General features: G+C 54.4%; 193 protein-coding genes, 1 rRNA gene, 1 pseudogene and 2 riboswitches (1 of these 197 cut by a window edge). Of the genes and pseudogenes, 136 read left to right on the top strand and 59 right to left on the bottom strand.

Translation table 11 applies throughout. The features are described from left to right. Positions 1–3: 3 nt before the first annotated feature. The 4 genes from rrf (at position 4) to prpB (ending at position 3,972) form a co-directional block, all read left to right on the top strand. Positions 4–120 (top strand): 5S ribosomal RNA (rrf, locus tag BLU70_RS03715). Positions 121–374: 254 nt separating this feature from the next. Then, on the top strand, positions 375–1,508 hold the full coding sequence (gene mmgD / locus BLU70_RS03710) for a citrate synthase (RefSeq protein WP_074692064.1): 1,134 nt from the start codon (positions 375–377) through the stop codon (positions 1,506–1,508). A gap of 67 nt (positions 1,509–1,575) precedes the next feature. Beyond that, positions 1,576–3,027, top strand: a complete 1,452-nt coding sequence (locus tag BLU70_RS03705) for a bifunctional 2-methylcitrate dehydratase/aconitate hydratase (protein ID WP_074692061.1) — start codon at positions 1,576–1,578, stop codon at positions 3,025–3,027. 27 nt (positions 3,028–3,054) lie between these two features. Further along, positions 3,055–3,972, top strand: a complete 918-nt coding sequence (gene prpB / locus BLU70_RS03700) for a methylisocitrate lyase (RefSeq protein ID WP_074692058.1) — start codon at positions 3,055–3,057, stop codon at positions 3,970–3,972. A 3-nt stretch (positions 3,973–3,975) separates the two neighbouring features. Here prpB and BLU70_RS03695 read toward each other — a convergent pair whose 3' ends face one another. Next, a complete protein-coding gene (locus tag BLU70_RS03695; protein WP_143027474.1) occupies positions 3,976–4,878 on the bottom strand; it encodes a LysR substrate-binding domain-containing protein in 903 nt (300 codons plus the stop codon). Positions 4,879–4,932: 54 nt separating this feature from the next. On the opposite strand from BLU70_RS03695, the gene ilvA reads away from it, so the two are divergent. Continuing rightward, on the top strand, positions 4,933–6,189 hold the full coding sequence (gene ilvA, locus BLU70_RS03690; RefSeq protein ID WP_006446088.1) for a threonine ammonia-lyase: 1,257 nt from the start codon (positions 4,933–4,935) through the stop codon (positions 6,187–6,189). 159 nt (positions 6,190–6,348) lie between these two features. On the opposite strand, the gene BLU70_RS03685 is transcribed toward ilvA, so the two are convergent. After that, a complete protein-coding gene (locus BLU70_RS03685) occupies positions 6,349–6,873 on the bottom strand; it encodes a DUF2076 domain-containing protein (RefSeq protein ID WP_244885107.1) in 525 nt (174 codons plus the stop codon). A 231-nt stretch (positions 6,874–7,104) separates the two neighbouring features. On the opposite strand from BLU70_RS03685, the gene BLU70_RS03680 reads away from it, so the two are divergent. Then, positions 7,105–9,270, top strand: a complete 2,166-nt coding sequence (locus BLU70_RS03680; protein ID WP_074692053.1) for an ATP-dependent Clp protease ATP-binding subunit — start codon at positions 7,105–7,107, stop codon at positions 9,268–9,270. 197 nt (positions 9,271–9,467) lie between these two features. Next, positions 9,468–10,835, top strand: a complete 1,368-nt coding sequence (locus tag BLU70_RS03675) for a DNA recombination protein RmuC (RefSeq protein WP_244885104.1) — start codon at positions 9,468–9,470, stop codon at positions 10,833–10,835. A gap of 37 nt (positions 10,836–10,872) precedes the next feature. On the opposite strand, the gene BLU70_RS03670 is transcribed toward BLU70_RS03675, so the two are convergent. The 3 genes from BLU70_RS03670 to BLU70_RS03660 form a co-directional block, all read right to left on the bottom strand. Then, complete coding sequence (locus tag BLU70_RS03670; protein ID WP_040288831.1) at positions 10,873–11,067, bottom strand: YjzC family protein; 195 nt, start codon at positions 11,065–11,067, stop codon at positions 10,873–10,875. 66 nt (positions 11,068–11,133) lie between these two features. Further along, the gene (locus BLU70_RS03665; RefSeq protein WP_040288833.1) at positions 11,134–11,811 is read right to left on the bottom strand and encodes an LrgB family protein; all 678 of its coding nucleotides are present in this window, start codon (positions 11,809–11,811) and stop codon (positions 11,134–11,136) included. Then, complete coding sequence (locus tag BLU70_RS03660) at positions 11,805–12,248, bottom strand: CidA/LrgA family protein (protein WP_083341133.1); 444 nt, start codon at positions 12,246–12,248, stop codon at positions 11,805–11,807. Before BLU70_RS03660 ends, BLU70_RS03665 begins: the two co-directional genes overlap by 7 nt. 108 nt (positions 12,249–12,356) lie before the next feature. On the opposite strand from BLU70_RS03660, the gene BLU70_RS03655 reads away from it, so the two are divergent. From BLU70_RS03655 to BLU70_RS03645, 3 genes are all read left to right on the top strand, one after another. Further along, on the top strand, positions 12,357–13,232 hold the full coding sequence (locus BLU70_RS03655) for a LysR family transcriptional regulator (protein WP_244885103.1): 876 nt from the start codon (positions 12,357–12,359) through the stop codon (positions 13,230–13,232). Positions 13,233–13,499: 267 nt separating this feature from the next. Continuing rightward, entirely contained in the window at positions 13,500–15,287 is a 1,788-nt protein-coding gene (locus BLU70_RS03650) for an ABC transporter ATP-binding protein (RefSeq protein ID WP_074692045.1), read from the top strand. Next, on the top strand, positions 15,284–17,323 hold the full coding sequence (locus tag BLU70_RS03645) for an ABC transporter ATP-binding protein (RefSeq protein ID WP_244885102.1): 2,040 nt from the start codon (positions 15,284–15,286) through the stop codon (positions 17,321–17,323). The genes BLU70_RS03650 and BLU70_RS03645 overlap by 4 nt, the downstream gene beginning before the upstream one ends. A 17-nt stretch (positions 17,324–17,340) precedes the next feature. On the opposite strand, the gene BLU70_RS03640 is transcribed toward BLU70_RS03645, so the two are convergent. Both BLU70_RS03640 and BLU70_RS03635 read right to left on the bottom strand, forming a co-directional pair. Beyond that, the gene (locus BLU70_RS03640; RefSeq protein ID WP_100218588.1) at positions 17,341–18,339 is read right to left on the bottom strand and encodes an acrylyl-CoA reductase family protein; all 999 of its coding nucleotides are present in this window, start codon (positions 18,337–18,339) and stop codon (positions 17,341–17,343) included. A 13-nt stretch (positions 18,340–18,352) separates the two neighbouring features. Continuing rightward, on the bottom strand, positions 18,353–20,407 hold the full coding sequence (locus BLU70_RS03635) for a S9 family peptidase (protein WP_040288840.1): 2,055 nt from the start codon (positions 20,405–20,407) through the stop codon (positions 18,353–18,355). A gap of 129 nt (positions 20,408–20,536) precedes the next feature. On the opposite strand from BLU70_RS03635, the gene BLU70_RS03630 reads away from it, so the two are divergent. From BLU70_RS03630 to BLU70_RS03620, 3 genes are all read left to right on the top strand, one after another. Continuing rightward, positions 20,537–22,270 (top strand): ABC transporter ATP-binding protein, encoded by a 1,734-nt coding sequence (locus BLU70_RS03630; protein WP_074692042.1) that lies wholly within the window; start codon positions 20,537–20,539, stop codon positions 22,268–22,270. Then, positions 22,267–24,138 (top strand): ABC transporter ATP-binding protein, encoded by a 1,872-nt coding sequence (locus BLU70_RS03625; protein WP_074692039.1) that lies wholly within the window; start codon positions 22,267–22,269, stop codon positions 24,136–24,138. The genes BLU70_RS03630 and BLU70_RS03625 overlap by 4 nt, the downstream gene beginning before the upstream one ends. Before the next feature lie 99 nt (positions 24,139–24,237). After that, positions 24,238–25,095, top strand: a complete 858-nt coding sequence (locus tag BLU70_RS03620; protein WP_143027473.1) for a hypothetical protein — start codon at positions 24,238–24,240, stop codon at positions 25,093–25,095. Positions 25,096–25,111: 16 nt separating this feature from the next. Here the strand turns inward: BLU70_RS03620 and BLU70_RS03615 are convergent, their stop codons facing one another. Continuing rightward, positions 25,112–25,963, bottom strand: a complete 852-nt coding sequence (locus BLU70_RS03615) for a DODA-type extradiol aromatic ring-opening family dioxygenase (RefSeq protein WP_074692033.1) — start codon at positions 25,961–25,963, stop codon at positions 25,112–25,114. Positions 25,964–26,099: 136 nt separating this feature from the next. Between BLU70_RS03615 and BLU70_RS03610 the strand changes: the two genes are divergently transcribed. The 5 genes from BLU70_RS03610 (at position 26,100) to BLU70_RS03590 (ending at position 31,992) form a co-directional block, all read left to right on the top strand. Next, complete coding sequence (locus tag BLU70_RS03610; RefSeq protein ID WP_052012209.1) at positions 26,100–26,495, top strand: Na-translocating system protein MpsC family protein; 396 nt, start codon at positions 26,100–26,102, stop codon at positions 26,493–26,495. A gap of 328 nt (positions 26,496–26,823) precedes the next feature. Next, entirely contained in the window at positions 26,824–27,618 is a 795-nt protein-coding gene (locus BLU70_RS03605) for a formate/nitrite transporter family protein (RefSeq protein WP_040288887.1), read from the top strand. 39 nt (positions 27,619–27,657) lie between these two features. After that, positions 27,658–30,681, top strand: coding sequence for a formate dehydrogenase subunit alpha (fdhF, locus tag BLU70_RS03600; RefSeq protein WP_244885101.1), 3,024 nt, complete (start codon positions 27,658–27,660; stop codon positions 30,679–30,681). 21 nt (positions 30,682–30,702) lie between these two features. Further along, a complete protein-coding gene (locus BLU70_RS03595; RefSeq protein WP_074692026.1) occupies positions 30,703–31,224 on the top strand; it encodes a helical membrane plugin domain-containing protein in 522 nt (173 codons plus the stop codon). Positions 31,225–31,254: 30 nt separating this feature from the next. Then, the gene (locus BLU70_RS03590) at positions 31,255–31,992 is read left to right on the top strand and encodes a pirin family protein (protein ID WP_074692023.1); all 738 of its coding nucleotides are present in this window, start codon (positions 31,255–31,257) and stop codon (positions 31,990–31,992) included. A 34-nt stretch (positions 31,993–32,026) separates the two neighbouring features. Here BLU70_RS03590 and BLU70_RS03585 read toward each other — a convergent pair whose 3' ends face one another. The 3 genes from BLU70_RS03585 to BLU70_RS03575 form a co-directional block, all read right to left on the bottom strand. Further along, complete coding sequence (locus BLU70_RS03585) at positions 32,027–32,959, bottom strand: NAD(P)/FAD-dependent oxidoreductase (protein ID WP_074692020.1); 933 nt, start codon at positions 32,957–32,959, stop codon at positions 32,027–32,029. 90 nt (positions 32,960–33,049) lie between these two features. Further along, on the bottom strand, positions 33,050–34,234 hold the full coding sequence (locus tag BLU70_RS03580; RefSeq protein WP_074692017.1) for an NAD(P)/FAD-dependent oxidoreductase: 1,185 nt from the start codon (positions 34,232–34,234) through the stop codon (positions 33,050–33,052). Positions 34,235–34,638: 404 nt separating this feature from the next. Beyond that, on the bottom strand, positions 34,639–35,463 hold the full coding sequence (locus BLU70_RS03575; protein WP_074692014.1) for an aldo/keto reductase: 825 nt from the start codon (positions 35,461–35,463) through the stop codon (positions 34,639–34,641). Positions 35,464–35,677: 214 nt separating this feature from the next. Here BLU70_RS03575 and cimA point away from each other — a divergent pair, with 214 nt between their 5' ends. The 6 genes from cimA to BLU70_RS03545 all read left to right on the top strand — a co-directional run bounded on the left by cimA (position 35,678) and on the right by BLU70_RS03545 (position 43,546). Further along, the gene (cimA, locus tag BLU70_RS03570) at positions 35,678–37,273 is read left to right on the top strand and encodes a citramalate synthase (protein WP_074692011.1); all 1,596 of its coding nucleotides are present in this window, start codon (positions 35,678–35,680) and stop codon (positions 37,271–37,273) included. A gap of 55 nt (positions 37,274–37,328) precedes the next feature. Next, positions 37,329–38,294 carry a zinc-binding dehydrogenase gene (locus BLU70_RS03565; protein WP_074692009.1) on the top strand — a complete coding sequence of 322 codons (966 nt, stop codon included), beginning with the start codon at positions 37,329–37,331 and terminating at the stop codon, positions 38,292–38,294. An 11-nt stretch (positions 38,295–38,305) separates the two neighbouring features. Beyond that, positions 38,306–39,556: an MFS transporter gene (locus tag BLU70_RS03560; protein WP_083341131.1), complete on the top strand. Its 1,251-nt coding sequence runs from the start codon at positions 38,306–38,308 to the stop codon at positions 39,554–39,556. 246 nt (positions 39,557–39,802) lie between these two features. Beyond that, positions 39,803–41,503, top strand: coding sequence for an aspartate 4-decarboxylase (gene aspD, locus BLU70_RS03555; protein ID WP_100218589.1), 1,701 nt, complete (start codon positions 39,803–39,805; stop codon positions 41,501–41,503). A 129-nt stretch (positions 41,504–41,632) separates the two neighbouring features. After that, positions 41,633–42,631, top strand: a complete 999-nt coding sequence (locus tag BLU70_RS03550) for an FTR1 family iron permease (RefSeq protein WP_244885100.1) — start codon at positions 41,633–41,635, stop codon at positions 42,629–42,631. A gap of 111 nt (positions 42,632–42,742) precedes the next feature. Then, entirely contained in the window at positions 42,743–43,546 is an 804-nt protein-coding gene (locus BLU70_RS03545) for a Cof-type HAD-IIB family hydrolase (protein WP_006446116.1), read from the top strand. Between the two features lie 103 nt (positions 43,547–43,649). On the opposite strand, the gene BLU70_RS03540 is transcribed toward BLU70_RS03545, so the two are convergent. Next, positions 43,650–44,402 (bottom strand): SDR family NAD(P)-dependent oxidoreductase, encoded by a 753-nt coding sequence (locus BLU70_RS03540; protein ID WP_040288853.1) that lies wholly within the window; start codon positions 44,400–44,402, stop codon positions 43,650–43,652. A gap of 107 nt (positions 44,403–44,509) precedes the next feature. Beyond that, a complete protein-coding gene (locus tag BLU70_RS03535) occupies positions 44,510–45,514 on the bottom strand; it encodes a ketoacyl-ACP synthase III (RefSeq protein ID WP_006446119.1) in 1,005 nt (334 codons plus the stop codon). 204 nt (positions 45,515–45,718) lie between these two features. Between BLU70_RS03535 and BLU70_RS03530 the strand changes: the two genes are divergently transcribed. From BLU70_RS03530 to BLU70_RS03520, 3 genes are read left to right on the top strand one after another with little or no spacing between them, the layout of a single operon-like run. Then, positions 45,719–46,279, top strand: coding sequence for an NUDIX domain-containing protein (locus BLU70_RS03530; RefSeq protein WP_074692006.1), 561 nt, complete (start codon positions 45,719–45,721; stop codon positions 46,277–46,279). 53 nt (positions 46,280–46,332) lie between these two features. Continuing rightward, positions 46,333–47,949 (top strand): long-chain-fatty-acid--CoA ligase, encoded by a 1,617-nt coding sequence (locus BLU70_RS03525; protein WP_074692003.1) that lies wholly within the window; start codon positions 46,333–46,335, stop codon positions 47,947–47,949. A gap of 28 nt (positions 47,950–47,977) precedes the next feature. Further along, entirely contained in the window at positions 47,978–48,541 is a 564-nt protein-coding gene (locus tag BLU70_RS03520; protein WP_074692000.1) for a hypothetical protein, read from the top strand. Here BLU70_RS03520 and BLU70_RS03515 read toward each other — a convergent pair. Then, positions 48,538–50,385 (bottom strand): M3 family oligoendopeptidase, encoded by a 1,848-nt coding sequence (locus BLU70_RS03515; RefSeq protein ID WP_083341130.1) that lies wholly within the window; start codon positions 50,383–50,385, stop codon positions 48,538–48,540. The genes BLU70_RS03520 and BLU70_RS03515 overlap by 4 nt on opposite strands. 104 nt (positions 50,386–50,489) lie before the next feature. Here BLU70_RS03515 and BLU70_RS03510 point away from each other — a divergent pair, with 104 nt between their 5' ends. After that, complete coding sequence (locus tag BLU70_RS03510) at positions 50,490–51,071, top strand: DNA-3-methyladenine glycosylase I (RefSeq protein ID WP_040288894.1); 582 nt, start codon at positions 50,490–50,492, stop codon at positions 51,069–51,071. Between the two features lie 5 nt (positions 51,072–51,076). Here BLU70_RS03510 and BLU70_RS03505 read toward each other — a convergent pair whose 3' ends face one another. Beyond that, positions 51,077–51,400 (bottom strand): hypothetical protein, encoded by a 324-nt coding sequence (locus BLU70_RS03505; protein WP_074691994.1) that lies wholly within the window; start codon positions 51,398–51,400, stop codon positions 51,077–51,079. 166 nt (positions 51,401–51,566) lie between these two features. On the opposite strand from BLU70_RS03505, the gene trxA reads away from it, so the two are divergent. From trxA to cshA, 3 genes are all read left to right on the top strand, one after another. Further along, the gene (gene trxA, locus BLU70_RS03500; protein WP_006446126.1) at positions 51,567–51,887 is read left to right on the top strand and encodes a thioredoxin; all 321 of its coding nucleotides are present in this window, start codon (positions 51,567–51,569) and stop codon (positions 51,885–51,887) included. An 18-nt stretch (positions 51,888–51,905) separates the two neighbouring features. Continuing rightward, on the top strand, positions 51,906–52,472 hold the full coding sequence (gene msrA, locus BLU70_RS03495) for a peptide-methionine (S)-S-oxide reductase MsrA (protein WP_006446127.1): 567 nt from the start codon (positions 51,906–51,908) through the stop codon (positions 52,470–52,472). Positions 52,473–52,573: 101 nt separating this feature from the next. Further along, positions 52,574–53,989 carry a degradosome RNA helicase CshA gene (gene cshA / locus BLU70_RS03490; RefSeq protein WP_040288859.1) on the top strand — a complete coding sequence of 472 codons (1,416 nt, stop codon included), beginning with the start codon at positions 52,574–52,576 and terminating at the stop codon, positions 53,987–53,989. Between the two features lie 21 nt (positions 53,990–54,010). Here the strand turns inward: cshA and BLU70_RS03485 are convergent, their stop codons facing one another. From BLU70_RS03485 to BLU70_RS03475, 3 genes are all read right to left on the bottom strand, one after another. Further along, the gene (locus BLU70_RS03485; protein WP_074691990.1) at positions 54,011–54,796 is read right to left on the bottom strand and encodes an ABC transporter ATP-binding protein; all 786 of its coding nucleotides are present in this window, start codon (positions 54,794–54,796) and stop codon (positions 54,011–54,013) included. Positions 54,797–54,864: 68 nt separating this feature from the next. Next, entirely contained in the window at positions 54,865–55,350 is a 486-nt protein-coding gene (locus BLU70_RS03480; protein WP_074691986.1) for a DUF188 domain-containing protein, read from the bottom strand. Between the two features lie 71 nt (positions 55,351–55,421). Beyond that, complete coding sequence (locus BLU70_RS03475) at positions 55,422–55,952, bottom strand: YceI family protein (protein ID WP_006446131.1); 531 nt, start codon at positions 55,950–55,952, stop codon at positions 55,422–55,424. 165 nt (positions 55,953–56,117) lie between these two features. Here BLU70_RS03475 and BLU70_RS03470 point away from each other — a divergent pair, with 165 nt between their 5' ends. From BLU70_RS03470 to BLU70_RS03460, 3 genes are all read left to right on the top strand, one after another. Next, the gene (locus BLU70_RS03470) at positions 56,118–56,453 is read left to right on the top strand and encodes a winged helix-turn-helix transcriptional regulator (RefSeq protein ID WP_052012212.1); all 336 of its coding nucleotides are present in this window, start codon (positions 56,118–56,120) and stop codon (positions 56,451–56,453) included. 290 nt (positions 56,454–56,743) lie between these two features. Beyond that, a complete protein-coding gene (sat, locus tag BLU70_RS03465) occupies positions 56,744–57,871 on the top strand; it encodes a sulfate adenylyltransferase (protein ID WP_276326107.1) in 1,128 nt (375 codons plus the stop codon). A 56-nt stretch (positions 57,872–57,927) separates the two neighbouring features. After that, the gene (locus BLU70_RS03460; protein ID WP_074691980.1) at positions 57,928–58,383 is read left to right on the top strand and encodes a MarR family winged helix-turn-helix transcriptional regulator; all 456 of its coding nucleotides are present in this window, start codon (positions 57,928–57,930) and stop codon (positions 58,381–58,383) included. Between the two features lie 21 nt (positions 58,384–58,404). Here the strand turns inward: BLU70_RS03460 and BLU70_RS03455 are convergent, their stop codons facing one another. Both BLU70_RS03455 and BLU70_RS03450 read right to left on the bottom strand, forming a co-directional pair. Further along, positions 58,405–59,124: a YqjF family protein gene (locus BLU70_RS03455; RefSeq protein WP_052012213.1), complete on the bottom strand. Its 720-nt coding sequence runs from the start codon at positions 59,122–59,124 to the stop codon at positions 58,405–58,407. A gap of 43 nt (positions 59,125–59,167) precedes the next feature. Continuing rightward, entirely contained in the window at positions 59,168–60,442 is a 1,275-nt protein-coding gene (locus BLU70_RS03450; RefSeq protein ID WP_074691977.1) for a sialidase family protein, read from the bottom strand. Positions 60,443–60,648: 206 nt separating this feature from the next. Between BLU70_RS03450 and gluQRS the strand changes: the two genes are divergently transcribed. From gluQRS to BLU70_RS03435, 3 genes are all read left to right on the top strand, one after another. Next, positions 60,649–61,614, top strand: a complete 966-nt coding sequence (gluQRS, locus tag BLU70_RS03445) for a tRNA glutamyl-Q(34) synthetase GluQRS (RefSeq protein WP_074691974.1) — start codon at positions 60,649–60,651, stop codon at positions 61,612–61,614. 9 nt (positions 61,615–61,623) lie between these two features. Further along, a complete protein-coding gene (locus tag BLU70_RS03440) occupies positions 61,624–62,739 on the top strand; it encodes a Gfo/Idh/MocA family protein (RefSeq protein ID WP_074691971.1) in 1,116 nt (371 codons plus the stop codon). A 97-nt stretch (positions 62,740–62,836) separates the two neighbouring features. Further along, positions 62,837–64,279 carry an aldehyde dehydrogenase family protein gene (locus BLU70_RS03435; protein ID WP_074692134.1) on the top strand — a complete coding sequence of 481 codons (1,443 nt, stop codon included), beginning with the start codon at positions 62,837–62,839 and terminating at the stop codon, positions 64,277–64,279. Positions 64,280–64,325: 46 nt separating this feature from the next. On the opposite strand, the gene trmB is transcribed toward BLU70_RS03435, so the two are convergent. After that, complete coding sequence (gene trmB, locus BLU70_RS03430) at positions 64,326–64,985, bottom strand: tRNA (guanosine(46)-N7)-methyltransferase TrmB (RefSeq protein ID WP_074691968.1); 660 nt, start codon at positions 64,983–64,985, stop codon at positions 64,326–64,328. A gap of 94 nt (positions 64,986–65,079) precedes the next feature. Between trmB and BLU70_RS03425 the strand changes: the two genes are divergently transcribed. After that, entirely contained in the window at positions 65,080–65,619 is a 540-nt protein-coding gene (locus BLU70_RS03425; RefSeq protein ID WP_100218592.1) for a cysteine hydrolase family protein, read from the top strand. Positions 65,620–65,634: 15 nt separating this feature from the next. Here BLU70_RS03425 and BLU70_RS03420 read toward each other — a convergent pair whose 3' ends face one another. After that, positions 65,635–66,870 carry a beta propeller repeat protein gene (locus tag BLU70_RS03420; protein ID WP_083341129.1) on the bottom strand — a complete coding sequence of 412 codons (1,236 nt, stop codon included), beginning with the start codon at positions 66,868–66,870 and terminating at the stop codon, positions 65,635–65,637. Positions 66,871–67,016: 146 nt separating this feature from the next. Here BLU70_RS03420 and BLU70_RS03415 point away from each other — a divergent pair, with 146 nt between their 5' ends. The 8 genes from BLU70_RS03415 to BLU70_RS03380 all read left to right on the top strand — a co-directional run bounded on the left by BLU70_RS03415 (position 67,017) and on the right by BLU70_RS03380 (position 77,234). Beyond that, entirely contained in the window at positions 67,017–67,916 is a 900-nt protein-coding gene (locus BLU70_RS03415; RefSeq protein WP_244885099.1) for a GDSL-type esterase/lipase family protein, read from the top strand. 69 nt (positions 67,917–67,985) lie between these two features. Continuing rightward, a complete protein-coding gene (locus tag BLU70_RS03410; protein WP_083341128.1) occupies positions 67,986–69,236 on the top strand; it encodes a multidrug effflux MFS transporter in 1,251 nt (416 codons plus the stop codon). Continuing rightward, positions 69,237–71,372, top strand: a complete 2,136-nt coding sequence (locus BLU70_RS03405; RefSeq protein WP_074691965.1) for a HelD family protein — start codon at positions 69,237–69,239, stop codon at positions 71,370–71,372. It begins immediately after the preceding gene. Positions 71,373–71,545: 173 nt separating this feature from the next. Next, the gene (locus BLU70_RS03400; protein WP_237716397.1) at positions 71,546–72,751 is read left to right on the top strand and encodes a helix-turn-helix transcriptional regulator; all 1,206 of its coding nucleotides are present in this window, start codon (positions 71,546–71,548) and stop codon (positions 72,749–72,751) included. Between the two features lie 431 nt (positions 72,752–73,182). After that, positions 73,183–74,463 (top strand): ABC transporter substrate-binding protein, encoded by a 1,281-nt coding sequence (locus tag BLU70_RS03395; RefSeq protein ID WP_074691962.1) that lies wholly within the window; start codon positions 73,183–73,185, stop codon positions 74,461–74,463. 77 nt (positions 74,464–74,540) lie between these two features. Then, positions 74,541–75,425, top strand: a complete 885-nt coding sequence (locus BLU70_RS03390; RefSeq protein WP_083341127.1) for a carbohydrate ABC transporter permease — start codon at positions 74,541–74,543, stop codon at positions 75,423–75,425. Next, positions 75,422–76,258, top strand: a complete 837-nt coding sequence (locus BLU70_RS03385; protein WP_006446151.1) for a carbohydrate ABC transporter permease — start codon at positions 75,422–75,424, stop codon at positions 76,256–76,258. Before BLU70_RS03390 ends, BLU70_RS03385 begins: the two co-directional genes overlap by 4 nt. A 34-nt stretch (positions 76,259–76,292) precedes the next feature. Further along, positions 76,293–77,234 carry a glycoside hydrolase family 113 gene (locus BLU70_RS03380; RefSeq protein ID WP_420865890.1) on the top strand — a complete coding sequence of 314 codons (942 nt, stop codon included), beginning with the start codon at positions 76,293–76,295 and terminating at the stop codon, positions 77,232–77,234. Positions 77,235–77,335: 101 nt separating this feature from the next. Here BLU70_RS03380 and BLU70_RS03375 read toward each other — a convergent pair whose 3' ends face one another. Both BLU70_RS03375 and BLU70_RS03370 read right to left on the bottom strand, forming a co-directional pair. Further along, entirely contained in the window at positions 77,336–78,514 is a 1,179-nt protein-coding gene (locus tag BLU70_RS03375) for a glycoside hydrolase family 130 protein (RefSeq protein ID WP_074691956.1), read from the bottom strand. A 4-nt stretch (positions 78,515–78,518) separates the two neighbouring features. Then, the gene (locus BLU70_RS03370) at positions 78,519–79,721 is read right to left on the bottom strand and encodes an AGE family epimerase/isomerase (RefSeq protein ID WP_074691953.1); all 1,203 of its coding nucleotides are present in this window, start codon (positions 79,719–79,721) and stop codon (positions 78,519–78,521) included. A gap of 174 nt (positions 79,722–79,895) precedes the next feature. Between BLU70_RS03370 and BLU70_RS03365 the strand changes: the two genes are divergently transcribed. Further along, the gene (locus tag BLU70_RS03365) at positions 79,896–80,975 is read left to right on the top strand and encodes a LacI family DNA-binding transcriptional regulator (protein WP_074691949.1); all 1,080 of its coding nucleotides are present in this window, start codon (positions 79,896–79,898) and stop codon (positions 80,973–80,975) included. On the opposite strand, the gene BLU70_RS03360 is transcribed toward BLU70_RS03365, so the two are convergent. Then, positions 80,972–82,369, bottom strand: coding sequence for an MFS transporter (locus BLU70_RS03360; protein WP_074691946.1), 1,398 nt, complete (start codon positions 82,367–82,369; stop codon positions 80,972–80,974). The genes BLU70_RS03365 and BLU70_RS03360 overlap by 4 nt on opposite strands. Before the next feature lie 73 nt (positions 82,370–82,442). Between BLU70_RS03360 and BLU70_RS03355 the strand changes: the two genes are divergently transcribed. Continuing rightward, the gene (locus BLU70_RS03355; protein WP_074691943.1) at positions 82,443–82,910 is read left to right on the top strand and encodes a GNAT family N-acetyltransferase; all 468 of its coding nucleotides are present in this window, start codon (positions 82,443–82,445) and stop codon (positions 82,908–82,910) included. On the opposite strand, the gene BLU70_RS03350 is transcribed toward BLU70_RS03355, so the two are convergent. Continuing rightward, positions 82,885–83,403, bottom strand: a complete 519-nt coding sequence (locus tag BLU70_RS03350; RefSeq protein WP_074691940.1) for a cupin domain-containing protein — start codon at positions 83,401–83,403, stop codon at positions 82,885–82,887. The two genes, BLU70_RS03355 and BLU70_RS03350, sit on opposite strands and share 26 nt — an antisense overlap. Positions 83,404–83,707: 304 nt before the next feature. Between BLU70_RS03350 and BLU70_RS03345 the strand changes: the two genes are divergently transcribed. From BLU70_RS03345 to BLU70_RS03320, 7 genes are all read left to right on the top strand, one after another. Beyond that, positions 83,708–84,088, top strand: coding sequence for a YojF family protein (locus BLU70_RS03345; RefSeq protein ID WP_006446159.1), 381 nt, complete (start codon positions 83,708–83,710; stop codon positions 84,086–84,088). A gap of 2 nt (positions 84,089–84,090) precedes the next feature. Then, the gene (bshB2, locus tag BLU70_RS03340; RefSeq protein ID WP_100218590.1) at positions 84,091–84,780 is read left to right on the top strand and encodes a bacillithiol biosynthesis deacetylase BshB2; all 690 of its coding nucleotides are present in this window, start codon (positions 84,091–84,093) and stop codon (positions 84,778–84,780) included. Between the two features lie 21 nt (positions 84,781–84,801). After that, positions 84,802–85,284, top strand: coding sequence for a low molecular weight protein-tyrosine-phosphatase (locus BLU70_RS03335; RefSeq protein WP_074691937.1), 483 nt, complete (start codon positions 84,802–84,804; stop codon positions 85,282–85,284). Positions 85,285–85,364: 80 nt separating this feature from the next. Continuing rightward, positions 85,365–86,507: a S53 family peptidase gene (locus BLU70_RS03330; protein ID WP_074691934.1), complete on the top strand. Its 1,143-nt coding sequence runs from the start codon at positions 85,365–85,367 to the stop codon at positions 86,505–86,507. Positions 86,508–86,611: 104 nt separating this feature from the next. Then, entirely contained in the window at positions 86,612–87,109 is a 498-nt protein-coding gene (locus BLU70_RS03325) for a staygreen family protein (protein ID WP_074691931.1), read from the top strand. A 210-nt stretch (positions 87,110–87,319) separates the two neighbouring features. After that, positions 87,320–87,487 (top strand): hypothetical protein, encoded by a 168-nt coding sequence (locus BLU70_RS14555; protein WP_176780827.1) that lies wholly within the window; start codon positions 87,320–87,322, stop codon positions 87,485–87,487. A 475-nt stretch (positions 87,488–87,962) separates the two neighbouring features. Beyond that, entirely contained in the window at positions 87,963–88,700 is a 738-nt protein-coding gene (locus BLU70_RS03320) for an ankyrin repeat domain-containing protein (protein ID WP_074691928.1), read from the top strand. 430 nt (positions 88,701–89,130) lie between these two features. On the opposite strand, the gene merA is transcribed toward BLU70_RS03320, so the two are convergent. The 6 genes from merA to BLU70_RS14550 form a co-directional block, all read right to left on the bottom strand. Beyond that, entirely contained in the window at positions 89,131–90,750 is a 1,620-nt protein-coding gene (gene merA, locus BLU70_RS03315) for a mercury(II) reductase (protein WP_074692117.1), read from the bottom strand. 62 nt (positions 90,751–90,812) lie between these two features. Then, positions 90,813–91,484: a cytochrome c biogenesis CcdA family protein gene (locus BLU70_RS03310; protein ID WP_074691925.1), complete on the bottom strand. Its 672-nt coding sequence runs from the start codon at positions 91,482–91,484 to the stop codon at positions 90,813–90,815. Positions 91,485–91,624: 140 nt separating this feature from the next. After that, positions 91,625–91,957 carry a TlpA family protein disulfide reductase gene (locus BLU70_RS03305; protein WP_074691921.1) on the bottom strand — a complete coding sequence of 111 codons (333 nt, stop codon included), beginning with the start codon at positions 91,955–91,957 and terminating at the stop codon, positions 91,625–91,627. Positions 91,958–91,963: 6 nt separating this feature from the next. After that, positions 91,964–92,305, bottom strand: a complete 342-nt coding sequence (locus tag BLU70_RS03300; RefSeq protein ID WP_074691916.1) for an ArsR/SmtB family transcription factor — start codon at positions 92,303–92,305, stop codon at positions 91,964–91,966. A gap of 12 nt (positions 92,306–92,317) precedes the next feature. Continuing rightward, positions 92,318–92,605, bottom strand: coding sequence for a hypothetical protein (locus tag BLU70_RS03295; RefSeq protein WP_074691913.1), 288 nt, complete (start codon positions 92,603–92,605; stop codon positions 92,318–92,320). 591 nt (positions 92,606–93,196) lie between these two features. Beyond that, positions 93,197–93,346, bottom strand: coding sequence for a hypothetical protein (locus BLU70_RS14550; RefSeq protein ID WP_176780826.1), 150 nt, complete (start codon positions 93,344–93,346; stop codon positions 93,197–93,199). A 217-nt stretch (positions 93,347–93,563) separates the two neighbouring features. Between BLU70_RS14550 and BLU70_RS03290 the strand changes: the two genes are divergently transcribed. The 6 genes from BLU70_RS03290 to BLU70_RS03265 all read left to right on the top strand — a co-directional run bounded on the left by BLU70_RS03290 (position 93,564) and on the right by BLU70_RS03265 (position 99,661). After that, complete coding sequence (locus BLU70_RS03290) at positions 93,564–93,887, top strand: thioredoxin family protein (protein ID WP_074691911.1); 324 nt, start codon at positions 93,564–93,566, stop codon at positions 93,885–93,887. A gap of 74 nt (positions 93,888–93,961) precedes the next feature. Continuing rightward, positions 93,962–95,863 (top strand): CoA-binding protein, encoded by a 1,902-nt coding sequence (locus tag BLU70_RS03285; RefSeq protein WP_074691909.1) that lies wholly within the window; start codon positions 93,962–93,964, stop codon positions 95,861–95,863. Between the two features lie 31 nt (positions 95,864–95,894). Further along, on the top strand, positions 95,895–96,854 hold the full coding sequence (gene trxB / locus BLU70_RS03280) for a thioredoxin-disulfide reductase (RefSeq protein WP_006447474.1): 960 nt from the start codon (positions 95,895–95,897) through the stop codon (positions 96,852–96,854). Between the two features lie 149 nt (positions 96,855–97,003). Continuing rightward, on the top strand, positions 97,004–97,678 hold the full coding sequence (locus tag BLU70_RS03275) for a hypothetical protein (protein WP_143027471.1): 675 nt from the start codon (positions 97,004–97,006) through the stop codon (positions 97,676–97,678). A 167-nt stretch (positions 97,679–97,845) separates the two neighbouring features. After that, positions 97,846–99,285: an amidase family protein gene (locus BLU70_RS03270; protein WP_074691906.1), complete on the top strand. Its 1,440-nt coding sequence runs from the start codon at positions 97,846–97,848 to the stop codon at positions 99,283–99,285. A 13-nt stretch (positions 99,286–99,298) separates the two neighbouring features. Beyond that, a complete protein-coding gene (locus BLU70_RS03265) occupies positions 99,299–99,661 on the top strand; it encodes a DUF423 domain-containing protein (RefSeq protein WP_081503958.1) in 363 nt (120 codons plus the stop codon). Here BLU70_RS03265 and BLU70_RS03260 read toward each other — a convergent pair. Beyond that, on the bottom strand, positions 99,560–100,510 hold the full coding sequence (locus BLU70_RS03260; protein WP_083341121.1) for a DMT family transporter: 951 nt from the start codon (positions 100,508–100,510) through the stop codon (positions 99,560–99,562). The two genes, BLU70_RS03265 and BLU70_RS03260, sit on opposite strands and share 102 nt — an antisense overlap. A 152-nt stretch (positions 100,511–100,662) precedes the next feature. Here BLU70_RS03260 and BLU70_RS03255 point away from each other — a divergent pair, with 152 nt between their 5' ends. Together BLU70_RS03255 and BLU70_RS03250 are read left to right on the top strand one after the other, a co-directional pair. Beyond that, positions 100,663–101,835 carry a trans-sulfuration enzyme family protein gene (locus tag BLU70_RS03255; RefSeq protein WP_074691900.1) on the top strand — a complete coding sequence of 391 codons (1,173 nt, stop codon included), beginning with the start codon at positions 100,663–100,665 and terminating at the stop codon, positions 101,833–101,835. Positions 101,836–102,009: 174 nt separating this feature from the next. Then, positions 102,010–103,023 (top strand): class I SAM-dependent methyltransferase, encoded by a 1,014-nt coding sequence (locus BLU70_RS03250; RefSeq protein ID WP_244885098.1) that lies wholly within the window; start codon positions 102,010–102,012, stop codon positions 103,021–103,023. Between the two features lie 25 nt (positions 103,024–103,048). Here the strand turns inward: BLU70_RS03250 and BLU70_RS03245 are convergent, their stop codons facing one another. Further along, complete coding sequence (locus BLU70_RS03245; RefSeq protein WP_074691894.1) at positions 103,049–103,660, bottom strand: Maf family protein; 612 nt, start codon at positions 103,658–103,660, stop codon at positions 103,049–103,051. A 99-nt stretch (positions 103,661–103,759) separates the two neighbouring features. Here BLU70_RS03245 and BLU70_RS03240 point away from each other — a divergent pair, with 99 nt between their 5' ends. Further along, positions 103,760–103,954 (top strand): hypothetical protein, encoded by a 195-nt coding sequence (locus BLU70_RS03240; RefSeq protein ID WP_006447466.1) that lies wholly within the window; start codon positions 103,760–103,762, stop codon positions 103,952–103,954. On the opposite strand, the gene BLU70_RS03235 is transcribed toward BLU70_RS03240, so the two are convergent. Continuing rightward, positions 103,951–105,285 (bottom strand): BaiN/RdsA family NAD(P)/FAD-dependent oxidoreductase, encoded by a 1,335-nt coding sequence (locus BLU70_RS03235; RefSeq protein WP_006447465.1) that lies wholly within the window; start codon positions 105,283–105,285, stop codon positions 103,951–103,953. The genes BLU70_RS03240 and BLU70_RS03235 overlap by 4 nt on opposite strands. A 101-nt stretch (positions 105,286–105,386) precedes the next feature. Continuing rightward, a complete protein-coding gene (locus tag BLU70_RS03230; RefSeq protein WP_244885097.1) occupies positions 105,387–106,289 on the bottom strand; it encodes an EamA family transporter in 903 nt (300 codons plus the stop codon). 164 nt (positions 106,290–106,453) lie between these two features. Between BLU70_RS03230 and BLU70_RS03225 the strand changes: the two genes are divergently transcribed. From BLU70_RS03225 to BLU70_RS03195, 7 genes are all read left to right on the top strand, one after another. Then, a complete protein-coding gene (locus BLU70_RS03225; protein ID WP_074691888.1) occupies positions 106,454–107,620 on the top strand; it encodes an iron-containing alcohol dehydrogenase in 1,167 nt (388 codons plus the stop codon). Positions 107,621–107,845: 225 nt separating this feature from the next. Continuing rightward, positions 107,846–108,844 carry a LacI family DNA-binding transcriptional regulator gene (locus BLU70_RS03220; RefSeq protein ID WP_006447462.1) on the top strand — a complete coding sequence of 333 codons (999 nt, stop codon included), beginning with the start codon at positions 107,846–107,848 and terminating at the stop codon, positions 108,842–108,844. A 41-nt stretch (positions 108,845–108,885) separates the two neighbouring features. Then, positions 108,886–111,060, top strand: a complete 2,175-nt coding sequence (locus BLU70_RS03215) for an amylo-alpha-1,6-glucosidase (protein ID WP_074691886.1) — start codon at positions 108,886–108,888, stop codon at positions 111,058–111,060. Between the two features lie 103 nt (positions 111,061–111,163). Next, entirely contained in the window at positions 111,164–112,417 is a 1,254-nt protein-coding gene (locus BLU70_RS03210; RefSeq protein WP_040289862.1) for an ABC transporter substrate-binding protein, read from the top strand. A gap of 88 nt (positions 112,418–112,505) precedes the next feature. After that, positions 112,506–113,429, top strand: a complete 924-nt coding sequence (locus BLU70_RS03205; protein ID WP_052012349.1) for a carbohydrate ABC transporter permease — start codon at positions 112,506–112,508, stop codon at positions 113,427–113,429. Continuing rightward, a complete protein-coding gene (locus BLU70_RS03200) occupies positions 113,429–114,268 on the top strand; it encodes a carbohydrate ABC transporter permease (protein ID WP_006447458.1) in 840 nt (279 codons plus the stop codon). Before BLU70_RS03205 ends, BLU70_RS03200 begins: the two co-directional genes overlap by 1 nt. 44 nt (positions 114,269–114,312) lie before the next feature. Beyond that, complete coding sequence (locus BLU70_RS03195) at positions 114,313–115,959, top strand: glycoside hydrolase family 13 protein (RefSeq protein ID WP_074691882.1); 1,647 nt, start codon at positions 114,313–114,315, stop codon at positions 115,957–115,959. Positions 115,960–116,005: 46 nt separating this feature from the next. On the opposite strand, the gene acnA is transcribed toward BLU70_RS03195, so the two are convergent. The 3 genes from acnA to BLU70_RS03175 form a co-directional block, all read right to left on the bottom strand. Further along, on the bottom strand, positions 116,006–118,726 hold the full coding sequence (gene acnA, locus BLU70_RS03190; protein WP_074691879.1) for an aconitate hydratase AcnA: 2,721 nt from the start codon (positions 118,724–118,726) through the stop codon (positions 116,006–116,008). 211 nt (positions 118,727–118,937) lie between these two features. Further along, positions 118,938–120,089, bottom strand: coding sequence for a THUMP domain-containing class I SAM-dependent RNA methyltransferase (locus BLU70_RS03185; RefSeq protein ID WP_074691876.1), 1,152 nt, complete (start codon positions 120,087–120,089; stop codon positions 118,938–118,940). Between the two features lie 184 nt (positions 120,090–120,273). Then, a complete protein-coding gene (locus tag BLU70_RS03175; RefSeq protein WP_006447453.1) occupies positions 120,274–121,236 on the bottom strand; it encodes a glycosyltransferase family 4 protein in 963 nt (320 codons plus the stop codon). 210 nt (positions 121,237–121,446) lie between these two features. Here BLU70_RS03175 and cyoE point away from each other — a divergent pair, with 210 nt between their 5' ends. The 3 genes from cyoE to ispG all read left to right on the top strand — a co-directional run bounded on the left by cyoE (position 121,447) and on the right by ispG (position 124,928). Further along, complete coding sequence (gene cyoE, locus BLU70_RS03170) at positions 121,447–122,373, top strand: heme o synthase (RefSeq protein ID WP_040289856.1); 927 nt, start codon at positions 121,447–121,449, stop codon at positions 122,371–122,373. Positions 122,374–122,594: 221 nt separating this feature from the next. After that, on the top strand, positions 122,595–123,719 hold the full coding sequence (locus BLU70_RS03165) for a zinc-dependent alcohol dehydrogenase family protein (RefSeq protein ID WP_006447451.1): 1,125 nt from the start codon (positions 122,595–122,597) through the stop codon (positions 123,717–123,719). A gap of 123 nt (positions 123,720–123,842) precedes the next feature. After that, entirely contained in the window at positions 123,843–124,928 is a 1,086-nt protein-coding gene (gene ispG / locus BLU70_RS03160) for a flavodoxin-dependent (E)-4-hydroxy-3-methylbut-2-enyl-diphosphate synthase (RefSeq protein ID WP_006447450.1), read from the top strand. Positions 124,929–125,160: 232 nt separating this feature from the next. Here the strand turns inward: ispG and BLU70_RS03155 are convergent, their stop codons facing one another. Beyond that, positions 125,161–125,376 (bottom strand): LysM peptidoglycan-binding domain-containing protein, encoded by a 216-nt coding sequence (locus BLU70_RS03155; RefSeq protein ID WP_006447449.1) that lies wholly within the window; start codon positions 125,374–125,376, stop codon positions 125,161–125,163. 218 nt (positions 125,377–125,594) lie between these two features. Here BLU70_RS03155 and BLU70_RS03150 point away from each other — a divergent pair, with 218 nt between their 5' ends. From BLU70_RS03150 to hisIE, 8 genes are read left to right on the top strand one after another with little or no spacing between them, the layout of a single operon-like run. Beyond that, positions 125,595–126,719 (top strand): ATP phosphoribosyltransferase regulatory subunit, encoded by a 1,125-nt coding sequence (locus tag BLU70_RS03150; RefSeq protein WP_006447448.1) that lies wholly within the window; start codon positions 125,595–125,597, stop codon positions 126,717–126,719. Continuing rightward, on the top strand, positions 126,719–127,378 hold the full coding sequence (gene hisG / locus BLU70_RS03145; protein ID WP_006447447.1) for an ATP phosphoribosyltransferase: 660 nt from the start codon (positions 126,719–126,721) through the stop codon (positions 127,376–127,378). Before BLU70_RS03150 ends, hisG begins: the two co-directional genes overlap by 1 nt. After that, positions 127,359–128,642: a histidinol dehydrogenase gene (hisD, locus tag BLU70_RS03140; protein ID WP_040289852.1), complete on the top strand. Its 1,284-nt coding sequence runs from the start codon at positions 127,359–127,361 to the stop codon at positions 128,640–128,642. The genes hisG and hisD overlap by 20 nt, the downstream gene beginning before the upstream one ends. Beyond that, entirely contained in the window at positions 128,632–129,234 is a 603-nt protein-coding gene (hisB, locus tag BLU70_RS03135; protein ID WP_040289851.1) for an imidazoleglycerol-phosphate dehydratase HisB, read from the top strand. The genes hisD and hisB overlap by 11 nt, the downstream gene beginning before the upstream one ends. Continuing rightward, a complete protein-coding gene (hisH, locus tag BLU70_RS03130) occupies positions 129,231–129,896 on the top strand; it encodes an imidazole glycerol phosphate synthase subunit HisH (protein WP_040289848.1) in 666 nt (221 codons plus the stop codon). The genes hisB and hisH overlap by 4 nt, the downstream gene beginning before the upstream one ends. After that, positions 129,890–130,642 (top strand): 1-(5-phosphoribosyl)-5-[(5-phosphoribosylamino)methylideneamino]imidazole-4-carboxamide isomerase, encoded by a 753-nt coding sequence (gene hisA, locus BLU70_RS03125; RefSeq protein ID WP_006447442.1) that lies wholly within the window; start codon positions 129,890–129,892, stop codon positions 130,640–130,642. Before hisH ends, hisA begins: the two co-directional genes overlap by 7 nt. Continuing rightward, positions 130,642–131,412: an imidazole glycerol phosphate synthase subunit HisF gene (gene hisF, locus BLU70_RS03120; protein ID WP_074691872.1), complete on the top strand. Its 771-nt coding sequence runs from the start codon at positions 130,642–130,644 to the stop codon at positions 131,410–131,412. The genes hisA and hisF overlap by 1 nt, the downstream gene beginning before the upstream one ends. Then, positions 131,400–132,191, top strand: coding sequence for a bifunctional phosphoribosyl-AMP cyclohydrolase/phosphoribosyl-ATP diphosphatase HisIE (hisIE, locus tag BLU70_RS03115; RefSeq protein WP_074691869.1), 792 nt, complete (start codon positions 131,400–131,402; stop codon positions 132,189–132,191). The genes hisF and hisIE overlap by 13 nt, the downstream gene beginning before the upstream one ends. On the opposite strand, the gene BLU70_RS03110 is transcribed toward hisIE, so the two are convergent. Continuing rightward, complete coding sequence (locus BLU70_RS03110) at positions 132,188–133,174, bottom strand: aldo/keto reductase (protein ID WP_040289840.1); 987 nt, start codon at positions 133,172–133,174, stop codon at positions 132,188–132,190. The two genes, hisIE and BLU70_RS03110, sit on opposite strands and share 4 nt — an antisense overlap. 406 nt (positions 133,175–133,580) lie before the next feature. Here BLU70_RS03110 and BLU70_RS14545 point away from each other — a divergent pair, with 406 nt between their 5' ends. The 10 genes from BLU70_RS14545 to BLU70_RS03060 all read left to right on the top strand — a co-directional run bounded on the left by BLU70_RS14545 (position 133,581) and on the right by BLU70_RS03060 (position 144,208). Further along, positions 133,581–133,772 carry a hypothetical protein gene (locus BLU70_RS14545; RefSeq protein ID WP_074691866.1) on the top strand — a complete coding sequence of 64 codons (192 nt, stop codon included), beginning with the start codon at positions 133,581–133,583 and terminating at the stop codon, positions 133,770–133,772. 81 nt (positions 133,773–133,853) lie between these two features. Then, positions 133,854–134,102 (top strand): hypothetical protein, encoded by a 249-nt coding sequence (locus tag BLU70_RS03100; protein WP_100218654.1) that lies wholly within the window; start codon positions 133,854–133,856, stop codon positions 134,100–134,102. 112 nt (positions 134,103–134,214) lie between these two features. Then, positions 134,215–135,147 carry a DMT family transporter gene (locus BLU70_RS03095; RefSeq protein ID WP_006447434.1) on the top strand — a complete coding sequence of 311 codons (933 nt, stop codon included), beginning with the start codon at positions 134,215–134,217 and terminating at the stop codon, positions 135,145–135,147. Positions 135,148–135,202: 55 nt separating this feature from the next. After that, positions 135,203–135,348, top strand: a riboswitch (FMN riboswitch). Positions 135,349–135,429: 81 nt separating this feature from the next. Next, positions 135,430–136,581, top strand: a complete 1,152-nt coding sequence (ribD, locus tag BLU70_RS03090) for a bifunctional diaminohydroxyphosphoribosylaminopyrimidine deaminase/5-amino-6-(5-phosphoribosylamino)uracil reductase RibD (RefSeq protein ID WP_006447433.1) — start codon at positions 135,430–135,432, stop codon at positions 136,579–136,581. Between the two features lie 12 nt (positions 136,582–136,593). Beyond that, positions 136,594–137,265 (top strand): riboflavin synthase, encoded by a 672-nt coding sequence (locus BLU70_RS03085; RefSeq protein ID WP_074691863.1) that lies wholly within the window; start codon positions 136,594–136,596, stop codon positions 137,263–137,265. Between the two features lie 24 nt (positions 137,266–137,289). After that, complete coding sequence (locus tag BLU70_RS03080) at positions 137,290–138,483, top strand: bifunctional 3,4-dihydroxy-2-butanone-4-phosphate synthase/GTP cyclohydrolase II (RefSeq protein WP_006447431.1); 1,194 nt, start codon at positions 137,290–137,292, stop codon at positions 138,481–138,483. A gap of 66 nt (positions 138,484–138,549) precedes the next feature. Beyond that, a complete protein-coding gene (gene ribH, locus BLU70_RS03075; RefSeq protein WP_040289836.1) occupies positions 138,550–139,017 on the top strand; it encodes a 6,7-dimethyl-8-ribityllumazine synthase in 468 nt (155 codons plus the stop codon). Between the two features lie 18 nt (positions 139,018–139,035). After that, positions 139,036–140,967 carry a S9 family peptidase gene (locus tag BLU70_RS03070; RefSeq protein ID WP_074691860.1) on the top strand — a complete coding sequence of 644 codons (1,932 nt, stop codon included), beginning with the start codon at positions 139,036–139,038 and terminating at the stop codon, positions 140,965–140,967. A 140-nt stretch (positions 140,968–141,107) separates the two neighbouring features. Then, positions 141,108–141,212, top strand: a riboswitch (TPP riboswitch). Positions 141,213–141,308: 96 nt separating this feature from the next. Continuing rightward, positions 141,309–141,893 carry an ECF transporter S component gene (locus BLU70_RS03065; protein WP_006447428.1) on the top strand — a complete coding sequence of 195 codons (585 nt, stop codon included), beginning with the start codon at positions 141,309–141,311 and terminating at the stop codon, positions 141,891–141,893. Further along, entirely contained in the window at positions 141,890–144,208 is a 2,319-nt protein-coding gene (locus tag BLU70_RS03060; RefSeq protein ID WP_074691858.1) for an ATP-binding cassette domain-containing protein, read from the top strand. Before BLU70_RS03065 ends, BLU70_RS03060 begins: the two co-directional genes overlap by 4 nt. A gap of 102 nt (positions 144,209–144,310) precedes the next feature. On the opposite strand, the gene BLU70_RS03055 is transcribed toward BLU70_RS03060, so the two are convergent. Then, complete coding sequence (locus tag BLU70_RS03055) at positions 144,311–145,213, bottom strand: alpha/beta hydrolase (protein WP_006447426.1); 903 nt, start codon at positions 145,211–145,213, stop codon at positions 144,311–144,313. A gap of 218 nt (positions 145,214–145,431) precedes the next feature. After that, positions 145,432–146,703 (bottom strand): glycosyltransferase family 39 protein, encoded by a 1,272-nt coding sequence (locus tag BLU70_RS03050; RefSeq protein WP_074691854.1) that lies wholly within the window; start codon positions 146,701–146,703, stop codon positions 145,432–145,434. Positions 146,704–146,871: 168 nt separating this feature from the next. Between BLU70_RS03050 and tkt the strand changes: the two genes are divergently transcribed. Then, positions 146,872–148,866 (top strand): transketolase, encoded by a 1,995-nt coding sequence (gene tkt / locus BLU70_RS03045; RefSeq protein ID WP_074691851.1) that lies wholly within the window; start codon positions 146,872–146,874, stop codon positions 148,864–148,866. 103 nt (positions 148,867–148,969) lie between these two features. On the opposite strand, the gene BLU70_RS03040 is transcribed toward tkt, so the two are convergent. Together BLU70_RS03040 and mnmA are read right to left on the bottom strand one after the other, a co-directional pair. Next, the gene (locus BLU70_RS03040; protein WP_244885096.1) at positions 148,970–149,893 is read right to left on the bottom strand and encodes a LysR family transcriptional regulator; all 924 of its coding nucleotides are present in this window, start codon (positions 149,891–149,893) and stop codon (positions 148,970–148,972) included. A gap of 34 nt (positions 149,894–149,927) precedes the next feature. Further along, positions 149,928–151,028, bottom strand: coding sequence for a tRNA 2-thiouridine(34) synthase MnmA (gene mnmA, locus BLU70_RS03035; RefSeq protein ID WP_074691846.1), 1,101 nt, complete (start codon positions 151,026–151,028; stop codon positions 149,928–149,930). A 93-nt stretch (positions 151,029–151,121) separates the two neighbouring features. On the opposite strand from mnmA, the gene BLU70_RS03030 reads away from it, so the two are divergent. Further along, positions 151,122–152,039 carry a hypothetical protein gene (locus BLU70_RS03030; protein ID WP_074691843.1) on the top strand — a complete coding sequence of 306 codons (918 nt, stop codon included), beginning with the start codon at positions 151,122–151,124 and terminating at the stop codon, positions 152,037–152,039. An 11-nt stretch (positions 152,040–152,050) separates the two neighbouring features. Here the strand turns inward: BLU70_RS03030 and BLU70_RS03025 are convergent, their stop codons facing one another. After that, entirely contained in the window at positions 152,051–152,374 is a 324-nt protein-coding gene (locus BLU70_RS03025; protein ID WP_074691840.1) for a hypothetical protein, read from the bottom strand. Between the two features lie 111 nt (positions 152,375–152,485). Here BLU70_RS03025 and BLU70_RS03020 point away from each other — a divergent pair, with 111 nt between their 5' ends. The 5 genes from BLU70_RS03020 to BLU70_RS03000 are packed head-to-tail and all read left to right on the top strand — an operon-like array spanning position 152,486 to position 156,392. After that, a complete protein-coding gene (locus BLU70_RS03020; protein ID WP_040289822.1) occupies positions 152,486–153,271 on the top strand; it encodes an SDR family NAD(P)-dependent oxidoreductase in 786 nt (261 codons plus the stop codon). A 14-nt stretch (positions 153,272–153,285) separates the two neighbouring features. Beyond that, on the top strand, positions 153,286–154,134 hold the full coding sequence (locus BLU70_RS03015) for a sulfurtransferase (RefSeq protein WP_006447418.1): 849 nt from the start codon (positions 153,286–153,288) through the stop codon (positions 154,132–154,134). Beyond that, on the top strand, positions 154,131–154,442 hold the full coding sequence (locus tag BLU70_RS03010) for a DUF1806 family protein (protein WP_006447417.1): 312 nt from the start codon (positions 154,131–154,133) through the stop codon (positions 154,440–154,442). Before BLU70_RS03015 ends, BLU70_RS03010 begins: the two co-directional genes overlap by 4 nt. A 40-nt stretch (positions 154,443–154,482) precedes the next feature. Then, complete coding sequence (locus BLU70_RS03005; protein WP_006447416.1) at positions 154,483–155,187, top strand: PIG-L family deacetylase; 705 nt, start codon at positions 154,483–154,485, stop codon at positions 155,185–155,187. After that, positions 155,184–156,392, top strand: a complete 1,209-nt coding sequence (locus BLU70_RS03000) for an acyl-CoA dehydrogenase family protein (RefSeq protein WP_006447415.1) — start codon at positions 155,184–155,186, stop codon at positions 156,390–156,392. Before BLU70_RS03005 ends, BLU70_RS03000 begins: the two co-directional genes overlap by 4 nt. 74 nt (positions 156,393–156,466) lie before the next feature. Here BLU70_RS03000 and BLU70_RS02995 read toward each other — a convergent pair whose 3' ends face one another. From BLU70_RS02995 to BLU70_RS02985, 3 genes are all read right to left on the bottom strand, one after another. Continuing rightward, a complete protein-coding gene (locus BLU70_RS02995; protein ID WP_006447414.1) occupies positions 156,467–156,883 on the bottom strand; it encodes a hypothetical protein in 417 nt (138 codons plus the stop codon). Positions 156,884–156,895: 12 nt separating this feature from the next. Further along, positions 156,896–157,645: a peptidylprolyl isomerase gene (locus BLU70_RS02990; protein ID WP_074691837.1), complete on the bottom strand. Its 750-nt coding sequence runs from the start codon at positions 157,643–157,645 to the stop codon at positions 156,896–156,898. Between the two features lie 88 nt (positions 157,646–157,733). Further along, a complete protein-coding gene (locus BLU70_RS02985; protein ID WP_040289820.1) occupies positions 157,734–158,249 on the bottom strand; it encodes a DJ-1/PfpI family protein in 516 nt (171 codons plus the stop codon). A 173-nt stretch (positions 158,250–158,422) separates the two neighbouring features. Here BLU70_RS02985 and BLU70_RS02980 point away from each other — a divergent pair, with 173 nt between their 5' ends. The 7 genes from BLU70_RS02980 (at position 158,423) to folB (ending at position 164,628) form a co-directional block, all read left to right on the top strand. After that, entirely contained in the window at positions 158,423–160,552 is a 2,130-nt protein-coding gene (locus BLU70_RS02980) for an ATP-dependent helicase (protein WP_074691834.1), read from the top strand. 56 nt (positions 160,553–160,608) lie between these two features. Then, positions 160,609–161,085, top strand: coding sequence for a hypothetical protein (locus tag BLU70_RS02975; protein WP_237716478.1), 477 nt, complete (start codon positions 160,609–160,611; stop codon positions 161,083–161,085). Between the two features lie 97 nt (positions 161,086–161,182). Then, positions 161,183–161,812 carry a GNAT family N-acetyltransferase gene (locus BLU70_RS02970; protein WP_074691831.1) on the top strand — a complete coding sequence of 210 codons (630 nt, stop codon included), beginning with the start codon at positions 161,183–161,185 and terminating at the stop codon, positions 161,810–161,812. A 154-nt stretch (positions 161,813–161,966) separates the two neighbouring features. Further along, positions 161,967–162,215, top strand: a complete 249-nt coding sequence (locus BLU70_RS02965; RefSeq protein ID WP_052012347.1) for a NifU family protein — start codon at positions 161,967–161,969, stop codon at positions 162,213–162,215. 187 nt (positions 162,216–162,402) lie between these two features. Continuing rightward, positions 162,403–163,362 (top strand): RluA family pseudouridine synthase, encoded by a 960-nt coding sequence (locus BLU70_RS02960; protein WP_052012346.1) that lies wholly within the window; start codon positions 162,403–162,405, stop codon positions 163,360–163,362. Positions 163,363–163,367: 5 nt separating this feature from the next. Continuing rightward, a complete protein-coding gene (locus BLU70_RS02955; protein ID WP_040289816.1) occupies positions 163,368–164,237 on the top strand; it encodes a YihY/virulence factor BrkB family protein in 870 nt (289 codons plus the stop codon). Beyond that, entirely contained in the window at positions 164,230–164,628 is a 399-nt protein-coding gene (gene folB, locus BLU70_RS02950) for a dihydroneopterin aldolase (protein ID WP_420865889.1), read from the top strand. Before BLU70_RS02955 ends, folB begins: the two co-directional genes overlap by 8 nt. Here folB and BLU70_RS02945 read toward each other — a convergent pair whose 3' ends face one another. After that, the gene (locus BLU70_RS02945) at positions 164,629–165,687 is read right to left on the bottom strand and encodes a tetraprenyl-beta-curcumene synthase family protein (RefSeq protein ID WP_006447405.1); all 1,059 of its coding nucleotides are present in this window, start codon (positions 165,685–165,687) and stop codon (positions 164,629–164,631) included. A 39-nt stretch (positions 165,688–165,726) separates the two neighbouring features. Further along, a complete protein-coding gene (locus tag BLU70_RS02940) occupies positions 165,727–166,125 on the bottom strand; it encodes a hypothetical protein (RefSeq protein WP_074691828.1) in 399 nt (132 codons plus the stop codon). 155 nt (positions 166,126–166,280) lie between these two features. Between BLU70_RS02940 and BLU70_RS02935 the strand changes: the two genes are divergently transcribed. The 3 genes from BLU70_RS02935 to BLU70_RS02925 all read left to right on the top strand — a co-directional run bounded on the left by BLU70_RS02935 (position 166,281) and on the right by BLU70_RS02925 (position 171,080). Continuing rightward, the gene (locus tag BLU70_RS02935; protein ID WP_074691825.1) at positions 166,281–167,792 is read left to right on the top strand and encodes a dynamin family protein; all 1,512 of its coding nucleotides are present in this window, start codon (positions 166,281–166,283) and stop codon (positions 167,790–167,792) included. Further along, positions 167,789–169,744, top strand: a complete 1,956-nt coding sequence (locus BLU70_RS02930; protein WP_074691822.1) for a dynamin family protein — start codon at positions 167,789–167,791, stop codon at positions 169,742–169,744. Before BLU70_RS02935 ends, BLU70_RS02930 begins: the two co-directional genes overlap by 4 nt. A gap of 100 nt (positions 169,745–169,844) precedes the next feature. After that, positions 169,845–171,080, top strand: coding sequence for a S1C family serine protease (locus BLU70_RS02925; protein WP_074691819.1), 1,236 nt, complete (start codon positions 169,845–169,847; stop codon positions 171,078–171,080). A 19-nt stretch (positions 171,081–171,099) separates the two neighbouring features. Here BLU70_RS02925 and BLU70_RS02920 read toward each other — a convergent pair. Then, positions 171,100–171,636, bottom strand: a pseudogene (locus tag BLU70_RS02920) (sigma-70 family RNA polymerase sigma factor); the annotation flags it as partial. Positions 171,637–171,682: 46 nt separating this feature from the next. Between BLU70_RS02920 and BLU70_RS02915 the strand changes: the two are divergent. The 3 genes from BLU70_RS02915 to BLU70_RS02910 all read left to right on the top strand — a co-directional run bounded on the left by BLU70_RS02915 (position 171,683) and on the right by BLU70_RS02910 (position 174,082). After that, entirely contained in the window at positions 171,683–172,300 is a 618-nt protein-coding gene (locus BLU70_RS02915; protein ID WP_074691814.1) for a DedA family protein, read from the top strand. 86 nt (positions 172,301–172,386) lie between these two features. Next, complete coding sequence (locus tag BLU70_RS14540) at positions 172,387–172,575, top strand: hypothetical protein (RefSeq protein ID WP_176780825.1); 189 nt, start codon at positions 172,387–172,389, stop codon at positions 172,573–172,575. Further along, complete coding sequence (locus BLU70_RS02910; protein ID WP_074692105.1) at positions 172,526–174,082, top strand: recombinase family protein; 1,557 nt, start codon at positions 172,526–172,528, stop codon at positions 174,080–174,082. The genes BLU70_RS14540 and BLU70_RS02910 overlap by 50 nt, the downstream gene beginning before the upstream one ends. Positions 174,083–174,354: 272 nt before the next feature. On the opposite strand, the gene BLU70_RS02905 is transcribed toward BLU70_RS02910, so the two are convergent. Continuing rightward, complete coding sequence (locus tag BLU70_RS02905) at positions 174,355–175,014, bottom strand: SGNH/GDSL hydrolase family protein (RefSeq protein ID WP_074691811.1); 660 nt, start codon at positions 175,012–175,014, stop codon at positions 174,355–174,357. Between the two features lie 146 nt (positions 175,015–175,160). On the opposite strand from BLU70_RS02905, the gene BLU70_RS02900 reads away from it, so the two are divergent. Further along, positions 175,161–176,348, top strand: coding sequence for a hypothetical protein (locus tag BLU70_RS02900; RefSeq protein WP_006447394.1), 1,188 nt, complete (start codon positions 175,161–175,163; stop codon positions 176,346–176,348). A 154-nt stretch (positions 176,349–176,502) separates the two neighbouring features. Continuing rightward, the gene (folE, locus tag BLU70_RS02895; protein WP_218129480.1) at positions 176,503–177,060 is read left to right on the top strand and encodes a GTP cyclohydrolase I FolE; all 558 of its coding nucleotides are present in this window, start codon (positions 176,503–176,505) and stop codon (positions 177,058–177,060) included. A gap of 9 nt (positions 177,061–177,069) precedes the next feature. Here folE and iadA read toward each other — a convergent pair whose 3' ends face one another. Together iadA and BLU70_RS02885 are read right to left on the bottom strand one after the other, a co-directional pair. Then, the gene (gene iadA, locus BLU70_RS02890) at positions 177,070–178,404 is read right to left on the bottom strand and encodes a beta-aspartyl-peptidase (RefSeq protein ID WP_074691805.1); all 1,335 of its coding nucleotides are present in this window, start codon (positions 178,402–178,404) and stop codon (positions 177,070–177,072) included. 181 nt (positions 178,405–178,585) lie between these two features. Then, a complete protein-coding gene (locus BLU70_RS02885) occupies positions 178,586–179,197 on the bottom strand; it encodes a superoxide dismutase (RefSeq protein ID WP_006447391.1) in 612 nt (203 codons plus the stop codon). A 171-nt stretch (positions 179,198–179,368) separates the two neighbouring features. Here BLU70_RS02885 and fabI point away from each other — a divergent pair, with 171 nt between their 5' ends. Next, positions 179,369–180,145, top strand: a complete 777-nt coding sequence (gene fabI / locus BLU70_RS02880; RefSeq protein ID WP_074691802.1) for an enoyl-ACP reductase FabI — start codon at positions 179,369–179,371, stop codon at positions 180,143–180,145. A 74-nt stretch (positions 180,146–180,219) separates the two neighbouring features. On the opposite strand, the gene BLU70_RS02875 is transcribed toward fabI, so the two are convergent. Beyond that, positions 180,220–181,281, bottom strand: coding sequence for a quinone-dependent dihydroorotate dehydrogenase (locus tag BLU70_RS02875; RefSeq protein WP_074691799.1), 1,062 nt, complete (start codon positions 181,279–181,281; stop codon positions 180,220–180,222). Between the two features lie 130 nt (positions 181,282–181,411). Between BLU70_RS02875 and BLU70_RS02870 the strand changes: the two genes are divergently transcribed. The 12 genes from BLU70_RS02870 (at position 181,412) to BLU70_RS02815 (ending at position 191,000) form a co-directional block, all read left to right on the top strand. Beyond that, the gene (locus BLU70_RS02870; protein ID WP_237716477.1) at positions 181,412–181,960 is read left to right on the top strand and encodes a sigma-70 family RNA polymerase sigma factor; all 549 of its coding nucleotides are present in this window, start codon (positions 181,412–181,414) and stop codon (positions 181,958–181,960) included. Continuing rightward, positions 181,957–182,946 carry a hypothetical protein gene (locus BLU70_RS02865; RefSeq protein ID WP_074691796.1) on the top strand — a complete coding sequence of 330 codons (990 nt, stop codon included), beginning with the start codon at positions 181,957–181,959 and terminating at the stop codon, positions 182,944–182,946. Before BLU70_RS02870 ends, BLU70_RS02865 begins: the two co-directional genes overlap by 4 nt. A 15-nt stretch (positions 182,947–182,961) precedes the next feature. Beyond that, a complete protein-coding gene (locus BLU70_RS02860) occupies positions 182,962–183,228 on the top strand; it encodes a hypothetical protein (RefSeq protein ID WP_006447385.1) in 267 nt (88 codons plus the stop codon). Between the two features lie 115 nt (positions 183,229–183,343). Beyond that, positions 183,344–184,456, top strand: a complete 1,113-nt coding sequence (gene ald / locus BLU70_RS02855) for an alanine dehydrogenase (RefSeq protein WP_006447384.1) — start codon at positions 183,344–183,346, stop codon at positions 184,454–184,456. A gap of 43 nt (positions 184,457–184,499) precedes the next feature. Then, positions 184,500–184,808, top strand: a complete 309-nt coding sequence (locus BLU70_RS02850) for a metal-sulfur cluster assembly factor (protein ID WP_006447383.1) — start codon at positions 184,500–184,502, stop codon at positions 184,806–184,808. 195 nt (positions 184,809–185,003) lie between these two features. Continuing rightward, positions 185,004–185,789 carry a Fe-S cluster assembly ATPase SufC gene (gene sufC, locus BLU70_RS02845; RefSeq protein WP_074691793.1) on the top strand — a complete coding sequence of 262 codons (786 nt, stop codon included), beginning with the start codon at positions 185,004–185,006 and terminating at the stop codon, positions 185,787–185,789. 13 nt (positions 185,790–185,802) lie between these two features. Next, positions 185,803–187,080 carry a SufB/SufD family protein gene (locus BLU70_RS02840; RefSeq protein ID WP_074691790.1) on the top strand — a complete coding sequence of 426 codons (1,278 nt, stop codon included), beginning with the start codon at positions 185,803–185,805 and terminating at the stop codon, positions 187,078–187,080. Continuing rightward, entirely contained in the window at positions 187,077–188,309 is a 1,233-nt protein-coding gene (locus tag BLU70_RS02835; protein WP_006447380.1) for a cysteine desulfurase, read from the top strand. Before BLU70_RS02840 ends, BLU70_RS02835 begins: the two co-directional genes overlap by 4 nt. Continuing rightward, on the top strand, positions 188,296–188,739 hold the full coding sequence (gene sufU, locus BLU70_RS02830; protein WP_040289803.1) for a Fe-S cluster assembly sulfur transfer protein SufU: 444 nt from the start codon (positions 188,296–188,298) through the stop codon (positions 188,737–188,739). The genes BLU70_RS02835 and sufU overlap by 14 nt, the downstream gene beginning before the upstream one ends. Positions 188,740–188,797: 58 nt before the next feature. Next, positions 188,798–190,195, top strand: a complete 1,398-nt coding sequence (sufB, locus tag BLU70_RS02825; RefSeq protein WP_006447378.1) for a Fe-S cluster assembly protein SufB — start codon at positions 188,798–188,800, stop codon at positions 190,193–190,195. Then, positions 190,195–190,506 (top strand): non-heme iron oxygenase ferredoxin subunit, encoded by a 312-nt coding sequence (locus tag BLU70_RS02820; protein WP_040289801.1) that lies wholly within the window; start codon positions 190,195–190,197, stop codon positions 190,504–190,506. The genes sufB and BLU70_RS02820 overlap by 1 nt, the downstream gene beginning before the upstream one ends. Positions 190,507–190,565: 59 nt before the next feature. Next, positions 190,566–191,000: an RrF2 family transcriptional regulator gene (locus tag BLU70_RS02815; RefSeq protein WP_040289800.1), complete on the top strand. Its 435-nt coding sequence runs from the start codon at positions 190,566–190,568 to the stop codon at positions 190,998–191,000. A gap of 33 nt (positions 191,001–191,033) precedes the next feature. On the opposite strand, the gene BLU70_RS02810 is transcribed toward BLU70_RS02815, so the two are convergent. Next, positions 191,034–191,315: a hypothetical protein gene (locus tag BLU70_RS02810; RefSeq protein ID WP_040289799.1), complete on the bottom strand. Its 282-nt coding sequence runs from the start codon at positions 191,313–191,315 to the stop codon at positions 191,034–191,036. Between the two features lie 140 nt (positions 191,316–191,455). Between BLU70_RS02810 and BLU70_RS02805 the strand changes: the two genes are divergently transcribed. The 9 genes from BLU70_RS02805 to BLU70_RS02760 all read left to right on the top strand — a co-directional run bounded on the left by BLU70_RS02805 (position 191,456) and on the right by BLU70_RS02760 (position 200,313). Further along, complete coding sequence (locus BLU70_RS02805) at positions 191,456–191,995, top strand: peroxiredoxin (protein ID WP_040289798.1); 540 nt, start codon at positions 191,456–191,458, stop codon at positions 191,993–191,995. A 110-nt stretch (positions 191,996–192,105) separates the two neighbouring features. After that, the gene (locus tag BLU70_RS02800) at positions 192,106–192,555 is read left to right on the top strand and encodes a redoxin family protein (protein ID WP_143027470.1); all 450 of its coding nucleotides are present in this window, start codon (positions 192,106–192,108) and stop codon (positions 192,553–192,555) included. 251 nt (positions 192,556–192,806) lie between these two features. After that, the gene (locus BLU70_RS02795; RefSeq protein ID WP_040289797.1) at positions 192,807–193,136 is read left to right on the top strand and encodes a hypothetical protein; all 330 of its coding nucleotides are present in this window, start codon (positions 192,807–192,809) and stop codon (positions 193,134–193,136) included. After that, entirely contained in the window at positions 193,136–193,540 is a 405-nt protein-coding gene (locus BLU70_RS02790) for a hypothetical protein (RefSeq protein ID WP_074691787.1), read from the top strand. Before BLU70_RS02795 ends, BLU70_RS02790 begins: the two co-directional genes overlap by 1 nt. A 34-nt stretch (positions 193,541–193,574) precedes the next feature. Next, a complete protein-coding gene (locus BLU70_RS02785) occupies positions 193,575–194,447 on the top strand; it encodes an inositol monophosphatase family protein (protein WP_006447371.1) in 873 nt (290 codons plus the stop codon). A 23-nt stretch (positions 194,448–194,470) separates the two neighbouring features. Then, positions 194,471–196,000: a nicotinate phosphoribosyltransferase gene (locus BLU70_RS02780; RefSeq protein ID WP_074691785.1), complete on the top strand. Its 1,530-nt coding sequence runs from the start codon at positions 194,471–194,473 to the stop codon at positions 195,998–196,000. 77 nt (positions 196,001–196,077) lie between these two features. After that, entirely contained in the window at positions 196,078–197,046 is a 969-nt protein-coding gene (locus BLU70_RS02775; RefSeq protein WP_074691782.1) for a 4-hydroxy-3-methylbut-2-enyl diphosphate reductase, read from the top strand. 485 nt (positions 197,047–197,531) lie between these two features. Continuing rightward, positions 197,532–199,127 carry an APC family permease gene (locus tag BLU70_RS02765; protein ID WP_040289794.1) on the top strand — a complete coding sequence of 532 codons (1,596 nt, stop codon included), beginning with the start codon at positions 197,532–197,534 and terminating at the stop codon, positions 199,125–199,127. Positions 199,128–199,206: 79 nt separating this feature from the next. Beyond that, a complete protein-coding gene (locus BLU70_RS02760) occupies positions 199,207–200,313 on the top strand; it encodes a M24 family metallopeptidase (RefSeq protein WP_244885095.1) in 1,107 nt (368 codons plus the stop codon). 27 nt (positions 200,314–200,340) lie between these two features. Here BLU70_RS02760 and BLU70_RS02755 read toward each other — a convergent pair whose 3' ends face one another. Both BLU70_RS02755 and BLU70_RS02750 read right to left on the bottom strand, forming a co-directional pair. Further along, complete coding sequence (locus tag BLU70_RS02755) at positions 200,341–200,661, bottom strand: DUF1811 family protein (RefSeq protein WP_074691776.1); 321 nt, start codon at positions 200,659–200,661, stop codon at positions 200,341–200,343. A 16-nt stretch (positions 200,662–200,677) separates the two neighbouring features. Next, positions 200,678–201,065, bottom strand: the 3' portion of a protein-coding gene (locus BLU70_RS02750; protein WP_074691773.1) for a sporulation membrane protein YtrI. 65 nt of this gene lie beyond the right edge of the window; 388 of the gene's 453 nt are visible here — the last part of the coding sequence; its start codon lies off the right edge, out of view; it ends in the stop codon at positions 200,678–200,680.

Genomic DNA, 201,065 nt, shown 5'->3' with positions numbered 1-201,065 from the left:
TAGTCTGGTGACCATAGCGGAGGGGAAACACCCGTACCCATCCCGAACACGGACGTGAAGACCTCCAGCGCCGAGAATACTTGTCTCGAGAGGGACTGGGAAGGTAGGTCGTTGCCAGGCAAGCGAGGACAGAGTCAGGCGAAGTTGCCTGGCTCTGTTTTGCTATATGCAGCATTCCCCGCCCACATCCCCGAAAACACAAAGCTCATCCCGACCGAGTGCATCTGTACGCAAGGCTGAAGGCTCATACGATAAGTACGAGGAGAGACCCAATCTGGTTTGCCGCGTCTAACTATAGTCACACTGGATCTTAGCGCAAGTTCGAGTAAACGGTTACAGTAATCTTGGTAAGTTCGTGATGGGGAGATGAAGCCATGTCCATCGAATCGTACAAACCAGGTTTAGAGAACGTGATCGCATGTGAAACGTCCATATCGTATCTGGATGTCGAGCATGAGGAAATCGTCATACGAGGGTACGACTTGATTGATCTCGCTAGGCAATTGTCTTATGTCGACGTGATTGGTTTGCTACTGGATGGACGACTGCCTTCGCCTGACGAACGGGTGACGATTGAACAGATGTTGTCGGAGCAGGCTCATCTGCCTGAAGGTATTTATGCCATCTTAAGCAGTTTACCCGCTTCGACACACCCGATGGACGCCTTGCGCACCGGTGTATCCGCGCTCTCAGGGTTTGATCCAGAACTCGCAAATGCTTCTGTTGAGGCCAATCGGCGACGGGCGTTCCGGCTACTTGCGCTCGTACCGCAAATCGTAGCGAACAGCTATCACATCGCTCGCGGTGAAGGCCTTGTGCAGCCGCGCTCAGATTTGTCGTTTGTCGCGAATTGCTTATATATGATCACGAAACGCGAGCCAAGTGCCGCGGAGGAACGCTATTATAACCAAGTACTGATGGTTTACTGTGAACACGAACTGCCAAACTCTACGTTCGCCGCTCGCGTCATTGCCTCGACGCAATCGGACATGTATGGGGCGTTGACTGGTGCTGTGGCATCATTGAAGGGACCTCTACACGGAGGCGCGAATGAGGCCGTGATGAACATGCTCCTTGAGGCGCAAACGGTGGAAGGGTTTGAACGGCTCGTCCGAACGAAGCTTGCGAACAAGGAAAAGATCATGGGATTTGGGCACCGAGTTTACATGCGCAAGAGCGATCCGCGTGCACTTTTAATGAAAGAGGCACTAAGGGAAATGTCCGAGGCCTCGGGCGATGATCGTTTGTATCACATGTGTCTTGCAGGTGAAGAAATTGTGCGGGAGGAGAAAGGGCTGTTTCCCAATCTCGACTACTATGCAGCACCTGTCATGCACCTGCTAGGCATTCCGGTTGAACTGTTTACACCTGTGTTTTTTGCGGCGCGCGTCGTCGGACTGGCTGCGCATGTGACGGAGCAGTTGGAGCACAATCGTTTATTTAGGCCCCGCGTTTTGTACACTGGCCCACGCGGGAATAAAGTTTCACAAATCATCGCGGACAACTAACGATACGAGACTTGATGACTGGATTGGCGGGCTATAGGTTTTCATCACACGGAGGGTGTTAGTAGGTATGGCTACAGAGGATGCAGTACATGACAATCATCGCGGCACCACAGACGACGTTCTCGTCAACATTACGGACTATGTCCTAGGATTAGGGCAAGCAAGTGAAGAGGCTGTGGAAACAGCACGCTACGTCCTTATGGACACGCTCGGTGTGGGTATGCTGGCTTTGCGGTTTCCCGAGTGCGCGAAACACATTGGTCCATATGTGCCAAACTTTAGCGTTTCGTTAGGAGCCCGCGTACCCGGCACGAAATACGAACTGGATCCGGTGCAGGCGGCATTTAATATTGGTGTGATGATCCGCTGGCTAGACTACAACGATACTTGGCTGGCGGCAGAGTGGGGACATCCTTCTGACAATCTAGGTGCCATTTTGGCAGTGGCCGATTACATGAGCCGGCAAAATCGGTTACACGGTAAACCACCATTGACCATCAGGCAGTTGCTTGAGCGCATGGTACAAGCACATGAGATCCAGGGTGTGCTGGCTCTGGACAATAGTTTGAATCGTCGCGGGATCGATCACGTCCTATTTGTCAAAGTGGCTTCTACAGCGGTCGCTACAGCGATGCTTGGTGGCAACAAGGAGCAGGTGTTGAATGCTGTCTCAAACGCCTGGATTGACAATGGACCTCTTCGAACGTATCGCCATGCACCCAATACCGGATCGCGCAAGTCATGGGCCGCAGGTGATGCGACTAGCCGTGCAGTGTGGCTCGCCTTCATGGCCCTCCGTGACGAAATGGGCTATCCAAACGCGCTTACGGCACCAAAGTGGGGATTTCAGGACGTTGTCATGGGCGGCAAAGAGATCGTGCTCGCGCGGCCACTCGCTTCGTATGTCATGGAGAATGTATTGTTTAAAATCTCGTTTCCAGCTGAATTTCACGCGCAAACAGCCGTCGAATGTGCACTTCAGTTGCATGAACAGGTTGCGGGTCGCATTGACGAGATCGAGCGAATTGTCATTACGACGCACGAGTCGGCGATTCGCATCATTGATAAGAAGGGGCCATTGTACAATCCGGCGGATCGCGATCACTGTCTGCAGTATATGACGGCAATCGGACTTTTGTATGGGCATCTTACGGCAGATCACTACGAGGACGAGACGGCAGAAGATCCGCGCATCGATTGGCTACGCGAACGTATGGAAGTCATCGAGGATGTTCAATACAGTCGTGATTACCTCGATCCTGACAAACGTTCCATCGCAAACGCTGTACAGGTGTTTTTCCACGACGGATCGCATACAGAGAAGGTCGTGTGCGAGTATCCGATTGGCCATCGTCGGCGTCGTGCGGAGGGCCTTCCGAAGATTGTGGAGAAATTTCGAGCAAATTTGGCGACCCGGTTTCCACAAAAACGCGTCGATCGCATTGTCGGTCAATGTCTTGATACGCAATCTCTGTACGAAATGGGCGTAGATGAGTTTGTTCAACTGTTCGTCATTTGATGTTCGTGTTTTGAGGAGGAATAGCTTGTGGCCTGGTTGGTTGAACAACAGCCCAGTCAGGAAGAACTGGCACAACAGTTTTTAAAACGCATTTCAGAAGTTGACATACTTAAAATTCCGGGCGCACACGATGGACTGGCTGCGCGCATTGCCAAGCAGGTCGGCTTTGAAGCCTTGTATCTGTCAGGAGCGGCGTATACGGCAAGCCGAGGATTGCCCGATCTCGGCATCGTGTATTCGAATGAGGTGGCGGAACGTGCAGCGGATCTTGTCCGCGCTTCTGGGTTGCCCGTGTTGGTCGACATTGACACAGGGTATGGCGGCGTTCTCAACGTGGCGAGAACCGCAAAGGAAATGGTGGAGGCACGCGTAGCTGCCGTGCAGATAGAAGACCAAGTCATGCCGAAAAAATGCGGCCATCTGAACGGTAAGCAGGTCGTTGAGCCATCCGAGATGATTGAGAAAATCCACATGCTGAAGACTGCCGCTCCGACGCTGGTCGTCGTTGCCCGTTCGGACGCGAAGAGTGTTGAGGGTATCGACGCGATGATTGAGCGCGCAAATCGGTACGTTGAAGCAGGGGCAGACGCCATTTTCCCTGAGGCTTTGGCGAGTGAAGAGGAGTTTCAGTACGTTGCCAAACGCGTACAGGCACCGCTTCTGGCCAATATGACAGAATTCGGTCGGACACCTTACTATTCAGCCGAGCAATTTCAGTCTTGGGGATATCGCATGGTGATTTACCCTGTAACAAGTTTACGTGTCGCAGCGCATGCCGTGGAGCTCGTCTATCGTGAACTCGCCGAGCATGGTACACAAAAGGCGTTTGAGTCAGCGATGTTGACGCGGCAGGCGCTGTATGAAGCCATACGCTATTATGATTATGAAGCCCTTGACACGCATATCGCACAGACGGTGCTCGAAGGCCACATGAAGAAGAAGTGACACTTACGTGAGAGCATCTTCATTGAAATTGATACCTCCACGCGCATGTGCGAGAAAGTGATCAATCAAGATTTGCTTAGGGCCATGGGCGTTCGCAATGAGTGAAATGTTCCACGTGCATGCGGATTCGAGCGGCAGGTAGGTGACCCCTTCCGCATGCAGATGTGTGAACGATAGGGGAATCAATGCGACGCCCATGTTTGCTGCGACAAACGCAACAATGGTTAAAATCTCCGGAGCTTCGACCGCCACTCGTGGCACAAATCCAGCTTCCTTGCAACACAGTGTTACAATTTCGTAGTAACCGGATCCGCTGCGGTACGGCGTGAGAATGAACGGGTGCGGAGCGAGATCGCCAAGGGATACCGCCGCCTTGTGAGCGAGCGGGTGTGAACCGGGTAGTGCCGCCACCAAGGGCTCCTCGGCGATACCTTTGCAAACCAGGTTGGGATTGGCCACCGCTCCGCGGACGAGACCGACGTCGATTTTGCCATCATAGAGTGCCTGCATTTGTTCCGTACTTTTCATTTGTCGCAACTCGATGTGTACTTCGGGAAAGTGCAGGCGAAACGTTTGAAGAATGGCCGCCACCCGATAGGTCAGGGATCCAACAAAGCCAATCGATAAGCTTCCTTTTCGTCCTACGTGAAACTGCTCGGCCTCGCGTCGGGCCTGTTCCGTGGCAGTGAGGATTTCCCGGGCTTTCTCCAAATAGACTTGTCCGGCGGCCGTCAGTTCGACATGATGTCGATCTCGCGCAAACAACGGAAACCCTAGCATTTCTTCCAACTCTCGGATTTGCCGACTCAGCGGTGATTGTGAAATGTGTAAGCGCTCGGCCGCGCGGCTGAAGTTCAACTCTTCAGCGACAGCGACAAAATAGCGGAGATGTCTGAACTCAATCATGCCAATCACCTTCCATCATCTTGACGGCGCTATTGTATCACGAGCGCTCTTGTCATGCGTTTGCGGGAGGTAAAGGAGGCGGTCTACTTGTTAAACGTACCTGCACCAACGGCGGCAGATGTCGATGCGGCCCGTGAGCGGTTGCGCGATCGCGTCTTGTATACGCCGCTCGACTATTCCGAGACATTCTCGCAGTTGTCCGCCAACGATGTTTACCTGAAGCTCGAGAACCTACAAAAGACGGGATCCTTTAAGTTGCGAGGAGCTTACAACAAGATTTCCACGTTGACCACAGATGAACAGGCACGTGGCGTGATCGCAGCTTCCGCCGGCAATCACGCGCAGGGTGTCGCGTATGCCGCGCGTGGCAAAGGTGTCCCCTGCACGATCGTCATGCCGGAAGGCGCGAGCCTTGCCAAGGTGATGGCGACGCAGCGCTATGGCGCGCGCGTCGTTTTGCACGGGAACGATTACGATGAGGCATACGCCCACGCTAAGCAACTGGCGGACGCCGAAGGTCTCACATATATTCACGCGTTTGACGATCCGTACATCATCGCGGGGCAGGGGACGATAGGGTTGGAAGTCTTGGAACAACTGCCGGATGTCGGAGCCATTGTCATCCCGATGGGCGGCGGCGGCCTTGCTACTGGGATTGCGTTGGCGGTCAAATCGCGGCGTCCAGACATCAAGATTATTGGTGTCCAGGCACAAGCTGTACCATCGTTCGTCCATGCACTCGAGCGAGGCCAAATCGACGCTGTCCAGGGTCAGCCGACGATTGCCGATGGCATCGCCGTCAAACGTCCCGGCGCGTTGACGTTTGATCTCGCCAGACGTTATATCGACGACGTCGTCACGGTGGACGAGGATGAGATTGCGCGGGCGATGATTTATTTACTTGAGCGTTGCAAGCTTGTCGCCGAGGGTGCCGCTGCGGCAGGCATTGCGGCAACGATTTTCCGAAAGATCCCGAACAACCTAGGGAAAGTTGTCTGTGTTCTCTCAGGCGGCAACGTCGATGTCGTTGTGTTGTCACGCATCATCGAGCACGGCTTGACAGAAGCCGGCCGTTACCTGCGCCTTGCGGTCACCATTCAGGACAGAGTGGGAGCCTTGCGGGATGTGCTGGATATCGTGGCTCGGCATCGCGCCAATGTATTGACCGTGCACCATCAGCGTGTCGGATCGCACATTCATCTCGGGCAGACAGAAGTGGAGATCGATTTGGAAACGCGCGATCACGCCCATATTCAATTGCTGTGTGACGCGTTGAAACAGGCTGGTTACACGCCAACCCTTCGCGACTAGCAGGATGGATATCAATAAATTCCCTTTTTTGCACGATATGTAGTCAGGGTGGTTCAAAGCATAGAAAACAGGCCTTTACTTCGTGAATGGCGCGATGACCACAGTCTGATGTCGCGCACATTGCAAAGCAAAGGCCGTTTTATGCAAAACATATTTCGGTTAAACCCAGTTGTCTCCATTGTTATCATTGAACGAGTCGTTTTGGAACGGGTCATCATTAGTTGGGAAGTCCACCTGGTTGTCCCAACTGTTTGGGCCCATATCGCCATATGGCCCTTGGTCATAAGGGCCATTGTTCCAATCGGCGCCCCCGTACTGATCCATGCCAATTTCCCGCTGCAATTGATCGATCTCATCTTGCTGAATAATGTTCTGCTGCATCAGCTCGTTGATCATCTGCTGATCTTCCATCTGGCGAAACATGTCGTATTGCATCATGTCGATCCGCCCTTGTTCCAACAGGTAACTGAGCAGCGCACCAGCCGCCATGCCGCCGAGAAACGATCCGGTCCGCCCAAAACCGCCCGTATACCCCGGCGTGCTGTACGGCGGGGTCACATCGTAATACTGGTTGTCGCGAAACCCGTTGTTTTGAAACGGTCCTCTACGATAGCCGTTCCCAGCTTGATTTCGCCTTGCCAACAACACGACAAGCAAAATGACGATCACGACAAGCAAAATCACGACCAAGATGTTTCACCTCTCGCTTTGATGTACTCATCATACCGATATCATCCCTCGCCGGCCATACAAAACACAAAAAATGTGTTGCAAGTTTGCGAGGTTGCGTTATAATAAGGTCAAGGATAGTCAAAGTCAAATAAACGCTTCCTATTGGTCAAAGATAGTTAAGGTCAACTGAGGATGAATCAGCTATTGCGAATGAAATGTTGAGTATAAGGGAGGTCAATCGACATGAAATGCAACTTATGTCACGAACGTCCCGCAACGGCACACATTCGGACGCAGCGAAATCAGCAAGTGTTCGAGCTGCACCTGTGCACCGAATGTATGGCGAAAGTTCAAGCAGGCTACAAACTGCCCAGTGCGTTGGGCGGCTTCGATTTTGGTTCGGCAATTCCCGGAATGAACGACTTGTTTGCACAGTTTCGTGGTGTGCCGCGCGAGGCACAGGTTCGCACACAAACGTCAGGCGGCGGTTTCCTTGACCAATTTGGTCGCAATCTCACACGGCTTGCGGCCGACGGCCGGATCGATCCGTTGATCGGGCGCGACAAGGAAATTGCGCGTACCATCGAGATTCTTAATCGCCGCAACAAGAACAATCCAGTGCTCATCGGGGAGCCTGGTGTCGGTAAAACAGCCGTCGTCGAAGGCTTGGCGTTACGCATCGTGCAAGGTCAGGTGCCCAGCAAGCTTCGCGACAAGCAGATTTACGCTATCGATGTGGCATCCCTGGTCGCAGACACGGGCATTCGCGGCCAGTTTGAAGAGCGCATGCAGGGGCTCATTCGCGAATTGGAGTCTCGCGACGACGTGATCGCGTTTATCGATGAAATCCATCTGCTCGTAGGGGCTGGGTCGGCACAAGGCTCTATGGATGCAGGTAACATCCTGAAGCCCGCACTTGCACGTGGCGATTTGCAAGTCATCGGTGCCACGACCTTGAAGGAGTACCGGCAAATTGAAAAGGACGCAGCCCTAGAACGCCGATTCCAGCCAGTGACGGTCAACGAGCCGAGCGTTGACGAGGCAATCGCGATTTTGCAAGGGATCCGTTCGAAGTATGAGGAATTTCATCAAGTTCAATTCACGGATGAAGCGGTACGCGCGTGTGTGACATTGTCTCAGCGTTATATCGCAGATCGGTTTCTTCCCGATAAGGCGATTGATCTGATGGACGAGGCGGGTTCCAAGGCGAACTTGGCGCAGGCCGATGGCCGCGCGGATGACATACAGGCACGACTTGCGGCATTGGCTCGTGAAAAAGCCGAGGCGGCCCGCGTCGAGGCGTATGAACGCGCAGCCGAACTGCATCGGGAAGAGATGCAATTGCGCGAGCAGTTGGCAAGCCTGGCGGCACAAGGCAGTCAGTCCAAGCGGCCGACCGTGACGGAACGGGACATCGCCGCGATTGTCGAAGGGAAGACGGGCATTCCGGTGACGAAGGTAGAAACCGATGAACAAACCAAATTGCGCCACTTGGAAGAGGATTTGGCGCAATACGTCATCGGACAGCCACAGGCGGTCAAGCAGGTAGCCAAGGCTGTGCGCCGGAGCCGCGTGGGCTTGCGCAAGGGAGACCGGCCGATTGGTTCGTTCTTGTTCGTCGGACCGACTGGTGTTGGTAAGACAGAATTGGCGAAGCGTCTGGCCGAGCGTTTGTTTGGCTCCAAGGATGCGATGATTCGGCTCGATATGAGCGAATACATGGAAAAGCATGCGGTATCCAAGTTGATTGGTTCGCCTCCGGGATATGTCGGATATGAAGAAGCTGGCCAATTAACAGAGCAAGTGCGGAGAAAGCCGTACAGTCTGATCTTGCTCGACGAGATTGAAAAAGCGCATCCTGACGTACAACACATCTTCCTGCAAATCATGGAGGATGGTCGTTTGACGGACAGCCAAGGGCGCACGGTCAGCTTTAAGGATACGATTCTCATTATGACGAGCAACGCAGGTGTCATGGAGCGCAAATCGACGGTTGGCTTTGCACTTGGGGAAAACAAGCACGATGTTTCAACTGAGTCGAATGCGGATCAGTTGACCGCGTATTTCAAGCCGGAGTTCCTGAATCGTTTTGACGCAATCGTCCAGTTCTCTCCGCTCGCCGAAGCCGATATCGCGCGGATTGTGGAGCTATTCCTCGGTGAGCGCAAGGAATGGCTGGCGGAGCAAGGTGTCGAGTTGTCGTGGACGCCGGAGGCCGTAAAGGTGTTGGCAGCGCGTGGCTATCATCCAACGCTGGGAGCGCGTCCATTGCGCCGAGCCATTCAGGAGTTGGTTGAAGACCCCATCGCCGACCTGTTGATCGATCACGAACACGTTCAAGCGGTGCGCATTGATGGCAACGATGGCGCATTGGTTGTCAAACCAGCCATGGCCGCTGGGACGACGTAATGCCGACAGCGTCATCATGTGAGTGAGAAAGCGATGGCTTCCCAAAGGGGGCCATCGCTTTTTATGGTTTTTCAGTGCAAGTTCAGAACTTGTATCTCAAATAGTTTCGTCAATCTTTTACGGCGCACTTTCTTCAAGTTTGCAATCTCTCTATCATGGAATTCAAAAGCGCCGTACAGGGAGGTATTGCGAACACCGTGCTGAATACCATCGCTGCCGTCATTTCGTTGGCAAATTTCGTATTGTTAATCTGGCTCCTGCTTGGACGGGGAGGCGGACTATCAAACAAATCAAACAATGGACGAGAATCAGGGATTCAATTCGAACGCCTGGAGCGTAGCCTGCGCGACGAAATCATGGCAAGTCGCGAAGAAGCGAATCGATCGGCGCGCGAGGCCAGGATGGAGATGGCGGCTCAGGTACAGGGGATTTCGCAGTCGCTGGCACGCACGCTAGCTGATGGCGCAAATAGCACTGTGCAAGCGATCACGCTGCAACAACAGGCATTGATCGATGCTATCGGTGAGATGTCGCGACAGCAAAAGGGCATGCTCGATTCGTTTAACAAGCAACTCGCCGATTTGGCTCAGCTTAATGCGAGTCAATTGGAGCAAGTGCGCGAAGCTGTGGAGCGCCGCCTGCGCTATTTGCAGGAGGAAAATAGCAACAAGCTTGAGCAAATGCGAATGACTGTCGACGAGAAGTTGCATCAGACACTCGAACGACGCCTCGGGGAATCGTTCCAGCTGGTCAGTGAACGTTTGGAACAGGTTCATCAAGGATTAGGCGAAATGCAGTCGCTTGCGGCGGGGGTTGGCGATTTAAAGCGCGTGCTGACGAACGTAAAATCCCGCGGGACGATGGGGGAATTACAGCTTGAGACCCTGCTCGAGCAAGTGTTAAGTCCCGAGCAATATGCACGCAATGTCGCCATTCGACAAGATTCACAAGAACGGGTCGATTTTGCCGTCCGCTTGCCCGGGAAGGATGACGGTGACGCACCTGTATGGTTGCCGATCGACGCCAAGTTCCCCCTCGAAGATTACCAGCGTCTGCAGGAGGCTCAAGAAGCGGGCGACCTCGACATGTTTACAGAGGCTGCAAAGGCACTGGAGAATCGTATCAAACTCGAGGCCAAATCGATCCGCGACAAGTACATACAGCCGCCGCTCACGACCGATTTTGCGCTCATGTTTCTACCGGTAGAGGGGTTGTTTGCCGAGGTCTTGCGCCGCTCCGGCCTCTGGGAAACCTTACAGCGCGAGTATCGCGTCATCATCACGGGACCAACCACGATTACGGCTCTCCTCAACAGCCTGCAGCTTGGCTTTCGCACTTTGGCTATACAGAAGCGATCCAGTGAGGTGTGGAAACTGTTGGGGGCGGTTAAATCTGAGTTTGGGAAGTTCGGGGATGTGCTTGAACGGACGCAGAAAAAGTTGCAAGAGGCGAGCAACACCATCGACAAGGCCGCGGTTCGCTCGCGTGCTATCGAGCGGCAATTGCGTTCCGTCGAAGCGAGTCCTTTACCTTCGGAACCCAAATGGCTGGAAGGCGAAGGGTGACGGCACAAGGCGGCCGTCCCCTTCGTGATCGCTTTGGTCAGTGTTTTTTATTCGTTTTGATACGCCGCCACTTTCGATCGTCGTTGGTTGTTTCGGGAAACCGTTCTCCCTTGTGTAAATACACTCGCCGTGGGTGATGTAGATCCTCGCTGTCCGGGTGTGCTCCAACTTCAATGTACACGCCGTTGTTTGGTGCTTCATAGCCGGGGGTAAACTCGGAACGTTCGCCCATGTATCATCACCTCACACCTAGTGTCCACCGCTTTGGCGGTTCACATGACTGGTGATTCGAGGCATGTTACGTAAGCAGCGGTACCAGACTGGGGGCGAGTGCCAGCGTAATGAAGGCCGCAATCACCATCGACAGACTTGAGCAGGTACCTTCCATTTGCCCCATTTCAAACGCACGTGCCGTGCCGATGCCATGGCATCCCATGCCGAAGATGGCACCTTTGGCGATTGCGGATCGAATGCGGACATAGCGGATGACGAGGGGCCCGATGACGACGCCGGAAATACCAGTAATAATGACGAATACGGCCGTAAGCGTTGGAATGCCGCCAATGGTTTGCGAGATGTCCATGGCAATCGGAGTCGTCACTGACCTAGGCGCGACACTGGTCTCAATCATGCCGCCTAGGCGCATGAGCCGCGCGAGAAGGATGGACGACACAATGGCGGCCGCAGCGCCGGAGACGAGGCTGACAAGGAACTCAAGCCAATGGGCCTTTAATATGTGCACGTTTCGATACAGCGGGATGGCAAGTGCTACCGTCGCCGGACTCAGCATGTCGGTCAGCCATTTGCCGCTTGCAAAGTAGGTATGGTATGAAACGTGCGCCAGGGATAGGAATGCGATCAGTACGGCTAAGCACGTCAGTACAGGATTCAAAACTACATAGTGAAAGCGCTGATACAATTTTTTGCAAATCCCGTAGCAAATCAAGGTCGATACGAGACCAAGCCACATTACCATGATGCCACCTCTTTTGCATCTTCATGTGCTGTGCGGCGAGGGCGGCGCAGCTGCCTTGCCTTCCAGATGTTATCGGCCATGGTGCCCGTGATGAGCATGACAATGGCTGTGCTACAAACAATCGTGACTAAAATCTGTAATCCCTCATGTAACATCAAGTGTCCGTATGTCATAATGCCGACGGATGAAGGGACGAAAAATAAGAGCATCTCGCGAATTAAAAGGTCGCCGCCACGAGCAATCCAGTCGAGTCTCAGTACCCGAAATTGCAGCAGCAAAAACAAGATGATGAGGCCAAAAATGCTACCGGGAACGGGCGTGTGCAGCAATTTCGAGATCAAGCCGCCAAGATCAGCTAATCCGTACAAAACTGCGATCTGCAGAATGATAACCGCAATTGCCACGGTTTTTTTGCGTATCCATGTCAAGCGTTGCATCGTTGCACACTTCCTTTCCGTATTAAGCTTACGCCTGCCGGAATAGAAGGTCTAATATATAAATCGTAAGTGAATGAGTCGCAGAACGAATCATCAAATGGGGTGATGATGACGGAACTTCGTCAACTCGAATACTTCGTCGCCGTCGCTGAGGAATTGCATTTTGGCCGCGCCGCGAAACGTCTTGGTCTGACACAGCCTCCCTTAAGTCAGCAAATCCGGCAATTGGAAGGTGAACTTGGGGTGCGTCTGTTCGATCGAACCAACCGCAAGGTGCGCTTGACCGACGCGGGAATGGCTTACTTACAGGAGGTGCGCCAGGTTTTGGCACGATTGCAGGCGGCCACCGAGACGGCAAGACGAGCCGCGTCTGGCGCCGTTGGTAAACTTGTCGTTGGCTTTGTCGGGTCGGCTACGTATGATTGGCTGCCACCCGTCATTCGCCGTTATCAGGAACTCTGCCCCAGCGTCGAGCTCATCTTGCGTGAAATGCCGACACCGGCGCAAATGGAAGCTCTCCTTACGGGTGCGATCGACGTCGGTGTGCTGCGCACCCCGGCTGCTCATCCGGATTTGCATGTGTGTTCAATTCGGCGGGACGAATGTGTAGTTGTGTTGCCAGTTGGCAGTGCCTTAGCGGCTAAAAGCGGCGTCCACATGGAGGATTTACAGGGCGAGCCGTTGGTGCTTGTCGCGCGATCCATCTGGCCCGGGCTATATGACAGCGTCGTCACGCTCTGTCGGGCGGCCGGCTTCGGTCCGACCATTCGTCTCGAAGTCACGGAGGTGCAAACTGCCGTAGGGCTCGTCGCAGCCGGCATGGGCGTGAGCATCTTGCCAAAGGCGACGCAAAACGTGCATGCGCGCGAAGTGCGATATGTACCCATCGAAGGGCCGGCACCAGTGGTCGAATTGGGCATTGCTTGGCGGCGAGACGACGATTCCAGCGTTGTCCAGCGGTTTTTGCAGATTGCTCAGGATTGACAAATGAAGAAACAAAGTGTTATGTTATATTCTGACTTCACGCGAAAGGAGTGTGCATTCCCATGATTCGTATGCTGACGATTGCACTGGTTCCCATGGTCATCCGTTCGGGAATGCGACCTCCGTCTCGTTGCGCGAAAGTATGAGCAAACGAGTACATATCGCGGGTCGCGTTCCGACGCGGCTCGCGTTTTTCATTTGCATGGTTTGCAAATGAATTACGGCATGCCGCGTCAGGTATGCCTTTTTTGTGTAGGAGGACGAAACGTGTTCCAAGTATTGTGGAAGTTGCGATGGTTTTTCTGGCAGCAGCGAAAGCGCTATGCCATTGCCGTTGGCCTGCTCTTATTCCTCAATTTCGTTGAGGTCGCTCCACCGGATATCGTGGGGCGTGCCATCGATTTGATGAACCAGCGGGGGATGACGGCGGGCACGTTGTGGGATCTCGTAGGCGCCCTGGCGCTTGTCATTGTCATCAGCTATACGTGCGGCTTTACCTGGCAGTATCAGTTGTACGGGGGTGCGCGCGTGCTCGAGTTGTCGCTGCGCAAGCGGCTCATGCGACACTTTCTCCAAATGACGCCGCGGTTCTTTGAACAGAATCGCACGGGAGACTTAATGGCGAGATCGACCAACGACCTAAATGCGGTTTCGCAGACCGCCGGGTTCGGCATTTTGACGTTGATCGACTCGACCACCTATTCCGCGACCATTCTTGCGACGATGGGCTCCTTGGACGGATGGAGGTTGACGTTGCTTTCACTCGTCCCCATGCCATTTATCGCCTTGGCCATGACCAAGTATGGGAAAATGTTGCACGAGCGATTCACATTGGCGCAGGACGCGTTTGGCGATATGAATGATCGCGTCTTGGAGACGATAGCCGGGATTCGTGTTGTGCGGGCCTACGCGCAGGAAAAGCACGAGGAGGAGCGCTTTGCAGCGACGATGGCCGATGTCTATCGCAAGAACATCGCCGTGGCGCGCATTGACGCCTTGTTCGATCCGACCATCAGCATGCTTGTTGGCATTACCTATTTGATTGGCCTTGGCTACGGAACTTACCTCGTCTTTCAAAGCCAGCTGACGATTGGCCAACTGACGTCGTTTAACGTCTATCTGGGAATGTTGATTTGGCCGATGCTTGCCTTCGGACAGTTGATTAACATCATGCAACGCGGCAACGCATCACTGGATCGGGTCAACGAAACCCTTGCGTACGAGCCGGATGTCATCGATCCGCCGTCAACCGTGGCCGTTGACCGCCCTGAGGAGATCCGGTTTGAACACTTGACCTTCCGCTATCCAACTTCGGATCGAGACAACCTAAGAGACATCGAACTCGTTATTCGCCGCGGTGAAACCCTAGGCATTGTGGGACGCACAGGGAGTGGAAAATCGACATTGCTACGCCAGTTGCTTCGCGAGTACCCACCATCGCAAACAGGTGCGTTGACCATCGGCGGCGTGCGGATCGAACAGATTGCCATGGATATCGTACACGGTTGGTTGGGATATGTTCCGCAGAATCCCATGCTGTTCTCGCGCAGCGTCCGCGATAACGTTCGCTTTGGTCGGCACGATGCGACGGACGCCGAAGTCATGGAAGCCTTGCGCCTCGCCGATTTTGTGAAGGACCTTGACAGGCTGCCAAACGGCCTCGACACGTTAGTTGGAGAACGTGGGATTTCGCTCTCCGGCGGACAGAAACAGCGCATTGCTCTGGCGCGGGCCCTGCTCGTCGATCCTGAGATTCTCATTCTTGACGACGCGATGTCTGCCGTCGATGCTCGCACGGAAGCACATATCATCGAATCGATCCGCTCGGTTCGCCAAGGCAGAACGACTCTTATCGCAAGCCACCGCATGTCGGCAGTCGCACATGCCGATTGGATTGTCGTGATGGATGATGGACGGATTGCAGAAGAAGGTACGTTTGCCCAGTTGATGGCGCAAGGAGGCTGGTACGCGCAACAGTACGAGCGCCAGCAAGCGTACGGGGAAGAGGCACTGGATGACAGCGATGCCATTGCCTTGGCGGAGGAACGGGGGTGATTGATCTGAACGCTGAAAAGCAGGTAAACAAGCGACTTGTGGAATATGCAGCACATGCGAAGGGAGCTATCGCGTTAGCGATTGTCATGCTTGTACTCGCGGTGGCGGCGCAGTTGGCAGGGCCGTTTGTCGCAAAGGCCATTATCAATCGACACATCATGGGCATACAGCAGGTCTGGTACGAGGTGACACCGCGAGCCGCCGGCGCGGTCGAGTGGGAAGGCAAGTGGTATGCGCGGGCCGACCGAATGCCGGCGCAGAGCAAGCGATTAAACCCACATACGCTGGTGGCCGTGGGCACGCGTACGTATTTTCTCGACGGCGTGGTATCGCATGTCGTGCGAGGCAATGAGGCAGGCCAGATTCGCGAACAGGAGGGCGGTCGCTCGCTGGTGATCACGGCCAGGCCGTTGACACGGCAACAGTTGTTTTCGTTTTATCGCCCCGAAATTCCGGGCGTCATTCGGTTGGCTTTGATCTACTTCGGCCTGCTCGCTGGCGCCGCAATCTTTTTGTACGGTCAGCAGTACTTGTTACAAGTATCGGCAAACCGGATTTTGCAGCGGATGCGCAAGGACGTATTTCACCAAATTCATCGGTTGCCGATCCGCTATTTTGACAACTTACCAGCCGGCAAGGTCGTCTCGCGCATCACGAACGACACTGAAGCCATTCGCGACTTTTACGTAAATGTGCTCGCCAACGTCTTGTCAAGTATCGCGACGATGGTCGGTATCTACGTCGCTCTGTTCATTCTGAACGTCTGGTTGGGCTTGATGGCGAGTATTTTAATCCCGATTTTGATCGTATGGATTTGGTTATACCGACGGGCGACGGTCTCCGTCAATGTACGGATTCGAGCTCTTTTATCCGAGATCAACGCGATGTTGAATGAAACGATACAGGGCATTCCTATCATTCGCGCCTTTCATCGCGAACAACGGACACAAGCCGAGTTCGACGAGCTTAACCAAGCGTATTACGATGGGCAAACGCGGCTGCTTCGCGTAAATTCAGCGACGGGATTTAATCTGGCCGGCGTCTTTCGCAATTCGTTTTTTATCGCTATCATCGCCATCTTCGGCTGGCGCTCGATGCATCTAGAGTCTCTTGTCTCGTTTGGCGTCCTATACGCTTTTGTTGATTATCTGAACCGGCTTTTTCAACCCATCACGCAGGTTGTAAACCAATTGGCCAACCTGGAACAGGCGCGCGCTTCGGCTGTTCGCGTATTTGAATTGCTCGACGAGCCCGGGGTCGATCCGGTGTTTGGCTCCATCCCGCGCTTTTGCGGCGAGGTGGAGTTTGATCATGTGACCTTTTCGTATGACGGTGAACATAACGTGTTGAATGACGTTTCGTTTCGCGCTCAGCCCGGTCAGACGGTGGCGCTCGTCGGACACACGGGGTCTGGGAAGAGTTCCATCATCAATCTGCTGTTCAGGTTTTACGATCCGCAGGGCGGTCAGATTCGCATCGATGGCGTCGATATTCGCACCATTGCACCGCAGCAATTGCGCCAGCACCTGGGGATTGTGTTGCAAGACCCGTATCTGTTTACGGGGACCGTTGCATGGAATGTCAGCCTTGGCGACGAGCGCGTCTCACGGGCAAGGGTAGAGCAGGCGTTGCGCGATGTCGGTGCCGATCGGCTGCTCGCGCACTTGCCCAACGGCTGGGATGAACCGGTGCTAGAAGGCGGCGGCACCTTGTCGGCAGGCGAGCGCCAATTGATTTCGTTCGCCCGCGCTTTGGCGTTTGATCCGGCCATTCTCGTGCTCGACGAGGCCACGGCGAGCATCGACAGTGAAACAGAGCGCCTCATCCAAGACGCGCTCTCCGTGCTCAAGCGAGGACGAACGACGTTCATCATCGCGCACCGACTGTCAACCATCCGCGACGCGGATTTGATCCTCGTGCTGGATGGCGGCGAGATCGTCGAACGCGGAGCGCACGATGAACTTATGCGCCTTGGCGGGAAGTACCGCCAGATGTATGAATTGCAAACAAATATGGCGCCGGCTAGCGGCGCCTAATGCAATTGCAGTTATAGTTACAGCCTGACGATCGCGCGCCCGCGCATGTCGCCACGCAGAATCCGTTCCAGCGTCTGCGGCAGCTGATCCAGCGATATCTCTTGGACGATGTGTTCGAGCACCTTTTGCGGCTTGAGTTCCCGTGCGATGCGTTGCCACAGCGGGGCGCGGATCGACATCGGACAGAGCACAGAATCGATGCCGATGAAGGTGATGGCGCGCCGTAGAAACGGAAATACGCTGGCGGCAAGTTCGGGGCCGCCGGTAAAGCCGCTTACCGTGATGCAGCCGCCGTATTTCATGGTATTGAGAATATACGGCAGGGCTTTTCCCGCAACCGGGTCGACGGCGCCGGCGAAACGTTCCGGTAGGTTCGCAAATGAGTCGCCATCGCGCAGCACGAGTTCGTCCGGCGACACGATTTCATTTGCGCCCAACTCTCGTAGAAACGCGTGCTCGCTCTCTTTGCGCGTGGAAGCGATCACTTGGTAACCCAGTTGGCTGAACATGGCCACGGCAGTGCTACCCACACCGCCGGTGGCCCCCGTGACGAGCACCGGTCCGCTGTCCGGACGCAATCCGTTTTCCTCCATTCGTTGCAAGGAAAGGGCAGCGGTAAATCCAGCCGTACCTAGGATCATGGCTTCGCGCAACGTGAGTCCCTCCGGCAGCGGCACGACCCACGAAGCTGGCACGCGTGCGATCTCGCTGTATCCACCAAAGTGCCCCGTACCGAGGTCGTAGCTGGTCACAATCACCGGATCGCCGGAACGGAACCGGGTATCCTGCGATTCGATGACCTCTCCTGCCAGATCAATGCCTGGCACCATCGGGTATTGAGTGACCAAACGGCTGTTGGGCAACGAGCAGATGCCATCTTTATAATTTACACTCGAATACCGGACGCGAATCGTGACTTCACCCAAGGGCAAATCATCGAGTGTCAACGTGCGGATACCTGATGTAAAGCGAGCATCCGTTTGGTTGACGAGAAATGCGCGAAACGATTCCACCATCAATCCCCCCGTTTCAATGGACCTGCACGCCGATTTTATCCAACAGAAAGGCGTAAATCTCTGCTTGCTCGCGCATGTGCTCGAGTCGACCGGAGGATCCGAAGTGACCCGCACCCATGTGCGTCTTCATGACAAGGACGGTATCGTCAGACTTCATGGTCCGAAGCCGGGCCACCCATTTGGCAGGTTCCCAATAGGCCACCCGAGGGTCGTTGATCCCGGTGGTGACGATGATATGCGGATACGCTTTTGCCTCGACGTTGTCGTAGGGGCTATAAGACTTCATATAGGCGTAATACTCAGGGTCTTCCGGGTTGCCCCACTCGTCCCACTCGAGCGTGGTTAACGGAATCGTCGGATCGAGCATGGTCGTGACCACGTCGACAAACGGCACACCGGCTGACAACGCCGCAAATCGATCACCACCAAGATTAGCCACGGCACCCATCAACAAGCCACCTGCACTGCGCCCATCTGCGGCGAGTTGAGTGCGCGTTGTATATCCGCGACGGATGAGGTCGTCGGCAGTGGCAATGAAGTCGGTAAATGTATTACGTTTATTGAGCATTTTTCCGTTTTCGTACCATTGGCGCCCCATTTCCGATCCGCCGCGTACGTGCGCGATGGCGTAGACGACGCCAAGATCGAGAATTGGCAGGAGTTGTGGCATAAATGCCGGATCGAGATTGTGGCCATATGAACCATAGCCGTAAAGCAACAGTGGTGCAGGGCCGTTTTGCAAAGCGTCCTGTCTGTAGACGATCGACACGGGTACTTGCACACCGTCTTCGGCCGTTGCCCAGATCCGCTCCTGACGATACATCTGTGGGTCGAATGGGCCACTGACGGGAGCCGTTTGAAGGGCGGACAGTGAACCTGTTTTTGGCTGAAGCGCATAGGTGGTGCGTGGTGTTAAGAACGATTCGTACGCCAAAAGCACTTCGCTCGTGTCGTAACGGCGATTTTCGCTCACATGTACCGCGTACAACTGGTCAGGCCAGGCAAGGCGCTGCAGGTTTCCATCGCAGTACGTCCAAATCTGGGTTAGGCCATCTTGGCGCCCTTCGATGACCAGCGCGTCGCGAAATGGGTGAACCGCAAGCAAATATCGAGTGTCGTCGTACGCAAACAATTCGCGCATCTGTGTCGGGTTGAGCGGCGCGATTGGGTGTTCAAACAGGCTGAAATTGAATCGGTTGCGATTGGTCAAGACGAGCAGGTGATCACGCCAGTGCTCCAGGCTGTATTCCACGTCGGTCTCGCGTGGGGCGAAAACGGTCCATGAAGCAAGCGGGTGATCCGCAGCGATATATCGGACTTCGGTCGTTGTTTTGGTCGATGAGGTTAAGAAGAGATAACGCCCACTTTGCGATTTCGCCAAACTCAGGACGTACGTGACGTCTGATTCTTCATAGAGCAAGCTATCGTTTGTCGGGTCGTCCCCGAGCTGGTGACGCCACAGCCGATAGGGCCGTTGGCTTTCGTCAACCGTCGTATAAAATAAGTAGGAACCTGTTGCGTCCCACTCGACACTGTCCCCGATAAACACGTTTTCGATGCGATCCGGCAGCAATTCTCCGGTCGTGAGATCCTTGACAAAAAGTGTATAGCGATCGGTGCCGTCCCGATTTTCGAGATAAGCGAGCTTGGTTTCATCGGGGCTGATGCGTGTCTCCGTGACACTCAAATATCCGTCGCCAGCGAGTTCATTCAAATCGAGGATAATCTCTTCCTCGGCCGCGGCCAGTTGTGTCCTATCTGCGGCTCGTTTGCGGGCGTAGACTGGGTATTGCAAGGATTTTTCCATGCGGGTGTAGTAAAAGTAAAGGTCACCTTGGACGGGCACTTTTTGCTCGCTTTCCGGGATACGAGCGACCATTTCCGCATACAGGTGATCCGTGATGTGGGAAAGCGCGTCCACGTGTTCACGATAGTATTCGTTTTCAGCTTCCAAATACAGAATGACGTCGGGATCGGACTTATCGCGCAACCAGTAGTAATCGTCCGGCCGCGTATCGCCATGAATGGTATGGGGGTGGGGAATCCGCTTTGCTTTCGGGGCTTCCATGATGAGTGCCTCCTTGGGTTTTCAACAAAATATGTATCATTCTTTTGTATCATAGCATGCGGTATGGTCATTTTCCTTCAACGGGAGAAGTAAATGAACAGTCCTACATACGAAATGGGGTGAATCGCATTGCGGAATCTATTTCCATATTTGCGTCCCTACAGGTTCGCCATCGTCTTTATCGTGACGTTTATCTTTATCCAGTGCCTTGGCAATCTATATCTTCCTACCTTGATGTCCGACATTGTCGACTATGGCGTGCTTAAGGGCAATCTTCACTACATCGTCACGACAGGCCTCTTGATGCTTGCGGTCTCCATCGCTTCAGTATGTTTTTCGATCGCGGCGAGTTTTTTATCCTCTCGCACCGCTTCGAGCTTTGGGAAAGTTCTGCGCCGCGAGGTTTTTGCCCATGCACAGACGTTTTCGCTACATGAATTTGACGAATTGGGCACGTCTTCGTTGATCACGCGGACGACCAACGACATCACGCAAGTGCAGCAGTTGGTCAACATGATGCTGCGGATGATGATTATGGCGCCGCTCAATTGCATCGGCGGCATTTTGATGGCGGTCTACACGGATGCCAAATTGTCGTTGATCCTCGTCGTCATGGTGCCGGTTTTGGCCGCCATTATCGCGCTTGTCTTTACGCGGGCGACCAAATTGTTTCGCACGATGCAAGCCAAAATTGACACGCTTAACCGCGTTTTGCGCGAGAATTTGACCGGAATCCGCGTCATTCGATCCTTTAACCGCGTTGCCTATGAACAGGACCGATTCGATGTAGCTAACTTTGATTTGACGAACACCACCACGCGCGTACAAAAAATCATGGCCGTGATGTCGCCAGCTCTAATGTTGGTCATCAATCTCTCGGTGATTGCGGTCATTTGGTTCGGTGGCATGCGCGTGGAGCGCGGCACGATGCAAATCGGATCGCTCATCGCCTTTATTCAGTACATCACTCAACTACTCTTTGCCATCATGATGGTATCGATGATGTTTTTCATGATTCCGCGAGCGTCCGCTTCTGCCAACCGCATTTGGGCTGTGTTGCAAACGAAACCGGATATTGTCGATCCTGTTGCTGAGGATGCCCAAGCATCGCGTACAGAGTACGGCCAGGTCGAATTTCGCGACGTCACGTTTCGCTATCCTGGTGCTGAAACGCCCGCTTTGTCTCATATTTCGTTTGTCGCCAGGCCCGGACAGGTGACCGCCATCATTGGCGGTACAGGGGCAGGCAAGTCGACTTTGGTCAACTTGATCCCGCGTTTTTATGACGTGAACGAGGGGGTCGTGCTGGTCGGCGGCGTCGACGTAAGGGCGCAAACGCAGTCGGCTTTGCGCGCAAAAATCGGGTACGTTCCGCAAAAATCCGTGTTGTTCAGCGGCACCATCGCCGACAACATTCGTGCGGGGCGGCAGGATGCAAGTGATGAGGAAGTCAGGCGAGCTGCCGAGGTAGCTCAGGCTATCGAGTTTATCGAGGAAATGCCGGATGGTTTTGCGTCGTACATCGAGCAAGGAGGTCGCAACGTATCCGGCGGCCAGAAGCAGCGTTTAGCGATCGCGCGAGCACTCGCCAAGCAGGCTCCGATTTACATTTTCGACGACAGTTTTTCGGCACTTGATTTTCGCACGGATGCCCGCCTACGTGCGGCGTTGCGCGATGAGGTGCAGGAAGCCACCGTCATCATCGTGGCGCAACGGGTAAGTACGGTACGCGATGCGCACCAGATTGTGGTTCTCGATGAAGGACGTATTGCAGGGGTGGGCACGCACGACGAACTGATCGATTCGTGCCAAGTTTATCGCGAAATTGTTGCATCGCAAATGGCAGAGGGGGAGAGCGCATGAGCGAGGCCGAACGCAGAGACATGCGGACGATGCGCCCGCCGATGCCAATGGGCAGGGGCGGTATGCGCCCTGGTATGCCAGTGCAAAAGCCGAAGGACTTTCAAGGCACGTTGCGTCGGTTATCCCGGTATTTTAAGCCACATCTGTGGCGGCTTGCCGTTGTTCTGTTGATGACGATTCTTAGCACGCTGTTTAGCATCTTGAGCCCAGATGTCATGAAAAACGCGACGGACGATCTCGTCGCTGGCATCCGTCATCGCCTGCATGGGATCCCGGGCTCTGGCTTTCATCTCTCTGGCATTATTCATGTCATCTTAGAACTGGGCGTCTTATACGTCCTAAGTGCGTTGTTTAGCTACATCCAGCAGTTTGTCATGGCCGGTGTTGCTCAGAAGACGGTTTACGCCTTGCGCAAGGAAGTCAACGCAAAGATGGCACGCCTTCCCTTATCCTTTTTCGACTCGCGGCCGACTGGCGAGATTATGAGCCGCTTTGTCAACGATTTCGACAACATCGGTAACACACTGCAACAGACGCTCACCCAGTTAATCAGTTCGGTCGTGACGTTTGTCGGCGTGATTGTGATGATGTTCTCCATCAGTCCGTGGATGTCTGTCGTCGTGTTTTTGACGTTGCCCCTGTCTTTTTATGTGACGCGTACCATTGCCAAGCGCTCGCAACGCTATTTTGTCGGGCAGCAACGCTCACTTGGGCAACTTAATGGTCACATCGAGGAGATGTACACAGGGCACCAAATCGTTAAGGCGTTTGGCCTTGAGGATAGGGCGATGAGTCAGTTCATCGAGTATAACGAAAAGCTGTTCGAGTCTGGCTGGAAGGCGCAATTTATTTCTGGAATGATTTTCCCTTTGATGAATTTCATCGGGAATATTGGCTACGTTCTCGTCAGCGTGATCGGCGGTTTTCTCGTCACTCGCGGCGCCATTGGTATCGGAGATATCCAGGCGTTCATCATGTACGCGCGTCAATTCTCACAGCCCATCACCCAACTGTCCAGCATCTCCAATATCATTCAGTCAACAGTGGCCTCGGCAGAGCGTATTTTTGAATTGCTTGATGAAGAAGAGGAAACGCCGGAGCCGGCAGAGCCGGTGCTACTGTCTGCGCCGACGGGGGATGTGCAGTTTAAGGATGTGCGATTCGCCTATCAACCGGATAAGCCGCTCATGGAGCATCTGAACATTGAGGTCAAAGCCGGGCAGATGGTTGCGATTGTGGGGCCGACAGGCGCGGGGAAGACGACACTAGTGAATCTACTCATGCGCTTTTACGATGTTGACGGTGGCTCCATCCGCATTGATGGTGTCGATATCACGCGACTGCAAAGAGGGCATTTGCGCAGCATGTTTGGCATGGTGCTCCAAGATACGTGGTTATTTCACGGCACCATTCGCGAGAATATCGCGTATGGTCGCGCCGGTGCGACGGAAGCCGAGGTGGTTGCTGCAGCTACGGCGGCGCGTGCGGATCATTTCATCCGGACGTTACCTGATGGGTATGACACAGTGCTCAACGAAGAAGCCTCGAACATTTCGCAGGGGCAAAAACAGCTTTTAACGATTGCACGAGCCATTCTTGCTGATCCATCCATTTTAATCCTCGATGAGGCGACGAGTAGCGTTGATACGCGTACCGAGATCCTTATCCAGGAAGCGATGTCGAGGTTGATGGAAGGGCGAACGAGTTTTGTCATTGCGCACCGACTGTCGACCATTCGCAACGCCGATCTCATCTTGGTGATGAATCATGGCAGCGTGATCGAGCAAGGGACGCATGAGGATTTGTTGGCACGTCGCGGCTTTTATGCCGAACTGTACTATAGTCAATTCGCTGGAGCGCCAGCGTAAACGAGAAAATTCGTCCAGAAGGTACCGCCGCACGATGAGGATAGCGCCGACTCTTCAAGGGGGACAATGATTCGACACCTTGAAGAGGGAGGCGCATCTTTGATGAGGGCGAAGCTCGGTTGGGTAAGTGCCTGTGTCGCGGTTTCTCTGGCGGCCTTGACAGGGTGTGGCACACCGGCGAACACCGCAAACCAGGCTGCCAATACGGCCGCTGGTTGGGTTGCGGGCACGGGTAATGCTGTCGGGCGCGGGTTGGCGGACGTAGGCAACGCGGCCGGCCGCGGGGCAGCTGCGATTGGGAACTTCGCAGGCCGCGGCGCAGCTGATGTCGGCAACGCCATCGGCGGGGCACTGGATCCGCGCGTCGCGCCAAACGGCCGCGCGACAACTCCGTATGCGGGCGATGTCGCCAGACCGCCGTATGGAACGATCCGACATCAGGTTCAAGTTAATGCCGCAACGAAAACAGTGTATGTGCAACTGAACACTGCCCTACCAGCACGGGCGAACGTTACACGGCCCAATTTGACTGCCAGCGACGGTCGCGCTGTGATGGCACCAACATCGCCACGCGCCTTCACAGATGGTCGCGGGGTAACGGCACCAACATCGCCAAATGCCTTCACGGATGGGCGCGGTGTGACGGCACCCGGCGCTTATACGGCGGGCTCTGCTCTTGCCAACGGTGGTTGGCTACAAGTGTCTATCCCAACCGGCTGGAATGTCGTCGTTACCGGTAACCAGGCCAACCATGTGCAACTTCGATCCGCTGGTGACCTGAATCGTGTGGGGGTCAATCCACAGCCAGGACGAACCGCCACGCAGGTGCGTTACCATTTGTCGGCGCCGGGTCAATTCCACCTTGTGACGACGGATGCAAACGGCCGAGTTGCGCAAATTCTCGATACCGTGATTGTTTCGAAAGCGACTCAACATCCAGTTTTCACGGTACGGTAGTCACAGCATTCATGAGTTAGAGCATTCGTGCGCATATCATGCCAAAGTACGTCGGCCGCTCATATGATAGCAACCGCGGCCGGCGTGCACTTGGCGGCACGGCCCCCGCAAGAACGAGCGCTTGCCAGATGCCATCCGGTTTAGCATTCTCGATAATTTCCTCCGAAAACTGCATAAGCTCTTCCAAATCTCCACGCGAAATACATGCCACAACTGAATCATCCAGCACAGCCGCATCTGGGTGCCAACCGTACGGTCCACTAGGGTCGTGGGTGTGTGACCAATCGCAACTCGCGATGATGGCAATACGCCTTCCCATCGATGTTGCGACTCTGGCAATCTGTTCGCCCAGTCGAATGTGTTCCTGGTATGTGCGCGATCGCGCCGAATTGACAACGACAATGGGCATATCAGGCATAAAAGATAGTGGAATGAGCGAGCCCCAATCGAGTGGAAGTGTCGAGAACACGCCTTTTTGGGTCGCGAAGTTGATAACGGCCATCGGTAATGAAGCGCTGTTACTGGCAACGCCAATAGCTCTGGCAAAAGCTTGATCGACCACGCGGCGCATGTGAACTCGTTCTCCTACATCCAGACGCGTGTTGCCCACCATTTGGGCGACCGTTAGCTCCGATAACTCCCCTTCCATAAATGAACTTGCGGCAATCGTGAATTGATTGTCTGCGCGCAGACCGTGCGGCGTGATGACAACGATGACATCGACTTCCTCGGCCCGCATTTGCTGACCAAGTTTCTCCATACTGGCTCGCGTCTTGGCCATCAAATGGGGTTCATCACCGGCCAGTTCTTTGAGAATGGGCAACCCATGTGGCGTGATGCATGCAAATACGACGGATGATGATGCCATGATTGATCGCCTCCTGTCGCAACTGTACGCCAATTGCGTGCTATGGCCAAGGGAGTAGCAAATTGCTTCTATTGGCTTATGGAAGATAAGCGAATACAATTACAAACTAAGGACGCGAGGATCAGGGGAGATGAACATGGCGAAAAGCCGCGAACAAGCATTTAACGAGATCGTGCGGCGTGTGCGCAAAGAGTGTTTCGGCAAGGGACCGGAGCGCATTCATACCGTGTTTGTCGACAACATGGCCATCTCCATCTTGCAAGGGAATTTAACGCCGACAGAGAAATTTATCAGCCGTACACCGGAAGGCGCGGAAATTGTCAGATCGGCTCGTACCAATATGATTCAGGCATTGTATGCGAAAAAAGTCCCGGAAGGCATGGAGGAACTGGCTGGCTCAAAGATGTTGTACCTGTTCTCTGACTTCAAGGTTGAAGAGGATATGGGCGTTTCCGTCTTTATTTTCGAAAAGCCAATTGGGCAAGGTGCGCCATCTTGTACAAACGCGACCGACGCCACAGATGAAGCGTAAGGTGTGATCATATCTATGGGGGCTAGTCAATTTTTCTGTTGAATTCGCTTTCATAACTAAACTGTGCTATCATATGACATGTGGCGAGCACATTCGTGTGAGTGCGCGCGTTACAAAAGGCTCGACGCTTGTATGGTAGGCCTGTAGGCTCTGCAGGCAAACACATCGGCACAAGTTGACTGCTTTGGCGGACAATTTGTGCCTTTTTTGTGTTCTTTGGCTCTGATGGAATCCTGTCATGATTTTTCATTTTCCGGCCGAATTGAAGCATCCTATGCCTGTTCATGCGCGATCGAGCAGCGAAAAAATCCAGAAAGGTGGAATTTGGATGAGCAATTTCTTGACTCCGGCGGAAATCGCCCAAACCGCTGCCGCCATCGGCCACGACAAGGCAAAACAGTCATGGTGGAAACTGTTGATTCTTGGTTTTTTGGCAGGGGCGTTTATCGCGCTTGGATTTCTGGTGGACATTCGCGTGACTGCGAGCTTGCCAGACAGTTTGGCGTCCATCAAGAGTCTATTGGGCGGCGCCGTCTTCCCGGTCGGCCTGATGTTGGTCGTGATCGCCGGAGCAGAGCTTTTGACAGGCAACATGATGACGTTACCTCTCGCGCTGCACGCGAAGAAAATTGGTATCGGCGGCCTTGTGTACAACTGGTTTTGGGTGCTTATTGGCAATTTGCTTGGTGCGTTGTTTGTCGCTGGTGTTTTCGGGTTGGGTGCACATCTGCTCACCGAGGATCCGTTTAAGACGACCGTCATTGCGCTGGCGACCGCCAAGGCAAAACTCCCGTTTGGCTCGACCATCTTATCCGCCATTGGGTGTAACTGGCTGGTTTGTCTCGCCGTATGGATGGCGTATGGCGCAAAGGATATTGGAGGCAAGATTCTCGCTATCTGGTTTCCCATCATGACCTTTGTCGCGATCGGCTTTCAACACGTTGTTGCTAACATGTTTGTGCTACCGGCGGGTCTATGGGTTGGCGCACCCATTTCATGGGGCCAAATCATCGTCGAGTGGATTGGCGCGTTTATTGGCAATGCCATCGGTGGCTGGCTGTTCACCGCGACTGCATATTTTCTGGTCTACATGCGAAAAGCCGGGGACACCACGACGGGCTGACAAGCCCATCGCATTCATACGTCGAGTGCCGCGCCAAGAATGACTTTGGCGCGGTTTCTTGTCACATTCTCCGAAGTCAGCTACATCATTTGCGATAAAAGCAAGGAGGTCATAGCCGTGAAGGAAGGAATCATTCGGGTCGTGATTGACGGGCAGGAGCACTGGGTACCATCCGGGGCGTCCGTTTTAGACGCGATTCTCGACAGCGGCGTGGATCATCCGCACGTGTGTTACCATCCTGCACTTGGACCTATCGAAACGTGCGATACGTGCATCGCGCAGGTCGATGGTCAATTGGTGCGCGCTTGTGCTACGCAAGTTGCATCTGGCATGCAGATTCAAACAAAGTCCGTCGCTGCCCGCTACGCACGGAAAGAAGCGATGGATCGGATTTTGCAAAATCACGACCTGTATTGCACGGTGTGTGATAACAATAATAAGAACTGCACTCTGCACAACACCGTGATGAAGATGGGCATCGAGCATCAAGCCTATCCTTTTACACCAAAGCCCTATGAAGTCGATATGAGCAATCCTTTTTATCGATACGATCCGAACCAATGTATTTTGTGTGGGCGCTGTGTCGAGGCTTGCCAGAACTTGCAGGTCAGCGAAGTGCTCTCCATCGACTGGTCACGTGAGCAGCCGCGTGTCATTTGGGATCAAGATGTGCCCATCAATGAATCGTCCTGTGTTTCATGTGGCCACTGTGTAACCGTTTGTCCATGCAATGCCTTGATGGAAAAATCGATGCTGGGAGAGGCGGGATACCTGACCGGGATTGAAGCGGGCACCTTGAGCCAAATGATCGATATCACGAAACAGGTCGAGCCCGGCTATTCATCGATTTTTGCAATCTCGGAAATCGAAGCGGAATTGCGGGAGGCGCGCATCCGTAAAACCAAGACGGTCTGTACCTACTGTGGTGTGGGCTGTTCGTTTGACGTGTGGACGAAGGGCCGTGACATCCTCAAAGTGGAGCCTCGGATGGAAGCGCCCGCAAACCAAATCTCGACGTGCGTGAAAGGTAAGTTTGGATGGGACTTTGTCAATAGCGAGGAGCGCATTGTCGAACCGTTGGTTCGTCGCGGCGACGCCTTTTACAGCGTGACCTGGGACGAGGCGCTGGATGTTATTGAAACGCGCATCAAGGCGATTCAAGCCCGCGATGGGTACGACGCGGTCGGATGGATTGCCTCATCCAAGTCGACCAACGAGGAAAATTACTTGATGCAAAAGTTGGCTCGCTCCGTGATGTTTACCAATAACATCGACAACTGTTCGCGCTACTGTCAATCTCCGGCAACGGAAGCCCTGCGGCGGACGATGGGACTTGGGGGCGACACCGGATCGATCCGCGATCTCGAGTTGGCCGATCTCGTCATCATTGTCGGCGCGAATCCGGCCGAGGCGCACCCGGTGCTATCGACGCGCCTGCGCCGTGCGCAAAAGAAGCGAGGACAAAAACTGATTGTCGCCGATGTCCGCCGCAATATTATGGCAGAACGGGCCGATCTGTTTTTACAGCCGCGCCAGGGAACCGATCTCGTGTGGCTGTCCGCCGTGACGAAATACATTATTGACTGCGGCAAGCACGATCAACTTTTCCTGCGTGATCGCGTAAATGGCTTTGCGGAGTTCGTGCGCTCGCTGGATGCGTTTACGCTTGCGCACGCAAGTGAAGTTTGCGGAGTGCGTGAGGCAGAACTGATTCGCATCGCCGAGATGATTATGGCGGCGGAGCGGGTGTCAATCTGCTGGGCGATGGGCGTCACACAACACGTCGGCGGTTCCGACACGAGTACTGCAATTTGCAACCTGCTCTTGGTGACCGGAAATGTCGCGCGGCCTGGCACAGGTGCATACCCGTTGCGGGGGCACAACAACGTACAAGGTGCGGGCGATATGGGCTGTGCACCGACATTTTTCCCGGGGTATGAGCCAGTGGCCAATGAGGCGATTCGCCGGAAATATGAACAGGCGTGGAAAACGCCCTTACCGATCACGCCGGGCCTCAACAACCACCAAATGGTCGATGCTATTCACGAAGGTAAGCTCAAGGCCTTGTATCTCGTGGGTGAAGACATGGCGGTGGTCGATTCCAACGCAAACTATGTGCAGCAGGCGTTCACAAAACTTGAGTTTTTTGTCGTACAGGACGTGTTTTTTAGTAAAACGGCTCAATTCGCGGATGTCATTTTGCCGGCGTGCCCGAGCTTAGAAAAGGAAGGCACGTTCACCAATACAGAACGTAGAATCCAGCGCTTGTATCGGGTTCTGGAGCCACTCGGCCAGGCAAAGCCGGATTGGGAAATCATACAACTGGTCGCCAATCGATTCGGCGCGAATTGGCAATATACATCGCCACAGGAGATCTTCGAGGAGGCTTGTGGTCTTACGGAGTTATTCAAAGGTGCGACCTATGGCCGACTCGAAGGCTATCGTAGCTTACAGTGGCCCGTCGCGGCGGACGGTACAGATACGCCCCTCTTATATGTGGACGGTTTCGCCTTTGCGGACAAAAAAGCGCGCTTATATCCGGTCGCCTGGACACCACCTATCACAGTTGCGGACGAATACGATCTTGAGCTGAACAATGGCCGCCTGTTGGAGCACTTCCATGAGGGAAATATGACGAGCCGCGTACCTGGCATCCACGCGAAGGTACCGGAAACATATGTCGAAATCTCACCTGCATTGGCGGCGGATCGCAAGATTGCAAATGGCGCACTTGTCCGTCTCATTTCGCCTCACGGACGCGTGAAGGTGCGCGTGGTCGTAACAGATCGTGTATCCGGGAACAAAATCTATCTTCCACTGTTGTCCCGACGCGACGAAGAGGCCGTCAACCTGTTGACGTCAAGCGATCACGACACGGCGACGTTCACTCCGGCGTACAAGGAGATGCGGGTGCGCATGGAAGTCATCGAGGCGAAGGGAGAATCCCCGATAAAGACAGGGAATTTCCGCTTAGGTAAGCCGAACCCACAGCCTGGCGTCAATGTGGAGCAAAAGTGGGGGCGGGCAGACTACGCACCACTAGTGACAGACCGCCGTTCATAATGGCAGAAAGGATGGGGAGCGATGGGCGAGCCTATTACATCCATTCAGCGGCCGCAGACTGCCGCTATCAAGTCACGCCAGTCCACGCACGAACGTGTCATGGCACAACTGGCTTCCGATGAAGAAGGCGTCATCGCTGGCTTGAGATTGCTCGGGGCGCTTGAGGACAAAGGATTGCTTCCGCTATTCACCGCGATGGTGGAACGAGGTGACCAGGTTTTGGCCCGCGGGGTCGAGGCCTTGAACACGCCAAGTGGCATTTCCACTTTACAAATCGCAATCACTTTGTTGCAATGGGTAGGCAAGCTCGATCCGGACAGTGTTTCCACGCTTTTGACCGCACTGACTGCAGGCGTCAATCGGGTCGCTGGCAAGGACGACGGAACTGCTGTGAGTGTTTCGGAAAGCGGCGCACGCCCGCTGGGGATATACGATTTGCTAGCCAAGTTTCAGGACCCAAGTGTGAACACGGCGATTGCATATCTGTTTGAATTCTTGGCAGGTATGGGCGAAGCGCTACGCGCAGCCCGATTGTCGAAATAAGAATTTGTCGCGGGGACGGTGGATCGAACGGTGTGGACCAACATCGGTTGCGGCGAGCGGGTAGATCTCAATGAAGGGCTTTGGCTCTCGCGCCTGTTACCCGCCAGTGATGGTGGTGTGCCGCCGCTCGATCCGCTTTTGCTCATCGACGACATTCAGATGAACCGGTATGGGTTTCCTTCGCACGTACACAGCGGTTTCGAAAAGCTCACGTTGACCCTAGAAGGACGCGTTCAACATACGGATGAAACTGGGCGCGACGAAATACTCTCTGCGGGTGATGTGCACTACCTGTTTGCAGGTACGGGGTTTGTTCACGCAGAGCTACCTGTTTCACAATGCCGAGTTATACAAATGTGGTTTAATATACCTTTTAATACTCGAGATTACAGCGGATTTGCAAAGACCTATCGACGACCATTGTATCTGACGCACAAAACGGATTGGGGGAGCCTCTTGGAGATAGCTGGTCCTTCGGCGCCCATTCAATTGGTCTGTGCAGCGTCGGTTTCCATTTGGGAGATGAAACCGCGTGCCATGGCCGAGCCCAGTTGTCAAGGCATGGGCTTAGCATATTTGTTGCATGGGGAAGTGTCAACGCCGCAAGGGGTGGCCCGCAGTGGACAGTGCCTCACTGTTGGTAGCGCACATTCACGGTCTGGGAAGATCCACGCTGGTGATGAAGGGTGTGTTTTTCTGTGGGTGACAGGTCAGCCCCTAAAGGAGCCCGTTTCCATGTTGGGCGGGCATGTCATAAAAATCACATGAGTTCCAGTGCACGAACTTCGTGGCAATACGCCGTTTATGTCGAAGGGTTCGGCCATTTCTCGGGAAATGTCGATATAGGCAACAGGCTTTTGTGAATCCAGATGGCGGCCTGCGCCCCTTCACCCATCGCAATGGAAACCTGTTCTGAGTGTGCCACGACGTCCCCTGCAGCCCATATGAAGGGAACCGAAGTTGCTTTTGTCCGTGCGTCAACCAATATGTGCCGGTTATGGTGTAACGATACACCTAATTGGGCGGCTAATTCGCTGTGTACGGTGTTGTGCCCAAATGCCACGAAGGCCCGCTCGGCATCTAGGATCGTTCCGTCTGTGAGTTCGACAGCATGGAGTTGCCCGCGACTCTCGCGAATCTGTTGTACATGTGCTTGTCGTCGCTCAACTCCGAGTTGTCGCAGGGACGCGGACAAGTCTTCGGGCAAGGGAGTCGAGCCGTGATCGATATAGATCAGTTTTGGTTGCCAATAGGTGAGGGCCAAGGCCATCTGCGCACCTGCCTTACCCTGGCCGAGAACGACTGTCCTTTTACCGCGCACTTCGTATCCGTCGCAATCTGGGCAAACGTACACGGTTATCCCAAGGCATGCGGCGAGTCCTCTGATGTCTGGCAAGTTGTCCAGGACGCCTGTGGCAAGCAGTAGACGCTGTCCCAAAAAGAGCTGGCCTGTGCGTGTGTGTACCTCGAATAAGTGCTCTTGATTCACGATGGTCTCGACCCAATCTTCCAGCCACGTGACGCCATATCCTTCAGCTTGCTGTCGGCCGAGTTGTCGAAGTGTTTCGCCACTTACGCCTGCAGGCCAGCCGAGCAGGTTGTGATAAGCCTGGCAGAGCGTGCTTCGGCCATAGCCGCCGTCGATCACGGCGACTTGCCGACAGTAACGGCCCAGTTGAATGGCCGCTTGTGTGCCAGCAATGCCGCCGCCTACAATGATACAATCGTATGTCACTGCGAGGCACCTCCATATGCGCCCACCCGGGGACGCAATCGGTTTGCGCGCATACTGTGCCCAAGCAAGGACCTCGTTAGACCTGCTTCGTCAAATTTCAATCCATTGTTTGTGTTTCTTCAAGAGTGCGATGGGGCCACCCAGATGCATCAAATACTTCATCTTCGAGCCGTCTTTCAACACGAGTGCCGCGGTGCCTGTCGCGTGATGATGGCCCACTTCGGCAACACCGTAAGTCGGCCCAAGGGACGCGACCATGCCGTGATCGTGATATACGAATTCGTCCATCGTATCGTTATGACAGAACCGTATGATGTTGTCTGCCACATGCTTGCCCATTTGTTCGGCCACTTGGCCGGTGGGAGGCAGGACCTCGCCATCTTTTGTCGTGAAGCGGGCGCTGTCACCAATGGCAAAGACATCCGGATGCCCTTGGACCTGTAAGTAGCTGTCGACTTCGATACGATTGCGATCATCGATGGGAAGCCCGGATTGGCGTAATAGGGATGGGGCTTCGACGCCGCCTGTCCAAATGAAGGTATGCGCGTGCAGGCTCTTTCCGCTCGCCAAAAGAACTTCATTGGCGTTCGCTCCGATAACGCGCTCATTCAGAACGAGTCGCACGCCTCGTTCCTGCAATTTTTGCATGGCAATTTGCCGCAGGTCGCGATGTACGTTCGGCAAAATTTCGTCATGTGCGTGAACGAGGGTCAGTTGAAAGTCGTCGGCAGAGAGTTGGTGTTGAAGTAGCAGTTTCGGCGCGAAGTCCGCAAGCTCACCCATCAATTCGACGCCGGTCAGCCCGCCGCCAGCGACGACAATTTTGAGATCGTTCGGGTCGCCCGTACGTCCATAGCGCAGAAATGAAGCTTCGATGTGTTCGCGGATGGACTTCGCCGTCGCCAATGAGTCCAAGACAAAGGCGTGCGAAGTGAGTCCGGGAATGCCGAATGTGGCTGTTTGACTGCCTAACGCGATGACGAGTTTGTCGTACTCGTAGTAGCCAGCTTCTGTCCAAACCATATTTTTGTGTAGATCCAGTTCTCGTACGACGTCTTTGACAATGACGCTCGTATCGCGGTGTAGGACATCGCGCAGATCGATCGCGTACGTTTGCGCGTCGTGGCGACCGCCTGCTACCTCGTGTAGCAGTGTTTTGAAATAGTGATAACTATGTTTGTTGATGAGGGTGAACGGAATGTGATGTTTTTCTAGGTGGATGGCCGCGGCGAGACCGCCGTAGCCCGCTCCCAAAATGACGATTTTCGACTGCAAGGCTCTCGCTCCTCTCTGCACTCATCATATACGAAAGATGATTCCAAGCGGAGAGAGAAGTGGGGAAGCGGGATCGAAAGACGATGACGAATTATACAAATAGGTCACACTCGTGTGAGCGTGACCTTGGTGAGTTTGCGCTGTCAATTAATAAGCGCCAGCGCCATAGGGCACGAGCAGAATGAACAACACGAAGATGATGAGAAACACGACAGCCCAGCGAGTGTAACCTCCAAATACGCCGTACATATCAGCACCTCCTCGTCGTTCGATGGTTCATCGTACGCAGGTGCCGCGAACGGCGCGTGGACGAATGTCCCGGGTGGTGGAAGAGCAAGGGTGCAGGAAAGAGGGAGGAGAGATGAAAAAAGCCCGGTTTCCCGGGCCGAGCATCTACATCGAAATCAATAGGTATCGGGATCTGGACCGAAGCGGTGATTCTGATTCAACCCGCGAATTTGTTCCATGTCTTCCGGGCTCAGTTCAAAGTCAAAGATATCCGCGTTCTGGATGATGTGATCTCGATGAACGGATTTCGGAATCGTCACGACTTCCTCTTGCAGATCCCACCGCAATACAATTTGCGCCGGCGTCTTGCCGTATTTTCGAGCAAGTTCCTGCAGTACCGGGAGGTCGAGATTACCACGCATAATAGGGCTCCACGCTTCCAATTGAATCTGGTGTTCCCGGCAATAGGCGTGTAGCGGTTGTTGTGTCAGCAAAGGATGGTATTCGACCTGATTGACCGTCGGCCTCACCTTACAGTCGGAGAGAATGTCTTCAAGGTGACGAATTTGGAAGTTGCTGACGCCAATCGCCCGTGCCCGACCTTGCTCGTAAATCGTCTCAAGAGCGCGCCAGGTTTCCTTGTACTTTCCGGAGATTGGCCAGTGAACCAAGTAAAGATCGACATACTCCATACCAAGGCGCTTAAGGCTTGCATCGAACGCGCGCAGGGTCGAGTCGTAACCTTGGTCGTCGTTCCACACCTTTGTGGTGACGAAGATGGAGGCGCGATCGATCCCGGATTCGCGGATGGCCTTGCCAACGCTTTCTTCATTTGCATATAAGGCTGCGGTATCGATATGGCGGTATCCGGCTTCCAATGCGTAATGAATCGCGGTTTCGACTTCCGTGCCGGCCTGTGCTTTGTACACGCCTAGGCCAAACCAGGGCATCTCCACACCGTTGTTTAACGTTACCGTGTCCGCGAGATGTTTTGCGGTCATGATAGCATCCTCCTTTGTCTGCATCCACCAGAGACGATTATAGACCAAGAGCACGCCGCGGTCACAAATTTTGACTTGCCTTATGCGTAAAGTCCAACGGCACCAGTACTGACCAGACGTGGTGACATTCACGTCTAGGCTGGACATTTCGCGCAATTCCGTTCATAGTTGAACTGAGTTCCGAATTGTTAGACGACATATGGGGGATGAGCGCATGGCATACGTCTATCTACTGGATACCACACTGCGCGATGGCACCCAAGGAGAAGGCGTCAGCTTGACAGTGGCAGATAAGCTTAAAATTGCGCAAAAACTGGACGATCTCGGCGTCGCCTACATCGAAGGGGGATTTCCTGGTGCCAATCCGAAAGATCAGGACTTCTTCCGGACGGCCAATGATCGTTTGCATTTAAAGCACGCTAAACTGACGGCCTTCGGCTCGACCAGGCGGCCCTCGACCAAGGCTGAGGACGATGCCGGATTGCAGACTTTGCTCGGCGCCAACACACCTGCCGTCGCCATCGTTGGTAAGGCTTGGGACTTCCATGTCACGGAAGCTTTACGCATTGACCTTGGGCAGAACCTAGACATGATTCGCGACACGGTACGCTATCTAAAGCGGCACGGGCGCGAGGTCATATTCGATGCCGAGCACTTTTTTGACGGCTTTAAGCACAACCGCGCATATGCCTTGGCCACGTTGCAAGCAGCAGAAGAGGCCGGTGTCGATTGGGTGGCGCTGTGTGACACCAACGGTGGCAGTTTGCCCGATGAGATTCGCGAGATCGTCGCCACTGTGGTGAGCGAAGTCCGCGTGCAGGTCGGCATTCATACGCATAACGACGGAGAACTCGCCGTAGCCAATACACTTGCTGCCGTCCAGGCTGGCGCTCGCATGGTGCATGGAACCATCAATGGCATTGGGGAACGCTGTGGCAACGCGAATCTGGCCTCCATTATTCCGAACCTCGAACTGAAGCTTGGGTATTCGTGTTTGCCCAGTCGCCAACATCTGCGCCAATTGACGTCGACGGCGCGTTTTGTCGGCGAGGTGGCGAATCTGGTCTCGCATAGCTATCAGCCGTTTGTGGGTCACAGCGCGTTTGCCCATAAAGGGGGCATACATGTCAGCGCCATCGCTCGCAATTCCGAGACCTATGAGCACATACAACCGGAGCTTGTGGGCAATGAACGTCGCGTCCTGATTTCAGAATTATCTGGTCTGTCAAACGTGCAAAGTCAGGCGGAGGCGTTTGGTATATCGGTGGTCGGACGATCTGACGATTTGCGGACGCTCCTCGAGAAGATTAAGGAACTTGAATACCTCGGTTATCAGTTTGAAGGTGCGGAAGCGTCTCAGGAACTATTGTTCCGGCGCACACTTGGTGAATTTCAACAGCCTTTCGAGGTGTTTTCCGTTCGCGTCGATACGGACGTGCAAAGCGAGGCAGATGTCACCTCGCAGGCGATTGTCAAGCTGGGCGTCGGGGGAGAAATTGTGCACACCGTGTGCGAAGGCAACGGGCCGGTCAACGCCTTGGACGCCGTTCTACGCAAAGCGCTTGCCGCACACAGGCCGGAGATTGCACACATGCATTTGACCGATTACAAAGTGCGGGTGCTCGATGAAAAAGACGCGACAGCGGCAAAGGTGCGCGTGTTGATTGAGTCGACCGACGGACAACGCGTTTGGAGGACGATTGGCGTATCGGAGAATGTCGTCGAAGCGAGTTGGGAGGCGCTGGTCGACAGCATGAATTATTATTTGGCCATCGTAGTTCCGCAGCGCGAACTGGTGAGCTCAACTTGAATTTGGCTGCTCGGGGCGTCACAATCAGGTGGACGAACCGAGAGGAGATGGTTGTATGGCGACAATGAGAGCTGTTCAAATCGCTCAACGTGGCGGGCCATTGCAACTTGTCGAGTTGCCAATTCCAGAACCAGGTCCGGAACAGGTGCGCATTCGCGTGGAAGCGTGTGGCGTGTGCCACGGGGAGATGGTCGCCATTGAGGGGCATCACCCACACATGGTGTATCCGCGGGTGCCGGGTCACGAAGTCATCGGCGTGATCGATAAGTTGGGGGATGGCGTCGCCGGTTGGAACGTAGGCGAGCGCGTCGGTGTCGGCTGGATGGGCGGCCATGGCGAAGTGACGGGGCTCACGCAGGACGGCGGCTACGCAGAGTATATGGTGGCTTACATCGATGGTCTGGCGCGCGTGCCGGATGGGCTGGAAGCGAAGGCAGCGGCCCCGCTGATGTGCGCTGGAAATACGGTGTTCACTGCCCTTCGTAGCAGCATGGCGCGCCCGGGTGACTTGGTCGCCATTGGCGGCATCGGTGGACTGGGTCACTTGGCGGTTCAATATGCCAGAAAGGCCGGTTATCGAGTTGCGGCCGTATCGCGCGGGCGCGACAAGGAAGAACTGGCGAAATCGCTTGGCGCAGACGTCTACATCGATGCGAAGGCTGACGATCCGGGTGCAGTGTTGCGCGAATTGGGTGGCGCCCGGGCCGCATTGGCGACAGCGCCAAATGCAGCGTCCATCCGGCAATTGTTTGAGGGCCTGGCGCCAGGTGGCGAACTGATCATCGTCGCCGGATCGGGAGAGCCCATCGACATCAGTGCCGCGGAAATGCTCGGTGGCAAACGCGCCATGCGCGGCTGGACGGCTGGGCCGGCAGCGGATTCCGAGGCGACTATCCGATTTAGTCTCCTCACGAATGTCGTACCCATGATCGAGACGTTTCCTCTTGAACGAGCTCAGGAAGCGCTGGATAAAATGCTGAATGCTGACGTTCGCTTTCGCGCCGTGTTGTCGATGGCGTAGGAGCTGATGTCATGCAGGAAGGCAATCCTATATCCTGGCAGCGGACACTGTGGACGATGGCCGCTGTCCAGGCCATTATGATGATGGCATTTTCTAGTATGGGACCGTTTCTCGCCCTGTTTATCGGCCAACTGGGTGTCAAGAGTGAGCATGCTGTCGAGGTCTGGGCGGGGGTGGTCGCAAGCGCCAACTTCCTGATGTCGGCCATTATGTCGCCGATTTGGGGTGGCGTCGCCGATAAGCGCGGCAAGAAGATGATGGTTATGCGCACGACGTTAGCCATCGCCATTGCGACTTGCCTTATGGGATTTTCCCACAACGTCTATGAACTTCTGGTTATCCGTATGTTGCAGGGGGCGTTTAGCGGCTTTTCTGCCTCAGCGAACGCCTTGGTTGCCAGTGTCATTCCCGAGGAACGGCTTGGCTATGCCTTAGGGTGGTTGTCGACGTTTGCTATGGTCGGAAGCCTGCTCGGACCATTGCTCGGCGGCGTCCTCGTCGATACGTTTCACCATAATTACCGGATCGTCTTCTTTTTGACCGCTCTGTTTGCATCGACAGCGTTTATCTTGACCTGGCTTCTTGTGCGCGAGCCAAGTGGGAAAACGGACGCCAACGCTTCGCGCAAGCGGCTTTCGCTCATCGGACAATTTAAACTTCTTGGCGAGATGAAATCGATACAAGTCATGTTTTTTGTTCTGTTTGTTGCGCAATTCTCGGTGATGAGTGTACAGCCTGTGTTGCCGCTGTATATTCGCGAGTTGGCTGGCAAATCGGCGCAACTCGTCGGCATTTTAGGCACGCTATCTGGCGTTTGTTTCGCCGTCACGGGTCTAGCGGACTTGATTTTTTCTCCGTTTCTCGGCAAGCGCAGCGACCGCATCGGTTATAAGCGCGTCTTGTCGATCTCGCTGTTTGGCGCGGCGCTCTGCTATTTGCCACAGGCTTTGGCGCCAAACATCTGGGTCTTCATGCTCGGCCGCTTTGGCCTAGGCATCTTCGTCGGCGGCATTTTGCCGACGGCAAATGCGCTTGTCGGACGCCTAACGCCGCGTGAACAGCGGGGGCGAATATACGGTTTCACATCGAGCTCGACCTTCCTCGGGAGTTTTGCTGGCCCACTTGTCGGTGGCGCGATATCTGCAGCGTTTGGCATCCGCACGATGCTTGCTGCCGTGATCGGGCTTTATCTTATCAATCTCCTCTGGGTGCGGTTGCGCGTTCAGGAGTGGTCTGACGAACAAAGCGCAAAAGGAGTCTAACCCAATCAATTGTATGGCATGTCAGCAAGCGATCAGGCACTTTCGTAGGCTTTCACCACGTGTGCAGAGCCTGCGGGGATGTCTGGTCGCTTTTTACATGGCAGAACAGTTGCTGTGACTGTGACCGACGCACGATGCTCATCCGCATAGAAATTATCCACCGACACAGGCTATGGATCATCCGTAGTCTGTTTTTCATGTCAAGTTTTTGCACCGATCCTATTGCCCAATGGAGGTAGATACGCTATGCAGGATGTGGATGCGAAGGCCAGGTCTACAGGGTCGCAGCGCGATTCCGATTTAGAGGCTCGTCGCAAAATGGAGCGCAGCTTTGAGGCCATCAGCCCATTCGAATTTCGGCATGAGTTGATCAAACTGGCCCGTGGTCATCAGCGAAAGAGTGCCAAAGCAATGCTGGACGCAGGTCGAGGCAACCCGAACTGGGTCGCGGCTGCGCCGCGCGAAGCGTTCTTTGCACTCGGGCAGTTCGCGATGCAGGAATGCCGACGCGTTTGGGACGATGGCGATCTCGCTGGCATGCCTCGTCGCCCGGGGATCCGTGATCGGTTTCAGGAATTCGTTTCGGAAAACCCAGGTCTGCCAGGCATCGACGTATTGGCGGAAGTGGTGAACGAGGGCGAGCGCAAGTACGGTTTTGCACCCGACGAATGGCTACACGAGCTGGTCGACGGCATTGTCGGGGATAACTATCCGACACCGGATCGCATGTTGACGCGTACAGAGCGGGTGGTGGCGCATTTTTTGGCGAAGGAAATCTGCGCGGGAGGCGTCCATCCCGACGACTTACGACTGTTTGCGGTCGAGGGTGCAACCGCGGCGATGTGTTACATTTTCGACTCCTTATTGGCGAATGGCTTGATCGAGCGGGGAGGCAGGGTCGCCATCATGGTGCCCATTTTTCCACCCTATGTCGAGATTCCGGAGTTAGATCGTTACGCATTTGACGTGGTCGAGATTCGCGCGACAGGGAGGGATGCACAAGGGCGCCACACTTGGCAGTATCCGCCCGAGGAGATCGCCAAACTGGCTGATCCGTCCGTGCAGGCATTATTTCTGGTCAATCCGAGCAATCCACCGTCGGTCGCTTTAGACCGCGACACAGTGGCGCAACTCGTGCGCACGGTACGGGAACAGAATCCGAATTTGATGATCATCAGCGACGACGTATATGGCACGTTTGTCGATGGGTATCGGTCACTGATGGCGGACCTCCCCTATAACACGATGCTTGTCTATTCACTTTCCAAGTTTTTTGGTGTCACGGGCTGGCGCCTGGGAGCCATCGCACTTCACCGCGAAAACGTGTTTGACGCCAGGCTGCGGCGATTGCCGAAATCTGAGCAGGAAAAACTCTGTAAGCGATACGGCACCGTTTCGCGCAACCCGGAGGCATTGTCGTTTATCGATCGCATGGTGGCCGACAGTCGCCAGGTTGCTCTCAACCACACGGCTGGTTTATCGACGCCGCAACAGGTTCAGATGGCCATTATGTGCGCGTTCACCATGACGGAGCGCGGTGAGCGCTACAAGCAATTGACGAAAGAGATTTGTCACCGCCGGATGGGACTTTTGTACGATGGGCTCGGACTACCGTTGCCGAACTTGCCGCATGACGCCGATTACTACACCGAGATCGATCTCGAACACTGGTCTGTCAACACGTTCGGCGAGGCCTTTACCCAGTATATGCTGGACCGCTACGAGCCTATCGACATTCTCTTTCGGCTGGCCGAAGAGTCCGGTATTGTGCTTATGAATGGGGGGGGATTTCACGGTCCGAAGTGGTCTATTCGCATCTCGCTCGCCAACCTGGACGACGAGGCATATGCCGAGATCGGTCATCACCTCAAGGCCGCATTGCAAGAGTATGTGGACGCTTGGCGAAATGAGACTCAGGATACCGTGTCCAAACATGATGCTGAATAGAACGGTTGTTTTATTGATCTAACACTTGAAGTTAGTCTGTACTAACTGTAGAATACGCTGTAGAAAGTTGACTACATAGGTCAAGTATCTGGTGGCAACCGAGTATTCTACAGTTAGGAGGACTTCCTTGTGATCGGACGACGTTTTGGCGTCAAGCAAATCATAATCGGCTTGCTGGCAATGGTGGTCATCGCTGTGTTAGTGTGGCAAGGGCTATCTGCGGGTGGTAATCCGGATCCTACGAATCCGAATATTGGGCGCGGTGCAGCGATTGTCGATACAGGTATCCTCGTCTTTCGCGAAGGTCTCGAGACGATTCTCGTGTTGTCTGCGATTACGGCGAGCCTCGTTCGCACTGGAAAGGGGTATTGGAAGCCCATTTCCGGCGGCGCTGGGCTCGCCTTTGCGGCAACGCTTGTCACATGGTTCGTTGTCGTTGGGATCATCTCTTTGGTTGGGCAGACGGCACCGGAACTTTCCATTCAAGCGGGCACAGGTCTGCTCGCCATCGTCGTTTTGCTCATCGTCATGAACTGGTTCTTTCATCGGATTTATTGGACCGGTTGGATCAGTATGCATAACCGCAAGAAGAAAGAGATTATTGATCACCTTGAAACATCTGCGGACACCGGAGCCGGTCAGACCGCGAAGAGCCTTGCTTACCGTGGTTTAGTAATTTTGGGATTTACCTCTGTTTACCGCGAGGGCTTCGAGGTTGTCCTGTTTTTGCAAAACACGCGGATGCAGGTGGGGTCGGGCGTCGTCGTCATTGGGGCGGCCATTGGCTTGGCGCTGACCATGATGGTTGCCGTGTTGACATTCTTCGCTCACCGCAAACTTCCATATAAACGAATGCTTGTTTTAACGGGCGTTATGTTAGGAGCGGTGCTTCTGGTCATGGTCGGCGAGCAAGTACAAGAAATGCAACAGGCTGGATGGATGCCTTCGACTCCGCTCAACTTGCATCTGCCAGCGTGGACAGGATTGTGGTTCTCGTTGTTCAATAATCTCCAAAGTATTGTCGCACAACTGATTGCGGCTGTTGTCGTCCTCGGCTCGTATTTTGGGGCTCAATATGTGCGCGTTTGGAAACCCCGGCGTGAGGTGGCAAAGGGCATGGCGGTGTAACAACCCATTGATGGTTAAACGCGGCGCGTCTCTGCCTTCTTCCGGCATGCTACAATGGTGTTATAGGAGAGAACATAGCACTATAGACAGACGGATAGGAGTGGAAGAGGCATGACGTATCAGATGGTGTTCTTCGATATCGATGGCACGTTGATCGACGAACATAAGCGAATTCCGGCCGACACATTGGAGGCTGTCAAAAGGCTGCAAGAAACCGACGTCGCCGTCGCCATCGCGACCGGGCGAGCACCGGATCAATTCTTGCATATCGCCCAACAGTTTGGCATTGACTCTTATGTTTGTTGCAATGGGGGATACGCACAGTTTAAAGGTAAGCCGGTATACCGTCGACCCATTGATCTGAAGTTACTAGAAGCCTTCGCGGAGATGGCGGACAGATATCATCATCCACTTGTCTTTGCAGGCAGTGAGGCTTGTTACGCCAATCGAGAGGATCATCCATTTATTAAGGAAGCGTTCGCTTACCTTGACATTCCAACACTGCCTCTATACGATCCGGACGGATGGCGAAATCATCAGATTTATCAAGTCTACTTGTACTGCGCGGAAGGTGATGAACAGCCGTTTGTTCAGCGTTTTGGAAGCGACTTCCGCTTTATTCGCCCACACCGCTATTACCTGGATGTGTTTCCTAAAGACGTGTCGAAGGCTGGCGGGATTGAGGCGATGCTACGCGAACTTGGGATTCCGCAGGATGCGTCGATTGCGTTTGGCGACGGCGAAAACGACGTAGAAATGCTGTCGTTCGCAGGGCTCGGCATTGCCATGGGCAACGCAAAGCCAACGGTGCAACAGCATGCAGATTATGTAACCAAGCGGGTCGATGACGGCGGGATCGCAGATGCACTCGCTCGCTTTGGGCTTATTGATCCTCCTGTCACGGTCTCTCCGTAAGTTGGTAAATGGAAAGCAAGGGCCAGTGGGCCGACAAGGCTACCTACTCCCCGGTAAGCTGCGGGAAATGGGCTGCCTTGTCGCGTTTTGCCATCGATTGTCGTTAGATGGTGTACGGCGTGGCGGTCAGCGATTCCGCCTTGCGCACCGCTTCTTCGAGGGACATGCCGGTAAACGCCTGTGCCGGGAAGAAACGACCACTTTTCTGATCATCGACGAAAGCGCCGACGGCGATGCCAGGTATCACGCTTTCGACGGAATTGGGCGCATTTGGCCCGCCGAGATCCGTGCGGCACCAACCGGGATCGGCGAGGTTGATCATGACATTCGTGCCCTCGAGACGAGACGCCAAGTCCTTTGTGAACTTGTCGAGGGCCGCTTTGCTTGCTGCATATGCCGACTGCTCGGGCTCGTTGCGAATACCGCTGGTGGTGTTGATGACGCGGCCAAACCCGCGACTGATCATCTTCGGCAACAGTCTGTTACAGATCATGACCGGTGCGATGAAGTTGATGCGAAAGCTCGCTTCAAAATCCTCGACAGGCGTCTTCCAATAATCGGTACGATATGCGATTTGCACAGCCGCATTGTTGAACACGATGTCGACAGGTGTGCCGCGCGTCTCGATTTCATCGAGCATCCGTGTCACTTCGTCGAGATTTTCGAGTTCGGCCGCAACCGAGTACGCCTCAACACCCAGTGCTTGAATATCCTTTTGCAAGGATTCGGTATGGGCAAGGGATCGACTGTGAAGAATCAAGTTACATCCTTGTTTCGCCATAAAGACGGCCGTTTGATAGCCGACACCTCGGCTGGCACCCGTGATCAATGCCCAACGACCTTGTACATTCACCATGATTGCAACGCTCCCTGGAATCGGTTTCACGGATACCATGGTCCGCACACGGATTCTATCATACTTTTCGGAAGACGTCCTAGGCTTCCTTTCCTGCCGGGCGTGAGCTACGCTAAGATGGCAGACCAGCGGATGACGGCGCCTGCATAGACAAATCCGCTGCCAAATCCAGCTAAGAGCAGTGTTTGCCCTGGTTGTATGCGCCCATCGTCGACCGCAATCTGGATTGCCAAAGGAATGCTTGCACTCGACGTGTTGCCATACCACTCACCGCTGAATAGCGTCTTTTCCATGGACCATCCCATTCGCTCGCAAACCGATTCGATCAGGCGCAGGTTGGCGCTGTGCGGAACAAACCAATCGAGTTCGGAGGCTGTCAGACCCGCCTCCGCTAACAACCGCGGGACTTCCGCTTCCAATGTTTGAACTGCCAACTTAAAAACTTCACGGCCGCTTTGCACGATGCACCCGTTACCCGAAACCGGCGTTCCTTGCACGTCCGGACGCAGGCCGGCGCGATACAGGAGGTGTGCTGCATGGCCGACCGTGTGATTCCCGACGGCCAGTACGCCCGGTTGCGCCGCGGGTTCGACAAGACACGCGCCTGCACCATCGCCAAACAGGATACAGGTGGACCGGTCCGCATAGTCGGTCACTTTAGACAGCGTTTCACCGCCCACCACCAAGACCTTTTGTGCCATTCCACTGGCGACAAAGGACGTCGCAACTTGTATGCCGTAGACAAAACCGGCACAGGCGGCGGATAGGTCGATGGCACCTGCGCGCTCAATGCCAAGGCGCGCTTGTAGCTGCGCGGCTACGCTTGGCATGGGGTGATCTGGCGTAATGGTGGCAACCACAATCATGTCGACATCCGCCAGCGACACAGAAAAGCGCCTTATCATATTTTCAGCGGCACGATAGCAAAGGTCACTTGTAAATTCTGAAGGGTCGGCGATGTGCCGTTCGCGTATTCCTGTACGTTGAACGATCCACTCGTCTGTCGTCTCGACGATCTCCGAGAGATCCTTGTTGCTTACAATGCGGTTTGGTACATATGCACCAAAAGCGGTAATGGCGGCGTAGTACGGTCGTTGGTAGGAAGTGGGCATGCCGTCACGTCCTCTCGAAGTTTGTCGAATATAGCTATATGTCAGATTGACGGCGATATGAAGCCAGAGGGCACGTCAGGTTGTCGCGGCGCACATAGTGCTTGAGCAAAGTGCGCCACCGCCAACAGTAAACAAAGCTGTGTCGCCGTTTGATACGCGATCAAGAGGCTAAATTCCTGCTAGATCTGCACAGGAGGCTGTGTTATGGAGAAGCGCGGCAAATGGACAATTCTCAGGTCTGAAGTGAAGTATGAGAATCCTTGGCTTTCTGTCGTTGAGCACGAGGTCGTACGTCCGGACGGGAAGCCTGGCATATATGGCGTGATCGACGCGGGATACAATGCAGCTACCGTTGCGATTGACGGTGAGTTTAACGTCATTTTGGTTGACGAGTTCGTCTTTCCGTTTGGCGTCGTGCAGCCGCAAATACCCAGCGGGCAGTTTCGCGATGACGAGGAGCCGCAGGCCGCTGCTTCTCGCGAACTGTTCGAAGAGACAGGCGTCACGGCGACCTCTTGGGTGAGCTTGGGGACCTTTCAACTGAGTGGGGGGATTTCAACACAGGTTAGCCACCTGTTCATCGCGCAGAACTTGTCCTTCGGCGAAAGAATGTTGGAAGGAACGGAACAGATAGAGATGCGGAAAATCCCGTTCGAGGACGCCTTGGCCATGTGTCTCGACGGTCGCATTCAAGACTCGGTCTCGTTGGTCGGGCTCTTGCGGGCTGCACAATGGTTGCGGCAAAAAGGAAGTTTGCGGGGTTAGGCTCTTGCCACCTGGATCTAATCTGTACTGATGAGTGAGAAGGGGCGTGTGTGATGCAACTGGGACATCAAGTGTATCCATTGAATATGGCGACAGACGTCAAAGTGCCGGCGCTATCTCTGCAGGCTATGCTGATGCAATCCATCGAGCGGTGTCGAGAGCGGATCGCCCTTGTCGCCGGTGAGCGCCGCGTCACCTACGGCCAACTTGGCGACGATGTACAGGCCTTTGCGGCCGCCTTGCAAGCTATCGGCGTCGGGGTTGGCGATCGCGTTGCATTGATGTTGCCGAACTGCCCGGAGTATGTGGCAGCCTATTACGGGACGCTCACCGCAGGTGCAGTTGTTGCGCAAATCAATCCAATGTCTGTGGATCGCGAATTAGATACTCTGCTACGGGACTCCGGGGCGGTCGTGCTCGTGGGGATGGTAAAGGCCAAAGCTAGGCTAGAAGCGTGCCGCCGGGGGAGCGCGATCCATACATTGATCCTGGTCGATACAGAAACACCAAATCGCGCGATCACGTCTGTGAGGCTGGGGGAACCAGAGCGCGTATACAGCTTTAACGAGTTTTTAAGAAACGGTCGTGCTCTGGAGGTGACACCTGTTTCGTTTGACCCAAGTACACACCTTGCAGCCCTGCAGTACACGGGCGGTACCACTGGCCAGCCAAAGGCGGCGATGTTGACGCATCGCAATCTGGTTGCCAACGTCGTACAAGCTGCGCATTTCTATCAAAGTGCGTTGGTGCCCGGCAAAGATGTCTTTCTTGCCGCGTTGCCCTTGTTTCACGCCTTTGGCATGACCCTGTGCATGAACGTTCCACTATGCCTGGGGAATCGCGTCGTGCTTATGCAAAGGTTTGATGCGGAACTTGTGGTTGACGTGATCGAACGCGAACAGGTCGATATCTATCCCGGCGTGCCGACGATGTTTATTGCCATTGCCAATTTGCCCAATCTGCAGCCCGCGAGGCTTGCTTCCTTGCGACTTTGTATCAGCGGTGGCGGGCCGCTTGCGCCCGACGTGCTGCTCTCGTTTGAACATCTTGCCGGCTGTCCGGTTCTAGAAGGGTACGGTTTGTCCGAAACATCCCCCATTACGCATTGCAACCCGCCGTTTGCGCAGCGCAAACCGGGGACGGTGGGGGTGCCGTTTCCTTCGACCGAGTGTCGCATTGTCGATCTCGCCGATCACGCACGGGAGTTGCCGGCTGGCCAACTTGGCGAACTGGTCGTACGAGGTCCGCAGGTCATGCAGGGATACTGGCGAATGCCCTTAGAGACTACGGATGTGCTCAAAGATGGCTGGTTTTCTACGGGCGATCTCGCCGTCGCCGACGAGGAAGGTTATATCTCGATTGTCGATCGCAAGAAGGACATGATTATCGCGAGTGGGTACAACGTATATCCACGCGAAGTTGAGGATGTTCTGTATCGACATCCGCTAGTTCGAGAAGCGATTGTCGTCGGTGTACCAGACGCATATCGCGGTGAGACGGTCAAGGCCTGTATCGTGTTGAAGCCGGGTGCGCAACTTAGTGAAGATGAGCTGAAGGAACATTGTCGACAATATCTGGCGGCCTACAAAGTGCCAACGCAAATCGCCTTGGTCGACGAACTTCCGAAAAGTGCGGTTGGAAAGTTATTGCGTCGCGCTTTACGCACATGATGGACCGTCGTGTTAAGGGGGGCGTCAAATGGCAAGCAGCCGGTGGCGGATGCTTATGGCGGTAGGCTTGTGCACCGCCATGTTAACGGGATGTGCCAATGAGCATGTTGTTTCGCCAGAAAACGCAGAACAACCTGGAATACAGTCACATAAAGGAGCAAACGGCGCGCCTTCGACGTCGACCGGGAGCCCAAGTGTCACGTCGACACCACTGCCTGCAGGTGTCACGAATGTGCAACAGTTGGCCTATCAGCTTCGTGGCGAACTTATGAAGCAGATCTCGAATCCAGCCCAAGGCCAGGTGTGCCTTGACAACGCGTGCACCACGGCGGTGACGTCGTTTACTGGACCATCGTCCGAGAATCCGAAAGACACGTTGACGATGGCATATTATCAAATGAAAAACGGTTGGTACGTTCTTGTCGCACCGAAGGCGGGAAACGCGTTGGCGACCGCTCAGCAGATTGCCAAGGCCCATCTCTCGTTTCCCAGCCAATCGGGCGTTCTCGTCGTCCGCGACGGCGAGATGGAGTGGCATTGGCTCGCACAAGGGCGTGAGTGGACGAAACGACAGCCGTTTGTCAGCCGTTAGCTGAGCTTGTTTGCCAACGCGATAAACGCATCGACATCGGCCGCAGCGAGATCGACCGCAGATTGCCAGAAGCTTTGCTCTTCCAGGTTGACGCCCAGATGTTTCGCGGCGAGATCTTCGACGCGCATGCGTCCCGTGTCGCGCAGCAGTGCGACATACTTCTCGGCGAAGGCAGGGCCTTCGCGCAGAGCTTGCGCATAAATGCCGCTGCTGAACAGAAATCCGAACGTGTATGGGAAGTTATAAAACGGCGTTCCTGTAATGTAGAAGTGAAGCTTCGACGCCCAAAAGTGCGGATGATAACTCACCAGAGCGTCCTGGTAGGCTTCTCGTTGTGCTGCGACCATCAATTCATTTAGGCGATCCGCCTTGACAAAGCCTTTGCGGCGCTCTTCATAAAACCTTGTTTCAAACAGGAAGCGCGCATGAATGTTCATCAACATCGCGACCGCGCGGCCGATCTTCTCGTCGAGCAGTGCCAGCTTTTCTGTATCGGTCTCTGCTTCTCGGATAGCCGCGTCCGAGACGATGGCCTCGGCGAACGTCGATGCCGTTTCCGCGACATTCATTGCATAGTTGCTGAGCAACTGCGGCAGACCGCGCATCACGTGTTGGTGATAGGCATGTCCAAGTTCGTGCGCCAGCGTCGCCACATTGCCGGGCGTGCCGGAGAACGTCACAAAAATGCGCGTTTGCTGGCTGACAGGAAAGCTGGTGCAAAATCCACCAGGCCGCTTCCCGGGTCTATCTTCCGACTCGATCCACCGATTCTCGAAACAGGAATCCGCGAACTTCGCCATATCTTCACTAAAGCGCGCAAAATGACGGACGATGAACGCGCGGGCTTCCTCGTAGGACACTTTGTTCGAGGCGGCATCACACAGTGGTGCGTCGACGTCTTCCCACCGCAGCTTGTTCACCCCAAGAAGCTTGGCCTTCGCCTCTAAGAATCGTACCATCGCTCGTTTATTTTCTTCGATCACGCGCCACATGGCATGGAGAGTGCGTTCCGACATGCGGTTTATTTCCAAGGGCTCTTGCAGAACCGACGTCCATCCTCGTGCTTCATAGACGGCAAGCCTGTATCCAGCGAGATGGTTGAGCGCGTCTGCACACAAATCGGCTTCGCCAGCCCATGCTTTTTCCCAAATGGCAAATAGTTTTTCCCGATCGCTCGCCTGCGCTGAAGCGATCCGGTTAGCCAACTGACCCATCGAGACTTCTTCGTGTTGTCCATCGATTTCGATATCAGCATGCATCCGGCCGACAATGGTGTCATACAGCTCGCCCCAAGCGCTATAACCGTCCACTGATAACTTTGCAATGAGTTTTTCTTCTGGTGCGGGTAACTGTTCCTTGGCACGCCGTACCCGTTCCTGCAAGGCAAACGCCAAATCGCTGATTTGAGGTTGCGCGAGAAGTTCGTCGAAGGCCAAGTCGTTGAGAGAAGTTAGAAGTTCGTTAAAGCTGGTCAAGGCGCTTGTAAACGTGGCGCGCATGTGCTGCAGGCGTCCAAGCAACCATTTGGCGTCTGTGTCACGAACATCCTGCGCCGTAAGGCAGGAGATGAACGCTCCGCTTTCCCGCGTGCGCGCGGCGATTTCCTGCATGTCGAGCACCAGTTGCGCAAGTGTCCTAGATTCGGCGTTTCCACGTTGGACGAGGTCGTCACATGCGTCTGTAAAATGGCGTATCCGCGTGTCGAGATCGTCGAGAAACGCGTGAAATGATTGGGACTTGCTGCCGCCCGCAAAAATGACGTCCAAATCCCATGTCTGCTGCGAACGATGAGTCAAGCGTATCGCCTCCTTAAGACCATTATAGTAAACGCTTAACTCAATCATCTTTACATTGCATGTATTTCTTCGCCTATGCGTTCTTTACAACGTTCGCCAGGTCGGCTAATCTGCAGGTGGCACACTGCTGAATGATGTTTGGAGGCTTTGCCATGGAGCGCTGCGGCTGGGTATATCATGATCCGCTTTATGTTCGCTACCACGACGAAGAGTGGGGCGTCCCGGTACACAATGATCGCAAACTGTTCGAGTTTTTGGTGCTGGAGAGCGCACAGGCGGGGCTCAGTTGGTATACAATCTTAAAAAAGAGGGAAGCGTACCGTCGAGCATTTGCGGAGTTTGATCCAGTTCAGGTGGCGGCGTTTGGTGAGGAAGAGATTTCTGCGTTGTTGTCGGAGGGCTCCGAAATTGTGCGCAATCGCGCGAAAGTGGAGGCGGCCATCAATAACGCCGCAAAATTTGCCGAAATCCAGGCCCGCTGTGGTTCCTTCGCAAACTATCTGTGGTCTTTTGTCGATGGCAGGCCAATTGTCAACGCATTTCGTGACGTCGCGGAAGTGCCCGCGAAAACGCCACTTTCGGAGCAGATCAGCCGCGAATGGAAGCGAGCGGGATTTCGATTCGTGGGGCCAACTATCGTTTATTCGTACATGCAGGCTGTGGGTGTGACAATGGATCACGTGGTCTCGTGTTTTCGCTATGCATCGCTAGCCGGCTCGTCTGCTGTTCGCTAACCGGTTCAACGCCGGGGGGTGCTTTGACGTCTCGTTTTCTCTGCCACTCGTTTTCCGCGGCGCTTCCGCTTTGTCGTCGCTGGCTCACCCAAGATGGCCTGCAACAAGGCTTGCACATGACGGAGTTCGGCAATGAGCTCCGATTCCGGGACAGAGAGGATTCGTTGTTCCAGGCGCGGGTGAATCAGCGGCAAGGCCTGATTGACGATGACGCGGTCGAATCCATGCGCATTGGAACGGACTCGTTCCTCTATGAGCTCGATGGCAGCGAGCGTTCGTTCAGCCGCGGTTTCTCCCTGAAGTTGTGGCGATTCATCGCTTTCGTTCACGACTCACCCTCCTGTCGTCCGAGGATGATAACACCTTACGTTGCCTCATGTGGATGAGAGGCGGCTCTTATCCATGATGGTGCGATGGCGGCTTGAGTACGATTGACCCAGAGATATGAAGAGTGCTACTATAAAAAAGTAACCTGTAACCATAGGGGGTATTGACATGGCAACCACAAAACTTACGGACGCCAACTTCAATGAGGCGATTCAGAGCGATAAACCCGTTCTCGTCGATTTCTGGGCTACTTGGTGTGGCCCGTGCAAAATGATGGCCCCAGTGCTCGAGGAGTTTTCGGAAGCGCATAGCGACAAAGTGACGGTCGCCAAAATTGACGTCGACGAAAATCCTGTAACAACCGGGCAGTTTGGCATCATGAGCATTCCAACACTCATTCTCTTTGTCAACGGGCAACCTGTGAAGCAGTTGGTTGGATATCAGCCGAAGGAGCAACTTGAGGCTCAACTGTCCGACGTGTTGGCGTAAGCGAAAGGCGGGATCTGGATGTCGGCATCGATGGAACATGCGGACGGCCAGAATATCGAGTGTGCAACCTTTGCCGGGGGATGTTTTTGGTGCATGGTCAAGCCGTTTGACACGTGGCCTGGGGTGGTGCGCATCGTCTCAGGTTATACAGGTGGAGATGTCCCACATCCTACGTATGAACAAGTTTGCACCGGTACGACTGGACATACAGAGGCCGTTCAAATATGGTATGATCCGGCTGTCATGTCGTATGAACAATTACTCGACATCTTTTGGCGGCAAATCGATCCGACAGATCCCGGTGGGCAGTTTTACGATCGCGGTTCGTCGTATAGAACCGCGATTTTTTATCACACAGAGGCACAGCGGCAAGCTGCTGAGGCATCGAAGGCGAGGTTGGCAAACAGCGGACGTTTTCGCCAGCCCATCGTCACCGAAATCCTGCCTGCCGGGCCATTTTATGAAGCAGAGGAGTACCATCAGAATTTTTATCAAAAGCAACCTGAACATTACCGCAGATATCGTCAGGCGTCAGGGCGGGATCGGTTTATTGCCGAACACTGGAGCCCGGCAGAAGATAGGTGAAGCAGGCGGACGTCCGTCCGCCATTTTGTCGTCTATCCCTTGCGCCGTCTGGCCATATTAAACGTGAGTATGCAGACGGTTGGCGAAGGGGATTTTTGAAGATGGCCACATTTACAGAGATGGGGTTGAGCGCCCCTGTTGAAAAAGCGCTCGAAATGATGGGCTTTGAATCTGCGACCGACATTCAGTCGCAGGCGATTCCAGTTGCGCTTTCTGGGCAAGACGTCATTGGACAAGCGCAAACCGGGACCGGTAAGACTGTCGCTTTTTCGATCCCGGTTGTTGAAAAGATTGACGTGCAAAGTGGCGCCTTGCAGGCTGTGATTCTGACGCCGACGCGCGAGTTGTGTATTCAAGTTGCCGAAGAGATCACGAAAGTGGGCGGCGTAAAAGGCGTACGCGTGCTCGCAGTGTATGGCGGGCAGGACATCAACCGCCAAATTCGGGGCTTGCGCAATCGTCCCCATGTGGTAGTAGCAACGCCAGGGCGCCTTATGGATCACATGAATCGCGGCACCTTGAGCCTGCAAAACATCGTGATTGCCGTACTGGACGAAGCGGACGAAATGTTGGATATGGGCTTTGTGGAAGACATTGAAACGATTCTTGGCGCTTGTCCGCAAGATCGTCAGACTTTGCTGTTTTCGGCGACGATGAAACGCGGTGTCGTTCAGTTGGCACGCAAGTTTATGCGCGATTTCATCACGGTGACCGTAAAAGCGAGTGAAGTGACGGTACCGACCATTGAACAGGAATACTACGAGGTCCCGGAGATGCAGAAGCTTGACGTTCTGACGAGGCTGCTTGACATCCATAATCCGGAGCTTGCGATTGTCTTTGGCCGGACGAAGCGGCGCGTGGACGAATTGACAAATGCCCTGCAGATGCGGGGATATGATGCCGATGGGCTGCATGGTGATCTCAGTCAGAAGCAGCGCGACATGGTGATGAACAAATTCCGCGAAGGAAAACTGGAAGTGCTTGTCGCAACAGACGTGGCTGCGCGCGGCTTAGATGTAAGCGGCGTGACGCACGTTTACAACTTCGACATCCCACAGGACATTGATAGCTACGTGCACCGCATTGGCCGCACAGGACGGGCTGGCAAAAGCGGAATCGCGTCGACGTTTGTCACACCGCGGGAAGTCGACCATTTGCATCAGATTGAACGGATCACGCGTCATAAGATCCGCAGGCGTCCGTTGCCAACCTTTAGTGAAGCGAAAGAAAGTAAACAGCGTCTGGCAATGGAGGAACTGCTCAAGGCAAGTCAAGCGGCTGATCTGAGCTCGTATCGCGGCTTTGCCGAAGAACTGCTCAGTCAGCAGGATTCGATGGCTTTGGTCGCAGGCGCTTTAAAGCTGTTGACCAAGACGCGCAAAGAAATCCCGATTCGCTTGACCGCAGAGCAACCTATTCGCATCCGCAAGCCGCATGGAGGGCGGGATCGCAAAGGTCACGGGGATCATTACCGACGCCCTCGCCAAGGATATGTACGTTCTGATGGTCGGCGTTAAATGCGGTGACCAACTTGTAGATTAGCGCACGGTTAACCAAACCCGCTGATTCTCCCAGGTCGTGCGGACATCGACGTGAAATGCGTTCCGTAACACGTCGTCGGTCAGTACGGCCTGTTTTGCTCCGGATGCGGCGACACGCCCTTCATCCATCACGAGGGCGTGCGAGATAAAGGGAAGGATTTCTTCGACGTGATGCGTGACGTAGATGATCGTGGGTCCCTCGCCATTGTTCTGCGTGCGTTCGAGCGACGAAAGCAAAAGTTCGCGTGCGCGTATATCGAGCCCTGTACACGGCTCGTCGAGAACGAGTAGCTTGGGTTTTGCCATAAACGCGCGTGCGATGAGCAGACGTTGACGCTCGCCTTGTGATAGCGTGTTGAACGGTGCTTCGGCCAAGTGCAAAAGTGAAACCTGTTCAAGTGCATGTAAGGCATCCTGGCGATCTTCGTCCGTGGGCGGCTGCCATAAGCCGATGGAACCGTACCTGCCGCTGATGACGATCTCGTAAGCCTTATCAAAGCTGGCGTCGGCCTCAAAGCGACTGGCGATGGCACTGCTCACCCAGCCGATGTGTTTTCGCACCTCGCGGACATCCACGCTGCCGTATCGCATTCCAAGTACGGTCACGCTGCCATGTGTCGGCCATTGGTAACCGCTGATGATCTGTAACAGCGACGTTTTGCCCGATCCGTTCAGGCCAAGGAGCGCCCAATGTTCGTTCGCGCGAATGCGCCAATTTACGTGTTCCAAGATGGTCCGCTTGCCGCGTACCCATGTGATGTCTGATAAATGCAAAACCTCCAAATCATCCGCCTCCTTGCTTTGCTATCATGCTACCACAGAGGGATGTAAGTTTAGGAGAGCGCGGGCTTCTATGTATGGCGATCTGTCAATTTCTTGAGAATGTGCGTGAGGCTTTCGCGGAATCGCGCATCATCCTCTGCCGATCTCGCTTTCGGGCCGCGCAACTTAGACCGCATCGAACGTGGCATACGCCGCATACGAGCGCTTATGGCGCGGTTCGCGAGCAACCTATCAATGTTCTCAGCGTCAAAGATGAGTCCGTTTGGCGATAATGCGGCGGCTCCTCTCGCCAGTACGAGCGCGGCCAGGCCGTAATCTTGCGTGACGACTACGGTTGGTACGTTCGGATTGATGTGGTTCACGATAGTCATATCGGCAGCTTGCGGATCGGCATCGACGGTGATGTGATTTGGTTCGTCACGGAGATGGTTGATGGAACTTACCGTGGTCACCATCGCGCCGTATGACGCGGCAAGCTCGCGCGCGATCGCGATGGCGGAGCGCGGGGTGGCATCGGCATCAATCCAAATCGCCACGATTATCTTGAGGTTCATCGTCGTGGCCCTCCTTAAGAAATGAAAAATCGCCACGTCGCGTGGCGATTTTTCATGAGCGAGAACTCTGTTTATGCCTTGCTGGCCTGGATTTCTAGCTCAATTTTCACTTGGTCGCTCACGAGGACCCCACCCGTCTCCAGTGCCGCGTTCCATGTAAGACCAAAATCCTTGCGGTTGATGCTGGTTGTCGCACTGAAACCGGCGACCTCTGCACCCCATGGGTTTTTACCCGTTCCTTCGTAAGTCACATGGAAGGTGACTGGCTTTGTGACCCCACGAATGGTCAAATCACCCGTCATATCGTAAGCATCGGTGCCCGTTTTGGTCGTGCCCGTTGCGCGGAAGGTGATTTGCGGGTGGTTCTCCACATCAAAGAAATCCGCGCTGCGCAGGTGATTGTCGCGGTTTTCGTCACCGGTATCGATGCTCGCAGTCTCGACCGTGAAGTCAATCTCTGCGTTTGTCAAGTCTTCCGGGTCAGCGACAACGGTTGCTGAGAACTGTTTAAAGCTACCGCGTACGGTGGTAAACATCATGTGCTTGACGCTAAAGCCGACGTGGCTGTGGCTCGTATCGACGTTCCATGTGGACTTGGCCATCAGAAGTTGCCTCCCTGTTCATGAGTTCGTTGCGATAGAGCGGACAATCATCCGCGCTTCGTTCATTCCTTATTATTCATCAGTAAAGTTCGTTTGGTAAGTACGCACCTGTAAGTTCCATGGTATACTTGAAGTAACCATAATCGAGTGGGTAGGGATATTCGAGTGGAAAATCATCTGACGCAATCCGAGTGCCTTGTGGCATCAACCCTCCAGGTCATCAGCGGCAAGTGGAAGATGGTGATTCTCTACCACTTGTTTTCGCAACCCAATATGCGGTTCTCTGAGCTCAAGCGCAGAATTCCCGGTGTCTCGCAGCGCGTTCTCACCAAACAACTGCGCGAGTTAGAGCAAGAAGGAATCGTCGTTCGCACCGTCTACCCAGAGGTTCCGCCGCGCGTCGAATATGCCATTTCACCATACGGTCGTTCGTTGCGTCCCATTCTGGACATGATGCATAGTTGGGGTGAGGAGCATTTGAAGCGAACTGGGCGACTGTGAATCAGATAAGCCTGCTTGGGCAGGCGTGCCCTTGCGTTTGTATTATAATCCGAAAGTTTCACTTTTAAACATTTTATGGTTTGTTCTGGGTTTTGAGGGGGGCAAAATCATAGTTTGCCGGTCGATATACTTATAGATTTCTTGTCTGCTCGTGAAAAACGTGGGATGATAGAAGAAGGAGTGAAGCTGTCGGCTGGACATCGGTCGATTGGCCTGACTCGATGCACCCATTAGGCAGGACTAAAGGAGGCACATAAGTGGCAGGTTCAAGCGGAGCCAGCGTTCAACTGGTGAATTTGATGGTCGCTCCAGAAGCGGTTGCGGACAAGCGGGCCAGCCTGAATGCAAAGAAGCAGGTTGTCCTTGATGAAGTGGCTGTTTCTGATGTGTATCAATTGGGGATTGGCGCATTCAGTCCGCTCACGGGTTTTATGTCTGAGCGGGACTATTTGAGTGTCGTCGAATCGATGCGACTCGAAAGCGGATCGATCTGGTCGATTCCTGTTGCACTTCCGGTCTCGGAGGAGCAGGCGAAAGACATTCACTTGGACGACGAAATTGCCCTCGTGCGCCCGGACGGGGTCATCTGTGCGGCGATGCGCGTCGAGCATATGTATCGCCCGAACCTCGAGCACGAGGCGGAAATGGTGTATCGCACGAAGGAGGACGCCCACCCGGGGGTTCGTCGCGTCTATGAGCGAGGATCTGTCTATCTCGGCGGCTCTGTACAGGTGTTTGCTGACGAACGGATCGATGAGTTTTCGAACCACTTCTACACGCCGCAACAAGTTCGCGCCGCCTTCGCGGAACGTGGATGGAAGACAATTGTCGGATTTCAAACGAGAAATCCCGTTCACCGTGCGCATGAATACATTCAAAAGGTCGCATTGGAGACTGTCGACGGGCTGTATCTCAATCCGTTAGTCGGCCCGACGAAAGCGGACGATGTGCCGGCCGATGTGCGCTTGCGCGCTTACAAGGCCATCCTTGAGCACTACTATCCGCAAAACCGCGTCTTCTTTGGCGTCTACAAAGCCGCGATGCGTTATGCCGGCCCGCGCGAAGCGGTCATGCACGCGCTGGTCCGTCGCAACTTTGGTTGCACACACTTCATCGTCGGGCGCGATCACGCCGGTGTTGGCAATTACTACGGTACGTACGACGCTCAGCGGATCTTTGATCACTTCGATTTTGCGGAGTTGGGAATCACGCCATTGTTCTTTGAGCATTCATTCTACTGCAAGCGTTGTGGGGGAATGGCCACGCCCAAAACCTGCCCACATGGCGACGAGGATCACGTCATCCTGTCCGGCACCAAGGTGCGGCAGATGTTGCGAGAGGGCATCGCTCCGCCGCCGGAGTTCAGCCGCCCTGAGGTTGTAAAGGTACTCATGGAATACTACTCAAAACAGGCCTGACGGCCCAAGGTTTGACCGGTCTGCATGGCCGGTTCCTTCCCGGACGGAGGAAGTACATGTCTGACAAACCGTTTGTCAAGCTTGACGATCACCTTTGTTTTACCATTTACGCGTGTTCGCGCGAGACGATGAAGTTGTATCGGCCGCTGCTAGAGCCGCATGGACTCACATTCCCGCAGTATCTCGTGTTGGTCGCCTTGTTCGAACTAGGGGAATGCACCGTCAAGTCGCTTGGCGAACGACTGTATTTAGACTCCGGGACCTTGACGCCACTGCTCAAACGCATGCAAGAGTCGGGGCTGGTGCATCGGCGTCGGGCTGAGGACGACGAGCGGAAGGTTTACGTTTCTCTGACTGAAAGCGGGAAGTCCCTGCGTCAACGGGTTGCGGACGTACCCGAATGTGTTCTTTCGCGCGTACACAATCTCACGATTTCCGACGTCGAGGGACTGCTCACCGATATTCGAACGCTGCTTGGGAAGATTCACGCGGCGACGCAGGTCGACGGTTGACACCGTTACGGAGGCCGCGAATCATGCAGGGATGAGCGGCCAAATGCGAGCGGTAATGGGTTGTGCGGTAAAAAGCAAGGGCTCTGGCGCCAGCGGTGCGAACCCGAAAGGCGTAAACAGGCTGTTGTGTTCAAGGCGCCATCGCGCTTTGCGGAGTTGCCATGGACTGTGGGCGAGATCGCCTCGCCATAGTCTTTCATGCCAATATGTAAATAAGTGAAATCGGTTGACCAGCCATGCTTCGAGCGATCCGCCACTTGGCGTGAATGGCTCAGCGGTCGGAATGGGTTGGTACGTACACGCAAGGCCACCTCGATGCAGGTGGCCATTTGCGTGGAACCTACAGATGGTCTGTTGATGTGTTGAGGAAAAATAAAACCTGGCATATTGATACGGTACGTGAAAGCCAATCCGAGCGAGCGATGGCACAAAAACATGTCCGGCATCCAATCGAAAAAAATAGACGCCCGGTGTGCCACGGTACGTCACATACGTGCGGAGGTTACATTCGGGGAAGTCGGCCAAGCCAGGTAAGGTCGGCAACCCACGCAGATGCATGCGAGTGACATAAAAGGGGATGGCGCTGACCCAAGCCGTCCCGTCATACGTGTCGACCTCTAGACCCACCGGCAAAAGCGGTTGAATGTGCCTTGCTGCGACAGGCCAATGCGCAAACAACAGGTGTTGCCATGTCTGCTCCATCACCCAGCTTACACGGAACAAGCCCCGAAAACTCATCATGGTCATCCTGCCCCCAAACGGTAAGACGTTGTCGTCGTGCAAATTAGGGTGTGCAATGGATGGGAAAAGGATAAGTCGTTGCGCTCCAGGATTCTCCTCCATCAGTCGTGACCATCCAACGGATGGAACCACTCTTCAGAATTTCGATCGCGTATGCCTGCGAGGTTGAGATGGGTTGAACGTCGATGAGCGATGAAACGCGAATCGACGATCCAACTGATTTCCATGTGTCCCCTCCATTGTCCGTTGTGAACACTTTGTTTTGTTTCGGATCGATGGCCCAGCCCGTTTGCGGCGTGACGAAATGAAGGGCGACGCCAGGGGTCCACCGCTCCACTGCGACAGGGCTCCAGGAAACTCCGCCATCGGAACTCCTATAGATGATGTAGACGCGCTTGCTGGCGATGCTTGCCTCGAGAGCCCAGATGCCGACGTTTCCGAAGAACTGCGGCAACTCCGTCCAATGGATATTCGTCAATGCGGCTGTGCCATTCGGGAGTGATAGCTGTGGTAGCTCGCTCGACCACGAACTCCCTGCGTTGGTCGTATACGCAATGGATGTCGGCGATGACCAGCGATAACCCACGGCGGCGCTCGAAAACGAGATCGCTTGGGGTGTACTTGGAAACCAGGGGTTTACAGTTGCCAGTGGGTTTGTCCCGCTCAGAGTGGTCACCCAGTTCTGGCCACCGTTCACGGTTTCCCAAAGGGAAAACAGACTGCCGTCCTCGGCATACGCATATCCGACGTGGGCGTTGACCATGTCGACCTGTCGGACAACTTCCCCGGCGGCAGGCAGGTTCGCCGCAACCCACGTATTGCCTCCGTCGTTGGTGCTGTATATGGTGGTGACACCGTTTTGCAGTGTCGCGACGACCCCTATGTTTTGGCTATCAAATCCGCATGCCGTCACGATGGCGTCCGAGGAGACGACAGTAGGCGGTGTTACATTGCGCCATGTGAGGTCATCGTCCTCGCGATACCACGTGTTCCCGGACACTGCCCATTGGCCGTTCGTCCAAGGCAACAAGGCCGTCGCAGTGAATGCTTCGGAACTAGTCGCGGTGCAGACGGAGGTAGGGATGGACGGGGACACATGAAGGCCTGGCAGCGCGGATCCCTGTGTACGGGGTGCTTTTTTCCCGGGTGTGACTGCTTTTGCAAGTTCGTCAGGTAGACTCGGCCCCTTTTTGGCGAAGTTGGCATGCATATCTGTGCCGACAGCCACGATGGCCCCAAGAAGGATCACAACAATACCCAGCCGTTGCACAGGATCCCTGCGCGAGATGAGCCAGCGACGAACTCGGGTCGGTTTCATCGGTCGTTCTCCTTTCCCGTCGGTGGGCCACTACGTTTCAAACCTATGAATCTCATTCCACGACCTACCACAGAGGTCGAATCCCAGTATGTCATGAACACATGTTAGCGCTCACACGATGGAAATCCTGCTTATCGCCCATTCGGTATCTCGATCATTTTTTGCTACCATAAAAATGACGCTTTGCTTGGCGAGGTGAACGGTAAATGCAGAGAGGCCGTTTTGCACCGAGTCCCACAGGACTTATGCATGTGGGCAATGCCTTTGTCGCCTTGCTTGCCTGGCTACAGATGCGATCCGCAAACGGAGGTTTTATTTTACGCATCGAGGATTTGGACCGCGGCCGCTCGCGCACCCACTTTGTCGAACAGATTGTAAGTGACTTGCGTTGGCTTGGCCTAGATTGGGACGAGGGCCCCGACGTGGGTGGCCCCCATGCCCCGTACGTGCAAAGTCAGCGGATGGCCCGCTACGAACAGGCCATGGCCAAATTGACCGAACGCGGTCTGACCTACCCGTGTTTTTGCAGTCGAGCGGACATTGCGGCCATTGCATCCGCGCCTCATGGATGGTTTGGCGATGAGCCACGTTACGATGGACGTTGTCGGCTGCTGTCGGCAAGTGAGCGCCAGCATCGCGCCGAGCAAAAGTCGCCATCGTTGCGGCTGCAAGTACCAGCCGAGGTTACGGTTTCGTTTGTCGATCTCGTTCGTGGATGCCAAGTAGGGCGGCCGAGTGACGGCGGAGATTTCGTCGTGTGGCGGGCGGACGGCGTCGTCTCGTATCAGTTGGCGGTCGTCGTCGATGACGCCGAAATGGAGGTGACGGACGTGTTGCGCGGGCGCGACTTACTTGCGTCGACATTGCGCCAAGGCTTCCTTTACGAGGCCTTCAAGCTACCACCACCCGCCTATGCGCATGTACCGCTCATCGTCGACGAAGGCGGGCGCAGGCTGTCGAAGCGAGATGGCGATTTGACGCTTTTTGCCCTGCGCTCTATAGGCGTCGCGCCAGAGCGCGTCGTTGGCCTGTTGGCGCATCTGGCCGGTTTGCTTGAGCGCCCTGAGCCGATCCGTCCATACGCACTCATACCTCGTTTTCAGATGGCAAAGCTGCCTGTGTCAGATATCGTGTGGACTGCTGAGCATCAATCTTATCTGCAACCCCATTGAGGTGATCACTTGACGAAATCGTATCGGCAGCTGCGCATGGGTTTGCACGGCTACGGCTTTATTGGCCGTACGCATGTGCTTGCCAGTCAACTCAATCTCGCAAGTTCCAGGCCTTGCCCACACATCGTATGGGATACAGCTGTAGTGCACGATCTCGCTTCACCCGTTGCTGCGCTGGCAAGGCAAACGTTTCGTACGGTGACGGACGACGTGCACGCGTTTTTGCGTGAAGATTTGGATGCTGTGTCCATAGCATCGCCCAACGACGCCCATATGGCTGCACTCGCCAGTGCGCTACAGAATCGCCTCGCCGTGTACTGTGAAAAACCTTTAAGCGGCTTTCTCGACGAGTCTCGGCGCATGGCAGAGATGGTTGAGGCGGCAGGGGTTGTTCATCAAGTTGCGCTTATGTACCGTTTTCATCCGGCGGTGATCGATGCCTACCATTGGTTACGCAGTGGCCGCCTCGGGCGAGTTCTCACGTTTCGCGCCGAACTGCTCCATGGGGGTTATCTAGACCCCAACCGCCCGATGGCGTGGCGCCTGCGCCAAGCGCAAGCGGGTGGGGGAGCTCTTACCGATCTCGGTGTGCACTTAATCGATCTTTTGTTGCACCTGCTTGGCCCGGTTCAAAGACTTGCGGCGGAGTTGCGCACATTTGTGTCAAGTCGTCCGGGTTCGCGAGGAAGCGAGGCGGTGACGGTTGATGACTGGGCCTTGGCAAGGCTCGACATGCAATCGGGCGCAGTCGGTACACTTGAGGTCTCGCGCGTTCACGTGGGACGGGAGCGCGATGGCATCGAGATCGTATGCGAGGGCGGCGTGCTGTACATACCGCTGGATCGCGAGGCGAGGGCCGAGATTTGGTCGCCGGCTGGCGAACCTTTGTCAGGGCCTACGCTGGACTCGCATCCGGTGCTTGCACCGATGCCGGCCAAATTTGCGCAGACGGCGCACTTAAACGCGCACGCCGTCAGTATTGCGGTCTTTGCACTGCGCGCGGCAGGTGAGGAGATTGCTTATCCTGTGCCGACATTCCACGAAGCCTTGGCTGCCGAGCGGCTCGTCGATGCGATGCGGACGTCGGCGGAAGAGGGAGGCAAGTTGGTAACCGTAAGCACCTGACGTGACCTTGTGGCGCATCAGCCCGTTTTCTCGTGGGTATCCTGAGATGGAAATCCGTGTCGTGGACGGGAGCAACAATTGGACGGAGGGATCGACGATGGCAGGAGAGACACATTTGTGGATCGACGGTGATTGGGAGGCGGGAGAGCGCTTGGTGCCTCTTAAAAATCCCTATAGCCAAGACGTCATTGCGCAGATTGGCTACGCTTCCCCCGCGCAGGCGGAGCGGGCCATTGCCGTTGCGGCGCGGGCGGCCAGGTCGTTTCGCCAGGTTCCAGCCTGGCAACGCGCAGCTATCCTGCGTAAAGTGGCTGACTTGATTTCGGATCGGAAAGACGAGTTGGTCGATACCATCGCGCGCGAGGCTGCAAAACCTGTGAAAGCGGCCAGACAAGAGATCGATCGGACCGTTGAGACATATCGCTTTGCGGCAGAAGCCGCACGGACCATCCATGGCGAGACTGTGCCAATGGACGCCGCGCCGCGCGGGGAACACCATGTAGGATTCACGATGTGGCAGCCATTGGGTGTCGTCGTGGCGATCACGCCGTTTAACTTCCCGATGAATCTTGTGGCGCACAAGGTCGGCCCGGCGATTGCCGCGGGCAATGCCATTGTACTAAAGCCAGCGGAACAAACGCCTTTGTCGGCACTCGTGCTCGGCCACATTTTTGCCGATGCCGGACTGCCTAAAGGCGTGCTCAATATCATTCCGGGCGATGGTAAGGAACTCAGTGAAGTGCTTACGACACACCCGGATGTTGCGTATGTCACATTCACCGGTAGTCCATCGGTCGGACGGCAGATCCGTGCACAAGCGGGCTTGCGCAGGGTGACGCTGGAACTCGGATCGAATTCGCCGCTTATCGTCGATGAGGGGTTCTCGGAGCAGGAGTTAGGCAAAATAGCGAGCGAGATCGTCAGCGGGGCGTTTGCGTACAGCGGACAGGTATGCATTTCGATTCAGAGGGTTTATATCCACGATGCGGTGTTTGATGACTTAGTAGAGCGGATTGTCGCGGGGGCGAAAGCGCTTCGGTTTGGCGATCCCATCGATGAGGCAACCGACGTCTCGGCTTTGATCAATGAGCAGGCTGGCAAGCGACTGGCAGGTTGGCTCGATGAAGCGAAGGCGGCTGGGGCGAAGATACTTTGCGGTGGCGACATCGACGGCAATCGCATGCAGCCGACGGTCGTGACAGGCGTGCCTGCCGACGCAAAACTCGTCACAGAGGAGGCGTTTGGGCCCGTCGTCGTCGTCGAACGAATTTCGAGCTGGGAAGTCGGTGTGGAACTTGCGAACCGGTCGAAGTTTGGGCTTAACGCAGGGGTCTTCACGAAGCGGATCGATCGCGCGTTGGCGGCGGTGGAAACGTTGCAGGCAGGTGCGGTCTTGGTCAACCAGGTGCCGACCTATCGCCTGGATCATATGCCCTACGGTGGTGTCAAGGAGAGCGGTGTCGGCCGTGAAGGGGTTGTCTATGCGATGTACGACATGATGGAGCGCAAACTGGCGGCATTTCGCACGAAATCCCTGTAAAAGATACAAACGGCGAGGCCAGGGACATGCCCTGGTCTCTTGCGTTTCACTCAGCTTGTTTTGGACGAGCGCGCAAATAGTATATGGGCAAACCCACGCTGCGGAACTTGGCCTCGTATTCGGTCTGCACATATTTGCTGGACAAGCTTGTTCCGTCGGGTTCACCTTCTGCAAATGCGCGCGCGCATTCGGCGATGTCCCAACCATTTTCCGCAAGTGAAGCCAGCGACCAGTTAAATAGATCGAGGTTGTCCGTCTTTTGTTCGAGCCAACCGTCTGCACACAGCCATTTTGCGTACAGGGCAAGCTTCTTCGCGTGGGTCAGGCGGCGATCGTAATGGCGTCGGCGCGGCCACGGGTCGGAAAAGTTCAGGTAGATGCGGGCGACGCGAGGTTCGTGCCAAAGCTCTCCGATATGTCCAATGTCCCCGACGATAAACGTCGTGTTAGACAGTCCCTGCCGAGCCGCGCCCGCAGCCGCTTTGGCAGCGACCGCCAGCATTTTGTCGACGCCCACAAAGGTTGTGTCCGGGTGGAGCTTGGCCATGGTTTGCAAAAAGCCACCCTTTCCACAGCCAATCTCCAGGCAAAACGATTTTCGTTGCGCGGCATACCACACTTGTAGATCGTCTTTGCGGGCGTCAAGCAGCTTTTCGCCGCCTTGTTCAAGCCATTTTCCCAATCGATGTGATCCTCGGTAGCGCATAACTTCCCCTCATTTCTTGCGTCATCGTATCTGGTTGGCAGTTTTGTTGCAAGTATGGGTACAATGTGGGCAACAAATGGTTGGGGGCTTTGTCATGGCCAAAGAAGCGTTACTTATTGTCGACATGTCAAACGATTTTGTGCACGATGAGGGAAGCCTCACCGCCGGTCGAGCGGCACAGGCGATTGTTCCATACATCGTGGAGCTAGCGGATCGCATGGTGAGAGACGGACAGATCGTTGCCGTCTGCATGGATGAGCATCAGGAAGGAGATCCACATTTCCTCGATTGGCCGCCACACAACGTCAAAGGGACGTGGGGGCAGCAACTGTACGGCGACCTCGCCACTTGGTATGACCGGGAGCGCGATCGCGACAGCGTGATGTATGTCCCCAAGGCCAGCTACAATGCCTTCTCTGGCACCGACCTCGCCGTTCGCCTGCGCGCTTTCGGCGTAGAGCGGGTACACATTGTCGGCGTCTGCACAGACATCTGCGACTTTCTCACAGCTGGCGGTGCGTACGACGCTGGTTTTGCGACCGTTGTGCACCGCGCTGGCTGCGCGACCTTTACGGACCAAGGCGAGCTATTTTTAGAGCATATGCAGCGTTGCTTTCACACCGAGATCGTGTAAATGCGCGCCATTTCATCACATGACCTGCCAGTGCATGCCGCCATCCTGCGAGCGCAAGAGCGTTGCATTAAGTTTGGAGTCGAGCGCAAGTATATACCATGTCGCGGGATCCGCGATATCAAGCGTAATATGAATTGCACTGGCAAGGCTACCCTGTAGCGAATGACCAACCGTGTACCAGCTTTGCCCGTCGTCCAAGCTGCGGAGAATCGTTTCTTCGCTGTTGCGCAATTCAAGCAACACAAGGCCATCGGGTGCAATGGCGGACATTGCTTGCACTTGGCCTACGATTAAATCGTTGACAGTCCAATTTTTCCCGTACGTGGACGTGCAGACATACAGTTGATTGCCGTTCGCTGTCGGCACCATGAACGCCACCATCAGGGATTGATTCGAATTCGCTTTGACGAACTCGACAACCGGAGGCGCGGTAGCCTGGGATGGCAGCGTCAATGCACTTGTGTGCCAGTGCAGACCGCCGTCTATCGTTTCGACGACATTGACCGTTTTGGTCAAATCGTCGACTCCTGCGTACAAGCCCGTCTTGCCGTTGGGGGCAAAATCCAGACGTGCGGCATAGCCGTTGTGGACAAGTTCATCCTGCGAATTGTTCACCATGTGCCAAGCTTGTCCGCCGTCGGTAGTCGCAAACAGATATTTCGCGGCGGCGCCGCCGCTGGCGTCATCTTCGAACAATAGCCAACCTGCTTTTGCACCTTGCCACTCGCCAAATGCGACCTGAGACACGCCGGCAGGAAGGGAGAACGTCGATGGACTCCATGTCGAGCCGCCGTCGCGCGTAGTCAGGATGTGCGCTTCACCAGTATCGATCCACACCAAGGACCACATGCGTTTGGACGAGACGATTGGATATACATAGTCGACGCCGCTAGGGCCGTTTGCCACAACATCGTCGGTAGGCAAGGGAGGCAGGGATTGGCGGACCCACGTGTGTGCACCGTCTTCCGTTGCATACAACACAAAGTGGCTCCCTTGATACCCCCACGCCACACCCGCGCGATCGTCAAACATATGGATCTGTGCATCAATGGCGTGTACGGCGTTCGCGAATGTCGCGGGAGTCGTTGTTGCTTTGGCTGCAATTCGCTGCAGTGCGCTCCCCGCCGCCTGGGTACCGTGTCCATGCACGACACTGGCGGCTGCTGGCGGCTCGGTTGGCGTTGCTCCACACCCTGCAAGCAACCCTGTGATGCCGACCATGGATGCAAGCAAAACAACGCGCGCGTGCATGTCAATCGCCTCCCTATTTCTTAAAGTATACCAAACGAATTCCAAAACGTGCTTCCAAACGCGCATACGCAATCCTATAATGAGAATAGATTGTGGTGCGAGAATCTACAAACTGAAATGAATGCGGACGGAAGTGGGAGTTCCAGATGACGATATTAGGTCCCCTTGCAATCTCAATCGCCTCTGTCACGATGTTGTCATGGTCCGCGCAGATGCATGTGGGCGAGCAGTTGGCAAAGCCTGTCGCCGATATTCACGCGACAGCTTCCCACCAAATGGCGAACCGTGTTGTCGGAAACCTCGTGGCACTCGGCGATTCCATCACGTTTGGTTACAACCTTGGCAATAACCGCGCGCCTTCGCAGCTTGCGTTTCCCTATCTCATTGGGAGCAAAGTACACGACAACGTTATGGATCTCGGCGTTCCAGGGTGGACCAGCGCGAATCTGCTGCATGCGCTGCAATCAGATCCGAGTATGCGGGCGGATGTCCAAAAGGCCAACATCGTAACCATCGATATTGGCAGTAACGATTTACTGCAACCAGCCCTCTCGTTGCTTTCTGAAAGTGCAGCGAATTGGCACGACGTTTCGCTGACAGCGGCTCAATCTACACAGTTGGCTGCTCGGCTTAGTAGCGGTGTGCAGGACATTGCGACAAACGTAGCGGCTATTTTGCGCGACGTCCATACGCTTAATGCGAAGGCGACTGTCGTCGTATACGACTTGTACAATCCCATTCCAGTGTCGGATCGCTCGCTGTACATGGCCGCTGAGGCCGCTATCGGCGCTGCGAATGTACAGATTGCCAAAGACGCCGTCGAGTACGGAGATGCGATTGCGGACGCCTATGATGCGTTTGCCGGGCATAGCAACTATATTTTGCAGAACGACGTGCACCCGAGCGTAGCAGGGCAAGCCGCCCTGGCCAAGCAAGGGGAGGAGGCCCTTTCGATGTCGGCCGCCTTTCAGGCCATTGCTTCGCCCAACGGATGGAATTCTATAACACAGTGGCTCGGTCAACAATTGGCGAACGGCATATCGTGATGGCGAGGTATAGAACAGGCGCCCTAACACCATTCTGGTGCGAAGGTGGTCGTCGCGGAGAGGAGCCTTATGAACAGCGAATTACAGCAGGTATCTGACACAGTGGTGCATCCGCCCAGAACGGCGTGGGGGCGCTTGAAGATGGCTTCTATTCTGGGCGTGTTGACGGCCATCGCGCCGCTGTCCATCGACATGTATTTACCCGCGCTACCGACGATGGCGCGCGATTTGCACGCGGCGACGGCGACGGCGCAACTTAGTTTGACGGCCTGTTTGGTCGGGCTCGCGATTGGCCAGCTTTTCGCTGGCCCCGTGAGCGATGCCAGTGGCCGCAAACGCCCACTCTTGGCAGGACTTGTGTTGTATTTGTTGGCCTCGCTCTTATGTGGATGGATGCCTTCGGTCTGGGGACTTGTTGCACTCAGGTTTGTGCAGGGCCTGTGTGGTTCCGCAGGCATCGTGATCGCTCGTGCGATTGTGCGAGACATGTACAGCGGGATTGAATTGACGCGCTTCTTTTCACTCCTGATGTTGGTGAATGGCGTGGCTCCCGTGCTGGCGCCGGTCATCGGTGGTCAGCTACTGCGCTTCACGTCGTGGCGGGGGGTGTTTTTCATCCTCTGTGGCATCGGTGTCGTCTTGACGGTACTGGTGGCACTCTCCTTGCCGGAGACGCTGCCTGAACACCACCGTACGCGAGGTGGCATAGAAGGGACGATATCTGCGTTTGGGCGTTTGTTTCGCGATCCCGTCTTTGTGGCGTACGCCTTTGCGCAAGGACTCGTGTCCGCTGGTATGTTTGGATATATCTCCGGATCGCCTTTTGTATTGCAGGACATCTATGGGCTTTCGCCGCAGTGGTTCAGCGTCTGTTTTGCCATCAATGGCATTGGCATTGTACTCGCTTCCCAAGTGAGCGGATGGCTTGCCAATCGCGTGGAAGGTCCGCGTTTGTTCCGGTCGGGAGCGTGGATCGCCGCGCTGGGAGGCGTCTCTTTGCTGCTGAGTGTGTTGTTGGGTGCGGGACTTGCGGGGATCTTGCCGTCGCTGTTTTTCCTCGTGTCCAGTGTCGGCATTGTCAGTACCTTGGGTGCGTCGCTTGCGATGCAAAACCATGGACGCGCCGCCGGGAGCGCCGCTGGTTTGATCGGCGTTTCGCAGTTGTTGCTTGGCGCAATCGCGACACCGCTTGTAGGTTTGGGGGGCGCGCGCACAGGGCTGCCGATGGGGATCGTCATTGCCTGCGCAGACGTTGGGTCACTCGTATGGTATGCCGCTTGGTCGTTGCGCATCAACATGGATGGCAGGGAGGTAACGTAAATGAATGAGGCCGATGCATTTCCTCGTGCGGCGATCGATCCGTTCGAGGAGGAGGCAGGGCGGCTTCAGCACGTGTTGCGGACAATGGAGCACGCTTTGGCTGGCGGGCCGAAGCCGCCTGTGCGCGACGAGGATGAGGAAGACCAGGATGAAGCGTTGACCGCAGACGAAGTCGCGGATGTCGCGGTCGCCGAATTGGCTCGCGAGCGGCGGCGCGAAATCGAGCGGGCGATGCGGGAACCGTATTTCGGGCGGATCGACTTCTCCCCCGCGGGGATGAGTCGCCAGCGCTTGTACATCGGCAAGCGCGGCATTGACGATCCGGCTTCCGGCGATCGCATCGTCCTAGATTGGCGCGCACCTGCAGCCAGCCTATTTTATTCATTCGCAGGACAAGGGGACGAAGCGAGCTACGTCTCGCCGGAGGGCGAGGTGCGGGGAAAGGTATCGCTGAAGCGAAACATCGTCGTTCGCGATGGCGAATTGCAGCGCGTGGTAGACAGCTATGTTGAAGGCCAGGACCAGGCTGCGGCGACGGACGAGTTTCTCCTTTATCGGCTCCAGGATGCGAAAGACAGTCGCCTGCGCGACATCGTCGCGACCATACAGGCGGAACAAAATGACATTATTCGAGCGGATAGGAGCTTGCCGATTGTTATCCAAGGCGTCGCTGGTAGTGGCAAAACAACCGTCGCCCTCCACAGGCTCGCATACCTCTTGTACCAGCATCCCGAACGCCTGCGCGCCGAACGTATGGTGATTTTTGCACCATCGGCGATGTTCGTCGACTATATTTCTGAGGTACTCCCCGAACTAGGCGTAGGAGGCGTACAGCAGACGACCTTTTCCGCGTTTGCTTTGCGCGTGCTGGATCACGCTGTGCTTCTGGTCGATCCCGGTGAACGTCTGCGCCAGCGGTTCGCGCTTCGCCAACCGCCGGAATATGCGACCGCCATGCGGGAGGTGGAGTGCAAAGGCAGGCTTGAAACGTGGCATAGCCTGCAGGCATTTCTCGGCGAAAGTGAACAGTCGATGCTGCCAATGGGAGCAGCAGTCGCACCGTTCGGCCGTTCCCTCGAACATGCGACAATCGCTCGCTGGTTTTTCGAAGAATATGCCAACTATCCAGTCTTTGTACGTAGGCAGCGCGTATTGGCACGCGTCCGTCGGCACTTCGAAATGGAAGCCAAAGCGGCTGGCCAGACAGATAAATCGTCAAAGCGAAAGTTGGCGGCAGCCATTCGCCAGTATGAAGAGCGGTGGCCGAACATGGAGCCACTCACGTTCTATCGCAGGTTTCTTGAATGGCATCCTGAGTTGACGACGTCTTCGCTGCGCCAGCCTGAGAAACGCGGTGCACGTCCGCAGGTACAGCCGGAAGATCTGCCGCTTCTGCTCGCGATTCATCAGTGGTTGTACGGTATTGATCCGCGCGATCGGTTCGATCACGTTGTGATCGACGAAGCGCAAGACTTCTCACCTGTACATTTGCAGGTTTTGCGAGCCTATTGTCCGAGCAACTCGTTCACCATTCTTGGAGATCTCTCACAGAGCATCCACAGTGAAGCGGGAATCCGCGAATGGAGTGCGTTCATTGACCAATTTCCGAGCGGTTGTCGCTACGTGGAACTGTCGGTGTCGTACCGTTCGACTTTCGAGATCATCGAGTTTGCCAATCGAATGTTGCGGCCTTTTGGCCCAGCGGTCGAAGCAAAGCCCGTGTTCCGCAGCGGTGATAAGGTGCTGGTGGAAGAGGTGGCGTGGCGAGATCGCTTTGAGGCTGTGCTTCATCGCATCATAGGAATGCGTGAGTCGTCTTCAACAGTTGCCGTGTTGACACGTACGGAAGAAGATGCTCACGTTTATCACAATGCCTGTTTGGAAGCAGGGCTCGACGCCCATTTGTTGACGGCCGATCGCGGCGATTACGAAGGCGGCATCAGCATTGTCCCAATTTACCTTGCGAAAGGTTTGGAATTTGACAGTGTGATTGTCGTCGATGCCGATGCAAACCATTACAATTGGAGCGAGCGCGATGCAAAGCTCTTATATGTAGGTTGTACAAGAGCCTTGCACCGACTTTGCATTCTCTACGCAGAGCCCATTACGCAGTTGCTTGAGTGGACGAAAGCCTAAGGGTACTCGTCCACTTTCGTTTTTTAGCTGGACATCATTTGTTTAGTTTCGAAAACAAAAATCAAAAAAGACAATAATGGTATACAATACGTCTCCCTGTCTTGCATGTTATTCTTTATAATGATTTTGAGAAACCGTTTTCATTCCTCGTGGGGCGCGGGGGGAGGGCTACCGTGAGCTTAAGTGTGCAGACAAATATAATGGGCCAACCAGTGTTTCATGCGTTTGTCGAACAAGGGCCAGCTTGGCCAATGACTTCATGGGATGTCTTGCAACAAAAGCCGATTGAAGTCAACTTTATGGAAGTGGGCAAACTTCTCGAACGAGTTCACGAGCGAAAAGAACTCTTGTTGTGCACCATACGAAGTTCTCAGGTCGTTCCCATTTATCCGTTTTTGACACAGATGCAGGCGGGGGGGTTTGAATGCATCCATGTGCTAACATGTGATGCCAACACCTATATCATTACGTTTGCCGCGTTTTCGCCCGAGCGTGCGATGGGATCGTTCGAAGCCGGCATTGCTCGCCTCGCTTCAGAAAGATCGCTAGTTGGTGTCAGTCGGACGTTCATCGACACTGATGTGCGCCGTTGGTGGACCGCAGTACTCGAGTCGACGTCCGCCTGTCACTTGAATATCTATCAGGACCATGTGTTTTCCCGATTGGACCGCGAACTCGTTGCCATTTCCGACGAGGATCGCATGCGCTTTTTGAGCCGCATAATCACAGCCTTGGACGATCGCGGTTACGAAGGCGCCGCCGCCGTGATCGACCAGGTCTTTAATCAGATTGTGGAGCATAACTACCGCATTGAGGACGTGGCCGAATTGTCCTCGCAGGTACTTTTGGCGGCGGTTGGACTGAAGGCTGGCAGCGGGCGCGACAGGCTGGTGCAGTTGCCGCTTTCGACGCGCCAGTGGCTTCAGTACGTAGCCAAACAATGCCCGAAGTGGTGGGACTGGCGCGATCGGCTGAAACAGTCCTTGATGGTCATCATGGGTCGCGAAGAGGCGCTCACGTCGGCACACAGTGCGCAAATCGGGCAGGTCATTCAGGTGATTGAGTCGAACTACGATTCGGATCTCGACGTTGCGTCATTGGCGGCTCGCGTATTCTTGAGTCCGAGCTATTTAAGTAAGCGATTTAAGAGCGAGACTGGCATGACGATTCGCGAATTCATTGTTCAGACTCGTTTGAATAAGGCAAAAGATATGCTTCTACATGATTTTCATCTCAAAGCTTACGAAGTTGGAGCTCATGTTGGCTATCCGGATCCCACATACTTCAATAAGTTGTTCAAACGACAAGTGGGATTGACGCCGAAGGCATTTCGAGATCGCGCCGTGCGTCAGTCGCTTGGTATTCACGAATCGGAATAATTGAATCACATATGCTTTATACCATTGGCCTGCCAAGAGTGAAAACGCTCTCTGGCAGGCCAATTTATTGTACATACAACCTTCCTCATTCGTTAGGATAACGAATGAACCAAACGGGTTGGAACCTACATCGCATGTGTTGAGATGAGCAGGCTCCATATTTCAACATAGATATTGATATTTTTCATTCGGTTATGACCTTTAAGTGTACCTTTCACACCTTATACATCCGCATTTCATTTCACCGTTTCCGAAAACCTAATAAAATATACGAAACAAAAATATTGCCTCATTTCGGTTGGATAACGATATTTAGTTATTTGCAAACAACATACTTTTTGTTATCCTAAAGTTAGGTCTTCGGTGTTGCGTGATGTGCGGTGGACCGAACCGACGTGCTTTATTGTGAGAATGAGAAGGGGGATCTTGAAGTGAAAAAGTGGGTTGCAGTAGCCTCCATTACAGGTGTAAGCGCTTTGGTCTTGGCGGGGTGTGGAACTCAGAATGCTGGCGCATCGGCAAATAACACGAGCCAAACGGGTGCGGCGTCGCAAGCCGTCAAAACGATCACCGTCTTAACGAATCGAACGGATATGCAGGCGAATGGCATGCTGAAGAAATATGCTCAGGCCTTCGAAAAAACACATCCTGGAATCACCGTGAAGTGGCAGACATTCGTAGATAATAGCACGGTGCAGGCTCAGATGAATGGTGGGACATATCCGGACGTGATGTTAATCTTGCCTAACATCACCCCAAATGAATTACCACAATTCTTTGTGCCTCTCGATACTTTGGGATTGGATAATAAGATATATTTTAAGGATTTCCAATCCTATGGTGGGCATGTTTACGGGATACCGACGTTTGGCGATGTGAATGGCATTGTATACAACAAGGCGGCATTTAAAAAAGCTGGAATCACTTCCCCGCCGACAACATTGAACGCGTTCTATGCGGATTGTGCAAAATTGAAAAAACACGGAATTATTCCTATCGCACTTAATTACACGGATAAGTGGCCACTTGCCAATTGGACTGACACGCTTCCTAATGTGATCGCAGGCAATCCTAATTATCTCAACACCATGGTTCAAAGCAAAGCTCCGTTTACTCCGAACTCACCTATGGGACGGGCGTTGAATATCGTCGATACCATCGTGAAAAACGGTTGGGCAGAGCCTGATTGGAAGAATACGAACTGGGCGAATTCGAAGACGCTGGAGGCTCAGGGCAAGGTTGCCATGATGTATTTAGGGCAGTGGGCCATTCCGCAAATTGTCTCAGCTGGGACGACCAGTTCAAACGTAGGCTTCTTCCCGTTTCCTGCGACAAATCAAGGAAAACCTCTTGCGATCATGACACCGGACTGGGAGTTAGCCGTTAACAAGCACAGCAAAAACATTCCGGCAGCCGAGGAATTGGTCAAATGGATGGTGCTTGATTCGGGGTATCCGAACTATGCCGGAGGTCTTCCTCCTGTCAAAGGTATGAAGTCAAATGTGCCTCAAATTCAACAGTTATACGCACAGGCTAAAGTGGTTCAAGGCGTTCCGAGCACGACCGCGTTAACGCAATTGGAAAACACGTCGCAAATCGATATCAATGGAGGCGGTGCAGTGCAAACGGTACTGAATGCACCAAATTTCACATCCGCCTTGCAACAGTTGAACCAGCAATGGGAAAATGCTGCCTCATTGTCGGGACAATGATGTGATGGATAGCTTTCAGCATTCAATCCCCTTTGGTTGGGATTGAATGCTGAAAGAATTGGGGAGAGTGAATCAATGTGAATTTTCACATCAGTTACAAAGCCCAGCGCATGTTTTTGATTTTGGGTTTCTTGATCGTTCCACTAGCTCTACTCGTGACTTTTTCACTATACCCAGCAATTAAATTGGTTCTCTATAGCTTCACATCCTGGAATGGACTCACGACCTCCTATCCTTGGGTTGGGTTGCATAATTATATTGAAATTTTTAGGAATCCAGCCTTGTTTGGGGTGTTTATTCATAATTTTAGCTATTTCATTGGTGGGCTTGTCCAAAACGTCATTGCGTTGGGGTTTGCATTGCTACTGAGTAAAAAAGTAAAAATCCGCAACGGATTTCGTTCTATTTTGTTTATTCCGTATATGCTAAACGCAGTAGCTGTTGTATATATATTCCAATTTATGTACCAGGATAATGGGGCTATCAATACGATTTTGCGCGTGGTAGGCCTTGGAGCACTGGCGACCGACTGGATTGGCAATAACCATGTGATTAACTGGGCGTTGGCCTTTGTTTCGCTGTGGGAATACTTTCCGTTCAATATGGTGATTTATCTCGCAGCCATACAATCCATCCCAGAGGACATGTACGAGGCAGCTCTTTTGGATGGAGCTTCGGCGTGGCAGACACTTTGGTATGTGACCTTGCCAAACTTGAGGGCAATCATCCAAGTTAACCTGTTACTGACCGTCTCGGGAGCACTTGAAGCGTTTAATATCCCATTTATCATGACAAACTCTGCGCCGGCTGCAGCAACCTTTTTAACTCAGACGATGAATGTCGCGTTTGTGTTTAATAATTACGGACTTGCCTCTGCGATGGCTATTGTACTCTTGGTCATTGTCGTACTGGTTATTAGTATTCAGCGCAAAATCGTCGGTGGAGGTGACGATGTCGTATGACGACCAAAATGACCAAGCTCACAGGAAGTATTGCCAAGTATATGGTCCTGACCATTGGTGTGATTGTCGTTGTCTTTCCATTATATATTGCTGTCGTCAATTCGTTAAAAAGTAATGCGGATATGAATCGGCTCAGCCCATTACAACCCCCGGCACACCCTGATTGGCAAAACTACGTTACCGCATGGACGGGTGGGACTTTGGGATCCGCATTTCTCAACACCTTCTTTATCATCGTGTTGGCCGTTGTCGGCAATATTGTTTTTGGAACGATGGTAGCGTATGTGTTAGGGCGGTTTAACTTTCCATTCAAACGAGTCATCATGGGGGCGTATCTTGTTGCCATGTTTATTCCCACCATGACCGTTCAAGTCGCTATCTTTGGCATAATCAAGAATGTTGGGTTGTTCGATACGAGATATGCTATGGTTCTTCTTTATTTAGGAACCAACGTCGTTCAAATCTATATTTATATGCAATTTGTAAAAAGGATTCCCGTTTCGCTTGATGAAAGCGCAATGTTGGATGGGGCATCCTACTTTCGCATCTATCGTTCTATCATTTTTCCTCTGTTAGCTCCTGCTAGCGCTACTGTTGCGATACTGCAGACGATTGCTATCTACAATGATCTTTATTCGCCATATCTCTACATGCCTTCAACCAACTTAGGCGTCGTCTCGACCGCGCTTCTGCGGTTTGAAGGTCCTTACTCCGCACAGTGGAACTTGATTATGGCTGCATCGGTTATCATTGCGATTCCGTTATTGCTGATTTACCTTTTTCTGCAGCGTTATATCTTCGCTGGTATCGTCAACGGAGCGGTTCGCGAGTAGAAGGAATTTGCGTCATGTGAATGGGGGAGCCAAATTGGAGTTTATCCGTGGCATCACGTGGGGTTGGGTTGGAATTCGAGGAACATGGATGACAGACGAAGCTAAGCGCTCCTTGATCAAACTGAAAGAGACGGGCGCGAACTGGGTAACCCTTGCGTTTCAGGCTTTGCAGGATACGCCACAAAGCGTGGAGGTAAATTATTGGGATGAACCGGTTGTGACGGACGAAGAAGTTTCGTTTGCGATTGAATATGCTCATCACTTAGGGTTAAAAGTTTGTCTTAAACCTGTTGTGAATTGTCGTAATGGCACCTGGAGGGCACATATCAGTTTTTTCGATCACGACGTGCCTGGGGAACCCACATGGTCGGAATGGTTCCAAAGCTATGGGACATTCATTATACACTATGCGGAATTGGCAGAACGTCTTGGATGCGAGATGTTTTGCGTCGGCTGTGAAATGGTGCAGGCGGACAAGCGAGAGCTGGAATGGCGTACCTTAATCGGGCAGGTTAGAGAAGTATATCACGGTACACTGACGTACAACTGCGATAAATATCAGGAAGAATATGTTCGTTGGTGGGATGCTGTAGACATGGTTTCGTCGAGCGGATATTATCCTGTGTCTTCGTTTCCTGAGAGGGTAAAGGAATTGCGCACATTTGCACAGCAAGTGAACAAACCGTTCTTTTTCATGGAGGTTGGCTGCATGAATGTCGAGGGTGCGGCTGAACGACCAAATGATTGGTCACACAAAGGTGCCTTGTCCATGCAAGAACAAGTCATGTTTTACGAGAGGTTGTTTTCGCTTTTGGACAATGAGCCGTGGTTTTATGGGTACATGTTGTGGGACTGGCCAGCGACACTCTACGCAGACGATGAAGCGGCGTATAATCGGAATTATTGGTTTTATCACAAGCCCGCTGAACATGTGATTCGACGCTATTATGCAAGGCCTCAGTTTCGAAATGTTTGATGCCTTCCATATTGAGCATGACTACCTTTTTAATTCAATATCATTGGCGTTCTAAAAGCCTCCATCTGGAAGATAAGGTTCAGATGGAGGCTTTTGCGTGTTCAGCGCGTAACGTGTAAATTTCTGTTAATCAATACCAAGCGTTGCTTCACACTTTCGGCGGATCGCAATCCGTCTTCGGGAGTGTTCTTCACGTAGTCCAGTAACTGTGACACGGTGCTTGTTGCCACGTGCATGCGTGTATCGGACGACGCGTAGTAGATGAATACCGTTCCATCGTCCTTTGCAACCCATCCGTTACAAAATGCTACGTTTGACACATCACCTACGCGTTCTGAGCCTACAGGAGCGAGGAAATATCCCCCTGGCCTCGCGATCACGCGTTTGGGATCGTGAAGATCGGTGAGGAAAAGGTAGAGTACGTAGCGTAGGCCAGCGGCTGTATTGCGCACGCCATGAGCCAAATGCAGCCACCCTTCCGACGTCCGAATGGGTGCCGGTCCAAGTCCGTTTTTGGCTTCCTTAATCGTGTGGTAGATGCGATCATCAACGATGTGTTCTACATCGATCACCGCACCTTCCATCGTATCTGCCAGGCCGAAACCAATACCACCGCCACTGCCCGCGTCGATAAAACCGTCCTGTGGGCGTGTGTAGAATGCGTACTTGCCATCGACGAACGTCGGGTGTAAGACAACATTGCGTTGTTGCGGAGACGGTGTCACCAAGTCGGGAAGTCTCTCCCATGTGCGCAAATCTTTTGTGCGTACGATGCCGCACTGTGCGACGGCCGCTGATTGATCGCTGGCAGGTGCCGACGGATCGCGCCGCTCCGTGCAAAACAGTCCATAGATGTACCCATCTTCGTGCTGAACGACACGCATGTCGTAGACGTTTGTATCTGGCAGGTCTGTCTGGGGAATGACAAGGGGCTCATCCCAAAAGCGAAACTGATCGATACCGTTTTCACTCTCTGCAATAGCAAAAAACGATTTGCGATCCGCTCCTTCGACCCGAGCGATGAGCAGAAATCGATCATTCCACAGAATGGCACCTGCATTGAAGACAGCGTTCACGGCCAAGCGTTCCATAAAGAACGGATTTGTTTCAGAATTCATGTCAAAACGCCATGTGAGGGGGACATGATCTGCGGTTAACACCGGATGGCGATAACGGGTGAACCATCCATGCGTTTGTTCTATCGGTTCGTTACGGCGCGTTAAAAGCGCCAAATAATTTTGCTCAATCCATGCACGGCGATCGTCGTATCGATTCGACATGGGCTCATTCTCCTTTTACCGCGAGCCGCTGCCACAGTTCCATACAGGCTCGCGTGTTGTGATACGGACATTTCCATGGCTCTACTTTCCATTTTGTCATGTCGGGGTTCCCGTCGCGATCGACAAGCCAAAACCATTCGCCGTATTGTTTGTCCGCGATGTACTGTTCAATAAAGTCCCAGACCAATTGACTCTTGTCTAGATACTGAGGATCATCTGTTATTTGATAGGCGTTCACCAGGCCCACTGCAGCCTCCGCCTGAGGCCACCAGTGTTTATCATCATCGATCACGCGACCTGCACGACCTTCATTGAACAATCCACCATCCATATCAATGCCTTCTGCGATTGTTGCCTTCACCATTTGTACTGCCAAGTCACGCGTCGATTCGATGCAATCCCTATCTCCTAAGGCCTCGGCCGCTTCACACAACAACCAAGAACCTTCGATATCGTGGCCATAGGAAATGACGTCGGAAAGTGGCCGCCAATCAGCATCAAAGAACAATTGAAAATGGAATGTCTGGGGATGGACAATGCGCGTAATCACCACCTGGAGTAACTCGCGCAGGCGATAGCGCAGTTCGGGATTTGGCCATACCTGATATAAACGCGTATATGCCTCCAATAAGTGCAAATGTGTATTCATCGATTTTGGCGCAGCGAGATCAGAAATACCCAGTTGATCCTGTATCGGATTCCAATCCTCTGAGAACGATTCGAAGTATCCGCCGTGTACAGAATCTCGAGCGAAGCGTTCCACACATTCGTAAATCAACTGCGCGTACAAAAGAGCTTCTGGATTGCCTGAAGCGGCATAATACTCGGCACACGCGTACATTGCAAACGATTGTGCATAAATGTGTTTGCGTCTCTGAACAGGTTGTTGGTTACCATTCACCATCCAGAATACGCCCAGATGGCTTGTATCCCAGAATGCGGATTTGAACAAAGTCCATAGATGATCTGCAACTTGACGGTTTTCCATACTCGTTTCAAAACCGCTATGGATGGCACGAGAAAACGTCCAAAGAATACGGGTCGCGAGAATAACGCCCAAATCGGCGTTCGGGTCTGGAATGCAGTCATTTGTGACCTTTCCGTAGAATGATCCGTCTGTCCGGAGAGCGTTTTCTCGCCACCAAGCGAGAATCCGCCGACCTTCGTTTGCGGCTCGTTGCTGTAAATTGATCGTCTTCAGAACCATCCCACCACCTGTAGTTAGGATAACAAATACAATACTAAGCTAACTATAAGTGATGTGGCAACTGTGTTTTGCGTGTGTGTATAGGGGAACAGCCGGGGGATGTGTCTAGACGAACGGCGATGAATCAGTTAGGCTAACAAAAGAGTGATATCGGAAGTGAAGGGTGTAATGGATATGGCCAAAAAAGTAACAATGCAGCAGATTGCTGAGCAGGCTGGCGTATCAAAGTACGCGGTTTCAAAGGCACTGTCAGGGCAGGCGGGTGTGAGCGAGGAGACACGTGAGCGGATCGTAAAAATTGCAACACAGTTGGGATATTTTCTCCAGGATAATAGAGGAAATGTACGAAAGTCCGGCACTGCCAAAGAGAAAGGGAAAGCGAATACGATTGTTGTGCTCTTGCCCAATGTCCGCATGCAAAACCGGGCATCGTCGTTTTGGGGAAGAATTGTCGATGGCATCTCCACTGCGGTAACAGAGCGAGGTTATGGGACAATTCTAGTCACGGAACATTCGCCAGAAAACTTTCTACAGGTACTGAATCCTTCTGGTGTGCTTGGTGTTATCGGGGTGGGACTTGTGGCAACCTCGTTACTGTTGGAAATTCGCAACATGGGCTTGCCGTTTGTTCTCATCGATCACGAGGACGAGTCTGTTCCATCCGATACGGTGTTTGTCAATAACTTCGATATTTCTCGGCAACTCACACACTTTTTGCTTGGCCAAGGTCATCGTCATCTGCAGTTTGTAGGGGATCCTTGTTTCGCACAAAGCTTTCGGCACCGTTGGCTGGGGTTTCGCACCGCACTCGAGGAGCGAGATATCCCATTGCGTCAGTCCAACGAATTGGTAGGTACCTTGGGTGTCACAAGGGACGAGCATATCGCTGGCCTAACGCGAATTGTAAGCCAATTGATGCGCGGGGGAGACATGCCCACAGCGTTCGTTTGCGCAAATGATTCGCTTGCCATCAGTGTGGTGACAATGTTGCGAGAAATGGATATTGATGTGCCTGTCGACGTTTCCGTGACAGGCTTTGACGATATTGATGATGCATCGGAGATCAGACCTGCTCTCACGACCGTTTACGTAGATAAAAAACAGATGGGAGCGAGAGCGGTAGATTTGCTTATGCGCCGAATCGATCATCCGGATGCCCCACGGGAAAAGTTGCATATTTGCGGCGAAATCGTTTTGCGCGATTCGACGGCTGCGCCTGCAGAGCGCTGGCATCAGGCGGATCGCGAGGCTTAACGGCCGCGTGGAATGCGCCAGCTCATCGCAAACACGACGATACCGAGGCAGGCGAGTACGATGCCAAGAATGTGCAATTGCCCCGTCGTGAGGCCGCTACCGAACAACAGCCCGAGCACGACAGTCGAGATGATGGTTCCCATATACCGGGCCATTTGAAAGAGCCCCGAAGCAGTGCTGATGACTTCTCGTGGACTGGTGCGAAACAAGGCCGTCTGCAGCCCGACATTGTTAAAACCGTTCGAGAGCCCCAACACGGACAGAACGACGGCGAGCCACCAAACAGGTGATTGGCCATGTAGAGTCAGATAGAGAACGCTACCTACGGTCATGAACACGGCCGCGAGCATTAAGGGTGGGCGCGATCCGCTTTTGGCCACCCAGCGCCCGGTGATGGGCGACGTGACCAGACTGAATCCTGCGACGCACAGCATGAGCAACCCTGTTTCCTGGGTATCGAACTGTCGCACTTCCTGGAGATACGTTGGCATGCCGAAAAACACTGAGTAAAAGATGATGTTGACCGTCGCGAACTGGACGAGCACCCACGTTAGGGCGGCGTTCTGTCGGAAAAAGCCCAGGCTCAGAAAGGGTAGTTCTGCCTTGGTTTCGCGCCAACCAAACAGGGTAAAGGCGACGACGCCAAGGACAAGTCCCCACCACGAGGGTCTGGATGTGAGCGAAAGTAAAAAGATGATGGCACCAATGATACCGAGAATAAACAGAAAGATACCCATCAAATCGAGTTCATGCAGAACGGCTCGCATCCTTCGCCCGAGCGGTGCCGTTGGCTCCTTGTCCCGGCCACTAGGTAACACCCAAATTGCCAATAAAAAGCTCGCAATGATAAACGGAAAATTGACCCAAAAGATTCCCTGCCAATCGGCGTAGTGCATGATAATGCCTCCGATGGAAGGGCCGAATGCGGCGGCACCCGATGAAAACACAGCCAACAATGCAAGCGCCTGCGACTGTCGTTCTGTGATCACGTTGCGCACGATACCCATGCCCGCAGGATATACGGCGCCGCTGCCCAGGGATTGAATGAGGCGCAAAACGATGAGCCACGAGAAGCTAGGCGCGAAGGGGGCCAGCGAACATGAGAGTGCAACGAGCAGTAAGCCGATAAGGAATAAGGGTTTACGGCCGAGGAGATCGGCGAGTTTGCCCATGATTGGCTGGGCCACGGCGCTTGCGAGATAGTAAGACGAAATGAGCCAGGATGCGGTGGTAAAATGGACGTGAAACACGTGCTGAAATTTCGTCATGGCAACCGAAATCATCGACGAATTGAGCGGATTGAGCAAGATGCCAAGTGCAATGGTCATGAGAAATAAGGCGCGTCTATGACCATTCGGTTGCGCGGCGACAGAGTTATTTGGCACACTAGACATTCCGGTTCCTCCTCACACTGGCATTATGATACGCCTTGCGAAGGAACGTTTCCAAGCGACAGGAGGGCGGCGCATGCGCGTTGTGATCGTACAAAACGAAGATGAATTAAAGGCTTGCCTGGATATTCGGCGAAAGGTGTTCGTCGAAGAGCAACAGGTGCCTGTGGAAGAAGAAATCGACGAACAAGATGTCGTCGGAGTGGGGCATCACGTCTATATCGAAAACGACGAGGGGACTCCCGTAGCCACGGCTCGCTATAAGCCGTATGGCGATGAACGTGCTGGGACAGCAAAAATTCAGCGAGTTGCAGTGCTTAAGGCCTATCGCAAAGGTGGCTTTGGTCGGGCTGTTATGGCGGCCATCGAGGAACTTGCGCTGGCAGATGGATACCATCGCGCCGTCCTCGATGCCCAGTGCCATGCAGAAGCGTTTTACCGCAAGCTTGGCTATTGCACCGTAAGTGAGGAACCGTTTTACGATGCGGGGATCTTGCATGTGCGCATGGAAAAGCTGCTTAAAGGAGCGCCAGTCGCTCGATGATTGACGCATGCTGCGGAAATTGCGTGACGAGTTCATGCCGTTTACATAGCTCAAAGTCCCGGAAATCAAAACCTGGCGTGACCATACAACTGACAAGCGAGTAACCGAACACGTGTTGATTGGGTTTTTGCGGGGCGGGCGACGAGCCAAAGATGGTCCCCTTTGGCACGAGTAACTGCGGTCGTTCACCAATATCCATGCGCACACCGAGCGCGTGTGCTGCGTATTTCCCGGAAGCATCAATGGTGTGAACGACGAGCGGATCGCCCACGTGAAAATACCAAAGTTCGTCCGACTTGAGTCGGTGAAAGTGAGAGACGTCGTCCGCACGCAATAAAAAATAGATAGATGTGGCGCTGCGTCGCGGGGAGCCATAGCGACCCAGTGTCGCTTCGTCTTCCATCCACACAGGCGAATGGTAGGTTTCGCGATAAAAACCCCCTTCCGGGTGTGGTTCGAGTTGCAAGGCTTCAATCCAGTCGGATGCGTCCATGTGCGGGCCTCCTTGTTGAACGTGTTTGCATTTGCATTGGTACAGCCGAATTTGGCACGATAGAGTAGGCACTCCTGTTGATTATGGCATATCCGAGAGGTGGAATGTCACAAGGCGTGTTCAACTCGTATTCACAATCGCAATCGGTCGAAATGCTTGGTCGGCGCTCAGCTGTTTGCAAGAACTTTTGGATGGTTTCAGTCCGGCGGTGAGCGGCACAGCTATTTCCTTTGGACAAGCGAAGACCTATGCGCAAGCGTTTGAATCTCCGACGTGACGGTCGGCAGGAAAGCAGGGAAACAAATTGCAGCCAATCGATGTTCAATCGGTTCAAGCAGCACTAGAGAGATTTGTCGGAGACGACGTGTATTTGCATCTTGAGACGACCAACGGTGCGTATGCGGCACATCGATTCGGCCAACCGATGGCTGTCTGTGCCTATATTCGCAATGGCTTGGTGAAGTTTGAGCGAGCACAGATCGCTGGCACTCGTCCGTATCGCGTTGGCCTAAAAATGGCGTCAGGTTGGATCTATGCCGAAGGGCTGACGGATTATGAAGTAGACGGCGAAGGACGGTTGTTGCTCGCAGGGCACGATAGTGAAGGACGGCTCGCTGTCGCTTTGCAATTGTCGAGAACGCCTTGGCCAATGGGCGTTTTGGACGAGGAGAAGGAGGTGGAGTGAACGTGGGTAACGTGGAAAAAACGCGTCATCTGCTGCTCGTGTTTCCGCACCCTGACGATGAGTCGTTTGGCAAGGCGGGCACGGTAATCCTATTTACGAAGGCCGGAACTCCAGCAACCTTGATCTGCGGCACACTTGGTGAGATGGGGCGCAACATGGGGAATCCCACGTTTGCAAATCGCGAGACGTTGCCAAGCATCCGCCGCCGTGAGCTGGAGGACGCGTGTCGTGCACTTGGTGTCGACGATTTGCGCTTGCTTGGTTTGCGGGATAAGACGGTTGAGTTCGAGGATCCGGAACGCGTGGCGGATCGCATCGAGGCCGTTATCCGTGAAGTGAAGCCGTCAATTTTGATGACCTATTATCCAAAGTATGGAGTCCATCCGGATCACGATGCCATGTCACACGCCGCGGTCATCGCTGTCAAGCGCTTGCCGAAAGAGGAGCGGCCGGTGATCTGGGGGTCGGCGGTCGTGAACGATGCGGAATCTATTCTTGGCGAACCCGATTTCGTTCTTGATGTTTCATCCGTTCTCGACGAGAAAATGGCCGCCATGCGTGCCCATAAGTCCCAGTACCAAGGTATGTTTTCCCGTATGGAAGAAGCGTTGGCACAAGGCGGAGCTGTACGCGATGAGGTTTTACAGCAACTGACCCGGGAACGCTTTTGGATTTATCGGATCGAAGATTAATGGATTTTGTGAGGGACGACTGTGATACGTGTTTTATTCATTTGTTTAGGAAATATTTGCCGTTCACCGATGGCGGAAGCGGTATTCCGGAACATGGTCGAAGAAGCTGGTCTCGCAGATGAAATCGACGTTGATTCGGCCGGGATCGGCAACTGGCATGCGGGCGATCCGCCGCACATAGGTACCCGGCGTGTTTTGGAGAAGAACGGGATCGACTGGAAAGGGCTTGTCAGCCGCCAAGTGACACCTGACGATTTGCAACGGGCAGATTATGTTGTCGCGATGGACGATGCCAATATGGAGGCTTTAGAGCGGCTAGGGGCACCACGGTCGGAGCGGGTCTTTCGCTTGTTAGATCTCGTACCGGATGAACCACTGAATGAAGTTCCGGATCCGTATTATGATGGGCGTTTCGATGAGGTGTATCGACTCGTACAGCTTGGGTGCAGGGAGCTTTTGCAGAAGATACAAAAGGAACTTGCAAAGCGCAAAGCAAGTAAATAGATATTTGTGACGGACAGGTTGTGGTAATCCCACATACCTTGCGAGTGTGGATGATACAACCACACAAGGAGGTATGTGGGATGCATGTTTTGAAACACATCCACTTTGCGGATGCCCATCGTCCTTCGCAAGCCTTGGCCAACGGGGGACAGGGCTATTTTCCAGCGGACATTCGACGGTTGTACAATATTCCCACAAATCTTACCGGGGCCGGGCAGACTATTGGCATCCTTGAGTTTTCGAGCGGCTACAGCCTTCAGGATGCGACCTTGTTCTGGCAGATGCATGGCATCACGCCGCCAAATGTTGTCTTTGTCTCCGTCGATGGCACGCGCAATGACGGTGGCACCAGCGTGGACGATGAGGAAGCCTCACTGGATTTGCAGTGGGCTGCCGCCATCGCACCGGGAGCTCGGTTTGTCATCTATGAGGCGAATGCCGGTGAGACTTACCCGGAGTTTGAAGCTGCAATGTTGCGTACGTTGAACTACATTGTGAACGATCATCTGCATCAGCCGAGCGTCCTATCCATTTCCTACGGAGACGGCGAAGATTCGTTTGATGCGGAGGCGCTGCAGTCCATAGCTGACCTCATTCAGAAACTGGATGAGCGCGGCGTAACCGTCTGTATTGCTTCTGGCGATCAGGGGGCCTACGGTTTGCACAATCCGTTTGGCCCTTATGCGCGTCATGCCGATGCGCCAGCCACCAGTCCTCATGCGGTGGCTGTCGGTGGCACGCATCTGTATGCACATGGTGGCGAGTGTGCCTGGACGTATCTGGGACCTCAAAATGGCGGCGCGAGCGGAGGCGGCTTTTCAGATATCTTTGCCAAACCGCCGTGGCAGACGGCAGTGCCCGGCCATGCGCGTGGTGTGCCCGATCTCGCTCTTAATGCGGATCCAGCCAGTGGGTATCAAATTGTGTTTCAGGGTCAGTCTGCCATTGTCGGTGGCACATCCGTGGCCTGCCCTGTGTTTGCGGCGATTATCGCACTGGCCAACGAGCGTCGGGCCACATTGGGACGTAAACCCCTTTCATCGCTGCCGCAGTATCTATACACGTATGCAAATAAGCTGGGCTTTCACGACATTGTCGTCGGGAACAACACGTATAACGGCGTCATTGGCTACGAGGCCATACCAGGTTGGGATGCGGTGACCGGATTCGGATCAGTCGATGCTACACAATTCATCGACACATTGGTTAAGGACGTACCGTAATGCCAGTTTGGTAGCATCCAGTGGTGACAATCCATCCGAAGAACCAATAGGCGATACACGTCATATAGATGGGCGAACGTCACTCTGTGGAGGCGGGGAAGCGGATGGATCAAGCCAAGATGAAGTGGTTACCCCATCGCGTTCATACCGTATTTCTCGAAGATGTGACCCCAGACGATCCTGTTGTTGGTCGCAAGTATACCTGCATTCGCTCCTTACGTACTGGACGCATGCATGTGAGCATCGGCAAGCAATACCATGACGCAGAGCTGTCCCGCCGCTATGGCCGGTGGGCTCGCGAGTCGATTGTGGCCGAATGGGTCTCGCCAGATGAATTGCAGGTTCACGTGCACATCAGCGGCGCAGGTGTGCACGGGCGGGCCGGGATGCGCAATCGCAGGTTCCTGCGCGATTTGCCCTTCGCATTGGCGGCTATGCGTCATGCCGACGGATACCTTGTCCAAGTTCATCCAGAACTTGATCATGCTCAAATCGTCGTACGTTTTCATAGCGATGTAAGTAAATATGACCGAACTGAGACCTGGGGACACTGGCGAGATTACGCGATCACGCCCAATTGGCGACATCGATTTAGTCGTTAATGTTGAGAATCAAAGCATACAAGCCCTGCCTGGCTGAGGCGGGGCTTCTTTGTGGTTTTTGATATAAAAGTTAACGTGTGAAAAAATAATTGAGTCTATATGTTAATAAATATAACATTCGTTATTGACCGCCTTGGGGGTTGTCGGTATGCTTGTTGACAATGATACCGTTTCTTCCAGATATCAGGGGTGAAATGGGGGCCGCACGGGATGGAACCTCCGTTTGAAACGGTTATTTTCACGCAGGCTGATGAGGCGAAGAATCTACTGATGATGCGTCAGTTGAAGGAAGCGGTGGAGAATCAACAAATTCGCATTGTTGACATCCGACGCTACCGGGATCAATTGATTGTCACCATTCGCCGGCTCTCGTCCTGAGACGGGCGGGAGCCGAATGTGGCCACGCGGTGAGAGTCGCTGCGTCGGCTGTCCACGCCACTCCTTCTGGAGGCGGATCGAATTCGATCCGTCTCGCTTTTTACTTTCACCCGCAATGTACCATATGATTTTCACAATGATTTTCACAATGATTTTCACAAAACACAAAATAGATATTGACATTCCAGAATGAACCAATAAGCCAATCACGGAGTCTCGGTTCTGGAAAATCCGAATGACTCGTTCACGGCGACGAATTCGTTTAGGCTTTCCATTGTCTTCCGTAGTTTCAATTTGCAGAAAAGCGCGGCGATGACGTATGCATGATGGTTGCATAGTCATACACAATCTGTGTGTTACACTTATTTCAGTTAAGGGCAGGAATGCGCAAAAAGGAACCATGATATAGGTCCCGAGAAAGCAGTACAATCACCATGAAGGGTGCATCATGCACAAAGAATTAGGAGCCAAAATTATGGAATCTATCCCCCATGACAATCCCCTAGTCGTATCTTTTGTTCGTGCGGTCCATTCAGGTGACTTGGAAACTCTGCAGAGTCTCTTAGATACATATCCGGCTTTCGCGACAAAGCGTGTAGTTGACAAAAAGGGTGGTTCCCGTACTGCGTTACACGTTGTCACTGACTGGCCCGGATACTTCCCTAACGGACCTGTGGTTGTGAAGATGTTAATCGAAGCGGGAGCCGACCCAAATGCACCTATCATTGGCAGTTGGCATTCAGAGACGCCGCTACACTGGGCGGCAAGCAGCGACGATGTGGATGTTGCTGCTGCGTTGATTGATGGGGGAGCGGACATCGAAATACTTGGTGGCTCCATCGCCGGTGGCACACCTTTGGATAATGCAGTAGGTTATGGATGTTGGCATGTTGCAAGACTTTTAGTAGCGCGAGGTGCTCGTGTTGACAGCCTATGGCACGCGGCGGCACTCGGGATGATGTCTCGTGTTGAGGAACTGATGGCTTCTAACCCATCACCGACTTCGGATGAAATCAACGAAGCTTTTTGGCAGGCATGCCATGGAGGTCAGCGTAGGGTAGCCGAATACCTTTTCAGCCAGGGCGCAGATATTAATGTCATTCCTGATTATACAAGTTTGAGGTCACTCGATGCGGCTGGTGCCATCGACACGCGTAGAGATATCATGGTCACTTGGCTGAAAAGCAAAGGTGCTAAGTCGTCAAAAGGGTGATTGGCGACGGTCTATTCACCAAACTTACTTGAACAGACCGGGGCGTTAGTTCAATAACTAGACCCGTCCAATCCTGCAGCGTTATGCAAAACGCGGTATATCGGAACGCCGCGTTTTTCTGCATTTTTAAGTTGCGGAAAACATTCCATCCCAATCGTAGTGCGTATCCGCTTGCGGTATTTCTCTGGCAACGACAGTACAGCGGTGATATCGTCAAAGCCATTCTCATACTCCTCCTAGTGAATTTGTTGTGGAAAACTCATTCTACCAAAGAGGACGAAATGGCACTTTCATATGTCACGCAGTGCGTCCACTGAATTTACACTAATGATATGGACTCCTGAGCGTATGGCCAGCTGCTGCGAAGAAATCGAGCGTTGCTGCTATGCACAAGGAGGGGATAGCCGATATCCCTTCCTTCTATATTGCTTCAGCCTGCACAGCAGGACAGTTTCGACACATCCTTGTCAAACGTCAGTGCCGCCAACTTCAATCCTTCTGCCATGGTCAGATACGGGGCAAGCGTTGATCGCAAATCCTCAATGGTCAACCCAAACTTGACTGCGATCACGCCTGAGTAGATGACATCTCCGGCATTTTCCGCTACGACATGAACACCGATGATCTTCCGTGTCCTGGCATCCGCCACGAGCTTGAACACCCCGGTCGTCTCCCGGTTGACCAGAGCCCGTGGTACAGCATCCAGCGGTAGCACGGAGGTCAGAACCTCGTAGCCACTGGCTTTTGCCTGTTCTTCCGTAAGTCCTACCGCTGCAATGGCTGGGTTTGTGAACGTCACGCCTGGCACGACGTTCAGATCCACGGACTGCTCAGCGCCGGCAACCGCATTCCGCGCCGCAATGGCCCCCTCGTATGCTGCCACATACACAAACTGCGGCCCCATCGTCACGTCCCCTGCGGCATAGATGCGGTGATTGCTGGTGCGCAGGTATTCATTGACCAGGATTTCGCCACGATGACCGACCTTCACGTTCGCTGCACCCAGGTTCAACGACTCCGTGTTCGCTTTACGGCCCGTTGCGACGAGCAACGCTTCGGCCTCCACGACCTGTTCCTTGCCATTTACAGTAGTGAATATCCGTTTGGTGCTCCCTTCCTGCTCGACACGTTGAATGGCGGCATCCGTGATGACACGGATCCCCTTCTCGGTCAAGGCTTGTTTCACAGCAGCAGCGACCTCTGGTTCGGCTTTGGGCAAGATGCGGGATCCACGTTGCAACAGCGTGACCTCCGAGCCCAGGTTCCGAAACAGGCTTCCCATTTCCAGCCCGATAAATCCAGCGCCAATGACGGCAAGACGCTTCGGAACGTCCCGAAGTTGTAAAGCGGTCGTGCTGACTAGGTAATCCACATCGGTGAGACCAGGGATGCTCGGCACGAGCGGTGACGCACCGGTTGCTATCAGGAAGTTGCGGGCCGTGATTTGCCGACCGTTCACTTCGACCGTCGATTCGTTCACAAAGTGCGCTTCCCCTTGAATCAGTTCCAATCCATATTCGTCAATCAAATCCACATACTTGTGTTGGCGCAGATCCCCAACGAGTTCATTCTTGCGGTCAACAAGGGTATTCATGTCTACTGGACCAGCGCTTGTGTTTAACCCGAGAAACGGATGGCTCGCTGCCAGATGATTGATTTCCCCTGCCCGCAGCATGTTCTTTGAGGGGACACATCCAATGTTCACACACGTCCCACCGACTGTGCCTCGCTCTACCATGGCGATTTTCGCACCATAGGACGATGCTTCAATCGCAGCAGAAAACGCTGCGCCCCCGGAACCGATGATGAGGAAATCAAAATCGTAGTTCCCATCCAATTCGATGACTTTTCCCGGATGGCGGTCACTGAGGATGGTCGCATCCCCTGGTTGATAGCCCAAATCGGCTATCGCCCGTTGTGCATCATCCAAACGATTCAGGTCATCCAATTCAAAAATGGCTTCATTTCTGCGAAAGCTGGCGGATATCGATTCAGCACCTACACTTTGAAGCGCGTGGGATACGTGCCGTTCGCAGTCATGACAAGTCATACCGTTTACCACAAGCCGAATTTGTTTCTTGCCGCGTGAATTCGTCAGAAAAAGCACCTCCGTCAAAATCCCGCATAGAAACGCACGTACGGAAACCAGTAAATGACCAAATACACACCCGTTCCGAGCGTCATCAGCGCACTCAACCGCCCCATCCATCGGGCCCCAGACCGAACCCACTTTCCGACCAGTTGTTGCGAGATCGTGGATGCCAGGGAAATGATGGTCACCACCAAGCCCATGCCAAGCGCATAGAGCACAAAGTCGGACATCCCACTCGCAAATCCCTGACTGTGAAAAGACGACAACACGAGAACAGAGAAGAGCGGAAGCGTACAGCCAAGAGAACCGAGCGCATAGGCGATGCCGTATAGAAACACAGACCACTGGCTGCCTCGTTGTAGATTCCAGTCACCCCCGATATGGAATTCCAATCCACGCTTTCCAAACAACATCAGTATCCCCAGAAGGACGAACGCTACGCCGACGACCTCTGCAATCCACGCCACTGCTTTGCCCAATACAGTCGCAAACGTCACAGCGATGACGCCAGCCAGCAAGAATACAATCAGAAAACCGGCCGTCATGAGTAACCCAGCCCACACCCCGTCCCAGACACCCCGCTCACGTCCGGCAATCAGGTGAACAATATAAGAGGGCAACATGGCGACACCGCATGGGTTGAAAGCCGCCATCATGCCCGCACCCAGAACGACGGCAACTTCGGCGTTCATGCAAGCACCTTCTTGAGTTGGGCTTCTGACGGTACAACCCCTTCGTAGATGACCTTGTTGTGATACAGCACGACGACCGTATCCAGTTCCGTCACGTGGAACTTTTGGAGAAGAGACGAATTCGTCTCCAATACATAAGGCTAGTGGCTGCCTGCCACCTGTGCAAACTGCGCAATCGTGCTGGCATTGTCCGCTTGAGGCTCCACGTCAATCGAAATCAGTTGAACGCCTGGCATGTTCTGAAACTTGGCCAATGCTGTCTCCGTCGGCAAACAGTCTGAACAAGACGAGGTCATGAAATGTAGCACGGTCTTCTCATTGGGATTGACCGTGATGCGCTTTCCATGAACATCGGTAAATGTAAGGTCGCTCAACCCGGTAGCCGTCGCAGAGGTTTGTTGGCTTGTCTGCTCTGCAGTCGCCGACAGCGATCCCGTTGCCGTGGGTGCCGCTGTTGCACGTTCAATCTGCACACGTTTTTACATCCTGGTGCGACACCGGATGTGTTCAGCATTATCGGCGACAATTTCCTTAGCCAGTTGAAGGATCGTACGAACACGTTCATCCGAAATACGATACAGGATGTATTTGCCCTCTTGCCTCGATGTCACGTAACCACACCACTTCAGACAAGCAAGTTGGTTTGACACCTGGCTTTGAGACGCACCGACAGCCTCCACGAGCTGGCTCACATTCATCTCTCGATTTAGCAAGGCCTCCACGATTTTGAACCGGGTCGGGTTCGACAATCCGTGAAAAAACTTGGCGTAAATCTCCGTCTGAACCGTACTATCGGGTGCTGATATGTTCAAGTCCTGCATGGTCGTCACTCCTTACAAACTGTCTTTCGGTGGTAGTTCCTTGCTCGGAAGAACTGTACAGCATGAATCTGTCCCGGACTTTTTGCCTTTGCGTGATACAAGGAACATCACAATGCCAATCAAGATGACAAGGCCGCCCAAAATCCAATAGCGGTCTGACGCCAAAACGGCACCCGCTGTCGTTACGCCGAGGGCTCCAATCAAAGTCGGCAGTCCGCAGCAGAGCACGGGAAGAGCAACGAGTCCGAGTAATCCCCACATGCCAGTACCTGAGTGCCGTTCCTGTTCATTGTTTTGCACAGTGGCTCATCTCCTTTATATATCATAATATCTTTATATGTTGTGTAAAACAATAACCGTGCCACGTCTTCTTCTTGTCAATCTTGGCCGCGTCTCCCGACATTCGACTCCATGCGGATGCGGTTGATCCATGCTTATTCCAGAAGATCAACAGTTGAGTCAAGTATGCTGTGTAAAAATGGATGCCACATGTAAGGTGAGTGTTTTGCAGAATTTTCATTTTCTGATTCGAAACAACTCGATGTACGCATGACCAAAGCCGCTTCTTTTGCGTATTATGCTACCAACCATCTCGTATTGCCTCAGTTTGTCCTGGTAGTCATAACAGCCGTTTTGGCTCCCTCGATCCGAATGATGCAGTACAGGCTCTGTTGGTCGTAGAGTTAGTAGGCCTGCTTCAGAAAGTGTATATTTTGTGCCTGCACAATACCTGGATAACGATTCTTAGAAACAGATATAGCGCGATGCGTGAGGATAAAAAGGAAGCCCTGCCAGGGTGGCGGGGCATTGCCTGTGAACGCGTGAACGGCGAACACATCGCACAATGAGTATGCGTATCCAACGCGCGGTTATCTTGTGTGTTAGTAAAAATCACCGTTGTGTCCGGGTTCCCGGCGGGGGCTGCAACAAACCTCGGCGCTTTGCACCGTTGTGCGCCATACGCACCAATTCCTGTACGCGCTCGTCGCGGGCGACGTCAAATGCGAGCGTCCCCAATTTGATGAACGTGCCAAGCTTCATCCGCGACACCTCCTGGCAAACCAGCCTTCACTCAAGCATATGGCTCGCCCCGACAGCATGTTCGATCCAAAGCCATGTTTGCGGCCTATTTTGCTCGCCCGCTTGTAACGCAAGTGGAACGCGATCGCCATGTGGGGGTGGAGTGACGCTAACCTGGTAACACAGTTTGTTGACGATTGTGTTCGCGGTATAATAACGGTGGAAGGGGAGAGCGACGATGGAGCAGATCACGTCGAATGATCGTTACCGTGAAGTGACGCAAAATGGGCGAGTGATGGTAGAGTTCTACGCCAACTGGTGCCCGGATTGTCGCCGGATCGAACCCTATTTTGATGAGTGGGAAGCTAAGTACAAGGACTCGTTCTCCATGGTTCGCGTCAACCGCGACGAGTTGCCTGATTTGGGAGAAGAACTCCAAATCCTTGGGATCCCGACGTTTATCGCGTATGACAACGGTAAAGAAGTTAATCGTCTCTTTAGTCGGGATGCAAAATCGAAGGAACAGGTCGAAGCGTTCCTTGACCAGGCGTACCAAGGGTGACGTAACCTACGGGCCGCGGGCGTTTGTGAGCGCTGCGGCCCATTTTGTTCCCCACAGAGGAGGACGAGTACTGCATGACGTCGCTGCATCACTTCTTTCATCCGAAGGTCGTGGCAGTGGTCGGCGCGTCGCGAGGCGCGGATCGACTGGGCCATGTTATTTTTCGTCATATTTTGAATAGCGATTTCCGGGGCACCGTGTATCCCGTGAATCCTTCTGCGCAGTCGGTGGCCGCCGTCAAAGCATACCCAAGCCTACGGGACGTGCCAGAGCAGGTCGATCTCGCCGTCATCGTCGTACCGGCGAGTCAGATACTCCCCGTCGCGGACGACGTAATCGCAGCAGGGATTAAGCACGTAATGATTGTGTCATCCGGTTTCTCAGATATGGATCCGCCCGGCCTCGAATTGGAGCGCGAATTGCTTGAAAAGTTGCGCAGCGCAGGTTGTCGTTTGATCGGACCCAATAGCCTTGGTCTTATTCAAATGGATGAGCAGACACAACTCAACGCCAGCTTTGCACCCCAGGTCCCGGAGTATGGAAGGGTTGCGATTGCATCTCATTCGGGGGCACTGGGTATTACGATTCTTGATTACGCGGCGTACATTGGCGTCGGCGTCGCCAGTTTTGTCAGTTTAGGCAACCGTGCAGACGTATCAGGCAATGATCTCCTTCAATATTGGGGCGCCGATCCGTCGATAGACATGATCTTGCTTTACCTCGAATCGTTCGGAAATCCGCGCAATTTTTCGCGGATCGCACGTAGAATCACGCGGCAAAAACCCATATTGGCGGTGAAGAGCGCACGTACGCCAGTCGGCCACGACGTTGCGAATTCTCGCACAGTCTCCGTCGCTGCCGAGGATGCGACCGTGGAGGCAATGTTTCAACAAGCAGGCGTCATTCGCGTTGATACCTTGCAGGAATTGTTTGACGTGGCAGTGCTGTTGCGTGCAGGTCCCATTCGCGCCGGGCGCCGGGTCGCAGTCGTGACCAATACTGCTGGCGGAGCCGTGATGACGGTAGATAGACTGGTGCGCGAGGGGCTCGAGTTTATCGGCCCGGTCATCAACATTGGCTTTGAAACGCTAGCGGAAAGCTATCGGGTCGTATTGCCGCAGGTGTTGCGCGATCCGGCGATCGACGCCGTCATCGTTCTATTTACACCTGTCGGGCCGTCAAACGAAGAAGCCGTGCGTGTCGCCATCTCGGCGGCACTCTGCGAAGTGGCAAACGATCCGCCGACGCCTGGTGTGCGCCACCCTTATGAGAAACCTGTCGTCGCTAATTTTTTGACCACGGGCGATTATCGGGTACGGTGTCTGGAAGTCGATCCGGAGCGCGAAATTCCTATCTATCCATTTCCGGAACAGGCTGTGCGTGCTTTGGCAAAGGTCATTGCCTATCACGAGTATCGGGACAAAGACCCGGGTGTTGTGCCGGAACTGGATCGAATTCAAACAGACGATTCGCGTGCTGTCATTCTTGCCAGTGCACCGACAGGGGAAGAAGAAGCGTCATCTTATCATCTTACGTGGACAGCTTTATCTGATGCTTTGTCTGCGATCGGTTTGGAGGCTGCTCCTGAGCCGGACGAGCGAGCGGAAGAGAATGCAGCGTTCAACATCACTATGGAAAGCGATCCGCTTTTTGGCCCGCTGCTCCGTTTACATTTGTCTTCTGAAGAGCGCGGCGTCGCAGTGTTGCGGCGGACGGCGACGCAGACCTTGCCGGCGGTGCGCCTGGTTCCTCTCACGGATGCCGATGCGCGCGGAATTTGGAGTGAGGCCGAGGTCAACAGCGGATCGGCAAGCATGGAACCGCATCTTAGCATCGTCCTTGATGCCGTCCTGCGCATGTCGCAGTGGGGCGAAGAAGTGCCCGAAATTGTGCGCGCGGATTTGTATTTTACAGTGGTAAAAGACAAGGCTGTGTGCGTGGCTGGTCATGTGGAAGTCGCGCGTTTGAACGGGTAACATAGGATGACAGAAGTGGAGGGGTGGCTATATGGAACATCGAAAGCTGATCATTCTGGGTACAGGCCCAGCTGGTTATACTGCGGCCATTTATACCGCAAGAGCGAACTTGGAACCGCTCGTGTTTGAAGGCGAGGAGCCGGGTGGGCAACTGACGCTCACGACAGAAGTGGAAAACTTCCCAGGATTCGTGGATGGCGTTATGGGTCCTGAGTTGATGGAGTCGATGAAGAAACAGGCGGAGAAGTTTGGTGCGGTATTTGCCCGCGGTAAGGCGACTTCCGTCGATTTGTCAAAGCGGCCTTTCACCATCACGGTTGACAAGGATCGCGTCTATACGGCTGATGCGCTGATTATCGCTACGGGCGCTTCTGCAAAAATGTTGGGCATCGAAGGCGAAAGTGAGTTGATTGGCCGCGGTGTTTCGACTTGCGCGACGTGTGATGGGTTCTTTTTCCGCAATAAACGCGTGATCGTCGTGGGCGGCGGCGATTCGGCGATGGAAGAGGCCACGTTTCTGACGAAATTCGCTTCGGAAGTCACGATTGTGCACAGGCGCAACGAACTTCGGGCGTCGAAGGTCATGCAAGATCGCGCCCGAGCGAACGAAAAAATTCGTTTTGTCATGAATGCAACGTCGGAAAAGGTCCTCTCGGACGGCAGTAAAGTAACGGGTTTGCAGGTCGTCGACAACGAGACGGGCGAGCGCAAACAAATCGAAGCTGACGGCGTGTTTGTCGCTATTGGACATCGGCCGAATACCGAGTTTCTCGGTGGTCAGCTGGAATTGGATTCGGTTGGCTATATTGTCACGAAGGGCAATACCTCCGAGACGTCTGTGGCTGGAGTGTTTGCGTGTGGCGATGTGATGGATTCGCGTTATCGGCAGGCGATTACAGCGGCTGGTTCGGGCTGTAAAGCGGCGATGGATGCGGAAAAGTTTTTAGAGGGACATGCTGTGGAAGATTGGTCGGTCACACTGAACGCTTAAACCTACGGCATGCTTATACTTCAGCGAGGGGCTCGCTTCGCAGCGAGCCTTTTGCCGTTGCTTCTTTTTGACGCCTGCATGGCCACCTTGGCGCTCGCGCATACTTTACCCGAAGCACCCATTAACCAAAGAGGGAGTTGACGTTTGGCATGCACATGAACCAACCGTTTGGCGCAGGCCAGAGTAACGTTATGGGGCAAGGGTTCAACACACTGCGCCAATTTGGCACCCATCCGCAAGAAGTGCAAAGCCATATCCAGCAAGATTTGTATCCTGGGTATTCGTACGCGTCGTCACCGATGCACGCGGGTGCGACGAATCCGCAAATTGTCCAACAACATATTGCACAGGATCTTGGATACGCACAACCATCCTACGGATATGCTGGTCCACAAGTACCAACGGGCAGCACGCTCAGCCAATTTGGTAGCAACCCGCAAATGGTGCGCCAGCACATCCAGCAAGATCTGCATGGATACGGCTATGCTGCGATGAATCAGGCACAAAATGCGGGTGTGACGCATCAAGTGATGCAAAGTGTCCCGGCACAAATTCATAGCCAGACGTTTGGTTACGGCTATGCTCAGCATCCGGCTTCACACAGCACGCTTGGCCAATTTGGTTCGAACCCACAGATGGTTCAACAGCACATCCAACAGGATTTGCATAACCAGGTTGGTGCGATGACCAGCCAGCAAGCAGGCGCATTCCACGGTGCTAACTATCCGTCGGCACAAGGGGCTGTCGGCACTTTTAGCCAATTCGGGACGAACCCGCAAGTCGTCCGTCAACACATTGCGCAGGATCTCGGATACTATCAATAATTGTTGCGAATGACCGCGAATCGAAGTTACAAGAGTGTGAAAACTGGCCGTTCCATCCGTCTAGATGGGGCGGCCAGTTTTTTTGCACGGTGGTGTTGTGGCACAATAACCCACAGAAGCGCTGATTGCCATGCCTCGGCACGGCTGACCCAGATGGAGGGTTATCTATGGAACACGCATTGACATGGACCATTGTGGAACTTTCAAGTAAGTTGCGGTCTCGAGCTATATCGGCGGTGGAAACGGTCGCCGCGCATCTCGAGCAAATCGCCGCGCATAATGTTGCTGGACAGGGCATTCATGCCGTGATCGAGGTGAATGCAGAGGCGTTACTTGTGGCCGAGGCGCTCGATCGCGAGGCTGCCAAGGGGTATTGGCGTGGCCCGCTCCATGGCATTCCAATTCTCGTCAAGGACAATCTTGACACGGCGGACACCATGCAAACCACAGCAGGTTCCATCGCGCTCGCGGGGCACCACGCCAAAGAGGATGCGACGGTTGTGCGCAGGCTTCGTGAGCAGGGTGCCATCATCATCGGCAAGGCAAATTTGACAGAATGGGCGAATTTCCTGAGTGACCGGATGCCAAATGGATACTCTTCGCGCGGGGGTCAGACGAAAAATCCGTACGGACCAGGCGTGTTTGATGTCGGTGGTTCGAGCGCGGGATCAGGCGCCGGCGTTGCAGCGGGGTTTGCTCCTGCAGCCATTGGTACGGAGACCAGCGGTTCCATTCTCAGTCCGGCAAGCAGTAACAGCCTCGTCGGTGTCAAGCCGACCGTCGGATTGGTTAGCCGCCATGGGATCATCCCTATCGCGATGAGTCAGGACACGGCTGGACCGATGACGCGCAGCGTCGCGGATGCGGCGCTGTTGCTCGCTGTCATGGCCGGGCCTGACCCGAAGGATGTTTCGACACACGGTGTACAGGTACCCTCTTTGGCTATGTGGTCAAGTCTCAGCCAGGGTGGGCTCCGCGGCACGCGTATTGGCGTGCCACGCGACTACGACAACGAGTTAGAGGACGAGGAGCGGATCGTCTATCGCAAGGCCTTGGCCGATCTCGAAAGCCTGGGAGCCGTCCTTGTCGAATGCACACTACCGACCTCGTTTACAGGCGGAATCGACGTGCTCATCGAGGAATTTCCGGTGGCTCTTAACGCCTACTTAGCTTCTGTCGAACCGTGGCTAGCGGTGCATTCGTTGGCCGATGTGATGGCTTTTAACGCCCGTAACGCGGACAAGGCGCTGCGGTATGGCCAAGCCATCTTTGAAATGGCCGCCGCGCGCGCCGGCGACAAGCTCGCTAGCGGTTCGTATATTCGAGCGCGGCTGGCGGATTTGCATGAGGCACGCACAAATGGTATCGACAAGGCCTTGAACGAACATCGCCTCGATGCGCTTGCGTTTGCCAATAACCTTGGTGCTGCTATTGCGGCGAAAGCAGGGTATCCGTCCATCACAGTGCCAGCGGGTTATACGAGCGGCGGAAAACCCGTCGGCCTCACGTTGACCTCAGGAGCATTCTCGGAATGGAAACTATTACAACTCGCGTACGATTACGAGCAGGCGACAGGCCATCGTCGACCACCTGTGCTTGCGGAGTAAGGAGGCGTTGATTTTGGGTTTTGCAATTGCAGGAGCTGTGTTTGCGTTTCTGTCTGTCGCGATTGGGGCTTTTGGGGCGCATGTGATGGCGGATCGGATGTCCGCGGACATGTTGAATGTTTATCACACGGGAGATCAGTATCAGATGTATCATGCATTGGCTTTGCTGGCCGTGGGCATTCTTTTGCACCTTGGCATCGGCGGGCGGGCCATGCATTGGGCCGGCTGGCTGTTCTCCGTCGGCATCGTCCTCTTTTCTGGCAGTCTGTATGTTTTAAGTATCAGCGGTGTCAAGGCTTTGGGGGCGATCACGCCGATTGGCGGGCTCTGCTTTCTGGCCGGATGGATCTGTATGATTGTCGGATTTGCGCGCTGATCGCCACAGGTGCCAGGCGACTCCTAGAAGGCAAATGGCGCCGCCAAGGCCTGTGCTGCGTGTGATAGGTTGACCAAGAAGACAGGCGGCGAGCAGCGTAGCCACAATAGGTTCGCCGACGACGGTCATGGCAATGGTTGTTGGCTGCACTCGGTTGAGTAGAAGGTTGAAAAGCCCGTGCCCAAGTACGGTTGAAACACATGCTAATAGCGCAAACATAAGCCAGTTGTGGAGTGTGTAGGGCGCAAAAGGAATGCTTGTCGTCATGTTGAACAAAGCCAGGACGCCACCTGCAATCGCGAAGACGATGGCGTTATACAGCCAAGGCGTCAGCGTTTGCCGCACCCGCCCGCCGACGAGTACATACCCTGACACGGCCATGGTGCCAAGTAAGGATAGTCCGTCACCGGCAAGGCTATCGCCTTGATGTCCAGCGTCCGCGAAGGCGACGAGGCCGGCCCCGATAATGGCAATTGCCATCGCTAACACGTCGGCTCCTTTGACTCTTGAACGCAGGAACAACCATTCGCCGACCATGACAAACAGTGGCTCAAGAGCCAGAATGATAAGCGAGGATGCGACACTAGTCTCCTTGAGCGATTGGATCCAGAATAAAAAATGCAGCCCGAGGCAAATGCCGCTGACGCCAAGCCACGCCGCGTCCTTCCTCGAGATGTGGGCGAGCTGTGAGCGCTCGCGCCAGGCAAGTGGGAGGATGAGTGCCGTGGCCATGAGCAGGCGATACATGCCAATGATACTCGCTGGTGCGTTCGACCATTCGATGAAGATGGCAGAGAGGGAGATGGCGACGAGGCCGCAGGCGAGTACAGGTAAGGTCCAAACTTTCACGAATGATTCGATCCCCTTTAAGGAAGTTTGAAACATGTTGCGGGTTGATGGACACCGGCACGCATTGCAAGGCTTCCTTGACGTCGGTCCGTGCACTCTGTACATTTTGTCTATCGTTTGTTCTCGTTGGGCGAGAAGGGAGTGTTTCTATATTGAAGATTGAATCAAAGCTTGCGCAAATCGGCAATCGCAAGGATCCGGTTACAGGGGCGATTTCGCCACCCATTCATCAATCGACGACTTATGCGCATCCGGCGCTCGGTCAAAGCACTGGTTTCGACTATACACGCACGCTAAACCCAACGCGCAAAATCGTTGAGGATGCGATTGCCGAACTCGAAGGCGGTGTTCGAGGGTTCGCCTTTGCCTCTGGGATGGCGGCTGTTCATGCCGTGTTTTCACTGCTCTCACCGTCTGATCACGTCATCGTCTCAAGCGATTTGTACGGCGGCACGTATCGGGTGCTCGAGAAAATTCTCAAGCCTCTTGGCATTGTGGCGAGTTACGTGCACACAGGTGACATTGCTGCCGTCGAAGCGGCGGCAACACCGAATACGAAAGCGATATTCATTGAGACGCCGACGAATCCGACGATGCAAATCACGGATCTTGCGGCCTGTAGCAACTTGGCAAAGGCCCGGGGTTGGCTGTGCATGGTAGATAACACATTCATGTCGCCATACTTTCAACGGCCGATTGAATGGGGTGCGGACATCGTGGTCCATTCGGCGACCAAGTTTCTGGGGGGACATAACGACGTTTTGGCGGGGCTTGTCGTGGCCAAGTCGGAAGACGTCGCAGAGCGGCTTTATTTCATTCAAAATTCGATTGGAGCGGTACTCTCCCCACATGATTCTTGGCTTCTTCTACGCGGCATGAAGACCTTGGCACTGCGTATGGAGCGATCCGCCATGAATGCAAACGCCATCGCGGCCTGGCTGGACGCACGCGATGACGTCGCCAAAGTATATTTTCCGGGACTCGATCATCATCCAGGCAAGGCCATCTGTGCAAAGCAGGCAAGCGGCTTTGGCGGGATGGTTTCATTTGAGGTGATCGATGCCCGCATGGTTCCGTATGTCTTAGAACATCTGAAGGTCATTACATTTGCAGAAAGTTTAGGCGGTGTAGAATCGCTCATGACGTACCCAGCGCGGCAGACGCATGCGGATATACCGGAAGACATCCGCAACGCGGTGGGCGTTACAGACAAACTGTTGCGGCTATCCGTGGGTATTGAGCACATCGGCGATCTGATTGATGATTTGTCTGGTGCGCTTGAGTGGGCAACAGAACAAGTATTCGCACGCGGCAGACGGGGATAATTCCGTCTGCGTTTTCATATCTCAATGGCGATGATAGAACTTTGCGCATACCTTTGTCTTGTCAAGCATGTATGAACAAGGGGCTGAGTTCACATGAGCACAAGGATGACAAGGAGTGGATCAGAGGGAGAACCGGAATCTAGGGCCGGGCAAGTGATGCACAAGGATGGTGCCATGCCACCGATCGATCTAGGCCAGACGCTGCTGGGTCCATCGTTTCGTTACGATTTGCGTTCACCCGACATATCCAAATTGGATAGATTTATTGTCGAGAATCCCATTCGCGATTGGTCAGTGGTCAGATGGAAGGATGTCGGGCGCCCCTTTCGCGTAGAGAATTACGCAAGTGGGAAACGGGTATGGGAGGAGCAGAATGGGGACCGGATGCCGATTCAAACATCTTGGGAGATGTTTAACCGGTCTTTTCACGAGTGGTTTGTCAAGGATGTCCCGTATGAACAAAGGCGCATGATGGGTCAATTTGCCCGCGCAATCTTGGGTTTTCGCGGAACAGAGATAGGAAGGCTTTGGCGTGAGCTGCAACAGGTTGCATTGTGGAATACGGCCCATCGCCTCACGGATACCATTTGGGACCCACGCGGCAAGCGTGCACTATTTCGAGGACTGGACGTGAGTAAGCCGCGAATTTTGTTTTTAGGCGCTGCTGAAGGTTATGAGGCTATGCAGCTATCTGCCATGTATCCCGGCGGTGAAGCCGTGCTCGTCGACTACGATGGATTTTGTCAAACGCATCGCTTTGGTGAGTTTCCAGAGGATTATCCGTTCCTTGGAACTCATCCACAAACCGGAAGCCCGCGCGCGTGGTACAAAGGCGATATGAACCTGACTTATCTCGTGTCGGACATCCGCCAATTGTCGTTTGGCCATGAGTTTGACATCGTTATCAGCGTGGGCTTGCTTGAGCACTTCCCAGACGAGTACAAACCGGAATGCCTTGAATGGCACCGCAAATTTCTAAAACCTAATGGTTACGCTATTCTCACGACGCCGCGTCACAGTTGGAAGACTCGACTTTTTTATCACGTCATGGCAGAGGCCATGAATTATACGTATCGCGAACTTATGTCCATCCAGCAGATGGGCCTGTACATTCATGAAAACGGATTCAATATCCTTCGTCACGGCTATATCAAAACGCATAACGGCGTTGTCGCGCGTGTGCGATAGATACGCATAACCGTTGACCCAAGGCCTACCCTCGCGGCTCAGACATAAAGGAGCGAAGCGGACAGCCCATATTCGCCATGAGTTCGTCGAGTAGCCCTAAGGGCAACCCCACCACGTTATAATAGTCACCCGTGATCGCTTGTACCAACAGGCTGCCGTATCCTTGAATGGCGTATGATCCAGCCTTATCTAAAGGCTCTCCCGTTGCAACGTACCACCTAATCCAGTTTTCGTCGTGCGCTCGCAGGGTGACGGTGGTATGTGCAAAATCGACGAGACAGTGTTCATTTGAACGCACACAGATGCCCGTGTATACGTCGTGCGCCTTGCCGGCAAGAGAAAGAAGCGTCTGCAAGGCTTCCTGTTCGGACGACGGCTTGCCCACGATGCGACCGTCTACGACAACCACGGTGTCTGCCGCGATGATGATTTCCTCGGGGGTCTGTCTGCGTGCCCATACGGCGTCCGCCTTGCGCCGGGCCAATTGTTTCACCGCATCCGGTGGCGCTGTTCCCGGTACAATGGTTTCGTCGACATGACTTGTTACCACTTCGAAGGGAATGCCAAGCATCGCGAGCAATTGACGGCGACGGGGGGATCCGGACGCAAGGATCAGCGTTTTGGCTGTGTCTGTCATCGATTGATGCCTCCGTTTCGAAAACCTTCCGTGTTTTGTGCCTGCGCGTTCGGGAAACCTGTTCATGAACGCGATCGACCCACAAAGGAGGCGTTGCGCATGCCATCGCGACGAAAGTCGATTGGACGCGGTGACGAAGCTTCAGGACCGGTGATGAGTGCGCAAGCAAGCGCGGCCATGCGCCGTGGTGCGCGAGTCGACGAAGAACGCCGGTACGGCAACCCGGCTCATGGCAAGTATGCGCGCAAGCTCGGCGGTGAATATGGTGCATCGGTCCAGGATGAGCAGCTTTAGTCGTTGTGACTCGTAAGAATTGACTCTTCGTGCCACGGGCTATTGGTCGGCGCCGACCTTTGTGATGGCGCCGACCGCACCTGTTGCGCCGCAGACTTTCCCGCCAGCCGACCGGTCGAAAACGCCACTGTAATGTTGTATCCGCCTGTATGCGCGTGCACATCCATCACTTCGCCGGCAAAGAACAAACCGCGGCATAATTTCGACTGCATGGTCTTTGGATCGATTTCTTTGACACTAACGCCACCGCCAGTGACCGTCGCCTTTTCTAACGGCAAGGTACCTGTCACGTGAATCGGGCAACGTTTAATAGTTTGTCCAAGTTCGTTCATCTGCACGCGCGTTAAGTGAGCTAACTGAAGGTCCGCTGGCACGTTCACCACATGTGCAATGTAAGCAGCCAACCGCTCTGGAAACGTCAGTTCGAGTTCCGTACGGACAGCCCGCCGCGGATGGTTGGCGCGATCGGCGAGTAAGCTGTGCAACCACTCGTCTTGTTTCATGCTGGGTACAAGGTCGATGGTCGCTCGTAAATCGATGTCGGGATGGCGCCTTTTGGCCGTTGAGACGTAGTGGCTACAACGAAGGGCTGCGGGGCCACTTAGGCCGAAGTGAGTAAATAACAAGTCTCCGCTTTCGGTTGTCAAACGTTTACCTTTGCCTGTCCAAATGCTGATTTCGACCCCATATAGCGATAAACCCTGCAGTTTTCGCGAAATGATCCATGGCTCGTCGGAAACCAGAGGGACTTCTGTTGGGTAAGGGTCCACAATCTTGTGTCCGACGGTCTTTGCCCATGCATAGGCATCGCCGGTACTTCCTGTTTGGGGCACGCTACAACCTCCGGTCGCGATTACGCCAGCAGGCGCCGTGAGTGTTTGCCCGCGAGCTAGACGAATGCCTACGAATTGCCCTTCCTTGGTTAGTATGCGGGATACTGGCGTATCCAAGAGAACTTCGACCCCTAACGAATACATATGGTCCACAACCGCTTTGACAACCGTTTTTGCGTCATTCGATACAGGAAATACTCGGCCTCGATCCTCCTCTTTTAACTTAATTCCCAGATGCTCAAAAAAGTGGATGATATCATGGTTAGAAAACTGACTCAATGCGGAGTATAGGAACTTCGCGTTACCTGGGATGTTTTCCATCAACTCGGGCAATGGTTTGGCGTTGGTAACATTGCAGCGGCCACCACCTGATATGGCAAGCTTGCGTCCGAGACGATTGCCTTTCTCGACTAACACGACGCGGGCGCCACATTCGCGCGCGGAAATGGCGGCCATGAGTCCAGCCGGGCCGCCGCCAACAACGATAACGTCGTACATAGGAAATCCTCCGGTCCATTATCAGTCATTCCAGTGTAGGGAATGCTGGTGTCAACCGCAAGTCCAAGTACGTCATCGTAAGGCTGATGCAGTAACTTGCTTCAACTGGTTACAAGCATCATGGCACTCAAGCCAATCAATAAGGCGGCGGCGCCGCTCCACCAGGATAGACGTTCTAAGCGGGCGAGGAAGAGAGCGGAGAACAAAGCGACAAAGACAGGTTCCGACGCGGCTAGGATCGCTACGGTCGATACAGAGGCGTGATCGGCAGCAAAGAAAAACAAAAAGACGCCTGCAGCTGAGCACCAACCAGCGACGGCAAGCCAGATGTTAAGGTGTTGGGCATACCATCTAAGAAGCGCCAACAAAGTACCACGGCAAAGCAGCCCAATGACGTAGGTCGACGTGGCTGCGCTAAGGTCGATGGCCGCCGCGGGCAGTGGCGAGAGGCCAGTTTGGACGCTCAATTGTCGAAAGACGTGACCAACCCCTTGTATACAGGCCGCTGTGATGCCAATGACGGCGGCGCTTTGGAACGCGAAGCGCGCCGCACGGTGTTTGCGAAGCCGACTCTCGATCACAAGCAGCAGAATGGAACCGAGAACTCCGCAGAGTCCGAGCCCGTCGTCGAACGAAGGATCTTCTCCTAACGCGAACGCCGCGACGGCCATGGTTGCCACAGGACTGACACCCTTCAATACCACGCCGCGTACAGCGCCAAGTTGATTGACCGCTCGATAGAGCAACATACGTCCTAAAAACGTACCAACGATTCCGGAACAAGTTGCCCAAAGCACAGGCACGGGTAAATCGGCTCCAGGTTTGATCAGGCGGCCGCCAACCATGTATTCGATGATTGCGACACCCGAGAGCGAAATGGCACTCATGGCCAGAATGGGAAGCAGCCCGTAGTCGGGTGGTGACGACTCAGCCTGACCCTTGCGCAAAAAACAGTAGGATAACGCATAGCAAATGGCGCTGCCCAGCGCAGCCAAAAAGCCCACGCGCACTCACCTCCGTCTGTGCGGACAAACCATGTGTATTCGAAGCTGTCCCGATGTAGAAGGCCAAGCACGTTTGGCGATTCTAAAGCTCCTTGTTACAATGTAAGAGCGGCTATCAAGTGTTTAGTGAAGCTGTAGTCCTGACTTGCGAAAGGGGTATACAAGTGGACGCATTTCGTTTCTATAATCCGACAACTTTGTACTACGGTAAGGGTCAAATAGAGAAGCACCTGGCTGAAGAAGTAACGAAAATCGGCAAGCGGGTACTCCTGTTGTATGGTGGAGGGAGTATTAAGCGCAATGGCCTCTACGACAAAGTGGTGGGTATTCTGCAAAATGCGGGCGTAAGCTTGTTCGAGCTATCGGGTGTCGAGCCCAACCCGCGGTTGTCGACGGTACATAAGGGCATTGCCATTTGCCGTGAGAACCATATCGACTTGATTTTGGCCGTTGGCGGTGGGTCCGTTCTCGACTGTGGCAAAGCTATCGCAATGGGCGTTAAATACGATGGCGATGTGTGGGACATTTATCAGCGCAAGGGCAAAGCCACAGGGGCATTGCCGCTGGGCACCATCTTGACGCTTGCGGCAACTGGCTCAGAAATGAACTCTGGAGGCGTCATCACAAACTGGGAGACAAAAGAAAAGCTGGGCGGCGGATCGCCCTATACGTTCCCTGTCTTCTCGTTCTGCGATCCGGAGAACACATACACAGTTCCGCGCGATCAGACGGTCTATGGCATCTGTGACATGTTGGCACACTGTTTTGAACATTATTTCCATCCAACGCGGCATACGCCTCTACAACAACATCTGATTGAGGCCGTGATGCGCACCATCGTTGAAAACGCAAAAACAGCCGTCGAAAATCCGAACGATTACGATGCGCGCGAAACGATGATGTATTGCAGCACGATGGCTTTGAACGGAATGATCTCCATGGGTATCACGGGGGACTGGGCTTGCCACGCGATTGAACATGAGATCAGTGCCATCTATGACATCCCGCATGGAGGTGGGCTGGCGATTGTCTTCCCACACTGGATGGAGCACGTGAAAAATGTCAATCCGAGCCGCTTTGCTTCATTGGCAAAGAACGTATTTGGCGTCGATGCCAATGGCAAGACGGACGCGGAGCTTGCCGACATCGCGATCGCAAAGGTTCGTGAGTTCTACCAGTCGATCGGCGCACCGCAGCACTTAGCGGATTATCAAATCGGTGATGACCAGCTGGAGCGCATGGCCAGTCAAGCGGTTCGTTTTGGCGAGATCGGCCATTTCAAGAAGCTCGGCAAGGATGACGTGCACAAGATTCTGCAAGCGGCGTTATAAGCGGCAGTGTATATGTAGGCGCCTCGTGTATGGACGGGGCGCTTGTTTGTGTGTCTGGACGCAATAGATTTTGTGTAGAGAAGTTGATTTTCATACTTGCGATCCGAAACGTTTTCGGTTACGATCAGGCCAATCGCGGACAGTGTCTGAAGCTCTGTATTGTCACATATGCAACGAGACTTCTGAAAACGTTTCGGTGTCCGTGTCAGGAAAGGGGATTCCGCCATGACCGTCACCATTCGCGACGTGGCAAGGGCTGCCGGCGTTTCCATTACGACAGTTTCTCGCGCATTAAACGGTGGCGACGACGTGGGGGAGGAGACGCGTCAGCGCGTACTTGAAGTCGCAAAGAAATTGAACTATCGTCCGAGCCACGTCGCTCGAAGCCTTGTCTTGCAAAAAAGTCGAAATATTGGTCTTTTGGTCTCAGATTTTAATCGCGGCGGTCATCACTTCATGTACGACGTATTGGTGGGTGTGCATGACAAGCTCGCGGAATATGGGTATGACGTCACTTTGGTGAGCACCAATACAGCTCGGCAACAGCTCATTAGTTACGTCGATTTTTGCCGCGAGCGCAGTCTTGAAGGCGTCGTGGTCATGGGCATCCGTTTGGACGATCCATATGTCGAAGAGGTAGTGGAATCAACACTGCCAAGCGTGGTTATCGACTTACCTCTCTTAAGCAGACATTGTGGCTATGTGATGACAGACAACGTGAATGGTGTGCGTTACGCGATTCGGCACTTGGTGAACACAGGACGTCAGCACATCGGCTTCATCAACGGATACTCCCATGCAGCAGTCAGCATCGAGAGGCTACGGGGGTTTGAAGCTGCCATGCGAGCATATGGCATGGCGTATAGTCGTGATTCAATTTTGCACGCCGATTTTACAATTGAGGGTGGTGCGAAGGCGCTTGCTGACCTACTGTCCCGCCATCCTGAAACTGATGCGGTGTTTTTTGCAAGTGACTTAATGGCCATAGGTGGCATCCAGCATTGCAAGGCCTGCGGAATTCGCATTCCTGACGATTTGGCCATTATCGGGTTTGACAATATCGAGTTGGGGCGATTTGTAACTCCATCGTTAACCACGGTTGCGCAGCCGCGATACGAGATGGGGAGTGATGCCGCTGAAATGCTGGTCCGTATGTTACAGGAGGACGAACAGCCATCAGGTACATTGCTGCCTCCAGAGCTGATTGTTCGAGAAAGTGCATAGAAGTTGCAGATGGCTTTGAACTGGGAGTGTGGAGATAAAAGATGAATTTCCATGTCATTAAGGAAAACGACCTATTTTACCTATCGGACTTACAAGGAATGTGTAAGCATGGTTCCGAAAACGTTTCGGAAGGAGGGCTGTTTACGCGCGACACGCGAGTGTTGTCACGGTTAAATTGGGTGACAAGACCAGACTCGCTCGTGTTGCTTGAGAGCGAGTCCAAGGAAGGCTACCAATGCCATTACTTGTACACGAATCGACCTCCTGCGCAGGAAGGTGACATACCAAGAGAAAGCATCCTTGTGACCCGTTCACAATCCGTCGACGGGCGTGTTCTAAAGGAAAGCGGTATCATACGAAATTATTCAGGGGACGATGTGCAAATTGCCGTCTTGTATGAAATTGATGCCGATTTCGCTGATATGTTTGAAGTTCGAGGATTCGCTAAATCATTTGACCGGGAAGTACAGGTTAGCGTGTCCGGAAACGTTTGTAGTTACCGTTACACTGCACGCGACGGTCGAACGATGAAGACGTCAGTGGAGCTTTCTACGGCGGATGGGCCACGTGCGTGGGTACCACTCGGCGACACAGCTATGCAGGGCAAATTTACACTGCATGTACCTGCCCACGGCCATGCAGCATGGGAGCTTGTGGTCACGCCCTCCGTAGAAGGTGTATGCAACATAGACGCCCCGGCGCATAGTTCCGGAAACGTTTTCGGAGATGCGGAATCCTATGCAATGAACGCAGATGTGCACCGTTCATATGAACGATGGTTTGCGCGGATGCCAAGGATCCAAGGTGACGATAGGTTCGTTGCATGGTATACACAAGGGCTCAAGGACATCCGGATGCTCTTGACGGATTTTGGCTACGGTCGCTTTCTAGTGGCTGGTGTGCCTTGGTATGCAGTCCCGTTCGGGCGTGACAGCTTGATTGCGGCTCGTCAGATGATGGCAGCAGCTCCGGAGATAGCGCGAGGTACACTTGCCACGCTGGCTCACTTTCAAGGCAGTGAAGTTAACCCCAGACGCGATGAACAGCCTGGGAAAATCCTGCATGAATTGCGCGACGGAGAGTTGAGTCGCCTAGATGTGCTCCCTTTCCATCCTTATTTTGGAAGTATCGACTCGACCCCGCTTTTTTTAGTGGTGCTGGCTGATTACTTCCTGTGGTCAGGGGATCGTGCATTCGTAGAGCAGATGCTTCCCTCCGTAAGGAATGCCTTCCGGTGGATCGAGCAATATGGCGATCGCGATGGCGATGGATTCGTTGAGTATTGGTGCGAATCTGACGGGGGAATTGCCAATCAGGGTTGGAAAGACTCGGGAGACTCGATGATGCACGGAAATGGCCAACTCGCGACTGGGCCCATTGCACTCGTGGAGGTTCAAGCCTACGTTCACAAGGCTTATACCAACTGGGCGCAGATTTTCGCCTTGTTTGGCGATGGCGCAGAGTCGATTCGTTGCCAAGAGCGCGCGAACAAGCTGCAACAGGCTTTTGTCCAACACTTCTATGATGCAGAGCGGAATTTGCTTGCTCTTGCCCTGGACGGTGAGAAGCGACCGTTACTCGTTGCGTCATCCAATATGGGACAGGTGCTGTGGAGTGATATCCTGCCTCCTGAAATAGGTGTTGCTGTTGCAAGGCGCATGTTGGATCCTGATTTGTTTAACGGCTTTGGGATAAGGACGCTGTCTGCCGAGGAAATCAATTACAACCCACTTAGTTACCATAATGGTTCGGTCTGGCCGCACGACACGAGTCTCATTCTCTCGGGTGTACGAAGGTATGGTGGGTGGGACCTAGCCGAACCAATTGTAAATGGTCTTCTTCTCGCTCAGGATGGTTTTGCGCATGGTCGTCTGCCGGAGCTATTCTGCGGATTTTCCAGCAGAGAAGTTGAGAAACCTGTGCCTTATCCTGTTTCGTGCTCTCCACAGGCCTGGGCCGCAGCGGTGCCAGTGTTTGTCTTGGAGCAATTGTTGGGGATGGAACCCTGTGCACCTTCTGGGCGTATGGCGCTCAATCCTCATTTGCCGAGCGGCATGGATGATTTGGTCATCGAGGACATCTGTGCGGGACAGGGCAAATTCAGTGTCGCCTTGCATCGCGCCAATGGAGAGTTACTCGTATCGATACTTGAAAATACGACAGGCCTTGTCATTGATGTATGCACTTCCATGAAGGGAGTGATGTCAAAGGCCTGAGTGGATGAGTATTCAAGAGACGAATGTCGACTTTTATGTCATTTTGAACACGGTAATGGATTGAATTGGTGGGGTCAAAACCAGGTTGAGGAGGAGTCGAGGTATGAAGAAAAGAGTAGCTGGCATTGCTTGCATCACACTCGTTGGCATTGGCGCAGTCAGTGGTTGCGGGGTGCAGTCGCAACCCAGCAGTACTGGGAGTGCTTCGGTGGCACCTGTACATCTAACTCTGGGTATGTGGGCATCTAGTCCTGCAGAAAAGACGCTGGTACAAAACCAGGTTGCAGCTTTTGAGAAACAGAACCCAAACATTAAAGTGAGTATTCAGGTGATTACCGGAAACTACCTTCAGGCATTGCAACCGATGCTTGCTGCACACAACGCGCCCGATATTTTTTACGTGGACTCTTCCTATGCACCAACGCTTGAAGCGTCGGGAGCCATTATGCCGTTAGACAATTATGTGAAGCAAGATCATGTGGACATGTCCGACTTTCGGTCTAACTTGTTAAATGCGTTTAAGTGGAAGGGGCACATTTACGGAATCCCAAAAGATATGAACACAATGGCCCTCGAGTACAATCCATCATTACTTGCAAAAGCAGGCATCAAGGCTCCTCCGAAAACATGGAGTGAATTTGACCAAGACGCTGCCAAGTTAAAGGCCAAGGGCATCGTTCCTTTGGATATGCCTATTGATGTTGCGCGTTATTACCCATTCATCGCTGATATGGGTGGTAGCTACTACAATGAGATGAAAGATCAAGCGACGTTCACAAATAAAGCGAATGACGCTGGACTGACATGGTTTATGAAAGAGATGGAAGAGAAAAACTTTGTTACTCCTCAGGACCAAGGCGGGTCTTGGGCTGGAATTCCGTTTGCACAAGGAAAAGCCGCGATGGCTTTGGAGGGGGCATGGCTGGTGCCCTCTATGCAACAGACGGCCCCAAACATGAAGTACGGAATCGCAGATTTCCCGTCTCTTCATGGCAAGGATGCCAATATGTTGTTCACAGTTGCCTATGAAATGGCGCGCACTACGCAGCATCCGGCTGAAGCGGCGAAACTACTATTCTTCATGACTGGAAAGCAAGCCCTTAAGATGACGGCCGATTCTGGTTTGGCCATACCATCGCGAACGAGTGAACAAGGCGAGTTCTTGAAAAAGTATCCGTCATACAAAGGATTCGTAGATGGGCTTAAGGCTGCTATTCCATATCAGTTTGGTACACTTGGGCAGAACTTCTTGGATGCGATTAACAACGCAACACAACAAGGCATTTTGAAAAAAGAATCCGCGGCGCAGGTTCTGAGTCAAGCCCAACAGACACTTAACTCGCAAATGAACGACTGAATCAGATTTGATTTTGTGCGGGGTGCGCAATCATTTCGCGCACCCTCAGTTCTTTAGCAAATAAGCTCGTGCAAAGGAGGTAGTACATTTGGCGGTTTCGGTACAGCCCAGTCGCGCATGGCGTTCTCGCTTGCGAACGAGCACGGTAGACCAAGCGTTGGCGGGATACTTGTTTATCTTGCCAGCACTAGTAGAACTGTTTGTATTTTTGCTTGGTCCCATTGTTTACGCCTTTGTTGTCAGTTTCAAGCATTTTTCGTATCTTGATCCGCTGGACGCTCACTTCATCGGGGTTCAAAATTACATCCACTTATTTCAGGACCCTGTGTTTCTTAGAGCACTTTGGAACACGACTTTATACGCTTTGGTCGTGGTTCCCGTGCAGACGGCCTTAGCCATGTTGCTCGCAGTTGTGGTTAACCGCATCCGTGGCAAGACCGTCTTTCGCATCATTTACTATTTGCCATCCATCACGTCGACGGTAGGGGTTGCGGTCATTTTTGGTTTTTTGTTTCAGCCCAATGGTTTGCTCAATCGCTTGTTGTTTCTCACGTTACACATTCAAGGACCGGATTACTTCAATAGCCCGATGTTCGCGCTTCCGGCCATTATGGTGGTAGCCATTTGGACGACAGCAGGGCAGTTCATGATCATCTATCTCGCAGCATTGCAAGATATACCGACTGAGTTGTACGAAGCGGCTGCCATCGATGGTGCTAAAGGGTGGCAGATACTGCGCAGTGTGACTGTACCCATGCTAAAGCGGACGACGTTTCTAGTCGTGGTACTCGGTATGATTGGGGCATTCCAGGTATTTGACCTAGTATACGTGATCTCCGGCAATAGTTCACTACCACAACAGGATACAATGACGGTGGTTCTTGACTTGTTTGAAAAAGGATTCCGGACGATGCAAATGGGCTATGCGTCGGCAATGGGATTCGTATTGTTTGCGATCATCTTGGTACTTACACTCATTCAACAATTGTTCTTGGGACGGGAGGATTCGTAATGTTGGCGACACGTCAGCGCGGCGCAAACTGGAGACGAACACGTATCGGACTATATGTGGTGGCCATCGCATATGCACTTGTTTCTCTTTTGCCGTTCCTTTGGTCATTGTACACATCGCTTAAACCGACGTCTGAGGTGTTTCAGTTGCTTGTTCCATGGAAGACGCTTACCGTCGCAAGTTATGCATCCATCCTACATGACTTTCCTTTTGCAAGATGGTTCTTGAACAGTTTAATCGTCTCAGTCATTGTGACAGTCGGCAATCTTATAGTCAACACCTTTGCGGGGTACGCGTTTGCAAGGCTGAGGTTCCCATTTCGTGGGTTTTTGTTTTATTTGTTCCTAGGGATTATGATGATTCCCGGGCAAGTTGTACTCGTCCCTATCTATATCATCTTGGTGAACTTGGGGTGGATCAACTCCTACGCAGGCTTAACGATTCCATTTTTGCTTAGTTCAACCATGGTGTTTTTGTCCCGGCAGTTCTTTCTTGGCATACCTAAGGAGTTAGAGGAAGCCGCACGCATCGACGGGGTTGGTCACTGGGGGATGTTTTTCCGAATTATGTTACCCCTGTCAAGGCCATTATTGGCGGCACAGACCATACTTACATTTCAGGGCAACTGGAATTCATTTTTGTGGCCTTTGCTGATTGGCCAAACAACCTCTATGTATACCCTCCCGGTCGGGCTGAATTCGTTTTATGGGCAGTATAATGCGTACTGGAACAGTGTCATGGCAGGGATGTTGCTGCTCACCGTGCCCATGATGATCATTTTTGTAATTTTTCAACGCCAGTTTGTTCAAGGTGTAGCAAGCGCAGGATTAAAGGGATAACTGTTTAGAAAACTTATCAAGAAATCGTATGCTCGGAGGAAAATATGAAACGCGATTGGTGGAAGGAAGTCGTTGTATACCAGGTTTATTGGCGTAGTTTTAAAGACTCGAACGGCGATGGGTATGGGGACTTGGGTGGGGTGATTGAAAAACTTGATTACCTGTCAGAACTCGGTGTCGATGTCATTTGGTTGAATCCCATTTACGAGTCACCGGATTGTGACAATGGATACGATATATCGGATTACTATCGTATCATGCCGAAGGCGGGCACGATGGAACAATGGGAAAGGCTGCTTGATGAAGTTCATGCCCGTGGCATGAAGCTAATCATGGACTTGGTGGTCAATCATACATCAAATCTTCATCCATGGTTTCTGGAATCCCGATCGTCGCGCGACAATCCAAAGCGAGACTGGTACATTTGGCGCGATGGTCGAAATGGTGCGCCACCGAACAACTGGCGTTCATATTTTACTCCGTCTGTCTGGGAATGGGACGAAGCGACGGGACAGTATTACTTTCACTCGTTTGCAACTGAACAACCCGATCTGAACTGGGCGAATCCGCAAGTACGCAATGCCGTTTATGAGATGATGAAGTTTTGGTTGGACAAGGGGATCGACGGCTTTCGCATGGATGCAATCAATCTTTTGGCGAAACCAGCTCGGTTTTTTGATGCGGAGAATCCTTTTCATATTAGTTATCTCGCCAATAATCCAGGTATTCACGAATACCTACGGGAAATGCACGATCGCGTTCTACGACACTATGACGTTCTCACTGTGGGAGAAATACCGTTTGTGACGCCAGAGGAGGGGCTAAAGTACGTCGGTCAGGATCGACGTGAATTGCATACGCTGTTCCATTTTCAAGTTTGTGACGAGATGCCGACATGGGACATGTTGCGCTTTAAATCGATTCAAAAGCGCTGGCACGAAGCTTTTTATGGACGAGGGTGGAACTCCCAATTTTTAAATAACCACGACCATACGCGCCAAGTTACACGTTACGGTAACGATGGCAAGTATCGAATTGAGTCGGCGAAACTGTTAGCCACGATGATACACACCTTACCGGGTATTCCATACATCTATCAAGGTGAGGAAATCGGCATGACAGGCGTACATTTTTCGACGATCGAAAGTTACCGGGATATTGCGCTGCGCATCCGCTATCAAGAGGAAGTGGATAGAGGAAGGAAGCCGGACGAGGTTCTTGCTGAACTTGCTCCTCTTGCACGCGATAATTCGCGAACACCGATGCAGTGGGATGACTCCCCTAACGCGGGTTTCACAGTTGGTGAACCATGGATTCCCGTCAATCCGAATTACCGTGAAATTAACGTGAAAAAGGATCGCGCACAATCGGATTCCATTTTTGCGTACTATAAAGCTTTAATCTCGCTGCGACGGCAATATCCAGCTCTTATATATGGGGATTATACAGATTTGTCGGAAGGCGACACACGCTTGTATATGTATACACGGCAATGGCAGGATGATGTATGTCTCATTGTGCTAAATCACGCAGAATCGGAAACCTACTTCCAATTTCCAGAGTGGTTCCGAGATGGTGACGCACATCTTATCCTCGCCAATTATGAAGATCAAACGGACGTCACGGATACGCGATTGCGTGCGTACGAAGCGAGAATCTATGCTATGAATGTTGTAGAGAAGCCTGTTTAAGACAAAAGGGGACCCACCGCGGGGTCCCCTTCACATTCTGTTCAGCTTACGCCTGTTGCTCTTCGCGTACGAAGTTGCGCAATACCGTCTGCAAAATACCACCATTGCGGTAGTATTCAACCTCAATATCGCTATCGAGGCGGACATTCGCCTTGAAGGTGAATGACGAACCATCTTCTCGCTCCACTTTGACGTCGACCGTCGAACGTGGCTCCAACTCATTCGTAAGGCCAAGAATGCTGAATGTTTCACGGCCCGTTAGACCGAGGCTTTCCGCACTTTCGCCGGCTTGGAACTCGAGCGGCAGCACGCCCATACCGACCAAGTTGCTACGGTGAATCCGCTCGAAACTTTCCGCGATCACGGCGCGCACGCCGAGCAAATACGTGCCTTTTGCAGCCCAGTCACGGGACGAACCCGTACCATACTCTTTTCCGGCGATCACGACGAGTGGTTGGCCGTTCTGCTGATACTGCATGGCGGCGTCGTAAATCGGCATGACTTCGTTCGTCGGGAAGTAAGTCGTATAGCCGCCTTCCGTACCCGGTGCTACGCGATTGCGGATGCGGATGTTAGCAAACGTACCACGCATCATCACTTCGTGGTTGCCGCGGCGGGATCCATACGAGTTGAAGTCGTACGGCTCGACGCCATGGCTCTTCAGGTATTGTCCAGCAGGGCTACTTTGCGCAATGCTGCCAGCCGGCGAAATGTGATCCGTCGTGACGGAGTCGCCAAGGTATGCGAGTACGCGGGCACCACGGATCTCTTCGATATCCGGGACATCCGGCGTCAGGCCGACGAAGAACGGCGGTTCTTGGATGTAGGTCGATTGTTCATCCCACACATAAAGGTCGCCATCCGGCGTGTCCAAAGCGTTCCAGCGCTCGTTGTTCGTGAACACACTCTCGTATTCCTTGCGGAACAGTTCTGGACTAATGACTTTGCGAATCGTCTCTTGCACTTCTTCGTTAGTCGGCCAAATGTCCTTGAGGTATACGTCGTTGCCATCTTTGTCCTTGCCAAGCGGTTCTTTGGTCAAGTCGATATCGACCGTGCCAGCGAGTGCGTACGCGACAACCAACGGTGGCGATGCCAAGTAGTTTGCACGTACCAAAGAGTGAATGCGGCCTTCGAAGTTACGGTTGCCCGAAAGAACGGCCGAGACAAGCAAATCATTCTCTTGAATCGCCTTGCTCACTTCATCCGGCAGCGGACCACTGTTACCGATACAGGTCGTACAGCCGTAACCGACGACGTCGAATCCGAGTTCAGCGAGCGGTTGGAGCAAGCCAGCCTTCTCGAGGTAGTCGGTGACGACACGTGAGCCGGGGGCGAGCGACGTTTTGACATAGCGAGGTGTCGTCAAGCCTTTCTCTGCGGCCTTCTTCGCGACCAAGCCAGCGCCAATCATGACCGATGGGTTCGAGGTGTTGGTGCAACTGGTGATGGCCGCAATGACGAGTGCACCTTGATGCAGTTCTGCCGTCGCGCCGTCTTCGTATTGCACGGTCGCCGTCTTGTCGATCGCGTCGGCAACGCCAAAGCCGCCTTCGCTCACCGGCTTCGTGAGCCCTTCCTCGAACTTTTTCTTCATGTCGGACAACAGGATTTTGTCTTGCGGGCGCTTTGGACCAGCCAAAGAAGGCTGCACATCGGCCAAGTCGAGTTCCAGGGTATCGGTGAAAACCGGATCCGCCATGTCGTCAGTGCGGAACATTCCTTGTGCTTTCGCATATGTCTCAACGAGCGCGATGAGGGACTCGTCGCGGCCGGTGCTGCGCATATACTCGAGCGTTTCTTGGTCGATTGGGAAGAAGCCCATCGTCGCGCCGTATTCTGGACCCATGTTGGCAATGGTTGCACGATCCGCTAGGCTGATATTTGACAAGCCAGCCCCGTAGAACTCGACGAATTTGCCAACGACGCCCTTTTTACGCAGCATGTTGACAACTGTGAGCGCGAGATCGGTCGCCGTTGCGCCTTCCGGCAGCTTGCCAGTGAGCTTGAAACCGATGACTTCCGGCTGCAGTAGGTATAACGGCTGACCGAGCATGCAGGCTTCCGCCTCGATGCCGCCGACGCCCCAGCCAAGTACGCCAATGCCGTTGATCATGGTCGTGTGCGAGTCGGTGCCGACCAAGCTGTCAGGGAAGACGACTTGCTCGCCGTCGACTGTACGCTCCTGCACGACGCGCGCGAGATACTCGAGGTTGACCTGGTGCACAATGCCCATGCCTGGCGGGACGGCGCGGAAGTTGTCAAACGCTTTTTGCGCCCAGCGGAGGAACTTGTAGCGCTCTTCGTTGCGCTCAAACTCACGGCTGATGTTGAACTCAAGAGCCTCGCGCGAGCCGAATGCATCGACTTGCACGGAGTGATCGATTACGAGATCAACCGGGATCAGCGGATTGATACGATCCGGATTGCCGCCAAGACGATGCATGGCCGAACGCAATGCGGCGAGATCGACAACGACAGGGACGCCTGTGAAGTCCTGCAGCAAAATGCGAGCCGGTTTAAACGGAACGTCCGTTTTCTCAGGGTTTTGCGCGTTCCAATTAGCCAATTGGCGGACATGATCCTCGGTAATCACGCGTCCGTCGTATTGGCGCAGTACCGCTTCTAGTAAAATTTTGATAGAGATAGGAAGGCGGGAAATATCCGCAACGCCATGATCCGCAAGTGCGCCCAGGCGGTAATAGGTGTACGACTTTCCGCCGACCTGCAGGGTTTGCTTCGAATCAAAAAGATTCTTGGCTCCCATCTGACTCACTCCTTTTCAACCTTGCTTCTGTCTCTATTGTGCGGCACCAGCGTGGATCTGTCGAACCGTCATCCAGATTGCCGATAGGGATATCGAAATCATTCCGGAAAGGTCGACCCAACTGCAAGCGTTCGCATGAGACGAACCCTCTGTCACTCTACTACCAATTGGAATGCCACGCAAGGCAGAGGAACCCCGACATAACCCTTTGTCAATGCTTGTTGTCACCATTCGACAGATTGCGCGGAGGCAATGGACCAAAGTACTGGTACAGGTGTGTCTCGATTCGCCCATTGTACAATTTGCGCCGTTTGTCCGCTTGTTTGCCGTATAATCGCTCAAATTGCGGATGTGACGTTAGCAAGAAGACGGACCAAGTATCTAACTTGCGAAATGTTTTGCCAAGGTCGCGATACAGCGATTCGGCTTCCTCAACCTCCATTAAACGTTCTCCATAAGGAGGGTTGCTGACGATCACGCCATAATCCCTGTCGGCCTTGAAGCGGCGGGCATCGGCTTGCTCGATGCGGACCATGTCCTCAACCTCTGCATAACGCGTATGGCGTCTACAGAGTTCAAGTACCTCGGGATCGTTGTCCGATGCGACGATATCGAGCTCGACGTGGCGGCGTGCCGCCTCTGCCTCGGCGCGGGCTTGCGCGAAGACGTCTTCACCGATGAACGCCCAATCTTCGGCGTCAAATGAGCGTAACAGGCCCGGTGCAATGCGCTGGCCGTACAACGCCGCTTCAATAGCAATAGTGCCCGATCCGCACAGCGGATCGCGAAACGGGCGGTGTGCATCCCACCGACTGAGGAGGACCATCGCAGCGGCAAGCGTCTCGCGAAGTGGGGCGACGGCATTTAGCAATCGATAGCCGCGTCGGTGCAGACCGCTACCGCTAGTATCCAGACGAATGGAGGCAATGTCCTTTAGCAACGAAACCTCGACGCGCACGGGAGCGCCCGTTTCAGGCAAGGTAGCTCGCCCGTATGCTGATTGCAGGTTGTCGACAATGGCTCGTTTGACGATACTTTGACACGCAGGTACGCTGTGTAACGTGCTTTTGACGGAGCGTCCGACGACTGGGATGTTCGCGTCAACCGGAAGCAACTCTGACCAATCGATGGCCAAAGTGCCTTGATACAGGTCTTCAAAGGTCTCAGCACGAAACGAAGTAAGTTCAATAAAAACGCGTTCGGCCGTACGCAACCACAGATTTGCCCGTGCCACAGCTAATGCGTCACCACGAAAGCGGACAAGCCCGTTTTCACTGTGTGTCTCGTAGCCCAAGTCCTGGAGTTCGCGCGCTGTCAATGCCTCAAGACCGAATGCACAGGTTGCGATGAGTTCAAATTCCATCTGTCCATCGACTCCATTCCCACATCAAGTATCCATTATGTACGAAAAAGACCTTTTTCCCGAAAAGGACTGGCAGGTCAGTGCCTGTCCAGCCAAGCGTCGGGAAAAAGGCCTCACGTGAAGGTTGTTCGAAGCGTGTAACATCTTCATCAAACACCTTCAACGACATTCTACTGAGTTCATCTCATCGGTTGAGAAGTAACACAATCATCGACGCCAGTGAGAAGCATGCGCTGATGAGGTAGACGACGGTGACCGTTTGTACTTGTGATAGTCCTGATCGCAGAAGCCAGTGGTGCACGTGATTTTGATCTGGCTTATAGACAGGTTTACCGGCTCGTGCCCGAACGAATACGACGCGCAGGGCATCGAAGATAGGAACGCCGAGTGCAAGAATCGGTACGCCGATAGAAATGACCGTCGCCGATTTGAACGCGCCAACCGATGCAATGGCCGCGAGCAAGTATCCGAGCACGGTGGATCCGGCATCACCCATGATGATGCGCGCCGGGTAGAAGTTATGGCGTAAAAAGCCCACCGCCGCGCCGGTCACCGCGATGGCAAACCAAGCCGATGCGTGATCGCCCTTTATGAGGGCGATGAAAAACAAAGTCGTCGCCGAGATGGCCGCGATGCCCGCGGCAAGGCCATCGACGCCATCGAGGAAGTTAAACACATTGGTCACACCAACAATCCACAGCACCGTCAAAAGTACAGACAACACCGTGGGGATAGCGACAAAATGATGCCCTCCAAACGGCGATGTAAAGCCTTGGATGCCGCCGCCAAACAACGGAACCAACAGGGCAGCTAAAATTTGAATGACAAAGCGGATGGAGACTGAGAAATCTTTGCCTCGTGTTTTGAAATAGTCGTCCAACAAGCCTATTCCAAACAACATCGCTGCGCCCATGAGCACACCGACGTAAGGCGTTTGCAACCAGTTCTTCCAAGCGAACCCTAAAAAGAATGCGGCGAGAACGCCGGCAAAAAGGGCGGCACCGCCAAGGAGTGGCAAGGGATCGCGGTGGATTTTACGCTCGTTGGGCAAATCGACAAATTTCAACCGAATGGCGATTTTTCGCATGTGTGGCGCCAATGCAAAGGCGATGAGAAACGCAGTGACGCCTGAAAGCCAAAGCGGCATACTGTCCTCTCCTTCGAGTGACATTCACGGCAATTATACTAAACCATCGCCCATCCGGCTATACTGCTGTCAGTGTGTGTCTGTGCTAGAAGTATGTCGGTTGCATGACAATTCGCCCTTCGCCGTTGTATTTCTGCCCGACCTCTGTAAACATAATCGTTGTGTGAACTAGGCGGACATTCGATCCGCTTCGACAAGGAAGTGAAGTGGATGCAAGCAAACGGGGTCGTATACGAGGAGCCGTCAAATGGGCTAGAAAATGCAAAAGCGACGTTGCGCGATTACATTTCGATTATGAAGTGGGGCATCACCATCGCCAATCTGATGGCGACGTTTGCTGGCATGTGGGTCGCCTCCGGTGGCCATCCAGGGCTCGCACCGCTCTTGTTAACGCTCGTCGGCACCGCGCTTGTCGTCGCTGGCGGCGCTGCGCTAAACAATTTTTACGATCGCGATATCGACCAGCACATGGCGCGCACCAAACATCGCGCTGTGGCACAAGGTAAAGTCTCTCCGGCTGCCGCTTTGGCCATCGGTTTGTCGATGAGTGTCGTCGGTCTTGCTGTCCTGCTCTTATTCGTCAATTGGCAGTCGGCTGCATGTGCCTTTGTAGGACTCTTTGTGTATTCGTATCTTTACACTGTCTGGTTCAAGCGGCATACCACACTGAACACGGTATTGGGCGGGGTGTCGGGCGCCATGCCTCCGCTCATTGGTTGGGCTGCAGGCAGTGGCGGATCCATTTCGCTCGCCGGTTGGTGTTTGTTCTTCACCTTTTTCCTCTGGCAACCACCGCACTTTTTGCCGTTGGCTATGAAGAAGACCGAGGACTATCGCGCTGCAGGCATCCCGATGTTGCCCGTTGTCCGCGGTTTTCGCGAGACGAAGCGGCAGATTGTACTGTACACTGCGGCTATGGTTCCCGTATCCCTAATGATGACGCCATTAGGTGCTGAAGGTTGGATCTACTTCGTCGTCATGGCCGTTCTCGGAATTTGGTTCTTGTACCTCGGTGTTAAAGGTCTCTATATCCAACCTGAGCGCGATCTCGAGTGGGCAAATCAGGTATTTCGCTTCTCACTCATCTATTTGACGGCTTTGTGTGTTGTATGTGTACTTTCGGTGTCCATTTTCTAAAGTAGACAAGCTACAGCAAAAGGCTGCTCCGCAGGGGGCAGCCTTTTTTGCGAAGCAGGGCTCATCGCGGTGCTGTAAAATGCCAATAGAAGTTGCCCCAGGGTGCGAGTGTCAGGCACGACGCGTCTCCAGGCTTGGGAACGGTGGACGACCAGTCGGCTTATGGCTGACTCGGAGGCAAGCGAAAGGCACATGCCCTGGGCACAAGGAGGTTAAGTGTCGTGAAAACGCATGCAGCCGTACTTTACGAAATGGGATTGCAAACGCCTTATAAGACCAGTCAGCCTCTTCACATCGAAACACTCGATCTCGATCCACCAGGCGCCGGCGAGGTACTGGTGCGCGTCCGCGCGGCGGGACTGTGCCATTCTGACCTGTCGGTGATAAACGGTTCTCGCCCGCGCCCGTTGCCTATGGCTTTAGGGCACGAGGCCGCTGGTGAGGTCATCGAGGTGGGGCCGAGGGTGGAGGACCTCGTTCCTGGCGATCACGTCGTATGTGCTTTCGTCCCTAGTTGTGGCCACTGCCTTCCTTGCCAGGAGGGGCGCCCAGCCTTATGTGAGTCAGGAGCGGCTGCAAATGCAGCGGGGACGTTACTGTCTGGGGCGCGGCGTCTACATCTTGGTGGTCAGGATGTCAACCATCATCTTGGTGTTTCGGGGTTCAGCGAATATGCCGTGATTGCGCGCAACTCGCTCGTCAAGGTCGATCCCGATGTTCCATTCGAACAAGTTGCCATTTTCGGCTGTGCGGTCATGACGGGCGTTGGCGCAGTTGTCAATACGGCGCGCGTTCCGGTGGGCTCCAGCGTAGCTGTCGTCGGACTTGGCGGCGTTGGCCTTAGCGCGTTACTGGGTGCCGTTGTCGCGGGTGCGCGGCGGATTGTGGCGATTGATGTAAATCCAAGCAAACTGGAATTTGCCACGAAGCTTGGGGCCACCGATGTATTTGACGCGCGCGATCCGGATGTCATATCCCTTGTCAAAGCCGCAACGGATGGTGGAGTCGAATTTGCATTCGAAACAGCCGGGGCGGTTCCAGCCATGCAGACGGCGTACGCGGTGACCCGCCGCGGTGGTACGACGGTGACCACGGGACTTCCCGATCCAAGTCACCTCTTTTCTGTCCCACAAGTCACACTTACTGCGGAAGAGCGCACCGTCAAGGGAGCGTATGTGGGCAGTTGCATACCAGCTCGCGACATTCCACGGTTCCTGGAACTCTATAAACAGGGTAAATTACCGGTGGATCAACTTCTGACAGATCGCATCCGTCTCCATGAAATCAACGAAGGCTTTGATCGACTGAGCCAGGGCGATGCGGTCAGGTTGGTCGTCCTGCTCTAACACGACGTGGCAACGGGATGGTATGTCTGTCCCTGCGGATCGGGCGGGTGGCGGTTGAACGATGTACGGAATTTCGTTAAGATCGCTAGTGGGAGTTTAGATAACGACAGGGAGACGAGAGACATGTATCGTCGCGAAGAGACGAAACCGGTGCGCGTCGGCGACGTAGTCATCGGCGGGAATCATCAAGTCATCATTCAAAGCATGACGACGACGAAAACTGCCGACGTCAAAGCGACGGTTGAGGAAATTCATCGGTTGGAGGACGCCGGCTGTCAGGTTGTCAGAGTCACTGTCAACACGCGCGATGCTGCGGCTGCCATTAAGGAGATAAAACGCCAGATTCACATCCCGCTCGTCGCCGATATCCATTTTGATCATCGCCTTGCACTTGAGGCCATTCGCAACGGAATTGACAAAGTGCGAATCAATCCGGGCAACATCGGCAAGCGAGAAAAGGTGGAGGAAGTCGTCAAGGCGTGTAAGGAGCGGGGCATTCCGATTCGCATCGGTGTCAACGCGGGATCGCTCGAAAAGCACATCCTCGAAAAGTATGGCTATCCGACCCCGCAGGGTATGCTGGAAAGCGCGGAGCACCATGTGAAAATCCTTGAGGATCTGGATTTTGACGATATTATCATCTCCATGAAAGCTTCGGATGTGCCTATGGCAATCGAGGCTTATCGGCTTGCCGCTGAGCGTTTCCATTACCCCTTGCACCTTGGCATCACGGAATCAGGTACGCTGTTTGGCGGTACGATTAAGAGTGCAGCTGGCCTTGGAACCTTGCTCAGCATGGGCATTGGCAATACGATGCGCGTTTCACTTTCGGCAGATCCGGTTGAAGAGATTAAGGTAGCGCGCGAGTTGCTGAAAACGTTCCATATCGTTTCGGACGCCGTGACTATCGTATCGTGTCCGACTTGTGGGCGGATCGATATTGATCTCATCAGCATTGCAAATGAAATTGAGGATTACGTACAAAACATTCGTGCACCTATTAAGGTTTCGGTGCTTGGTTGTGCTGTCAATGGACCGGGCGAGGCGCGCGAGGCGGATATTGGCATTGCAGGTGCCCGTGGGGAAGGACTGCTGTTCCGTAAGGGAGAAGTGGTACGCAAAATTCCCGAAGCGGAACTCGTGTCGGAACTGAAGAAGGAAATTGACATCATGGCAAAGCGCTACGCTGAAACAGGCTCGATTTATTGACGGAATCTCGTGCCATGGGGTTGTAGCTTTAAGGGTCATTGCGTGGCGAAAACGAGGAATCTTCTGCCTTTCAAACTCCATTTTGTCATTTCATATGTAAAAGCCGCCTCCGCTCCTTTGTATGGAGATGTTCCGGAGGCGGCCGTTTTCATATGAAAGCGGCCGCCTCAACTCTCGTCATCATGCAAATCCCTGTATCAACCGTTCTGTTACATCATGCTGACGAGTACGATTACCAGTACTTTGACTTATCCATGTGATGATGCATCATGTGTTTGTGCTCTTTGGCATCCTCGTAATGTTTCGACGGAATACGCAGCACCTGGCCCGGATAAATCATGTTTGGGTTTTTGATGCCGTTGGCCCGGATGATCTCAGAGACCGTTGTATCGTATTTCACCGCGATGTTGCCAAGCGTGTCTCCGCGTTGCACGATGTATTTGACCACTGATCCAATCCCTCCTTGTACTGTCCGGTGCAATACTTTATGCGGCCTGTGTCGCGACCGCAGCGGATGCTTGCCCAACCTCACGGGTTGCAAATACACGGATCTTCATATATGCTTGCTTTAGTACATTAGCGAAGTAAAGTGACTGCACATCGCATATGGGCACCCACATAAGTGGCAGTGACCCAGGACAGATAGAGATGGCGTGGTGAGTTAGCGTGGCAAACGATTTGTTCATCGGAGGAGCAGGATCTGTAGCCTTCGCGGCGGACCTGGGTTTTGCCGAAAGGCCACCAGGCATGCAGGATGGTTACCCTGACTTTGCAAAACAGCGGCGGGATGTCGAATCCCGGCTCCTTTCGTTTTTTGAGGAAGCAGGTTGCCAGCCGGTGACCAGTGGGCTATTTGAATATGTCGACACGCTGTTGCGCGCGAGATCGAGTGAGGCGGCGCGAGACTGGATTCAATTGTTTGACGGCGGCGGAAATGCTATCGCTTTGCGCCCCGAAATGACGCCTTCCATCGCGCGTATGGCGGCACCGCGTGTCGCGAGTGGGCGCGTGCCTATTCGCTGGTGCTACTGTGAACGCGTGTACCGTCGAACGAGCGATCCCGCTTCACTTTCGTGGGCCAGTGGCAAAGCGGCCGAGTCGACACAAGTCGGCGTCGAATGGATTGGCGAACCGGCCAGCGTGGCCACAGACGCGGCATTGCTCACGTGGTTGCACGATGCCGCAACGCGCGCGGGCATCGCCGAGCATAAAATTGTCGTCAGTCATGCTCGTTTTGTGCCGAAACTGTTGCAGGCGCTTGGTTTTCCGCGCGACGTGAGCCTTCAGCTTTTGCAGTGCCTGACAACGGGCGACTACGTTCTATTTCGACAGACGGTCGATCGCGCTGCTACAGAGTGCGGCGATATTTTGACAAGGCTGCTGCGCTGGTCGCCGGAACGCAAGGGGCTGCAAAGAGGCGCCATCAATCGCGAGCAGTCGGCGAGGGAATTAAACGATTTGCTCCATGCGGCACCTGATCGTGAAGCGGCGGCTGAAGTGGTACATGCGTGGGGATATTTGTGTGAATTGGCAGACGCACTCGCCGCGGCTGGCTTAGCGCCACACTGCACGACATTTGACCTCACACTCCATCGCGATATGGATTACTACACAGGCATTGTCTTTGAGGCATTTGCACATGGCGTTGGTGCACCTATTGCGCTTGGTGGTCGCTATGACGAACTGCTTGCCCAGTTTGGCGCACCTGCGGCGGCCATTGGCTTCACGTTTGAGGTCGAACGCGTGCTTGCCGTGCTTGAGGCTACAGCCAAGAGTGGGAGGGATGCCTGATGCTGACAGTGGCACTTGCCAAGGGAAGAACGGCAGAAGATGCGTTGCCATTATGGCGTGCAGCGGGCATCCCGTTGCCAGAAGATATGGACGAAAGCCGAGCACTCGTCTTCGAAGTGCCCTGGGATGGCCATCCTCCTCTGCGTTATCTACTCGCGAAGCCTGCCGATGTGCCAACCTATGTTGCTTACGGCGTCGCCGATGTCGGGATTGTTGGCAAGGACGTGTTGCTTGAGCAGGATAGGGAGATGTACGAGTTGCTTGATCTCGGTGTCGCGCGCTGTAGGCTGTGTGTCGCCGGGCTCGAGGGCGATCGCGCAACTCAACCGCGCCGAGTGGCGACGAAGTATCCGAAGCTTGCGGATCGCTATTTCCGGGCACTTGGGCATTCGGTCGAGATTGTACCGCTTTCCGGTTCCATTGAATTAGCGAGCGTGATCGGCTTGACGGATCGCATTTTCGATCTCGTACAAACGGGTGCGACGCTCGCGGCCAACGGCCTGGTGGTGTTTGACGAAGTTGCCGACATTTCGGCGCGACTGGTCGCCAATCGCTCCAGCTACCGCATGAAGCACGATGATATTGTGGCGATGGCAAATTGCTTGCAAGCGGCAATCGATCAGCGAGGAGGACAGGCACATGCGCTTAAACGTGGTTGAACGCAGCGACTTTTCGTGGGAGCGACGGGCGACGGAAAACGAAGAGGCACTCCGGCAGGTGGCTGCTATCGTCGCCGATGTGCGCGAGCGCGGCGATGCGGCGGTGGCCGACTGGACAGCCAAGTTGGACAAGCAAACGGGGGTGGCGCTTCGCGTACCGCAAGCGGCGCTACAGGCCTCGTTTGAGGCATTGGCGCCCGAATTGCGGGAGGCGCTCTCCTTGGCGGCGGATCGGATTCGGCGTTATCACGAGGCGCAGTGGCCGGAAGATTTCACACTATACGGAGACGATGGCGAGCAACTCGGTCTTGTTTGGCGACCGCTTCGACGTGTCGGCGTGTACGCACCTGGGGGGCGCGGGGCGTACCCATCGACCGTGCTGATGGACGTGATTCCGGCACAGGTCGCAGGTGTCGCGGAGATTGCGCTTGTGTCGCCGCCGGGGCCGACGGGGCTGCCGCACCCGCAAGTGTTAGCGGCGGCTCATCTGCTAGGTGTCGATGAAGTATATGCGGTGGGCGGGGCGCAAGCGGTCGCGGCTTTGGCTTACGGAACCAAGACGATTGCACGCGTCGACAAAATTGTCGGCCCTGGCAACCTTTACGTGGCACTCGCAAAGCGACTCGTGATGGGAGACGTCGGTATCGACTCCATTGCAGGTCCCAGTGAAGTGCTGATTATCGCCGACGAGGCGGCAAATCCTCGCTACATTGCGGCCGACATGCTGGCGCAGGCGGAGCACGACCCCGAGGCCGGCGCCTTATGCGTAAGCCCATCGATCGCGCTGTTGGAGCAAGTGGCCGACGAACTCGAGCGCCAGCTTGTGGATCTACCGCGCGCCGAGATCGCAGAGCAGGCCTTGGCGAGGTGGGGTGCGTTGGTACATGTCGAATCGCTAACCGAAGCGGCCAATCTTTGTAACCAATTGGCGCCGGAGCATGTGGAATTGTTGGTGGACCACTCCGAAGAACTGCTGTCGTCGATTCACTTTGCGGGGGCTGTCTTCCTTGGCGAAGCGACGCCAGAGCCTGTGGGTGACTATTTTGCGGGTAGCAATCACGTTTTGCCAACCCACGGTAGTGCGCGTTACGCCAGCGGGCTCGGCACCCACGACTTTTTGCGGCGCATGAGCGTGGTTGCCTATAGTCGAAAGACGCTTGCCAAACATGCCCGCCATATCGTCGCGTTGGCTGAGGCGGAAGGCTTGACGGCTCACGCGCGTTCCATCCTCGTCCGACAGGAGGCTGACCACAATGACCGCTGATGCTCAACGCACCTATAGCGCACATGTCGAGCGTGCGACGGGCGAGACAAAGATCGATCTCACGCTTCATTTACACGGTACAGGCCGCGTATCGCTCGCTTTTCCCGTACCCTTTTTGCGCCATATGTTACACCTTTTTGCCGCGCACGGCTCGTTCGATCTCGATATCACAGCCGATGGCGACGTCGACGTCGACGATCATCATCTCGTCGAGGACATCGGCCTTTGTCTCGGCCGTGCCATCGCGATCGCGCTTGGCGACAAGCGAGGCATTCGCCGTTACGGCGAGCGGCACACGCCAATGGACGAGACATTGGCGCGCGCCGTGATCGACCTGTCGGGAAGGCCGGCCTTCGTACTTCAGGCGTCGTTTAGCGATACGCGCATTGGAACATTTCCTACCGAGTTGGTGGCTGAGTTTTTTAAGTCCGTCGCCAACGAGGGGCGTATGGCTTTGCACCTGGCCGTCCTTTATGGCGAAAACAATCATCACATGGTGGAAGCCCTGTTTAAGGCGTTCGGCGCAGCGCTGCGCGAAGCTGTCACGCTGACAGGCGGAGGCGTCAATAGCACCAAGGGGGTGCTTGAATGATCGTCGTCCTTGATCCGGGGATCGGCAATTTGCACAGTGTCCTTGGCGGGCTTCGGAGAGTGGGACGCGAAGCCGTCGTCATTTCAGATAAAGAGGCCTGGGACAATCTCCGCAACGATGCAGACGGGCCCGTGCAGGGCGTCATTTTGCCGGGGGTCGGTGCGTTTGGCGACGCTATGACACAGTTGCGCCTTTCCGGGCTGGTTTCCGTAGTGGAACAGGTTGTCACGTCGCGCATCCCGCTCCTTGGTATTTGTGTTGGCATGCAGCTCTTGTTCAAAGTGTCGTTTGAACACGGCGAGCATCCCGGCTTGGCGCTTTTGCCTGGGCGGGTTGTGCGGTTCCCAGCAACGGCGAAAGTGCCGCATATGGGATGGAACGATTTGACCAGTGTACGGAGCCATCATCCGCTGCTACAAGACGTTGCCATCGGGGATTTTGTCTATTTCGTCCACTCGTATTACGTGCAGGCTGATGAGGCAAGCGACGTCATAGCGGCGGCCTCCTACGGCGGCATAGAGGTGCCGGCCGTCGTTGGGCGCGGTCTCGTCTACGGAACTCAATTTCATCCAGAGAAGAGCGGCAAGGTGGGCGAAACCATCCTCCGCAATTTTGTGCGGTTGACCGAACTCGAAAGGTCGGAGGTGTCGTCGCCATGGTGAGCCAGGACTTTATACTGTTTCCGGCCATTGACGTGCTCGGTGGTCGCTGTGTGCGGCTGTACCAGGGCGACTATGAACAGCGCACCGAGTACAACCAACATCCCGCTGCCGTGGCGCAGCAGTGGTGTGAAGCAGGTGCGCGCTTTCTGCATGTTGTCGATCTCGATGGCGCGAAAGACGGTGCAAGTATCAACGCGGCGACCATCGAAGACATCGTGCGAACGGCCAGGTCTTACGGAGCATCCGTCCAGGTCGGTGGTGGCATTCGCAACCGCGACGCCATCGCTCGTTGGCTAGATCTTGGGGTCGAACGTGTCGTGCTTGGCACCGTTTCGCGGGACATCGAACAAATGGCCCAGTTCGCCTCCGAATTTGGCGGTCGCCGCATCGTCGCCGGCCTTGATGGCCGTGGAGGCAAATTGGCTGTTACAGGTTGGCTTGAACAAACCAATACTCCCATCGTCGATCTCGCGCATGAACTCGCCAAAGTCGGTGTTTTACACGCCTTAGTCACCGATGTCGATCGCGACGGAACCGGGCAAGGTGCGAATCTTCAACTGGCGCGGTCGGTGCAAGAGGCGGGGCTTTGGAGTATTGCAAGCGGCGGCATCAGCGGACGCGACGACATCTTGGCGGCCAAGGCGGCAGGGCTCGCCGGTGCCGTCGTCGGCAAGGCGTTATACGACGGCAAGTTCGACCTGCGCAGTGTGATGCAGGAGCTTGCGGTGAAAGGAGATGGCGTTTGATGTTGACCAAACGCATCATCCCCTGCTTTGACGTGCTCGATGGGCGCGTGGTCAAACACGTTGGTTTCCTCAACAACCGCCGAGATGCGGGTGATCCGGTCGCACTGGCTCAGATTTATTGCGACGCCGGAGCCGACGAACTGGTGTTACTCGACATTTCCGCGTCGAGCGAAGGCCGGTTGGCGACACGCAAGGTCGTAGAGGAAGTTGCCGCGAAGGTCAATATTCCACTGACGGTCGGAGGCGGTGTATCGACCGTGGAAGATGTGCGTTCGTTGCTCTTGTCTGGCGCAGACAAGGTGTCGATGAACACAGGTGCGTTTCGCAATCCGCGCCTCATCGAAGAATCGGCGCACCGCTTCGGAGAACAGTGCGTTGTCGTCGCCATCGATGCTAACCTTCATGCGCAAATGGGCACCTATGAAGTCATGCTGCAAGGGGGCAAAGTTGGCACGGGTAGCGACGCGATCGCGTGGGCAAAGCGCGCAGCCGAACTGGGGGCGGGCGAAATATTATTGACGAGCTTTCGCCAGGACGGTACACGAGCTGGATATGATCTCGAGCTGACGAGTGCGATAGCGCGTGCAGTCAACATTCCGATCATCGCTAGCGGCGGTGCGGGGGCAAAGGAACACTTCTTCGATGTATTAACCGAAGGGATGGCAGATGCGGCATTGGCGGCGAGTGTGTTTCACTTCGCTGAGACGAGTGTTCGCGATGTGAAATCGTATCTCCGTGAGAGAGGGGTGCCTGTGCGATGGGTGGAGTAAAAGGTGAAATCGACCTTGCTGCTGTGCGCTACGATACGGCAACTGGGTTGGTTCCGGTCGTCGTGCAGGATGCAGAGACGGGCGCCGTGCTCATGCTTGCCTATGCGAACCGCGAGGCGCTGAAACGGACGCTTGCGACAGGATATGCGTGGTTTTGGAGCAGATCGCGCCAGGAATATTGGCGAAAAGGTGCCACCTCCGGCAACGTGCAAGAGGTCGTCGAACTGCGCCTCGACTGCGATGGCGATACCGTTTTGTATCTCGTCCGCCCACATGGGCCAGCTTGTCACACGGGCGAGGAGACGTGTTTTTACCGGCGACTGACACATGGGGGCGTCGAAGGGCCGATTCCTCGCGGTGTTGTTCAGGAACACGAAGACGCAAGATCAGGCGATGACGCGATTGTGACTGCAAAGGGTTGGGTCAATTCGGAGATGGCGGAGTCGGCGATGGTTGAGGCGGACCGCGCTGCACCACTGCAGATGGATTGGCGGGTGCTTGATACCCTTTGGCAGACGATTGACGAACGCTATTGCAATAGGCCGCAAGGGAGTTATACGACTTACTTGTTCGAGCATGGTGCATTGCGAATCGGTAAAAAGGTAGGCGAAGAGGCGACGGAGGCGGCACTCGCTGCGGTGGCTTATGAATGCCGTGGCGGGGATCAGGGAGAGTTGGCAGCGGAGTCGGCCGATTTGTTGTATCACTTGATGGTGCTGTGGCGCAATGCCGGGCTATCGCCGACCGATGTGCTTGCCGTCTTGGCTGCTCGGGCTTAAAGCCCGAGCGTTTTCATGTTGGCTTCTGGATAGCGAGTGCCTGCGGCTACCCCTTTCGGTGCGATTTCGTCGATGGTTGCGAGATCGTCGGCGGTAACTTGCACGCGTAAGGCTCCGAAGTTGTCCTCCAGATACGTACGTCGCTTCGTCCCAGGAATGGGGACGATGTCCTCTCCTCGTGCCAACAGCCAAGCGATAGCCAATTGGGCAGGTGTACATCCTTTTTCTTCTGCCATACGGCGGATTTTGGCCACGAGTTGCAAGTTTTTTGCAAAGTTATCTCCTTGGAAACGTGGCGAGTTGCGGCGGTAGTCGTCTTCGGGCAGATCTTCATAGCGCGTGATTTCACCTGTCAAGAAGCCGCGGCCAAGCGGGCTATAGGCCACAAATCCGATTCCTAATTCGCGTACTACAGGAAGGATATCGTCTTCCACATCTCGGCTCCATAACGAATACTCCGTTTGCAAAGCCGCAATCGGATGTACTTGATGCGCCCGTCGGATTGTTTCCGCGCCCGCTTCTGACAAACCGAGATAGCGCACTTTGCCGGCTTGCACGAGTTCGGCCATCGCACCCACCGTTTCTTCGATAGGGACCGACGGATCGACACGATGTTGATAGTACAGGTCGATGTGATCGACACCGAGACGTTGTAAGCTTTTGTCGCATGCCTCTTTCACGTATTCGGGGCGCCCGTTGATGCCGAGGAACGTTCCGTCCGCCGCGCGTACATTGCCGAATTTTGTCGCGATCACAACCTCGTCGCGATAGGGCCGAAGTGCCTTTCCGACGAGTCGCTCGTTTTCTCCGACGCCGTACATGTCGGCGGTATCGAAAAAGTTGATGCCAAGTTCAATGGCGCGCTCTATCGTGCGGATGGATTCTTCATCATTACGGTTGCTGTAAAAGTCCGACATACCCATACAGCCAAGGCCGATGGCTGAAACCGTGAGACCCTGTGAGCCTAGCTTGCGCATTTGCATGTTGCCTGCCTCCCATCTCAAGTACGAAAACTGCCAAGGGTTTGCTCCTTAAAGGCCATTGTCAATCATCCTGCGGAAAAAGGCAAAACGATGCGGAAGTACAGATGACACAGGTTCCTGTTTGAACGGCAGATTCGTAACGCGCTTTCTTGTTGTCAGCACACGACATCGCAAGGAGTCGTTGCTGGGCGCGTTTTGGCATGGCTGGAAACGCAAGAACGGCTGGTGTTGCCGACAAGCGCGCCAGGACAGGCTATGAGCTAATACCTGAAGCAGTGGACGAAGCTTGCGTGCTATGTGGAAGACGGGCAGCTGACGCTCGAGGTACTCTTGCCCTGGTCAAACACGCTACCGACGGGAGTTCGGTGGGGAAAGTGTACTAACACCGAAAAGGCCTGCCAGATCGATGGCGGGGCTTTTTCATGACCGCGATTCGTTGCTACAGTTTCTAAACTTCAATGGGCATGCATTCGTGATGGACCACAAACAGGTTGAGGATTTTCTTGTCGACGTGGTGAATCATCAGTACACATTTGAACCGGTTATCCACGTGATCGAATCACATGGCCATCCACAATCGCAAAAACCTGACGTTTGAAGGCACCATACCTACATCAGGACACACGCCCTACCTAGGACGTTCCATCGGTGCATTGGATGTACCATGGAGGTGAATGCCGTGGTTGTCATCTTGCGCCAAATGGCGACCGGGAGTGCGGAAATTGTCGTCACAGCGGGAAGCAGTTCGGATGAACAAGTGGTCATTGCGGACTATCTCGGAATGACCGTTGGTGATGTAATCCGCAATCTGGAACGTAAAGGTTATGCGCTGACGTTCGTCACGGAGCACTACCTTGTACTGCAAAAGCAAGCGCGCCGCGAGCGAAAAGCGCGTTATGCCAAACCGACGCTATTTCCGATGTCATAACCGGACTTCCGCATGTCACCTTTTTCTCAAATCTTTATTAAGATTTCCAGTTGGCAACGGCCGGCCGAAGTCGTAGCATAGGCTACGGAGAGATGGAGGCCGGTCGTTGCGTATGCCTAAATGGTTTTTGTTTACGTTGTTGATCCTTGCGAACCTCATCTGGTCTGGCAGCTTTACGGCAACCAGTATTGCCGCCGAGTCGATTGCGCCCACCCTCATTGTCATGTCGCGCATGTTGGTCGGGGGATTGTTGCTTTCGCCAGCGTTATTCGCTCATCGGCGAAATAGCAATTCATGGAGCCTGCCAAAGACCATCCGAATCGCTCTTCTTGGCTTACTCGGGTTTACGCTTCCTGTGACGATGGAAACCATCGGGATCCACATATCCTCACCAGCACTGGGCGCGGTTTCAATCGCACTTGAACCACTGCTCACTCTTTTGGTGTCGTCCGTTATCTTCCATACGCGCCTTGGTCCCCGCAGGTGGTTCGCAATGGGCCTTGCTGCCGTCGGCGCGTGGGTCGTTGCGGGTTGTCCTCGGCCGGGCGTATCGGGTTATCTCGCGGGCGATTTACTCATGCTCGGAGCGGTTGTATGTTATGCCGTCTATAATGCGGTGTCCGGGCGTCTGACTGCCGACGTGCCGGCGACAGGTGCGACGTCCATCATGCTCTTAGCGGGCGGCGTCGGGTGTGTCCCGCTGTTTTGGGCCAGTGGCCATCCCTGGCCACATCAAGTTTCGCCTGCGAGCTTTTGGAGCCTCGTTTTCCTGGCTGTTCTTGCAACCGCAGGCGCATACCTCGTGTGGATTGTCGTCCTGCAAGATCACGATGTCGCCAGCGCGGCGATCACGCTTTATCTGCAGCCCGTATTTGGCGTGCTATTGGCGATCGCGATCGTTCATGAACGCCCGTCCTTGTATTTCTACATGGGTGGCGTCATGATTCTACTTGCTCTCTTTCTTGGGCAGTACAGAGAACGAGATGCGGCAAACCGGAAAGCCGGTCAAGAAACAGACAGACCAGATAAGGTCCAATCTAGGTAAGCACTTGCTTGCGAAACTTGCCGCAATTCGTCATGATAAAGGATGTTCAACTGAATCAATCCTTCGGGGCAGGGTGAGGCCACGCGGCCAATTCCCGATCGGTGGTGATCCGACACAGGTTCGGCGAGTCCACGAGCCAGATAGGCAGGAACTGGTGAGAATCCAGTACCGACGGTACAGTCCGGATGAAAGAAGGAATCGAACCAAGTGGATTTGGCGTGTCTATGTCGCCTTGGCTTGGTCGTTCGGTTATTTCATCGTGGTTTGTGAGCGCCCCTGTCGATGCAGGGGCGCTTGTTGTCGTTTGTGGGGGTGTTTTCACTGCACGTGGACGAGCATTTTATGCGTTATGCGCTTGCGGTGGCAAGTCTTGGCGGCGCGCAGACCTCGCCAAATCCCCGCGTTGGCGCGGTTGTCGTGCGAGACGGCGAGATCGTCGGGCAAGGGGCGCATCTAAAACCGGGCGACCCGCACGCGGAGATCTATGCTTTGCGAATGGCAGGGGAAAAAGCGCAAGGTGCGACGATTTATGTAACGCTCGAGCCTTGCAATCATCATGGGCGCACACCGCCGTGCAGCGAGGCGATTTTGGCAAGCGGCATTAAACGCGTCGTGGTCGCCGTGCTCGACACGGATCCCCGCACGGCCGGGGGGGGCGTTGCACGTCTTCGCGATCACGGGATCGATGTGACGGTCGGCGTGCTAGAAGACGAGGCTCGCGCACTCAACCGCGCTTTCTTTCACCGACTGCAGTCGGGCAGGCCGCTCGTCGTGTATAAGGCAGCGCTGACCTTAAGCGGCCATGTGGCCGCCAACACAGGCCATAGCCAGTACGTCACAGGTCCACTCGCACGCGCGGACGTGCAACGTTTGCGGATGGAGCACCCCGGTATTGCAGTCGGTATTGGAACCGTCCTAGCGGATGATCCGCGATTGACCGTGCGCAACTCAGACACCGAACAGGCTGGCGATTGGCAGCCGCTTCGCGTGATTTTTGATTCTGGGCTGCGGCTGCCAGCTTCGGCACGCATGCTTGCCGAGCCCGGGCAAACTGTGATTGTGACGACCCCATCCGCGCTTGCCGACGAAAGGCGGGTGCAGGAAATTGAGGCGGCAGGGCAGGTTGTTTGGCTCCCGGTCGCCGGGGACAAAGGCCGCACTTCGCTCACAGCGGCATTGCCCAAATTAGCTGCGCTTGGGCTGAACTCGATTCTGCTTGAAGGTGGCCCGACGCTCGCGGCGGCGTTTTTGCAGGATAGGCTCATCGATGACGTGTGTTTCTACGTGGCACCGAAGCTGTTGTTAAATGGCTTGCCGCCGTTTCTGGGGGCAGTTACGCAGTCTATGGCCGAAGCGATTGCCCTTCATCATGTTGCGGTGCGTCAAGTTGGCGATGATCTTTGTATCACAGGTCGCGTGAAGTACGCGCCGTGAGGAGGTGAGAACATGTTCACAGGGTTGGTCGAGGAGTTGGCGCACGTCGTCCGCGTCGATGCGAGCCCACATGGCGCCGCGTTTGAACTGGCAGCTGACAAAATCATGGAAGACATGCAGTTGGGGGATAGCATTGCCGTCAATGGCGTCTGTCTCACGGTCGAGCGCATGCAGGGAGATCATTTCTTCGTCTCGGCTGTGCCTGAGACCCTGCGCCGATCCAACCTTGGTGGCCTGCAAGCTGGAGACGCAGTTCACGTCGAGCGCGCCATGTCTGCCAGCGGGCGCTTTGGTGGGCATATCGTCTCCGGGCATATCGACGGGACAGGCCGCGTGCGCGAGGTGCGCCAAGACGGCATTGCACGTGTGCTGGTCATTGAGGTCGATCCTGCGCTCATCCGGTACATGGTCGACAAGGGCTCTGTTTGTGTCGATGGTGTGAGTCTCACCATTATGCGCGTTGTCGGCCAGGCATTTTCCGTTTCCATCATCCCTCACACGCGCGGTGCAACGCGATTTGGCGGCGTACGCCCAGGAGAAATCGTGAACATCGAGTGTGATATCGTCGCCAAATACGTTGAACGACTCTTGATGGGAGGGGCTGCCGTCGAACATGAGGGAGCCTCAGGCTCAACAACAGGTGGAATTACGTTAGACATGCTGGCGCGGCATGGTTTTGCGTGAATTGTAGAACGTGGGGGTGAAGGTATGGATTCGATTGAAGCAGCTATCGCCGATCTGCGCGAGGGGCGCATCGTCATCGTCGTCGATGACGAGGATCGGGAAAACGAAGGCGATTTTATTGCCCTTGGTGCGAAAGCCACACCAGAGGTTGTCAACTTCATGATCACGCACGGCCGCGGCCTTCTTTGTGTGCCGGTCACCTCGGAGCGGGCGGCGCGCCTTGGTTTCGCGCAGATGATTGAACGCAATACTGACCACTTTGGCACGGCCTTTACCGTTTCCGTCGATGCTGCCAGCACACATACAGGAATTTCGGCCTATGAGCGTGCGGAGACGATCGCAGCGATCGTCTCCGAGACGTCGAAACCGGAACACTTTCGCAGGCCAGGTCACATCTTCCCGCTCATTGCAAAGTCTGGCGGTGTCTTGCGGCGAGCCGGACATACCGAGGCGGCTGTCGATCTCGCTCGTCTTGCCGGTGAACCAGAGGTTGGCGTCATTTGTGAAATTTTGAATGAAGATGGCACGATGGCACGTCTCCCACAGCTGGAAGAAGTGGCACAGAGATTTGGCCTCAAGCTAATCAGCGTCGCCGACCTAATTGCCTACCGCAAGCGTTCGGAAAAATTGGTGAGTCGCCAAGCGGAGGCAAACTTGCCGACCGCATACGGCGATTTTCGGGCCGTTGTGTATACCAACGAGGTCGATGACAAAGAGCACATTGCGCTTGTTTGTGGCGATGTGACAGACGGCGAACCGACGCTAGTCAGGGTGCACTCGGAATGCCTGACCGGCGATGCATTTGGTTCGCTTCGTTGTGACTGTGGGCCCCAGTTGCACGCCGCATTGCGGCAAATTTCTGAAGCGGGCAAAGGTGTATTGCTGTATCTGCGGCAGGAGGGGCGCGGGATTGGGCTTCTCAACAAGATTCGTGCCTACGCCCTCCAGGATGAGGGAGCGGATACGGTGGAAGCCAATCACCGTCTCGGCTTTCCTGACGATCTTCGCGATTACGGCATCGGTGCGCAGATTTTGCGCGATCTCGGCGTGCGCAAAATGCGGCTGTTGACCAACAACGTGCGCAAGTTGCGCGGCATTGCTGGACATGGACTTGAAGTCGTCGAGCGCGTGCCGTTACAGGTGGATCGCAACCCGCACAACGAACTATACCTGCGAACGAAACGAGACAAGTTGGGACATCTGCTGGACTTGCCGTGATCGTACGTGGAGTGGGCTATTGTAAAACCTTATGACAAGCAGGATTGCCAAGAGGAGTGGACGAATTTGCGTACTTACGAAGCACAATTGGTGGCGTCAAATCAACGTGTGGGCATTGTCGTTGCAAGGTTTAACGAGTTCATCACGAGCAAGCTGTTGTCCGGTGCGCTGGACGCGCTCAATCGGCACGGCCTGCCAGAGGACAACGTCGAGGTCGCCTGGGTGCCTGGTGCGTTCGAGATTCCTTCCGCCGCGAAGTGGATGGCGACGAGTGGTCGCTTTGATGTCGTAATCGCCCTAGGAGCCGTGATTCGGGGCTCAACGCCGCACTTCGACTATGTCTCAGCGGAAGTGGCGAAGGGCGTCGCTCAGCTTTCGATGAACACGGACACGCCGGTAATTTTTGGAGTTCTGACAACAGATACCATCGAACAGGCGATTGAGCGCGCAGGCACGAAGGCGGGAAACAAAGGCTGGGATGCGGCTGTCAGCGCTATTGAAATGGCGAATCTGCGGCGGATGTTACAAGGTTGATGGATGGGGGATGGCGTGATGGCAAAACAGCAGCTTGCGAGCTACGGCGCTTGGGCGTCACCGCTCTCTGCGGATAAGGTGGTACAGGCGGCGACGGGGCTTGGCAGTCCGAAGTGGGACGGCGAAAGTCTGTATTGGCTCGAGAGCCGACCGCACGAAGCGGGGCGCATTGCGATTGTGAAACGGTTGCCGGACGGACGCGAGATCGACTGTTTGCCGATCCCATTCAATGCTCGATCCCGCGTACACGAATATGGCGGTGGAGCATATGCGGTCAAAAATGACGTCGTCTATTTTGTAAACTTCTCGGATCAATGTATCTATCGCGTGCGCTTTGCTGGCGAAGAACCTTTGCCGCCTGAGTCTGTGACACAGCCGTCTGCGCTCCGCTTTGGCGACTTGTTTATCGCGGAGGATGTCATTTTCGGCGTTGTGGAAGATCACGGGACGAGCGGCGAACCGGTCAACAGCTTGGCGGTCGTGCGCCTTGCTGACGGTCGGGTCGACATCGTCGCCAGTGGACACGATTTTTACGCGTATCCGCGCCTATCGGCAGACGGCAGGCGGTTGGCTTACATCGCGTGGGATCATCCAAATATGCCATGGAATGGGACCTACCTGTATGTAGCCGATTGGGATGGAGAGAAGCTCGCGAATGCACAGCGGATCGCAGGTGGACGGGAAGAATCTATCTTCCAACCCGAATGGAGCCCGCGTGGGCAATTGTTCTACGTGTCAGACAAGACAAACTGGTGGAATCTGTACGCTTGGGATGCCGGCGGTACGCGCGCCGTCGCACCGCGCGACGTGGAATTTGGACGTCCGCTTTGGCAACTGGGTAGCTCGACGTATGCGTTTATTGACCATTCGCACATCGTAGCTACATACGTGGAGAACGGCTTCGGGCGATTGTGTGAGATCGATGTAGATACAGGTACTTTGACCGATATAGAGACGGCGTTCACGGGCTTTGACGATTTGTTCGCAGATGGTGCGGGTGGTGTGTTCTGTGTCGCCATGTCGACGCGGCGTCCTGCTGTCATCGCGAAGGTGTATGGCAAGAGCGTCGACACCGTCAAGTTTGGACCAAGTGCCGCTCTTAGCGACGACTGGATTGCAGAGCCGGAGGCCATTGTGTTTCCGACTACGGGCGGTGAGGTGGCCTACGGCTTTTACTATCCGCCCACCAATCCACAGTATGTTGCACCTGCTTCCGAGCGGCCACCGCTATTGGTGATGTCGCACGGCGGTCCGACCAGCGCAGCCCGGCCGGTTTACAAATTGTCGATTCAGTACTGGACGACGCGCGGCTTTGGCGTTCTCGATGTCAACTATGGCGGCAGCACTGGGTATGGGCGGAAGTACCGCGAGCGCCTGGCCGGGCAATGGGGCATCGTCGACCTCGACGATTGTTGCCAAGGTGCCTTATATCTTGTCGAGCGTGGCGATGTCGATCGCGATCGGCTGTGTATCACGGGTGGCAGTGCCGGCGGCTACACCACGCTGGCCGTGCTTGCGTTTCGCGATCTGTTCCGCGTTGGTGCAAGTCACTACGGTGTGAGCGATCTCGCTCTGCTCGCCAAGGAGACACACAAGTTTGAATCGCGTTATATTGAGCAACTCGTTGGTCGGTATCCGGAGGAACGGGAGCGATTTGTCGCGAGATCGCCCTTACAGCACGTGGATCAGTTTGCGTGCCCGGTGATTTTCTTCCAGGGTGAAGACGACAAAGTAGTACCGCCCAATCAAGCGGAATTGATGGTCGAGGCACTAAAAAGGAAGGGTGTGCCCGTCGCCTATCTTTTGTTTCCGGGCGAAGGCCATGGGTTTCGGAAGGCGGAAAACGCGAAGCGTGCCTTGGAAGCGCAGTTGTTCTTTTTTGGAGCTATCTTGAACTTTACGCCGGCTGATCCGATTGATCCCGTTCCCATAGAGAACTGGTCGAAGTGAGAAGAAACTTGGACGGGTGGCTGACCTGTACCGATGACCACGGCATCATCATTGGCTTTCGGATAGACACAGGCTTGTTTTTGGCTTGTCGGTTGATGGGGAGCATGCTACACTAGCCTATGAAAAAAGGAATACCGTGAATAGGGGACTAGGGGTGCCGACGTTGGCTGAGAGGTGACATAGTCACCAACCCTTTCGGACTCGACCTGGATAATACCAGCGTGAGGAAGTGCCCACCGTCGCTACGCTATCAGCGCCCTTTTCACCCGTCGTGGAAAGGGCGCTGTTTTGCGTGCGAACAGGTTCTCCCAAAGGTCGTCCTGTCACGGAAGCGAAGGGAGATGCAAGTTGTGCTTGCGAAATGGAAGTTACGTGAAGTCATTTTAATGGTTGTGCTTGCGATTGTCTGCGGCGGATTGTATCGTGTGTGGGACGTAATCAATGCGCTGGTGCCAACGACCGCCTATGCGTTGCAGGCGGCGATGACAGGGTTTTGGATGATTGCAGGTGTTCTCGTTCCCTATATTATTCGACGCCCGCTTGCCGCGTTGATCGCCGAGTTGGTCGCAGCCGCTGTGGAACTTTTGCTTGGTGGACAATTCGGCCTTGGAACCATGGAGTCGGGTCTTATTCAAGGGATTGGCTCGGAAATCGCGTTTCTTATTTTCGCGTATCGGATGTTTAACCTGTCCTCTTGTATGCTTTCCGGAACACTCGCCTCGCTAGCCTACTTGGTTCAATGGTACTTCCAGTATGGAGGCAAGTCGTTGGATCTTGGTACCATGCTTTTATCCATTATGATTTCTCTCGTCAGCGGCGCCATTCTCGGTGGTTGGTTGCCGAAGTTGATGGGTGATGCGCTAAAGCGTACGGGTGCCGTTCGAAATTACGCCATTGCGAAGGATGGGCGGGCGATCCCACAATGAGCCGGCCGCTGCCTATCCATGGCGAGTCGCCGCTTGTATCGGTACGCGATCTCGCCGTGACATACGATGGGGAAGCGAAACCAAGCGTGCGCGGGTGCACATTTTCCATTCACCCGGGCGAATGCGTGTTGCTCGCGGGGCCGAGCGGCAGTGGAAAAAGTACGCTTGCCATGGCCTTGGCTGGCATTATTCCCCGGTCTGTCGAGGGCGTAGTCACGGGCGAATGTTGGATAGCTCCATCGGTATCAAAACCGGGGAAAATTGGCTATGTATTTCAAGATCCAGAATCTCAGTTCTGCATGCACCACGTCGACGACGAGATTGCGTTCGGGCTTGAGAATTTGCAGGTTCCGCGCGACGAAATGGCACAACGGACTAAACAGGCCCTTGCCGCTGTGCATCTGCACGTTCACCCGCACGCGGCGCATGCGCGCTTTTCTGGCGGAATGAAGCAAAAGCTTGCCATCGCCTGTGCACTTGCGATGGAGAGCGAACTGTTCATCTTCGACGAACCAACGGCAAATCTCGACCCGACTTCCACGCGCATGGTGTTCGCCATGATTGCAGAATTGCGCAAACAAGGCAAGACACTTCTCATCATTGAGCATAAGTATGAAGCTTTGTTGCCTGTGGTCGATCGCGTCATTGCACTGAACAATGCAGGCGAGCAGGTCGGTGTTTTTGCTGCCGACGAATGGCGCAGGCTTAGCCAAGGAGAGTCAGGCACCTGCCTGCATCCCAATCCTTTACCGGTCTTCCCCACCTCGTCTCCTGACCCGGTATTAGCGCTTTGCGATTTGGCCTTGACGTACGGCGGGGAGCAGGTCTGGCAAGGGATTGATGCACAGGTTGGGCGCGGAGAATGGATTGCCATCGTTGGACCTAACGGCGCAGGCAAGTCGTCGTTGCTTGAGACGATGGCGGGTTTGCGCCGTCCGTCGAAGGGGATCGTGAAGTTCGCTGGTCGGGCCATCACGGGCATGTCAGCGCGTGAACGCTACTCGCATATCGCATATGGCTTTCAAAACCCAGAATATCAGTTCCTGTATGAGCAGGTAGCGGACGAGATGGCGAGCCGGGTGCTTGGCGATGACATTCCAGAGGACGTACTCCATGCCCTTGACGAGTTTGGGCTGGCCGAACACGCGCATGCCTCCCCTTATGCCTTGAGTCAAGGACAGAAGCGCCGTTTGTCCGTCGCAGTGATGATGCGAACTCATGCGGACATCTGGTTGTTTGACGAACCCACGTATGGTCAGGACCCGGCGTCCGAAGCCCAAATCTTAAATAGGCTATTGCAGTTGCAAGCTGATGGCAAGAGCATTGTCACGGTCACACACGATATGAACTTGGTCCAGACGTACGCTACACGCGTTTGGGTACTCGCTGAGGGCACGCTGTTATACGATGGGGCGGTGTCCGAACTCCTTGAGCGCCAAGACATCCTCGAGCGTGCGCACTTATTCGACGATATAGTGCCGCTTTCAGACGACGGGCCTGATCCATCCGCGGGCATTGCGCCGGAGGATGTGACCACAGCACTGCAACATGCACCGAAGCAGCCTTCCTGGCCAAGAAGATCGCCTGTTGGCAAATGGCATCCAGATGTGAAGGCGTTGACGCTTCTGATCACTGCCGTCGTTTGCATGTGCTGTTGGTCGTTCGGTGAAGCGGGGAGACTCTGGGCCTTGGTCCTCGTCCTAGCGTTTGCGTTCGGGTGGTGCCATCCAGGGAAGATGGTCAAACGTCTGTTACCACTTGTCCTCGTCTACGTGATCTACCTTTGGGCATTCGCGGCAAACGCGGCTACACCGCCGGGATATCGCTACGTGCACTGGCTGTGGTTTCACATCAGCTGGTATGGTTTGAACCAAGGGTTGCTTGTCGTAATGCGGACTTTTGCGACCGTCATCTTGGCTTATGTCCTGCTTGTGACGACGGATGGCACCGATTTTATGGTTGGGTTGAGCCAATCGTTCAGGATTGTACCGAAAATGTCCTATGGTATGATGGCCGGAATGGGATTTCTGGGCCGTTTTGGGCACGACTTAGAGACGTTCCGCATGGCACGGCGCTTACGAGGCCGCGAGGGTTGGTGGATTTTACGGCCTGTCACCTACGCGTTGCCATTGCTCAGCCAGTCCGTTCGTATCAGCGAGCGACTCGCGATCGCGATGGAGGCACGAGGGTTTTATGGAGATCCTGCCAACGCGTGGAACGGGCGTACGTACTATCGGCAAGTATCTTTGCGAGCCCGCGACATGGTCGCCGGCGCTTTGACCATCGCGACGGCGTTGGTGTTATGGTTGACTTAACGTTTTCTCCGAGTAGGGATGGGGCAGCGTGGACGACACGTTGCCCCATCTTCATGTATTGGTCACGTCGTTTATACGGCTATGCCCGTCTCGAAGTGGCGCTCAATCCGGGATCTGCTGCTGAACAAATCGTCCAATTTCTGCAATGGCAGCGTCGGCTTCTGGCATGGGGAAGCTTTGGAACACATGCCACATTTCATCCCAGATATGCAAGGTGACACTGACTCCGGCGGCGCGTGCTTTGTCGGCGAAGCGAACCGAGTCGTCGAGTAAACATTCGTGATCGCCCACGTGAATAAGAAGCGGGGGCAGGCCTTGTAAATCGGCATACAGTGGCGACGCGAGTGGGTGTGTGAGGGTTTCTTCTGCCGTGTACAGTGCGGGCGCCTTGCGAATGCTGTTGGGCTCAAGCCACGGGTCGTAATTGGCGCGCGTAGTCATCGATTCGCCCGTGCCTGCGAGATCGGTCCATGGTGACAAGAGGATGGCGCACGCCGGGAGATCCACGTTTGTGTCGCGTAGCGACAGAAGTGTCGCGGCGGTCAGACCACCTCCAGCAGAGTCGCCTGCGATGGCGATGCATGCTGGAGTTATCCCACCGTCGCGTATGAGTTCTTTGTACACTTCAACTGCATCTTCGACGGCAGCGGGGAATTTATGCTCTGGGGCGAGTCGATATTCGATCAACAGAACGCGAGCCTTGGCAGCTCTGGCGATGCGCCAACACAGACTCCGGTGCGATTCGCAGCTACCCATATAGTAGGCACCACCGTGAAGGTAGAGGATGACGCGGGTGTTCGAAACGCCTTTCACCTCTATCCATTCTCCATGCACACCCGCTATGTTTGTTTGGGTGACGAGCACATCGTCCGGTTGGGGAATGGTTCTGCCCATTTCGTCCAGGGCAGCCCGTTGCAATTCGATGGAGGGTGGGGGGCCTTCATGTTCACCACTGCGATACTGACTAAGCATTTGCCGGATGGCCATGGCTTCGTGGCTAGGCAATTTAATCTCCTCCTACATGCAGATATGAAAGCGTTATCAATACAATCTTATAATATGATAATCTTGTGTGGTAAAGCGGAAAGTCTTTGCCTAAGCGTGACGTATTGCTGATCTCCGTCTTTGGTTGCTATGGGCCGGTAGGTGTTGCGCTATAGAGCTATAGAAAAGAGGCTGCCCTAGGTGATTTGGGAGCAGCCTCATGGTCGTTGTGGTCTAGTTCATTCTCTATGCAAGGAGTCTGATTTCATTTCCCGAAAGATACTCACCAAGCCGACGCCCGCAAAGATCGCAAACAGCGGCATCAGAGGGTATCGGAATCTGTCCCACGCCGGGAAAAAGAAAAAGAAACACGTGTTATACAACAAGAATGCGAAGGGGAGCCAAGCCTGGCGCCACCCCGGGATACGGCGCACCCAAAAGTAGATTAGGCCTATACCGGCAGGCACCATAAAGAGAAAATAAGCAGTCGTCAGAACAGCATCCATCGGACGCAGCCAGCCTGCGACGTGCGGTGAAACGCGAAACGTGTACCAATTCGCATTGAGATCGTCTTTGTATAAATCCCAAATTTTTATAAACCCGTTGACGATGGTTCGGCCGATATGGTGTTCAATATAGTGAAGTGCCGCATGTTCACCGACGGCGTTCTTTTGTACCTCATTGTGAATGTTGAGCAATGGGTTGACGTATGGGTTGTACGACCACCAATAACCCCCATTCGTATGTATTCCCTGAAACAGATTTGTCCCACCGTTTGTCGACACAAGTACCCAATGGTGCATGGTGATGCGGTTGCGAATGGTCACGGGCAGCACGCTGATGAGCATGCCGACAAAGAGCGTAACAGCGCGGGCAATCGCGGGCCAGAATCGCGCTTTCAACGTTCCGGATTGACCGCTCATGACTTCGTACAAGAATACGAACAACGGAAAGGCCAGGGGAATTGGTCGAACGTCAACCGCGAAACCGAGCACAATTCCCGCAATGGCAACACCGAAGGATAGCGCTCGGAAGCGCTCCGCTCGGACATACAAATACAGCGAGATGAGCAACAGCGTGGTAAATAGTTCTTCCGAGCCAAGAACGCTGTTCCACACGATTTGACTCGGCAACAGCGTGTACGCAATGGATGCGGCCAGCGCGTAAGCGTGATTCTGAAATAATCTCCGCGTGAGTACATAAATCATCCAGACGATCACGGTCGACAAAATAGCATTGACTACCAGTCCGACTATCACTGAGGGTCCTGTGATGCGGAAGATCAAAGATAAAAACAAGGGCCAGCCGATGGGCCAGTAGGCCGTGGGTTGACCGAACCAGTTGTAACCCTGATTGTTTGCCAACTCGACAGCGTGATCGTAATACCATTGAAAGTCCGCTTCTTGAACTGGATGCATCAGCCCTATCCAAATGAAGCGCACGATGATATTCGCTGCCAGGACGAGGAAGATGGCCGCCTTTTCACGGCCTTTTGTGGGAAACTGCTTCATGAAGTTGACGGCTCCTTTCAAACAGCATTATGCTACCCTACTTTTGATTTCCTTGCGAGTTCATCCGAAACTTTGATTCACAATTCGACACGAGCCGCGCAGGGAATGCAGCTGGATGTGGTATGATAAGAGTGTCGGCCAAAATATTTTTGCACTGGGAGTGGACATATGCCCTACACAGAACAAGATCAATTGGCTGTCAAGACGATTCGGACGCTGTCGATCGACGCCATCGAAAAGGCCAACTCGGGTCACCCTGGTTTGCCGATGGGCGCCGCACCGATGGCGTACGTGCTGTGGTCGCGCTTTATGAAATTCAATCCGGAAAATCCGAATTGGATCGATCGCGATCGCTTCGTGTTGTCGGCCGGACATGGTTCGATGCTATTGTACAGCTTGCTCCATTTGACTGGGTATGACGTGACGATCGACGACTTGAAGCAGTTCCGTCAATGGGGCTCGAAGACGCCTGGGCACCCTGAGTATGGCCATACGCCGGGTGTCGACACGACCACGGGTCCGCTCGGTCAAGGCATCGCGACTGCAGTCGGTTTTGCAATGGCAGAGCGTTTCTTGGCGGCCAAGTTCAATCGCGACGGCCATACCCCGATTGACCACTATACATACGTAATTTGCGGCGACGGGGACTTGATGGAAGGCATTAGCGGCGAAGCGAGTTCGCTGGCGGGTCATCTGAAGCTGAACAAGTTGATTGTGTTGTACGATTCAAACGACATTTCGCTGGATGGACCGACCAATTGGTCGTTCACGGAAGATGTCAAAATGCGTTACCGTTCATACGGTTGGAATGTGCTCCGTGTTGAGGATGGCAACAATCTTGACGAGATTGAGGCGGCTATCGCAAAGGCGAAGACATTTACCGATGCGCCGACCTTGATTGAGGTGCGAACCATCATCGGTTATGGTGCGCCCAACAAGCAAGGTACGTCGGGAGTGCACGGCAGCCCGCTCGGCAAAGAGGAGACGAAGCTGGCAAAAGAGACGTACGGGTGGAAGTATGCAGAGGACTTCTATGTTCCTGACGAAGTGCGTGCCCTCTTCGCTGACGTGAAAAAGCGCGGTGTCGATGCGGAAGCTGCGTGGAAGGCGGCGTATGCGGATTACGCCAAAGCGCATCCTCAGGAAGCGAAGACGTTGGAAGACGCCTTGGCTGGTAAGGCAAACGTCGACTTTGACGCTGTCTTGCCGGAATTCACGGATGCCATCGCGACGCGCGAAGCGTTCGGCAAGGTGATCAATGCAGTTGGCCCGCATATGCCAACGCTGCTCGGCGGATCGGCCGACTTGTCAAAGTCAAACAACACGTTGCTCAAGGATGAAGATCACTTCAAAGCCCCGGATTATGCAGGTAAGAATGTCTTTTATGGCGTTCGCGAGCATGCGATGGGCGCGATGATGAACGGCCTTGCGTTGCATGGTGGGATTTTCCCGTATGCCGGCACGTTCCTCGTATTTGTCGACTACCTGCGCCCGGCTGTGCGCTTGGCGGCGCTCATGAAGCAACCGTCATTGTTTGTTTTGACGCACGACTCCATTGCGGTGGGCGAAGACGGCCCGACGCACGAGCCGATCGAACAGTTGGCGTCGTTGCGCGTGATTCCAGGCTTGCGCGTGTTCCGTCCGGCTGACGGCACGGAAACGGGGCTCGCCGTCAAGTATGCTTTGACGCATCGCGACGCGCCGGTGGCGCTTGCATTGTCGCGGCAAAAGCTCCCGACCTTGGCGGAGATCAAGGAAAATAAGGGTCAATTTGAAAAGGGTGGCTATATCATTTACAAGCACGGCGATGGCTCTGACCTGGCCTTGCTTGCATCCGGCTCCGAGGTTCAGCTTGTGCTCGAAGCAGGTAAAAAGTTGGCCGCCGAAGGCGTCAAAGTACGCGTCATTTCGTTCCCGTCCCTTGAAGTGTTCCGCGCACAAGAAGAGGCTTACCGCAATGACGTTCTGCCGCCAACTCTGCGCAAGCGCGTTGCGGTCGAGATGGCTCATCCCATGAGTTGGTACGAATTTGTCGGTTTCGACGGTGAAGTGCTGGGCATTGATCGGTTTGGTGCATCCGCCCCTGGCGACATCGTCGTCAAGGAGTACGGCTTCACGGTCGACAACGTATACGCGGCTGCAAAGCGCGTGTTGTCACGCTAAACCAACCGTCCAATACGTGTCGCAAACGGCAAACACCCCTCCAACCAGCGCTGTCTGGAACGAGGGGTGTTTTATTGTGGTTTTTATGGTTTATCGGGTGGCTTCAGCCCTTAAAACGAACCTCTCGCTCGTAGTGTTCCGTGACGATCTCGATGAATCGTTTGGTGAGAGGCTCGTGTTCGATGGCGTCTGGGTACGCGAGAAACGTCGGCCGACAGAACTGAGGATCTGGCAGCGCGATGCCAATGACGCCCTTGGCGGCGGCATCGTGCAAGGTGCGCCGCGGTAGGAGCGAGATCCCGAGTCCTTGTGCGACCATTGCTTTGATACCATCAATGCTGTCCAGTTCCATGCGCACGTCTGGATAGACATCGTATTTTGCGAGCAACATCGAAATGCGTCGTCGAAATGGCGCAGTGGTGTCGGCAAAGGCGATAAATGGCTCGTCTGCGAGCGCACCGATGCTCGGAAGGTCGTGGACAAAGCGGTGGCCAATAGGCACGACGAGATCGATCGCGTCCGCTGGATATTCCACCAGGCGAACGCGAGGGTGATGAATGGGCTCGCCGAGAAAACAGAAGTCGACTTGGTTTCCCACGAGTGCTTCCACCATGTCTTCGTACATGCCCATCCGAACCTGCAGGCGTACTTCTTCGACTTGTAGCATGTGGTGCAAGCAGCGTGGTACGTCGGTCGAGACAAATGCTCGTCCGGACATCACACGCAGAGTGCGAATGGGGCGGGCCGCCGGCTCAAGCATGCGGTGTTCAATCTGCATCATTTGTTCGGCGAGCGGGAATAAACGGGTTCCTTCTGCCGTGAGCTGGACGCCCCCAGGTGTGCGCGTGAACAGTTGGCAGCCGAGATCGCGCTCAAGTCTCTGCAAGCGGTTGGTGACCGTAGATTGCGACATGTAGAGTTGATCGGCTGTTCGTGAAATCGACTTGTTGCGAGCCACCGCAAGAAACAGTTGCAGATCTTTCGTCTCCAGATGGGTCGCCTCCCACAGGGGGTATTTCGCCCTCAAAAGCGCCCTCGTAACCAGCATGTCACGACGGGTATCAGGCGTTCAGCAACTCGCGTGTTTCGATGATGCCACCGCCAAGACACACGTTGCCATCGTAAAAGACGACCGACTGTCCTGGCGTGATCGCACGCTGGGGTTCGTCAAAGACAACTTCACACGTATCCGGACCGCGCATATGCACCGTCACACCTTGATCGGATTGTCGATAGCGGAATTTGGCGGTACAACGGAACGTGTCCGGCTGAGGCGGGCGACCTGCCACAAACGACAGCCTCGACGCGCTCAGGCGCGTCGCAAACAGCCGCGGGTGATCCTGACCCTGCGCTACAATTAACACGTTGCGCTCAAGGTCTTTGTCGACAACATACCAGGCTTCACCGCTGCCTTCCTGTAAACCACCGATGCCAATGCCACGGCGTTGTCCGATGGTATAGTACATCAAGCCCTCGTGTTGGCCGATCCGGTTGCCATCCACATCCTCGATGATACCGGGCTGGGCTGGTAAGTAGGTGCTTAGGAACTGGCGGAAGTTGCGTTCACCGATAAAGCAAATACCTGTACTGTCCCTTTTCGCTGCCGTTGGCAGTCCGTGATCACGCGCTATCTGCCGTACCTCCGCTTTCTGCAGGTGACCGATGGGGAACATGGCGCGGCGCAAGGGCTCTTGATCCAGTGTATGCAGGAAGTACGTCTGGTCCTTGTTTGGATCTGCCCCTCGGAGCAATTCAACGGATCCGTCCGCACCGGTGTGCAGTTGGGCATAGTGGCCCGTCGCCAAGTAATCTGCACCAAGGTCCAGCGCTCGTTCCAGCAATTCTTTAAACTTAATCTCCTTATTGCAAAGGACGTCTGGATTCGGGGTGCGTCCACGTTCATACTCTTCAAGGAAATATTGAAATACGCGTTGCTCGTACTCGCGTTCGAAATTGACGCCGTAATATGGGATGCCAATGTGCTCGCAGACGCGAGCGACGTCCTCGAAGTCTTCGGTGGCCGTGCAGTGCCCGTTTTCGTCTGTGTCGTCCCAATTTTTCATAAACACGCCGACGACGTCATAACCTGCTTGTTTCAATAAAAGCGCGCTGACGGACGAGTCGACGCCACCGGACATGCCGACGACTACGCGGGTCGCCATAGGGTTCCCTCCTCTTTTGCCTTTTGGCGGATTTGGTACAATGTAAGCTGGCAACAGAATTTAGAGCCGTATGTGAAAGGCGGGTGTTCACCTGTGTTTACGTTGGACCGATCCGCCATCCTCGGACATCCGCGCTTGCGCTTCCTGACAGATCTCGTCCCGATCCATGAACATCTGGACAACATTGAAAAGTTTATTCGCATCTGCTACGAAGAGCAAGGCTGGCATGTCGCACAGTCAGGGCGCATCGTCGCCTTGCGCGCGACGGACGAGGATAGGCTGTCGAGCGCCTTTAAGGCGAGCTTGTACCTGGGCAAATACAACGATATGGCAAATACGCAACGGTTTTTGCGCAGCATGGTCGCGGCAGGGCACTCTTACGAACCTATTCGCGGCGAAACCGTCCTGTTCCTCGCCATAGGCGTCGGAAAATCGGTTTATGATCACCTTGTTACATATACAGTCGGGCGTCCCACACGCATCGCGGGCGGGCAGCGCGCCAATGTGCCATGGGGATTCGAGCTTCCTGTCGAGGCGAAAAACCCGGATGAATATGAAGAAGAGTTGGAACGAATTCGCCATGTGATCCGATTGGCGAAACAAGACCGGGCAGAGCAGTTGCAGGCGGCCCGGGCGAAACTGCCGGTCGGATATATCATGCCGCCATTTCTGCTCGAGTTTTCCGAGGAGGCTTTGATCAAAACGGTCTTCCGGCAGCGCCTGTTCGAAAAGGGCGCGCAAGGGGCGACAGTCGATGTCGTCACCGACATGTTGAATGCGTGCATCGCGATCGACGAGGAGAAATGGAAGTTTTTAATCGATTACCATGGCCCGCATTTGCAACAGTGGGAGAAAGCGATGCGGACGCTGCGCAAAGACGGATTGACAATCCGCGATATCGCTGAACGCTTGGGCGTCTCGCTCGACGAAGCGCTGGATCGAAATCTGTATGAGATGTTGATGGAGACGGTTGGCAAACTACCCCCGTCGATGTGGGAGAAGCAGCGCTAGTCGTTTTACCATCAGATTTCGGTGACCGACTCAACCACCCAAATGCCGCCTGGTCCTTGTTTTTGCGGTTGGTACAGGTTGACTAGATAGGTGCAATTGCGATGCTTGACGCGTACGACCGCATGCATGAGCCCACTATCTGCATCGCGGTACTGTTCGACAAAGGTGTACACGTCGTTCATGCGCAAGCCTAGGTGGACGATGCCTACCTCTTGGGCCGTGCGGACAGGGCTCAGGCGCCACATATTCTGGCCGCGATCGACGCTGCGTTGGATGCGCTCAAAGTCCTCGCCAGGAATGGCGACGTGGCCTGTGACCACTTCCGGGCATGGCATGGTGGAGATTCCTCCTTTGCGGGCAAACGATATGCCACACTGTATGGGAAGCGGGCGAGTTCGGATACGACATCCGCCCACATGTAAGACTTTTTGCGGGAGGTAACGTGGATGGGTATTTCTGGGCGTGGGAAAATTGCGATTGTCACAGGTGCAAGCTCAGGCATTGGCGAGGCCACTGCGATCGCGCTGGCCGAAGCAGGATTTCAACTCGCCGTCGGTGCGCGCCGAGTGGAGAAACTGAGTGCAGTGGCAACGGAAATTGAGCGTATCTCGGGTAGCAAACCCCTTGCCTTAGCCCTTGACGTCACAGACACTCAAAGCGTCGACGCATTTATTGCAGCTGTTTTGGAACGGTTCGGAAAGGTTCACGTGCTGGTGAACAACGCTGGCAAGGCCTTAGGCCGGGATCCGATTGATGAAGTGGCAAACGAGGCAGATTGGCAAGAAATGCTCGACACCAATGTCATGGGGCTTTTGCGCATGACGCGGCGCTTGGTGCCACACTTGATAGCAAGCGGAGAAGGACATATTGTCAACATCGGATCGACCGCGGGACACGAGGCGTATGCTGGCGGAGGTGTGTACTGTGGTACGAAGTTTGCAGTACGTGCCATAACGGGAGCTTTGCGGCAGGAGTTGCTTGGCAAGCCAGTGCGGGTGACGTCAATCGATCCGGGAATGGTCGAGACCGAGTTCAGCATCGTCCGCTTTCACGGCGACAAGGCGCGTGCGGATGCCGTCTATGCAGGCATGCGGCCGCTGACTGCGGCAGATATCGCCGACTGCATTGCCTTTGCCGTCACGCGACCGGTGCATGTCAACATCGACGACATGATCATCACGTCCATCGACCAGGCTGGAGCCACGCGCGTCGCACGCCGAGACGGGCAGTAAGGAGGCGGGCTTACGTGCTGATTTCAGCTACCGAATTAGCGGCTCATGTGACAGACCCGAATTGGACCGTGTTTGACTGCCGATTTCGCCTGACCGATCCGAATTGGGGAAAAGCGGCGTACGACGAAGGGCACATTCCCGGTGCTCACCACCTGGATCTTGAGCGCGATCTGTCCGCTGCGCCCCAGGCTCACGGCGGTCGTCATCCGCTCCCCGATATGGAACGCCTTGCAATGCGGGTTGGCGAGTGCGGTGCACGGCGGGACTCTGTCATCGTCGTCTACGATGGCGGCGAAGGCATGGCGGCGCGCGCTTGGTGGCTCCTACGCCACATTGGCGCGCAAGATGTGCGCATGCTCGATGGCGGATGGTTGGCTTGGACGACAGCAGGATTGCCCGTCGTCGCCGATCCGCCGCAAGATGAGCCCGTTACCTTTGCGCCGTGCATCACATTGGAAGACACGGTTGACGTGGATGATGTCCGCGACATGGTACAGTCCGGTTCTGCACTTCTTGTCGATGCGCGTCAACCTGCTCGTTATCGCGGCGAGATCGAACCCATGGATAAGGTGGCTGGCCACATTCCAGGGGCCGTCAATCGACCATGGGAGGAGGGGATTGGTTCCGACGGGAAATGGCTGCCTGCGAGCGTGCAACGCAATCGCTTTCACGACCTTGCGACTGCGGGCAAGCCTATCGTCGTCTACTGCGGATCTGGTGTGACGGCGTGTTCGACGCTTTTTGCAATGGAGCTTGCGGGCATACAAGGTGCCCGACTTTATCCAGGCAGTTGGAGTGACTGGATTTCGTATGCGGAGAACCCGGTTGCTGTGGGCGATGGGGAGGAGGAAACCAAGGCATGACGCCGCTTGGTATCGACGAGGCAAGAAATTGGCTATCATCCATGGTCGGTGAAACGGTGTACGTGCACCTGGAAGTCAATCCAGAGGCGTATATCCGCAACGTCCCCTGTAAGCTCAAGGATGTCGCAGTCATGGGCGATCACGCATATCGCGTGCATCTTGTATTGACAGATCCAGACGGTCTTTTGTCAATTTCGGGTGTCACGGATTTTGTAGAAGACGGCGATGCCATCGTGATTACCGGATTTGATACACAGTCGCGAATTCGGCAGACGCTGACCGTCAGTCGCAGACTTCTCGCCATGTGATGGCGTGATGGCCTGTGGCCAGAGGGGAAGGAGGAGCACGATGGCGACCGTTGTAGCTGTTTTTGCGCATCCGGACGACGAGACGTTTATCTGTGGAGGAACCCTGGCTAAGCTTGCTGGCACGGGTCACCGTGTCATTCTCGTCTGTGCGACGCTTGGCGAAATGGGGCGTAGGCTTGGCATCCCGCCAATCGCGACGCGTGAATCGATTGGCCAGGTACGCGAACGAGAACTTCGTGCGGCGTGCGAAGCGCTCGGCATCGAGCGGCTTGAATTGCTCGGGTTACGCGACAAGACGCTCGAGATACAGCCGCAAGATGAAGTGGCGGATCGTGTTCTGCAAGTGTTTCTACACGAAAATCCTAGTGCGGTGATTACCTTTCACGACCCATTAGGCGGACACCCTGATCACTGTGCCATCGGGCGCATAGCTACGGAGGCATTCAACCGTTACGAAACAACAACGTCCGGAAACGGCGCGCGATTGTTTTACGTTTCCTTTGGCGCCGACACCGCAGATTTTCACCGTTTTCCGCAGCCAGTGCTGGCTACTGTACAAGTGGATGTGAGTGGATATCAGGTAGAGAAGTTGCGTGCGTTCCGGGCACATCGAACACAGTCGCAACTTGATCGGGCACTTTGGGGGAGCGAACGTCGGGGTGTGGAGCGTATGGGAAATCGAGAGTACTTTGTGCACACGATGGGGCCCCGTTTGACGCGGCCGACTTCGCTACTGGAGGAATGACAAACGACGGAGGTGGCTATATGTACGACGAGCGGGAATTGTCCCGAGACGTGAGAGAAAGGCTTGCCATCACGCGTGAATTGGCGAACAAATTCAGCGCACGGGCTGCCGCGTACGACGAGAGCGGAGCGTTTCCGCATGACAACATTCGCGATTTGCAAGCCGCGGGTTATGTGTCCTGGACGGTGCCACGCAAATATGGCGGCTTAGAAATCGGTTTGTCGGAAATGCTGATGCATCAAGAACAACTGGCTCGCGGGGACGGTTCGACGGCGCTAGCCATCGGTTGGCATGTCGGCATGATCCTTAATCTTCGATCGACCGGAGCGTTTCCAGACGAACTGTTTGCACAAGTTTGCGAGACAGTCGTACGCGATGGTGCCTTAATCAACAGTTGTGCCAGCGAACCTGCAACCGGCAGTCCGAGCCGCGGCGGCAAGCCGGAGACGACTGCGGTTCCTGTCGACGGTGGCTATCGCATTTCCGGCCGCAAGACGTTTAGCACGCTATCGCCGGCGTTGACGTGGATTGTGGTGACTGCGACCGTTGCGGGAGAGGATGTGGTCGGACAATTTCTCGTGCGCGGCGAGGATGTCGAGATCGTCGAGACGTGGAACGTCCTGGGCATGCGCGCAACGGGTAGCCATGACATCGTGCTGCGCGATGTATTTGTGCCGTCGCATCACGTGGTATCCATCGCCCGCCCAGGCGCGAAGACCGAGCGGAACAACGATGGTGGCGGCTGGCTCTTGCACATCCCGGCGTGCTACCTAGGTGTCGGGCTTGCTGCACGGGACTTTGCCATGCATTATGCCGCAACTTATCAACCGAACTCTCTGCCGCATCCGATTGCGGACGTTCCCCACGTCGAGCAGAAACTTGGCGAAATGGAGTTGAAGCTACTCGCTGCGCGCACGCTGTTGTACGATCTCGCTGCGCGGTGGGATCGGCTGGATCCTGCGGATCGCCCACGGTTACGGGCCCAGTTTGGCGCAGCGAAAACACTCGCGACCAATGCCGCAAATGAGGTCGTCGATCTCGCCATGCGAGTCGTTGGGGGCCGCAGCCTATCGAAGTCGCTTCCACTGGAACGCTATTACCGCGACGTGCGCGCAGGACTACATAACCCGCCGATGGATGACGCGGTCTACCGCATGCTCGCCAAAGAAGGAACGGCGCCGTATCGGCAGACGAATCCATCCTAAGCGCGGACAACGGTCGGGGTTCGTGCGAGCCTTTGGTTGTGATCAGACCCCGACCGGCGTAATCGCTTGACATCTCATGATTTTGCAAAGTCGATGTAACCGCTTTTTCCGTCGGCCGCGACAAACAAATTGACGGCATGATAGTCCTGGTTGCCAAATCGAATTTTTCCGTTGCTTTCATACAACGTGCCTGCTGCACTCTTCGACTGGCTTTTAAGGCCTGGGAACAATAGCTGTTCATGTCCGTTCATATACAGGTTTGCGGTGTAAATCGTTTGCCCGTTTTGAACATGCTTCTCCAAGTTCCACGCTTCTCCGGTGGACGTCGAAGGAACCGGTTTTGCTTGAACCTGAATGCGAATTTGTCCGCCAGCCAGCTTTTCATAGCTGGCTGGCAGGGGCACGCTGCCGCCGATGCGGATCTTTGCAAGCGCGACGACGACGACCAGAATAATCAACCAAATAAATTGCCGTCCACGGTTGTAGCGCATCGGGTTCGCTCCCTACTTGACCTCGATATCAATCGATTTGATGTATGCGGTCGCGAGCGGGTAACTCAGTTCACCCGTCTGTGGGTTGTTGGTGACTGGAATGGATGCAATTTTCTCCACGACGTTCATGCCCGAGACAACGCGTCCGAATTCGGTGTACTTATTGTTCGGTGGCTGGAGTATCTTGGTATCGTCTACCGTGCAGATGAAAAACTGGCTGCCTCCCGTATGCGGTTGACCCGAATTTGCCATGGCGACGACGCCCTTCGTAAACGGGTATTGATGCGTCAATTCGTCCGGAATGGTATAGCCGGGGCCGCCTGTTCCGTTGTTATTCGGGTCGCCGGTTTGCACCATGAAGTCTTTGATAATCCGGAAGAACGTGCAGTCGTGATAAAAGTTGTGTTTCGCCAAAAATACAAAGTTGTTGACCGTAATTGGACTATCTTTCGCGTCGAGTTGAATCGTGAAGTCACCATAATTGGTGTGAACGACGGCGTCGTACGTCTTTGCCGTGTCAATGGTCATTTTTGGCGCACTTGGCCATTGCTCGGTCGTTGTATGAAGGCTTGGTGGATTCGCCGCATCGCTCGTCGTGTTGGCCGCGTTGCTCGCTGCGCTGTTCACCGTCCCAGCCGACGAGTTCACCCCGTTCGTCAGGTTTGTCACGTTCGTCGTGTTGTTGGTCGGGGTACCACATCCTGCCGCGAACGCGCACGTGGCCAGAACGGCGATCAGCGTATGTACAATTCGTGCTTTCATGCCATGCCTCCTTGCTGATATCTGCTTGTCCCATCATAGCACATGCCTAGTATCGGTCGTCGACACACGCTGTTTGGCAGAGACACCATCACACGCCTATGTTTAGTCTGCCAAAAACAGCCTGGCAGAATCCAGCGGGATCGCTCCCGTCTGAGGAGACTACGCCGCCATCTATGGATATGGGAGTTGTCATATGGATGCTGTAGCGAAATAGCGGAGCTTGGGATTCGACAAACGACAGAGGTGCACTGAAGCGTAGTCCGCCGAGAAGTCCTGCCGCAGCAAGACAGGCACTACCTTCGCCGGAGACGGCAAACCAGCCCTTGCGCCCTGCAAACTGCCGCACGTAGCGGTGCAAGCGAATATCGTTCCACACTTGTGCTGGGTACAAGCCACCTGGTAGCACGCAAAGGGCGAGATCGAGCGGAACCGCCTCTTCGACGGAGCCATCAGTACAAACGGCAAGCCCTTCCGCAGTCGTACACGGCGCGCCGTCTAGCGTCAGTGTTCTTAAGCGCCAGTCCTGTAAGGCAAGCGTTTCAAGGAGCGGTGAGACGTCGTGCAGGCGGCACTTGGGTAGTGCGATGAATGCAGCTTTGGGCATGCAGTGAGGCTCCTTTTCCAATTCGGGATCGAGAGTAATCGTAGCAAAAGTTGAAAGCGTACGAAATCTGTCCGATGAAGTTTCTATTCCGTATCCAGACCTTTTTTCCGAACGTGTTCCGTGGTAGCCTGTAATCTTGCAGAACTGTGCACGGGCGAGTGAGGAGGTGCATCATGGCAAAACCCCAAGAAGACTTCCTGGCAGGGCTCAATCCCGAACAACGCGAGGCAGTTCTCACAGCCTCCGGGCCGTTGCTTGTCGTCGCTGGCGCGGGCAGCGGTAAGACCAGTGTGCTGACGCGTCGGATTGCCTATTTGATTGCGGAACACGGCGTGCCAGTGCCGGAAATTCTTGCGATCACGTTTACCAACAAGGCGGCGCGAGAGATGAAAGAGCGCGTTCGCTCTCTTATCGGCCAGCGTGCAGACGATTTGTGGATGGGTACGTTTCACAGCATCTGTGTGCGCATCCTTCGGCGCGAAGCCGAGGCGATTGGCTATACGCCCAACTTCAGCATTCTCGACAGCGATGACCAGCAGGCCCTCATCGCCCAATGTTTGCTCGACTTAAATTGCGACCTCAAAACCTACGACCCACGCGCGATCGGCAGCCGCATTTCGTTTTGGAAAAACCAGTTGCGGGACAAGGGACCCGTGATCGACGAGTCGGTGATCACAGATTTGGTGGCGGCCGATGTGTACGAGTTGTATCAGCAACGCTTATTTGCCGCAAACGCGATGGACTTCGACGACTTAATTGGCAACGCGGTGAAACTATTTGAGCGCGATTCGGCCATTCGCGAGCGATATCAGGCGAAGTTTCGGCATATCTTAGTGGACGAGTACCAGGATACCAACCATGCGCAATACCGTCTTTTGCAGCTATTGGCAGATGGGCACCGCAATCTCTGCGCGGTCGGCGACTCAGATCAGGCGATTTACGCGTGGCGGGGTGCCGACAGCGAAAACATGTTGCGCTTTGAACGCGATTACCCGGATGCGAAAGTGGTTATGCTCGTGCGCAACTATCGGTCCACCGAAGCGATTCTGAAAGCCTCAAACGCGCTCATCGCCAACAATACGCGCCGTAGGGAGAAGGCACTGCGGTCGACGCGGGGCGCGGGGGAGAAGCCACTTGTATGCTGCTTAACCGACAGCGAGGCAGAGGCGGCGTTTGTTGCCGAAAAGATTGCTCTGCACGTTCTGAACGGCGGATCGTATGGCGATTGTGCCGTACTCTACCGAGCCAATGCGCAATCGCGCGCCGTCGAAGAAGCTTTGCTCAGTCGCGCTATTCCCTACACCATTGTCGGCGGCTTGACATTCTATGATCGACGAGAGATTAAAGACGTATTTGCATACTTGCGCGTCTTGGTGAATCCTCGGGACGAGATTTCGCTTCTGCGCATCATCAATACACCGCGACGGGGACTCGGCGATTCGACTGTCGGTCGCTTGTTTGACTATGCACACAGCGAGGGCATGACCCTGTTTGAGGCTTTGGCCTGCGGCGAAAGTGCGGGGTTGTCGGCAAAGGCCAGTGAGGCCGCGCGCATATTTCACGATCAGTTAGAAGAACTCATGCTTTGGATGGAGGGCATGTCGGTCAGCGAATATCTCGCCGAGGTGCTACATGCGACAAAGTACCGCGACATGTATTTGGAAAGCGGCAAGAAAGAAGATCAAGCACGTGCGGAGAACATCGACGAACTGTTCAGCGTGACCAAATCGTTTGACCGGCGCCGAGGTGGTTCTGTGGCCGAGTTTCTCGCTGAAGTGAGTCTGCTCAGCGACGTCGATAAGGAGCGAGATAAAGGGCAAGGCACTGTGCGCTTGATGACTATGCATGCGAGTAAAGGTCTCGAGTTTCCGGTCGTCTTTCTCATCGGCATGGAGGAAGGTCTGTTTCCACATCCCCGTTCGATGGATGACGATCGCGCCGTCGAAGAGGAACGCAATTTGTGCTATGTCGGCATGACGCGCGCGATGAACCAGTTGTATATGACATATGCGGTGGAACGGACCCTTTATGGTCAAACCGTACAGCGCGATCCGTCGCGGTTTCTCGCGGAAGTGCCGGACGAGCTTGTCGCCAAACTCGATCTTTCCATCCAAAACACGTTTTCGCCTGTCCCTGGTCAGCACGTGCGCCATGCGCAATACGGCGAAGGTATTGTGTTGCACATCGCGGCAGGAAAAGACGGTGGCGATGAACAGGTGCAAATCATGTTTCATCCGTCGGTTGGCATGAAGTGGGTTGCGAAGAAAGGATTGCGGCCCGTCCAAGATTCCGTGGTACAATAGACCAGTCAACAACATGTTGGAACACAATCGCATAGATGATGCAGGGGGATCTGTCGTTGAGATATTGGCTGATCTTATTGAGCGTTTTGGTATTTCTCATCATTGTCTATACGCTCTTCTATTTATGGGCGCGCCGTCGCCAGCGCAAGTTTGACGAGCAGTACCTCGCGAATAAAGAGCGTCATGAAGTGTTTGTTCTGGCAAAAAAGCGCGTGCGTGAACGCGGCCCCTCTGGAGTCAGCAAGTATGTTCCACTGCCGACTTACCAAGTGACGGGGCGAGTGAGCGTCGGACAGACCATGCGCGGGGTGAACGTCAACCGCGTCACGACTGTGACCTTCCGGACGACAAAAGAGGAATACGACAAGATTGAGGTCAATCGCAAATACAAGATGGATATTATGGGGAACTACATTGGTAGTGTCGTCACCGAAGTGAGCAGCAAGCGTCTGAAAAACGCACAACAGCGGCGCCAGCGTGAGGAAACCAGTGCGCCGAACACGCCGCGTCGGTGGTTTGGTCGCAAGCGGTAAACTCATTCCTTCGTTTTGAAGGAATCGCAAATGGATGGGCGTCTGCATAGTGTGTGGTGTCGACGGTGGGCAATTGTTCAGGGAGGTCGGACATCATATGCAGACGCATGCGCTCCATTTGATGGTGCCTGGCTCAACGCGCCAGGCAAAGCCGGCGGCGGTTCGCAAGCCAGCTGTAAAGGCGAAGCGAATGGCGAAAAAGCCGGCAGTTACAAAGGATCCAGTCACAATCACGTATCGGCCGCGCACTGCGGCAGACGACGACTTTATCGTTTCATTGACGAAGTCGGAACTCGGCGATGTGCATCAAAAGGCGTTTGGACAGCCGTTCCCGGAGGAACAATTTCGCACGTACATCCAATCAGGTGCGCCGACATTTGTCATCGAACGAAACGGCAAGCCAATTGGATACTATTCGTATCTGACGAGTTATGATGGGAAGATGCACATCAGCGCGATGGTGATCCAGCCACGGTACCAACGTGCTGGCATCGGCAAGGCGGCCATCGCCAAAATCGAAGAAGATGCGCGGCGGATGGGCATTCATACGCTCGAAGTGTTCGTGCAGGACAACAACGAACAAAGCCTTGCGTTTACGCGCAGTTTGGGATTCCAGGAGGTTTTTCGCTTCGAGCCCCATACCATTGCGTTTCACAAGGTGATTGCTCAGTCAGTCGCACCAGGCTTTGGAACAGGGATGCCCCCCATGGGCATGCCTCAATTTTGAAGGCCATCGTCGAGTCGCGCGACGCCAGTGGAATAGGTGTCGCGCGTGTGCTTTGTCTGCAGACCTGACGCCTACTTGGCGTGTACGCAATCGCCTCTTGCATGCGGATCGCCGTAGCGCGTATGCTAAATACATATTTGGAGGGGATGAACCGATGTCAGAACATGAAGCTACCTCCACGGAAGCGCGGGTTCGCGAGGCACTCGACTCGATTCGCGACGCCATCCAAATGGACGGCGGCGATGTAGAGTTTGTGTCGTATGACGAATTGTCAAAGACGGTCTTTGTCTCCTTACAAGGGGCGTGTGTCGGTTGCCCGGCCAGCGTCATGACGTTGAAAATGGGAATTGAGCGAGCCATCAAGAAGGTCGCACCCGACGTGGAATACGTGGAAGCTGTGTAATACACCAAGTAGGCATTGTGGGGAATCCCAAGGGTTTCCCTTCCTGCCCAAGTTCATCGCAGGCGTCGCCGGAGCGGTGTCCACCGTCCAGTGGCGCCTTTTTTGTCCGTTAAGATGGGTTGCGGATTGAATTGACTACGATCTGGTACATACTTACAATGTCTGCGTCGAGATGGGGAGAGTTGCGGTGGAGGTTCAGTATCGATCTGGTCTGTTAAGCATACGCCTGGACAAAGCGTCAGCCGGATGGTCCGTCGAGCGGTTTTTAAGCGAGCGGTTGGGGCTTCCCCATGGCTTTATCAACCAGCTTTTTCATCGTGCCGGCGTCACCTACAATCGGGATCGCGCGAAACCTGTCGATGAGCTTGCAGCAGGAGGCCGTCTCTTGCTCGCGGATCCATCATGGGGGAGGCCGACGACGCGCGAGATTGCCTCTTCAAACGCCCCAGAGCTTGCCGTTTTGTACGAGGACGATCACGTTCTTGTCGTCAACAAACCGGCAGGACTCATTATTCATACGGAGGATCCAACTGTCACCGCCCTCGATGACATCGTCGCGGGTTACCTGGCGCAACGTGATGGGCAGGGTCTGCACGTGCACCGACTGGATGGCCCGACGACCGGTGCAGTTCTCTACGCCAAGCACACCTTTATGCTGAGAGCGCTCGACGCTCAACTTGTCAACAAGGCCATACAGCGTTCATACGTTGCTATCACATGGGGGCGACGATTATCCAATGGCGTGATCGATCAACCCATTGGTCGTGATCGCCATCAGAGTGGTAAATTTCGCGTGGCATCCACGGGTAAGCCAGCGCGTACACATGTAACGGTGCTTGCCGTACGCGAACAGGCGGGCAAAGAGCTGTCGTTGGCGCAATTGCAACTGGCCACCGGCCGTACACATCAGATACGGGTTCACTTATCGGCACAAGGAGCGCCGATCGTCGGGGATGCATGGTATGGCGGAACTGGGCTTGGCAATTGGCCAGCGCCAGGACAAATTGCGTTGCATGCGGCCAGTTTGCGCTTCTGGCACCCGTACGACGAGCGGTGGATCGACATCCATGCGCCATTTGATGCGGGATGGTGCGACACACTATTGGACAAGTTCGGCCATGTGGGTGAATTTATCTTGCGGGAGTGAGCGCGATGGGCGTACGCACGCGTGTTCGAGTCTTCGGGGACTTTTTGACACAGCTGTTGGTCAACGTGTTTCGCCACGACATTGCATCGCTCGCCGCGCAGATTTCGTTTTATGCCATTTTTTCGTTGTTTCCGCTCCTCATTCTGATCATCTTCGGAGCCAGTTTGGCCGTTCCGCACCAGCCTGTGGTCAAGCTCTTGGTCGAAGCGCTCAAGCCCTATTACCCAGATGTGTCGAATGCCAACCACTTTCTCCAAGATAACATAGAAAAGCTGGGCACAGTCGGAGCACGAGCTGGTTTCGTCAGTTTGATTACGCTCGCGTGGTCGGCGACCAGCGCGTTTATCGCTGTGCAGCAGGCCCTGGATAGCATCTTTGAAGTGACGGCGCAACGCTCCTTTTTGGCTCGACGCATTGTCGCGGCCATCATGTTGTGTCTGCTCATCGCGCTTGCTGTGATCTGTTCGATTGCGTTGGCTATCTTTCCGATGGTTCATCTGCATGTATCGGCAAGTTCCTTTCTTGCCGCTTGGGTCTCGCGCCTGCGTGGGATCACTCGCATCCTGTATCCCTTATCTTTATTTGTGACCAGTTTCGTCGTTTATCGTTACCTGCCGTCGCGCCGCGTGGATGTCAACAGCGTCATTTTGGGTGCATTGGCGTCCACCATCTTGCTCGATCTCGCTCGCACCTTGTTTGTCGTCTATGCGAGTCACCTTGTGACCTACCACTTCATCTATGGCAGCTTGACCGTCGTGATTTTACTCGTATTGTGGATGTATATCGCACTCATCATCCTGCTGTTTGGTGCGGAAGTGGCGGCGCTCGTCGAGAAGATGGGGAATGAACGCGAGGGGGCAGATGAAAGTGAATAAGACAGGGGAAACCGATGTTTTGTTGGATGAAATTGCACTGCTCGGTATGCGTTTTTACGGTTACCACGGTGCGTACGAGGGAGAGCGGCAACTTGGGCAACGTTTCATTGTCAGCCTCTGGTTGTCTATCGACTTGCGTCGAGCGGGTGAAGCCGATGATCTCGGCTTGACCGTAAATTATGCTGATGTCTATGCTGCCGTGCAAACGATCGTGGAGGGGGAACCTAAGCGTCTTTTGGAGGCATTGGCCGAACGGATTGCACAAACGGTTTTGTGTGAGTTTCCACTTATTCGTTCTATTGTGGTGGAAGTGGAAAAACCGGGGGCGCCTATTCCCGGTGTTTTAGATACCGTGCGCGTGCGTATTCACCGCAAGGCGCCTTCTGATTGATCAGGCGATTCGACGGTACAGGTGAGTTGCCAAATAGAACATGATGGAGGTAGGGCCAAAGGCGTAGACCAGCCGTCGGGCTTTGCGCACGTCCGCTTGTTGCTCCACTTTCGGATCGGAGAGATACATACCAAGTAACCCCTGTACGACGTACTTGTGAATACGGCCGCCGATGGGAATGTGTTCGGCACTCTGCCGACTTTGCTGCGCAAAGTGGCGGAGACGGTGGAAAGCGAGCGATGGATCCCCATAACATGCCACGAAGTTAAAGTCGCCAGACTGTTGATCTTCAGAAAGATCGATGAAATAGTCGAGCAAGATGTGTAGGCCGCAAATCCAGGGAAAGTAGTGTTTGTGTATGAGCTGTACAGTTTCCTGTTCAATGGGTTCTGTGGCAGCCAAAAACAGTGAAAACATCCCCAAGGTGGAGCCAGTTGCGGCGGCAAATTCATACCACTTCGTATCCGGATAGTCATGCAGATAGGGTGTGCTCCAGTCGATGAGTCGTTGTTCGCGCATTGCGTGCTGAATGTGTTTGTGTTCCTGCAATTCGCTATAACGTTCGACGTACCAACTGACCTGCGGCTGTACAACGGCGTAATAGGGTAATTGCGTAAGTCCTTGCTGGCACGTTTGTACCAACTCAGCGAGATAACCTCCGTCGTCGACCCTGCCCCAGAGCCCATAGTACTCGCGCAAGGGAAAATGGGGACGCACCGCATCGAGCATACTCCAATGTAGCTGGCGAAATGTCGGGCCATCCAGGACATTGGCGCGATCGCAAAGATTGTCGAGGTAATCGCTGATCGTTTGTAATGCAACAATGACTTTGACCAGTGTTTGCGCGTAGCGTCGATTGCCAGCAGCATAGACCGTGCCACCGTCCGCGTGAAATTGCTTGTCCGCAAGGCTGGCTAACGCCTGTTGGCGCAATGTGGGGTCTGGAATGGCTGCAGCCCGCGCGCGCCAATGCGCAAGTTCGGCGCGTGCGAGCGGCATCACATGGCGAAAGAGGCGGTAGAGGAAGAGACTTGGTCGCGATGGTGTGCCAATTTCCAATACAATGACCTCCCGGCCCTTTCGCGGCTTTTGGGGACGTCACGGTTTGTTCAGCATTTGATTCAGAGTCCCCATCCACCCGATGACTTTTTTAGCATTATCCATGTTAACCCACTTTTCAAGGTTCCAGCCATCCATCCCGGATGGTTTTGCTTCCTCGGGGGCTGGTTCTGCCTTAGCGGGCTCCGCCTTAGCGGAATGGGATGCCGGGGACGGCGCTCCATGCGACGGTGCAAACGGTATGGGCTGGCTACTCGTGGGCCAGTGGGCGGGTGGATAAGGTGTATGTGGGTGCCCTTGCGCCGGTGGCGTCCACGGTTGCAAAAGCCCCCTCCGCTTGGCCCCGCTGTGCACCATACCGGCGAGTTGTTGCACCTTTTCATCGTTTGCGATATCGAACGCAAGCCCGCCGAATTTGATGATGGATTGCAGTCGCACACCCCTCACCTCCTGCACGTCGGTTCTCTGATATCGTATGCTGATTTGGCAAACGCGCACTGCGGCATGTATCTAAGACAGCTCGTGCGCGAAACGCAGTTTTCACGTATCATGAACAAAGAGCCAGGAGCTAGGAGAGGAGATTTTGGTCAAAGATGTCAAAAACGATGGAATCCACGCTGGAGATGGGGCGCCAATACGAGCGGATCGCAGCGTGGTTGGAGAGCGTTGGCGGCGGCGTGTATGCGCGCCGACTGCTTGATATATTGGCCGATCCGGCTGCCGAATCGACGTTTACGGTAGCATTTTGCGGCTTGTTCTCGGCCGGCAAGTCGAGCTTGGTGAGCGCTTTGTCAGGCACTCGCCTCAAAACGGGAGCGAATCCGACGACGGCGGACGTCGAGGGCGTGCACATGAGTCTGCCAGGGAGCACTGGACAGCTTCAGTTGCTCGACACGCCTGGCATCGACTCGACGGACGAGCGGCATAAAGAGGCCACCATGAACGCCTTGTATCAGGCGGATTGCGTCGTGATTGTCGCGGACTATCAGCACGTCGAAGCCGAGGAAAATCTCGAATTGCTACACGCCTTTGTCGAAGAGGGAAAACGACTCGCGTTTGTTGTGCATCAAATTGACAAGCATCTAGAGTCCGAATTGCCATTTGTCCAGTTTGCCGACAGCGTGTATAGCGTTCTAGCGGATTACGGCATTGCGGAGGATACCATCTTCTTCACTACGGTTGGCCAATCCCCGCACAACCAACTGCCCGCATTGCGGAGCTGGTTAGTCGCACAAGCCGAATCCGAAATGGCGAACGGAGGCGTCGAGAATGTGCGCCGCCGCCTTGTCGATGTAGCCAAGGAAGGTGTTGCAGCTTATTTTGATCCACTTGTCCAAGCTGCTGGCGAGGCTGTCGCCAAGGCTTGTGGGAGTGCGCCGCTTTCTGCAGACGAGGCGGTAAGTTGGCTGGATCGCGAAGCGGAAAAGCTACGCCATCTACGGGAGCAGTACGACACAGGTATGCAAGCCGCGCGCGATCAGGCTCAGGCGACGCGTGAAAGCTGGTTGCGCTTGATTGAACTCGCCCAAATTGCCCCCTATGATACCACCGAAAAGGGGCGTATCTATGTCGAAAGCTTGCGACCAGAATTTAAGGTCGGGTTGTTTCGATCCGCACAGAAGACCGACGCTGAGCGGCTGCGGCGCGCAGAGGCGTTCGCGAAAGACATCGCAGAGCGCGTCCACAACTATCTTTTGACGCCACTGGCCAACCAAATCGCGAGCGATGTGCGGCAGGCTGGAATCGATCCCGCCACGAGCGCCCGACTGGCCGATGGTGCGGCTGCCATTCATATCGACGTCGATGTTGAATATGTTTCGCGTGTCGTGAAGCCTGGTGCCTTGGTTTCATCACAGTATCCATATCAGTATGTCAAAGATGTCGTCGCGCGCATTAAACGGGATGCTTTGGCAACCGCGGCCGACTTGGCCGAACAGTTTGTCGCCGCTTGTCTCGCAAAGTGCGAGGATGAGCAGGCGACTACGCGTGCGGATATGGAGTTGGCTAGTGATCGTTGTGCAGCGTTGCAGGCGTATCTGGACATCTGCGCTCGCGAGCAGCGTGCATTCGATTTGGTAGCAGCCGGGGAGGTGCCATCGGTATGACGCAGGACCGCGAGCTTTATATCGAACGACTGGTGAAGTTGCAGGAATCCGTGCGCGACATCAGCGGAATCGACACTCGATTCATGGACACGGCCATCGCGCGACTTTCGCAAAGGCAGATGGTCATCGCTGTTTTCGGCGCGTTTTCAGCAGGTAAATCCTCTGTCTTGAACGCCATTTTGGGAAGGCCATTGCTCGTCGTCTCCCCAAGCCCGACGACCGCAGCCGTCACGGAACTGCGCGGTGCGACGAAGGACGACGCGAAGGTTCAGATTGCGGCGAAGACAGAAGAGGAGCTGTGGCGCGACGTCGAGTCGACTTTACAAGCCCTGAATCGGCACGCGAGCGACCTTTCTGCGGCGATGGCCGAGATCGATCGCCTAACCGTCACGCAATTCCCGGTCGCCTATCGGCGCCACGTACGTTTTCTGAAGGCGCTGCGTGACGGTTATGAAGACATGCGCGCTAGGCTTGGGACGACTTGGGTAGCCAGTGTCGAAGATTTACGAGCATTTTCAGCCGACGAACGATACGCGGCATATGTCGGCCGTGTCGACGTCCAGGTGGACGATCCGCTTTTGCAACGAGGCTTTGTTTTCGTCGACACGCCGGGTGTCGATTCCATCCATCAGCGTCATACGAATGTTGCCTTCTCGTACATGCGCGAGGCGGATGCTGTTCTGTTTGTCATGTACTACACGCATGCATTCAGCCAGGCGGATCGCGAGTTCCTCTTGCAGCTTGCCGGGGTTCAGGACGTATCTGAGCAGAATAAGCTGTTCGCAGCCATCAACGCTGTCGATCTCGCCACGAGTGACGAGGAACGCGAACAGGTTCGAGCGCGCGTCATATCCGAACTCAGACGCCTCGGTATCCGGCAACCGCGCGTCTACGAGGTTTCGGCGCAATTGGCCGAAGCGGGGCGGCGCCTGGCAGTTGACGCGACCGATGCTGACGCGTTGGCACTAGCGCGATCGCGCTTGCGCGATGAGACCTGGCAGCCGGATGCGGCTTCGCTCACCGCGCTTTGCGAGTATGCTGGAGTCGATCGCCTTCAGGCCGATCTCATCCAATACGTCGAGTCGTCTGCAGACGGCTTGGCCGCAGATTTGGCAAGGCGCACGTTGGCTACTTTGCGCGAACAACTGGTTGCACGGCAGCGAGAGGAACAATTGCGCATCGCTGCGGACGACGCAGCGCGCTCGTCGCGCCTTAGGGAACTCGATGAGCTAAATCAGCGTATGGAGGCTGCGCGTGTGGATAGTGAAGTGCGCTTGGTGCGGCCACTTGCGCAGGAACTGCACGAGCTCTTATTTCACGCGGGGGAACGGCTGCGTTTTGCCTATCGGGACTTGTTCCGCGAGGCATTCCACCCAGGGAGGTTTCGCCTTGGCAAGCCCACGGACAAGTTGCGGGAGGCGGCGACGGAGCTGGCAGGGGCCATTGGACGGCGGATCGACATTGAACTGCGTACGTTTGCGCTTCGCGCGGAACGCTTGGCGAGCGAGGTACTGACCGGCGAAAAGACACATTGGGAAGAAGAAATGTCGAGGTTGTCGCTCGCTGGTGCGACACATGACGGTTCGACCGCAGGGGGGGTTCAAGTGGTCGACGACGTGCTTAACGCCGCGCCTGCACATCTCGACGGCGGTATGTTTGAACCATTTTTCCGCCACTTCTCCTCTGCCAAGCAGTTTTTTGAAGGCGGTGGGCAAAGCGCCATGATGGAGGCGACGGAACCCGTCGCAATGGCCGCTGCGAAGGAAATACTCGCAACGCGGGGACAGCGTCTCGTAGAGCGCTGCAGTGCGCAGTTGGAAACGGCTTTAGCTGCGTATTATGGCAGTGCCGCAAAGCGCGTTGCAAACGGGCGTGGGATGGCGGATCAAAAGCCTGATCCGGAATTGGTGAATCGGTTACAACACGTCATCGCCACACTGGCCGACGCGTAACAGCCACCTCGCGCGTTGTAACGTGCCTTTTGTTTGTGCACGTAGAGGCGGATGGTTAGAATGAAGGCAACAACATGTGGTGGCAAAAGGGGGAGGCACGATGGGGCGGCGTTTCGATGAGTTTGACGATTGGCCGGGCGATGGCCGGCGTAGGCGAACGGTGTTGCTACCAAGCATCGTCGCAGGTCTCGCGGTGTTTTATGTGCTAGGCATTTGGACGGGAGCAGCCATCAGCCACTCCGGACACCAAGCGACGGTGGAATACGTACCTTCGGTTGCGAGTAACGGTTCTGGATCGAGCAGTTCGACCACGGCGATTCCTGGCGTTGACAATACAACCTTGGTTACGGATATATACAACCGCGTGAAAAATAGCATCTTCACGATCACGGCGGTATCTGGGGGCAAGTCAGCTTCGGACAGCGGGGCCGAAGAGGATATCGGCACAGGCTTTCTCATCGATCGTAACGGGGATATTGCGACAAATGCGCACGTTGTCGGCAGTGCCAAGACCGTCGAGGTATCTAGCGGGAACCGTCAGTATGTCGGACGCGTACTCAATGCTGACAAATTGGACGATCTCGCCATCGTCCGTATCCCTGCTCCCGCTTCGTTGCAGCCGTTGCCACTCGGGTCGGTGAAATCGCTACAGCCAGGTAGCCTGGTCATTGCCATTGGCAATCCGTTTGAACTCACGTCGAGCGTCAGCTCCGGGATCGTCAGCGGCTTGAATCGCTCCATGTCTGAGTCGAGCGGTCACGTCATGAACGGCATGATCCAGACGGACGCGCCGCTTAATCCAGGCAACTCCGGCGGCCCTTTGCTCAACGCTGCAGGCCAGGTCGTCGGCATTAACACCTTGATTGAAAGTCCAATCGAAGGCTCGATTGGCATCGGTTTTGCCATTCCGATTGATAGGTTCATTCAACTTGAACCAAAGCTCTTGTCCGGCCAGCCCATCGCGCATGCATGGCTTGGCATTGAGGGAATGGATATCGATAACCTCATGCAAGAAGCCATGCACCTGCCTGTCTCGTCCGGCGTCTACGTCACGGAGACGACCAAGGACGGCCCCGCTGCGAAAGCAGGTTTGCAAGGCGACAGCAACGCGAATAAGCTGAATAGTGCCAACGATACAGCTGATCCCTATACCATCTTGAAAGGAAATGGGGACATTATCGTGGGCATCGATGGCGAGCCAGTAAACAGCATTGAACAGCTGACCCAGTATATCAATCAGGACAATCCCGGTCAGAAGGTAACGCTGACAGTGCTGCGCCATGGGAAGAAGATTACAGTCGAAGTGACATTGGGGACTTGGCCGTCCGGACATTGATCCGGACGGCATTTCAGGATTACGATTGCGCGCGCGAATGTCGGTAAGCACGTTTACGTTCTTGGCCTGCGTAGGACTGGTGGAACATTTTCAGTAAAGCACGCTTCTCTAATCGGGAAACGTAAGATCTGGATATCTCTAGCAGATCTGCCACTTCGTTTTGCGTCCATTCATGACCGTCTACGAGTCCAAAGCGCAACTCGATTACGCGACGTTCCCGTTCGTCTAGGACATCGAGTAGTTTCTTCATACCGTCGATTTCCATCTTCCGACTGACCTCATCTTCGGTGGAATCGCTCTCAGAAAACAAAATGTCGGAGATGGTGATTTCATTGCCTTCTTTATCTGTGCCAATGGGACTGTAAAGTGAGACATCCTTACGCGTTTTGCGCTGCGCCCTCAACTGCATAAGAATCTCGTTTTGAATGCAGCGAGCGGCGTATGTCGCAAACTTTGTGCCTTTTGCAGGCTGGTATGTGTCCACCGCTTTGATCAGGCCGACCGTGCCAATTGAAATCAAATCGTCCTGATCAATCCCGGACGTATCAAACTTCTTAGTGTCGTCAACAATGTCACTTGCGGTAGCCCAAGGAGGCGACTCTGTGCATTTTCAGGAGATCATCCATCAATACGGATATTTTGGTGTGTTTCTCATCATCCTGGTTGAAGCCATCGGCTTCCCGTTTCCTGCGGAAACCACGCTCACGCTCTCCGGTATCGAGTGGTCAAAAGGTGTCTTTCACCTTGTACCACTTTGGCTTGCTGGCTGCCTTGGCAACTTGATTGGGTCGGCCGTTGCGTACCTCATTGGGTGGTATCTTGGTCGTCCAATTGTCCTCTTTTTTGGAAAATTCATCGGTATCACATCCGCGAAACTTGACGCTGCAAATGAACGATTTCAGCGTTATGAGCTCTGGGTGGTGTTCATCGCCAAATTTATCGCTGGTGTGCGCATTCTAATTCCGTACCTCGCTGGTATCAACCGCATGAAGCCCTGGTTGTTTTTTGTGTTTAATACCATTGCCGCCATCGTCTGGTCGGGCCTATTCATTATCGCTGGTCGTTATATTGGCGAATTTGTCACGAAGTACTGGCCGTTTTTCAAACATCACATTGTACTCTTGGTTGTCGTTGTCATTCTCCTCATTGCACTATTTGTGTGGTTTCGCATCTGGGAGCATCGGCGCAGTCAAGGATCGAAACGCGATGACACCAACTAAATAAGTGGGTACATTTCTGTGCATCAATAGCCGATCCGTGTTAGGACATCTCCTCTTTCGCATACAACCGGGAAGGGGGTGTCATCATGGATCGGCTGTTTTATGTTGACTGGCAGACTTCGATCACACCGATGTCGCCAGCACAAGCAAAGGACGTTTTCGCTAGGCTCATTTGGCAAGATTCGCAAGGGCGTCACGATTGTCGTGAGAAAGCGGGGAATGCCAATGCTGACAGCCGTGTACACGCGCGTGTCAACAGGCGTGCAGGCCGCTGAGGGGCATAGTCTCGCGGTCCAGCGTGAGCAGTGTATTCACTACGCACTGGCGTTAGGCGCTTCCCAAGCGGACATCCGCGTGTATGAAGAAGCTGGGGCATCCGGGGAAGATATGGATAGACCGGCCTTGTTGGCATTGCTCGATGAAGCCAGGCGCGGCACAATTGCAAGGGTCATCATCAAACACCCCGATAGGCTTTCGCGCAACGTTGCTGACAAGGCGATGATTGTCCGCGAATTGCAACAGTGCGGGGTGGAACTTCATTTTGTCGATGTCCCCAACTGGGATCAGTCCGACGAGGCGGTGCTTCTGTTCCATATTATCTCTAGTATTGCAGAATATGAACTGCGGCAGATACGTCGTCGAACACTCTCCGGAAAATTGAGGGCTGCCAAGGGTGGACAGTACATGCCAACGGGTATTGACCCCTATGGTTACAGGTATGAAAACGGCAAGCTCGTCATCGTCGACAGTGAGGCCGCCGTCGTCCGCATGATGTATCGGTGGTATGCGTACGAACAGCTCAGTCTGCGCGCGATTGCCAAACGCCTCGATGCGTTAGGTGTGCCCACGAAGACGCGCTTATCCAAGAACTGGTCTCACGCAACCGTTGGACACATATTGGCCAATCCCATGTACACGGGTACTTGGTATTTTAACCGCCGGACAACCCGCAAGGCCCTGCGACTCGCCCGCAGGGTGCCTGGACTTAAGCGCTCGAATCGGCGCATCGTGGTGGGCTGGCGACAACCGAGTGACTGGATTTGCATCCCTGTCCCACGGATCGTTGATTCAGATCTTGCTGAGGCGGTGAACGCTCGCCGCCGGTCGCGGGCGCGCGCGCGTACCGCGAAAGCCAAACGACACTTGCTCGGAGGTTATCTCACCTGCTCAATATGTCACCAGACGTGGTATAGTGCGGCATCTGACAACGGGAAGGGAACCACACAGCGGTGGTATCGACGTCCACCGGAAGCTGTCAAACAGACGCCCCGCTGCCCCTATCGGTGCAAACGGGTACCAGCCGCGGCTATCGAACAAGTCGTCTGGCGCGAGTTGGTGCATCGGATTATGAAGAGCCAGGTTTGGGACGACGTGTGGGCGCATCTCTCTGGTTCCGCAATCCTCGGCGACGATTCAGGCGCAGCAGACGATTTGCGGCTTATGGCAGAGCAATTGGCCACGATTGAGGCGGCCAAGGGAAGACTTGCCACCCTTTATGCCTATGGCGATCTCGATATGAACACGTACACAGTGCGCAAGCGCGAGGCTGAGATCCGCTGGCATGCATTGCGCGAGCAAGTGTGCAGACGTTGCATCGCGAAGCGCACGGAGGCGATGGAGCGCAAGGCCGAGCGCGAGAAGATAGAGGCATGGCTACTCGCCGACGGGGACGTGGACCCCGGGGAGCGTCGGGCGTGGGTCGAGGCCGTGATCGATCGCGTTGAATTGGACGCCAGGGGCGAATCCGTGCACCTCACCGTGCGTTCGCGGTTCGAACTGTAACGAATCGGTGATTGTGTCGATGACACGTTGGCGACATGTGCAACCAGGCGCAAATTGTGTTCGACAAGCAGGTCATGTGCCCGCTTGTCGCCGTGTTTGCGCCATAAGTCGAAATATTTCTGTTCATCGTCTTTACTGAGCGGTTGCGGAAACGATTGGTTGACAAATCCGGTGGCGAGCACGATGTCTCGCATCAGAGCAGCGGCCAAGGCGAATGACAGCAAGCGGCGTTCACCTCCGACTGTGGAAAGGGCAGTGCGCCCTAGCCTATGTCAGTGCGCAACGATTGGTGCCAGCATGCGATAAAGGCCCTCTGCCACCACTCGATGCCCTCTGTCGTTCGGGTGAACCGGGGCGGGGCCCCGCAGGGCATCCGCGATCGTGCCTGTGCGGTAGTTGCGAATCAATTCGCTTTGGCGGCCGGCAAACCAGTCCGCAACCGGCGCGAGCGCAGCCCCGGTCGCGGCCGCGACAGAGCGGATGGCTTCATTCAAAGTGGCGACCGCCTCGCCCGCCAATGGACTGTTTGGAAAGGGGTTGTATTGTGTGCAGACGATCACGACGTTCCTGCTGTCCGCCTGTGCGAAGCGCACGATGTCTGTCAAATTCCGTTTGTAACGCACGACGAGCGGAGCAATGGGCAACGATTTGCGACCGCTTGCCAGTGTGGCCAAGGCCGCTTGTGCGAGATCGTCTCCACCAATCCAAACCGTGACCGCGCGGGCATTGGTCAGTGGCAGGTTGCCTGCGGCGCCGAGTGCAGAGAGCAAATCTGTACTTGTCCAACCTGGTTCTGCGAGAATGGCGTCGCAACACGAGCGCGATCGGAGATGTGATTGAAGCAGTGCCGTCAACACGCTCGGGTACGCGCGGGATGGAGTAGATGCGCCTTCGCCGTATGTGATGGAGTCGCCGAGACTAACCAAATGCATTGTTCCTCACCTCTTTATGACAAGCCACAAGCCCACACCCCTGCCGCATAGAATGGAGCGAAGTGTGTGCATATCGATAAGAAATGCAAAATGCAGCGCGGACGAGTGGGTGTATATCCAACGCAATTGGGAGAGGGGATTGCGTCATGACAGTGAGCGCGAGTCACGTTTACCTATATGCCGCAACGACAGGGGACTTAGTGAAGTGCTATGCGGCCGCGGACGTCGCGGGCATTCCGTATGCGAATTGCACGGGCAACTTTCAAACGGCATGGAAGATGGCAGCCAACGCCTCGACCTTGGTCATTGCGGTAGGAGGGGCCGCTCTTTATTCTCTTTACTATAATCCTTGTGATTGGTCGAACCCGGCGGCTATGGCTGGGGGTCACACACCGTTTGAACTGGAACCGAGCGGCCGGGGCATTGCCGAGGCGCGGGCTAACTACGTGGTGAATGCGGCTGGTTATACAAGTCTTGACAGTCTGACGCTCGCGGTTATGTTGGCATACTACGCGGTTCACGGCACGTTTCCGCGCGGTTACAAGGCGATGCCGCAACAAGAGGTACCACAGAGCGTCTGCGTGCGGGGGGCCTCGCCGAGCGTTGCGACGGTTTCTGTGAAAACGACGTCCGTTGACCCTACGTCCAAGGTGACGGCTCCATCGGTGGGGATTTATGCGTCGTTTACGACGGAAGCCGAAGTCATGACCGCCTTGCAGCAGGCGTGGCCAGGCATCGCGGTGACGGCGGCCCTGGGCACGCAGGCAAGTCCCTACACACACGTCGTGGCAAACGAGCCGGATGTGCTTGTCGCCAAGGCTTTAGAGGCATCCGCTTCAAATGCATGGTGGTTGTCGTTTTGGACGGTCAGTTGGCCGCAATCCGGCACGACGTATTATCAGGCCGGGTACGATGGCGGTGTGTACGCTGCGCAGCAAATCGCGAAATATCCAGGTTCGCGGCGACCTAACTTTGTGATTTTGGATCCGGAAGGATACAATAGTCCTGCGACGACGGCCGCCGATTTTCAATCGTTCATCAATGGTTTCGCGGCTGGTGTACACAGCGTCAATAGCGAATTGCAGGCCGCATTCTATGCGAACCAGTGGCAGTATTCGACCTATCAACTCGCCAAGCTGGATCTTCCGGCATTTATTGCAATTGCTCCAATCGCTGGCAATCAGCCGGAGGTGTCTGGAGCGAATATTAAAGGCTACATTGCATATTACGCAAGTTGTCCGGCAGCATCCTATATCGCACAGGTTAAGCTGTGGGGCGGATTGTATAACACTGTTCAATTTCCGGACAGTGGTGTAGACTGTTCGCCAGTCTAATCGTAACGAAGCTGCGGCCGTTTGGGATGTCCTCGACGAAACTGCGGCCGCAGATGCAGGGATCGGACAGGGAGGTAACGTAGTGACAACGTCTCATGTTGACACCAATGACAAGCAGGAGGCGGTTTTCCCGTTGGACAAGCCTAGGATCGATATGGCTCGCATCGAACAGGCCGTACGCACCATCTTGGAAGCGGTCGGAGAAGATCCGGATCGGGAAGGCCTTATCGATACGCCAGCCCGCGTCGCACGCATGTACGCGGAAATTTTCGCGGGGTTGCACCAGGATCCGAGAGAAGAGTTGAGTGCGCGCTTTCATGTGGAGCACGGAGAGATGGTATTGGTGCGGGACATTCCGTTTTACTCGATGTGCGAACACCATCTTCTCCCGTTTTTCGGAACGGCACATGTCGCTTATTTACCGCATGCAAACGTTGTGACGGGTCTATCGAAATTGGCTCGCCTTGTCGACGTTGTCGCGAAACGGCCACAGGTGCAAGAGCGGATGACAAATGAGATTGCGGATGTATTGGTATCCGAGTTACAGGCCGAAGGCGTGTTGGTCGTCGTCGATGCAGAACACCTGTGCATGAACATGCGCGGTATACGCAAACCGGGCAGCCGTACCATGACGTTGGCCGCCCGCGGTCGCTACGAAGAAGATGTGCGTATGCGTGAAGAGGTATTACAGATGATTCGCTACCATGGCTGAGCGCGAGCCTCAGCAGCAGTAATGGCGGCGACGGGATTGCTGTTGCCGTTCATCGCGATCAGGGAACGCATCATCGTCTTCGCGAGATGGGTCAATCATCGGGCGATCGCGCCGGTCGTCCCGTGTACCCGCTTGCTTGCGCGAGTCAGGTGATCCAGGTACGCGCGACGCGTCTTCGAATGTGCCAAAGACCGTTGGTTTGCCGTCCTCGACGACGGATTTTCCTTTTGCAAACACCCGTTCAATCTGCAACTTGTCGTCGCAAATGATTAAATCTGCATCACAACCCGACTGGATCTTCCCTTTATGGCGGAGTTTGAGGACGCGTGCGACGTTGCGCGTGACGATCGAAATGGCTTGCTCCACCGGCATTCCTTCCTCGCGAATCAAGTCCGCAGTCTCTTCCCAGAGCGTTGCCACGCTACCAATGCCCATCGCCACGAGTCGTCCTTGTTCATCGAAAATAGGGGACGAGCCGTTGCTATCCGAACTCATCGTGATATAGGCCTCGTGAACACCAGCATCGAGCAACTTGACAATGGCCTTCGACGGTTTGACGGAGATATGGTCGTGATTGTCCGGACGAATGCCTGATGTGACATCGCAAAGGCCGCCAGCTTTGCCCCATTCGATGGCTGCCTCTAAGAGACCCGGATTGCGGTTGAGGTGCGTTGGAACGAAGACTGTTCGCGGCAATTGCGTGCGCTTTGCAACGCGGTGCAGGAGATCTAGGTGGTCGTTGTCGTCGCCCACGTGGAAATGTACGACGCCAGCTTTGCCGGAAAGAAGGCCACCGACATGAGCCTCAGATACCAACTCGGCGATCTCGTGTTCGTCAGGGTGACTCGATCTTGAGTCCGAGATGGCGATCTCGCCGACTCCTACGACCTTATCGATGAGTACGATGTCTGAGCGGGGTGTGCCCGTGATGGTGCGCGTCGGAACTTGATAGGCTCCACAGTAGATGTACGTTGTAATGCCCTCAAAATCAAGGCCATTCGCTTTCGCAAGAAGTTCCTTCGTACTCCTGGTCACGCCGTCGGTGCCAAGGACGCCTACGGCCGTGGTTACGCCGGCGACGGTCAAGTGGGAGAGGGAAATCTCTGGCGTGCGGTAGTGAAAGCCGCCTTCGCCGCCTCCTCCTGCCATGTGCACATGTTGATCGATAAGGCCAGGGAAGACGTATTGTCCATCGAGATCGATCACGTCGACATCGACGCTTCCATGTAGCGAAATGTCGCGGCCAATGGCGAGGATGTGGCGATCGCCAAGCAAAATGTCCTGTACGCCTAATTCCTTAGGAGCGAAAATGCGTGCATTGCGAAGAATGGTCAATACGCTCATGGATGAATCCTCCTACGGGGGAACTGTCCGACTTGGGAAGACCAGGGTTACGAACCCCATACCGCAGATAGTGTTCCCGATTCAGAATTTCCCATGAGCCACCAAATATCCATGTTTATGCAACGACAGCCACTGTCCGCTAAGGGCAGTGGCTGTTGTCACAATGTATATGGCAAGGCAATTAAGAAAGTGCGGCTTCGTAATTCTTGTTGGCTTGATCCCAGTTGACGACGTTCCAGAATGCAGCGATATAATCTGGGCGCTTGTTTTGGTACTTGAGGTAGTACGCATGCTCCCAAACATCGAGGCCGAGAACTGGCTTTTTGCCTTCCATGAGCGGGTTGTCCTGGTTCGCTGTGCTCATGATGGCCAATTTGCCATTGTCGACGACCAACCAAGCCCAACCGCTGCCGAAACGGCCAGCCGCTGCAGCCGCGAACTGTTGCTTGAACGCGTCAAAGCTGCCAAACGTTTGGCGGATGGCATCGCCGAGTTTGCCGGTTGGTTCGCCGCCGCCATTGGGGGAAAGAAGTTGCCAGAACATGCTGTGATTCGCATGGCCACCGCCGTTGTTGCGGACAGCAGTGCGAATGTCTTCTGGCACAGCGTCGAGATTGCTAATGAGTTGCTCAACCGTTTTTGATTCCAGATCCGCGTGACCTTCGATAGCCTTGTTGACGTTTGTTACATACGTACCATGGTGACGGTCATGGTGGATCTCCATCGTCAGGGCATCGATGTGCGGTTCAAGCGCATCGAAAGCGTACGGCAAAGGTGGGAGTTGATATGCCATTGCGCAAGCCTCCTTAAAAGTCAGATCAAAATCCACTAGTATTGTAGCGCAGAAGCTTGGCAATTTCCAAATTTCCAGTGAGCCGAGAGAGAAAATCCGTGTTCGGCTGTTTACCGTTGTCCTCGTAGATGGTATACATGGAGGAAGATTTGTCGTGAAAGGAAGATCCGTTTGACTTTGTTGGCAGGAAAGACAGTCGTGATCATGGGCGTTGCCAATCGCCGTAGCATTGCTTGGGCGGTGGCGGAGTCCGCGCGACGCCTGGGCGCGCATCTGATATTTACATACCGTAGCGAAAGGGCTGGCGAACAGTTACGAAAACTGTGTGCCGACGCGTTGCCAGATATGGAGCCGCATATTGTCCAGTGCGATGTTAACGACGATGTGTCCATCGAGCAGGCGTTCAGCGAGATCGGGCGCTACACGGACCGCATCGACGGATTGGTGCACTCCATTGCGCATGCGCGCGTTGAAGATTTGCAAGGCGAGTTTGTACAGACGTCGCGCGACGGTTTTTGGTTTGCGCACAGCACCAGTGCGTATTCGCTGGTCGCGGTCAGCCGCGCAGCCCGTCCCTTGCTTAAAGAAGGCAGCAGCATCGTGACGATGAGCTACCTCGGGGCGGAGCGCGCAGTTCCCAACTATAACGTGATGGGTGTGGCCAAAGCGGCGCTTGAGTCCGCGGTGCGTTACCTGGCTGCGGATCTTGGTCCTCTTGGCATTCGCGTAAACGCCATTTCCGCAGGTCCCATTCGCACACTTGCGGCCAAAGGGGTGCGCGGCTTTAACGACGTTCTCCACGCCGTCGAAGAGCGTTCTCCGCTTAAGCGCAACGTGACCGCCAAAGAGGTCGGCGACGCAACGGCGTTTCTCGTAAGCGATTTAAGCAAAGGTATCACAGGGGAAGTCATTCATGTCGATGGAGGATACCACACTGTGGGCTTCTAATTGGTTCGGGCATGCCATACATGTTTTCTGGCCGCAGCATTTACCTGCGGCCTATGGCTGCACTTGCTTCGCAGTCAAAGATCTGCACCAATGGCCTCCTGAACGTGGTGAAAGCCGTCGGCCTCCAACAACTTGTCCAATCCTTCTGCGATTTCCCGAACGACTTGCGGACCGCGATAAATAAATGAGGTGTAAATTTGCACAAGGCTGGCGCCAGCTCGAATTTTGGCGTAGGCATCGGCGGCTGTGAAAACGCCACCGCAACCTATAATTGGTAATTTCCGAGCGACAGCTCCGGCGAGCAAGCGAACGACGGCGGTCGAGCGATCCGCAAGAGGTTTGCCACTGAGGCCGCCTCCTTCGCTCCGTTCCTTGCTCCTGAGGCCCCCGCGTTCGACAGTGGTGTTTGTGGCAATGAGGCCGAGGTTTAACGCATATGGCGAATTGGCCAAGGCTTGTCCAATCGCGATCACGCTTTCATCGGCGAGATCGGGTGAAATTTTCACAAAGACCGGCAGATTGTGGCTTGCCCGGACAGGCTCGATGGCCGCAAGCAAATCGAGCAAGAACGAAACGCTTTGTAAGTCGCGCAACCCGGGTGTATTTGGCGAACTGATGTTGACGGCGATATAGTCCGCGACGTCTGCGACGGCCTTTAGTGCTTTCACGTAATCGGAAATAGCCTCGTCGTTAGGCGTGATTTTGTTCTTGCCGATATTCACGCCAATCGGGCCGCGCCGCATTTGGTTGGCACGCAAGCGATTGGCAAGGTTCGCTGCGCCCTGATTATTAAATCCCATGCGGTTGATCAACGCTTCGTCTGATTTTAAACGAAATAACCTAGGTTTTTCGTTGCCGGGTTGGGGCAGGGGTGTCACCGTTCCTACTTCGAGAAAAGAAAAGCCGCATTGAAACAGGCCGTCCACGGCAATAGCGTCTTTGTCCAGGCCTGCTGCAAGCCCAATCGGATGGGCGAAGGAAAGGCCCAGCACTTCCTGAGCAAGGCGGGGCGAAGGTTGCCACTTAGGCGCGGCTAGCTTCGCGAGCGCAGGGTGCTTGGCGAGTTGGTCGAGCACAAGGTGATGGGCCTGTTCCGCTGTCAGCCGAAACAAAAGGAAACGCGCAAGCGGGTACATAACGTCCTCCGATCATAGTCGAGTCTGTTGGCAAGTGTAGCACGTTTTACCGAACAATCAACCGCGTGTCACATCCTGTACCGTTGCCTCGTCAAATGAGGTAGGGAAGTGGCGTTGAAGGGGTATGAACATGAGAAAGATGCGTCAACAAAGCTCGGCGGAACTGCCCGCTGCGGCGTTGCTCGAGCAGTGGATGGACGCATACGGTCAAGACGTTGTTCGCCTTGCATATTCCTATGTGCACAACTATCACAAGGCGGAAGACATCGCGCAGGACGTGTTTTTGCGCGCTTGGCAGAACTATGCAAGTTTTCAAGGGCAAAGTTCCATCAAAACGTGGTTGCTGGCCATTACAGCAAATCGAGCCAAGGACGTGTTGCGTTCGTGGAGCGTTCGCCATGAATTGATTGACGATGGCGAATTGTTGACGAGCTTGCCCGTTACTCATGATACGGCGCGCATCGTCGAGCAGCGATTGGAGCGGGACGAGGTTTGGCGGGCGGTGCGTAGCTTGCCGGAGATGTACCGCGAAGTCGTCGAATTGTACTACGGAAACGACTTATCGAGTGCCGAGATCGCTTCCGTACTTGGGATTAATGACCAAACAGTGCGTACCCGGTTGCACCGCGGTCGCCTTCTGTTACAAAAGGCGCTCATAGGGGAGGGGGAAGGGCGATGAACGAGGATGACAACGAGTTGCGCGAAAGAATGAAGGGACGGGCTGATGTGCCGTTTCGTCCCGAGCTCAAGGACAGCATCCTGGCCGCTGTCAGGGCACAACAGTCAAGCAGGAGAACGCGCAGGCCGCGATGGGCAGTTTTTGGCACAGTCGGCGCTCTTGCCGCATGCGTTGCCATCGCGCTGACGTTCACCTTGACGGCACCTATGTCGAAAAAGGCACAATCAGCGCATCAGCAAACGCTTATGCGCGCTACTGCCGCCGCCGCATACCCGCTCGCCAAAGCGCCGATTGCAATTACCGACGTCCACATTGGAACGCTGCCTGGGGAGCCGAAAAACTCGTGCGTGATTGCCACGTTGAAAAATGTATCGGAACATCCGATACTCGAACCACAAGTATTTGGCGTGCTTTCGTTTACGCCGCAAGGGACACGTACAGAAAACTGGCTGACATTTGTCAACGCGCCTAGTGCGGCAATGATGCCTGGGCAGACCGTGAAGTGGGGATTTCACCCGTCAGGGCCGCATGCCAACGGTTCCGAGGCACTTGCGGAAACGCCTCACTTGGTGTTCTATTTAGCTCACAAGGTGGCGCCGAATCAGGCAGATATCATTTGGCAGAAAAGCTCGCTCACTGTGACCAACGTGCAGCTGACGCCACGCCCGACGGTTGCGGGCGCCAACTGGCAGTCTGTGCAGGTGAATGCAACCTTGTGGAATCCTACGAATGCGCCGATTGACTTGCGCCAAACGCGCGCGGTGATCTGGTTTTCGAAAAAGGCCGGCGAAAGCTTTTTAGCGGCAGATAGCATTCGCTTCTTGTTCCACATGACACCTGAGATTCCAGGGGAAAGCTGGCCTTCGGTCGTTGAGCCGGGTCAACATATTCAGGTCGCTTTTCGCGTGTTGTCGACCAATCAATCTGACTTTTTCAGCCGCACGCCACACGTCTTGGCGGTTGAAGCGCCGCTTGTACAGTCCTAGTTGAGGTGACTCTCTGTGACTACGCGTTTTTCGATCTCCGAGCTGGCGGAGATGTTGCATGTGCCGGTCTCGTACATTCGTCAGGCTGTCGATGCCTTGGCAAACGATTTGACCGGTGAATCGTTTGTGTTTCAGGATCGCAACTGGCGTATTGGTCCAAGTGACGTCAAGCGCATCCAAGAGTGGATTGTCGAGCATCAGGACGAGTTGGCGGAAGTGTCGCGACCGCGCCACCGCAGGGTCCGATCGCGCCGGGTCGCCACCTCTGACTCGGACGACTAAGCCTGCCTTCGTTGCGTTTGTCGAAGGAGGTCAGTACACTGGGATCGTAAGACGAGGAGAATCTGGCTCGGCTGCTTGTTGTACAGGCTGTTCGCGGCCAAGGGGAGAAACGCACGTGATTATTGGCATACCGAAAGAAATCAAGGACAACGAAAACCGCGTTGCCATTACGCCAGCTGCGGGACATGCTCTCGTGGCGGCCGGGCACGATGTTCGGATCGAGGCGGGAGCTGGACTAGGCAGTGGGTTTGAAGATGCGGATTATGTGGCTGCGGGCGTAACGGTGGTACCCGATGCAGAGACCGTGTGGAAGACCTCGCAGATGATCATGAAGGTGAAAGAACCGCAACCGGTTGAATATGCCTATTTCCGGTCGGACTTGGTGCTGTTCACCTATTTGCACTTGGCGCCCGAGCCGGAGTTGACGAGGGCATTAATGGATGCCGGTGTTACGGCCATCGCCTACGAAACGGTTCAATTGGCGGATCGCTCGCTGCCTTTGCTTACGCCGATGTCGGAAGTCGCTGGCCGGATGTCGATTCAAATTGGTGCGCATTTTCTGGAGAAGGCTCATGGCGGACGTGGCGTATTGCTCGGCGGTGTGCCCGGGGTGCCGCCCGCCCGCGTCGTGATCGTCGGTGGCGGCATTGTTGGCACCAATGCGGCGCGCGTTGCAGTCGGGATGGGTGCGGACGTGACGTTGTTCGACAACAATCCGGCCCGTTTGCGCGAGTTGGATGATCTGTTCGCGGGGCGCGTGCGCACGGTGATGTCTAACCCGTACAATTTGCGTGAACACATCGCGGGTTCGGATTTACTTGTAGGCGCAGTGCTGATTCCCGGAGCTCGGGCGCCAAAGATCGTCACAGACGAAATGGTGCAACAGATGAATCGCGGTGGTGTTGTCGTAGACGTCGCCATCGACCAAGGCGGATCGATCGCGACGATTGATCGCATCACGACGCATAGCAATCCGGTCTTCGAAAAATATGGTGTGTTGCATTATGCGGTCGCCAACATTCCGGGAGCGGTACCGCGGACGTCGACGCTCGCTCTGACGAATGCGACGGCTCCGTATGCGTTGCGCTTGGCCGCTGGTACAGAGGCCGCCTTGCGGATGGATCCGGCCTTGGCGCGCGGCGTGAATGTATATAAGGGCCGTGTGACATATCAGGCGGTCGCAGACGCTCTACAGCTGTCGTACACGCCAATCGACAGTTTGTTGTAAAAGTCGCATTCTAGAGGCGACGGAGGACGAGAGGAGGGGCGACATGGTCACTGAAGAAGTTGTTCGCAACATGTTAATGGATGTTCTGGATCCGGAAATTCAGATTGATATTGTCAATCTCGGCATGGTATATGGTATCGACATCCTGGAAGGCGGCAAAAAAATCAAGGTGACAGTAACATTGACGACAATGGGTTGCCCACTGTTTGACGATATCAAGGAGGAGATTATCGAGAAACTCTCGCTTCTTGAAGGTGTCGAACAGGTGGAAGTCGAATTGACGTTTGATCCGCCTTGGGATAAGGAAATGATGTCGGAAGAGGCCAAGTTGGTTTTTAAGTACCTGTTTTGATTGTCTCTGAGCAAGTTTGGTTTTGGAAGATCAAAAGGCCGGACGGTAGGGGCTTGTTACCGCCCGGCTTTTCCATGGGAAGTTTTCGTGTTCCCTTGCATTTTCACGCCTTTGTGCTACCCTTGTGAGAGAAAGATGACTTTTACAGTCAACATTCGCGTATCACTCTATAGATGAACAGTGAGGTTGGTCTAGGTGGGGAAGCCTGATTTTCGCGTACAGAACCTGCATGTCAGTGTCGAAGGCAAAGAGATTCTCAAGGGCCTGAATCTACATATTCGCGGCGGTGAAATCCACGCGATTATGGGACCAAACGGAACGGGCAAAAGCACGTTGGCATCATCTTTGATGGGGCATCCGCACTATGAAGTGACGGCTGGCGACGTCGTGCTCGACGGCGAAGATGTGCTCGCGATGTCGACGGATGAAAGGGCTCGTGCAGGTCTGTTTTTGGCCATGCAGTATCCAGCGGAAGTGCCTGGTGTTTCGAATGCAAATTTTATTCGCCAAGCATTGAACGCGCGCCGCGGAGAGGGCAATGAATTGCCGGTAATCCAGTTCCACCGGAAGCTTCAAGAAAAGATGAAGGCTTTAAATATTGACGCGTCGTTTGCAGAGCGCTATTTAAACGAAGGCTTTTCCGGTGGCGAGAAGAAGCGCAACGAAATTTTGCAGATGTCCATGCTCGAGCCGCGGATCGCCATTTTGGACGAGATTGACTCCGGTCTGGACATTGACGCCCTGAAGATTGTGGCCAATGGCGTCAATCAACTGCGCTCGGACAACATCGGCTTTTTGATCATCACGCACTATCAGCGCTTACTGAATTACATTGTTCCGGATCATGTGCACGTCATGATGCAAGGGCGTATCGTTCGTTCAGGAGATGCCAAGTTGGCCGAAGAGCTTGAAGCCAAGGGGTATGATTGGCTGAAAAAAGAACTTGGTATCGAAGACGAGACCGTCGAGGTCGAAGCGTAAGGGGGGGCGCGGGATGAGCGAAGTCAATACGGCTGTCAGCCATGTTCACCGCGTCGCTCAAGCGTTGGGCGAACCTTCGTCGTTGCTGGCGCTAAGAGAAGCGGCTTGGCGGACATTTCAGGAACTGCCGCAGCCCTATGTTGAAAAAACAGACCTGCGCAAATTGACGTGGGAGACCGGGACATTCTCGGAGCAAGTCGGCAAAGTTCCCGCTGAAGTGCAAGCGTACATCGATCGTCTGCAACATTCGTATGCCCTGTTTGTCGATGGATTGCCCGTCGATCTTCGCTTGACTGAGGAAGCGAAGGCGGCAGGCGTAACCTATTGCACCATTCACGAGGCACCAGAAAAGGCGGAAGCACTGTGGAAGGCACATTTCGGGACCGTCGTGACGGCAAATGAAAACAAGTGGACGGCGCTGAATCAGGCGTTATTTGCTGGTGGCGTTTTCTTGTACGCCCCTAAAGGTACGCACATTGATGCGCCGTTTGAGACCGTTTATGTATGGACTGGTGGCGAATCCGGGGCTTATTCGCGCAGTCTCGTGGTTGCAGCAGAATTGGCCGATATTCAGTATGCGGAGACGGTATTTGCCGCAACGACTGGTGCAAAGGTGGTCAACAGCCATGTGCTGGAGATTGTAGCGCTGGCAGATAGTCGAGTACAGGTTTCTACGGCGGACGCATTCCATCGCGGGCCCACACACTTTGTAACCCGTCGTGCACGCGTTGGCAAGGATGCGCACGTCTTATGGACAGTCGCCGACACAAGCGACGGCCTCTGCGTGGAGTTGGTGGAAAACGAGTTGGCCGGGGCGGGGGCGAAAGGTCTCGCTCGCGTCGTTGGGCTTGGACATGGGCGTGCACACGTCGACTTGACGGCGAGCATGCGGCATGTGGGACGGCATACGGAGAGCGAGATCGTCATGCACGGCGCTTTGCGCGACAAGGCGAACACGATTTTCCGCAGCCGCACGGAAATCGTCAAGGGCGCTGTCGGTGCAGGCAGTGAACAGCATGATCGGATGATCATGATTGACGGTACAGCACGCGCGGACGCCATTCCGATGTTACTCATTGATGAAAACGACGTCCAGCGCTGCGGGCATGCTGCGAGCGTCGGCAAAATCGATCCGACACAGGTCTATTACCTGATGTCGCGTGGTATTCCCAAGTCCATCGCCGTGCAAATGATCATCTGGGGCTATCTGCACGATACGGTCGAGGCTCTCGCGAGCGACCCGATGCGGGAATTGGTTGTGGCGCGTATAGAAAGGGAGCTTAGCCGATGAACCCGCTTGCGATTCGGGAGGACTTCCCGATTTTTCAAGAGAAAATTAACGGCCATCCGCTGGTTTATCTGGATAATGCGGCGACTTCGCAAAAGCCGCGCCAGGTCCTTGATGTGCTCCGTCGTTATTACGAGAGCGAGAATTCGAACGTCCACCGGGGGGTACACACTCTTGGCACGCGAGCTACAGAGGCGTATGAAGGAGCCCGCGAGAAGGTCGCGCGCTTCATCAATGCTCCGTCGCCATACCAAGTCGTGTTCACCCGCGGGACTACAGAATCCATCAACATGGTGGCCCACGGCTACGCGCGTGCCCACCTGCAGCCTGGTGACGAAATTGTGCTGCCGCCGAGCGAGCACCACAGCAATTTGATCCCGTGGCAACAGGCGGCGCGTGCGACTGGCGCGACGCTTCGCTACTTGCCGTTACAGGAAGATGGAAGCATCCGTTTGGCTGATGTAGAGGCGGCCGTGACGGACCGAACGAAAGTCGTCGCAATTGCGCATGTGTCAAACGTTCTAGGAACGGTCAATCCGGTGCGTGAGATAGCTGCGATCGCGCATCGCCATGGCGCCGTGATCGTCGTCGATGGCGCGCAAAGCGTGCCGCATATGCCTACGGATGTACAGGATTTGGATTGCGACTTTCTGGCGTTTTCCGGCCACAAGATGCTGGGGCCGACAGGTATCGGCGTCCTTTATGGGAAACCGTCGTTGCTCGCGGAAATGGAGCCGACGTATTTTGGTGGAGAGATGATTGACATCGTCGAGCTACACGAGTCGACTTGGAAAGAGGCGCCGTGGAAGTTCGAAGGCGGCACTCCCATCATCGCAGGTGCCATCGGTCTGGGTGCCGCGATCGAGTACTTGAGCAACATCGGTATGGAGGAAATTGCGAAGCACGACGCGCACCTTGCTGATCTCACCGTTCAGCGTTTGGCGGAAATCGAGGGCGTCACGGTATACGGTCCAGGTCCAGGCAAACCCCGAGCGGGACTTGTAACATTTAATCTGGACGGTGTGCATCCGCATGACGTGGCGACAGTGCTGGATGCTGCAGGCGTTGCTGTTCGCGCCGGCCATCACTGCGCTCAGCCGTTGATGCGCATCTTACATGTTGGAGCTACAGCACGTGCGAGCTTTTATTTATATAACACAGAAGACGATGTCGATGCCTTTGTGGCAGCGTTGAAACAGGCGAAGGAGTTCTTTGGCCATGCAATTGGATGATTTGTATCGTCAGGTGATCATGGACCACTATCAGCATCCGCGCAACCAAGGCCAGCTTGCTGACGACGCGATCGCCGTCGATCTGCGCAACCCGAGCTGTGGTGATGAAATTCGCTTGCAGATGCTGGTGGAGGACGGCGTCGTGAAAGACGTGCGTTTTCGCGGCAGCGGATGCTCCATCTCGATGGCTTCCGCCTCAATGATGACGGATGCCATCAAAGGTAAGACGATTTCGGAAGCCTTGCATCTGGCTCATACGTTCCGCGGCATGATGAAGGGCGAACCGGCCGATCTCGATGAGTTGGGCGAATTAGAGTCGTTACAAGGTGTATCCAAGTTCCCGGCTCGAATCAAGTGCGCGACGCTCGCGTGGCAGGCGCTTGAAAGGGCGGCGGGATCAAGTGAAGTCGATGGCGAAGCCAAGGCATGATTCACACATGTTTGATTTCCCAAAATCTGCATTCGTGATGTAAAAGGAGGACGTCCAGATGGCGAAACCTTTGCCGGATATGGAAGAGTACCAGTATGGCTTCCGAGACAAGGACGTTTCGGTCGTTAAGTTTGAAAAGGGACTGACGCGCAAGACGGTCGAAGAGATTTCGATGATGAAAAACGAGCCGGGGTGGATGACGGATTTTCGCCTTCGCTCGCTCGAGATTTTCTTGGAAAAGGGTATGCCGAAATGGGGCGGAGACCTCAGTGAACTCGATTTTGACGACATTACCTACTACGTGAAACCGTCGGAGAAAAAAGGGAAGACGTGGGAAGAGGTTCCTGAGGAGATTAAAAATACGTTTGATCGACTGGGTATTCCCGAGGCCGAGCAGAAGTTCTTGGCCGGTGTCTCCGCACAGTACGAGTCTGAGGTCGTCTACCATTCGATGCGCGAAGACCTCGAAAAGATGGGCGTCTTGTTCACCGATACAGATACGGCGTTGCGCGAGTATCCCGAGATCTTCAAAGAGTATTTCGGGACGGTCGTGCCGCCGGAAGACAACAAGTTTGCCGCGTTGAATAGCGCTGTATGGAGCGGGGGCAGCTTCATCTATGTGCCGAAGGGCGTGCGTTGTGAAGTGCCGCTGCAGGCGTACTTCCGCATCAACTCGGAGAATATGGGTCAGTTCGAACGCACCTTGATCATTGCCGATGAAGACAGCTTTGTGCATTATGTCGAAGGTTGCACGGCACCTGTGTACAGCACCAACTCGTTGCACAGTGCCGTCGTCGAAATCATTGTCAAAGATCGCGGGCGTTGCCGCTATACGACGATTCAGAACTGGGCGCCAAATATTTACAACCTGGTCACCAAGCGCGCGGTTGCATACCGCGATGCGACGATGGAATGGGTCGACGGCAACATCGGGTCGAAGCTGACCATGAAGTATCCATCGGTGTATATGCAGGGTGAAGGTGCGAAGGCGATGGTACTGTCAATCGCGGTCGCTGGTCGTGGGCAGCATCAGGACGCAGGCGCAAAAGTGGTGCATAATGCGCCGAATACAACGTCCACCATCGTTTCCAAGTCCATCAGCAAGCATGGTGGTAAAACTACCTATCGCGGTCTTGCAAGCTTTTCGCCAAGCGCTGTGGGTGCCAAGGCCAATATCAAGTGTGATACGCTGATCCTGGATGACAATTCGACGTCGGATACAATTCCGTACAACGAGATTATGAACGACGACGTCACACTGGAACACGAAGCGTCTGTGTCGAAGGTGAGCGAGGAGCAGTTGTTCTATTTGATGAGCCGCGGTATTTCCGAGGAGGATGCAACTCGCATGATTGTGATGGGCTTCATCGAACCGTTCACACGTGAGTTGCCCATGGAGTACGCTGTCGAGATGAACCGTCTCATCAAGTTTGAAATGGAAGGTTCGATTGGTTAATGGCTTGGGTCAAGGCAGCAAAAGTGTCCGATCTCGCTGTCGGCGAGATGATGCAAGTTGCGTTTGACGACGAGGATGTCGCTTTGTACCACACGGAAGATGGATTTTTTGCGACGTCTGATGTGTGTACACACGCTGCACAATCGTTGTCTGCGGGCAAACTCGAAGGGCATATTGTCGCGTGTCCGCGACACGGTGGTAAGTTTGACGTTCGCACGGGACAGCCCACTGCTTTTCCGTGTGTGATTCCACTTGCAACATACGCGGTTGAGGTTCGAGGAGACGAGGTGTGGATTGACTACGAGGCCTAATGGCCTCCTGTCGATTCAGCGTCTATTCGCTCGGCCATGAATGAGATAGGGGAGATTCGGTGAAAATTTCGAGCAGAACCGAGTATGGTTTGCGCGCGATGGTGGCCTTGGCGATGATGGCTGGCGTCGATCGGCCTGTTCCCTTGCGGGCGGTTGCCGAATCCGAATCGATACCTGAACCATTTTTAGATCAAATCATGGCGAAGCTGCGCAGGGCAAATTTAGTCACCAGCGTGCGTGGGGCCAATGGTGGGTACCATTTAAGCCGTCCGGCGGATGAAATTTCCGTTGGGGAGTTGGTGCGCGTTTTAGAAGGTTCATTGGCGCCTGTCGCATGTGTCGGCGAGGCAGACAGCTCCGAGTCGGCTTGTGATTTATTTGTCGGTTGCCATGCGCGCAACGTTTGGGTAAGAGTGACAAATGCCATCACCCGGGCGCTTGACGCCCTGACATTGGCTGATGTTATGCACGACGAGGTGCCGCTTCATACTTGAGAAGCGGCACCTCGTCGCATATCATGTTCATCCTCAGTTGGTAAATCCGAGGTCCAGTTTGGGGAGCGATTGAATGTCTTCGACGGCTGTGTCTCGGGCGTGGCAAGCGTCCAAGTATTCGAGGTATACTCGCTTGATGGACGGGTGTTTGTGCAGGATGACCGGATCGACGAGCAAGTGGTGTTCATTTGCGTCGTATGAGATATGCAGGCTTGGATTGTAGCCGCAATCGCGCATTTCGTTGAGCAACGCCGCCAGTGCGTCTTTCACCCGAAAGTGGGCGTTTGACCACGAATCTGAGCGGTAAGTTTCCATAATATGAGTTGCTCCCTTCTTTGCTGTCTCCAGTTTGAAAGGCCATCTTACGCTTAGTATAATCAGCACGGAGGCCTTTCGCCAGTTTTTCCAGCGCGAGTCTCCTTTGTTTGGCGAATAAGCAAAAGGAGGTTTCTCGAATGCCATTGGTTGGTCGTCCAGCTCCTCATTTTGACATGCTTTCAACGAAAAACATGGAGACCCTTGCTGAACGCGTACAGTTGTCGGATTATCGTGGTAAGTGGCTCATTCTCTTTTTCTATCCTGGAGATTTTACGTTTGTCTGCCCCACGGAAGTCATGGCGTTTAACGAGCGCATCCAGGAATTTCATGATCTCGATGCTGAGGTGTTGGGTGTCAGTACGGACAGCGTACATAGTCATAAGGCTTGGATTCAATTGCCGCGGACACAGAATGGCCTTGGCGGTTTGAATTACCCTCTTGCTTCTGATTTTACAAAGCGCGTTTCGCGCAGTTATGAAGTACTTGACGAAGAGACAGGTACAGCGATGCGCGGTCTGTTCATTATCGATCCCGACGGCACCGTCATGTACCAAGTTCTCCACAACAACGACGTCGGGCGCAGCGTCGATGAGACATTGCGCGTGCTAGAGGCACTGCAGGCTGGTGGCATGTGTGCGGCTAACTGGAAACCCGGCGACAAGACGCTGTCCGTATAATGTGGTTCGGATCTACGGTGGGGAGTTCTGACGATGTCAGAACTTCCCTTTGCATATGTAATGATTGCGCAACAAACCGGCTGGATGCTTCAGGTTAGGAGGGATTCTGTATGCCGATGAGGTTAGGAACTGAAATGCCACAATTGGTGGGTGCCACGGAGTGGATCAACGGCGAGCCAAACATTGAACCGGGGAAGGTAGTTTTAGTTCATTTTTGGGCCGTTTCGTGCCACATTTGCCACGAAACCATGCCAGAAGTATTGCGATTGCGCGATGAATATGCAGATCACGGTCTATGCACCGTTGCGGTTCACATGCCACGAATGCAAGAGGACACGGAGATTTCGCGCGTACAAGCCGATATTGAACGATATCATATCACGCAACCGTGTGCCATTGACAACGAGCATAAGCTGGCGAATGCGTTTAGCAACGAGTACACGCCCGCCTTCTTTGTTTTTGGGAAAGATGGAACACTGACATTTCGAGCCGCAGGTGACAAGGGCTTTGCAAAGGTCGAACCGAAGGTCCGTGAAGCGCTTGGACTTGCCAGCTCTTGAGGACGTTCGGTTCGCCTTCGGTTGGGTTTCACGCGCTGCGTGGTATAAAGGTTTCCACCGCGACAACGACCACCGCGACAAAGAAGAGTACCCAAAAAAACCGACGCACTGACAATGCCTCCCAAGTGTTGCTGGTTGTTTTACAGCACAACTATCGGTATTGTAGCAAATCGGATGCACAAGTTCACGTGTATAAGCAGACGCCGGCACCATGCTTGTTGCCATGGGCCGGCATATAAGAGGTGGGGGCTGTGCGCACGTTCGATCCCCTGGATTGGGTGCACGCGTTTGACGATTACGAGATGTACATGTATCTTCGGCAGGATGGCAATGCGGCAGATGGGATTTACATGCAGATGTTGCAGAGGGAATTGGTTGATGGAGCCGAGATATGGTCTGTGCTTTATGATCGGCGTTTGACATCGGACATCAGTCAGGTAGGACTTGATCCTCAACATCCGGCTTACGAGGATGAGGTCTTACGCAATTACTTGGCGGCACATCCGACGGTTGTCGACGATGAGAAGGCGTATCTTGCCAAGTGGTTACAAGGTCATGGGAAGGCTGAAGGTGAGGCGTGATGGGGAAGCAGGGGCATAGGCGTAAGCAACAGAATGATTCGTTTGCGGACGATAAGCCCGCATACGCTGCGGATCGGATGGATGTAAAACCCAAACCCGAGTCCGCAAAACGCGGCGATGATGCCGAGTCGTTTTTGTTGCGCGATGCCATGAATGCCGATGTCGCGGCGCGCTTGGCGGCGTTAAAGAGCGCTTTGGTCGAAGAGGCACAGGCGCGTCCAGTGACACAGCAACAGCAAAAGAAGGAAAAAACTGATATGCGCCGGCCGGCCGCAGAACGGTTGGCGGAGAATCCAGACTTATCGTTCGCAGAACTGTTCGATCCGGCGGATGATGACGATGTTTCGTTTGAAGAGATGTTGGCCGATTCCAAGCTCGATTGGAGAAGCTTTAAAGACGAATAAAGTTCGCGATGTTGCAGAAGGGATTGTAACTTGGATGGCAGATGTGCCACAATCAACAACTCTCGGTACGGCGATGCGCGCGGCGCTGGCTGCCGGTGAACGGATGTCTGCACGTTACTTGACAGAGCTCGTTGTTGAGACGAAATCGTCTTTGGCAGACGTTGTGACAGATGTTGATCGCGCTTGTGAAGCGGCTATCCGCGATGAAATCCACAAATCCTTCCCGGGGCACGATGTACTGGGTGAGGAGGGAGTTGCACCGGGCCGCGAGGCGGCTGTAGCGGCGCTTGCCGCTTGCGCAGAGCATGAGCATTTATGGATTGTCGATCCACTCGATGGAACGACAAACTTTGTCCACGGGCTTCCGCTGTCGGTCGTGTCGATTGCGTACGCCGTTGGAGGACAGCTCGAGACGGGTGTCGTGTTCGACCCATACCGAGATGAGTTGTTTTTTGCCGTGCGCGGGGGTGGCGCACATGTATGTACAAAGTCCGACGCGCAAGCGTGGCTGACACAGCCTGACGCCAAACTTCCTGGACGGAAAATAGTGGTTTCCGGCGTCGGGGAACTTCGCCGGGCAGTCATGGCCACCGGCATGCCTGTTCGCCATGCGGATCGCAAGCGCGTGATGCAACTTGCGGCAGAGTTGATCAGCCGAGTCAAGAGCTTGCGCACGCTTGGCGCAGCAGCGTTGCATTTGGCGTACGTGGCCGCTGGCCGCATCGATATCTTCTGGGAGTTCGACCTAAACGCATGGGACATTGCGGCTGGGGCCTTGTTGGTGACTGAGGCGGGTGGGGTCATGCAAACGCTCGCCGGCGAGTCGTACACACTCGCGGCCCGGGATGTGGCGGCTGGGTCTGATGCAGCGGTGCTGCGCGAAGTGGCGCGCGTTATGCAGCAGTGAGAACTTGGAACACAGTACTGGAGATGAACGAAGTGTCAAATCAACGGGAGCGAGCACAGCAACGGGTTGAGGAGATTGCAGCTTTGCCTGTGTATCGCGATCGAAACCTGGCGTTATTGACTGATTTATACCAATTGACCATGATGTATGGCCACTTTAAGGCAGGCAGACACGAGCAGCGGGTTGTCTTTGATTTGTTTTATCGTAAAAATCCATGTGGCAACGGCTATGTCATTGCTGCGGGCTTGGAACAGGTTGTTTGGTACCTGCATCAGTTGCAGTTCTCCGTGGACGATCTCGCCTATCTGCGCTCGCTCGACATGTTTTCCGAGGACTTTCTTGAGTATTTGCGAGATTTTCGCTTTCGCGGGGACGTGTATGCTGTGCCCGAGGGCACGGTCGTCTTTCCCAACGAACCACTGCTGCGCATTGAGGGCGCGATTGCGGAGGTGCAATTGATCGAATCCGCGCTACTGGCGTTTATTAACCACCAGAGTTTGATTGCCACAAAATCGCGGCGTATTGTCGAGGCCGCGCAGACGAATGTCAAACATCCTGGTAGCGCCGTGATCGAAATGGGCTTAAGGAGGGCGCAGAACGCGGATGCAGCCGTGTTCGGAACGCGCGCAGCATTTATTGGTGGCTGCGTAGCCACGAGTAATGTCTTGGCGGCTAAGTCATATGACATCCCGGTAGCGGGTACACAAGGGCACAGCTGGATACAGAGTTTCCCGACCGAATTAGAGGCGTTTGAGGCCTATCGTGCAGCGTTTCCGGAGAACACAGTGCTACTCGTCGACACATATGACGTATTGCGCAGTGGAGTGCCTAATGCCATCCGCGTTGGTCTGGCGATGAAAGAAGCCGGGCAATCGCTAAAGGGCATTCGCATCGACAGTGGCGATCTCGCGTATTTGTCAAAGCGTTCCCGCCAGATGTTGAATGCCGCAGGCCTTGCGGATGTTCAAATTATTGCCTCCTCTGATCTCGACGAATATACGATTCGCGACCTTCTCACGCAAGGCGCCGAAATTGATTCCTTTGGTGTTGGTACGCGGCTTATTACAAGTACGGATTGTCCCGCTTTAGGGTGCGTGTACAAGCTCGTTGCGCAGCAGTTTGGGGATCGACTGGAGCCACGCATTAAAATCTCGGAGAATCCGAACAAGGTTACAAATCCGGGGAAGAAGAAGGTGCTTCGCTTGTATGTCGATGGCGCCGCGGTGGCCGATTTGATTGCACTGGCTGACGAACAGTACGACCCGTCAGAGCCGTTGGAGTTGTTCCATCCCATCCACACTTACAAGCGCAAAGTGGTACAAAACTACGAGATCGAAGAACTGCTCGTTCCCGTGTTTATCGGCGGCGATTTGGTCTATGAATTGCCGTCTCTACGTTCGATTCAGGCTCGCGTCGAACATCAGCTTAGCGCATTTTCATCGGAAATTCGGCGCCATTTAAATCCGCATGAGTACCATGTCGATCTCTCACAACCACTGTGGGATTTGAAACAAAGGTTGTTGCACCAGTGGCGCCGTTCAGCGCAGAGCTGACAGCATGGCATTGTCGGCAGTGCCACTGTGTGAGTCCACTTTGGTGTATGATAAAGTCAGCAAAGGAGGGCATGACGATGGAGGTCCTCAAAATCACACCGCGCGGGTATTGTTACGGCGTGGTAGATGCTATGGTGATTGCGAAACGAGCCGCAGAAGACAAGCGGCTTCCTCGGCCTATTTATATTTTAGGCATGATTGTGCATAACCAGCACGTGGTCGATGCGTTTGCACGTGAAGGCGTGATTACGGTCGATGGCGAGGATCGGCTACAGCTGCTTGAAAAGGTCGATTCTGGTACAGTGATTTTTACGGCACATGGTGTATCGCCGGAGGTTAAGCGACGTGCACAGGAAAAAGGTCTGCGCGTGATCGACGCGACGTGTCCGGATGTCAATCGCACGCACGAGTTGATCCGCGAAAAGACGGCGCTTGGATATGAGATCGTATACATCGGTCGGCGCGGCCATCCTGAACCCGAGGGAGCCATGGGGGTTGCACCAGGCCATGTTCATTTAGTCGAAAGTTCGGCAGATGTCGATGGCTTACACCTTGCGACTGACAAGATTGTCGTGACCAATCAGACGACGATGAGCCAGTGGGATACGCGTGAACTGACGGAACTGGTCGTACAGAAGTACCCAACAGCGGAGGTCCATAACGAGATCTGCCTGGCGACGCAAACCCGGCAGCAAGCTGTGGCAGAACAGGCTGGGTCGGCGGACGTCTGTATCGTCGTCGGCGATCCACGCAGCAATAACTCCAATCGGCTGGCGCAAGTGGCCGAGGAGATTGCTGGGGTCAAGGCGTATCGTGTAGCCGATGTCACGGAAATTCGCCCAGATTGGCTTCTGCAGGCGAAAAGGGTGGCTGTCACCTCGGGTGCAAGCACACCGACGGCTGTGACGAAGGAGGTCGTCGACTTTTTGGAACGATTTGATCCCGCAGATGAGTCGACGCATACACCGGTTCGCACGTTGCGACCGGATAAAATCCTGCCTACGCTACGCAGCACGGCGACACACGGGACCGGCGGGCGATCTTGATCCATGAACGCCACATATATCGTAGGGGCAGCTTTAGGTATCTTGGCGATTGCGCTTTTTGTGTGGCGCTCGCGCGTCACACGCGGACATAAAGGGCGCGGCTGGCTGACAAGCGCCGCAGTTTTTGTGTGGTTTATCTGGATTGCCTATTGTGGATTTCTTATAGGATACAATGCTGGCAATCAAGGGTTTAGTGTTCTCTCTTTATTGCATATTTCTAGATGAGAGATAGCAAGAACGGATGTTTGGGTTCTGTAAAAGCAAGCTTTGGCAATGGGGTTTGAAAATTTGTTTGCGCAGGTTGGTTTCGAGACCTGCGAATTTGTTATCTACAATTTGCGGTATTTTGTGCCGATTCGAGAAAAACCGAAAAATTTTTTGTAGTCCACGTAACAGAATTGTTCGAAATGTTACTGCGCGATGATATAATAGGCCAAAGGGTTTGACGCCCTTGGAAGATATCTTGACATGTAAGGGGAGCGTATATGGATCAAGGTAAATTTAAACGAAGGCTCAGTCTTCTAGACCTATCCTTATTAGGTATAGGGTCAATGGTTGGATCTGGGTGGCTCTTTGCATCGCAAAAGGCGGCAGGGTTTGCGGGCGGCGACGCTTGGATGGCTTGGATTTTTGGTGCCATCGCCGTCTTGTTGATTGGTCTCGTCTATGGTGAGCTGGCGGCTGCCATTCCGCGCGCAGGAGGCTTTGTTCGCTATCCCGACTACACGCATGGATCGCTTGTAGGTTTTCTCATTGGCTTTGCTTCCATGATGGCTTATTCATCCGTCGCTGGCGTTGAGGCAGAGGCCGTACGTGGGTATATGTCCAGTTATATACCAGGTCTTGAAGATGCCGCGCAAAACGTGACGGCCTGGGGTTATCTACTGCAAATCGCACTTTTGGTTATCTTCTTTCTTATCAACTATTGGAGTGTTAATGTATTCGGAAAAATCAATACTATCGTTACACTCTTAAAGTTTATTGTTCCATTGTTGACCATCATTTTGTTGCTTGTGCACTTTCATCCCCATAATTTTGCGGTTGGTGGAGCTTCTCCCGGTGGTGTGCACGGTGCGATGCAGGCTTTAACAGCCGGGGGACTGGTCTTTGCGTTCCTTGGGTTCCGACAAGCGGTCGATTTTGGCGCGGAAGCTCGCAATCCACAGCGCGATATCCCGCGTGCCATCATCATTGCCGTGATCGGTGCCTCTGCGATTTACATTTTGCTGCAGATTTCATTTATCGGGGCTGTACCCGCGAGCCACTTGACACAGGGGTGGGGCGGTGTCGATTTTAAATCGCCGTTTGCTAATCTCTTAGAAACGCTAGGGCTTGGTTGGGCGGCGGTCATCATTTATGCAGACGCAATTCTATCGCCATCGGGAACTGGCAACATCTATTTGTCAGGCACGGCTCGCACGCTGTTCGCTTGGGCGAAAAACGGATACTTCTATTCTGTGATTGGTAAAGTCGATGCTCGCACCGGTATTCCTCGCGGCGGTCTCTGGATGACCTTGATCCTATCGATTATCTGGACGCTTCCATTTCGCTTCAGCGCATGGAGCGGTTTGGTTGACGCGGTTACGTCAGCGACCGTCATGACGTATATGATTGGCCCTGTCTCGGTAACCGCATTGCGCAAAACCTTTCCAGATCTCGTGCGTCCCTACCGTTTGAAGGGTGTCCACATTATTGCACCCCTCGCATTTTTGGCCGCGTCATGGATCATCTATTGGGCAGGATGGCAGACTGATTCATTGCTCATTGGTTTCACGTTGGCATCGCTCATTTTGTACTTTGCGTTTATGGATCGCGATGCACAGACGCGCAGCCAATTGCGATCCGACTGGAAAAATGGGCTTTGGCTCATTGTTTACTATGTGTTTATTGGTGTCATGTCGCTTTTGGGAAGTTTCACAAATACGAAGGTTTACCCTATCGTGATTCCTGCCCCATGGGATACGATTGTTGTCGGTGTTGGGAGCTTAATTTTCTATTACTGGGGTGTGGCAAGTGCGTTGCGCGTGCCGCGTATCACGGATGCCGATGAGGCAGAAGAGTCGACGCTTGGCAACTTCTGAGTTACCATAGGAATACGGCAAAAGGGATGCCCTTTGTGGCGTCCCTTTTCTTGTTGAAAGCAGTTTGGAGGTTCGGTGCATGGACATGGATCTCGTGTGCGTAGAGCGTCGACGGAAGCTTGCTGAAGGCCTGAGGCGCAGCGACATGGAAGCGGTTGTACTTTCTCATCCTGCAAACTTCTATTACTTTACAGGAGTGTGGTTGGAAAGCGGAGAGAGGTTATCGGCTCTCGCTGTGTTTGCGGATGGTCGTTGTTTTGCACTGGTACATGAAATGTTTGCTGATCCGGCTGCGGTCATGGGCGTGCCTGTGCTCACGTGGCGGGATGGGGAAGACCCATATGTGTTGCTTACCTCGTTGATGGCCGACGCACACCGTACGATTGGCGTCGATGGAACGTTGCCAGCAAGACATTTGCTTTCGTGGATGCGCGTGTCGCAAGGGCTTGCGTTCCATTTAGGAGACGCGATGGTGGAAAAGTTACGCGTCAACAAAGACGTTACGGAACTCGATCTTTTGCGCACTGCTTCTAGGCAAGCGGATGATGTGGTGGGTGCCGTGAAACAACACATTCGGCCTGGTGTGAGTGAGCGTGATATAGCAAGGACGCTCGAATCACTCTGGCAGTCCGTTGGTGCAGAGGGCATGTCGTTTCCAGCCATTGTTGCAACAGGTGCACATGCCGCTGAGCCTCACCATGAGCCGGGTCTTGCCGCGATCGAACGTGGGCATGCTGTCATTGTCGATACAGGCGGCATATATCGTCGCTACTGTAGTGATATCACGCGTACGTTTATTCTCGGTGAACCATCGTCGCTACTGAAGGAAGTTTATGAGTGTGTCTTGGCCGCAAACCTGGCGGGCATTGCAGCAGTGAAACCTGGCGTGACTCTTGGGGAAGTTGACCATGTTGTACGCAGCGAGATCGAGCGTGCAGGATATGGATCATATTTCACGCATCGAACAGGACATGGAGTGGGACTCGACATTCATGAAGCGCCATTTGTCGTCGGTGGTAATGATCAGGTACTCGAGCCGGGCATGGTGATGAGCATCGAACCGGGCATTTATTTGCCCGGGCAATTTGGCGTTCGGATTGAAGATTTGGTAGCGGTGACCGAAACAGGTGTGGAAGTGCTGAATCAGGCGCCCAAAGCACTTGGTGATGTCGTCATTGAACTGTGAGGGGCAAGCTCGCTTGGCGAATGCGGGTTATGCGCCGTCTTCATCGTGCAATTCGAGTTGCGCGATGGGGACGGCGGCTGTCTCTCCAGTCATTTGCCAGACACCCCAGGCCATGACACCTTCGATGGCTGTTACCGTGAGGCGATCATATTCCTCCGCGATACGGTAAGTTCGACCGATTTCGATCTCAATCTCGTCTCGAATCTCATAACTTTTAGCTAAATACCACTTGGTCATGTAGACTTCGTACTCTGTCCAATTTTGTGCGTCGTAGGCCCGTTGCCCCTTTTGCTGTAGTTCCTTCATCTCAGCTCGCAATTGTTCCTTGGTCATGTCGCTATAGAGCATGGTTGAATTCCGCCTTTCACAGGTCAGCCTGAAGTTGTCCACGGACATTCAGGTGCAATGTGTCATTCGTCATTATAACGACTGTGACGTGAAGGCGGTAGCGCCGCTTGTCGAGTGTGATAGTTTGAACATCGACGATGGCAGAAGGCATGTAAGGGTGATCTACTAATATTTGCATTGATTTCCCGATTAGGAAAGAAAGGCTTTGCAGAACTTGTCGTTTGATCGCCGTCTGTAAAAGAATATCTGTGCCCTGAGGGCAGTCAATTTGAATTTTGCGCAACGTATAGCGAGATGGATCGGTACGTTCTGCAATCAAAAATTGATTTTCATTTTCCAGTTGGTCATTGGCTTGGCGAAGCGCTTTGACTTCGACGTGCATGTGATGCAAATCGCGGTTAGTA

Origin of the sequence: Alicyclobacillus hesperidum, from assembly GCF_900107035.1 — a bacterium.
Classification (GTDB): Bacteria; Bacillota; Bacilli; order Alicyclobacillales; family Alicyclobacillaceae; genus Alicyclobacillus; species Alicyclobacillus hesperidum.
Note: the sequence above shows the minus strand (reverse complement) of the source record. Positions and strands in the feature narration are given on the sequence as shown.

Excerpts from the sequence above, each read along its gene's own strand:
- mmgD (WP_074692064.1), top strand. The coding sequence starts at position 375 with ATGTCCATCGAATCGTACAAACCAGGTTTAGAGAACGTGATCGCATGT.
- BLU70_RS03705 (WP_074692061.1), top strand. The coding sequence starts at position 1,576 with ATGGCTACAGAGGATGCAGTACATGACAATCATCGCGGCACCACAGAC.
- BLU70_RS03695 (WP_143027474.1), bottom strand. The coding sequence starts at position 4,878 with ATGATTGAGTTCAGACATCTCCGCTATTTTGTCGCTGTCGCTGAAGAG.
- ilvA (WP_006446088.1), top strand. The coding sequence starts at position 4,933 with ATGCGTTTGCGGGAGGTAAAGGAGGCGGTCTACTTGTTAAACGTACCT.
- BLU70_RS03680 (WP_074692053.1), top strand. The coding sequence starts at position 7,105 with ATGAAATGCAACTTATGTCACGAACGTCCCGCAACGGCACACATTCGG.
- BLU70_RS03670 (WP_040288831.1), bottom strand. The coding sequence starts at position 11,067 with ATGGGCGAACGTTCCGAGTTTACCCCCGGCTATGAAGCACCAAACAAC.
- BLU70_RS03665 (WP_040288833.1), bottom strand. The coding sequence starts at position 11,811 with ATGGTAATGTGGCTTGGTCTCGTATCGACCTTGATTTGCTACGGGATT.
- BLU70_RS03660 (WP_083341133.1), bottom strand. The coding sequence starts at position 12,248 with ATGCAACGCTTGACATGGATACGCAAAAAAACCGTGGCAATTGCGGTT.
- BLU70_RS03655 (WP_244885103.1), top strand. The coding sequence starts at position 12,357 with ATGACGGAACTTCGTCAACTCGAATACTTCGTCGCCGTCGCTGAGGAA.
- BLU70_RS03640 (WP_100218588.1), bottom strand. The coding sequence starts at position 18,339 with ATGGTGGAATCGTTTCGCGCATTTCTCGTCAACCAAACGGATGCTCGC.
- BLU70_RS03635 (WP_040288840.1), bottom strand. The coding sequence starts at position 20,407 with ATGGAAGCCCCGAAAGCAAAGCGGATTCCCCACCCCCATACCATTCAT.
- BLU70_RS03625 (WP_074692039.1), top strand. The coding sequence starts at position 22,267 with ATGAGCGAGGCCGAACGCAGAGACATGCGGACGATGCGCCCGCCGATG.
- BLU70_RS03615 (WP_074692033.1), bottom strand. The coding sequence starts at position 25,963 with ATGGCATCATCATCCGTCGTATTTGCATGCATCACGCCACATGGGTTG.
- BLU70_RS03610 (WP_052012209.1), top strand. The coding sequence starts at position 26,100 with ATGGCGAAAAGCCGCGAACAAGCATTTAACGAGATCGTGCGGCGTGTG.
- BLU70_RS03605 (WP_040288887.1), top strand. The coding sequence starts at position 26,824 with ATGAGCAATTTCTTGACTCCGGCGGAAATCGCCCAAACCGCTGCCGCC.
- fdhF (WP_244885101.1), top strand. The coding sequence starts at position 27,658 with ATGACTTTGGCGCGGTTTCTTGTCACATTCTCCGAAGTCAGCTACATC.
- BLU70_RS03595 (WP_074692026.1), top strand. The coding sequence starts at position 30,703 with ATGGGCGAGCCTATTACATCCATTCAGCGGCCGCAGACTGCCGCTATC.
- BLU70_RS03575 (WP_074692014.1), bottom strand. The coding sequence starts at position 35,463 with ATGACCGCAAAACATCTCGCGGACACGGTAACGTTAAACAACGGTGTG.
- cimA (WP_074692011.1), top strand. The coding sequence starts at position 35,678 with ATGGCATACGTCTATCTACTGGATACCACACTGCGCGATGGCACCCAA.
- BLU70_RS03565 (WP_074692009.1), top strand. The coding sequence starts at position 37,329 with ATGGCGACAATGAGAGCTGTTCAAATCGCTCAACGTGGCGGGCCATTG.
- BLU70_RS03560 (WP_083341131.1), top strand. The coding sequence starts at position 38,306 with ATGCAGGAAGGCAATCCTATATCCTGGCAGCGGACACTGTGGACGATG.
- aspD (WP_100218589.1), top strand. The coding sequence starts at position 39,803 with ATGCAGGATGTGGATGCGAAGGCCAGGTCTACAGGGTCGCAGCGCGAT.
- BLU70_RS03545 (WP_006446116.1), top strand. The coding sequence starts at position 42,743 with ATGACGTATCAGATGGTGTTCTTCGATATCGATGGCACGTTGATCGAC.
- BLU70_RS03540 (WP_040288853.1), bottom strand. The coding sequence starts at position 44,402 with ATGGTGAATGTACAAGGTCGTTGGGCATTGATCACGGGTGCCAGCCGA.
- BLU70_RS03535 (WP_006446119.1), bottom strand. The coding sequence starts at position 45,514 with ATGCCCACTTCCTACCAACGACCGTACTACGCCGCCATTACCGCTTTT.
- BLU70_RS03530 (WP_074692006.1), top strand. The coding sequence starts at position 45,719 with ATGGAGAAGCGCGGCAAATGGACAATTCTCAGGTCTGAAGTGAAGTAT.
- BLU70_RS03525 (WP_074692003.1), top strand. The coding sequence starts at position 46,333 with ATGCAACTGGGACATCAAGTGTATCCATTGAATATGGCGACAGACGTC.
- BLU70_RS03520 (WP_074692000.1), top strand. The coding sequence starts at position 47,978 with ATGGCAAGCAGCCGGTGGCGGATGCTTATGGCGGTAGGCTTGTGCACC.
- BLU70_RS03515 (WP_083341130.1), bottom strand. The coding sequence starts at position 50,385 with ATGATTGAGTTAAGCGTTTACTATAATGGTCTTAAGGAGGCGATACGC.
- BLU70_RS03510 (WP_040288894.1), top strand. The coding sequence starts at position 50,490 with ATGGAGCGCTGCGGCTGGGTATATCATGATCCGCTTTATGTTCGCTAC.
- trxA (WP_006446126.1), top strand. The coding sequence starts at position 51,567 with ATGGCAACCACAAAACTTACGGACGCCAACTTCAATGAGGCGATTCAG.
- msrA (WP_006446127.1), top strand. The coding sequence starts at position 51,906 with ATGTCGGCATCGATGGAACATGCGGACGGCCAGAATATCGAGTGTGCA.
- cshA (WP_040288859.1), top strand. The coding sequence starts at position 52,574 with ATGGCCACATTTACAGAGATGGGGTTGAGCGCCCCTGTTGAAAAAGCG.
- BLU70_RS03480 (WP_074691986.1), bottom strand. The coding sequence starts at position 55,350 with ATGAACCTCAAGATAATCGTGGCGATTTGGATTGATGCCGATGCCACC.
- BLU70_RS03475 (WP_006446131.1), bottom strand. The coding sequence starts at position 55,952 with ATGGCCAAGTCCACATGGAACGTCGATACGAGCCACAGCCACGTCGGC.
- BLU70_RS03460 (WP_074691980.1), top strand. The coding sequence starts at position 57,928 with ATGTCTGACAAACCGTTTGTCAAGCTTGACGATCACCTTTGTTTTACC.
- BLU70_RS03455 (WP_052012213.1), bottom strand. The coding sequence starts at position 59,124 with ATGATGAGTTTTCGGGGCTTGTTCCGTGTAAGCTGGGTGATGGAGCAG.
- BLU70_RS03450 (WP_074691977.1), bottom strand. The coding sequence starts at position 60,442 with ATGAAACCGACCCGAGTTCGTCGCTGGCTCATCTCGCGCAGGGATCCT.
- gluQRS (WP_074691974.1), top strand. The coding sequence starts at position 60,649 with ATGCAGAGAGGCCGTTTTGCACCGAGTCCCACAGGACTTATGCATGTG.
- BLU70_RS03435 (WP_074692134.1), top strand. The coding sequence starts at position 62,837 with ATGGCAGGAGAGACACATTTGTGGATCGACGGTGATTGGGAGGCGGGA.
- trmB (WP_074691968.1), bottom strand. The coding sequence starts at position 64,985 with ATGCGCTACCGAGGATCACATCGATTGGGAAAATGGCTTGAACAAGGC.
- BLU70_RS03425 (WP_100218592.1), top strand. The coding sequence starts at position 65,080 with ATGGCCAAAGAAGCGTTACTTATTGTCGACATGTCAAACGATTTTGTG.
- BLU70_RS03420 (WP_083341129.1), bottom strand. The coding sequence starts at position 66,870 with ATGCACGCGCGCGTTGTTTTGCTTGCATCCATGGTCGGCATCACAGGG.
- BLU70_RS03415 (WP_244885099.1), top strand. The coding sequence starts at position 67,017 with ATGACGATATTAGGTCCCCTTGCAATCTCAATCGCCTCTGTCACGATG.
- BLU70_RS03410 (WP_083341128.1), top strand. The coding sequence starts at position 67,986 with ATGAACAGCGAATTACAGCAGGTATCTGACACAGTGGTGCATCCGCCC.
- BLU70_RS03405 (WP_074691965.1), top strand. The coding sequence starts at position 69,237 with ATGAATGAGGCCGATGCATTTCCTCGTGCGGCGATCGATCCGTTCGAG.
- BLU70_RS03385 (WP_006446151.1), top strand. The coding sequence starts at position 75,422 with ATGACGACCAAAATGACCAAGCTCACAGGAAGTATTGCCAAGTATATG.
- BLU70_RS03375 (WP_074691956.1), bottom strand. The coding sequence starts at position 78,514 with ATGTCGAATCGATACGACGATCGCCGTGCATGGATTGAGCAAAATTAT.
- BLU70_RS03370 (WP_074691953.1), bottom strand. The coding sequence starts at position 79,721 with ATGGTTCTGAAGACGATCAATTTACAGCAACGAGCCGCAAACGAAGGT.
- BLU70_RS03365 (WP_074691949.1), top strand. The coding sequence starts at position 79,896 with ATGGCCAAAAAAGTAACAATGCAGCAGATTGCTGAGCAGGCTGGCGTA.
- BLU70_RS03360 (WP_074691946.1), bottom strand. The coding sequence starts at position 82,369 with ATGTCTAGTGTGCCAAATAACTCTGTCGCCGCGCAACCGAATGGTCAT.
- BLU70_RS03355 (WP_074691943.1), top strand. The coding sequence starts at position 82,443 with ATGCGCGTTGTGATCGTACAAAACGAAGATGAATTAAAGGCTTGCCTG.
- BLU70_RS03350 (WP_074691940.1), bottom strand. The coding sequence starts at position 83,403 with ATGGACGCATCCGACTGGATTGAAGCCTTGCAACTCGAACCACACCCG.
- BLU70_RS03330 (WP_074691934.1), top strand. The coding sequence starts at position 85,365 with ATGCATGTTTTGAAACACATCCACTTTGCGGATGCCCATCGTCCTTCG.
- BLU70_RS03325 (WP_074691931.1), top strand. The coding sequence starts at position 86,612 with ATGGATCAAGCCAAGATGAAGTGGTTACCCCATCGCGTTCATACCGTA.
- BLU70_RS14555 (WP_176780827.1), top strand. The coding sequence starts at position 87,320 with ATGGAACCTCCGTTTGAAACGGTTATTTTCACGCAGGCTGATGAGGCG.
- BLU70_RS03320 (WP_074691928.1), top strand. The coding sequence starts at position 87,963 with ATGGAATCTATCCCCCATGACAATCCCCTAGTCGTATCTTTTGTTCGT.
- merA (WP_074692117.1), bottom strand. The coding sequence starts at position 90,750 with ATGACTTGTCATGACTGCGAACGGCACGTATCCCACGCGCTTCAAAGT.
- BLU70_RS03310 (WP_074691925.1), bottom strand. The coding sequence starts at position 91,484 with ATGAACGCCGAAGTTGCCGTCGTTCTGGGTGCGGGCATGATGGCGGCT.
- BLU70_RS03300 (WP_074691916.1), bottom strand. The coding sequence starts at position 92,305 with ATGCAGGACTTGAACATATCAGCACCCGATAGTACGGTTCAGACGGAG.
- BLU70_RS14550 (WP_176780826.1), bottom strand. The coding sequence starts at position 93,346 with ATGAAGCTTGGCACGTTCATCAAATTGGGGACGCTCGCATTTGACGTC.
- BLU70_RS03290 (WP_074691911.1), top strand. The coding sequence starts at position 93,564 with ATGGAGCAGATCACGTCGAATGATCGTTACCGTGAAGTGACGCAAAAT.
- BLU70_RS03285 (WP_074691909.1), top strand. The coding sequence starts at position 93,962 with ATGACGTCGCTGCATCACTTCTTTCATCCGAAGGTCGTGGCAGTGGTC.
- trxB (WP_006447474.1), top strand. The coding sequence starts at position 95,895 with ATGGAACATCGAAAGCTGATCATTCTGGGTACAGGCCCAGCTGGTTAT.
- BLU70_RS03275 (WP_143027471.1), top strand. The coding sequence starts at position 97,004 with ATGCACATGAACCAACCGTTTGGCGCAGGCCAGAGTAACGTTATGGGG.
- BLU70_RS03270 (WP_074691906.1), top strand. The coding sequence starts at position 97,846 with ATGGAACACGCATTGACATGGACCATTGTGGAACTTTCAAGTAAGTTG.
- BLU70_RS03250 (WP_244885098.1), top strand. The coding sequence starts at position 102,010 with ATGCCACCGATCGATCTAGGCCAGACGCTGCTGGGTCCATCGTTTCGT.
- BLU70_RS03245 (WP_074691894.1), bottom strand. The coding sequence starts at position 103,660 with ATGACAGACACAGCCAAAACGCTGATCCTTGCGTCCGGATCCCCCCGT.
- BLU70_RS03240 (WP_006447466.1), top strand. The coding sequence starts at position 103,760 with ATGCCATCGCGACGAAAGTCGATTGGACGCGGTGACGAAGCTTCAGGA.
- BLU70_RS03235 (WP_006447465.1), bottom strand. The coding sequence starts at position 105,285 with ATGTACGACGTTATCGTTGTTGGCGGCGGCCCGGCTGGACTCATGGCC.
- BLU70_RS03220 (WP_006447462.1), top strand. The coding sequence starts at position 107,846 with ATGACCGTCACCATTCGCGACGTGGCAAGGGCTGCCGGCGTTTCCATT.
- BLU70_RS03215 (WP_074691886.1), top strand. The coding sequence starts at position 108,886 with ATGAATTTCCATGTCATTAAGGAAAACGACCTATTTTACCTATCGGAC.
- BLU70_RS03210 (WP_040289862.1), top strand. The coding sequence starts at position 111,164 with ATGAAGAAAAGAGTAGCTGGCATTGCTTGCATCACACTCGTTGGCATT.
- BLU70_RS03200 (WP_006447458.1), top strand. The coding sequence starts at position 113,429 with ATGTTGGCGACACGTCAGCGCGGCGCAAACTGGAGACGAACACGTATC.
- BLU70_RS03195 (WP_074691882.1), top strand. The coding sequence starts at position 114,313 with ATGAAACGCGATTGGTGGAAGGAAGTCGTTGTATACCAGGTTTATTGG.
- acnA (WP_074691879.1), bottom strand. The coding sequence starts at position 118,726 with ATGGGAGCCAAGAATCTTTTTGATTCGAAGCAAACCCTGCAGGTCGGC.
- BLU70_RS03185 (WP_074691876.1), bottom strand. The coding sequence starts at position 120,089 with ATGGAATTTGAACTCATCGCAACCTGTGCATTCGGTCTTGAGGCATTG.
- BLU70_RS03175 (WP_006447453.1), bottom strand. The coding sequence starts at position 121,236 with ATGCCGCTTTGGCTTTCAGGCGTCACTGCGTTTCTCATCGCCTTTGCA.
- cyoE (WP_040289856.1), top strand. The coding sequence starts at position 121,447 with ATGCAAGCAAACGGGGTCGTATACGAGGAGCCGTCAAATGGGCTAGAA.
- ispG (WP_006447450.1), top strand. The coding sequence starts at position 123,843 with ATGTATCGTCGCGAAGAGACGAAACCGGTGCGCGTCGGCGACGTAGTC.
- hisG (WP_006447447.1), top strand. The coding sequence starts at position 126,719 with ATGCTGACAGTGGCACTTGCCAAGGGAAGAACGGCAGAAGATGCGTTG.
- hisD (WP_040289852.1), top strand. The coding sequence starts at position 127,359 with ATGCGCTTAAACGTGGTTGAACGCAGCGACTTTTCGTGGGAGCGACGG.
- hisB (WP_040289851.1), top strand. The coding sequence starts at position 128,632 with ATGACCGCTGATGCTCAACGCACCTATAGCGCACATGTCGAGCGTGCG.
- hisH (WP_040289848.1), top strand. The coding sequence starts at position 129,231 with ATGATCGTCGTCCTTGATCCGGGGATCGGCAATTTGCACAGTGTCCTT.
- hisA (WP_006447442.1), top strand. The coding sequence starts at position 129,890 with ATGGTGAGCCAGGACTTTATACTGTTTCCGGCCATTGACGTGCTCGGT.
- hisF (WP_074691872.1), top strand. The coding sequence starts at position 130,642 with ATGTTGACCAAACGCATCATCCCCTGCTTTGACGTGCTCGATGGGCGC.
- hisIE (WP_074691869.1), top strand. The coding sequence starts at position 131,400 with ATGGGTGGAGTAAAAGGTGAAATCGACCTTGCTGCTGTGCGCTACGAT.
- BLU70_RS03110 (WP_040289840.1), bottom strand. The coding sequence starts at position 133,174 with ATGCAAATGCGCAAGCTAGGCTCACAGGGTCTCACGGTTTCAGCCATC.
- BLU70_RS14545 (WP_074691866.1), top strand. The coding sequence starts at position 133,581 with ATGGCGGGGCTTTTTCATGACCGCGATTCGTTGCTACAGTTTCTAAAC.
- BLU70_RS03095 (WP_006447434.1), top strand. The coding sequence starts at position 134,215 with ATGCCTAAATGGTTTTTGTTTACGTTGTTGATCCTTGCGAACCTCATC.
- ribD (WP_006447433.1), top strand. The coding sequence starts at position 135,430 with ATGCAGGGGCGCTTGTTGTCGTTTGTGGGGGTGTTTTCACTGCACGTG.
- BLU70_RS03085 (WP_074691863.1), top strand. The coding sequence starts at position 136,594 with ATGTTCACAGGGTTGGTCGAGGAGTTGGCGCACGTCGTCCGCGTCGAT.
- BLU70_RS03080 (WP_006447431.1), top strand. The coding sequence starts at position 137,290 with ATGGATTCGATTGAAGCAGCTATCGCCGATCTGCGCGAGGGGCGCATC.
- BLU70_RS03070 (WP_074691860.1), top strand. The coding sequence starts at position 139,036 with ATGGCAAAACAGCAGCTTGCGAGCTACGGCGCTTGGGCGTCACCGCTC.
- BLU70_RS03065 (WP_006447428.1), top strand. The coding sequence starts at position 141,309 with ATGCAAGTTGTGCTTGCGAAATGGAAGTTACGTGAAGTCATTTTAATG.
- BLU70_RS03060 (WP_074691858.1), top strand. The coding sequence starts at position 141,890 with ATGAGCCGGCCGCTGCCTATCCATGGCGAGTCGCCGCTTGTATCGGTA.
- BLU70_RS03050 (WP_074691854.1), bottom strand. The coding sequence starts at position 146,703 with ATGAAGCAGTTTCCCACAAAAGGCCGTGAAAAGGCGGCCATCTTCCTC.
- tkt (WP_074691851.1), top strand. The coding sequence starts at position 146,872 with ATGCCCTACACAGAACAAGATCAATTGGCTGTCAAGACGATTCGGACG.
- mnmA (WP_074691846.1), bottom strand. The coding sequence starts at position 151,028 with ATGGCGACCCGCGTAGTCGTCGGCATGTCCGGTGGCGTCGACTCGTCC.
- BLU70_RS03025 (WP_074691840.1), bottom strand. The coding sequence starts at position 152,374 with ATGCCATGCCCGGAAGTGGTCACAGGCCACGTCGCCATTCCTGGCGAG.
- BLU70_RS03020 (WP_040289822.1), top strand. The coding sequence starts at position 152,486 with ATGGGTATTTCTGGGCGTGGGAAAATTGCGATTGTCACAGGTGCAAGC.
- BLU70_RS03010 (WP_006447417.1), top strand. The coding sequence starts at position 154,131 with ATGACGCCGCTTGGTATCGACGAGGCAAGAAATTGGCTATCATCCATG.
- BLU70_RS03005 (WP_006447416.1), top strand. The coding sequence starts at position 154,483 with ATGGCGACCGTTGTAGCTGTTTTTGCGCATCCGGACGACGAGACGTTT.
- BLU70_RS03000 (WP_006447415.1), top strand. The coding sequence starts at position 155,184 with ATGACAAACGACGGAGGTGGCTATATGTACGACGAGCGGGAATTGTCC.
- BLU70_RS02995 (WP_006447414.1), bottom strand. The coding sequence starts at position 156,883 with ATGCGCTACAACCGTGGACGGCAATTTATTTGGTTGATTATTCTGGTC.
- BLU70_RS02990 (WP_074691837.1), bottom strand. The coding sequence starts at position 157,645 with ATGAAAGCACGAATTGTACATACGCTGATCGCCGTTCTGGCCACGTGC.
- BLU70_RS02985 (WP_040289820.1), bottom strand. The coding sequence starts at position 158,249 with ATGCCCAAAGCTGCATTCATCGCACTACCCAAGTGCCGCCTGCACGAC.
- BLU70_RS02980 (WP_074691834.1), top strand. The coding sequence starts at position 158,423 with ATGGCAAAACCCCAAGAAGACTTCCTGGCAGGGCTCAATCCCGAACAA.
- BLU70_RS02970 (WP_074691831.1), top strand. The coding sequence starts at position 161,183 with ATGCAGACGCATGCGCTCCATTTGATGGTGCCTGGCTCAACGCGCCAG.
- BLU70_RS02965 (WP_052012347.1), top strand. The coding sequence starts at position 161,967 with ATGTCAGAACATGAAGCTACCTCCACGGAAGCGCGGGTTCGCGAGGCA.
- BLU70_RS02955 (WP_040289816.1), top strand. The coding sequence starts at position 163,368 with ATGGGCGTACGCACGCGTGTTCGAGTCTTCGGGGACTTTTTGACACAG.
- BLU70_RS02935 (WP_074691825.1), top strand. The coding sequence starts at position 166,281 with ATGTCAAAAACGATGGAATCCACGCTGGAGATGGGGCGCCAATACGAG.
- BLU70_RS02930 (WP_074691822.1), top strand. The coding sequence starts at position 167,789 with ATGACGCAGGACCGCGAGCTTTATATCGAACGACTGGTGAAGTTGCAG.
- BLU70_RS02925 (WP_074691819.1), top strand. The coding sequence starts at position 169,845 with ATGGGGCGGCGTTTCGATGAGTTTGACGATTGGCCGGGCGATGGCCGG.
- BLU70_RS14540 (WP_176780825.1), top strand. The coding sequence starts at position 172,387 with ATGGATCGGCTGTTTTATGTTGACTGGCAGACTTCGATCACACCGATG.
- BLU70_RS02910 (WP_074692105.1), top strand. The coding sequence starts at position 172,526 with ATGCTGACAGCCGTGTACACGCGCGTGTCAACAGGCGTGCAGGCCGCT.
- BLU70_RS02905 (WP_074691811.1), bottom strand. The coding sequence starts at position 175,014 with ATGCATTTGGTTAGTCTCGGCGACTCCATCACATACGGCGAAGGCGCA.
- BLU70_RS02900 (WP_006447394.1), top strand. The coding sequence starts at position 175,161 with ATGACAGTGAGCGCGAGTCACGTTTACCTATATGCCGCAACGACAGGG.
- folE (WP_218129480.1), top strand. The coding sequence starts at position 176,503 with ATGGCTCGCATCGAACAGGCCGTACGCACCATCTTGGAAGCGGTCGGA.
- iadA (WP_074691805.1), bottom strand. The coding sequence starts at position 178,404 with ATGAGCGTATTGACCATTCTTCGCAATGCACGCATTTTCGCTCCTAAG.
- BLU70_RS02885 (WP_006447391.1), bottom strand. The coding sequence starts at position 179,197 with ATGGCATATCAACTCCCACCTTTGCCGTACGCTTTCGATGCGCTTGAA.
- BLU70_RS02875 (WP_074691799.1), bottom strand. The coding sequence starts at position 181,281 with ATGTACCCGCTTGCGCGTTTCCTTTTGTTTCGGCTGACAGCGGAACAG.
- BLU70_RS02870 (WP_237716477.1), top strand. The coding sequence starts at position 181,412 with ATGAGAAAGATGCGTCAACAAAGCTCGGCGGAACTGCCCGCTGCGGCG.
- BLU70_RS02865 (WP_074691796.1), top strand. The coding sequence starts at position 181,957 with ATGAACGAGGATGACAACGAGTTGCGCGAAAGAATGAAGGGACGGGCT.
- BLU70_RS02850 (WP_006447383.1), top strand. The coding sequence starts at position 184,500 with ATGGTCACTGAAGAAGTTGTTCGCAACATGTTAATGGATGTTCTGGAT.
- BLU70_RS02840 (WP_074691790.1), top strand. The coding sequence starts at position 185,803 with ATGAGCGAAGTCAATACGGCTGTCAGCCATGTTCACCGCGTCGCTCAA.
- BLU70_RS02835 (WP_006447380.1), top strand. The coding sequence starts at position 187,077 with ATGAACCCGCTTGCGATTCGGGAGGACTTCCCGATTTTTCAAGAGAAA.
- sufU (WP_040289803.1), top strand. The coding sequence starts at position 188,296 with ATGCAATTGGATGATTTGTATCGTCAGGTGATCATGGACCACTATCAG.
- sufB (WP_006447378.1), top strand. The coding sequence starts at position 188,798 with ATGGCGAAACCTTTGCCGGATATGGAAGAGTACCAGTATGGCTTCCGA.
- BLU70_RS02820 (WP_040289801.1), top strand. The coding sequence starts at position 190,195 with ATGGCTTGGGTCAAGGCAGCAAAAGTGTCCGATCTCGCTGTCGGCGAG.
- BLU70_RS02810 (WP_040289799.1), bottom strand. The coding sequence starts at position 191,315 with ATGGAAACTTACCGCTCAGATTCGTGGTCAAACGCCCACTTTCGGGTG.
- BLU70_RS02805 (WP_040289798.1), top strand. The coding sequence starts at position 191,456 with ATGCCATTGGTTGGTCGTCCAGCTCCTCATTTTGACATGCTTTCAACG.
- BLU70_RS02800 (WP_143027470.1), top strand. The coding sequence starts at position 192,106 with ATGCCGATGAGGTTAGGAACTGAAATGCCACAATTGGTGGGTGCCACG.
- BLU70_RS02790 (WP_074691787.1), top strand. The coding sequence starts at position 193,136 with ATGGGGAAGCAGGGGCATAGGCGTAAGCAACAGAATGATTCGTTTGCG.
- BLU70_RS02785 (WP_006447371.1), top strand. The coding sequence starts at position 193,575 with ATGGCAGATGTGCCACAATCAACAACTCTCGGTACGGCGATGCGCGCG.
- BLU70_RS02780 (WP_074691785.1), top strand. The coding sequence starts at position 194,471 with ATGAACGAAGTGTCAAATCAACGGGAGCGAGCACAGCAACGGGTTGAG.
- BLU70_RS02775 (WP_074691782.1), top strand. The coding sequence starts at position 196,078 with ATGGAGGTCCTCAAAATCACACCGCGCGGGTATTGTTACGGCGTGGTA.
- BLU70_RS02765 (WP_040289794.1), top strand. The coding sequence starts at position 197,532 with ATGGATCAAGGTAAATTTAAACGAAGGCTCAGTCTTCTAGACCTATCC.
- BLU70_RS02760 (WP_244885095.1), top strand. The coding sequence starts at position 199,207 with ATGGACATGGATCTCGTGTGCGTAGAGCGTCGACGGAAGCTTGCTGAA.
- BLU70_RS02755 (WP_074691776.1), bottom strand. The coding sequence starts at position 200,661 with ATGCTCTATAGCGACATGACCAAGGAACAATTGCGAGCTGAGATGAAG.